Source organism: Allomuricauda sp. d1 (assembly GCF_039592695.1).
Lineage (GTDB): Bacteria > Bacteroidota > Bacteroidia > Flavobacteriales > Flavobacteriaceae > Flagellimonas_A.
Genome location: NZ_JBBUTK010000001.1, coordinates 459,192 through 689,877, shown reverse-complemented (window position 1 = coordinate 689,877; position 230,686 = coordinate 459,192). Strand labels below are relative to the sequence as shown.

Below are 230,686 nucleotides of genomic sequence, written 5' to 3'. Positions count from 1 at the left end.
CCATTTGTTACGGGCAACATTTAGGTTGAACAGCTGTTCTTGCAATTTGGCATCGGCCATAAATTTGTTGACATCGTAAAGCCCGAGAAGCTTCAGGGTGTTGGCGCCAAACTGATATTTCCCCATGTATCCAAGGGTATTGATCGCATTATAGCTTCCTTGTGATTCTTTAAACGCAAGGGTTTCCTTAAAGCCCAAGAAGTCTTTTTTCAAGAATACTACAGGAGCAAAATTTATGCTTTCAGGTTGGATGCTATTTTCAACCACTGTTTCCAAAGAATTTTCAACCTTCAGAAAATCGGGTACCTGTATCACCTTTTCTTCAGATTTGTCTGAAAAGGTAGCAAAACTGGTCATAAAACCAATCAAGGCTAAGTGGCAAATGAAACCTATCCATTTTCTCATTTTCAAAAATTTTTAGTTCCTATTTATATACGGAGGAAACTTAAATTTTAGCCGGCAAAAATAGTGGGGGATGTTTTCGTGACAAGAACAAATGTCATAAGATTTTCCTAAATGACGGTTAATTTCCGTTAAGTAGAAAGAAAAAACCGACAATGTACGCTATCTGTTGATTCTCTGTGAATTGACCCATCGGATGTACTGTACTTTATTTCGGTTGTGCTGCGCCAAGGTTTCTGCAAACATGTGATAACCAAAGTTGGAAACATCGGCGACAAAAAACAAATATCGATGTTTTTCAGGGTTTAGAACCGCTTCTAGCGATGAAATATCGGGCATGGTGATCGGCCCCGGAGGTAAACCTGCATATTTATAGGTATTGTAGGGAGAATCCATTTCTAAATCGCGATACAGCACGCGCTTGATTACCGTATCATAATTGCCTGTTTCTTTCTTTATAGCGTAGATAACTGTTGGATCTGCCTGCAAAGCAATGCCCTTTTTCAAGCGGTTCAGATACACTCCCGCAACCCGGGGGCGCTCATCGGTCTTTACCGTCTCTTTTTGTACAATTGAAGCCAAGGTCGACACTTCTTGAGGATTCAGGTTCAGGTTATCAGCCTTTTTCAGACGCTCTGAACTCCAGAAACGATTATATTCCTTCAGCATTCTATCACGAAATGCTACAGCATCGGTATTCCAGAAAAACTCATAGGTGTTGGGCAGGTATATCGAGAGTTTTGTCGCCTCTGAAAACCCGTGTTGCTGTATAAAATCGGAGTCGTTAAAGGCCTTCAGCAGCGAAAGGCTATCGGCCTCGATCTGTTCTGCAATCCTTCCTGCCAGATCAGCCAGTGTCTCTTGATTGTTGAAAGAGACCTTGACGGGCAAATTACCGCTTCTGAGGGCATTGATGACTTCATTGTTGTTCATCCCTTTGTTGATGGCAAACTTGCCCCCTTTTATGTTGTTGGTGTAGCCCTTGCGGTCGGCGACGGATTTAAAGGTGTTCAAGTCCATCAAAAGTGGTGATAATCGATGGGCCACGGTATCAATTGTGGCATCTGAGGGAATAAAGACAAAGGCTTTCTCATTTTCGAAAGCGGTATTCGGTGAAAAAATGGCCGAATAAATTTGATAGGCGAAAAATCCGCAAATCAACAATCCCAGCATGGCAATGGCCCACAGCAATTTTCTACGAAACATGTTCTCTTATTTTTTGATATAGGATTTCATCTTTAAAGGCGCCTTCTGAACGTATCCAATCTTTCTTTACACCAACCTTTTCAAAACACATCTTTTCAAACAGATGTATGCTCGCTTCATTGGCCACCAAAATATTTGCATAGAGCTGATGCAAATCGAGGACCTTAAAAGCATAATCACAGAGCAGTTGTAATGCCTCACCACCGACCCCTTTGTTTCGGTCTTGCCCGTCAGCAATGATAATGCCCACGCCCGCTCTTTTATGTTTCGGATTGAAATCAAACAAATCAATAAGCCCAATCGCCTTGTCTTTTTCATTGCAGATTACCAGCCGTAACTGTTTGGCCTCGTAAATATCAAGGTGGGCATTCTCTAGGTAACGCTTCAAAAGCCCTTTGGAATAAGGGGTCAGGGTGCCGCTGACTTCCCAAATGGAAGTATCATTTTCAAGTAGATATAAAAAATCAAGGTCTTGTTTTTCAAGTGCCCTGAGCGTTATGTTGTCGCCCTTTAATGTCAACATGAGATTTCACCTTTATAGACCAAAGTGGCCGGCCCTGAGAGTTTTATCTGGCCGTAGCCTTTTCCGTTCCTTTGAAATGAAACCTTCAATTCGCCCCCCAGTGTTTTTATCGTAATTGAGTCTGATGCGGTTTTTTGGGCATGGTGCATCGCAATGGCCACCGCAGTGACCCCAGTACCGCAGGAAAGGGTCTCGCCCTCAACACCACGTTCGTAGGTACGCACCTCAAAAGTATCGGCATTGATGGGTTGTACAAAATTGATGTTGCTTCCCGCTTTGCCATACAGTCCGTACCGCAATTTTGCGCCTTCGGTCTTTACATCTAAAGTTTGCAGATCATTGACCAATTGTACATGATGGGGTGATCCTGTATTCAAAAAAAGGGACTTTGGTTTCGATTTGACTTCGGTCACATCGACCATCTGCAAGGTCACGTTATTGTTTTGTATGGATGCCGTATGCAGCCCGTCTACAGCGTTGAACGTAGCATCATTTTCAACTAGGCCCAATTCTTTGGCAAAAGCGACAATACAACGACCGCCGTTACCGCACATACTACTCTCATTACCGTCAGAATTGAAATAGACCATCTTAAAATCTGACATCTTGTCATTTTCCAATAGAATGAGTCCATCGGCGCCAACGCCAAATCTTCGATTGCAAAGCAATGCGATTAATTTGGTATCGTTTTTGGGGAAAATGAGCTGACGGTTATCAACGAGAATAAAGTCATTTCCCGTTCCTTGATATTTATGGAATTTGAGCTGCAAACCAAAGTTCATCCGACAAAGATAAAACAACCTTTGTTAAGGATTCCTTTGCAGTTAAAGACACGTTAAACTGTTAAAATCAAGGCGGATTTCCGTTACTTTTAAAGTGCTAAATGTTTAAAAACAAAAGATTACGATGAAAAGAACAGCAAGTTTATTCTTGGTGGCACTCTTTGCAGGCGGTATCACTCTTGGTGCCTACAAGTTATTCTTCGAAAAAAACGACTATGCCTTTTTGGGCCAGAGTGAGGAAACTCCCTTTATAACCACCAGTAACCTACCTACCTCTGCAAGTGGTGCAGGTATCAACGAGGTTGATTTCACCATTGCGGCAGAAAAGACCGTAAACGCAGTGGTACACGTAAAAAATATGACGACCAGCAGGGGGCCTAGCAGCATTGCCGATTTCTTCTATGGTTTTGAAAGCCAACAACGGCCACAAGTAGGTACAGGTTCGGGAGTCATTATTTCTCCTGACGGATATATTGTCACCAACAACCATGTTATAGACCGTGCCACAGCGTTACAGGTCACATTGAACAATAACAAAAGTTATGACGCTGAAGTGGTCGGTACCGATCAAGCCTCAGACATTGCATTAATAAAAGTTGATGCAGAGGGCGATCTTCCATATTTGGCTTTTGGCAATTCGGATGACACCAAAATCGGAGAATGGGTGTTGGCAGTCGGCAATCCCTTCAACCTGACCTCAACCGTAACAGCCGGAATTGTAAGTGCCAAGGCACGATCTTTAGGCAGAAACCAGTCTTTTATACAGACCGATGCAGCCGTAAACCCAGGTAACAGTGGTGGTGCGCTCGTCAATACCAATGGAGATTTAATAGGCATCAACACAGCAATCACCTCACAAACAGGATCTTATGTGGGCTATTCGTTTGCGGTGCCCAGTAATATCGCAAAAAAAGTCGTCGACGATTTGTTGGAATTTGGCAATGTGCAAAAGGGACTCTTAGGCATTTCAACGGTACCCAAAGGAACCAAGCGTGCCATTGAAGAAGGCCTTAATGAGATTGATGGTGTTTATGTAGCACAAGTTGAGGAAGAATCCGGTGCTGATAAAGCGGGCCTTCGAGAAGGAGACATCATCAAGCAAGTCAATAAAATCAGGGTTCGAAAGTTTTCTGAGCTGACCGGTTATCTTTCTGCCAAGCGCCCCGGCGACAAGGTAGATGTTACCGTAGACAGGGATGGTAAAATGTTGACCTTACCTGTTGTTCTTACTAAAAATCAAACCATTGACTTGCCAAACATTGGTTTCAGGGTCAAAAATCTGACCAAGTCTGACACCAAAAAATATGGTGTCAAAAAAGGTGTGAAAATTATAGCTGTTTCCGAGGGATATCAAAAATATGGGTTGGTGGATAAAATCATAACCGAAGTTGATGGAGACGAAGTAAAAGATATAGATGATGCCAAAAAACTTTTCGGCGAAATATCGAGGTACGGCCGCACCAGTTTTACCATGATTAACGAGAAAGGTGAAAAAGAACGTCTGATATTGCAGTAAAATCTAAATTCATAATCGCAAAAGCATCCACCATGGTGGGTGCTTTTTTTATTACTGATTCCTTTTACGAAAACGTTTGAAATACCTACTTTTGCGCCAAATTTTGACAACCTATTTCATCCCATCATGAGTGACATCAAGTCGTACGAAAAAGAACTTGCCTTTCAGGCCGATAGAAGAAAGGCCACCACAGAATTCATCAAAATCATCAGTGACCTCTGGTATGACAAAGCCATTGAAGTGGTGCTCTTCAAAAACCAGGTCATTGACAAAAATGTGAGCGATATCATCAACTTACATGAATACGCCGGCGAATTTGTGCAAAAGCCCATTTCCATTTTTGATAGTGTCGAATTGTTGAGGGCCATCAACGACATTAATCTACCGCCTGCCAAACTGGATATTGGCAAACTTACCTACGAATACCACTCCCAAGAAAACAGTCATCTCAATGTAAAGGCATTTGTACTCGACAAGTTGAAAGATGCCAACCAAAGCAAGGAAATCAAGCCAAAGGATGTCATTCTTTATGGTTTTGGAAGAATTGGCCGTCTTCTCGCCCGAGAGCTTATGGCCAAAACAGGCAAGGGCAATCAGTTAAGGCTGAGAGCAATTGTGACAAGAGGAGAGATCACACAAGAAATTCTTGAGAAAAGGGCGGCTTTGTTGAGAACCGATTCCGTGCATGGGCAATTTCACGGTACGGTGGAAATCGACGCTAAGAAAAAAGCCTTGGTCGTCAACGGAACGACCGTACATATCATCAGCTCCAACACTCCCGAAGAAGTAGATTATACGAAATACGGAATTTACAATGCCCTTGTCATTGACAATACAGGTGCTTTTAGGGATGAGAAGGCACTCAGTAGACATTTAGAGGCAAAGGGCGTGAATAGGGTGCTACTGACCGCTCCTGGCAAGGGCATACCAAATATAGTTCATGGGGTCAACCACAAAGAGTTCAATCCCGATAAAACCAAAATCTATTCAGCGGCATCGTGCACCACCAATGCCATCACCCCTGTTTTAAAAGTCATAGAAGATTCACTGGGCATCAAAAAAGGACATCTAGAAACCATACATGCCTACACAAACGACCAGAATTTGGTGGACAATATGCACAAAAAATACCGCAGGGGGCGAGCTGCAGCATTGAATATGGTCATTACAGAGACAGGTGCCGGTCAAGCCGTGGCCAAAGCATTGCCCGCATTGGATGGCAAGTTGACCTCGAATGCGATTCGGGTGCCCGTACCCAATGGGTCTCTGGCCATTTTGAATTTAGAGGTCAACAACAAAACATCTATCGATGGCATAAATACCATTTTGAAAAAGTATGCCCTTGAAGGTGATTTGGTGGAACAGATAAAATACTCGCTCAGCAACGAATTGGTGTCGACTGATATTGTGGGCACTTCTGCTCCTTCAATCTATGACAGTAAAGCAACCTTAGTCTCTGCCGACGGTAAAAACATTGTGCTCTATGTTTGGTATGACAATGAATATGGGTATTCACATCAAGTAATCCGGTTGGCAAAGTATATTGCAAAAGTTAGAAGATATACCTACTATTAGCGTTCCATAGCTACTGAAATAGAGCTAGATAAAAAGCGATTTTCTTTTGTTGTTGACAATATTCATACTAATTTCGTCTTGCTCTAAATCTTTATTAAGAATAAAAAACCATGAGAATACTCAGAATACTAATTTTTGCCCCACTTTTTCTATTTGTATTTCAAAGTAATGCCCAAGAAGAATCCAATTCTTTGGATTCGGGCACCATCAGCAGCCAATTTCAATACCTCGAAAAAAAATCGGGAAATTATCGTGCGAACAATGTTCGTTATGAAGTGATCAAACTTTTTGAGCTACAAAAATTAAAACAGAACATTTTAGATTCTTTGAATGCGAACAATGTAAACATTGCCGAGCTCAAAGCCACCATCGCTAAGAACGAAACAGAAATTGCTTCACTGAAATCCCAATTGCAGGAAACTTCAGATAACCTCAAAACAATCACCGAAGAAAAAGACAGCGTATCTTTTTTTGGCGCATTGATATCTAAAAATACCTACAAGGCGATCATGTGGATTTTGGTCTTTGTCTTGTTGTTGTTGTTACTGCTCTTTATCTATAAATTTAGGAACAGTAACTTTTTGACCCAACAGGCCAAGGCATCATTGGCTGATTTGGAACAGGAGTATGAACAGCACCGACGTAGGGCTCTTGAACGAGAGCAAAAGATAAGCCGTGAGCTGCAAGATGTGCTGAACAAGAACAAGAAAAGCATCTAAAATTCGGGTGGATGGTCAAAATAATCCGTGCTGCCACAGACCGTCTTGAACAAGTTGTTCCGCTATTTGACCAGTACCGCGTTTTTTATGGAAAGAAATCCGATCTACCAAAAGCAAAGGCTTTTTTGACCGAGCGTTTTTCGAACCAAGAAAACGTTTTGTTCTTGGCTTTACAAAATGAAAATGCCGTTGGATTTACCCAACTCTATCAAACATTTTCTTCCGTAAGCCTACAGCCCTTCTATATCTTGAATGATTTATTTGTCGATGCAAGTTGTCGTAATGAAGGAATTGGCGCACTGTTGTTAAAGGAGGCCCAATCATTTTGTAAAGAACAAAGCTTTAAGGGATTGGCCCTTGAGACAGCAATCGACAACCCGGCCCAAAAACTGTATGAAAAACTGGGTTGGAAGAAAGACACGGACTTTCTACATTATTTTTGGTCAGCTTCCGACAAGGTGTAAAAAGTTATTTTTGCAGCATTATCTTCGAAAACATGATGCGAATCGATATCATAACGGTATTGCCTGAACTGTTGGAGAGTCCATTTGGGGCATCCATCCTTAAGCGTGCCATTGAAAACAAGCTGGTCGAAGTACATCTGCACAATCTACGGGAATACGGCAAAGGAAATTACCGGCAAGTCGATGATTACCAGTTTGGTGGGGGAGCCGGTATGGTCTTGATGGTTGAGCCCATCGATACATGCATTACAGAACTTAAGGCAGAACGCGAATACGATGAAATCATTTATATGACGCCAGACGGTACATCTTTGAACCAAGGTATGGCCAACGAACTGTCATTGAAGCAAAACATCATCATTTTATGCGGTCATTATAAAGGTGTGGACCAGCGCATTCGAGACATGCACATTACCAAAGAGATTTCCATCGGTGATTATGTGCTCTCGGGGGGCGAACTTGCCGCAGCGGTATTGGCTGATGCCGTAATTCGGTTGCTGCCTGGTGTACTCAACGATGAGACTTCGGCACTCACCGATACTTTTCAAGACAATCTGTTGGCACCGCCGGTGTATACCCGACCGTCAGAATACAAAGGCATGAAAGTGCCTGAAATTTTGTTAAGCGGAAATACACCAAAAATTGAAGCTTGGCGTGAGCAAGAGGCCCAGAAAAGAACACTTGAAAAAAGACCTGATTTATTTAATTGAATATGGAAAATATAGAATACGTTTTTGCAGTAGCAGCAATTTTAGGGGGAATTGCTCAGTTATTATTGGTTATAGCTTCAAGTATCTTAGTAGTTAAAATTAGAAAGCTAGGTACAATCTTTATGCTAATAGGTAGCGTCTTGATGCTAATCAACTCATTGACAAACTTTATACTTCCAATTGTTTTTGCCAGTAAGGGGCCAGAATATTTGGCAAAAAGCGTAAGCATACAACAAATAATTGGTCAGATTCCTCTTTTGATTTTTGTTATTGGCATTCTTATATATGCCATTCAAATCAAAAAATGATGAAAACCGATTGCCAATTAAAAATAAACGATTAATTTTGCACCTCATTAAAATCAACCTCTGACGAAGGCCGTGAACGTTGACTTTGATAAACAAAAAACCATGTGACAATGGAATCATTGGTGAAATTCGTAGAAAACGAATTCGTACAGAAAAAAGAATTTCCAAAATTTTCATCAGGCGACACCATTACGGTGTATTATGAAATCAAGGAAGGTGAAAAAACGCGAACCCAGTTCTTTAGGGGCGTTGTAATACAGCGTAGGGGAAGCGGGGCCACCGAAACCTTTACCATCAGAAAGATGTCTGGTACCGTTGGTGTCGAAAGAATTTTTCCCGTCAACATGCCTGCATTGCAAAAAATTGAGGTCAACAAAAAAGGAAAAGTCAGAAGGTCACGTATTTTCTATTTCAGAGGATTGACCGGTAAAAAGGCCCGTATCAAAGAGGTTAGATAAGACCTACCCAAAAAAAGATTTAAGGCATCCACCATTGGCGGATGCCTTTTTTATGAACAATTGTTAATAACCATAGTTCATAATTTGTTGATTTTTAGTTGTTTGAAAATCTTGTGCAACAATTAATTTACATTACTTTTATCTAAGATTTATGAAGAGAAAGGCTTTGGTCTCAACTTCGAAAGTCTAAGTAATGTTGACGTTCTTTACGGTATTGTTCACGCTTTTTAGTTGGTAACACTACTAATCAAAAAGCATATTGCGAAGTGATGAGCTCAGGCAAATCACTGAGTATAAGTTGGAGTTTGTGTGCGGTCAAAAAGAAATTTTTGATTTGACAGATTCCTAGAACAATAAGCAGTGTGGAAATTTGTGGACTAATTGAAAGATTAAGAACAATTCTCACATTAAACGTTGAAAAGGTTGTAGACCAACTTCACGGTTGAAATCTTATGCTTGGTATAAGATTGAAGTCTACTAACTTTTTCCTGAAAGCCATATCAATGTTTCGGCATCGATATGGCTTTTGTTTTTATAATCCCCTACGCTTACATCGCCTTATATTGTATATTTGCACCGCTCAAATTACATGTAAATGGCTAAAATTCTATACACCAAGACTGATGAAGCCCCAGCACTTGCTACCCAGTCTTTCTTGCCCATAGTAAAATCTTTTCTTAAAACAGCGGATATCGACATTGAAACCAAAGACATTTCATTGGCAGGTCGCATCATGGCCCAATTTCCTGAATATTTGGGGGATGCCAAAGTCACTGATGATTTGGCAGAGCTCGGAAATATTGCAAAAACACCTGAAGCTAACATCATCAAGTTGCCCAATATCAGTGCATCTGTTCCTCAATTGAAAGAGGCCATCGATGAACTGCAAAAGAAAGGGTACCCATTACCCGATTATCCTGACAAGCCTTCCAATGATGACGAGTTTGAAACCAAGGCCCGATACGATAGAGTGAAGGGCAGTGCCGTAAACCCGGTACTTCGAGAAGGTAACTCTGACCGCAGGGCCCCAAAAGCGGTGAAGAATTACGTTAAAAAGAACCCACATTCAATGGGCGAATGGTCATCTGACTCCAAGACCCATGTGGCCACCATGTCATCAGGTGATTTTAGAAACAACGAAAAGTCTTTGACTACACAAAAAGCAGAGGATGTCAGCATTATCTGGATGGGCCGCAATGGTGAGAAAAAAGTTTTAAAAGAAAGAGTGGCACTACAAAAAGATGAGGTCATTGACGCTACGGTCATGAGTAAAAGTGCATTGGTCAGTTTTCTTGAAAAAGAAATCAAAGACGCCACCGAAAACGGCCTGTTACTTTCTGTACACTTGAAGGCCACCATGATGAAAGTATCTGACCCTATCATTTTTGGCCATGTCATGAAAACCTATTTTGATGATGTTTTTGAAAAATATCACGCAGAATTCAGCAAGTTGGGCATCAATGCAAAAGATGGTCTTGAAACGCTATTTGGCAAACTTGAGGCCCTAGATGCTGACAAACGCAACGCTATTGAAGCGAGCATTCGCGAGACTATAAAAAGCAAAGCTGATCTGGCAATGGTGAATTCCGATAAGGGCATTACCAACCTGCACGTTCCCAGTGATATCATCATCGACGCCTCTATGCCGGCGATGATTCGCAATTCTGGCAAGATGTGGAATGCCGAGGGTAAGACACAAGACACCAAGGCTATCATTCCGGATAGCAGCTATGCAGGAGTTTACCAAGCGACCATTGATTTTTGTAAAGAACACGGAGCCTTTGACCCCAGAACCATGGGTACTGTGCCCAATGTCGGTCTAATGGCGCAGAAAGCCGAAGAATACGGATCCCATGACAAGACTTTTGAAATAGCGCAAGACGGTATTGTTCAGGTGGTCACAACCACAGGACAAGTTTTGCTAGAGCACCAAGTGCATACAGGTGATATTTGGCGCATGTGCCAAGTGAAGGACGCCCCGATACAAGATTGGGTCAAATTGGCGGTATCAAGGGCAAGAGCGACAAATACACCAGCTGTGTTTTGGCTCGATAAAAACCGTGCCCATGATGCCGAATTGATAAAAAAAGTGAACGAATATCTTAAAGACCATGACACCAATGGGTTGGATATCAGAATCCTTTCCCCTGTCGATGCCACAAAATTTACGCTGAAACGCATCAAAGAGGGCAAAGACACCATTTCTGTTTCCGGCAATGTGCTGAGAGATTACCTCACCGACCTTTTTCCGATTCTTGAGGTGGGTACCAGTGCAAAAATGTTGTCCATAGTCCCCCTTATGAACGGCGGTGGACTGTTTGAAACTGGCGCAGGAGGTTCGGCTCCAAAACATGTGGAGCAGTTTTTGGAAGAAGGCCATTTGCGATGGGATTCTTTGGGAGAATTTATGGCATTAGCGGTTTCTTTAGAATTTTTCGGTGAAAAATATGACAACAAAAAGGCATCACTTTTGGCTGATGCATTGGATGCGGCCACTGAAAAATTCTTGGAGAACGACAAATCACCTTCCAGAAAGGTCAATGAATTGGATACCCGCGGGAGTCATTTTTATCTGGCATGCTATTGGGCCGAAGCTTTGGCCAATCAAGAAGCTGATGCTGGCTTAGGAGAAAAATTCAAAACAGTTTCTGAGGCACTAAAGCAAAACGAGTCCATAATCAACCAAGAGCTGCTCAATGCCCAAGGGGGAGCAGTCGATATAGGCGGGTATTACTTGCCCGACCCTACAAAGATTTCAAGTGCCATGCGCCCAAGTAAAACCTTCAATGACATTTTGCAAGGAATCTGAGTTCCACTAGATAAATTAAGAAAAGGTTAAGCGTTCATTTTTGACTGTTGCAATGCCTACATTAGCAATAATAGAAGCATAGCATATCCTTGAAAAATCTCTGTTTCACTCTTTTTGCTGCATTGGCTTTGCTCAGTTGTGAAGAAGCCATAAACCTTGACCTGCCCAATTCAGAACCCAGGTTGGTGATCGATGCACTTTTAGGATACAGCAAAGCTGACCCAGATTCAACTACAATCGGGGAGGTCAGGCTTACTTTAACAGCTCCTTTTTTGGCAGAATCAGTGCCCATAGCCGTAGGGGCCCAAGTTGAAATCATTGACGAGACAAGCCAAGAAGCATTTGTTCTGGGTGAACGTGTGCCGGGCGTGTTTTCCGAAAACCTGCCACAGCTTCGGCCAAACAGAGATTATACATTGCGGGTAGTTTATCAAAATGAAGAATATAAAGCTACAGAACAGCTCAACGGCGCTGCTTTTATCGACTCAATAGAACAGGGGGATGGTTTTTTGAATGATGAGGAAAAAGAAACTGAAACGATAGTTACTTTTACAGATATCCCCAACCAACGAAACTATTACCTGTTCTCTTTTGGAGGTGATGACTTTCTGGTTACCGACGATGAATTCTACCAAAACAGCCAACTTACATTTTCATTCTTTTATGAGGATTTAGAACCCGGAGACTTGGCCATCATCACACTCATAGGTATCGATGCTGACTTTGCAAGATATGCCGATTTGGCATTGACCCAGGCAAGTGGTGAAGCAGGCAGTGCCTTTTCTGTGCCCGCTGCTACTGTCCGTGGTAATATCATTAACGCGACAGATGCTGAAAATTTTCCTTTTGGCTATTTCGCATTGGGTGAATTTGATGTTACTACGCTGACCATAGAATGAAAACTCCCATCATGTTAATTGAATACTATACTTCCTTATTTTGAATATCTTTAGCTAAATACCAAACGAATGCCAAACAAAACTTTCCCACTCTCCCTTATCCTCTTCCTAATATCCCTTACCACATACGCCCAACAAAAATATACCCTGAGCGGGGTCATCTCAGAGGCTTCGAGCAACGAAAAACTGATTGGGGTCACTGTGGCTGTTCCTGAGTTGCGAACAGGCACTACGACAAACGAGTATGGGTTTTATTCCATCACGCTGCCTGAAGGCGACTATGAAATTTTGGTCAGCTATCTAGGGTTCAGTGATATCACGCAACAAATAGAGTTGAATACCAATAGGAAAATCAATTTCAATATGGTCGAACAAGCTGAAGAATTGGACGAGGTGATCGTTTCAGAAGATGCCGAGCGTACCAATATTAGGCAGCCTCAAATGAGTGTGAATACCATTGCGGTACAGACCATAAAACAAATTCCTGTGGTTTTGGGCGAAGCTGATGTCATAAAATCTTTGATATTGCTCCCAGGGGTTACCAATGCAGGTGAGGCCTCTTCAGGCTTTAATGTACGTGGTGGTGCAGCTGACCAAAATCTTATTCTGTTGGATGAGGCCATCATTTTCAACTCTTCCCATTTGTTTGGTTTTTTCTCTGTATTTAATCCCGATGCCATAAAAGATGTAAAGTTGTTCAAGGGAGGTATTCCGTCACGATACGGTGGAAGGGTTTCATCGGTATTGGAAATTTTTCAAAAAGAGGGCAACAGTAAAGAACTGAAGGTTAACGGTGGCATTGGTGCCGTTGCAAGTCGATTGTTGGTCGAAGGCCCCATTATTAAAGATAGAACTGCGTTCTTGGCTGGTGGCAGGGCTTCTTATGCACATCTTTTTCTTCCGCTTTTTGACATTGACAACAGGGCTTATTTCTATGACCTTAACACAAAAATCAATCACAGGATCAATGAACGCAACAGTATTTACTTATCCGGATATTTCGGTCGTGACCTGTTCAGTATCAATGACAATTTTGTAAATATTTACGGAAATGCAGTGGGCAATTTCCGCTGGAACCACCTCTTTTCAGATAAATTGTTCTCTAATCTTTCCCTTATCTATTCCGATTATTTTTATGGATTGGAACTGGATTTCGTTGGATTTGAATGGGATTCCGGTATCCAGAATTTCAATGTCAAATACGATTTGAAACATTATGTAAATGATAAGTTTCAGATCAATTACGGACTCAATAATATTTATTACGTATTCAATCCCGGAAAAATAAAGCCCAATAGCCCAGATTCGGGTATTGTAGAAGAGCAGTTGACCAAAAAATATGCCAATGAAAATGCCATTTATATAGATGTTGAGCAAGATGTGACCGACAAACTGAGCATCAACTATGGTATTAGAGCCAGCCAGTTCAATCGTTTAGGGCAGGATGAATTTTTTGTCTATCAGAACGACAATCCTGTTATTTTTGATCCTTTCACCCTGACGTACCAAGAAGCTACGCCGATTGATACAATAAATCCTGGAAGGAGTGGAACACTCGAAAAATATTTTAATATAGAACCCAGACTTTCAGCATCCTACACCTTTAACGAGAATACGTCTGTCAAGGCCAGTGTGACCCGTTTAGCTCAGTATTTACACCTACTGTCGAATACGAGCTCCCCTACTCCATTGGATGTGTGGACCCCAAGTGGACCTTATGTAGAACCCCAATTGCTGAACCAATATGCTGTCGGATTCTTCAAAAACCTACGCCAAGGCGAATTTTCTTTGGAGTTGGAGAGTTTTTACAAAGACATCGAAAACCGCATCGACTATATTGATGGAGCAAATTTAATAGCCAATAACGCTATAGAACAGGTAATATTAAATGGTGAAGCAAGAGCATACGGTCTAGAATTGTTGCTTCGAAAAAATGAGGGACAACTAACGGGATGGTTAGCATACACTTTATCACGTTCTGAACAACGCACCCCTGGAAGGACACCGACTTTTGACAATGGACGATCAAATTTAGAGACGGGTATCAACTTTGGCGAGTGGTACAGCACCCCTTTTGATAAAACCCATGACATTGCATTGTACGGCAATTATGAGCTCAATGAAAAATGGAGTTTTAATACCAATTTCATCTATCAGACCGGCCAACCTACCAATTTTCCTGTGGGTCAATTTGAATTTCAAGAACTGGTGGTGCCTTTCTTTGGATTGAGAAACCAACAACGATTGCCAGATTACCATAGGCTTGATATTTCTGCCAAGTTGGTACCCAAAAAAAACAGAAATCGAAAATTGCAATCCGAATGGGTGTTCAGTATTTACAATGTGTATAATCGTATGAATGCAGCATCGATAAATTTCAGGCAGAACCAAGATACAGGTCGAAATGAAGCAATCCGTACCTCGATCTTTGGCATAGTGCCCGCAATCACATATAATTTCAAATTCTGAAAACATGAGAAGATCATTGCTTTTTTTCGGAATCATAAGCCTAATTTGGTCATGTGAAGACGTCATTGATGTGGAGACACAGCCAGAAGCTCCTCGGTTGGTGGTAGATGCCGTTATTCGTGTTGATACTACCCAACAATTTATTGAAGCTAGGGTAACAGTTACTGAGTCAAGTGACTTTTTTAGTGAAAATCAACCTACCCAACTTGATGAGAACGCCACGATATTCTTTGGAGAACCTGACCCAAATTCACTAGTGGTAGAACCCTTAGGGTGTGCATCTTTAGCCGAAACAGCACCCGGAACAGGTATTTATGAAATCGATCCTGATGTTTTTCCCTGTGGTAGACTACCAATGGAATTAGCACGACCAGGAATGGTTTTTCGACTGCTCATGCGGCATAAGGGAAGAACGTATTATGCCATTACACCTTATGTTAGCACCGTGCCGATTGATGATTTGCAACTAGGCGATCAAACCCTTTTTGACGAAGACGAAACCGAAGTGCAGGTAACTTTTACCGATGTCGAAAACCAAGAAGATTTTTATGTATTTGATTTTGGTTTTGGGGAATTTCTAGCTGTGGAAGACCAATTCTTTGATGGGCAACAATTTGAATTTTCATATTTCTATGACCAGACTTTTGAATCAGGCCAAGAATTGGAGATAAGCATACTTGGCGCTGATCAGCCTTTCTTCAATTATATGGATTTACTAGTTGAACAGACTTTAGATGACGGCGGGGTCTTTGAAACCCCAGTAGCAACTGTCCGGGGCAATGTTTTTGATATAACGGGTTTGGACAATGTCGACATTTTTGATAATGTTGAAAGGCCCAATGATTTTGCATTGGGCTATTTTGCCGTAGTTCAAGAATACAAAGAAACCATTGTCATTGAGTAAGCTTGTAAAGCAACAGTATAATTACAATGCCTACGATACCCTGAAAGAATGTGGCCATGGTGTGCCCCTTCAATGCATTTCTCACGTTCAAATTCGAAAATTGCGAGACTACCCAAAAATAACTGTCATTGATATGTGATACCGTCATGGCCCCTGCACCGATGGCCAACACCGCTAAAGCTTTTTGGGTGACTGATTCCAATCCAAAGGTAACCAGTAAAGGGGCAGCAATCGCGGCAGTGGTTATGATGGCCACCGTAGAAGATCCTTGGGCAGTCTTGAGCGCTGCCGCTATTCCAAAACAGATTAAAAGTCCGCCGGCACCAGAGGTTGCGCTCAAATCTAAGATGGACGCGATATCCACCGTGCGCAAGATGGCTCCAAAAGCACCTCCGGCCCCCGTAATCAATACTATCAACCCCGCTTGCTTAAAAGCTTCCGTGATCCATTCTTGTTTTTCTTTAGCGGGATGCTTTCTTCCAAGTTGAAAAGCGAAAAGAACCCCCAACAATAAGGCGACAATCGGATTGCCGATAAAATTCATCAATTGGAAAAAAAATCCTTCCCCAAACGGTCGTGTCGGATAGTCTGCCACAGATTTCAATGCAATTAAAATCAAAGGCACCATCAAAGGCAAAAACGCCTGAAAAGCTGATGGCGCCGAAGTATCCAACGCTTTTTTACCATCTTCTTTACGAACTACTTCTTCCGTTTCTGAAACCTGAATATATCCTGAAATAAAACGTGCCCAAAAATACCCTGTCAAACTCACGGGTACTGCTACCAAAACCCCAAATATGAGCACCATCCCCAAATCAGCACCCAACAGCGCCGCAGCTGCCAAAGGGCCGGGTGTCGGGGGTACAAATACATGGGCCGCATACAATCCTGTTGAAAGGGCAATGGCAAAGAACAAAATTGGAAATCCAGATTTTTTGCTCAATGACTTGTTCAAAGAAGACAGAATGATAAATCCAGAATCACAAAATACTGGTATCGAGACGACAAAACCTGCCAAATTGATGGCAAGCGGTGAACGTTTTAGACCTACAACTTTTAACACGGCTTCAGTCAAGACTTTCGTGCTCTTGGTCTTTTCTAAATAGATGCCGATGACGCTTCCAAAGGCGATGACCAGTCCGATTCCTGAAAGTGTCTTACCGAATCCCTCACCCATTTTTGTCATGATTTCGACGGGATTCAAGCCCAATAGAAACCCAGAGGCAATGGCCGCAATGGTCAACGAAAACACTGGGTGCAATTTAAACTTGACCGTAGCTATTATGATAAATAGCACAACCAACAAGATGACGAAAAGCTCCATGCGTTGAATTTTGTTAAATATAATTCAATAATTGGCTAGTTTTGGGCCATGGGAACAGATAAAGAACTCTTGGTAAAGGGAGTAAAATATTTGGCCATCACTGCTCTAACCATGTTTTTGGCACCTGTGGTCATTTACCAAGCCTTCAAAAATGAGGCTCACCCATGGTATATTCCAGTATTGGTCATCGGTTTGATTTTAGCACTGGTCGCCATTGCCTTGGGGTTTTATTCCATCAAACTATTGGTGGATTCGCTTTTTGGAAAGAAAAAGTGATCAGTTTTCGTTTTGTGAAGTGGTAGATTTCCATTTATTGCTGAGCAGCGCATAATCATAATCCAATACTGACTTCTGCCTTTTCAAACGGTTTGCAGCGAAAGCGCGCTGTAAGATATCCTCAATCAAGTAATCTTCATGTACTTTCTCTGGATGAAATTCTTCTTTGATACTGATTTTAAAAGCTTTCGCCGTTGTATTGTACCAAAAGGCACGCCAACCATTCCGTAACTCTTTCACTAAATCAAAAGCGGTACTGCCCGTCTGTCTATGAATGAGCTTGACCAAAATCTGCCCTTCAGTGCGTGTCAGTTTTTTTAGCTCATCAGAAAATTCTCCCTCAATATATTTTTGCATCTTACGGGTATATTTTCGTTTGTGACGCTTTTTCTTGATTTTAGAGAGGCTGTCATTTAATTCTACCAAACGCTCTGCGGCCATCTTTGCATAAGGGTATACTTTATGGGTCTTTCTACGCAAGATGTAGTATCGTAGTTTTTCATTTCTGTTGGCAAATTCCAGCTTTCCAAAAACAAAGACATCATCCAGTTCGATGGAACTCAACAAAATCGAATCTCCCTCAAAGCGCACATAATAGTCTGCGCTATCAAGCGGTTGTTCTTCTTGGGCATGAACAAAAAGACCCCAAACGAAAAAAAATATGAATAGTAATCGTTTCATGTACAGATTTGTAGCAAAGGCCCTTCAAAAGTAACGATTAACCCGTGCTGATATTATTAAATAAAAGTGAATATTGCTAAGTTTGTGAGCTAATCTCAAGACGTATGCCAAGTTCAAAAATCATCACCAAAAAATCACTGGATTTTTTCGAAAAATATCTGAACAATGCCTCTCCTACGGGTTATGAATGGGAAGGTCAAAAGATTTGGATGGATTATCTAAAGCCCTATGTTGACGACTTTATCACCGATACCTACGGAACGGCTGTTGCGGTCATAAACCCTGATGCCGACTATCGGGTGGTCATCGAAGGGCATTCTGATGAAATTTCTTGGTATGTCAATTACATCACTGACGAGGGGCTGTTGTATGTCATACGAAATGGCGGAAGCGATCATCAGATTGCACCGTCAAAATGGGTGAACATCCACACCAAATATGGCATGGTAAAAGGTATTTTTGGATGGCCCGCCATACACACCCGAGACAAGTCAAAAGAACAGCCTCCAAAATTGGACAACATTTTTATTGATGTCGGGGCAAAAGATAAAGAGGAAGTCGAAAAAATGGGGATTCACGTAGGTTGCGTCGTCACCTACCCCGACGAGTTTCATGTGTTGAACAACGATAAGTTTGTCTGCCGTGCTCTGGACAATCGAGCCGGCGGATTCATGGTGGCCGAGGTGGCCCGATTGCTTCATGAGAACAAGAAAGAACTTCCGTTTGGGCTTTACATCACCAATTCGGTACAAGAAGAAATTGGGCTTCGGGGTGCCGAGATGATCACACAGACCATCAAACCCAACGTGGCCATCGTGACCGATGTGACCCATGATACGACCACTCCGATGATCGATAAGAAGAAACAGGGGGATTGTTCCATCGGTAATGGCCCGGTGATTTCTTATGCGCCTGCCGTACAGCAAAAATTGCGAGAGCGCATCATTGAAACAGCTGAAGCAAAGAAAATACCCTTTCAGCGCCAAGCTTCTTCGCGTTCAACGGGTACCGACACCGATGCCTTTGCATATAGCAATGGCGGCGTGGCCTCGGCATTGATTTCATTACCGCTTCGGTATATGCACACCACCGTGGAGACTGTACATCGGGATGATGTTGAAAATGTGATTCGATTGATTTATGAGACATTGTTGAACATTAAGGCCGGGGAGACGTTTAGTTATTTTGAATGAAAGCCCCTCCCAAACCCTCCACACAAGGGAGGGCTTAAAAAGTTTTCCGTGGATGAACTTATTGACATTTGGGATGCTGAAGGAAAGCCGGCAGGGGAAACGAAACTAAAATCTGAAGCCCACCGATTGGGGCTATTTCATCCGACTGTGCATATTTGGTGCTATACTTTGGATGGAAAGGTTTTGCTGCAAAAACGGGGCGTACAAAAAAGGACCTTCCCCCTGCTCTGGGATGTTTCCGTGGCCGGACATGTAACTGCTGGAGAAGAAATCATGGATGCAGCCATACGAGAGACAGCTGAGGAAATAGGGCTAAAAATTTCTGCACCTGATCTACATGCAGTAGGAGTTTTTAAATCCATCCAAAAACATGCGGAAGACTTTATTGATGCCGAGTTTCATCATGTCTATCTCTGTGAACTGACAGTACCCTTACATTCACTTCAAAAACAGGAGAACGAAGTGGAGGCTCTTAAATTGATTTCGCTATTAAGGTTTGCAGAAGAGACTTGGGGTATGGCAAACACTCAAAAGTACGTTCCGCACAGTACAGGCTACTATAAAAAAGTTATCAAAGAAATCAAGAAGAAGCTATAAGGGCAGCGACGGTCTCGTGGTTTGTCAAATCATAGGCTTTCTGGTCACCCGTTTTCATATTTTTCACCACGAACTGCCCCTCAGAAAGCTCTTTTTCACCCAATAAAATAACGTAGGGTACGCCACGCCTATCGGCATATTTAAACTGTTTTTGGACTTTTGTTGATGAAGGGTACACATCTGCACGCAACCCATGTTGCCTGAGCTCGTTGACCAATTTCAGAGAGGCCAACCCTTCTTTTTCACCAAAATTCAGGCAAAGCACATCCAACGAAGTGTCCAAACTTTTAGGAAACAAGTCTAATTCTTCCAAGACCAAGTAAATGCGATCCAATCCAAAGGAAATACCGACCCCACTAACATCTTTCAGACCAAAAATACCCGTCAGATCATCGTAACGGCCACCACCACCAATGGAACCCATTTGAACATTTTCGGGAGCTGCCACTTCAAAAATGGCCCCGGTATAGTAGTTGAGCCCGCGGGCAAGGGTGACATCCAATTCCAGTTTGGCGGATTGCATACCCAATTGTACCACGGCGGAAAATATTTCTTTCAATTCCGATATCCCCTGACGAGCAATTTCGGAGTCCGATAGCAGATTTTCTAGTTGGGCAAACTGTTCAGCGGTGGAGCCTGACATGGCGAAAAGCGGTGCTGCTTTGGCGATAGCAGCCTCAGAAACCCCTTTTTCAAGCATTTCAGTTTTGACCTTCTCTTCCCCTATTTTATCGAGTTTATCGAGAGCCACAGTAAAGTCGACCAGCAAGTGCTTTGCACCAATAACTTCGGCAATACCTGAAAGAATTTTTCTATTGTTGATTTTAATGGTCACACCCTTTAACCCCAAATCGGTAAAGACGGCATCATACAATTGAATAAACTCCACTTCTTGCAACAATGAATCGGCGCCCACCACATCGGCATCGCATTGGTAAAATTCACGAAAGCGCCCTTTTTGTGGCCGATCGGCACGCCACACGGGTTGTATCTGGTACCTTTTAAAAGGAAAGTCAATCTCGTTCTGATGCATGACCACATATCGCGCAAAGGGTACGGTCAAGTCGTAGCGAAGGGCTTTTTCGGTAATGAGCGGGGCCAAAGAATTGGAATTTTTTGAACTGTAGGTGACATCATCAACCTTTGAGATAAAATCCCCTGAGTTCAGAATTTTAAATATCAATCGGTCACCTTCATCTCCATACTTGCCCAACAACGTTTCTGAGTTTTCAAAACTTGGTGTCTCAATGGGCTGAAAGCCAAAGGTTTCAAAATGCTTTTTTATAGTCTCGGTGATGTAATCACGCTTTGCCACCTCTGCTGGAGAAAAATCACGGGTGCCCTTGGGTATGGATGGTTTTTGTGCCATGTCTTCTATTATGCTGCAAATATAACCCACCCCTTAATCCCCTCCAAGGAGGGGAAAAGATGGGTGTTGATTAGCCCCTTCCAAGGAGGGGAGAGTGCCCCCCAAACCCCCTCCAAAGGGAGGGGAATTTTTCTATCTTTTTAAAACCCTCCCAAGCGAGAGCGTATACCGAATTCCAGTAAGAAATTATAATTCCCCCTGTGGGGGAGCTAGAGGGGGGTTAGATTCCCGCCTCCCGATAGCTATCGGGGGTGGGAATGACAAAATATTATTGTTCAATGATTTTATCAAACCAACGATAGAGTTCACCCTTGGTGATGATGGCACCTTGTTCTATCAAGTTGAACTTATCGCTATTTTTATCTTCACTGTAGGCCTTTGATGCGGTCAGATACTCCACAAAATCGGATTGGAAGTTTCGTTTGAACCAACCAAAACCTTCCTTGGTCCGCAAATCAATTTCTGGATTCATCACTTTGACCGAAATCAATTTCATCTCCTTTTCCATCAACTCAAAAAGGTGCATGTGCTGTGCAGAGATATTCTCAAGGTACTTTATATTTGAGAGCACTCCTTCCCAAATCAAATCACTGAAGACATCCAATTCTTCTTCAGCGGTCTGGGGCTTTTCACTTTTAAGATGCTCCCATTCTGCAGCCGTAATGGACTGTGTGGCCAAAAAATTGATGAATTCTTGATGCAGTTCATCAAATTGCTCTTTGGTGAGCCTTTTATACTTCATATAACAAAAATAAAGCCCTGACCAAAAAAGCCAGGGCTGTCAAAGGAAATTATTTGAATTCTAATCTAAAATATAGCGAACACCTACCTGTGCCTGCCATCTTGATAACAATCTCGTATCGGCTGAGAATGTATTTGTCCTGTTCGGGTCAAAAGTAAATGTGGGTGTATTGGTATCATCAACGGTCACTCCAAGTAATTGGTCAAAATCTTGACGTTCAACCACGCCCCAATCAGAATTAATCAAATTACCAATATTCAGAATGTCAAGACTCAATTGAAACCTGTTTCTATCATTGATTTTGATGTCTTGCAATACCTTGACATCCCAGCGACCTCTCCAAGGTGCCAAAGCACCATAGCGTTCTGCATAACTTCCTCTATTGTCGCTCAAATAATCATCTTGCTGAATAAATGCCTCGAATGCCTCTGCTTGTCCAGGCCCGCTAAAATTCATCTGGCCCAATTCACTCGAAGTTGGGATGTAAATCAAATCGTTAATGCTGGATCCATCATTGTTGATATCGCCGCCGTAAATGTAATTGAACCGACCACTTTTTGCATACTCAAAGAATGTGGAAATCGTGGTGCCTGTTTTAAATGACTTTGAAATGATTCCTATTATTCTGTGGGCATCTCCATATCGTGAATTTGAAAGCACATCACGGTTTGCATTGCCGACAATCGCGTTACCTGCGAAAGCATCTCCGGTGATTTCAGCATCGATTGAATTGACTTCTTTAGCGTCTAAATAGTTATAGGCCAACTGTGTGTACAACCCATTGTCAAAAGTCTTCTGCAACTTTAAAGTGGCATTCCAAATTCTTCCTTGATCTGAATTCGTAAACACAAATGCACTGGTGGGTCCGCCAAACAACTGTGACTTATCGTCATTGGTGTATACTGCACGATTGTCAACACCCTGTAGTGTAGCGGATGGTTGGCCCAATCCCCAGTTTTGTACATGCGCGGCATTGATATCTTTTGTATAGGATAAATCAGCTGTTAAAATGATTCCATTCTCGAACCGTTTATCAAGCCCAAGATTGGTTCTCCATACTTGAGGCCATTGAAAGTCAGGATCCACCACTTGATAGAAAAAGAAATCAGTGCCTTGTACCTGATTGCCCAACCAAACGAACGGAAAACGGCCTGTAAACAATCCTGAGCCCCCCCTAAGTTGAGTTGTTTGGTCTCCATTAATATCCCAATTAAAACCAATCCGCGGTGAAACCAACCAATTATCATTTGGCAATTGCTCAGAGTCAATTGTGATAGGCTCGTTAGTGTCAGGATCAAAATATTGAATATCTGGTGCATAGGTGCCCCCCTCAGCAAGTGTTCCCCCTTTTCGCTCAATGTTCTCTCTAATCTTGTCTCCGGTATCAAAATAGAGTGGTCTATCAAAACGAACCCCATAGGTCAACTTGAAATTATCAGTCGCATCCCATTGATCTTGTAGGTAGAAAGACAATTGGCCCACATTGGTTTCTGCCAAGGACCATCCGCCGGGAGTACCATCAGGAAATTGATTGTTATTATTAGCCGTTGCAATGGCAGCATCAAATTGTGATTGGTAAGCTGCCACCAAAGCAGCTTCACCAGCAGCATCGAGATTTCTAAAGTCAGCTATTGAACCAGAAGGGAAGAAAACCCCTTGTGCACCATAGAACCCAAGATTAAAGGAGTTGTCAAATTGAAACTTTTCGAAAGAGAACCCCACAGTGAATGTATGGTCGCCAGTGAAAAAATTCAGATTATCCGTAACCTGGAAAACTTTTTGATCAAGACGGTTGTTGATTGAAAAGGGTTCATGGCCCGCTATAATGTAGTTTGAGCTGCCTGTATCATCTAAAAGGTAGATACTTGGGGCAGGAGTAGAAAACGGATCTCTAAAATCATCAAAATGCGTATAGCCAACCTGTAACTTGTTTGTTGCCTCGTTGCTGATGGTGCTATTCAATTCAAGCTGTATGGAGTTGATGTTATTGTTGATTTCGTAGCCTGCATTTTCAAACTGTAGTGTCTGTGTGCTGGGTCCGCGAAAGGTTATTGCATCTCGGTTGGCCGGCTTTCCTTTTGAAGCCCTTAAAAAGTTATAAATCAATGCCAACCGATTGTTGTCATTGATGTTCCAATCCAACTTAATGATTCCTTTAGTAGACTCTTGATCGAAATTAAAGCCAGTAATTGCTCCCGGATTATAGAAAATAGGGTTTCCTTGGGCATCTTGCCCAATAACCACCTGTCTCAAGATATTATCTACCAACTGCATATCTTGCAAAGTGACTCTTGAGGTACTGATGCCATCTGGGCCTGAACCACTGGGCACAAAACCGTCAGTTCCCAGTTCGGTCAATTGATCACGTTCAAAGTTTGCGAAGAAGAACAATTTGTTTTTAACAATTGGCCCACCAATACTAATACCATACTGATATTGTTCAAGCCCGGTCTTTGTGACGTCATCTCCATTGATTTTGCCTCCTGTCAAATCATCGTTTCTAAAGAAACCATAAGCCGTAGCGTAAAATTGATTGGTACCACTTTTTGTTACCGCATCTACAGAAGCTCCGGTAAAACCTGATTGTGTAACATCATACGGCGCTGTAGTTACAGCTATCTGGTCTATAGCGTCCAATGAGATGGGTTGTGCATTGGTCTGTCCGCCCGGTGTCGCTGCATCCAAACCAAATGGATTGTTGAAAATCGCACCGTCAAGTGAAAAATTATTGTATTGGTCGTTTCGGCCGCCAAAAGATAATCCTGATGCTCCTGAAGAAGCTGCAGGCTCCAATCGGATAAAATCGCTTGCAGAACGGGAGATTGTGGGCAACTTTTTGAGGTCTCCCCTACTGATACTAGTGGCTGCACCCGTTCTATCACTCCCAAATGTTCCCGTTTGGTCAGAGACAAGGACTACCTCATCCAGTTCTTGACTATCGGTTGCCAAGGCAAAATTAACGTTTGAAGTTTTTCCTAATGATAAAAATATGTCGTTCTGAACCTCAGTTTTGAAGCCTACATAAGAAACAGTGACCTCATAAGGCCCACCTACCCGAAGGTTCAAAAGGTTGTAGCGCCCTTGCTCATTTGTAATTGAGCCGTATTTGGTTCCGGTTGGGGTATGAACCGCGACAATGTTGGCACCCAAGAGGGGCTCACCCTGATCATCAAGTACCGTACCCCTGATGTTAGAGGTAGTGACCTGTGAAAATGCAAATGTGGCCATGAACATGGCCACCAATGTTAGTAGTAATTTCTTCATCGTGTTCGTGTTAAGTTTAGTTCACATTTGTGCAAACATAGTGCAAAAAAAAGAGCTATGCATGCATAGCTCTTTACTAGTTATTAACTAATTCTTAACGCTTATTTTGCCTCGGCAATCACCTCAAATGGAAAATCAACGACCACCTCGCGGTGCAATCTGATTTGGGCATTATATGGGCCCAAGCGTTTTACGGCACCTCCTTGTATGCTGATGTATTTCTTTTCGATGGAATGCCCTTCTTTTTCAAGTGCTGCCGCCAAATCGATATTGGTCACAGAACCAAACAATTTATCGGCCGCTCCTGCCTTTGCGGGAATCTTGATTTCCAACTCTTTGAGGGCCTCAGCCGTCTTATTGGCTGCATCAATGATCTTTTTCTCTTTGTGGGCACGTTGTCTCAGGGTTTCTTCCAACATTTTTTTGGCGGAAGGAGTCGCTAACATCGCCTTGCCCTGTGGAATCAAAAAGTTTCTTGCGTAACCATTTTTAACGGTTACCAAATCATCCTTGAATCCTAAATCTTGTACGTCTTCTTTTAATATCAGTTCCATGCTTATCAAGATTTTTATTTCAACATATCGCCAACATACGGCATCAAAGCCAAATGACGGGCGCGTTTAATGGCCTGCGCCACTTTACGTTGGTATTTCAAGGAAGTGCCTGTTAATCTTCTCGGAAGAATTTTTCCTTGCTCATTGACCAATTTCATCAAAAAGTCGGGGTCTTTGTAATCGATGTACTTAATACCTGATTTTTTGAACCTGCAGTACTTTTTCTGCTTGGTCGTCTCTATGTTCAGCGGGGTAAGGTATCTGATTTCCCCGTCTTTTTTGGATTTTGCCTGTTGCTCTAAAGTTGCCATATCCCTATGCTTTTGCTTTTAGTTTGTTTCTTCTTTTCTCGGCCCAAGCAATAGCGTGCTTGTCCAACTTTACGGTCAAAAAGCGCATGATGCGCTCGTCACGGATCATTTCCGTTTCGTAGGTGTTCACCACCTCGCCTGGAACGGTAAATTCAAATAAGTGGTAAAAGCCACTTTTTTTGTGCTGAATGGGATACGCCAACTTTTTGAGGCCCCAATTTTCTTTTGAGACCATTTTGGCACCATTCTTAACCAAGAAATCCTCAAATTTCTTGACTGTTTCCTCTATCTGTGTGTCAGACAGAACGGGATTCAAAATGAAAACAGTTTCGTAATGGTTCATAAATATTTGTTTTTAAAGGAGCGCAAAAGTAATACTATTTGAGTCTAATTACAAGAAATCAGAAAAAAGTTCGTTTTCTATTTTATAGAGTTATTAACAAAAATCAATTGAACAAAACCTACATCACGTCTATTGCTAAATACACAACATAATATACCATGTTTACATCTTTTGTTGTACTTGACCGTGTTTTTTATGTAATTTGCCGTTGATTTAACCCCACAAATCACCCCAATCTATGAAATTAAGAAGTATAATCGTAGACGACTCATCAATGCAGCGTATGGCCGTTGCTAAATTGGTCAACAATCATCCCCATCTTGCCTTGGTAGCAGAATACAGTAATGCCATAGAGGCAAAGAACGGGTTGAAGAACAACGAGATTGACCTTATCTTTTTAGATGTTGAAATGCCCATCATCAGTGGTTTTGACCTTTTAGAGGCCCTTGAGAATCCACCTCAGGTCGTCTTGATCACAGGAAAACCTGACTATGCATTGAAGGCCTTTGACTACGACGTAACCGACTACCTTCACAAACCCATCACGCTTGCACGCTTTGAGGCTTCTGTAAAAAGAGCCGTGACCAAGTACGAGCAAATGAACAGGGTCAATGAGGATGAGGAGCATATCTTTGTGAAGAGCAACCTTAAAAAACGTAAGGTTATCCTTAATGACATTAAGTGGATTGAAGCCCTTGGAGACTATATTAAACTGGTCACCGATGAGGCCAATATTGTGATTCTTTCCACAATGAAATCTTTCGAAAAGCAATTGCCTGCCGAAAAATTCCTGCGGATTCACAAATCATATATTGTAAATCTCGAAAAAATTGAAAAGTTCAACAGTAAGAATGTAGAAGTTGGGGGGAGACAGATACCGTTGAGCAGAAACAAAAAGACTGAGCTGGCCGAGGCTTTGGCCAATGTCTAGCTAGATGTGGTCTACATTGTAGACGAGTCTGACACTTTTATACTGAGAAATGGCATTAAAGGACTTTTCGATTCTTTTAATGCCATTTTTGATTTTTGAGGGGGATTGCCCCTCGGCCATCTTTATCAAAATATTCTTCAAATAATACCTTCTGATTCTTGATATGGGCGGAAATTCTGGCCCTAGAATCCGATGGTTGGGCAACAAGTTTCGCAAAGCATCTGAAAACCATAAAGATGATTCATTCAATTTGTTGAAGTCTTTATCCTTAAGTGTTACTTTAATTATTTTTGTGGAAGGTGGATATGCAAAATGTTCGCGTTCATAACTTTGGTCGTTAAACATGGCCGCATAGTCATTATCGGTCACTTGTTGCAATATTCGATGGTACGGATTGTAGGTTTGAATCAGCACTTTGCCGCGTTTTTTGGTACGCCCTGCCCTGCCCGCTACTTGGGTCAACAGTTGAAAACTACGTTCATGTGCCCGATAATCTGGAAAGTTCAATAGCGTGTCAGCATTCATGATGCCCACAAGGCCTACATTTCTGAAATCCAAGCCTTTGGTGACCATTTGTGTACCCACAAGCACATCAAACTCTTGCTGTTCAAAGGCTGTTATTATCTTTTCATAGCCATGTTTCCCGCGGGTAGTGTCCAAATCCATGCGACCGATTTCGAAATCAGGCAGGTGTTCCTTTAATTCTTGTTGCACTTGCTCTGTGCCGAATCCTTTTTTATCCAAAGTAAAACTACCGCAGGCCACACAGCTTTCATCCAACACCATGTGGTAGCCACAATAATGACAACGCAATTGATTTTGATATTGGTGAAAGGTGAGACTCACATCGCAATTTGGGCATTGGGGGGAATGACCACAGGTAGTACATTCCACAATCGGTGCAAAACCACGGCGGTTCTGAAAAAGAATGATTTGTTCGCCCAGTTGAAGCGCACTGTTGATTTCATTTAGCAACCGTTCTGAAAAATGGCCCTTCATCAACTTCTTCTTGGTGGCCTCTTTCAAATCGACCAATTCAATTTCGGGCATCAACACCTTGCCATAGCGCTCATTGATTTCGGCATATCCATATTTATCTGTCTTGACATTGTGCATGCTCTCTATACTCGGCGTGGCCGAACCCAGAACTGTGTCACAACCGTGTAGTTTGGCCAACACCATAGCTGCATCACGGGCATGGTATCGCGGGGCAGGGTCAAATTGCTTGAAAGAGGATTCGTGTTCTTCATCAATTACAATCAAGCCCAATTTTGAAAAGGGAAGAAACAATGCCGATCGGGCACCGATGACAATTTGTGCTTTCTGTTTCTGAAGGAGCACATTGTTCCAGACCTCAACTCTTTCGTTCAAACTGTACTTGGAATGAAAAACAACCACTTTATCCCCAAAAAAACCTTGTAAACGTACTATCAATTGTGGGGTGAGCGCAATCTCTGGAAGCAAGTACAATACTTGCTTGCCCTTTTTGATGATAGTTTCAATCAATTTGACATAGACCTCGGTTTTTCCTGATGCGGTCACCCCGTGAAGCAATACTGGTTTACGGGCAGCAAAACCTTCGAGGATGTTTTGATACGCCTCAGTCTGCACCCTGTTCAACTCGACTTCTTTTTTTGATGCATCAGTTTCAAAAACCACCCTGTCTTGCTGTAAATAGTACTCTTCAAAAATGTTTTTGTCAATCAATGCTTTGATTACCGACGAAGTAGCTCCGCTTTTTGCCATCAGATCTTTGACCTTGATGGGTTTTTTGATTGTAGCCTGTAATTGAAACAGGGCCATCACCACTTGGCTTTGTTTTGGTGCTCTTGAGAGTTGGTTTAATAAAAGTTCAAGCGTTTCATCTTTTTGGTATTGGGATGCAATCTTGACATAACGCACCAATTTTGGTTTGTACTGCTCGTACAGTTCTTCCTTCAGTACGATAACTCCTTTTCGAAGCAATCGAGTGATGACCGGGAGCGCACTCTTTCGGTCAATGATTCCGCTGATGTCATCTATTTTCAACGATTCGTGATGTTGCAATGCTTCATACACCAAAAATTCATCGTCCTTCAAATCATTTTCATCAATCTCGCTTGACCTATTGGGCAAAATCAAGGTCTCGCTTTCCAATAAAAAGGCACTGGGCAATGCGCCCCGCAACACCTCGCCTAAAGTGCACATATAATAATCGGCAATCCATTGCCAATGCTTCAGCTGTATTTCATTGACCAGCGGAACCTCATCCAGAATTTGATGGATTTCTTTTGCTTCATACGCTTCCGGAGGATTTTGATGTACGCGATAGCTTAGTGCAGTGTAGATTTTAGACTTTCCGAAGGGTACGGCCACCCGCATACCAGGTTTTAGAAAGTCGGCTTCCTCCTTGGAAATTCGATACGTAAAAAATCGCTCAAGGGGAATCGGTAAGACAACATCTAAAAAATACTGCATATACCCAACGCTGTTACCTGACCCGATGCCATGTCTGTGTACGATAGAAAAAGGCAAGGTAGCCCCTTACCATCAATTCATCAGAATTATCAGGATTCAACCAAATTTTACCCTTGAACTCTCTATTGTTTTCAGGATCGAACAGTTTGCCCCCTTTATAGACATCACCGTCTTTTTTCATCCCCCTAATGGCTTTCATACCGATAATGGGCTTGTTCTTCAAATCTCCCTCACATTTGATGCAGACCGCATCTTCCTTGCCTTTTTCCAAAATTTTTCTGATGGCACCATACACTTTGCCATCCTTCTTGTATATCTCAACAATGGATTTTGCCTTGCCCGAACGGTCGTCAATGGTTTTCCACTTTCCAAAAATGGTCTGTGCATAGATGGATGGCGACAGCATCAACAGCATTAAGAGTAATATCCTATTCTTTTTCATTCCAACTGTGTTTTCTTTTCAAATAATTGATAGTGGCATTCAGTTCGAAGCCCAATAACAATATGTTGCTGTTCAACCAGATAAAGACCATGAAAATAAGTAATCCACCCAGTGCACCATAAAGTTCATTATATCGTGCAAATTCATCCACATAAATCCCGAAAAGGTACGATGTAAGCAAAAACAAGAGCGTGGTCATCAATGCCCCAATCGAGAAAAACCGTGCTTTGCGGCCTTCTGCGGTGCCAAAATAATAGAGCACGGCGGTAATCAGATAGGTCAGAAAGGCAAAGAACAAAAACTTTATCAATCCTATGACAAAACTATCTCCTTTTCGGCCTTCAAGACCCACGACCTCATTGAAGTACTGGTTCGTGTTTTCAAGAAAAACCTCAAAATAAACGAACACCACGGCACCGATGATAATCAATATGGATAAAATCAGCCCCACCATCATGGCATAGGCGTATTGTTTTAAAAAATTACGCCGCAACTCAACGTGGTACGAGTTTTCAAATCCCCCGAAAATGGAATTCACCCCATTGGCGACCAAAAAAATGGAAATCACAAAAGCCGAAGACAAAAGCCCGCCCTGCTTTTGGTCTTTTATCTGTTGGTAGATATCCCCAAAATAACCACTCGTTGCAGATGGCAAAAAAGATTCCAAGAAATTCAGGAATTGGGCATCAAAATTTGATGTTCCGATGCTCACATAGGGAATGATAAACGGTATAAGGGTCACAAAGAAAATCAAGAGTGGGAATACCGCCATAAAAACGCTGAAGGCAATGGCACTGGCCCGGGTCGACAAGGCGCCCTGAAAAATACCCACCACGTACATGCGAATCAAATCGTACAGTGAGAGGTCTTCAAACAATTTCAGCTTGAATGCCTTTAAAAAGGCGATAATACGGTTGATTACAGGTATTTTTTCAAGACGTTCCTCAAAAGTCATCGACATCTACACCGCTTTTAAACTGAGGTCCATATTGTGAACGGAATGGGTCAGCGCACCAGAGGAAATATAATCAACGCCACATTCCGCATAGTTTCGAATGGTCTTTTCATTGATGCCACCAGAGGATTCGGTCAAACACTGGTCACCAATCAATTCAACCGCCTTTCTGGTATCCTCATAATCAAAATTATCGAGTAAAATTCGATACACCCCTTCTGATTTCAATATTTCTTTGACTTCATCCAAATTTCGTGCCTCAACGATGATCTTTAATTCTCTTCGGGAATCGTTCAAATACTTTTTGGTCTTTGCAATGGCTTTGGTAATACCGCCCGCAAAGTCAATATGGTTGTCTTTTAGCATGATCATGTCATACAACGCAAAGCGATGGTTTTCGCCCCCACCGATTTTGACCGCCCATTTTTCAAGGGCGCGAATACCGGGAGTGGTTTTACGGGTATCCAAAATTTTGGTGTCGGTGCCTTTCAATAAATCCACAAACTTTTTGGTCTTCGTAGCTATGGCACTCATACGCTGCATGGCATTCAACACCAAGCGTTCGGCCTTCAGAATACTCTGTGATTTACCTTCCACATAAAAAACAATGTCTCCATATCGTACTGTTGCGCCATCTTCAATCAAGGTATCGATTTTCATGTCGGCATCCACGTAGTGAAAAACCTGCTTGGCGAACTCCACCCCAGCAATGATGCCCTCATCTTTGACCAACAATTTCGCCTTGCCAGTAGCCTCAATTGGAATACAGGCCAACGAACTGTGGTCGCCATCGCCCACATCTTCACGAATGGCATTGGAAATGATGAGGTCCAATTCTTTTTGAAATTGCTGCTCTGAAATCACGATGTAGCGTTTGCCTGCGAAATTACAATTCTTAGATGGAAATGTTGGATGCTGGATGTTGGATGCTGGATGCTCGATGCTCGATGCTGGCCGTTTTAAGTTTTATACTGTTGAAATTCTCTTAAAAACTTAAAGGGCCAGATACTTGAAACTACCATTTGATTTCTCGAACTTCGCTTCCGGTGGATATAAATCATTTAAAAAAACGAATTCATATCCTTTAACGATATGTGTAATTTGAATAATGAGATGAAAAAATTCAAAATAGATGGTAATAAATTGACTGATTGGAATTCATTTCACTCGGAATTTAAAATTGCGTTGAGTTTTCCAGATTATTATGGTGAAAATATGAACGCTTGGATTGATTGCGTTGACGATTTGACGGAACAGCCAACACTATTGCATATTGAAAATGGAAATTTCCTAAAAGAAAATAAACCTGATTTACTGAATGCAATTTTGGAATGCGGAGCCTTCGTAAATTACAGAAAAATAGAACAGGGAGAAAAACCGAACTTAATTATCTCAACCTCCTGTTAACTAAAATAAATGGACTACAAATTAATCGTCGCAATATATGCCGCAATAGTTTCCACTATCGTATTTATTTGGCGACTTTATGAATTTTATGCTGACCGTAAGAGTAAATTTAATATCAAAATCAACCGAGTTACGAAAATCCCGGTTTCTGCAAATTATAAACTGGCCGAATCACAAACATTCCTAACCACTACAATAGTTAATGTTGGAACACCAAAAAGACATATTGAGCAACCCATTTTTAAGGCGAACAAAAAAGTTGATGGTCAAAAATATTTCAACTTTTTAAGTTTCGATAATGTTATAAAATATCCAATAACCCTAGATTCAGGAGAAAAATTTGTTTATGATGTTTCAGATGACGTATCTGTAGACTTAAAAACTAAAGGTATTTTGAAAATTAAGGCTATTATTAAAGATACGCACGGGAAAAATTACGAATCAAAATGGTTTAAAATATAAAACTACACACAACATTGGCTATAATTCACCTGCCTGCCGGCAGGCAGGTTGCTAGATTCTGACTAACTTGAGACTTTAAAACAAACAAATCGGCTGGAAGCGAAACCCTTAAAAATCACGCTGAATTTAGTTTCACTGTGTCGTACCTCATAATTTATTAATCCTTAACCCTATTCACACTTTTAAGTTTGGCTATTTTTACGCATGACCATCACCCTACTCGCCATCGGCAAAACGGATAGCCCAGAGCTACAAAAATTGATCAGCGAGTATCAAAATCGGTTGCGGCACTATATCAAATTTGATTTTCGGCTGTTACCCGATATCAAAAACACCAAAAACCTTTCTGAAGCCCAGCAAAAAGAAAAAGAAGGGCAACTTATTCTAAAAAATGTACAGTCAAGTGATGTGTTGGTATTGCTTGACGAACATGGTAAACAATTTTCTTCCACAGCATTTGCCACTGCGCTTCAAAAGCGTATGAACAGTGGCATTAAAAACTTGGTGTTTGTAATCGGTGGCCCCTATGGATTCAGCGAAGAAGTCCACCAACGGGCGCAACAGAAAATCAGCCTCTCAAAAATGACCTTTTCACATCAAATGGTTCGATTGTTTTTTGTGGAGCAATTGTACCGGGCCTTCACCATATTGCGGAATGAGCCGTATCATCACAGCTAGTTAAGGCTCCTTTCCCTGGTTAGGGAAAGGTGTCCGCCTTTGGCGGACGGAAAGGGTTGTAAATTCAATCCCTTCCGTCATCTCACTAGGTTCGATGACACCTTCCCTTGACCAAGGGAAGGAGCTTTTCTACGGATTAATACAGCACCCGAAACTTGATCGTGTTCTCCACATTTTTAAGGGCCTTCATCACCTCTTTGTCATAATCTTTGTCAATATCGGTGATCACATAGCCAACCTCGGGATCTGTGGATAGGTACTGCCCCGTGATGTTCATCTCGTATTCGGCCAACACCTTGTTGATTTTGGCCATAATACCGGGCACATTTTTGTGGATGTGCAGAAAACGGTGCGCATTGTTCTGTTTCGGTAAGCGAATATTCGGGAAGTTCACCGCATCTACAGTATTGCCCGAATTGATATAGTCCATGATTTTGTTGGGCACAAAGCTGGCAATATCTTTTTGGGCTTCTTCGGTACTGCCCCCAACATGCGGCGTCAAAATCACATTATCAAGACCCTGAAGCTCGGTCTTGAAATCACCATTGCTACGTGGTTCCTCAGGGTACACATCAATGGCCGCACCACCCAGTTTGCCAGACTTCAACGCTTTGGTCAATGCGGGAATATCGACCACAAAGCCGCGGGATAAGTTGATCAGCATCGCACCATCACGCATTTGGTTGATTTCACGCTCACCAATGAAGTTCTTGTTGGCCTTATTGTCATCAATGTGCAGGGTGACCACGTCTGAGACAGAAAGCAAATCCTCCAACGTGCTGCACTTTACCGCATTGCCCAGTGCCAATTGGTCCGCTACATCATAATAATACACCCGCATGCCCATGGCCTCGGCCAAAACGGACAATTGCTTGCCGATGTTTCCATAGCCAACGATTCCCAGGTTTTTGCCCCTGACCTCATTTGAATTGGCAGCGGTTTTGTTCCATTGCCCTTGGTGTATCTCGCTGCTTCGGGTAAACACATTGCGCATCAACATGATAATCTGCCCAATGGCCAACTCGACCACTGAACGGGTATTGCTGTAGGGTGCATTGAACACCACCACACCTCTTTGCTTTGCCGTTTTCAAATCGATTTGGGTCGTGCCGATGCAAAAAGCGCCCACGACTAGCAATTTATTGGCAGCCTCCAAGACTTTTTGGGTCACCTGGGTCTTAGAGCGGATGCCCAATACGTGTACGCCCTTGATTTTTTCCAACAATTCTTCTTCTGGAATACTGTGCTTGACCAATTCCACTGAGAATCCATCTTCAGAAAGATTTTCAAAGGCATCATAGTGCACATTCTCGAGCAACAAAATTTTGATTCTGTTCTTGGGGTACGATATTTTTCTCGGCAAATCGTTCACAAATAAAAATTCATCTAAGTTCGGTGCCACGTGGTCGGCATTGTTGGCCGCCTTTTCTCGGTGCACATTTTCGGTATAGGCAAAAAATTTGTCGGCAATGCCCGCTTCACGCATCACATAATCGCTGTAGCCATCGCCAATGACCTGAACCTCACCATCAAGGTCCAGCTTTTTCAGACACTCGATTTTTCCATTGTGCGAGGCCAGCACATTGGTCTCGTCAAAACCGATGATGTTGCCATCATCATCAAATTTAAAGGTATTAGCGTAAACACGCTCAGTGGGAATGTTGTATTCGGCCACAATGGGGTCGATAAACTCTTTGAATCCACAGGAAATCACATAGATATCATCTGCAAACTCATCAAAAAACTCTTTGTTCGCCGCAATGGACTTTGAAATCTTCTGGCGCAGTTCTTGAACGAGTCCATCCAAATCATCTTTATGGGCATTCAACAATTTGATACGGCGTTCCAATGATTCGGTAAAGGAAATATCACCATCAATGCCCAAATTGGTGATGTGCTGGATTTCTTTCACCACATCATCTTTGTTCGATTTGCCCTGCAGTGTCATTTCGGCCAATACATCCAAAGCCTCAACACGGGTCAAGGTGCTATCAAAGTCAAAAACATATTTTCTACCTGCTTCCACCATCAATGAACTCGTTTAAACTTTTTCAAAAATTAAGCCGTAAATGTAATTAATATTAGTATGGATTTTGGATAGGCAAATCAAAAAAGGGTGCTAGCGTATCGGAATCGCCTTTCCATTGAAAAATTCATTTTTATCCCTAGAAAAAATTACCAAATCCATAATCTAAAACCATCGGCGCACCGCCTTTTGGTAGAGCTGATAATCTTTTCCAAAAAGTTTTAGCAATGCCGCTTCTTCGCGTTTGATTTGAAAATGGTTCATATAATATACAAATCCGGCCGCCAAGAGGGTGTTGAACGCATTGCCCAGTTTGAGTCCGAATGCCAATAAAATGAGCAAAAGGGATAAATACATGGGGTTTCTGGTGTAATTGAAAATCCCCGTGGTGACCAACTGGCTCGCCTTTTCAGGTTCCGAGGGGTTGGTGGTGGTCTTTGCTTTCCTAAATTGATAGATAGCCATAAATGATATTACAACGGCAATGGCCAAAAGTGCAACGGCAAGCTGCTTCCTTCCAAAAAAATCAAATTCCCCGACAGGTAAAAATCGGTCCAATAAATACATAAGTGCCGCAAAAATGAGCATCACCAAAGGGGGTATGATTTTTAGTTTCATATCGGCTAAAATACTATTTTTAGCTTGCGATTCTTCAGAGTTATGTCCACAAAACTGGTGTTTGCCACCCACAACCAAAACAAGTTTGATGAAGTCAAGACCATGGTGCCCGATACCATTGAACTGCTTTCGTTGAATATGATCGGATGCCATGACGAAATACCAGAAACAGGCAATACTTTGGAAGAAAATGCACAAATCAAGGCCAACTTCGTAACCCAAAATTACGGCCTTGATTGCTTTGCCGACGATACCGGTTTGTTGATAAACTTCTTGAACGGCGAACCCGGAGTCTACTCGGCACGCTATGCCGGCAATGAAAAAAATGCCGAGGCCAATATGCAAAAGGTGCTGCGCCAAATGCAGAACACCACCAACCGTTCCGCTCGATTTGAAACAGTCATTGCCTTGAACCTTCGGCAGGAACGTCATTTTTTCAAAGGGGTGGTCGAAGGCGAAATCACACTTAAAAAACAAGGGGAAGAAGGATTTGGCTACGACCCCATTTTTCGTCCAAAGGGTTTTGACAAAACATTTGCCGAATTAGCGTTTCAAGAAAAAAACAAGATAAGCCATAGGGCGAAGGCCCTTGAAAAGCTGGTTCACCATCTCAAAAAATACACCTATGTCTAAAAAAAACGATATGGTCGAGGTTTCCGTGGCCTCAGAACGGGCAGAAGCCGTCGGCGGTGTACTGATTGCCTTTTTTGCAGCATTGATGGCCATTGCTGATTTGGTGAACAGTGAACTGGAAGAAGAAATGATGATTGCCCATAACAAGCAAGTCAGTTATTCTTCATGGTATCAGTCGAAAAGTGTCAAACAAAGCCTAAAAGAAAGCGAGCTTGACTATCTGGAAGCATTGCTGAATTCGGGAGTTGTTGCACAAGAAAATGCGACAGCCATTGAAAAAAAGATTCAATCCACAGAAGAATCCATCAACAAATACAACTCTGAAAAAAGAGAAATCTTAATAGGATCATCACAACTCTCAAAAGAAGAATGGGTGCAAGACCTCGATGGTGAAATGGGAAAAATCACAGGGGTAAAAGAATGGGAACAACTGGCTGACGTCTACGATGTGGCCACCAAAAAATTTGACATCGGTATGCTCTTTTTTCAGATTGCCATCGTGCTCGGCGCGGTCTGTATCATCATTTACGATAACCCACGGTTGCAAAAAACCTTTATTTTGCTGATGTTGGCATTTGGTGTCATAGGCATTGGTTTCTCAATTTATGGCTACATTTTGGCTCCGTGACAATAAAATCATCAAGTATAGATAATTAGCATTACCTTTGCGCCCTTAATCACGCCGCCGGTATGGGCATAGTGTTGTGAATGGGCAAAATAGAAATGCAATCGCTCGGTACAACACACCTTATTTGCGATATGTAATTTTCTATTATGACACCATTTTCAACATTGGGGTTGAACCAACCCTTGCTCGATGCCATTTCTGATTTGGGCTTCGAGAATCCTTCTGAAGTACAGGAAAAAGCTATTCCCATCCTTTTAGAAAAAGAAAAAGACCTGGTTGCCTTGGCGCAGACAGGAACCGGAAAAACCGCAGCTTTTGGTTTTCCATTGATTCAAAAAATACATGCTGAAAGCCGAACCACGCAGGGGCTTATTCTTTCCCCTACCCGTGAGCTCTGTATGCAGATCACCAATGAAATGCAACTCTATTCAAAGTACGTAAAAGGGTTGAACATTGTTGCAATTTATGGGGGCGCCAGCATTACCGAGCAGGCTAAAAAGATAAAAAAGGGTGCCCAAATCGTGGTCGCCACCCCGGGCCGTATGAAAGATATGATCGGTCGGGGCATTGTCGATATCTCTAAAATCGACTACTGTATTTTGGATGAGGCCGATGAGATGCTGAACATGGGCTTTTATGAGGATATCAAGGATATTCTCTCGAATACCCCACAAGAAAAATCCACTTGGCTGTTTTCTGCGACCATGCCCAAAGAAGTGGCTGCCATCGCCAAAAAGTTCATGCACAAACCTGTTGAGATTACCGTGGGCGAGAAAAACGTTGGAGCCACAACGGTACAGCACGAGTATTATGTGGTCGGAGGGCGTGACCGCTATCCTGCCCTCAAAAGATTGGCCGATGCCAACCCGGGAATCTTTTCTGTTGTTTTTTGTCGTACCAAGCGAGATACGCAACGTGTCGCAGAAAAATTGATAGAAGATGGCTATAATGCAGGGGCATTGCATGGCGACTTGAGCCAAAACCAACGCGACCTTGTCATGAACGCCTTTCGCAAAAAACAGATCCAGATGTTGGTGGCCACCGATGTTGCCGCAAGGGGTATTGACGTTGACGATATTACACACGTGATCAATTATCAACTTCCTGATGAAATAGAAACGTATACCCACCGTAGCGGGCGAACAGGCCGAGCGGGCAAATCAGGTATTTCGATGGTCATCGTTACCCGGAGCGAGCTCCGAAAAATCAAGGCAATTGAGCGAAAGATCAAACAAGATTTTGTCGAAGAAAAAATTCCCACAGGAATTGAAATTTGTGAAATCCAACTATACCACCTGGCCCGAAACATCAAGGAAACCAAGATAAATAATGAAATTGATGGCTACCTACCTGCCATTAATGATGTACTTGAGGGTATTGACCGAGATGAACTGATCAAAAAGATTGTTTCCGTCGAATTTACCAGATTCTTTAATTATTACAACAAAGCGAGGGACTTGAACTCAGGTACGGCTGAAGATAAGGGCAGAAGCGGTGGCAACGACGGTTCGGTGCGCTATTTCATCAATATCGGCGAGCGCGATGGCTATGATTGGATGTCACTAAAGGATTTTATTCGTGACAGCTTGGGGCTTGATAAAGACGATGTATACAAAGTGGACACCAAAGGCAGTTTTTCATTTTTCAATACCGATGCTGCATTTACCCCGCTTGTCTTGGAGACTTTTTCAGACCTCAACGTAGATGGCAGGCGCATCAATGTAGAAGTTTCGAACAAACCCGACCGTGGGGGCGGAAAGCGTAAAAGGCGTGACCGCAAAAATAGTGGTGGTCGTGGTAGAAAATCCTCTTCCTCCTTCAAAGGAAAAAAGGGGAAATCAGGCCATGGAAGAAGCAAAAAATTCAAAGGCTTCGTTTAGTAGGCAGCCTCATGGCAATCCCGATAGCTATCAGGCACGGGGCATTTAAAGAGACAGTAACCTAAAATTTTGACAGTCCCGAAGCTTCGGGATTGCTGCATATAAATCTCGATTATCGAGTTAAGGGAATACTAAATAGCATGAAGTGATGCGTTATTTTGTGTTGTTTAGTATTTTTATCCGAGAAATTGCTTCATGAAGAAGATTGCCGTACTGATTGCCCTCACTTTATCTTTTCAAGGTTTTTGCCAAGAGGATGAAGACACTGCAACTGCACAAGAACTAAATGCCACTGTGGTAAACGCCCAGACAGATTTTCCGCTTGAAAGTGTGCACGTCATCAATCTTAATAAAGTTAAAGGCACCATCACCGACCAAAACGGAAAATTCAGCATTCCTGCCTCGGTTAATGATACGCTCTATCTGACCTACTTGGGCTTTAAGCCCCAAAAGGTGCGGGTGACCAATGACATGTTCCGATTTGAGAACACCAAGATTGCCCTCACTGAATTGGCTTATGCCCTTGAAGAAGTGGTGGTTCGCCCCTACCAACTGACCGGTTATCTTGAAATCGATGTAAAAAATCTTCCCATCAACAACGCTTATCAGTACAGTATTTCAGGATTGAACAGAAGTTATGAGGCGGGCAGCAAAAACCCAAGTGCGGTGACCAAAGTGCTGGGCGCTATTCTAAATCCGGCAGATTTGTTGCGTAATCTTTTTGGAAAAAAACCAAAACAGATGCGAAAACTGCGCCAAATGAAAGAAGATGATGATATCAGAAACCTCTTGGCCTCAAAGTTCGACCGCGAAACCCTGACCGAATTGCTTCAGTTGGAAAAGGTTGATATTGAGGATATTCTCAACAACTGCAACTACTCAAAATCTTTTATACAAACGGCCAACGACCTTCAAATTCTCGATGCAATCAGTAGTTGCTACGAAGAATACAAGGTCTTGAACCGAAAATAACCGTAATCAAATAAATTTTTGAAATCCGACCGCATTTAATAGCTTTAGGCAAAATCCCTGAAGATGCGAAATCTACTTATCGCCATGTCGATACTATCCTTTTTGTTGAGTTGTAAAAAGTCTAAAAAAGACACCGACAACCAACAACAGATCACCTCTGAGACTATTGAAGAAAAACAAAAGCAGGTTCCGTTCGTTTGGGAAGGCGCCAATGTCTATTTTCTTTTGACCGATAGGTTCAACAATGGAAATCCTGAAAACAACATCAATTTTGATCGCACTGACAGCACTGCTGTTTTAAGGGGATTTGAAGGAGGGGATATACAGGGAATCACCCAAAAAGTTGAAGATGGTTATTTTACCGACTTGGGCATCAATGCCATTTGGTTCACACCAGTTGTTGAGCAGATTCATGGGGCAACAGATGAAGGCACGGGCAATACGTACGGTTATCATGGCTATTGGGCCAAGGATTGGACAACCATCGACCCCAATTTTGGCACCAAACAAGACTTACAGCAATTGGTAGAAACGGCACATGCCAAGGGAATCCGTGTTTTGTTGGATGTTGTCTTGAACCATACAGGCCCCGTGACCGATGTTGACCCCGTTTGGCCAGAAGATTGGGTACGTACCGACCCCACCTGTGAGTTTACCACCTACGAGAACACCACGGCATGCACATTGGTCAACAATCTACCCGACATACTCACCGAGTCGGATGAGCCGGTAGAATTGCCCGATCAACTTTTGGCCAAGTGGAAAGAAGAGGGCCGCTTGAGCCAAGAACTGGATGAACTGCAACGGTTTTTTGACCGCACGGGTTATCCACGCGCACCTCGGTTCTACATCATCAAGTGGCTAACCGACTATATTCATGAGTTTGGTGTGGATGGCTTTCGTGTAGACACCGTAAAGCATGTGAACGAAAATGCATGGGCAGAGCTTAAAAAAGAGGCTGATTACGCCTTTGAAACTTGGAAAAAGAAACATCCTGATAAGGTATTGGACGAAAACCCATTTTACATGGTTGGCGAAGTGTACAACTATGGTATCTCAGGAGGTAGAGATTATGATTTTGGGGACAGAAAAGTCGACTATTTTGACCACGGTTTTAAAAGCCTTATCAATTTTGAGCTCAAGACCGATGCCCACATGGGCTATGAAAAGATTTTTAGAAAGTACAATCGCCTGCTGCACACCAAAATGAAGGGAAAGAGTGTGTTGAACTACCTCACCTCACATGATGATGGCAGCCCCTTTGATAAAGAACGGGCCAAACCATACCGCACGGCCAATGTTCTGCTTTTGACCCCAGGGGCATCACAGGTATATTATGGTGATGAAACGGTCAGGCCATTGATTATAGAAGGTACTGAAGGCGATGCCACCCTACGTTCTTTTATGAATTGGGAAGATTTGGATAGCATACCTGAAATTCAGGCCGTGCACGAGCACTGGCAAAAACTCGGGCAGTTCAGAAGAAACCACCCAGCCGTTGGTGCCGGTAAGCACAAGCGTTTGGCCTCTAAACCTTATGTCTTCTCAAGAACCTATACCAATGGCGAACACAAAGACAAAGTCGTGGTAGGTCTTGATCTGCCCAAAGGCAAAAAATATCTGTGGGTCAAAGGGTTTTTTGGTGATGGCACCAAATTGTACGATACCTATTCAGATACCGAGGTGATGGTCGAAAAAGGCCAAGTGGTGCTTGAAAATGATTATGATACTGCACTGTTGGAGTTGGTGGAATAAATCAAAAAATCCTTTCCCTAGTCAGGGAAAAGTCGCATCCTCGAATAGAGGATGACGGAAAGGGTAGATCAATGGTATCTTTTGAGAGTTTATTGTCTTGAATGCAGTGCTATCCTGTTGTCCTCAGAATCATGAAATAAAGCCATAAAGCCAATCTCGTCACTGATTTTTGTTTTAGGTTTCAGAATGCGCCCACCAGCCGCTTCGATACGGTCGAGTTCAATTTGAACGTCTTCGCTGTTGAAATAAATCAAAACACCCTCTACTCTATTGGGTATGTACCAATCTGGTTGTAAAATCAAAGAACCCGAGGCCCCTGATTTTCCCTCTTCCCAAGGAAACCAACCCATTTTAGTGCCCCCAAAATCCTGTAACTGTATTTCTATTTGAAAAACTTCATCATAGAATTTTTTGGCCCGATTCATATCCGTTACCGGAATCTCAAACCAGCCCACCATGTTCTGTTTCATAAATACTACCTTTTTTCATTCCTGCGTAGGCGGGAATCTCATTTAATATAAAGAACCCATGCTGAAATCATAGATCTCTGCCATCCCTCAAGGAGGCAAGTGTTCCGTTTTAATTTTCCAACTTCTTTTTCAAATCGGCCAATCCCTCTTCAAAATCCTTACCAACGGTTTTGTCCATACTGAAAAACAAAAACATGATACTGAACGGAAACTTATTTTTTCCTGAAAAGCCCCAAACGACCTTGGTTTTTCCGCCATCGGCATCCTCTGTAGTGAAATAACAATCGGATTCTGATTTCCAGGGTTTCATAAAACGAAGTTCGCCTTCAACCCGCTCTCCTTCCACTATTTTGGTAATCTCCTGCTCTCCTTCACCCACATCTTTATTGCCGTTCCAGTAGCTTACCGAGCCTACCTCACCATCTGTGCCGCGAAATTCTTTGTGCATGTTGGGATCTTTCTTTTCCCAGGGTGACCAATCAGATTGGTTCTTCAATGACCTGAGATACCTAAAAACCTCGGCTCTGGGCCTGTCAATTACAATAGAGCGTGAGACATCATACGTTTTTGGCGCAATCATGGCCAAAATAAGGAACAATGCCACGATACCGAGCAAAATGTAAAGTACTATCATGTCGTTTGATTTATTGGTTGCTCTTAAATGTACAAAAAACATCAATCAGAGCGGTATCGCTCGATAATGCCTTCTACATTTTTAATGGATTTCTTGGTCCAATCCAATCGTTTTTCAAATACCTCAATATCAGACAACTGCCATGGCACATTTGATTTTCTAAGCTGGTCGGTCAATTGTTGTATGACAACAGCCGCAGAAACTGAAACATTCAAACTTTCTGAAAAACCGACCATGGGGATTTTTAAAAATCCATCAGCTTGTTGCAATATTTCTTCGGTCAGGCCTTCTTTTTCAGTACCAAAGAACAATGCCGTTTTTGACGATAACTGAAAATCAGAAAGCAGCGTTGATTCATTGTGTGGTGTTGTGGCAATAATTTTGTATCCCTGATTTTGAAAATGCCCGATACAGTCATGGGTCGTTGAATGCCGGTTCACATCGACCCATTGTTCGGCGCCCATGGCGATGTTTTTGTCCAGCCGCTTTTCAAAGCGTTCCTCTATGACATGTACCTCTTGAACACCAAAAGCGTCACAACTACGAAGTATGGCACTGGTATTGTGTAATTGGTACACATCTTCGATGGCAACTGTCAAGAATTTTGTGCGATTGGCCAATACTTCTAAAAAACGCTGTTTTCGTTCTTCGGTAAGGTAGCTTTCCAAGTATGTCAATAAATCATGGTCAAACATCAGTGGGAAGATAACGAAAATGGTATTTTTGGATTCCCGCTCCCGATAACTATCGGGAGCGGGAATGACAAAAAAGCAATTAATGAAAAAGAAAGTGGTTGTTCTGACCGGTGCAGGAATGAGTGCCGAAAGCGGACTCAAAACCTTTCGTGATGCCAACGGGCTTTGGGAGGGCCACGATGTCATGCAAGTGGCCTCACCCCAAGGGTTTGCGGCCAACCCCGAATTGGTTCTTGAGTTTTATAACCAACGTCGCAGACAATTGCTTGAAGTCGAACCCAACGAAGGCCACAAGGCCTTGGCAAAGCTGGAACAACATTTTGAGGTCGGTATCATCACCCAAAATGTGGATAATCTCCATGAGCAAGCAGGAAGTTCAAATGTGCTGCACTTGCACGGTGAATTGTTCAAAGTGCGCAGTATCGCTGATGAAAATCTGGTTTTTGATTGGAAAGAAGACCTCGTTCTCGGGGATTTGGATGAAAACGGAAACCAATTGCGGCCCCATATTGTTTGGTTTGGTGAAATGGTACCCATGTTGGAGCCTGCCATCGAAATCACCGCACAAGCCGATATCTTGATCATCATCGGCACTTCAATGCAGGTGTACCCGGCTGCAAGTTTGGTCAATTATGTGCAAAACGGAATCCCTATCTATTTTGTTGACCCTAGACCCAGTGTGGGCGAGTCTGATTTTGGCAACTTGACCATAATTGCTGAAAAAGCGGCCAAGGGTGTGCCCGAATTGGTCACTGCGCTATGTGATACTGAGACCTAGCCTCTTGGGCCCAATCCATCAACAGCTTTTTTTGGGCTTCGGTCAACTTGGCTTCACCATGCGTCCACGTATATTCTTTTAAGGGCATTTCACCTTCTTCAACCTCCTCGATAAGCTCTTCCAATTTATGGTCTTTCTTTTTGGCAGAATAGTTTGCCCAATCAGAAAAATCCAAATGCTCTTTGCCTTCCTCTACATGGTGGGCCATCCAAAAAGAAACAGGCGCAACGTTGTTGTACCAAGGGTAGGTGGTATTGTCACTGTGACAATCATAGCATGTTGTCTCGAGCAGTTGTTTTACTTCAACACTAGGTGCTGTTTCAGCCTCAAACGCAGCTACATAATCTGTATTTTCAGTGATATTCTTGTCAGGGCGAATAAACTGAATGACCACTAAGGCTATCAACGCCACCCATCCTACTATTTTTAGTATTTTCATCTGTTTAAAATTTTATAGTTTTCTGAAAAATGAAAAAACTAAAAATTTTTTCACATTCAGTAATTCGCATTAACTTATTTTAATCATGCCCGTAGAATATGCTTAAAAAAGTTTTTGCTCATTTCATAAACTCTAGATTCTGTTGCTTGGATGTGATTTTTATTTATAATGGATAAAAATAAGCTTTTGTGACCAAAGACCAACTGCTTTTGGCTTTAAATGAGGGGCGTCTCACTAAAGAAAAAAGAGACTTCTTGGTTGCCAAGGTTTTACAGCATCCTGAGCTGGTGAAACCATTGCTTTCACAGGTGTCGGAGGAGGATAAGAACGACACCTTTAATGGTAGTTGGGTACTGGACAATGCCCTACGTAAACAGCTGGAAATCCTTTTGCCCCACATCGATGAATTCTGCACCAACTTGAGCGGATTGCGGTCAGAATCGGTCATTCGCCCCATGGCCCATATCTGTGAGATGGTCGTTGTTTCCCATTTCAAGCAAAAAAAGGAGGTTTTCGTCAAAAAACTTCAGAATGGCCATTTGGAAAAAATCACTGAATGCTGCTTTGATTGGTTGATCGGAAACCACAAAATTGCCACCAAGGTATTCGCCATGACCAGCTTGTTTCATTTGGGGAAAAAATTTGTTTGGATACACCCCGAATTGAAATCCGTTTTGGAACAAACCATCGCCACGGGCACTACAGGGTATCAAAACCGGGCCGCCAAAACCTTGAACGAATTGAAAGCACTTGGCCATTGAACGCAAGGTTTGAGTATCTTTGCGTTTTCCTAAAAACCGCAGCTGCATGTCGCTCAACCCATTGAATGCCATTTCCCCAATCGACGGACGCTATCACTCAAAGACCAATGCCCTCGGAGGTTATTTTTCTGAAGAAGCGTTAATCAAATATCGGGTACAGGTCGAAATCGAATACTTTATCCGACTATGTGAAATACCGTTGCCACAATTGGCGGATTTTGATGTGGCAACATTTGAACCGCTCAGAAATATCTACTTGAACTTTTCTTCAGCTGATGCACAGGCCATAAAAGACATCGAGAAGACCACCAACCATGATGTAAAGGCCGTAGAATATTTTATCAAGGAAAAATTTGATGCTCTGGGATTGCAAAAGTTCAAGGAATTCATCCACTTCGGATTGACCTCGCAAGACATCAACAATACCGCGATTCCGCTTTCCATCAAAGAGGCGATGAACGATGTGTATGTTCCGCTATATTTTGAGGTTTTCGAAAAACTGAAAGCAATGGCCTCAGAGTGGGCAGCTATACCCATGTTGGCCCGAACGCACGGGCAGCCTGCATCCCCTACCCGATTGGGAAAAGAAATCAAAGTCTTTGTCGAGCGACTGAAACAGCAGTTTGATTTGTTGAATGACATTCCCTCAGCTGCCAAATTTGGTGGAGCCACGGGCAATTATAATGCCCATAAAGTAGCGTATCCTGATATTGATTGGAAAAGTTTTGGAAAACAATTTGTTCAGGAGAGTTTGGGGCTTCACCACTCCTTCCCCACGACACAAATTGAACATTACGACCATCTGGCAGCACTTTTTGACTGTTTGAAGCGTATCAATACCATCATCATTGATTTGAACAGGGATTTGTGGAGCTATATTTCAATGGATTATTTCAAGCAAAAAATAAAGGAAGGTGAAATCGGGTCTTCCGCCATGCCACATAAAGTGAATCCCATTGATTTTGAGAACTCTGAAGGAAATTTGGGCATTGCCAATGCCCTTTTTGAACATCTTTCGGCAAAATTGCCCATTTCTAGGTTGCAGCGTGACCTCACCGATAGTACAGCGCTCCGAAATGTTGGGGTGCCCTTTGCGCATACGCTCATCGCTTTTCAATCCACATTAAAGGGATTGAACAAATTGGTGCTGAACAAAGAAAAATTCGATGCCGACCTAGAAGATAATTGGGCCGTGGTGGCCGAGGCCATACAGACCATTTTGAGACGTGAGGGCTATCCAAATCCGTATGAAGCCTTAAAGGGATTGACCAGAACCAACGAGAAAATTACCCAGAAGTCGATAACCGATTTTATCGGGAGTCTTGATGTCTCCCCAGAAATAAAAAATGAATTGAATTGTATCACACCATCAAACTATACGGGTGTCTAATTTAAACCTTCAAGGTTTCTAAAACCTTGAAGGTTTAAAGTCACTGTTTAGTCTTCCGCTTTGTGAATCTCAACGCTGTGTGGATATGGAATTTCGATTCCAGCTTTGTCAAGGGCCAATTTACTGCCCTCATAAGTGGCAAAATATACGTCCCAATAGTCTTCAGGCTTACAAAAAGGACGAACGGCAAAGTTTACCGAGCTATCGGCCAATTCCATCACGTTGACAGATGGCGCAGGATCACTCAAAACCTTGGGGTTTGAGGTCAAAACTTCCATCAATACGTCTTTGGTTTTCTTGATATCTTCATCGTAACCGACACCAATAACGGTATCTACGCGTATTTTGCCCTCGGCTGTGTAATTGATGATGTTTCCGTTTGCCATGGCCCCATTGGGTACAATGGCCAGTTTATTTTCAGGAGTGGTCAATTTGGTGGTAAAAATCTGGATATCCTTTACGACACCCAGCACATCTTGCGCCTCAATCAAATCACCAATCTTATAGGGCTTGAAAATCATGATCAGTACTCCGCCAGCAAAATTGCCCAATGAACCCTGAAGTGCAAGCCCGATAGCCAAGCCAGCAGCGGCAATTACGGCAGCCAAACTTGTGGTCTCAACACCCAAAGTCGAGATTACCATAATGACCAAAAAGATTTTTAGGGCCCATGAAACCAGGTTCACCAAAAACTTTTGAAGCGATTGATCATAGCTTCCTTTGGCCATGACCTTTCTCAAAACTTTCATTAATTTCTTGATAATCCAAGAGCCTATAATATATATCAGAATAGCCCCGATAATCTTTGGTCCAAATTCGACAACAAAATCAATGCCCTTATCTATCCATTTTTGTGCATCTTCCATAATTTTTTAGCTTTTTGTTAGTGTTCTTTTCAATAAGACACCAATATAACAAGAAGGTCACCAATATTTTTTAAGAAATGGTGAATTATCCGCATAAAAAAATCCCGAACAACACATATTGCTCGGGATTTTTCAGTCAGATTGGTCAGGTCTATCCTTTCAAAAATTTTCCGATTTCACCCAGTCCCTCACCTTTGTATTCCGATTTTTGAATGGCCTGCATCAATTGTATGATGTGGGCGGGATTCATATTGTCGCCCAACACGCGTACCAAGGCAAAGCCCTTTTCTTTGCTGTCGCCATAGATAATGACCTCATCAATGGCATCATCATCACCCAAATATTTTATGACGCCTCTGCCATATTCAGAATTGATTTTCATCAACTCAATGAATTCATCGTCTTTTAAAATCTCTTTGACCTTGGCCTTTTCTGCTTTATACTCAGTGGCATTTTCTGAGGTCTTCTTAAAAGCCAAAAGATTGAATTTTTTGAGGGATTCAACAGCATCACGTTGGGTCTCACTTAAATCAACCTCTTCCATCTTTAGGATACTGGCAGGAATATCCAACGAAATAAAATTCGGATTTTCCTGATTATCCACATAATACTCTTGCAGGCTTTGCTGTGATGAGCATGAGGCCAGCACCATCGTAAGTGCCAAAAAGCCTGTTTTGATTATATTTTTCATTGTTCTCATTGTTCTGTTCTTTTGACCCCGTTGCATTAGTACGAGGCAAGTTGATTTTGATTGATTGGTAAGCATGGGCAAGCATTTGTTACACCTGCCCATACTGATTTTGACTATTCGCTTTTTTTGTTGGCTTTCTTTAAATCTTTTGGAAGGTTCATTTTGTTCACCAAAGAACCCACTTTGGTCAAATCGATATCACCGGTCATGGTCACCAAAACCGTTTCAATGTTTGACCCTTTCGCCTTTTCATCCATTCCTGTGACCATCATTAATAACTCGCTCACGTGGTCGTCGTCTTTTCCACTTTTCACATAAAAATCAACATGTGAATCATCGTCTTTCACTTTCATCAGCGACTCCAACGATGCCTTTTTGATGTACTTTTTGGCGGTGGCGTTCATTTCTGCGGATGCACCCGCATCTTCACTGACAAATACGTTGATGTTATCAATGCTTTTGGCCAGTTCAATAAAATCTTGCGCCTCTTTGTTCTTTTCATCTGCCGACATACTGGCGACAATACCCATCATCGCTTTATTGATGGTGACCGAGCCTATCTTGTCTGAGTTCTCGAATTTCTCGAATGCCTTTTGGGAAAAGCCCAGCAACGGCAGCATGAACACTGCGATTACGATTGATTTTGATATATATTTCATTTTGTTCGTTTTTGATTGACCCTTAGACGCAGCTCTGGGCAAGTTTCTTATAGTTTCTAAGTAGTCTTCAGTAAACAGTGGTCTTTACAGATGCTAGACATGACCACTGTTTACTGATTACTGTACACTTTTTTACTCTCCTTTTTTACCTGCTTTGTTCAATTCTTCGGGCAGGTTCATCTTCTTGGTCAATGAATTGATTTTGTTCAAATCAATATTGCCTGTCAACGACAACAATACAGTTTCAAACTTTCTTCCATTTGCCTCTACATCCTTGATTCCTGTCACAAACATCAAGAGTTCGCTCACATGGTCACTGTCTTTGCCTTCTTTGATATAGAATTTTACATTGGCATCTTTATCCTTTACCCGCATGAGCTCTGTCAAGGAGGAAGATTTCAAATACTTCTCAACAGAAGCTTTCATATCTGAACCAATGGATTGGTTGTCAGTGGTAAAGACTTTTAGACTGTTCACACTGGTGGCGATATCCATAAAGTCTTGTGCTTCGGGGTCATCGACCTCAATATCCATTTTGGCCAACAGTTCAAATGCCTTTTTTGAAACGACCACGGAGGTTACATCGTCTAAATCTTCATACTTATCAAAAAGCGATTGTGCAAAACCTGTAATCGGCATCACCGCAATCAATAAAATCAACATATACTTTTTCATCTTTTTGTTTTTAATTTTCGTTAAACACTTTTGCTTTTGCGACTTCAAACTCTTGCAGATAGGCCATTTTTTCTGTGCCCTTACCAAAGTTTTCAGCCAACAGACTCAATGCCTTCTTTGTTTCTTGATATGCATATTCAGCCTGTTTTTGCTCATGGTACGATTGATAACTATCTGCACCAAAATAGATGCCAAAGGCCAACACGACAGCTGCAGCAGCGGAAATCCATCTGTAATCAAGTTTCTTTCTAGGTTTTAATGGCACCTGCTTTGTGTAACGTTCTTCCTTGGCGCTGGAAAAATAATTGAACATCGGGCGATACTGCTCAAGATGTGTTGCCACGTGTTCTTGTGCGAAGTAATCTCGCAATGTTGCCTCTTCGGCTACCGTGGTGGTCGCCTCAAAATACTTTTCCAGTAATTTTTCTATGTTTTTATCCAATTCCATAGCTATGTTTTTCTATAAGTTTTTCCCTGACCACTTTTCGGGCCCTTGAAAGGGTCACACGGGCTGCTGTGGGTTTCATATCCAACAGTTCACATATTTCTTCAAAATCATATTCCTCCACATCCCGCAATTGTAATACCATTTTTTGCTGCTCGGGCAAATCTTCCATGATCTGTTCTACCCAGTTGACACTGTCTTTTGCTTCCAACTGTTTTTGCAGTGATGTGCTTTCGTCGCTGTAATTGCTGTGCACCAGTTTTAAGTTTCCGGCCTGTCTTGATTTTAACCGGTCTAGGCAAAAGTTCTTGGTCATGGTCATCGCAAAGGCTTCCACAGATTTTATCCGTTCCATGTCCTTTTGCTTCGTCCAAAGGCGCATCAGCACTTCTTGGGTAGCGTCTTCTGCCTCTTCCCTAGAGACCAGCAAACGTTTTGCCAGTCTGTAGAGCTTGTCCTTAAAGGGCATCACAGCATTTATAAATTCTGCCTGTTTCATTTGATGGTTGTGCCGTAGAACGTTCTTTTTTGCCGTTCTTACCTTGATGACGACGTATATCGAAAATTGTTACAAATAATTTTTATTTCCTCTGGATGTAAGTATTTTAGGATTTCAAAAACTAATTGCTAGGGAAATTACGTAAATAACAAACGTGACTCCCTTTTTGGAACAATTGTTGCGAAGCCCTTAATTAAAAAGCTATGAAAAAGTACATCCTTTTGTTTTTGGCCGCATCGTTTATGCTAAGTTGTAGCAATGATGATGATGGCATTCAAAACCCCAACACGAATCCTCCCATTATTGCTGATTTCCCTACACAGGATTTCATGTGGAAAGCCATGAACCTTTGGTATTTTTGGCAAGCGGAAGTCCCTGACCTAGCGGACACCAAAGATGATGATGCGGAAGCCTATGCAGCTTTTTTAGCGGCCACACCTGATCCTGATGATTTTTACAATAGTATACAGTTTTCTGAAGACCGTTTTAGCTTTGCCAACGAAGATTATACGGCATTGGTAAACAATTTGGTCGGTATCTCTAAAAGCAATGGGTTGGAATTCGGTCTCGTGCGTTTTGCAGACAGTAATGACCTTTTTGGCTATGTGCGCTATATCATAGCGGGTTCAGATGCCGACACCAAGGATATTGAACGCGGAGATTTGTTCACTGAAATCGACGGACAGACCTTGAACCTCGACAATTATATTGAATTACTTTTTGGAGATAATGACACCTATACTTTGGGGCTCGCTACAATAGAGAACAATACGGTTACCCCTACGGGAGAAGAAGTAACATTGACCAAAATGGAAGGTTTGGAAGAAAATCCAATTTTAGTGGCTAAAACCTTGGATGTCGATGGAATCAAAGTTGCTTACTTAATGTACAACGGCTTTAACCGTAATTTTAATGTAGAGCTTAACGATGCCTTTGCTCAATTTGTTGCAGATGGATGTACGGAATTGGTTTTGGATATGCGCTATAATCCAGGAGGTTCAGTAAACACCTCACGATTATTGGCCAGTATGGTCTATGGCACCAACACCAACGATTTGTACATTCGACAACGTTGGAACGATAAAATTCAGTCACAGTTCTCCGCTGCACAATTGGAAGACTATTTTGCCACCGAAGTAAGTTCTGGTGTGCCTTTGAACTCATTAAATCTTGACAAAGTGTATGTTTTGGCCACAAACAGCTCCGCTTCTGCCAGCGAATTGGTCATGAACGGTTTGGCCCCTTACATTGATGTCATCCATATCGGGGAAACGACCCGCGGTAAGAATGAGTTTTCGATCACCATGGTGGATGATCCTGAAAATAGCTTTATCTATGATGCTGCCAGAGAAAATCAGATTAATCCCAATAATAGTTGGGCCATCCAACCCTTAGTAGGCCGCAATGAAAATGCTGATGGATTTTTTGACTACACAAATGGACTGGCTCCCGACATTGAATTGCAGGAAGACTTGGCCAACTTGGGTGTTTTGGGTGAAGAAGACGAGCCTTTATTGGCAAGAGCCCTTCAAGAGATTGGAGCTGCAAGTGCCAAGTTTAGCTTTGAAGTTCAAATGCCTGCCAAAATGTTTACCAGCTCAAAAATGTTCACACCAATAAAAGACAATATGTATTTGGACAATCCACCAGTAGGATTCAAATAAAGTCAGATAAAAAGCGGCCATGGGCCGCTTTTCTTTTTATAAACTCAATTGTAGCCCTAATCTAAAATTCCTACCCCTTGTCGTAAAATTTAAGATTTCGAAATAGGCTGTGTTGGTGATATTCTCCATTGACACAAAAAAGCGTACCTGCTTATTGAGTTGGTGACTTAAGTAGGCATTCCAAAGTCCAAAACTTTCTAAAGTGACGGTCTCAAAGGTCGAAAAATCAGTGTCTTCCCTGTCGGAAGTGTGTTGATAGGACAATGATGCATCCGTCTTTTCATTGAATTCATATCCAACTATTGCATTGAATACGTTCTTCGGAATTCGTAGTCCAAGACCTTCTTCCGCATCTGTAAAGGTATAGTTGGCATTAAAGCTCATCTTTTCAATAGGTGTTACTTCCAACTCCACTTCCAAGCCATTGAAATTGGTAGGGGTAGCGATATTTTGATATTGGCTTTCAAACGTTTCGGGATTGATGGTCACAAATTGAATACGGTTCTCTTCCTTCCTATCAAAATAGACGGCACTGAATCGTAATTTTTCTGAGGGACGATATTCGATTCCGCCTTCCAAAGTGGTGTTCTCTTCGGGCTCCAAATCAGGATTTGGCCCAAACGGACCAAACAATTGCGAAAGATTCGGTGCAATGAATGAGGTCGCGTACGAGCCAAAGAATTTCAAATAGCCTTCTCCCAATTTGAACCGATACGACGGATTCAAATTATAAATCAAATTTGAGCCATACTCGCTGTGGTTGTTCAGGCGAAGGCCTGCGTTAAGGTTCAATCCGAAATCGGAAATCCATACCCCATTAATGTAGGGATCAATGGTCGTCGCAGTTTCCTCAGTTTCAGAAAACAGTGTTTTGTGCTCAATGGCGTTGACACCGACTATGGTATACAGCTTTTCATTGAACGTGTATTTGTTGAAAACGTCAAGAATCCATGATTCTGAATCAAACGCATTCGGAAAATTCGTTTGAAAACTTCGGGTCACCGAATTAAAGGCACCATTGAAATGCAGGCTTCCTTTGCCATAGCGATATATCGAAGAAAGCGCGAATCGCGATTGTTCGCTGCGTGAGGTAAAATTAGCATCCTCAACAGGAAAACCATTATCAAAATCATTGTTCAATTTGTCGTAAAAAGCAGTTGCTGACAGTTCAAGATTCGTTGAGAACGCGTAGCCCACTTTTACGTTTCCATTGATTCTCGAAAACGCATCGGACTCATCGCCGACTGCAGCAGATAGGCCATCCGTGAATTGATGCCCGCCAGAGGCAAGTACCGATAGTTTTCCTGATTTGCCTGATAGCGCGACTGTATTCGAGAAATCCGAAACATTGTATCCCTGCTTTTCCTTTGATTGGTTGGTGCCCATGATCGAAGTGGTTTCCAGAGAAAATCCGTCCTGAGAAGCTTTTTTGGTCGTGATGTTGATGACCACTGTAGCTGCAGCATTACCGTACAGCGTACTGGCTGCTCCCTTGACAATTTCAATACGCTCGATTTGGGATGGATTCAACAGCCTCAAGTCAAATTCTGCATTGACGTTGGATGGGTCACTGACTTGAATACCGTCAATGATGACCAAAACTTGTCGGTTATTTCCGCCACGGGCAAATACCGAGATGTTCTGACCTGCTTGGCTACGGCTGCCATTCACAGCGATACCACTTTTGGTGTTGATGATTTCTGCCACGGATCTACCTTGATTGCGCTGTAATTCTTCGGCAGAAATCTTTATCACTGCTTTTCCTGAGTTTTCACGTTTCAATGCAAAGCGTGAATCACTGACCACTACTTCATCCAAATCTTGAATGGGAATGGAATCATTTTGCGCCTGTTGCGCGGATAGGCCATGACATAAAAATAATAGTGCCAATGGCCCAAGTAACCTGTTTTTCATTTTTAGCTAGGTTGCTCGGAATAGCCATACGGATGATATGAACCTTTTTGGGTTCAACGCATGCAAACTTTTATCCCGAAAGTTTAACAATATGTGTTTGAAATTGGCAGGTCTCCTGGCTTGTTCAACTTTACTTTGCCTTCCCATCCGCCTCAGGCGGACAGTGGCTTATGAAGAAAGTGAAGTCCTCTATGAAAGAGGTGCCAAAACTCCCGATAGCTATCGGGATGGCATAAACTTACAGTTGCGGGAACAGCTCCAGATTTGTTGAAGTACGAATGGCTAGAATTTATCACTCGTCATTCTACGCACTGGATTCCCTTTTAATCCCGAAGCAAAAGCTTTCGGGAACCAATATTCGGTACGAATGTAACCATTTTGATGAATATGCTACTTTTGGGCCATGATAAAATCCACTACTTGGCGATTATTACTATTCGCAATTCTTTTTGTTACCTGTAAAGAGAAAAAAGAGCAAGTGCCCCAACCTTTTCCAGAGGAAAAGACAGAACCTACGAAAATCAAGTATGCCAATGGGTTCACCATCGAAACCGGAAGCAGTTATTCAGTACTGAAAGTCAAAAGCCCGTGGCCAGGTTCAGAAAAGGAATTCAAGTACGCTTTGATTCCGAGGGAAAAACTGCCTATGATCACCTTGCCAAAGGGTGCGTATGATGCCATTATTGCGACTCCCGTTGAAAATTTGGTGGTGACTTCAACCACACACATTCCAGCATTGGAAAGTTTGAACGGTTTGGAAAAACTGGTGGGTTTTCCCGATACAAAATATGTGTCTTCAAAAGCAGCCCGACATTTGATTTCCGAAGGAAAAATTAGAGAATTGGGCAGCAACGAAAGCCTGAACACCGAAGTGGTCATCAATTTACAACCTGATGTTGTCGTTGGTTTTTCCATTGACAATCAAAATGCTGCGTACGAGACCATTTCAAAAGCACGTATTCCTGTTGTTTACAATGGGGATTGGACGGAACAAAGCCCCATTGGAAAGGCTGAATGGATCAAATTTTTTGGTGCGCTACTGGAGAAGGAAAAAGAAGCCGACCGAATCTTTAATGAAATTGAGGAATCCTATCAAAAAATAAAAAATTTGGCTTCAGAAATTTCAGAACGACCCACGGTGCTGAGTGGTGCCCTGTACAAAGATGTATGGTACCTGCCCGCTGGGGAAAGCTGGGCCAGTCAATTTTTGGCCGATGCTAACACCGACTATCTCTGGGCATCAACTGAAGGTTCGGGTAGTCTTTCATTGAGCTTGGAGTCCGTTCTTGAGCAAGGCCGTACTGCAGATTTTTGGATATCACCTTCGCAGTTCACCTCCTATTCTGAAATGCAGGAAGCCAGTTCACATTATACTGAATTTGATGCCTTTCAAAATCAAAAAGTGTATACGTTTGCCGCCACCAAGGGTGAAACCGGAGGGTTATTGTACTACGAGCTGGCACCACAGCGTCCCGATTTGGTATTGAAAGATTTGGTGCATATTTTTCATCCTGAAGTATTGCCCGAACACGAACCCTACTTTTTCACACCTTTGCAGAAGTGATTTCAACAAAGCCATATCGATTGTCATTCCTTCTGCTTTTTTTGGCGCTGCTATTGAGCGTTCTGCTGAACATCAGTCTGGGTTCGGTGAGCATTCCATTTACCGAGGTGGTGAAAACGCTACTTGGCGGTGCTGCACAAAATGAATCTTGGCAATACATCATCACTGATTACCGCATTCCAAAAGCCATCACAGCTATTTTAGTGGGCGGTGGATTAGCCGTTAGTGGACTTCTAATGCAGACCCTGTTTCGAAATCCATTGGCCGGACCCTTTGTACTGGGCATCAGTTCAGGGGCCAGTTTGGGTGCCGCTTTGTTATTGATGGGCACATCGCTGTTCTCAGGATTGGCCATCTACGGATTCGGAAATGATATCGCATTGGCGATTGCCGCCAGTTTGGGCAGTTTTTTGGTGCTTTTGGTGGTCATGGTCGTGGCAAACCGCGTACGTGATACCATGGCGCTCCTTATCATAGGATTGATGTTTGGCAGCATTACCGCAGCTTTGGTCAGCGTTTTGGCCTATTTCTCAGATGCCGAACATTTACAGCGTTTTATCTTTTGGTCCTTCGGCAGTGTAGGCAATCTTTCGTGGACACAAATTGGTGTTTTAACAACAATAGTTTTATTGGGATTATTGCTGGGAGTGGCCTCCATCAAAAATCTGAACGCCTATCTTCTTGGAGAGAACTATGCACAGAGTTTGGGTATTTCCTTAAAAAAATCTCGGTTGTTCATCATTATCGCCACTGGGATTTTGGCTGGGGGCATTACGGCATTTGCGGGTCCGATTGCCTTTGTGGGGCTTGCCGTTCCGCATCTGACAAGACAAATCTTTGACACTACGGAACATCGAATTTTAGTGCCGGCCGTTTTGCTCTATGGAGCAATTTTGATGTTATTATGCGACACCTTGGCCCAATTGCCCAGCTCGGCCAATGTGTTGCCCATTAATGCAATTACCTCGATTGTTGGTGCGCCAGTGGTCATTTGGCTGTTGGTCAGAAAACGGAAATTGATTTTTTAGGATGGAAAAAATACTTCATATAAAAAATCTGGGGGTAGGCTACGGTAATACCGTAATCGCCGAGAACATCAGTTTTGCACTCCCCAAAGGGAAACTCTGTGCCATCGTTGGGGTCAACGGAATTGGAAAGTCCACTCTGCTGAGAACATTGGCCAAATTACAGCCAAAACTATCAGGGGAAATTTCAATCCAAGGGGAGGATTTAAATACAATAACCACATCCGAATTAGCAAAAAGTGTAAGCGTGGTCTTGACAGATCCGATTGCCACAAAAAACCTTACCGCCAAAGAATTGGTGGCCTTGGGCAGACAACCCTACACCAATTGGATCGGCATGCTCAGCAAGCAAGACCAAACCATCATCAAAGAAAGTATTTGTCTTTTTGAACTGGAAGAGCTTCAACACAAAAAGTGCTACGAACTCAGTGACGGACAGTTACAACGGGTGCTCATTGCCCGTGCCATGGCCCAGGACACCCCTTTGATTTTGTTGGATGAACCGACCACCCACCTCGATCTGTTTCATAAAGTGCAAATTTTGAAATTGCTGCAACAATTGGCGCATGACCATCAAAAAACCATTGTCTTCACAACCCATGAAATAGATCTGGCCATTCAGCTTTGCGACAACATCTTGATTCTGGATGGAAACCAAAATCCATTTGGGGAACCCTGTGAATTGATTGAGCAAGGTTGTTTTGATTCCCTTTTTCCCAAAGAAATGGTACAGTTTGATGCGAAAACGGGTTCTTTTAAAATCAATAAGTAGGAATGGCTCCTTCCCCTGGCTTGGGAAGGTGTCCCGACTTTGTCGAGACGGAAGGGGTAGTCATTTCAAAACCTTTTATCTTTATCGAAGAATAACATGCTATGAGTACAGAGTTGATGTATGTTTTGATTGGATTGATTTCAGTTGGAATTGGTGTTCTTTTGGGCATCTACATCCAAAAATTGCGTACAAAATCCGATGAAAGTGTTTGGGGCGAACGGGAGAGCCAGCTCAAGAATACTGTTGCTTCCCTCAATGAAAAATTGCTGGCCGAGAATGAGGAGAAAAGAGTGTTGCAGTCCGAAAAGGAACGACTGGGCAATCAAATCGTCCGTCAAGGTGCAGATTTGGAAAACCTACAGCGCATCAATTCGGAACAAAAGGAAGAGGTAGAAAAACTACAGGAAAAATTCACCAAAGAATTCGAGAATCTCGCCAATAAAATCTTGGATGAAAAAAGCACCAAGTTCACCGAGCAGAATCAAAAGAATATCAAACAGATATTGAATCCGTTACAGGAAAAAATCCAGCTTTTTGAAAAGAAAGTGGAAGAAAATCAAAAACAGAGTTTTGGTATCAATGCTGCCCTCAAAGAGCAATTGCGACTTTTACAGGAGCAAAATCTCAAAATTACCCAAGAGGCAGAAAATCTAACCAAAGCCTTAAAAGGCGATAGCAAAATGCAGGGCAATTGGGGTGAACTGGTATTGGAGCGGGTGCTTGAAAAATCTGGACTCGAAAAAGACCGTGAATATTCAGTGCAGCAAAGCTTTCAGCGTGAAGATGGCAGCCGTGTGATGCCTGATGTCATTATCAATCTTCCCGACGGGAAAAAGATGATTGTGGATTCCAAAGTTTCCCTAACGGATTACGAGCGGTATACCAATGCCGAGGAAGATGATAAGCCCAAGTTTCTGAAAGACCATATTAATTCCCTCAGAAAGCACGTGGAGCAACTTTCCGCAAAAAAGTACGAGGACCTGTATGAAATGGAAAGCCCTGATTTTGTACTCCTCTTCGTGCCCATCGAACCCGCTTTTGCCATTGCTATCAACGAAGATAACTCATTGTACAACAAGGCATTTGAACAGAACATCGTAATTGTTACTCCAAGTACGCTTTTGGCTACTTTGCGAACTATCGATACCATGTGGAGCAATGAAAAACAACAGCGTAACGCCATTGAAATTGCCCGTCAGGCTGGCGCACTTTATGATAAATTTGAGGGCTTTGTGACCGACCTCACAAAAGTGGGTAAAAAGATGGATGAGGCCAAAACTGAGTACCGAGGCGCCATGAACAAATTGGTCGAAGGCCGTGGCAATATTGTGACCAGTATTGAAAAGCTAAAAAAGATGGGGGCCAAGGCCAAAAAATCCATTCCAGAGAAAATTTTAAAACGCGCCATTGAAGATGATCTGGACACCGATGGCAAAGACCTTGAAATTGAAGATGAACAACCAAAACTAAAGCTGTAAATGCGAAAAGTCATTTTTATCGGTATCTCTGTCATTCTATTGGCCGTAGCGGCCTATTTTGCCTTTGTGTATTACGTGCCCTTCAGCGAAGGCTACCGTTCAGGCGAATTGATAAAATTCAGTAGAAAAGGCGTTTTGGTGAAAACTTGGGAAGGCGAAATCAGTCAAGGCATTTCAGGAGCCCAGATTTTTCAATTCTCCGTTCAGGATTCGGAACAAGAAGTGATTGAAAAACTAAAGGATTTTCAGGGGCAGTATGTAAAAGTCACCTACAAAGAACGTTATGCCACCTTTTTCTGGCTGGGCGACACCAAGTACTTTATCATTGATGTCGTACAGGAAAAGTCGCCCCATTTTCGGAATTAAACTTCCCTCCTAAAAAGGAGGGACCGAGGGAGGTGTAGTACTTTCATAAGAATTGTGCAATTTTTTACACACCCCTTAATCCCCTCACTTCGGCTGCGCTCAGCACATGCTTTCTAGAGGGAAGTTAGAGATTGAAAAGTATGAAAAAATTCAAAACAGCTAAAGAATCCAGAGTATCCATAACGGAATTGATGCTTCCCTCCCACTCCAATTTTGGGGGCAAGGTGCACGGTGGCCACATTCTTAACTTAATGGATCAAATTGCTTTTGCCTGTGCCAGCAAACACTCCCAAAGCTATTGTGTGACCGCTTCGGTGAATCGGGTGGATTTTCTGAATCCAATTGAGGTGGGCGAATTGGTTACCCTGAGGGCCAGTATTAACTATACGGGGCGTACCTCAATGGTCGTGGGGGTACGCGTGGATGCCGAAAATGTAACCACGGGTAAAACAAGACATTGCAATTCTTCCTATTTTACTATGGTGGCCAAAGATGACCATGGAAAAAACGCCAAAGTGCCTGGACTCTTGATTACCAACAAAGAAGAATTGCGACGCTTTGCTCGAAGTGTGGAACGCAAAATGGCCGTATACAAAAGGGATTCCAAATACGATAAGAAAAAGTATTCAGTGGATGAATATCTTGAATATGTTGAAGGTGAAAATGTGAAACTTAATTTAGACTGAGGCTATTAGCTCCTTCCCTTGTCCAAGGGAAGGTGGATTCCATCGCCTTGGCGGATTGGAAGACGGAAGGGATTGAAAAACACCCCTAAAGTTGTGTCTTCCTCTCGCTCCTGAACTCACTCCTCGGAGACAAGAAGGGGGCAATTTCCCTTGAAAGTTAAATCCTAACAAGCACTAACACGTTTTCCTCATATCTTTTAAGCCCCAATCCTGCATCACGTCGATGACGGGAAACAATGTTTGGCCGTAATCTGAAATTTTATACTCCACACGGGGTGGTACTTCCGCATAGACAATCCTGTCCAAAATGGTATCGGCCTCCAACTCCCGCAATTGGTTCACCAACATCTGTTTACTAATATCGGGTATTGCTCGTTGCAACATCGAAAATCGGTTGCAATCCTTTCGAATCAAAAAGAGAATAACGGGTTTCCATTTGCCCCCAATTTTGTTGAGGCAGTGGGTCACAGGGCATCCGTTAGGGTTAAAATCCTTAGTTTTTCTTTTAGCACTCAATGGTCTATAAAATTAGACTATGCATATAAAAATGGACTAGTCTTGTTATTTAGACAAAAATGGGAATTTTGATTCAAATAATTCATAGAAGATGAAACGAAAATGAATTTTTTTAATCAAAGACTGTTCACAGATAAGATTAAAAGAAATTCATGAGAGAACGAGTGCAACGAGTGGTTGCATGGGTTCTTAAATTTTTAAATCAATTACTACCAGATATTTAAAAATTTTAAACACATGAAAAAATTAACAACACTGATGGTCTTGGCATTGGTTTTTACCGTGTCACAGACCTTAAAATCCCAAGAAATGAAATCATTACGAGCAAAAGCAAAACAGATGGTACAGGAACCCAAAACCTTGGAAGCCGTCAAAAAATATGCTTTGGGGGAATGGAAAAGCCTTTCTGTGGAACTCCGCCCTACCGAAGACCGAGCAGGTACTGGGAAAATACAGCCCACCTTTCTCAAAAGGCATTTTATCTACAATGACGATGATACTTTTGTGGGTACCATTACACTATTCGCAGACAATTATGGTCAAATGCCCTTAATGGAGTTTGAATTCAAAGGTGATTTGAAGTGGGGCGAGAAACATCCCATTGCCGATGGCGCCTGGAACATCGACTACATTTTGAACAAGGGCTTTGCGGTGACACCTTTGCATGAACAGGCCGCCCAAATGCTCAATGCGGGATTGCCCGAAGGCATGAGTCCGTTTGAATTAAACACCAAAAAAGACATTTTAGGCAAGGCTTTCCCCATGTTCCATATTGAGGAAGGTCAAATCGTTTCCGATTACGACCTTATCTATTTTAAAAATGGATTGCTCTTTATGGGCGCGAAACATGTCGATGGCACTCCATTTGATAAACCTGAAAACAGACCACACCAATTACAAATTCCTTTGGAGAGGATTTAGTCTTTTGATTGGTGTATGTAAAGCCCCTCCACAAATGGAGGGGTTTAAAGATTTGAAGCTGCTTCCTTGTCCAAAAACCAAACCAATTGCCCTGAATCTGATTTTACCAACGAAGCAGGATACTTTTCATACCCCTCTTTTTGATTGTGGATTTCATCCACTTTTTCGGCCTTGTTCTCTCCCGTAACCAAAAAAGCGACTTCTTTGGCTGTATTTATGACTTTTCCGTTGATGGAAACCCGCTTTTGCCCTGAGTCAGGATGGGTGGCCACTAAGCAGTGGTCCTTAGCATCCCACAATTCTATTTCGTGCGGAAAAATGGAAGCGGTGTGTCCGTCATCGCCCATGCCCAAAATGACCAAATCAAATTGGGGAATGCCTTCTACTCTATCCAAATTGATTTCCAATAGATTGGCATAACGCATTGCCTCGTTGTTGGGGTCATTTTCTCCCAAAATACGATGGATGTTTTCTTTCGGCACTTCAATTTTTGAAAATAGGTGTTCTACTGTCATTTTATAGTTGCTATCGTTATCACTGGGCAGCACACATCGTTCATCGCCCCAATAGAAATGGATGTTTGCCCAATCAATTTTGTTTCCATATTCCTTGGCCAACACATCAAAAACAACCTTTGGCGTACTCCCCCCAGAAAGGGCCACATGAAATATCTGGGCATCAGTGACCAGTTCAGCAAAATATTTTGAGAATCGCTCGGCAACTTCTTGTTTGTCTTTGTAAATCTTTACTTCCATTTTATCCATTTTGATACCAGTATGCCCGATATACTTTCCTTTAGCATCTCAAAAGACACCCCTAACCATTCGACTGTGCTTCGACTTCGCTCAGCATAACACATTCAGGGTGACATCCTCAAGTGGTCAATCCCGACTTCTGTCATCCGTCATCCAACTTCTAGCATCTAACATCTAGCATCTAGCAGATTACGCAATACCCCGGGTCATCGGCCAAATTCTTGCCTGGATTGCGCCAAAAGCCGATACCATCAATCAAATCATCGGCATTTTCAGGTCCCCACACGCCAGCGGCATAACCATAAAGGGGTACATCTTTGGCGTTTTTCCAATAGTCGAGAATCGGGTCTACAAATTCCCATGCGGCCTCGACCTCATCGGCACGGGCATAGAGGGTGGCATCACCCTGCATGGCATCCAACAACAATCGTTCATAAGCTTGCATAACGCGTGTTTCCGTCAAGCTCGAATAATAAAAATCAAGATTCGCACGCTCGACCTTAAAGCCTTGACCTGGTACTTTGACCCCAAACTTTATCAATATCCCTTCATCGGGTTGAATCCTAATAATTAGTTTGTTATCCTTGTTATTGATTCCTGAATCCTTAAAAATTTGGTGGGGTGGCGTATTGAAATGAATGACCACTTCGGTCACTTTGGTCGGCATTCGCTTAGCCGTTCGTACATAAAATGGCACATCTTTCCATCGCCAATTGTCCACATAAAATTTGATGGCCGCATAGGTCTCGGTGGTTGACTCGTCATCTACACCATCTTCTTCACGATAGCCTTTCAGTTGTTCTCCTTCAACCTCTGAGGCCACATATTGCGCCCTTATGGTATGATCATATAGTGTTTCTTCATCCTTCATGATACGAAGCGACTTCAACGCTTTCACCTTTTCATTACGTATTTCCTCTGGGGCATCACCTATGGGCGGTTCCATAATGATCAACGATACAATCTGCAGCAAATGGTTCTGGAACATATCGCGCAACGCCCCAGATTTGTCATAATACCCTCCACGACTACCAACCCCGACACTTTCTGCATTGGTAATTTCCACATGGTGGATGTAGTTTCGATTCCACAACGGTTCAAAAATGGTGTTGGCAAAACGGGTGACCAAAAGGTTTTGTACCGTCTCTTTGCCCAAATAATGGTCGATTCGGTAAATCTGGTCTTCCTTAAAATATTTTTGGAGTCCGCTATTGAGTTTTTTGGCCGTTTCAAGGCTGTAACCAAATGGTTTTTCAACGATAAGACGCTTCCAGCCACTATTATCACTGCTCAATCCCGCTTCGCTCAATTTACAGGCGATGGTCTCATAGAGCGTTGGCGGGGTTGACAGGTAATACATAATGTTCCCTGTGAGGCCAAATTCTTGTTTAAAGCTTTCCACTCGATTTCGCAATTTGCCATAATCGCCATCATAACTTCCTCCCAAATCTTCATAAAACAGCCGGTCTGCAAACTTTTGGGCCTGACCATCTTTGGCATCTTGCAGTTCATTCTTTAGGTAATCACTTTCCAACACCACTTTCTTTCTAAAATCCACATCGCCCAAATCACTGCGACTGGCACCAAGGATGACAAAATTTTCAGGCATGTATCCCTCCAAATACAGATTAAAAAGCGCAGGTATCAGTTTTCTGGCAGTGAGATCGCCAGAAGCGCCAAAAATGACAACCAGTTGATCTTCCATCTTTTTCATGCAACCTTTTTAGAAATTCATTGTAGACGAATATAACGTTTAATTTAGGTTTGCGTTTTTAGAAATCACTTACTTAGTACTATCTTAACATGGAAGAAAAGAACTCGCAAAAATGACGGACAAAAAATACGATTTTGGATTAGTAGGGTTGGGCGTAATGGGCAGGAATTTCATTTTGAATGTGGCCGATAACGGCTTCTCTGCTTTTGGCAATGATTTGGATGAAGAAAAGGTCAATGCCTTAATCGACGAAGGAGGAGATACCCGCAGAGTCAACGCTGATGTCGATGCAGCTGTTTTTGTGGAAGCTCTCAGCAAACCGCGAAAAATCATGCTATTGGTACCGGCCGGAAAAATCGTGGATGCCGTCATCGAAAAACTGTTGCCCATGTTGGATAAGGGCGACATCATCATCGACGGGGGCAATTCGTTTTATTCCGATACCGACCGTCGTGAGGCCTACCTGAAAGAAAAGGGTGTCAATTTCTTTGGTGCTGGTGTCTCGGGCGGTGCCAAAGGGGCGCGAAAGGGACCGAGCATTATGCCGGGGGGAAATCGTGAAGCGTACCAGCACGTCAAGCCCATCTTTGAGGCCGTGGCGGCCAAATATGAAGGGGAACCCTGTGTGGCCTACTTGGGGCCAAAATCTGCTGGAAACTACGTCAAAATGGTACACAACGGCATCGAATACGGCTTGATGCAACTCACCTCAGAGATTTATGACTTGCTCAAAAAAGCTGTGGGTCTTTCAAACGAAGAACTGCATAAGATCTATTCAGAGTGGAACAATGGTAGGCTACAATCTTTTTTAGTCGAAATCACCTCAGAAATCTTTGCCCAAAAAGATGAGTTGACCGATGGTGATTTAGTCGACGTGATTTTAGACAAGGCCAAACAAAAGGGCACCGGAAAATGGACCTCGCAAAATGCCATGGACCTTGGCATACCCGTACCCACCATCGATATAGCGGTCAGTATGCGTCAAATATCCGCTTTAAGAGATGAAAGAATCAAGGCAGACCACCTATACAAAAAACCCGTGCTCGAAGCCGTCAATAAAGAAGCATTGATTGAAAAAGCAGAGAAAGCCCTGTATTTTGCATTTATCATGGCTTATGCACAAGGCATGCACCAATTGGCCGATGCTTCGGCAGCATATGGTTACGAATTGAACTTGGGCGAGATTGCCAAAATCTGGCGGGCAGGCTGTATCATACGCGCAGCCTTATTGGCAGATATTACCAAGGCTTATCAAGAAGAGCCCGAATTGCAGAATTTATTGCTTTCCAACGCATTTGTACCCAAAGTGCGAAGTACGGTCGATGCTGCCCGTGAATTGGTGAGCTACGGTGCGACCCATGGTATTCCCTTGCCCGGACTCTCGAATGCCCTTACCTATTTTGATGCCTATACCTCGCAACGCTTGCCCCTGAATTTAATTCAAGCCCAGCGCGATTATTTTGGGTCGCATACCTATGAACGCTTAGATCGTGAGGGAACGTTTCATACGGAATGGGAAAAATGAACACCTCAGTCGACAATTATTTTATAGAGGGCTGCGGTCGCTGCCCGCTCGGGGGTACACCCAACTGTAAGGTACATCAATGGGTAGTAGAATTGAAATTGCTTCGCACCATCGCATTGGATTGTGGGCTTGAAGAAACTACGAAATGGGGTGTGCCCTGTTATATGCACCAAAATAAAAATGTGCTGATTATCAGTGCTTTCAAAGATCATTGTGTACTCAGTTTTTTCAAGGGTGCTTTGCTGAACGATGTTGAAAACATTCTAGAAAAGCCTGGAAAAAACTCTCAAGCAGCACGAATCCTAAAGTTTACCGACTCCCAGACTATCAATAAACTTGAGACCACTTTAAAGGCCTATATCTATGAAGCAATTGAAGTGGAAAAGGCAGGATTGAAAGTTCCATTTAAAAAGAATCCAGAGCCTATTCCCGAAGAATTGCAACAAAAACTTGATGAAGATCCGATATTAAAAACAGCTTTTGAAACACTGACACCTGGGCGCCAGCGTGGCTACATCCTTCACTTTTTGCAACCCAAGCAATCCAAAACCAGAATTGCACGGATTGAAAAATGTACCCCCATGATTTTAAATGGAACTGGGCTGCATGATAAATATTCATCAAAAAGAAAATGAAACCTGAAATCAAAACGTTCAACGAAAACCAAAAAGGCCAAGAAAGGGAAATCTGCAATTTCTTGGCATTACAGCTTATTATGTTGTTACCAGAGACAGAATACAAAATTTGGCACCGACATCCCGTTTGGTTCATAAATGAAAATCCCATCGTAGGCTACAGCAAACTAAAGGCTGGCATTCGTCTTATGTTCTGGAGCGGGGCAAGTTTTGAAGAGGACAAATTATCTCCAGGTACAGGGAAATTTATGGATGCCTCCATCATTTACACTTCTAAAGATGAAATAAACACAGCTGATTTGGCCCGATGGGTCGAAAAAGCAAAGAAAATTCAATGGGATTATAAAAACATCTATAAACGAAAGGGGAAATTGGAACGATTAAGTTAAGAGCTATGAATTTGTCTGGTGTCAATAAAAAGACCATTGAAGAAAAATTCTTGAAAAATGAAGTTGCAGGTTTACTCTCCAAACTACAAAAAGATAGCATTCCAGATTGGGGAAACATGACCGCCCAACAGATGGTCGAGCACTTGATTTGGACATTTGATGTTTCCTTTGGAAAAATCAGGGTCGAATGTTTCACACCCAAAAACAAATTGACCGTATTCAAGAAGTTTCTTTTCTCTGATCATCCAACAAAACAAAATTTCAGAAATCCCCTTTTGGTTGATGGGCTTCCCGAATTGCAACATGAAAGTCTTGGGGCGGCTATCGCAACATTGAAGTCCACCATTCAAAGATTTTATTCCATTTACAACACAGAAAATTCAAAGGAAGAAATCCATCCCATATTCGGGACCCTAAATTTTGAGGAATGGGAACGAGCACACTATAAACACTGTTTCCACCATTTGCAACAATTCGACCTTTTTCGGTAAGGTCTAGACTTCCTCTTGGGCTGCCAAGGCATTCTTGGATTTTTTGTTTCTAAAGAAGATGACAAACTGTAAAACCAGGCCTATAACGATTAAAAAGAGTATTTCTATTCTTGACAGCATTTCATTCATGTTCAGAGACTTCTGGGCAATTTCTGTCATTTGTCTTCCTTCTTTCACCTGGGTCTCCGCCAAATTGTCCAGATCACGCTGAATGTTCGATAAGTTAGAAAGCATCGCTTCTCTATGCTTTACAGACTCATTATCATTGGTAAGTTTGCCAACAGCTTGTTCTTGCCCTTTTATTTTGAGAAAGTTTTGCTGAAGATTTTTAAAATATTTGGCTTCGCTTTTTGTGAGTTTTGTTTGGGCGAACGCATCAATGAGTTTTTCAATGTCACCATTGACAGATTCAACAACGAGAGATTTGCTATTGGTCGCAACTGCCATTTTCTTATCACCAAACAACTTGTTGAGCTCATAAATATAATTCTGGGCCACGACACGGTCTTCGTACACTGAAGTCACCGTATTCTGAACTGTCATAAAATGTCGTCTATCCAACCTATTGGTGGCAAAGACCAGTAAGAAAACAACCAACAGTGCTACAGCAAGTTGAAATCTCTGCCAGTTTGTAAAATTTTTGAACATCCTCTATGCTATTACCATTTATCCATTTGGATTAATCATCCTTTTCCCAATTTAAAAAAATTGGACTCAACTAAAAATAATGCTTTTTGATGATTTGATGTCTTAAGGTTTGGCAGCGTGAAAAACCCGCAATGCTTTTAAGGCATTGAAAGCTTTTTTTCCAATAGCGAGAATTCTCTGCATTTACTTACTCAAATACATTTTTCTTCGAGAATACAAATTGTAGAACTCGTCATCTTTTAAATCATCTATGAATAGAATGCTTTCTCCAGTACTCTTCATCTCAGGTCCGAGGTTTTTGTTCACATTCGGAAACTTATTGAACGAGAACACAGGTTGCTTAATGGCAAAGCCATCCAACTTGGGATTAAATTTGAAATCCTTGATTTTCTTTTCGCCCAACATCACTTTGGTGGCATAGTTCACATAGGGTTCACCATAGGCCTTGGCGATAAAGGGTACGGTACGCGATGCCCTCGGATTGGCTTCAATGATGTACACTGTATCATCTTTTATCGCAAACTGAATGTTGATAAGACCCACGGTGTTCAATGCCAAGGCTATCTTTTTGGTGTGATCCTTGATTTGCTGCATCACAAATTCACCGAGGTTGAAAGGAGGAAGCATAGCGTTTGAATCCCCAGAATGAATGCCGCAGGGTTCAATATGCTCCATGATACCGATGATTTTCACTTCTTCACCATCACAGATGGCATCAGCCTCAGCCTCAATGGCACCATCCAAATAATGGTCGAGCAACAGCTTATTGTTTGGAATCTTACGGAGCAAATCCACCACATGGGCCTCCAAATCTTTTTTGTTGATGACAATCTTCATGCCCTGGCCACCCAGAACATAAGACGGTCGCACCAACAACGGAAAACCAAGTTCATCGGCCAAATCCAAGGCTTCATCAGCGCTTTCGGCGACCCCAAATCTTGGGTAGGGAATATCATTTTCTTTCAACAAGGTCGAAAAGCTGCCCCTGTCTTCGGCCAAATCAAGCGACTCAAAACTGGTTCCGATGATTTTGATGCCGTATTTATCCAACTTTTGGGCCAGCTTCAATGCAGTTTGTCCGCCCAATTGCACAATGACACCTTCCGGTTTTTCATGAAGGATAATATCATAGATATGTTCCCAAAAAACGGGCTCAAAATAGAGTTTGTCTGCAGTGTCAAAATCAGTGGATACCGTCTCAGGATTGCAGTTGATCATAATGGTCTCATATCCGCATTCCGCAGCGGCCAAAACTCCGTGTACACAGCAGTAGTCAAATTCAATGCCCTGCCCGATACGGTTGGGCCCCGAGCCCAATACCACAATCTTCTTTCTATCGGTCACCTCACTGTCATTGGCAACATATCGCTTACCATCAGGGGTTTCGATTTCTTCCTCAAAGGTAGAATAGTAATATGGTGTCATCGCCTTGAACTCTGCCGCGCATGTATCGACCAATTTATATACCCGATTGATTTTCAGCTCCATGCGCTTTTTGTGCACTTCGCTTTCCCAACAATCAAGCATGTGTGCAATCTGCCTATCGGCGAAGCCTTTTTGCTTGGCCTCCAGCAACAAAAACTTGGGCAGCGAGGCTATGGTATATTTTGAAATTTCTTGTTCCAACAAATGCAGTTCTTCGTACTGTTTTAAGAACCACATGTCAATTTTGGTGATTTCATGAATACGGCTCAAGGGTATGCCCAATTGAATCGCATCATAAATGACAAAGACCCTGTCCCAACTGGGTACGGTCAATTTATGGATGATGGTATCGTAGTCTTTATAGCCCTTTCCATCGGCACCGAGGCCATTTCTTTTTATTTCAAGGGATTGTGTCGCTTTGTGCAAGGCTTCTTGAAAAGAACGCCCAATACCCATGACCTCCCCTACGGCCTTCATCTGTAGGCCCAGCGTTCGGTCTGACCCCTCGAATTTGTCAAAATTCCATCTTGGAATTTTCACGATCACATAATCCAATGTTGGTTCGAACAATGCAGAAGTTGATTGTGTAATTTGGTTCTGCAACTCATCCAGCGAATACCCAATGGCCAATTTGGCTGCGACTTTCGCAATTGGATAGCCTGTAGCCTTAGAAGCCAATGCTGAAGATCTAGATACCCTTGGGTTGATTTCAATCGCAATAATCTCTTCCTCTTCATCGGGACTCACCGCAAACTGTACATTACATCCCCCTGCAAAATCACCGATGCTACGCATCATGTGTATTGCCATATCTCGCATACGCTGGAATGTTCTATCAGAAAGTGTCATTGCGGGTGCCACGGTAATCGAGTCGCCTGTATGGATGCCCATGGGATCCATATTCTCGATGGTACAGATGATGACAACGTTGTCGTTTTTATCCCTGAGCAGTTCCAATTCATATTCCTTCCAGCCCATCATCGCCTTATCAATCATCACCTCATGAATCGGTGACACTTCAAGGCCATGGCTCAATAAGTTGTCAAAATCTTTGGGGTCGTGAACGATGGATGCTCCTGCCCCACCCAAGGTAAAAGAAGCCCGAATCACCAAAGGAAAACCAAACTCTTGGGCAATTTCCTTGCCTTTCAAAAATGAGGTTGCCGTTGCTTGGGGCGCCATACCCACTCCTATTTTGGTCATAAGTGCCCGAAACTGCTCGCGGTCTTCTGTAATGTTGATGGCATCGATATCCACGCCTATGATTTCAACGTCAAAATCTTCCCAAATGCCTTTTTCATCAGCTTCGATACATAGGTTCAAAGCAGTCTGCCCCCCCATCGTGGGCAGAACCGCATCAATTTCTGGATGTTTTTTTAGGACTTCTATAATCGATTTGGTGTTAAGAGGTTTCAAGTACACATGGTCGGCCATTGATGGATCCGTCATGATGGTCGCAGGATTGCTGTTGATCAGAATGGTTTTGATACCATCTTCGCGAAGTGAGCGCAGCGCCTGTGATCCAGAATAGTCAAATTCGCAGGCCTGACCAATGATGATAGGGCCTGAACCAATAATCAAAATCGATTTTAAGTCGTCTCTTTTGGGCATTGTAAGCAGTTAATTTTTAGTCAAACGCAAAAATAAGTTCAAAAAAAAGGTGCTAACCTTAAGAGTAGCACCTTTTAATTAAAAAGTTATTGACAGTCATCTATTTTTTGTGTCGTGGTTCAGATGATACTGTTAGTTTTTTTCTTCCCTTGGCTCTTCTTCTCGCAAGAACTTTTCTGCCATTGGCAGTAGCCATGCGCTCTCTGAACCCATGTTTGTTTCTTCTTTTTCGTTTCGATGGCTGATACGTTCTTTTCATTGCTCTGTTTCGTTAAAGTGAAGCCTTTTCAAAATTCTGGGCGCAAATATACGAAGAGTTTTTGCTTTGACAAGTACCTTCTAAAAAATGTTTGTCTTAGCTTTGCCTACCTCAACTTTAATGCAGTAAAATGTGCAGAATCCTTAAAAGTGTTGTTTTAGGTCTTTTTGTATTATCGTCTTTCTTGGTACAGGCCCAAGTTGATCTGGGCTATACTCTAGAGGTTGGCCAAAACTTTAGAATCAAGCAGAATGCGAATCAATTGATGATCCAAACCCTGGAAGGCTCATCGCATGAAATCACAAATGAACTTGAAGGTCTCTTTACTTTTGAGGTCACCTCAAAAACCGATACAGGCTATGACCTTGCACTGAAGTTTGAGGATTTTGCGCTCAAATCTTCTTCAAGCATACAAGGCACACTGATTGATGTGCGTGCCTCTGAACCCGTTGATGGCGATATGATGTCTGCTATTTTCAACGGATTGATAGGCTACGAATTGACCGTGAAAATGGGAGCACTGGGACAGATTACCACTGTTGAGGGCGGTGAAGGACTTATTCAGAACATGATTGCCAATGCGGGCATTGAAGATGAGTTCACAGCCAACCTGATGAAAAAATCACTTGAGGGGGAGTTCGGCACTGAAAGCTTGGCCAAAAGCTTTGAACAAATGACCTTTTTCTATCCAAAAGAAAAAATTGCGGTCGGCGAAACTTGGACAAATAAGCATGAGGGTAAGTTGAGCTCTGAAAATATCTGGAAACTCGAAAAAATAGAAAACGGAATGGCATCCATCACCGGTGATGCCGATATCACTGTGAACAACGAAGATGAAAATCTAAAAATGAACCTCACCGGCAAGCAAGAAACTGCATTGGAGGCTTCCATAGAAAACGGATTTATTAAAAAAATGATGGTCTCGAGCATGGCCGAGGGCAATTCCACCATGCCACAGATGGGCAGTGCTGAAATACCTACCAAGCTAGAATCGACCATCACTTATGAATTAATTGATTAAGCTACCATGTTCAATAAAAACATAAAACTGGTTATTGCAGCACTGATTATAGGATACGCGGTGTATCAATTTATTGAAGGATATATAGGCAATGGCATATTCCTCATCCTGTTATCCCTGATATTTATTTTTCTGTATTTCAGAAACGAAATGATATTGCTTGCTTTCTTACGGATGCGGAAGCAAGATATGGAGGGCACCGAACGATGGCTGTCAAAGATCAAGAATCCTGAAGCGGCATTGGTCAAAAAACAACAGGGCTATTACAATTACCTGCACGGTATCATCTACTCCCAAAAGAACCTGACCCAAGCTGAAAAATTTTTTAGAAAGGCTTTGAAATTAGGGCTGAACATGGGCTATGATGAGGCGATGGCCAAAATGAGCTTGGCCGGTATCGCCATGCAAAAGGGAAGAAAACGTGAAGCTACTACGCTGTTGCAAGAAGCCAAGAAGTTGGATAAAAACGGAATGCTCACCGAGCAGCTGAAAATGATGCAGCAGCAGTTGAAACGTGGCCCACAACAGGTACGGCAAAGATATCGCTAAAGTTGGAAATGTAAAGTAAGAAGTACAAAGTTGAAAATACAAAGTGAGATTAGTAATTCTGCGAAGAGGGACGAAACCGACTTTTAACTTTTAACTTTTAACTTTTAACTTTTAACAAAACTATTTGGACTCTCTGTAATATCCCTTATTCGGAATTTCAATCACGTAGGTCTTCTTAGAGGCATTGTTCAAGTGCGGTTCACGCAACCACGGATTGTGGCGCTTTAAAATCTTGTAGTTGATTTCGTAGAGGTCGGCAAAATCGGCCCAGCTTTCGACCGCAGTATCCACTTCCACAGAAAATGTGGGCACTGCTGTGTAAAAATCATCCTTTTCAACCTCAAAACCGTACTTCGCAGGATTCGCCAGAATTTCTTTGATGGCCATGATTCGAAATACATAACGGCCTGTCTCTTGACCCAATAACAGGTCATAATACTCATCAACTTTTTGAATGTTCATGTACTTCTGTATCCCGCCCGGTCCGGCATTATAAGCTGCAGCGGTCAGCGTCCATGTACCGAAGCGTTCTTTCCATTTTTTAAGGTACTCACAGGCCACTTGGGTACTTTTTTCAATGTGGTACCGCTCATCGACATTTTCGTTGACCTCAAGGCCGTATTCTCGCCCCGTTGCTTTCATGATCTGCCAGAAGCCCGTGGCACCGGCGGGCGAGACCACATTCTGCAATCCGCTTTCGGCAACCGCCAAATATTTAAAATCATCGGGCACGCCATTTTTCTTCAAGATAGGCTCAATAATAGGGAAGTATTTATTAGCACGCTTCATCAACAACAAGGCATTGGACTGCCAGTAGGTGTTTACCAAAAATTCGCGATCTACCCGCTCCATAATTTCAGGGTCTTCTTGGGGAACAGGTTCGCCTGCAAAGTTGAGATCCTCGGGAATGTCAATCGCGCTTATCTGGTACCCTTCAGCAACATTTTTGTCTACTTTTTCCCGATGCGCTTTTAAAATCGCTTCGTTCTGGGTGGGTTTGTCTTGAACGGCGTAAATCAAGCTCCCCACAACAAAAAGGCCTCCGATAACGGCCAATATATTTTTAATGTGCTTCATAGCGTCAATCTAAATTTATCTGCAAGTTAGTTGAACTCGATTAAACTTTTTTGGATTGTATCAAAAATTGGTCTTTTCACCGGTTGAAAAATAGTAAACGGGTTCATTATTACAACTCGTTCAATCCATAATAATTGTGGGCAGGTGTTCATTAAACCATTTTGCCCTATGAATGATCATCGTGTGCGTTCCGTTTTTGACCGTGATGCAATCATTGATGTTCGAAATTGGAAAAACAGCATCTTTTTCGCCATGAATATGCACCAGATTAGTGGGCGGTTGTGTTTGTTTCCAATTGACGATAGTATCAATGCACCAGTCAATATAGGTTTTGTCACGCATCGCCAAATATTGCTCGTACAGTTCCAATCGTTTGGTGACCGTTTCGCCAAACGCATATTTTGCCAACAGTTCAACATTATTCACCAAGCCCGTGGGCAATAACTTGTGAACTTTTGTATACCGTGCGAACAGCATCCGTTTTGGCAATTCTGTATGATGCTTGACCGAAGATATGATGATCACTTTTTTGGCCGCGACGTGTTTTGCCATTTCCTGAACTAAAAATCCGCCGAAGGAAACCCCGATAAGTACCGGATTTTCTTCCTCAACCTGTTCGCACATTTCTTTGGCGTATTGCTGTAAAGACACCCCCTTGTCGGGTAGAAACCATTGCAGTCGCTTGACCTTAAAATATTGTTCCGATAATTGTAATCCATTAAAAATAGAGGGGCTGGCCGCCATACCGGGCATTAGATAAACGGCTATTTTATGGGCTGACATACAGGGTGGATACTTGATTTTGCTAGGAAATTAGCGATTTTTTAGCTACTTTTGTCGTCCGTTTGCAATTACCCCATTCCATTGCAGGCCTTGAAAATATTAAATTTTGGAGTAGTTACGGTTTCACCTACGTCGGCAGCTACATCTTACACCAATTTAAACTAAACTATATGACAGAAATGGAAATCAAGGACAATAGTTTCTTACGCCAGTTTGAAGCTAAAGTTGACGGACACTTGGCTAAAATTGAGTATTCATCACAAGAGCGCAAGGTATTTTTAACCAAACTGGTCATACCAGAAGAAATTAACCTAAACGGTTTCAAAGAAGATTTCATCAAATCTGTTCTCAACCACATTCAAGAGCAAAACCTCAGAGTGGTGCCTACAAGTCCGCATATCGCGGGATTCTTGAGAAAGAACAGGCAGTACAAAGAGATGCTCCCCGTGGGAATTCGAATCTGACACGATTTTCAAGAAAAGTAAATCCTGACTACAACGTCAGGATTTTTTTATGCAAGGTTGCGAGCGTAGCAAAGCAATCTTTCTAAACTTCAACCATATTTTTCAAAAACTCAAAACGAACCAATCCATCTTCGTCAATCTCGGTCAATTCAACTTCATGCAAGGTGTTGACCAATTCAGGATTCCAAGGAGCTTTCACCTTGACGTAGTTTTCAGTAAAACCATAAATGTAGCCCTGCTTGTTCTCGCCCTCGAAAAGCACGGTTCGCACGGTGCCCAACTGGCTCTCATAAAAAGCCCTGCGCTTTTTTGCCGAAAGGCCGCGTAGCATTTTGCTTCGCTTCGCGCGGATGTTTTTGGGTACCACGCCATCCATTTCGGCCGCCAACGTATTATCACGCTCAGAATAGGTGAAGACGTGCAAATACGAAATATCGAGTTCGTTCAAAAAATGGTAGGTTTCCAAAAAGTCCTCATCAGTTTCTTCCGGGAAGCCCACAATCACATCGACTCCAATACAGGCATGGGGCATCACCTGTTTGATTCGATTGACGCGATCCACATACAGGTTGGACAAATACCGGCGGCGCATCAATTTTAAAATCTTGTCACTGCCGCTTTGCAGGGGAATGTGAAAATGGGGCACAAACGATTGGCTCTGCGCCACAAAATCAATGGTCTCGTTTTTCAATAGATTTGGTTCTATAGAGGAAATACGAAGACGGTGGATGCCTTCTACCCTATCCAACGCCTGAACCAACCCAAAAAAAGTATGCTCGTGCTTTTTGTTCCCAAACTCCCCTTTGCCGTAGTCGCCAATGTTGACACCCGTCAGCACAATTTCCTTGATGCCCTGGGATGCTATCTCAACCGCATTCTTCAATACATTTTCCAAAGTATCACTTCGAGAAATACCCCGCGCCAAGGGAATGGTACAATAGGTACATTTATAGTCGCAACCATCCTGTACCTTTAAAAAAGCACGGGTGCGATCACCAATGGCGTAGCTGCCCACATAAAAATCGGCCTCCTCAATTTCACAGGAATGTATTTCTGTCATCCTGAGCGCAGTCGAAGGACGGCTCAATAAATCATTTAGGTAATGTGTGATTTTAAATTTTTCGGTAGCTCCCAAGACCAAATCGACACCATGAACATCAGCCAGTTCTTCGGGCTTGAGTTGGGCATAACAGCCGATGGCAATGATAAATGCCTCTGGATTGCCATTTTGCGCTTGTTTTACGATGGTCTTGAACCGCTTATCGGCATTTTCGGTGACCGAACAGGTGTTGATGACATAAATATCTGATGCTTCGGAAAAGTCCACCCGCCGAAAACCCTCGTTTTCAAAACCCCGCGCGATGGTCGAGGTCTCCGAAAAATTGAGCTTACAGCCCAAGGTGTAGAATGCTACTTTGCTTTTTCCGAACTTGTTTCGAAATCCATGTGATGTAACCTCTTCTGTCAAAACAAACTCCATTTTTTGAAGAGTGCAAAGATAACAATTACAAGAGTTAAATTTCTAGAACAGAAGATTATATGCGCACTATACAGAAAATTACTTGTGCAATTTTTTAAGCTAACTTAGCCATCAGCTGTAATGTTCAGGCTATTGATCGGTAAGTAGTCTTTTAAATTCAAAGAAATATGAGTTATAAAAAAACAAGAAGAGAATTCATTGAACTTGGTGCTAAAACTGGGATTGTACTTCCTTTTTTACCACTAAGCTTATACAATTGCAAGACTAAAAAAGAAGAAAAAGCTAAAGCTGAAAATACCAACAGAAAACTTAAAATGCTAATTCTGGGAGGCACCAGCTTTTTAGGTCCACATCAGATTGCCTATGCCATTGGCAGGGGGCATGCAATTACCACATTCACAAGGGGAAAAACCAAACCTACCATATATCAAAACCTCTTTGAGCAAGTTGAATCGTTAATTGGAGATAGAAACGATGACTTGACCGCATTGCACAACCGTAAATGGGACGCTGTAATCGACAATTCGGGCCACAATGCGGAATGGACAAAAAAATCAGCAGCACTTTTAAAAGAAAACTGTGAGCTATATCTCTACACCTCTTCGACCGGTGTGTACTACCCCTATCTTGACGATGATTATAAAGAAGATGCAGAAGTATTGCTTTCTGTACCTGAAGGTATTGATGAAGAACAACGATTAGAATATGGCTATGGGGTGATGAAAGCAAATTCTGAGAAGGAAGCCAAGAACCAATTTGGCCTGGACAGAACCATTGTCGTAAGGCCCACCTACATGATTGGGCCTTCCGATAGGACCAATCGATCCATACATTGGCCAGTAAAATTGAGTAAAGGTGGAGAAGTAATGATACCTGGAAAATCAGATGATAGGATTCAATATCTTGATGTAAGGGATGCTGCTGAATGGATGATTCGTTTGATAGAGGATAAAAAAATTGGAACATTTAATGCAGTGGGGCCCAGAGAGGCGCAGAATATGTACGAATTTGTTGAAGAGGCGAAAAAAACCTTTGATGTTGATACTTCTTTCGTAAAGATTGACGATTATGATTTTCTAAAAGAGAACAATGTGCATTATATCGTTCCGTGGATTATGCCAGTTGGAAACAACAGAGGGTCAGCAAAAATCAGCAATACAAAGGCAAAGAGAAATGGTCTGACATTTAGACCGTTGACCGAATCAGTGAAAGCCACCTATGATTGGTGGTATTCCGATGCCGTGACTTCAGAACGAAGAGAAAAGTTTGAAACCGACCCAAAATCAACTTTGAATAGGGAAAAATCAATTATAGAGAAATGGAAGGCATTGTGATAACTAAAGTATTACCGATCATAGGTCCATTGTACATAGCAATTGCCTAATACTTCCGCCATTTCCCAGTCAAATCGAAGACATGCTGTAAAATCTGTTTTTCGGTATCGTCAAATGTAACGCCCCTTCTGGCCATCATCACCTCAGCCGTCTCAAAGGCTTTGGCTGGCATATAGGCTTTAAATCCCGAAGCCCCACCCCAACTAAAACTGGGGATGAAATTTCTGGGGAAACCTGGCGTATAAATATTGACGTTCACCCCTACCACAGTGCCCGTGTTAAACATGGTATTGATGGCACTTTTGCTGTGATCACCCATCATAAGGCCGCAAAATTGCAATCCCGTTTGGTCAAAAGCCTCGGTGGCGTAGTTCCATATACGCACTTTGGCATAATTGTTCTTAAGGTTCGAGTTATTGCTGTCGGCCCCGATATTGCACCACTCCCCCAACACCGAATTGCCCAAATAGCCTTCATGGCCCTTGCTTGAATAGCCAAAGATGACCGAATTGTTGATTTCTCCGCATACTTTTCCTTGCGGCCCTACCGTAGTCGGGCCGTAGATTTTGGCCCCCATTTTCACGATGGCCTTTTCACAGAGCGCAAAACCGCCGCGTATGAGGCTACCTTCCCAGATTTGGGAATCCTCGGCCAAGTAAATTGGACCTTGCGTGGCATTCAAGATGCTGTATTCAACTTGTGCCCCTTCTTCGGCAAAGATATTTTCAGGGTGTATCAACTGGTTGGTGCCAGACAATTCTGCGCTTTTTCTGCCTTTGGTAATCAAATCAAAATCCGCTTGCAGTGCCTTGCCGTTCTTACTGAAAATGTCCCACGTGTTCTTCACCGAAAACACCTCAGCACGAAATGGAACTTGCTTGTAATCCTTTACATCAAAACTGTCTTTTGGGTCACCGGTCGAATAGGCCAAGACTTCCTCGTTCAGAACAAGGGCTTCCCCTGATTTCAAACTTTTGATGGCTTCTACCAAGGTCGAATCGGGTAAAAATGAGCCTATGATGACAACATTCTCAGCTTCGACCTGAATGGGAAACTTTTCCTGCAGGTATTCCTCCGTCAAAAAACTGCACGGAGCACCCAACCATTTCTCCCATTTTTTGCTGATGGTGAGAATACCAATACGTATTTCGGCCACGGGGCGGGTAAACGTAAACGGAAGCAATGCTTTTCGGTGCAGCCCATCGGCAAGAATGTAGTTCATGATTTCTATTTACCAAACAAAAATAGGAAAACTTAAATCCCCTGTTAAACGAAAGCGGAAACAACTCCCCTCCTTCGGAAGTCCCGATAGCTATCGCAATGGGGGAGGCCAAAAAAAAACGCCCTCGAGAAATCTCGAAGGCGTCTGTATCATTGTGAAAAAATTCGTTATTCTGCCTCTTCTTCCTTCTTGGCGGGCTTTTCGAATTTCTTGTATTTGTTCTTGAACTTGTCAATTCGCCCTGCGGTATCAATCAATTTGGTCTTACCTGTATAGAAAGGATGTGACGTTCTTGAAATTTCCAACTTTATCAAAGGATATTCTTCGCCATCAACGGTGATGGTCTCTTTAGACTCAGCGGTTGACTTGGTGATAAAAACATCGTCATTTGACATGTCTTTGAACGCTACCAATCTATAGTTTTCAGGATGTATGTCTTTTCTCATCGCTATGTAATTGTATCTCGAAAATTTCGGAGTGCAAATGTAGCCATTTTTTGGCTTTTGACAACCCTAAAATTCAAAAATCAAAAAATCGTACATTTAGATGTAACATTTTTCACAACTATTTAACTAATCAACAAACAACTAAATCATTTACAAAATGGAAGAAAACACTTCTAACGTGGGAGAAAATCCGCCTAAAACTGGAAAATTTGCATTGAATTACGGGCTTATATTAGGAGCGCTATTTGTCGTGTTCGGCATCATGTTGTTTCTACAAGATGCGCATACCTCTAGAAGTTCGGTAAACCAAATCATCAGCATTGTTTTGATGATAGGGGTTATCTTTTGGGGAGTTTTTAATTTTAGAAAGGCCAACGGAGGTTATCTCAAGCTGGGCGAAGCATTAAAAATCGGTACTGGAATTGCTTTGATTTCAGCAATAATCTATATCATCTACATGTTGGTTCTTGTCAATGTTCTCGATACTGAATTTCCCGTAAAAGTTGCTGAATTGCAAAAGGCAGCCGCTGAAGAAGCTGGTGTTGCATCTACTGAACAAATACAGCAGCAATACGACGGCACAATCAATTATTTCTGGATAACCTATCCATTTATCTTGATTTTTAACATTATTCTCGGTTTGGTAATCGGCCTTATTGCTGGCTTGATTTTCAAAAAAGCCAAACCCGCCTATTAAAAACAAAACACTACTTTTGGGGGCACGTTACGGTCGAAACGCATGCAGTTATCCATTGTAATTCCCTTACTGAACGAACAAGAATCGCTCAACGAACTTCATGATTGGATTGCACAAGTGATGCAATCCAATCATTTTTCTTATGAAATCATCTTTATCGATGATGGCAGTACCGATGGTTCTTGGGAAACCATTGAATCCCTATCCGATGCGAATGCCAATATCAAGGGCATCCGGTTTTTTAAGAACTATGGTAAATCACAGGCCTTACATGCAGGGTTCAAAGAAGCCGGAGGCGATGTGGTCATCACCATGGATGCCGATTTACAAGACAATCCCGAAGAAATACCCGAGCTCTACCATTTGATTACGAAAGAAAGATTTGATTTGATTTCTGGATGGAAGAAAAAACGCTATGATTCGGTCATGACCAAAAATGTGCCCTCAAAACTGTTCAATTGGGCAGCCCGACGCACTTCTGGGGTAAAATTGCACGATTTCAACTGTGGCCTGAAGGCCTTTAGAAGCGATGTGGTCAAAAATATCGAGGTGGCGGGCGATATGCACCGCTATATTCCCGTTCTTGCAAAGAATGCGGGATTTTCAAAAATCGGGGAAAAAGTGGTACAACATCAAGCAAGAAAATACGGTAAGACCAAATTCGGGGCAGAGCGCTTTATCAATGGCTTTTTGGATTTGGTGACCATTTGGTTCGTCTCTAAATTCGGCAAGTCGCCCATGCATCTTTTTGGAGCCCTTGGGGTGTTGATGTTCATCGTTGGTTTGGGATTCTCCATCTATCTGGGCATCGACAAACTTTTTGTGAATCCCACGGGGCGGTTGATCACGGCTAGACCGCAGTTCTATTTGGCGCTCACTGCAATGATTATTGGCACCCAGTTCTTTTTAGCGGGATTCTTGGGTGAAATCCTAGTGCGCTCACGCAGAAGCGGGGCCAATTATTCCATAAAAGAAAAGGTGAACATTCCATAAGGCAAAAGCCATCGAATCTTCTTATTTTAGTAAATAAACTCTATTTGAATTGAACACTATGGATTCCGTTTTAGATACCGCCAAAACCTGGCTCAACGATTTTTTTGAGCCCGAAGTAAAGAAAGAGGTCCAACATCTTATTGACAATGACCAAGAAGAGCTGAAAGAGCGCTTCTACAAGAATATGGAGTTCGGTACCGGGGGCATGCGCGGTATCATGGGCGTGGGCACCAACCGCATCAACAAATATACCTTGGGCAAGAGTACCCAAGGTTTGGCAAACTATCTGAACAAAACGTATCAAAACGAAACACCAAAAGTGGTAATTGCCTACGATTGCCGACACAACAGCGACACCCTTTCACAGACCGTTGCCGAGGTGCTTTCTGCCAACAACCTCAAGGTCTATCGATTTTCAGCGCTGCGCACGACCCCTGAACTATCCTTCGCAGTACGTCATTTGGGCTGTCATGCGGGCATCGTTTTGACCGCATCGCACAACCCACCTGAGTACAACGGCTATAAAGTGTACTGGGGTGATGGCGGACAGATTGTACCGCCACAGGATGGGGAAATCATCGCCGAAATCGATGCGTTGAATTATGAGGATGTCAATTTCAAGGCAAAACCCGAACTCATTGAAGCCATCGATACCGAAGTGGATGAAGCCTTTTTTGAGGCTTCCGTCAAAAACGGAAGTTTTAATGCGGATGGAAAAGATGATTTCAAGATTGTGTTCACCTCCATCCATGGTACCTCCATTACAGCCATTCCAGAAGTATTGAAACGGGCGGGCTACAAAAACGTTACCGTCATTGAAGAGCAGGCAGAACCTGATGGAAATTTTCCAACGGTAAAATCGCCCAATCCCGAAGAGCCAGAAGCATTGGCCATGGCCATTGCAAAAGCAGAGGAAATCGGTGCTGATATGGTGGTGGGCACGGATCCCGACAGTGACCGCTTGGGCATTGCCGTCCGTAATCTAGAGGGAAAAATAGAACTGCTCAACGGCAACCAGACCATGGTACTGATGACCAAGTTTTTACTGGACCAATACCAGAAAAAAGGTTTTAAGGGCAATGAATTTATCGCCACTACCATTGTTTCGACCCCGATGGTCGAGCAATTGGCAAAAAGTTATAGGGTAGGCTTTAAAACCGCCCTGACTGGTTTCAAGTGGATTGGCAAAATGATCAAGGATTTTCCCAACGAACAATTCGTGGGCGGTGGTGAAGAGAGCTTTGGCTATATGGTGGGTGACTTTGTGCGCGATAAAGATGCGGTCACCGCTACCCTATTGGCCTGTGAGGTTGCCAGTCAGGCCAAGGCCGGTGGCAGCTCGTTCTACAAAGAACTCATTGATTGTTACGTGAAATTCGGATTCTACAAAGAACATTTGATATCGTTGACCAAAAAGGGCATCAGCGGTGCCGAAGAAATCAAGCAAATGCTGAAAGAATTCAAGGAAAATCCTGTGGAATCGGTTCAAGGTTCAAAAGTCATCTGGATTGAGGATTATAATACTTCCATCGCTAAAAATGTGGTCACAGGCGAAGAAAAACATATTGATCTGCCCAAATCAAATGTGCTCGTCTATGAAACCGAAGATGGTACGCGAATCGCTGCCAGGCCCAGTGGTACCGAGCCTAAAGTGAAGTTTTACATGACCACGAACATGAAATTGAACGACCCCAAGGATTTTAAATCCGTAAATTCGCAGTTGGATGCCAAAATCAAGGGCATCATCGCCGAATTGAACTTGGGATAAACTACCTTAGCCAAACCCTCAAGGTGATATAAGGGAAACAAACCTTAGTTTTCGAAACAAGCGTTTAAGAATTATAAATCTCGATTATCGAGTAATGGAATACTTTAAAAAAATCCTACGGTTTGCGGGGCCTTACCGCAAATACGGATTTCTGAATATATTTTTCAACATTCTTTATGCGCTTTTCAGCGCACTTTCTTTTGCGGCTTTGATGCCGATGCTGAACGTGTTGTTCGGCAAAACGGAAAAGTTGGCAGAGCCTCCCGTCTATCAAGGCATTGGTGGTCTCAAAGACTATTTCACGGATTACATGAACTACCAAATCACCCAGTATTCGGGCGACAATCCCATGAACGGTCTCGTGATTGCCGTGGTTTTGGTGCTGGTCTTGTTCTTCATGAAAAACCTCTTCAATTACTTGGCGATGTACTTCATTACCTTCTTGCGCAATGGGGTACTAAAAGACATTCGCAATAAGATGTATCGCAAGATCGTTGATCTTCCTGTATCCTACTTTACGGAAAAGCGAAAAGGCGATGTCATCGCCCGCATCACATCGGATGTTCTGGAAATACAGCATTCTTTTCTTTCGATATTGGAATTGATCGTGCGCGAACCCCTGACCATTCTCTTCACCATTATCGTCATGTTCTTGATCAGTGTGAAATTGACGCTGTTCGTGTTCATTTTTATCCCCATTGCGGGAATCATCATTTCCCGTATTGGCAAATCCCTAAAAAAGAAATCGGATAAGGTACAAAAAGAACAGGGCGAATTTTTATCCATCGTCGAAGAAACATTGGGAGGTCTTAGGGTCATCAAAGCGTTCAATTCTGAGTCGCGATTCTATAAAACCTTTAAAGCATCCACGGAACGGTTTTTTAGGTTTTCGAACAGCTTGTTGAACCGCCAGAATTTGGCTTCACCTACGGGGGAGTTCCTGGGCATTCTGGTCATTGGAGTGTTACTTTGGTTCGGGGGGCGTATGGTATTGATTGACAAAACGTTGGATGCCGCTGCTTTCATCACTTATATGGGTCTGGCTTACAATATTTTAACTCCGGCAAAAGCCATCAGCAAAGCTTCCTACGGTGTACGTAAAGGAAATGCGGCAGCCGAACGGGTTTTGGAAATTTTAGAAAGTGAAAACCCGATTCAAGATGCTCCAGACGCAAAGACTATTTCCAACTTTGAAAAAGAATTGACACTCAAGAGTGTCTCTTTCAAATATGAGGATGACTATGTGCTCAAAGATTTTGACTTGACCGTAAAAAAGGGCCATACGGTGGCACTTGTAGGGCAATCGGGCAGTGGTAAAAGTACCATTGCCAATCTGGTGACCCGTTTTTATGATGTGAACGAGGGCGAAATTTTGATTGATGGCACCAATATCAAAGACATTTCAAAAAAATCATTGCGAAGTCTTATGGGCTTGGTCACCCAAGATTCCATTTTGTTCAATGATACGGTACGCAACAATATTTCTTTAGGAAGGGAGAATGCCACAGAAGATGAAATCATCAAAGCTGCCAAAATCGCCAATGCCCACGATTTCATTATGGAACTACCAAATGGGTACAACACCAACATCGGTGACAGTGGCAACAAACTGAGCGGAGGACAAAAACAACGGCTCTCCATTGCCCGCGCGGTATTGAAGAATCCGCCCATCATGATATTGGATGAAGCCACTTCTGCACTTGATACCGAAAGCGAACGATTGGTACAGGATGCCTTGGAAAAAATGATGCAAAACCGCACCTCGTTGGTCATAGCACATCGGCTGTCGACCATCCAAAATGCAGACGCTATCGTGGTACTCAAGAAGGGCGAAATCATCGAGCAGGGCACCCATGACGAGCTCATGAAATCCAAAAAGGGTTATAAGAAGTTGGTAGAGATGCAGAATTTGGGCTAGTTTTCAATATTCTTCAAAAACACCCCTAAAGTCCCCTCAAGGGGACAATTATTATTGGTTTAAATCAGCATCTTGCATCCAATACCGAGCATCCAATATCCATCAAACTAAACCATTCCCTATTTTTATAGTCCAACACCAAAACAGTCCCTTTGATTGCTGAGGAAACCTTAGTGGCCGAACTCAAAAATCCGGATAGTCGTTCAAGAGCCTTCGAAACATTGGTCAACACCTATAAAGAGAGGCTGTACTGGCATATCCGTAGGATTGTGATGAACCATGATGATGCCGATGATGTGTTGCAGAACACCTTCATCAAAGTGTATAAAAATATCGAGGGATTCAAAGCTGAGAGCAAGCTTTATTCATGGATGTACCGTATCGCCACCAACGAATCACTGACCTTTTTGAAGCAACGGTCAAGCAAAATGGGGGTCTCGAGTGAAGAATTACAGCAATCTTTGGTAGACAATTTGCAGTCGGATGTATATTTTGAAGGGGATGAAATACAATTGAAATTGCAAAAAGCGTTGGCTACCTTGCCCGAAAAGCAGAAATTGGTGTTCAACATGAAGTATTTTCAAGAGATGAAATATGAAGAGATTTCCGAAGTGCTGGAAACCTCGGTGGGCGGACTCAAGGCTTCCTACCATTTAGCAGTGAAAAAAATAGAAGCGTATCTTACGGAAGATTAAACCTTTCTTTAAGATGATAGTCAAAAAAGTGCAATGAAGGAGAAACCAAAACATACATTCAAGGCCCCTGAGGGATATTTTGAATCGTTCAACGAGCGATTGAAGCAACGTTTGGATGATGAAATTGAAACCGAAAGCCATATCATTCCCAAAACCGATGGTTTCGCTGTACCCGAGGGCTATTTTGATTTGTTGAAGGCTGAGACTTTCAAGGGTGGGGATAATTCAGGCGCAAAAGTCGTCTCCCTAAAATCCTACAGAACATTTTATTATGCCGCTGCCGCTATCGCTGCGATATTTGTGTTGGTCTTTGAGTGGAACAACAATCAACAAGTTGTGGAATTCGATGATTTGGCCAACGCAGAAATCACTGCCTATTTTGAGAGTGAAGATTTTGAACTGAGCTCGTATGAGATTGCCGAAGTATTGCCTGTGGAAAACCTTTCGTTCAATGACATTACAGAAACACCATTGGAGGAGGATACCGTTTTGGAGTATTTGGAGGAAACCGTAGAAGACCTTGAAGAATTAAATTTGGAGTATGATGAATTGGATGAATAACATACTGTTCATTTGTATTTTGCTTATGGGCTTTCAACTCAAGGCCCAGAGCGGCCCAGTTCGGGATCGGGTAAAAACATTGAAGGTCGCGTTTATCACCGAACGACTGTCATTGACCAGCAAGGAGGCGCAGGCCTTCTGGCCTGTATACAACGAGCACGAAGAAAAACTGGAAGCCATTCGAAAACGGGAACGGACAGAACTGCGCGGACGTGCTGCACAAGTATCGGAAATTTCAGAGTCAGAGGCTTCTAAGCTGTTGTCACAGTATGTATCCTTACAGCAAGAAAAAAGCCAAGCGGGGCAAGAATTGGTCGAAAATCTCAGAGAAGTCATATCCGCAAAAAAAATCATCATGCTCTTCAAGGCCGAAGAAGATTTTAAGAAAAGACTGTTGCAGCAGTACCGAAAACGAAAGGGAGGAGGATAAAATATCCAGAAATCGACAAAATACACTGAAAAGGGGCCAAACGGCCCCTTTTTTCATTAAACCTTTTTCTGCGGTCAAGGTCAAAGAAATAGAAACCCAAATAAATCAATTGTTATGAAACGAATTAAACTTATGCTTTTGACCCTGATACTGATGGTAGGTATATCAAGCTGTAATGCACAGCGAACCGTCGTTCGTGTGTATCCAAAACACGGTACGGTAGTTACGACCCTTTCAAAACCAAGGGTCATCGTACACAAAAGAACCAATTTTTACTTTACAAACGGAGTATGGTACAAAGCGCGAGGTAGAAAGTATGTGGTATGTGCCGCACCAGTGGGCATCAAAGTACGAAACCTGCCCAGAGGCAATAAGATTGTACATGTCAATGGAAGAAAACTGTACAAGCACAAGGGTGTCTGGTATAAAAAATCAGGAAGACATTATGTTGTCGTAAACGTATAGTCTTTAGGTTTGGTTGGTTGTTAGTTGAAAAGGGCGGTCTGGTCACTGAGCTTGTCGAAGTGTGGACCGCTCTTTTTATGCTCCCCTCCTTTGGAGGGGTGTTCCGTCTGCCTAAGGCAGACTGAAACGGGGTGGGTATTGCAAAAGCAGTTCCAAAAAAGACAGATTCTTTCACTCCGTTCGGAATGTCAACCTCGAAATCCGATTTTTGCCCGCAGCATAGGCTACGGAATCATTTAAAAATCGTAAAGTGTAAAACCCTTCTTCGCTCAATTCCTTCCAAGAATCACCCATATCCGAACTATAAGAAATTCCCGTAAATCCGACTGCGACGATATCCTCCCCACCGGAATTGGGAATAAACTGTACACAGCTTTTATAGCCAGGTCGGTTACCATCCGCGAGTATCTTCCATGTTTGGCCTCCATCGCTTGTAATTGCCTTGTTGTTTCGTGGGTCTTCGGGTTTGGTATAATCCCCACCAAAAGCAATTCCAAGTTCAGAATCGTAAAAATCGATGGAATAAATGCCCTGGGTGGGCTGTTTGTTTACAATTGGGGCTTCATAAACCTGCCATGTATTTCCCATGTCAGGGGAATAAAAAATACGGCTTTCGGTAGTAGCAATCCAGATGTGGTCACCTACGATTTCAATATTGGTGTTGCTGGCTGCAAAAGCACCTTCCCCAGCTTTGGCAACAGGCAATTTATCACAAGAAAGTTTCTTCCAAGATTGTCCACCGTTGCGAGTAATAATAACGGATAGACATCCATCCATAGTATCCCCAACGGCAATTCCTTCCCTATCGTTCCAAAATTTCATGCTGTCATAGAATACCCCCTCACCTTCCTCTTTGTAGACCAAATCCATTCGGCCATTGTCCCCAGTTTTATAGAGCAACGCTGGATTTCCTGCAGAAAGCATAAAAAAGTCTGTTGCCGTATGGGACACGGCACGAAATTCAGGGATGGAAGTATGGTATTTCATTTGGCTGGTGCGCACCGTGCCCGAATTCACGGCAACGGTGCCATAGACACCATTGCTGCCCGCGAGGGCCAAGGTATTTGCATCCAGAAACGCAATGGCCCGAATGCTGACCGAGTCTTCAAAAACCGTTTGAATTGCTACGGAGGTGTATTTGTGAGAAGACTCTTTTTCAGTACAGCTGAAAATCAGCGTAGCGAATATCAGTATAGCAACGATTTTTTTCATTTAAAGGATTTTTTCAAAGATAATAACCCGAACATTCCCTTGTAACAAAGAAAAATCTTGTCTTTAATGCCCTATTTTTTACTTCTAGAAAAAAATCAGTCTAGATTTTGACTGTATCCGACGAACCCAACTGTTTGGGTGAGAGGAATACATTCTTCATCAATGGAAAAAGTATCAAAACAAAAGAACACCCCTGCCAAAATCAAAGATTTAGGCTGTCCCCTCAAGGGGACAATAAAAACGTACTACCTTTGCACCCTCAATTTTCAGTATGCGCCTTCACAGAAACCTCGTTTTTGCCGTTATCGATGCCCTCAATATGATTTTCAATGACGGGGAGTATGCCGACAAGGTGATTGAAAAAGTGCTTCGGTACGACAAACGCTGGGGTGCCCGTGACCGGGGCTTCATTGCCGAGACCACCTATGATATCGTCCGTTGGAAAAGACTCTATGCCGAGATTGCCGAGGTGAACGAGCCCTACTCTAGACAAAATCTGTTCCGGCTGTTTGCGGTCTGGGCCACCCTGAAGGGGATTGCCCTACCCGATTGGAAACAATTGGAAGATACTCCCACCCGTCGCATCAAAGGGCGGTTTGATGAACTTTCAAAAATCAGGAAGTTTCGGGAATCCATTCCCGATTGGATGGATGAAATCGGGGAAAAAGCCTTGGGTGACAAACTTTGGACCAAAGAAATTGCCGCCCTGAACCGGCAAGCCGAAGTGGTCTTACGGATGAATACGCTAAAAACCAGTAAAGCGGAACTCAGAAAAAAACTGGCCGAAGAAGACATCGATGCAGTTGCACTTTCGAGCTACCCTGGTGCGCTGAAACTGATCGAACGTAAAAACGTATTCGTTACCGAAGCCTTTAAAAACGGACTTTTTGAAGTGCAGGATGCCTCCTCACAACTGGTGGCTCCATTTTTAGAGGTCGAACCCGGGCAACGGGTCGTCGATGCCTGTGCCGGGGCAGGCGGAAAAACACTGCATTTGGCTTCGTTGATGCAAAACAAAGGGCAATTGATTGCGATGGACATCTACGAAAGCAAGCTCAAAAAACTGAAAATCCGTGCACGGCGTAATGGGGTGCACAACATGGAAACCCGCATCATTGAATCCGCAAAAGCCATCAAAAAACTGCATGGCAAAGCCGACCGAGTCTTGTTAGATGCGCCATGTTCCGGGCTTGGGGTACTGCGGCGCAATCCTGATAGCAAATGGAAGCTTCAGCCCGAATTTATAGAGCGCATCAAAGGCGTACAACGCGACATCCTCAGGGATTATTCCAAAATGGTGAAACCTGGCGGTAAATTGGTGTATGCGACCTGCTCCATCCTTCCCGAAGAGAACAGCGAACAGGTGCAACACTTTTTATCCTCCGAAGCGGGCCAAGACTTCAAATTGGTCAAAGAACAAAATATCTATGCGTCGGAACACGGTTTTGACGGATTTTACATGGCGTTGCTAGAGAAAAACTAATAACCTGCCCTTACAAGACATTAATAGCCAAAATGTTATAATAATTATAAAGTCTGCTGTGATTCGTTCAGCAGTTTATGGTTCGTTACTTTTGCAAAAATGAAGGGAAAAATCCACAAAAAACGCAATTTTCGGGTGTATAGCTTCTTCTATGCCATCTTTCGCAACCAGTCGGGCAAGTACATTCCACCGACCGCTTGATTTCAACCCCAAAAATTCTGATTTATTAGGATGTGGAATCGCACATCCGTAACCATCCCACCTTCAAAAAAATTCCCTTTAAAAGGAATGATTCTAAAAACATACGACGCTTTCACACGACTGTCGACCATGGAAGCCATGCGCTTGACGGATTTTCTGTACGACCACCTGGACGGGTATGCCGCATCCAGGAAATCCGTTCTTAGGGCCATCCAATACTCAACCAAAGAAATACCAGGGCTGGGTGGCTATGTATTTGTTGCCGAGAAAAACGATGAATTAATCGGGGCGGTCATAATCAACAAGACTGGCATGGGCGATTACATTACCGAAAACCATTTGGTGTTCATAGCCGTGCACAGGTCACACCGCAACCAAGGGGTGGGCAAGAAATTGATGCGCTATGCCCTTGCATACTGCAAAGGCACCATCGCACTACACAGCAAACCGATGGACAAGGCCATGGCTTTGTTTAAATCGCTTGGCTTTTATGCCGAATATGTTGAAATGAGATTACAAAACTAAAAAAGAAAAAATGTTGAAAATACAGGTGAAACCAGACGAAAAAATAGAACGTGCCCTTAAGCGATACAAAAGAAAGCGAAAGCGCACACAGGTGATGGATAAGATCAAAGACAACCAGTATTTTGAAAAAAACTCCGTTACTAAACGCAAAGAACTTGAAAAAGCAAAATATAAACAGCAATACCTAAACGAACAGCGAGACGATTGATGTATTGCCACTGACAAACATTTAAAATACGCCTTATCAGCACATGAAAATATTTAGCATAAAAAGAAAAACAGAACAAAAGAACAATTATCACCAAAAAATGGGAGAAATCGTTACTCACACTACAAGAATCAAAAATGCCTATTGGGGGTTCCACTGCGAACACTGCACGAACGAACCAGAAAATTCCATGGTGATCTGACCAAATGCAATGAGTCGAACCTGTTCATATAAAAACAAACACCATAAATAAAAATCAATGAGAGTATTGGTAATCGGTGCCGGTAACATGGGCCTTACGTATGCCGAGGGCATGACAAAATCAAAGTTGCTAAAAAAACGCAATATCATGGTCTTGGACAAAAGCCAGAAAAAGCTGGAAGAGGTCGATAAAATGACTTTCTTCGACACTTTCGACAGGCTCGAAGACTGCGTACCCAAAGCCGAAATGATCATGATAGCAGTAAAACCCTATCATGCTGAAGAACTTTTTGAACGCATCAAACCGTTGGTGAACAATGAGCAATTGATCATTTCCATTATGGCGGGTGTGACCATCAACTACATGCAAAAAGCCCTTGGAATCGATAAAATTGTACGCGCCATGCCCAATTTACCGGCCAAGGTCGGTATGGGCCTGACCAGTTATGTGTCATCGCCTGAGGTCTCGCGATTGGAACTTTTTTTGGTTGAAGATTTGCTCAACACCACTGGAAAATCACTGCGCGTGCAGAACGAAAAATTCATTGATGCTTCCACAGGCATATCGGGCAGTGGGCCTGCCTATGTATTTTATTTTATGAAAAGTATGATGGATGCCGCCCTGCAGATGGGCTTTTCTGAAAATGTATCGAAAGTATTGGTCAGCCAGACCTTCACAGGTGCGGTTGAGCTCTTCAACAAATCGACACTGTCACCAGATTCATGGATGGAACGTGTCGCATCGAAAGGAGGAACCACAAGAGCCGCGCTCGATTCCATGCACGACAATAAAGTGAACGAATTGATAAAAGAGGCTGCCTTTGCAGCATTTAACCGCGCCGTTGAACTCGGCGAAGAATATTAGAGAGATTATGTACAAAGAACTAGTCGTCATCAAGGTGGGCACCAATGTGATGACCAATAAAGACAACCGAATCGTACGGCCCGTTCTGAACAATTTGGTACAGCAGATAGCTGCTTTGTACGAACGTGATATCATGACCATTTTGGTCTCTTCAGGTTCGGTCATTGCGGGCAAAGAGGTATTGGGCAAGGCAAAGATTGAGAACAAGACACAGCGCAGGCAGGTATATTCTGCCATTGGGCAGCCTCGAATGATGCGCCTCTACTACAATATTTTTAGGGATTACGGAATGAAGTGTGCGCAGGTGCTTCCCACAAAACGGGATTTCAATCCGGGGGTACACCGCGACAATATGATCAATTGCATCGAAGGATTGCTCTCAGAAGGGGTCATTCCCATTGCCAATGAAGACGATGCCGTATCGGTGACCATGTCTATGTTTTCCGACAACGATGAACTGGCGACATTGATCGCACAGTTGATGAAAGCGGATAAATTTATTCTGCTGACGGATATTGACGGACTCTATGACGGGCATCCTGAAAAGAAAGAATCCCAAGTCATTAAAAAAGTGGAACCCAAGGAAAACCTTGACAAATACATCGAAAATGACGATAAAAATGAAGGCGAGGGCCGTGGCGGCATGGGTTCAAAATTGGGCTATGCACAGATGGCGGCGGCAGCGGATATTCCCTCGTACATCGTGAACGGAAAAAAAGAAAATGTCATCCTCGATATCGTGGACGGAAAAAAAGTGGGCACCGAAGTGGCCCTATAAATTAAAAAAAGAAGAATGCAACTATTGAATACAGATAAGAAAAACAAAGTGCTTGCAGATATGGAGCTGCTGTTGGACAAAAACCGTACGGCCCTTTTGGAAGCCAACAAGAAGGATTTGGATGCCTTTGACCGAGACGATCAAGCCCTTTATGACCGTTTGGTGGTCGACCATGACAAAATAGACCAAATGATACAGGCCGTTAAGGAAGTACGTCTAAAGGAAGACCCCGTCAATCAAGAAATTTCAAAACGAAATCTTGATAACGGATTGGAAATTATCAACAAAACAGCCCCTTTTGGCACCATCATGATCATTTACGAGTCCCGGCCCGATGTAACGGTCGAAGCTGCCGTGCTTGCCTTTAAGGCCAATAATAAAATTTTGTTGAAGGGTGGCAAAGAGGCCTACCACGGCAACAAGGCACTGGTAAATTTCTGGCATCAATGCCTTAAAGCAAATGGACTTAGCAAGGATTACATCCAATTTTTGGAGATGAACCGTGAACAGACACAGGCCTTTTTGAAAAATCCCAATCAACCGTTGGACCTTATCGTACCCCGTGGTGGTGAGCGGCTCATCAATTTTGTGAAAGAACATGCCAAATGTGCGGTTCTTGTGAGTGGTCGCGGCAACAATTTTCTATATGTGCACCAAGAAGCCGATTGGGAAAAGAGCCTAGAGGTCATCCTCAATGCCAAGACCCATAAAATATCGGCCTGCAATGCGCTCGACAAGGTTCTTGTTGATGCGCGAATTGAAAATTATGATGACAAATTACAGCAGTTAAAACAGTTGTTGTTGGGCAACGGTGTTTCGGTTTTGGTGGATGAAAGGGTGAAAAAAGTACTCACTGGGCAAGACCAAATTGAGGAAGATACCGTGTGGGAAGAAGAATTTTTGGCGATGAAGTGTGTGATTGGCGCCGTTGAAAGCCTGGGAGAAGCTGTTGAGAAAATCAATATGCACTCAGGCGGGCATTCGGCAACCATTATGACCGAAAACGACGAAGTGGCCAAGATTTTTATGGAACAGGTGGATTGCGCTGCTGTATACCAAAATGCTTCCACGCGTTTTACCGATGGCGGACAAATGGGCGTGGGAGCAGAACTGGCCATCAGTACCGACAAATTGCACCACCGAGGACCCTTGGGACTCAAGCAATTAGTCACCAATAAATACTATGTATTTGGTGATGGTCAAATACGGGTTTGATACCCCAAAATAATTGAAAGGAAAAGGGCAGAAAGTTTATGCTGCCCTTTTTTATTTTTCGCGTCACTATTTTGATGCGTCCTTTTTGTTTCTTTAGCATAAGATGCATTATTTTATAGAACTCATTTAAAACAGTTGACAGGATGAACAAATTCTACGATTTCAAAAATTTCAAAGGCGATTTGACCGGTGGTTTGGTAGCCGGTGTTGTTGCGCTGCCACTAGCTCTTGCATTCGGCGTACAATCGGGTATGGGCGCAGCTGCGGGACTGTATGGCGCCATCGGTATCGGTATCTTTGCGGCCCTTTTCGGGGGCACCCAGACCCAAGCAAGCGGACCAACCGGACCCATGACCGTGGTTTCAGCCGCACTCGTTGCTGCCGCAATAGAGGCAATGGGTAGTCTTGAAAATGCCATGGGCATCATTCTGGTGACTTTTTTGGTGGGAGGTCTTATTCAAATAATTTTCGGCCTATTGAATATTGCAGGCTATGTCAAATATTTTCCCTACCCCGTCGTATCGGGCTTTATGAGTGGTGTGGGCCTCATCATCATCATCCTGCAAATTTTTCCTTTTGCGGGCCTGTCATCACCAAAATCCACCGTTGCGGTCTTACAAGATTTACCGCGCCTTTTTGAGGAAGCCAATCTCTACGCTATGGCACTTGGTGCCCTGACTGTGGCTATCTACTTTTTGTTTCCCAAAATTACAAAGGCCGTGCCCAGTGCCTTGGTCGCTTTGGTGGTTACTTCTGTTGTGGCCTATTTCTTAAAATGGGATGTGCCTGTCATAGGAGATATTCCCTCGGGTCTTCCGGCACTCGAGATTGGCACCATGCTCTCCATCGATGCCAGTGCGATTGGTCTCATCTTGGAATATGGTCTCGTGCTGGCCGTATTGGGCAGTATCGATTCACTTTTGACTTCGGTCATTGCAGATAACATGACCAAAACAAAACATAACAGCAATCGCGAACTCATCGGTCAGGGCATTGGCAATATGGTTGCTGCCTTCATTGGCGGAATTCCCGGTGCGGGTGCCACAAAAGGTACGGTCGTGAACATCAATGCCGGCGGTAGAACCAGACTTTCAGGTACGCTCCACGGTCTTTTTCTGTTGGCCGTTCTATTGGGGCTGGGTACGCTTGCCGCACACATTCCATTGGCGGTACTTGCAGGAATCTTAATTCCCATAGGTTTTAAAATCATTGATTTCAGGGGATTGAAACATCTACGTTCCGTACCCAAGGCCGACACCTTTGTACTCATCATCGTATTGCTAGTCACTACCTTTGGAAGTCTCATTTATGCCGTTGGCTTGGGCATGGCACTGTCCTCCCTTTTGTTTATGAAAAAGGCCAGTGATTTGGGTGAAAAGGGGATGAACTTGGGTTCGGTATCAGAAATGGAAGTTGATAAGCCATGGCAAGACGAATTGGAGTTTTATGAAGCCTACAAAGACAAGGTCGTCATCAAGCACCTCTACGGACCTTTTTTCTTCGGATTTACCAGTACCTTCAAAGACAGCATCAAAAGTCTTTCTCCAGAAGTGGAAGCACTCATCATTCGGATGGGGAAAGTACCCATCATCGACCAATCGGCACTCTATGCACTGGAAGATGCCATTCATGACCTGCGTACCCGCAATGTCGAAGTGCTTTTGGTCGGGGTACAGCCAGGGCCGTTGGACCGATTGCGCTCTATAGATGCGATACCCGACCTCGTGCCCGAAGAAGATATTTTTGAAGAGATTGAAGATGCCTTTGCCTACTTAAAAACCAAGTTGGGATAATGAACAGCCGTAGTCTTCTTTTAGTGTTTTTGATGCTTTTTGTGAGTGGGCCGATGCTATCGCAAAAAGACGTTTACACCTATAAAGAAGGTGATTACAACGGTATCGGAAAATGGTACATGGGCCGTGAAATTGCCCATGTCATGGGTTATCAGGGTATGTCATGGTTAGAACGCGATAGCCGTGAGGCAGAAGAAAACACCACGTTGCTACTGAAAAACATGAACATTCAACCCGACGATGCGATTGCCGATATCGGGGCGGGTTCGGGTTACCACGTCTTTAAAATGGCCAATAGGGCAACCGAGGGCACCATCTATGCTGTCGATATTCAAGACGAAATGTTGGAAGCGCTAAAAAGGCGAAAAAAAACCTATGGTGCGAACAATGTAGAAATTATAAAGGGAGGTGAAAAAACCATTAATCTACCTAAAAATGCTTTGGATAAGGTATTGATTGTGGATGTGTACCATGAGATGAGCCATCCTGTTGAGATATTGGCTTCCATACAAAAAGCATTAAAAAAGGATGGAGAACTCTTCTTGATTGAGTATAGGGGCGAAGACCCGTCGGTGCCCATCAAAAAATTGCACAAGATGACCGAAGCACAAGCTGTCAAAGAACTCGAAGCGAACGGCTTTCAACTCAAAGAAAATATGGATAACCTGCCTTGGCAGCACTGCATGGTGTTTGTGCAAGATTGAACTCTAAACAAAATAAGGCCGCGAAAAGACCATAAAAAAGCCCGGAAACACCGGGCTTTACTATTGGTTCAAAATTTTCTAGTTCTCAAAAGTGGTGTTTGACAATTCGGTATTAATGCCGTTATTATAATCGTTTGTCAATTCTAGCAAGGCATTCAAGAAGGGTATATCACAGTTGAAACCAAAAGATGCATTGCGTTGCAATTGATTTCTGAATTCATAATGACCGTCTTGATACTTCTGCAATATCTCGTCGTTGTCACCAAAATAGTTCTTGATGTTCACTGACCTGATGTTCTTTGGGTTCTTTGACTTATCCTTTTGTATCAAAACCTGAAAATTACTCTTCATAAAATCAGTATGTTCAGGGCCACCCACCAATTTCGAATCCATAACAGGCCCATCAATAATACCATTGTCTGTGCGGTAAAATTTCTTAAAAACAGTGATATCGCCATCTGCAGCCACTTCAAGTAAAAACCGTTTTGGCAACATGCCAATTTTGGTGGTCGAGGCAAGGTTCACATATTTGACCTGACGGAATTTGCGCCCATTTTCCAGTGCAAAAGCCTTAATTTCCTTGACCTTAAACTTTTCAATGGCCTTCTTTTTTATTCTTTTCCCCTTTTTGTACTTGGCATACGCCTTTTTATCGATTACCCGTAAACTTTGCTGAAAAAGATGCGGTTTGCAATCATTGATAAAAATGTAACCTTCTCTAACCTTTCCTTTTTTTAGAGTGTAAGTGCCTTTGTAATAATCAGCACATCGGGTAGTTTCTTTTTCTTGGGCATTACTATTGATAATCATACCAATTGCCATTAGAAGAGTGAGGAGTTTGATTCTAAAATTCATAATCTGGGGTTTGGGGTGTAGGATAATAACTTAAAAAATTGTCTTTTAGTATGTTAGCGTATTTTCGTAACCCCCCTCTAGAAAGGAGGGAAACCTTTCTTTTTAACATCACTGGTTAACAACTCCCCTTTCCCCTACTCAAAAATCCGTGACAAACTCGTAAATTTGCTTTTTCTCAAAAAAAGCTACGATGATTCACTTTTTTGGCGATGCAGCAACCATAGTCTATGCCCTGCAGACCCAACACGACCTGACCCCAGAAGACACAAAAAAACTGGTTTGGCTTTTTGGAGGTCAACCGAAAATCAACGCGGCGTCTCTTGACGCCTTTTTTGTTGGTCCCCGTGCCGCCATGGTCACCCCTTGGAGCACCAACGCCACCGAGATTACCCAGAACATGGGCATTATAGGCATCATTAGAATTGAGGAGTATCATGCTGTCGGAGAGGATTATGCCGGTTACGACCCGATGCTCTCCCAAAAATATAAGGGCCTTGACCAAGATATTTTCACCATCAGGGTTAGTCCAGAACCGATTCAAGAAATAGATGACATCGCGGCCTACAACCAAAAAGAAGGGTTGGCCTTGAACGATGATGAAGTTGTCTATTTAGAGGAACTTTCCCAAAATCTGGGTCGAAAATTGACCGACTCTGAAGTGTTTGGGTTTAGCCAAGTGAACTCTGAGCACTGCCGCCATAAAATCTTTAACGGCACCTTTGTCGTCAACGGTAAGGAAATGCCCACCTCGCTCTTCAAGCTTATCAAAAAAACGTCAGAGGCGAATCCGAATGGTATTGTTTCGGCCTACAAAGACAATGTGGCCTTTGTGAAAGGGCCAAAAGTAGTTCAGTTTGCGCCGCAAAAAGCCGACCAACCAACGTTTTACGAAGAACAGGAATTTGAGTCCATTTTATCGCTTAAAGCCGAAACGCACAACTTCCCTACGACAGTGGAGCCCTTCAACGGTGCGGCCACAGGCTCGGGCGGGGAAATCCGTGACCGACTGGCGGGCGGCAAGGGCAGTCTACCATTGGCAGGTACGGCGGTGTACATGACTTCCTACTCCCGATTGGAAGAAAACCGCGAGTGGGAAAAGGCTTTCCCTGAGCGGGAATGGCTCTACCAAACCCCGATGGACATTCTTATCAAAGCTTCCAATGGAGCTTCTGACTTTGGCAACAAATTTGGCCAACCTTTGATTGCGGGGTCAGTACTCACATTTGAACACCTTGCGAACAAAGTGAAGCAAACTCCTGCGGGTGGATTCGGTGATGAAAATCAAGGGATTGCTTCGAAGCAAGCTTCTCGCAATTATGGCTACGACAAGGTCATCATGCTGGCTGGGGGAATCGGTTACGGCAAAAGGGATTATGCCCTAAAAGACACTCCAGAAACAGGCGATAAAATTGTGTTGCTCGGGGGCGACAATTATCGTATCGGTATGGGTGGTGCAGCCGTCAGTAGTGCCGATACGGGTGAGTTTGAGGCGGCCATTGAATTGAATGCCGTACAACGCAGCAATCCCGAAATGCAGAAACGGGCTGCGAACACCATCCGTGGACTTGTGGAAAGCGAGGAGAATCCGATTGTCTCCATCCACGACCATGGTGCGGGCGGGCATTTAAACTGTTTTTCTGAACTCGTCGAGGAGACAGGGGGTAAAATCCATCTCGACAAACTCCCCATCGGCGACCCAACCCTTTCCGCGAAAGAACTTATTGGCAACGAAAGCCAAGAACGTATGGGCTTGGTGATGGATGATGAACACATGGGACTGTTGCAGCGTATTTCAGAACGCGAGCGTTCGCCCATGTACGAGGTTGGCGAGGTCACTGGCGACCACCGTTTTTGTTTTGAATCAAAGGATGATAATCAAAACCCCATGGATTTGGAACTCGGTGCCCTGTTCGGCAGCAGCCCCAAAACCATCATGGAAGATACCAAGGTTGATGCCCAATTCAAGGATGCCCCATACAGTTTGGAACATTTTCACGATTATTTGGAACAAATGCTGCAGCTAGAGGCCGTGGCCTGTAAAGACTGGTTGACGAACAAGGTCGACCGCTGCGTAGGTGGTCGCGTGGCCAAACAACAATGTGCCGGACCGTTGCAACTGCCCCTGAACAATTGCGCTGTCATGGCATTGGATTTTAAGGGGAAGGAAGGATTGGCGACCAGTATCGGCCACTCCCCCATTTCGGGACTTATCGACCCCGTGGCAGGAAGCCGAAACAGCATTGCCGAGGCCCTGACGAACATTATTTGGGCACCGTTGGAAGAGGGCTTGAAATCCGTTTCCCTCTCAGCGAACTGGATGTGGCCCTGCAATAATGCCGGCGAAGATGCCCGATTGTACGAAGCGGTGGAAGCCTGTTCAGACTTTTCCATTCAACTCGGAATCAACATCCCCACGGGGAAAGATTCCCTGAGCATGAAACAGAAGTACAAAGACCAAGAGGTCATTGCACCCGGTACGGTCATTATCTCGGCCGCAGGCCATTGTTCTGATTTGACAAAAGTGGTCGAACCTGTATTGCAAAAGGATGGTGGCGATATGTACTACCTCAACCTAAGTGCAGATGAATACAAATTGGGCGGTTCTTCGTTCAATCAAACTTTGAATTCCGTTGGGTCCGTAGCGCCTTCGGTAACCGATGCCGCCTATTTTAAAAAAGCCTTCGATGCGCTGCAACAAGAAATCAAGGCGGGCAACATCAAAGCGGGCCATGATATCGGTTCAGGCGGATTGATTACCACTTTGTTGGAATTGTGCTTTGCCGATAGCGACTTAGGGGCCGAACTCGATTTGAGTGCTTTGGGCGAAGCCGATACCATCAAATTGTTGTTTTCAGAGAACATCGGTATTGTTTTTCAAGGGGATGCCCGGGTCGGGGAACGTTTGACCTCGCAGGGCATTAAGGCCATCAAGATTGGAAAACCTACAAGTAAAGGTATTCTGCAACTAAAAAACCAAGGCGTTGAGATGGGCTTAAATATCGCTTCACTTCGGGATACCTGGTATAAAACGTCCTATCTGCTTGATGACAAGCAGACCAGCAATGGCTTGGCAAAAACTCGATATAAGAATTACAAGTCACAACCGCTTCGTTATATTTTTCCCAAAGTTGCTCCCGTAAGCAACTCCTTCCCTTTGGGGGAAGGTCGGGATGGGGCCCCCAAAGCCGCCATCCTCCGTGAAAAGGGCAGTAATTCTGAGCGTGAAATGGCCAATGCGATGTACCTGGCCGGATTTGATGTGAAGGATGTACACATGACCGACCTTATCTCTGGTCGTGAGGATTTAAAGGACATACAGTTTTTGGGTGCCGTAGGCGGATTCTCCAACTCTGATGTTTTGGGTTCTGCCAAAGGTTGGGCCGGGGCCATCAAGTACAACGAAAAAGCCAATAAGTCCATCATGGATTTCTTTGCACGGCCTGATACGCTCTCAGTGGGTATCTGCAACGGTTGCCAATTGTTTATGGAACTGGATTTGATCAATCCCGAACACGGTGGCCAACATGGCAAGATGACCTATAACGACTCGGGCAAACACGAGAGCAATTTCACTTCAGTAAGAATCGAGAAAAACAACTCCGTGATGCTTTCCAATTTGGAAGGAAGCACCTTGGGGGTATGGATCTCACATGGGGAGGGCAAGTTTAGTTTGCCGCTATCCGAAGACAATTATGATATTGTGGCCAAGTACGGCTATACGGAATATCCAGCCAATCCCAATGGGAGCGATTATAACGTCGCCATGCTCTGTGATAAAACGGGTCGTCATCTGGTGACCATGCCGCATATTGAGCGCAGTATCTTCCCGTGGAACTGGGCGCACTATCCAAAGGATAGACAAGATGACAAGGTTTCCCCTTGGTTGCAGGCGTTTATCAGTGCGAGGGAGTGGGTTAAGAAGGTTAATGGTTAATGGTTAATGGTTAATGGTTAATGGTTAATGGAAGAAATGAAAATCAGAAAAGCCAAAAAAAAAGATGTTCCATTTATAGTGGCCATGTTGGCCAATGATCCTTTGGGCCAAAAGCGTGAGGATTTTCAAACACCGCTTCCGCAGCAATACATAGACGCTTTTGAAAACATTGACAATAATCCCAATCAAGAATTAATGGTAATCGAAAGCAATGACCGCCAAGTGATTGGTACGCTACAATTGAGCTTTATCCAATATCTGACCTATCAAGGGGGCATTCGAGCGCAGATTGAGGCAGTCCGGGTTCATGAAGACTTTCGTGGTAAGGGTATTGGCAAACTTCTCTTTGAGTGGGCCATTCAAAGGGCCAAAGAAAAAGGGAGTCATGTCGTGCAACTGACCACCGACAAACAACGGCCCGATGCGCTTCGTTTTTACGAAAATTTAGGGTTCAAGGCATCCCATGAGGGGATGAAATTGCACCTTCATTGAAATTTCAAATCACAAGTACCAAATTCCAAAACCAAATACATGCTACTGACTTCTGTTATTCATCATCCGTCAACCGTCATCCCTTACCCAACATCCAACTAAATTTCCTATTTTGCAGTTACCTATTCGAAACTAACAATGCATACAGTAACTCGACTTTTTGATTTTCCTTATCATCAGCTACAACAATTTCCACTTGAAAAATCTTTGGTCACCAAATACGATGGAAAGTGGACGGCAACATCAACGCAAGAATATATTGATAAAGCCAATGCGTTCAGCCGAGGTTTATTACGATTGGGTGTAAAGCCGAATGATAAAATTGCTCTAATCTCGACCACCAATAGAACAGAATGGTGTATCGCTGATATTGGTATTTTACAGGTAGGGGCGCAAAATGTGCCCATCTACCCAACCATTTCTGAAGAAGATTACGAGTACGTTTTGAACCATTCTGAGGCTAAATATTGCTTTATTTCCTGCGGAGAGGTTTTGGAGAAAGTACTTTCCATCAGTTCCAACTTAAAAAAACTGGAAGACGTCTTCTCTTTTGATGAGCTTGATAATTGTAAAAGTTGGAAGGAAGTCATCGAAAAAGGGAAAGATACTGCAAATCAGGAAGAGGTAGAAGCCCGTAAGGCTGCCGTAAAACCTGAAGATTTGGCCACTTTGATCTATACCTCAGGTACCACTGGTAGGCCTAAGGGAGTCATGCTCTCGCACAATAATATTGTTTCCAATGTACTTTCGGCACAAAAAAGAATGCCTTTAAAGCATGGTGCAAGAGTATTGAGTTTTCTTCCCCTCTGCCATATTTTCGAACGCACTTTTTCATACGTCGCCCAATACCTATGTCTTGAAGTCCATTTTGCCGAAGGTTTGGATAAAATAAGTGACAATGTAAAAGAGGTGAAGCCAGCTTTCATGACAGTCGTACCCAGATTGGTCGAAAAAGTCTATGACGCCATAATAGCAAAGGGTGCAGTGCTGACAGGCATCAAAAAGAAATTGTTTTTCTGGGCGGTCGAACTCGGATTCAAATTTGAACCTTATGGTAAGAATGGCTGGTGGTATGAAAAACAATTGGGCTTGGCACGAAAACTGATTTTCAGCAAATGGAAAGAGGGCCTTGGCGGAAACTTACAATTCATGGCTTCGGGCAGTGCGGCACTACAGCCCAGGTTGGGCCATATTTTTGGCGCTGCGGATATGCCCATTATGGAATGTTATGGATTGACGGAAACCTCTCCCGGAGTTTCTGTCAGTGAAATAGCCAATAAAGGATGGAAAATTGGCAAGGTAGGAAAGATCATGGATGGCGTTGAGGTCAAAATTGCCGATGACGGTGAAATCTTATGCAAGGGCCCCAATGTGATGTTAGGGTATTACAAAGACCCCGAAAAAACAGCTGAAGTCATTAGGAATGATTATTTCCACACTGGGGATATCGGTGAAATCGATTCAGATGGTTTTTTACAAATTACCGACCGTAAAAAAGAGATGTTTAAGACCTCAGGCGGAAAATATGTGGCGCCACAGTTGATTGAAAACAGAATGAAACAGTCTAGATTCATTGAACAGATTATGGTGGTCGGTGAAGGTGAAAAAATGCCCGCTGCCCTTATACAGCCCAATTTTGAATTTTTGGAAAAATGGGTCAAACGGCATAACGTAACCATCCCTGAAAATTCTGATATCACCCAAAATGAAAAAGTCATTGCCCGTATTCAGGAAGAAGTGGATTTGGCCAATGAGGATTTCGCGAAGTGGGAAAAGGTAAAACAATTCCGTTTGACACCAGATATCTGGAGTATTGATGATGGCCACCTCACCCCTACATTGAAACTTCGTAGAAAAATTGTAAAAGAAAAGTATAGCACCCTGTACAATAATATTTATGGGCGTTGATTGCGTGCTGTCATACTGAGCGCAGTCGAAGTAAAAGCTAAGCAATCTATTCTGTTATTGCTATAGGATTTGAAAAGTATACTATTGAACAACTCAAAACGTATCAAAGAATAGTATTCATATTTGCAATTGTTGCGCTTTTTATAATGGGTATCGTGATTGGCATTTCACTATATCAAACCTCTCATGGCAAAGATTCTTGGTTGATTTACCTTGTACCAATTGTACTGGGGCCCCATAACAGTTTTCTCATCACTTTTTGCTTCAAAAATGGGTAGCGAAATCAAGAAAAGGGAAAATAGGAATTGCTTGAAATAGCACTCCCCCACTCTTCTATAATCACGTCTTGATTTCATCAAATTTATTATGCATGCATAATAAATTTTGCTATATTTGGGTTTGAAAATCAACCCATGAAGGAATTGACCATTGACTGGGCGCTGAGGGCCACTTGGCAAGCCGTCATCAAAATGTACAATGAGGAGGCAAAAAATTATGATTTGACCATGGCACTTGGGTTCACCCTTTTGAGCATTGATGCAAAAAAAGGCACCCCAAGTACTGCCCTTGGTCCCCGCATGGGCATGGAAGCTACAAGCTTGTCACGTATTTTGAAAAGTATTGAAGAGCGTGGGTATATTGAGCGTAGACCCAACCCTAAAGACGGCCGTGGCGTGTTGATATATCTAACCGCATTGGGCCTTGAAAAGCGAAAAGAGTCAAAAGAAGTGGTGTTGCGTTTCAACGAAGTGGTAAAACAGCATGTCAATGATTCAGACTTGAAAGGTTTTTTCAATACCGTCGAAACCATCAACAAACTGATTCTCGATAAAAAAATCTATACAAAAACAACAACGAATTAACCCAAACACATGAAAAGGCATATCAATAAAGTTGCCGTCATAGGCTCTGGAATCATGGGCAGTGGCATAGCCTGCCATTTTGCCAATATCGGGGTTGAGGTATTATTATTGGACATCGTTCCCCGTGAACTAACCGAAAAAGAAAAGGCAAAGGGGCTGACCCTAGAAGACAAGGTCGTTCGAAACCGCTTGGTGAATGATTCACTGGCCACGGCACTGAAATCAAAGCCATCTCCAATATACCATCAAAAATTTGCCGACCGTATCACCACAGGTAATTTAGAAGATGATATTTCTAAAGTGAAAAACGTCGATTGGATCATCGAAGTTGTTGTTGAACGGTTGGACATCAAAAAACAGGTTTTTGAGAATTTAGAGAAACACCGTACGCCCGGTACATTGATCACTTCAAATACATCAGGCATTCCCATAAAATTTATGAGTGAGGGAAGAAGTGATGATTTTCAAAAACACTTCTGCGGCACACATTTCTTTAATCCCGCGCGCTATCTAAAGTTGTTTGAAATCATTCCTGGACCCAAGACTTCAGAAGATGTTTTAGAGTTCTTGAACGGTTACGGAGAGAAATTTCTTGGAAAAACTTCAGTGGTCGCCAAAGACACTCCCGCTTTTATCGGAAACCGTATCGGTATTTTCAGCATCATGAGCCTCTTTCATACAGTAAAAGACATGGGCATGACCGTTGAAGAAGTTGATAAATTGACCGGACCCGTAATTGGTCGGCCTAAATCGGCAACCTTTAGAACGGTTGATGTTGTCGGATTGGACACGCTCGTGCATGTCGCCAATGGCATTTATGAAAACTGCCCCGATGATGAGCGCCATGAACTGTTCAAGTTGCCCGATTTCATCGATACCATGATGGAGAATAAGTGGCTCGGAAGCAAAACTGGACATGGTTTTTACAAAAAAGTTAAGGGCGCTAAAGACAAGAGCGAAATCCTGACGTTGGATTTGGATTCGATGGATTATCGCTCGAAAAAGAGCGCCAAGTTCGCCACACTGGAGTTGACCAAAACCATCGACAAAGTTGTTGACCGTTTTGAAGTGCTCGTTGGTGGAAAGGACAAAGCGGGCGAGTTCTATCGAAAGACTCTTGGGCAATTGTTCGCCTACGTTTCGCATCGTATCCCCGAAATCACCGATGAACTTTATAAAATCGATGACGCCATGAAAGCGGGATTCGGTTGGGAGCATGGGCCCTTTCAGATTTGGGATGCCGTTGGATTGGAAAAAGGCTTGGAGTTCATTAAGGCTGAAAGGCAAAAGGCAGCCCCATGGGTGGGCGAAATGCAAGCTGCGGGAATCGATTCCTTCTACACCGTAAAAGATGGGGCCACTTATTTCTACGACATTCCCAAAAAAGAAATGGTCAAAGTGCCCGGTCAGGATGCCTTTATCATTTTAGACAACATCCGAAAATCCAACGAGGTGTTCAAAAACTCAGGGGTTGTTGTTGAAGATTTGGGCGATGGTATACTCAATGTTGAGTTCCAATCGAAGATGAACACCATTGGCGGTGATGTTCTGGCAGGCTTGAACAAGGCCATCGACATGGCAGAAAAAGATTTTCAAGGATTGGTCGTTGGCAACCAAGCCGCCAACTTCTCCGTAGGTGCCAATATCGGTATGATCTTTATGATGGCCGTGGAACAGGAATATGACGAGTTGAACATGGCGGTCAAAATGTTTCAAGATACCATGATGCGCATGCGGTACTCATCCATCCCGACAATTTCCGCTCCGCACGGCATGTGCTTGGGTGGTGGCTGTGAATTGTCGCTGCACGCTGATAAAGTTGTGGCTGCTGCCGAAACCTACATTGGTTTGGTCGAGTTTGGGGTTGGCGTGATTCCGGGCGGCGGCGGTTCCAAAGAATTTGCACTTAGAGCATCTGACTCCTTCCGCAAAGGGGATGTTGAACTAAATGTACTGCAAGAGTACTTCTTGACCATCGGCATGGCAAAAGTGTCCACATCAGCTTATGAAGCCTATGACTTGGGCATCCTCCAAAAAGGAAAAGATGTTGTGGTGGTCAACAAAGACAGACAGATAGCGACAGCGAAGGCCCATGCAAAATTGATGGCTGAATCTGGGTATACAAAACCACCTAAGCGTAAAGATGTCAAAGTATTGGGCAAACAAGCTCTGGGCATGTTCTTGGTGGGAACGGATTCAATGGAGGCCAGCAATTACATCAGCGAACACGATAAAAAGATTGCGAACAAGCTCGCCTATGTGATGGCAGGCGGTGATTTATCGGAACCCAATTATGTCTCAGAACAGTATCTATTGGATTTGGAACGCGAGGCATTCTTATCGCTCTGTACCGAAAGAAAAACATTGGAGCGCATTCAGCACATGCTCAAGACAGGGAAACCATTGCGAAACTGAGTTTCGCAGAGATGTGAGACATGAGATTTAAGATATTAGATTATGCATAATTTACAAGAGCTTATCATTTGGCAAAAAGCCATGGATGTCACGGAAGATGTCTACAGACTTTCCGCCAACTTCCCAAAAGAAGAAAAATATGGTCTCACGAGTCAAATGAGAAGAAGTACCGTTTCAGTTCCTTCAAATATCGCCGAGGGAGCAGGGAGAAATACAGATGGAGAGTTTAAAAATTTTCTGGGTATCGCAAGTGGCTCCTTCAATGAATTATTGACACAACTCTTCCTCTCACATAGATTAGAACTGGTGAAAGAAAATCAAGTCAATCCAATTATTGACCGCCTTATAGAAGTCCAAAAAATTAATTATTCATTAATCAAAAAGTTTTCAAAGTGAGAAGACATTCATCTAATGTCTCACGTCTAAAATCTAATATCTAGAACAATGAGAGACGCATACATAGTCAAAGGATATAGAACAGCCGTCGGCAAGGCGCCCAAAGGGACATTTCGATTCAAGCGGGCAGATGAAATGGCGGCTGAAACCATTGAGCACTTAGTGGGCCAGTTACCCGATTTTGACAAAAAAAGAATTGATGACGTGATCGTAGGCAATGCCATGCCCGAAGGATCACAAGGGTTGAACATGGCCCGTTTGATTTCGTTGATGGGATTGGATATTGTGGATGTACCAGGTGTCACGGTCAACCGTTTTTGTTCCTCTGGATTGGAAACCATCGGTATCGCCACGGCAAAGATTCAAACGGGAATGGCAGATTGCATCATCGCAGGTGGCGTTGAGAGTATGAGCTCAGTGCCCATGACCGGATTCAAAACGGAGCTGAACTATGATTTGGTCAAATCCGGACACGAGGATTATTACTGGGGCATGGGAAACACCGCTGAGGCCGTGGCACAAGAATACAAGGTGTCGCGCGAAGACCAAGACGAATTTGCCTTCAATTCCCATCAAAAGGCGTTGAAGGCGCAGGCTGAAGATCGTTTTCAAGATCAGATAGTCCCCATCGAAGTGGAGCAGACCTTTGTAGATGACAACGGAAAAAAATCCACTAAAACATATACAGTGACCAAAGATGAAGGTCCGCGAAAAGATACTTCGTTGGAAGCGTTGGCAAAACTGCGGCCCGTATTTGCTGCCAACGGCAGCGTGACCGCAGGTAATTCATCACAGACAAGTGATGGGGCAGCGTTTGTTATGGTCATGAGTGAGGCCATGGTCAAAGAACTGAATCTAGAGCCTGTGGCTCGATTGGTCAGCTACGCAGCTGCAGGGGTAGAACCACGGATTATGGGCATTGGTCCGATTGCGGCAGTGCCGAAAGCATTGAAACAAACCGATCTGAAACAAAATGACCTTGAGTTGATAGAACTGAACGAGGCCTTTGCATCCCAATCGTTGGCGGTAATTCGCGAATTGGGCTTGAACAAAGACATTGTCAATGTCAATGGTGGCGCCATAGCATTGGGGCATCCATTGGGCTGCACCGGGGCAAAGTTATCGGTGCAACTGTTTGACGAAATGCGCAAAAGAAACATGCAGGGCAAACACGGCTTGGTCACCATGTGCGTGGGAACAGGACAGGGAGCCGCCGGGATTTTTGAATTTTTGAATTAACCATCGAAAGAATATTGTTATGAGCACCGAAACTATGAACAAAGAAATACTGCGGGGAGGCCAATTCTTGGTCAAGGAAACCGATTGTGAGGACGTCTTTACCCTTGAGGATTTGAATGAGGAACAGCGTATGATGCGCGAAAGCACTAAAGAATTTGTCGACCGTAAACTTTGGGCCCATTGGGAACGCTTTGAGCAAAAAGATTACGCTTACACCGAAGAATGTATGCGTGAAGCAGGTGAACTTGGCCTGTTGAGCATTGCCGTACCCGAAAAATATGAGGGTATGGGCATGGGCTTTGTATCCACGATGTTGGTCTGTGATTATATCTCCGGTGCCACAGGTTCATTCAGTACTGCTTTTGGGGCACACACCGGTATTGGTACCATGCCGATTACGTTGTACGGCACTGAAGAGCAGAAACAAAAGTATGTGCCCAAATTGGCTTCCGGTGAATGGTTTGGAGCGTATTGCCTCACCGAGCCCGGTGCTGGCTCTGATGCCAACTCAGGAAAGACCAAGGCCGTACTTTCTGAGGATGGAAAATATTACAGCATCACCGGACAAAAAATGTGGATTTCCAATGCAGGATTCTGCAACCTGTTCATTGTTTTTGCCCGAATCGAAAATGACAAAAATATTACCGGTTTTATTGTCGAAAATAACCCTGACAATGGCATCTCGATGAATCCGGAAGAGAAAAAACTGGGCATCCACTCCTCCTCTACCCGACAAGTATTCTTCAATAACACGAAAGTGCCTGTGGAAAATATGCTCTCTGAAAGGGGCAATGGCTTTAAAATCGCCATGAACGCCTTGAATGTGGGCCGAATCAAGTTGGCCGCTGCCTGTTTGGAGGCGCAACGCCGTGTAATCAATGAAGCCGCCAAATATGCCAATGAGCGCATCCAGTTTAAAACACCGATTATAAATTTTGGGGCCATCAAGGCGAAACTGGCCGATATGGCGACCAATGCCTATGTAGATGAGGCGGCCTGTTATCGTGCAGCAAAAAATATTGAAGATAGAATCGCCATTCGTGAAGCAGAAGGTAATTCACATCAAGAAGCCGAGCTCAAAGGTGTTGAAGAATATGCCATCGAATGTTCCATTTTAAAAGTGGCCGTTTCTGAACACGTGCAGCACACCACCGACGAGGGCATCCAGATTTTTGGTGGCATGGGCTTCAGTGCAGATACGCCCATGGAATCCGCTTGGCGCGATGCCCGTATTTCTAGAATTTACGAAGGCACCAATGAAATCAACCGTATGTTGGCCGTGGGCATGTTGGTCAAAAAGGCCATGAAGGGCCATGTAGATCTATTGGGGCCAGCAACGGCGGTGGGTGAAGAATTGATGGGCATTCCATCCTTTGAGACCCCTGATTTTTCAGAATTGTTTGCCGAGGAAAAAGATTTGGTCAAACGGTTGAAAAAAGTCTTTTTGATGGTTGCGGGCAGTGCCGTGCAAAAATTTGGGGATACCCTTGAGCGACACCAACAACTGTTGATGGCCGCAGCGGACATCTTGATTCAAGTTTACTTGGCAGAATCCGCTATTTTAAGAACAGAGAAAAACGCCAAACGTTTTGGCGAGGATGCGCAAGCCGCTCAAATAGCCATGGCAAAATACTATTTGTACCGCGCGGTGGACATTGTCAATCAAAAGGGCAAAGAGGCCATTGTTTCTTTTGCGGAAGGTGACGAGCAAAAAATGATGCTCATGGGCCTCAAGCGCTTTACAAAATATACCAACCAGCCCAACGTAGTGGCACTGCGCACACAAATTGCCGATAAGGTTGCGGCTGACAATGGTTATACCTTCGACTAATTCAAATAATCACCTCTGGTGAGAACCGTCCCGACGATACTGTCAGGACGGTTTTTTGTTTTGTGCAGAATGCACTACAGCGTATTTTTACCCAATGGGTGATCATATCTTTCAAGAACTGTATTCCGCTGATGCCTTTGAAAGCTTGGCCAAATCATTGGCAGAAGAACTTTCTACCCATCTGAAGAACACCACCACCGGAAAAAATCAAAAAACCATTGAATGGAACACTCCTGAAAATGAGCTTGGCTATTGGGTTGATTTTTTAAAAAATGGCAACAAAGAAGATTTTTTCAAAGAAGTTCTACACCGTACCACGCATACCCACCATCCTAAATATGTGGGGCACCAAGTGGCAGCCCCTGCACCGATTACCGCCCTGACCGGCATGGTAAGTTCTTTTTTGAACAATGGTATGGCCGTTTACGAAATGGGCATGGCGCCATCGGCCATTGAGCGTATCGTCACGGACAGCATCTGCAAGAAAATCGGATATGATTCAACTTCTGGAGGATTTTTGACCTCTGGGGGTACGTTGGCCAACCTTACGGCATTGCTTTCCGCCCGAAAAGCCATTGTCGAACATGACGTTTGGAACAAGGGTCACTCAAAACCATTGGGGGTCATGGTCAGTGAAGAAGCCCATTATTGTATTGACCGTGCCGCGAAAATCATGGGGTTGGGCGAAAAGGGAATTATCAAAATACCAGCTGCAGAAAATTTCGCTATGGATGTTTCCCAATTGGATGCTTGTTATGAAAAAGCAACATCCGAAGGCATTGAAATCTTTGCCATTGTGGGCTCTGCACCTTCCACCGCAACGGGGGCCTATGACAATCTGGAAGCCATCGGGCAATTCGCGAGGAAAAAGAAAATCTGGTTTCATGTGGATGGGGCCCATGGCGGAGCGGCGGTCTATTCCGACAAATACAAACACCTCCTCAAGGGCGTCAAAGAAGCGGATTCCGTAGTCATCGATGGGCATAAAATGATGCTGATGCCCATTATCACCACTGCCCTACTCTTTAAGAACAGATGGCATGCACAGCATACATTCAGCCAAAAGGCAGACTATCTGCTCAATGATACCGAGGAAGACCAATGGTACCAAAGCGGTAAAAAGACCTTTGAATGCACCAAGACCATGATGAGCCTGCATTGGTTCATCCTTCTGAAATATTACGGTGAAAGGCTTTTTGATGAATTTGTGACCCGCCAATACGACTTGGCACAAGATTTTGCCGATTTGCTAAAGACCAACAATCATATTGAATTGGCCGTACAACCAATGTCAAACATTCTGTGCTTTCGATATGTCAATAAAAGTCGAAGCGACCAAGAATTGAATTCGTTGAATTCAAAAATTCGGCAAGAACTGTTGAATGATGGCGAATTTTATATTGTTCAAACTAAACTAAGTGACAGGCTATACCTGCGTACTTCGTTGATGAATCCGTTTACCACGCAAATCCATCTGAAAGGTTTGATCCAAAAAATAAGCAACTGCGCCATGGCATTCGATAGACCACCCACAAACACCCCATCAAGAAAGTGAGACCAAACCGGCACTAGTCCACCAATGCCCTTGACGCATATAGTTGCTCTGTAAGATAACGCAATGAAGATTTCCACTTGCCATTGGCGAGCAAGCTCGACCCATCAGTGGTATTGCTCACAAACACGTTCTCAGAAAAATCCACCTCAAAAGATTCCACTTCACTGACTGCCCCGTAAAGCCTGATATTCACATTACGCTCTACCTGGGTGCCGTTCTGTGATGTTTCTGAAACGAAGTCCGTCGTAGTGGCCGCCGCATCTTTTTCGTTCTCGCTTATGGTCACGTACATCAAATATTCGGCACCAAGTGCCCCGCGCAGTTGTTCAGGAGTGGCCTTCTTGAGTTTGCTATAATTGAAATCTGAGTCGATGAGTTTTTCAATTGCAGTACCCATCTGTTGTACCTGAATGCCTTGCGAAGATGCCTTGTTGGCCATCAAGCCGATGATGTACTTTGTTGCAGCACTTGCCAAGTTCTTATCATACGCACCGTTTCGTTGAAAATCTATGGGCACAACGGCCAAAAGCCCCTCTTCGTAGTTGGGCGCTTCGGGAATGAATTCTTGTTCGGGCAGCAGTTCTTCAGAAACCGTGGCATTGTTCGATGATTTTTGGGGCGTGGTATCACCTCCTCCAAAATTCTGGGTTCGCCCGCTGGCAAAGACAATTTTATTGATTTTTGCAGGCCGGATTTCATTGACAACGCTCTCGCCCGGATAGTTGAAACTGATGGCTTCTTCGGTCACTTTCACAACCTTTACTTGTAACAACTGACCGTCATTGGTCATAATAATATCATTTTTTGCGGAATTTTGCTGGGAAAATGTTACTGTGAAGAACAAAACTCCCAATAGGGTAACTATAGTTTTCATGGTATAGACTTAAAATTAATTTTAAACATTTCTTTTTTCATTGCTGGATGCCTTCCTCATTCAGAGATCGATACGAACGCCCACTGAAACAAACTGCTCGTTGTTCAGGTCGTCATCCTCAAAAATGGTGTTCAGGTCATACTTTCCATAAATGGAAAATGCCCCAAAACCAACATAGCCGCTCAACCCGAAAATTTGCTGGTTGATATTTGGCACATCGATCCGTTCAAGTTTGTTAAAAATCCTCCTTCGGAACAAAATGGGATATTCAAGTTGCTGTTCAGCATCTAAATTGTATCCGATATACCCCCCAACGCCAATCTTAAATTGATTGCTGGCGGAATAGTATGTCGTTCCATCGGGTCTGGTCTTCAGTTTCGTGGGACCAAACTCAAGGTGGACGGGCAGCACCAGATTGTGCACCAAAAAGCGTGATTCTGACAAGGCTCTGGGAAACTGTTGTAGCTCAGATCGCCCATCGGCCACACCAAAGAAGCGATTCCCGTTCGGTTCCAGTTCATTGAGTTGGTATGATATGCCGTATTTTAACCGGAACCCATTTTTTTTCCATAGCGGGGTTTTCAATGCAAGTCCGACTTCCCAAAAACGAGAGCTGTAGAATTCATAATTCTCCTCATCTTCGATGGCCTGCCAGGTGATGCCTTCACTTACCGTATTGTTGAGGCCCAGGGCGAAAACCACATCCAAAGTGGTGGGGGCCTTAATCTCACCACGCTGAACCGGAATTGTTTTTTGCGGCATAGGTTTTGGTTCAGGCTTTTCAAATAACTGGGCGCGTGTTCTGGGCGATTGTATCATGATACCCTCGGTTTCTTTGCTGTAATTGTCCACATCCAAGAAAATTTCCACCTCATCTTTTCGGGGGGGCGTTTTCAACTTTTCTTCCAAAAAGAAAATACTTTCGCGCAGTGAGGCCTGTCGCTGTTCAATTTTACGTGTACTGGCCATCGCTGCCTTGAGCTTGAGTTTCTTGGCCTCCTCTTGGGAAATAACGCCATTGTTCAGCAGGCTGTTGATATTATCAATTTGTGCTCTCAGCGCTTTTTTTTCTTGATCCTCAACAATCTTCAATTCTTTTTGCAGCTCGGCAACGGCCCTACGTTCGCCATCGCTCTGGGCCATCCCCATATTTATGACAAAGCATAGTGCCAATAGTATGATTGTAAACTGTTTCATGTGTTGATTTTTATAGTTTTTTAATGGTCACATGTAATTCGCTATTTAAAATCTCGGTGGGTATTCCCGCAACATGCGGTATTATGGATCATTTCATAGCGAATCGTTTGTATGTTTTCAATCTTATCAAAAATTCTTCATTACAAAATCAGAACCATCCACCAGCCATTATTGTCAATTGGCAATGATGGTCTTGAACTTTTTAAATCCTTGTTTGATGTGCTGTCCGAACCCTTTTTTTGGTTTTAGTTGCGTTTCATGTTCAATTTCGTCGAGCATTTTCATGGCATACGCTTTTTGGGCCATAAAACTTGCCTCTTGTTGAAGCAAGGTATATTCTGCCAATTGTATCAGGCTATCGATTTCTGACTCTGTGACTTTTTGAAAATTCTGGGTCAGAGGTGCTATTTCTACTTTTACAACCGATAGGTCGCCATGGGCTGTCAATCCATCATCGGATAGGGATATATCTTCATGTATCGCACTCAGCGATTCAAGGGCATCATTCTGTTTGTTCTCCTCTGTATCTCTTTCTGTTGCGCTTTCATTGGTTTTTGATGATATGGGCCAATCCTGTATTTCTGTAGCTGTGTTTTGTGCTTTTGCCGTAGCCAACAATAATTCTTCTGTTGTATTGTTAAAATGCGGAATTGATATAGGATTGGTATCGTTGGTAAACTGTGAACCCAACAGTAATACAATGATGAACAAGGCCAACCTTTTGTACCATGCACTGCGTTTTTTCAACTTGGCTTGGTTTTCAAGCTGCTCAAAGAGTTCGAGGCGTGCATAAACACTGGGAACATGGGTTTCGTTCTCAAGGTTCTTTTTAAAATAGCTATCTATTTCGTCAGCTCGTTCCATAATTTTTACCGTGTTTTTTTAATTTTTCGCGAAGTACACGACGGGCCTTAAAAAGTTTTGTTTTTGAGGTGTTCTCCGTAATGCGAAGTACCTTGGCAATCTCGTTATGCTTGTACCCTTCTACCGCATGCAACATGAACACCAAGCGGGATGCCTCCGGCAATTGATCAATCAATCGGAGTAGATATTCAGCATCACTTTTGTCAGCCACTTTGGGTCGGCCATGGTTTTGGTATTCATGAATATCGCCCCTGAACACGAGACGCCTGTTCTTTTTGAGAAAATTGATGCATTCACGTACCATGATACGCCGTACCCAACCTTCAAAGCTTCCCTTTTCCTTAAAAGTGTCAAGACGCATAAACACTTTTAAAAAACCTTGAATCATTACATCTTCAGCGTACTGTACGTCGCGAATGTAACGCTTACAAACCGCCAACATCTTGGGGGCATACCTATCGTAAAGCCCAAACTGGGCCGCCTTGTTCGAATTTTTTGCTTTTCGGATGAGGGACTTTTCATCCTTGTGCAGGGGTATAATTTTCATCTTTCATGTATAGCAATTCAAATGGCAGATGCCTTTTTCTATATAGACATACCATTAAGATGAAAAAGTTCCCCTTGGTTGATGATTTTATGCAAAAATTAACACGGAAGTGTGAAATATTAACAATAAGGGAATCTCAGAATGGCTTTAGGCCCATCCTAATCAGGAAATTGTATCAGTAATTTGCTCCGAAAAAATTAGAACAAACAGGTAGATAAAAATGCTCAGTCGCGCATAGACTCCCAAATCTTTTCCTCACTGTCTTTTCTAGAAAAATTGATGGCGCATTCAATCAGTGCCAAATGTGAATAGGCCTGCGGAAAATTGCCCAGCAGCCGTTTGGTCTCAAAATCGAGATCTTCACTGAAAAGTCCGAGATGGTTGCTGTATGACAATAACTTTTCAAACATTTCACGAGCCTTCTTTCGTTCACCGATTTTAATCAGTGCGTTCACAAACCAAAAGGTACATACGGTAAATGAAGAAGAGGGCTCGCCAAAATCATCTTCATTTTTGTAACGGTACAAAAGGCCATCTTTGCACAGCTCTCGTTCAACCGCATGGACAGTTTTGACAAACCGTTCGTCTTTGGCGTCAACGCAGCCATAAGCTTCCATGAGCAATACCGAGGCATCCAAATGTTTGCTGCCGTACGATTGGGTGTAGGCACCGACCTCCTCGTTCCAAGCATTCTGATAAATATCGTTCCAGATTTCCTCCTCTAGTGGCTCCCATTTTTCAACCTTGTGCTTTTTACCAAGAATACGGGCCACTTTGATGGCGCGATTCAGGGCCGTCCAACACAGTACTTTTGAAAAAGTGAAATGTCGGTCTTCGGTGCGAAACTCCCAGATTCCCTTATCGGGTTCTTTCCAGGTTTGGCTCACGATCCAGACAATACCTTTGGTGATGGTCCATAATTCTTCACCATTTTCGATGTCGGTGCTGAACTTTTCAAGTTGCTGGCAAATGACATCCATCAGAATGCCATAGATATCATTCTGTTTTTGTAGATAAGCGGCATTGCCAATACGTACGGGTTTTGAGTTTTCGTATCCCTTTAAATGTTCAAGTTCAAGCTCGGTCAATTTTTTTTCGCCATCAATGCCATACATGATTTGGAGCTTTTCTGCTTTGTCAGGTATAATATCGATGATGAATTTGAGGTATCTTCTGGCCACATTTTCATGCCCCAATTGTAATACCACTTTGATGACCATCGAAGCATCGCGAATCCAACAGAAGCGATAGTCCCAGTTACGGACCTCGCCAATAGTTTCGGGTAGTGACGTTGTGGCCGCGGCAAGCACTGCGCCAGATTTGTCATAGCTCAATAATTTCAGGGTAATTGCGCTTCTTGAAATCTCGTCATTATACGACTGGTAATTGGGGGTTTTATTCGACCAGTTAAGCCAATATACCTTGGTACGCTCAAAATCGAGATAGCTCTTTGGTGTTGAGGGAAGGAATATTTTTTCATTGTAGGCCACTAAAAAATAGCCGTCTTTCGTCACCGTTAATTCTTCACCAGCCAGTACTTTTTCCTTATCATAGGAAGTGTACAAAAATACGGTCTCAAATCTGCCATTCTTGGCAAGACTTGCAATAAAATCGGGTTTGATGTATGATTCGGTCTCGCCCTGGGCATAGTTGAGCTTGGGGCGGTAGTTGACCCTGAACTTGGGTTTGCCAGAGCGTAACATCACATATCTGATGATTTCTGGGGGCGCATAATAACCGCCACCCTCTTTTCGGTAACGGGGCATGAAATCATATACCTCAAAACTGTTCTCACCATCTGAAAAAAGGGTGATCAAGATGGCCGTATTCGCTTTGTAACGTTGTTCGATGGTATACGAATCATCAACCAAAATTTCAAAACTGCCCCCAATCTCATCGTCCAACAGCTTGCCAAATACCGATGGTGAATCAAATTCAGGCAGACAGCACCAGTCAATCGAGCCTTTTTTTGAGACCAAAGCCGCACTTCTACAATTCCCTATAATTCCATAGTCCAAATTCTCCATTCAATAAAAATCTTAATCCAAAAGGGTCAGTAATTGCTTTTGCGCCCGAATTTGACGAAATTTAGAGAAACTATAAAGTAAAATCCACAGAAACATCCATTTTATGGGTAAAACTATCATAATCTCAAATCGGCTGCCCGTTCAGTTGCAAATCAACAACGGTTCAATAGAGGCCACGCCCAGTGTTGGCGGATTGGCCACAGGCATGAAATCAGTAAAACTTGAAGGTGAACGTCTTTGGATCGGTTGGTCGGGGTTGACCAAAGAGGATATTCCCAAAGAATTGTCACCAAAAATTGACGAAGCCCTTGCAAAACATGGCTGTGCGAAGGTAAGTCTCACCGCTGATGAAATTGATGGGTATTACTACGGGTTTAGCAACCGCACCATCTGGCCGCTCTTCCACTATTTTTTGGAATATACCGAATTTGAACTCGATTTTTGGGAAACCTATCAACAAGCCAACCAAAAATTTGCAGATGCCGTACTGGAAAAATCGGGCGAGGATGATACGATTTGGGTACACGACTATCAGTTGATGCTGGTGCCCCAAATGATAAAAGAAAAGCGCCCGAATGCCACTATCGGTTTCTTTCTTCATATTCCCTTTCCTTCGTACGAAATATTCAGAACGCTGCCGTGGCGTGAAGAAGTGCTTGAGGGTTTGCTGGGGTCAGATTTAATCGGTTTCCACACCTACGATTACGAACGGCATTTTCTGAGCTCTGTAAGAAGACTGCTCGGTCTTGAAGTCAGCTTTAACGATATTTTTCAAGAAAACAGGATTATCAAGGTCGACTCATTTCCTATGGGGATTGATTACGATAAATTCAGCAATGCTGCACAAGAACACATTGAAAATCCCAAAGAAAAAACCGACATTCAAAAACGGTTGGATGAACACAAAAAATCGGCCCCTGGCACGAAGTTATTGTTGTCAATCGACCGTCTGGATTACAGTAAGGGAATCGCAAAACGTTTGAACGCTTTTGAGTATTTTCTGAACAGATATCCCAAATACAAAGAAAAAGTACGCCTTATTATCTTGGCTGTGCCATCGAGGTCCAATGTACCCCAATATCAATTGCTCAAAAAGGAAGTCGATGAATTGGTAGGAAGAATAAATGGGGAATTTTCAACCGTCAACTGGACACCCATTTGGTATTTCTACCGCAGCATGCCATTCGAAAACCTTATCGACCTGTATACCAATTGTGATATTGCATGGTTGACCCCATTGCGAGACGGTATGAACCTTGTCGCCAAAGAATACATTGCGACCAGAACCGACAAGACAGGCGTATTGATTTTGAGCGAAATGGCAGGTTCTGCCTATGAAATGAGTGAGGCTTTGCTCATCAATCCCAATAATTTTGAAGAACAGGCCAGTGCCCTTAAGACTGCGTTCACCATGCCTGAAAAAGAACAGGCAAGACGTATCAATGTATTGCAAAAAAGACTGAGTCGGTACAACGTCAAAGTCTGGGCCAATTCATTTATGGATACCCTGTTGAAGCAAAAGGAAAGCCCTGCTGCCAACGTCGCCAAAAGGCTGACCGAAAAAGTGTTGGGCGAAATTGTGGAAAAATACAATACGGCCAACAAACGATTGTTGTTTCTCGATTATGACGGTACCTTGGCAGGTTTTCACAAAGACCCGCAACAAGCATCTCCCGATGAAGAATTGTATGATTTGTTGGATGCCCTGCACAGCCAAAAGAATACCACGCTGTTTTTGATCAGTGGCCGCGATAAGGAAACTTTTACCAAATGGTTCCTTCCCAAAAAATACAATATGATTGTGGAGCATGGTGTGTGGATCTCTAGAAATGGTGAGGAGTTTCAATTGCTGGAACAGGTCAAAAAAGACTGGATGGAGAAAATTCGTCCCGTTTTGGAATCAGTTGTAGATCGTACTCCAGGTTCTTTCATTGAAGAAAAAAATTATTCACTGGCGTGGCATTATCGCAATACGGATCCTGATTTTGGCGAAAAAAGAGCCGTTGAGCTCAATGAAACGCTCACTGGCTTGATTGGCAATGATGACATCAGTGTACTGGCCGGCAACAAAGTGATGGAAATCAAAAGCAGTAATGTAAACAAAGGCCGAGCAGCTGTCAGGGTGCTCAGTGAAGATGATTTTGATTTTGTGTTTGTCATTGGGGATGACTGGACGGATGAGTTCATGTTTCAAGAATTACCTGATTCTGCCATCAGCGTTAAGGTTGGGCTCAAAAAAACCAGTGCGAAATACTATGTCAATGGCCCGAAAAGAGTGCGTGAACTGCTTAAAAACTTCGTTTGATGAAACGTTTCTTTCTTTTTCTGATCGGGTGTTTACCATGGCTTGCGATTGGTCAAGCAGATACAGAAGTGTATCTTTTTGATTTAGAGATTGATGATGACAATATCAAACTGACCAATCCGAAGAACATCTCCAACAATGAGGGTTACGACAACCAGCCATCATTTTTGGATGGGAATACGGTGCTCTTTTCATCGACAAGAGCCGGGCAAACCGATATCAAAAGATTCAACATCACCCAGGGAAGCACCACTTCATGGATTACCGATACCCCGACAGGCAGTGAATATTCACCGTTGAAAATTCCCGGCAAAGATGCCATTTCGGCCATTCGATTGGATTTGGACGGACTGCAACGCCTGTATGAATACGACCTTAAAACAGGGGAACCCAAGCTACTGCTCAAAGATTTAAAAGTAGGCTATCACGTTTGGTACAACGACCATATCATTGTTTCTGCCGTATTGGTCGACAACCGTATGGATTTGGTCGTGAGCAACCTTAAAGATGGCTCCAACTACACCTATCAGAAAAATGTGGGAAGGTCCTTGCACAAGATTCCGAATACGGATTTGATCAGTTACATCAGCAAAGAAAATAAGTCTTGGGAAATCAAATCTCTAAACCCTATTTCGGGCGCCACGAAAACCATTGTAAAAACCCTGAACAATACCGAGGACATGCGCTGGCTGGCCGATGGTACCATTTTGATGGGCTCGGGCAAATCGATTCTGAAGCTCGACCCCAAAACCGATACCGAATGGCAAGAAATCATCAGCTTCAATGTGGCCGACATCAACAATATCAGCAGAATTGCAGTGAACAAAGCTTCAGACCGATTGGCTTTTGTAGCTGAGAAATCCCCAGAGCATATAGTACAAAAACAATTGGATGCCTACAACAATCGAGATATCGATGCTTTTATGGCTACGTATTCAGATGACATCCAATTGTTCAACTTTCCAAATCAACTGATTTCCGAAGGAAAGGAAAAAATGCGCAAAAACTATCAAGGCTTTTTTGAGTCCACTCCCGACCTGAATTGTGAAATCAAAAATCGAATCGTTATCGGCAACAAGGTCATCGACGAAGAATACATCACGGCCAACGGCTCCAATTTCAGTGCCGTGGCCATTTATGAAGTGAAGAACGGCAAAATTGCCAAAGTCACTTTTTTGCGATAAATTTCAGATGAAAACGACCTTGCGGAAGGCCCCAAGGTATTGAAAGAAAACCTAACTCAAGATTTCGACAGTCCCGAAGCTTCGGGGTCGAAGTATTAAAATCTCGATTATCGAGTGAAGTTTCCACATAACATCGGCCGAATCGAGGCTTTTAGTGATGCCGTGTTCGCTTTTGCGGCCACACTATTGGTCGTCTCCTTTGATACGGACGAGGGTTTTCAATTGACCACGGCAGAAGCCACCAGTTTTATCACGTTCGGTGTCAGCTTTTTTGTGTTGGTGGGCTTATGGTCAGTACATTATAATTTTTTCCGAAGGAACAAGTACATGGACAATTGGATCATTGCCCTCAATACCATCCTTCTGTTTGTGATTCTCTACTATATTTTTCCCCTGAAAACATTGATTGAAACGTGGACGAGTCAAAAAGGTATCAACGTCAATGATTTTTCGGCACTGTTCCAACTCTACAGTCTTGGATTCTTCTTGATTTTTCTTTGCTATTCGTTGATGTACCTGAGGGCCTATAAAAAAACCAAATCATTTGATGTTGCCCTGACGCTCCTATTTTATTCCAGACATTTCGCAATTTATGTTTTGGTTGCTGGAATTTCCATATTATTGGCAAAGTTTCAAATCGGATTAAGTTATGCGTTACCAGGATTGATTTACTTTCTTTTAGGGCCTTTGTGTTACCTTCACGGAATAAATTTTTCAAAAAAAAATTCAAATAGTTGATATGCGATTTTTTATACTTCTCACCTTCTTTTGTTCATTGTTCTCTTTTTCCCAAACCGATTCTAGACTATACGATATCATTGATGCTGTCTCGGCAGAGCGTATTGGCAATGATATTGAGACCTTGGCCAATTTTGGCACCCGTCATACATTAAGCGACACGGTTTCAACAACACGGGGCATCGGTGCCGCCAGAAGATGGATAAAATCTGAGTTTGATAAAATTTCAAGTGATTGTGGCGACTGCTTAGAGGTTTTCTACCAAAAAGATTTGGTCAAGAAAGGTGAAAACCAACGGATTGTCAAAGATGTTTGGGTGGTCAACGTGATCGCCATAAAACGTGGAACAAAATACCCCAATCGCTACATCATCATGAGCGGTGATATTGACAGCCGTGTCAGTGACCCCAATAACTACACTTCTGATTCGCCCGGGGCCAATGACAATGCGAGCGGTATGGTAGGTACCATTGAGGCTGCAAGGGTGCTCTCAAAATATGATTTTGAAAACAGTATCATCTTTGTCGGGCTGTCCGGAGAGGAACAAGGCCTCTTTGGTGGTAAGGGCCTTGCCGCCTACGCCAAAGAAAAAGGTTGGGACCTCATCGGGGTTCTTAACAACGACATGATCGGTAACATAAAAGGGGTCGATGGGGTCATCAGTAACCGTGACTTTCGAATTTTTTCAGAACCTGTACCACCTACGGAAACGGAAAGAGAACGACAGGCCAGACGTTTTTACGGTGGCGAGGTCGATGGCATTTCAAGACAATTGGCACGGTACGTGCACAAGACTACCAAAACCTACATGCCCGAAATGAAACCGACAATGATTTATCGTTTGGACCGATTTGGTCGGGGTGGGCACCATAGGCCATTCAATGATGCGGGTTATGCGGGCATCCGTATTATGGAATCCCATGAAAACTATACCCAGCAACATCAAGATATTCGTGTAGAGGATGGTATTGCTTACGGCGATGTGCTCGAACATGTCAACTTTGACTATGCCAAAAAATTGACCGCGGTAAATGCCATCAATCTGGCATCCATTGCATGGGCACCTCCCGCTCCTTCAACAGTTGAGATTGGTGGAATTGTTGAACCGTCGGCGAAATTACGATGGAACAAAGTAGAGGGTGCAAAAGGCTATAAGATTTATTGGCGGGATACCACTTCACCCACTTGGGACAATTATCGCTACGTAGGTGACGTTACAGAATACACCTTGAAAGGCATTGTCATTGATAATTACTTCTTCGGAGTGGCCGCCGTGGGAGAGAATGGCCATGAAAGCCTTGTGGTATTTCCAAACGGCGTTTTTAGATAGATTGACATGAGAAAACTGTTTTTATTTTTTCTGTTGGGATGCCTCACGGCTACCGCACAAGACAATTCGAGCTATACCGAAGATGAATTTCTTCGTGGTAGCATTACTCCAGAACGTGAATGGTGGGATTTGACCTATTATCATTTGGATATTGATGTGAATCCCGATGAAAAATACATTTCTGGTTCAAACACGATACGATTCAAGGTGTTGGAAGAAAATGAGGTCATGCAAATCGATTTGCAGCCGCCATTGAAAATTGAAAAAGTTGAATATCAAAATAGCGAATTGACGTTCAAGAAAAAGGGAAGCAATGCGCACATGGTACTGTTCGAGAATCCCCCAAAAAAGGGAAGCATCGCTGAAGTGACCGTACAGTATTCGGGCAGACCCAAAGAAGCCATAAGAGCACCTTGGGATGGCGGTTTTTCTTGGAAAAAAGATGGCAACGGCAACCATTTTGTGGCAACCTCATGCCAAGGTCTGGGCGCCAGTGTTTGGTGGCCGAACAAAGACCACATGTACGACGAGGTCGACAGCATGATGATCAGCGTCACCTTTCCAAAGAACTTGATGAACGTTTCAAACGGGCGATTGCGAAAAGTAGAGGAAACTGATTCCACCAAGACCACCCACTGGTACGTTGACAATCCTATCAATAATTATGGCGTGAACGTCAATATTGGTGATTACGTTCATTTTTCAGAAAAATACCAAGGTGAACAAGGTGAGCTTGATTTGGATTACTGGGTGCTGCGAGAAAATCTTGAAAAAGCAAAAGAACAATTCAAGCAGGCTCCAATGACCATAGCGGCCTTTGAGCACTGGTTTGGCCCCTACCCTTTTTATGAAGATAGCTTCAAATTGGTCGAGGTACCGTATTTGGGTATGGAACACCAAAGCTCGGTGACCTATGGCAACAAATATCAAAATGGGTATTTGGGCACCGACCTATCGGGTACAGGGTGGGGCCTCAAATTTGACTTTATCATCATACACGAAGCAGGCCATGAGTGGTTTGCCAACAATATTACCTACAAAGACATCGCCGACATGTGGGTTCATGAGGGCTTTACGGCGTATTCTGAAAATTTGTACCTCGACTATCATTTTGGTACCGAAGCGGCCGAAGATTATGTTATCGGCACTAGAAAAAACATACAGAATGATAGGCCCATCATTGGTCGGTACAATCTTAATAGGCGTGGTTCGGGCGATATGTACTACAAGGGGGCCAACATCTTGCACACACTTCGCCAATTGGTCGAAGATGATGAAAAATGGCGGTCCATACTTCGGGATATGAACAAAACATTCTATCACCAAACAGTGACCACGCAACAAATTGAGAACTTTTTGAGCAAAAAGACCGAAAAAGACCTCTCGGCCTTTTTTGAACAGTACCTGCGTACCACGATGATTCCCACTTTAGAGTATGAATTTGATGGAAAAAAAATCAAATACCGCTATGTTGACGTAGTGGAAGATTTTGACATGCCCGTTCGGGTTTTTGTGGATGAAAAGGAACACTGGCTCTTTCCCAACAAAAATTCGGAATGGAAAACCGAAAAGCTGAAAGGGGATGCATTGACCATCGACCGAAACTTCTACATCGAAACCAACGAAATTTGATGTCTTCATGAACCTTGACCTGCAACCTACCCTCAAAAACGATTTGGTGCTGGTTCGCCCCTTGGCGCAAGAGGACTATGATGAGCTGTACAAAGTGGCCAATGACCCCAAAATCTGGGAGCAGCATCAAAATCCGGATCGTTGGGAAGCAAGTGTATTCAAAGAATTCTTCAAAGGTGCCATAGACTCAAAGGGAGCTTTCGCCATTATTGATAAAAAGACCAACAAAATCATAGGCAGCTCACGTTACAAAATTTCAGAGCGCTCCCCAAAAGCGGTTGAAATTGGGTGGACCTTCCTTTCTCGAGACTATTGGGGTGGTCACTATAACAAATCGTTCAAAACCTTGATGATTGACCGTGCCTTGACCCATTTCGACCATGTCATTTTTCATATCAATGAAAACAACTTCAGGTCGCAAAAGGCTACTGAAAAACTGGGCGGCAAAAGAATTGAACCCGACAGTGAGCACCAAGAACTAAGGCACCTTGATAAGACCGCGCTGACGTATATAATTTCGAGAAAAGCAGTTTAATCTTTGGTACCAATGGCGTATTGAATACCGCCCAATATGTGCTTTAAGAACAATTCTTCTGAAAAGCTTTCATCGGTATGTCCCCCAGCGGTATAAAAAGCTCGCCCTCCATCAAACTCGTGGTACCAGCTCATTGGGTGAAAGTCGCCATTTTCGCCCCCTTCATACGTTGACTCGTCAACGGTCATCAGCACCTTGACATCAGGATTCAAACTTCTAAAATTGTAGAGTTCATCGGTACGGGTCCAGACCGTATCCACAAAAAATTCCGTTGCGGGATGGTTTTTATCCTTGATGATAAAATCGGCTTCGGGTGTTCCCGGTGGGTGGCTTTGAAAATAGGCCCCGACCAATCTGCCGTACCATTCCCAATCGTATTCGGTGTCTGTTGCCGCGTGAATACCCACATATCCTCCCCCAGCTTGAATATAGTGTTCAAAAGCCGCTTCTTGTTCACGATTCAGCACATCGCCCGTAGTGCTCAAAAAAACCACTGCCGCATATTGCTTCAAGTTTTCATCGGTAAAAAGTTCCGCATTTTTGGTGGTGTCGACTTCAAGATTGTTTTCCGCACCCAGCTTTTGTATTGCCGCTATTCCCGTAGGAATGGAAGCATGCTTGAAACCCTCGGTTTTTGAAAAAACCAAAATTTTTGGAGTACCCTCCGCCTCTTTGTTACAGCAAAGGGTAAGCAGCAAAAAACATACAAATAAGGGCAAAACACTTTTCTTCATCATTACATTTTTAGATTTGAATAGGCATATCAGAAACAAAAGATAATCACTATTTTTCTGAAAAATCGGTTTTAAAATGCCAGAATTGGAGGAAATCTATTTCAAAAACGATATAGAGTGGCGAAAATGGCTCCATGAAAATCACGGCAAATCAGAGGGTGTTTATTTGATTTTCTACACGGTCGCCCATGAGAAGGAAAGCATGCGCTGGGAAGAGGCCGTTCGGGTCGCCCTTTGCTACGGATGGATTGACAGCACCGTCAAAAGTCTGGGTAATGGCAAACGCCGGCAATATTTTTGTCCGCGCAAGCCAAAAAGTGTTTGGAGCAAGGTGAATAAAGATCATCTGAAAGAATTGGAAGCTGAGGACCTCATCCATGAAAGTGGGTACAAGGCCATTGAAATTGCCAAAGAAAATGGCTCATGGTCAGCTTTAGATGATGTGGAAAACGGTGTAGTGCCCGATGACCTGCAAAAAGCCTTTGACAAGAATAAAAAAGCATGGGAAAATTTTCAAGGCTTCACCCGTGGTCAGCGCAAAAGCTATCTCTATTGGTTGAACCACGCCAAACGGGAAGAGACTCGTCAGAAACGCATTAAAGAAATAGTTTCACTCTGCGAGCAGGGAATTAAATCAAGGAATACCAGATAAACACATGAAGCGACTCCATCGATTGACTGCACTGCTCATTGAATTCCAGACCAACAAATCGTTGAAAGTAAGAGATTTGAGCAAATCTTTTGGGGTGACCACACGAACCATCTATCGTGACATCAACGCTTTGGAAGAGGCTGGAGTGCCCATTGGATATGAACCAGGGGAAGATTATTTTCTTTTGGAGGGGTATCAAGTAGCCCCTGTGCATTTTACCCCTGAGGAAGCGAACGCACTTATCACCGCAAAAGCCATTATCGGGCAAAATAGTGATGCCTCGCTATCAAAAGCGTTCACCGCTGCGGTCAACAAGGTCAGGGCAGTATTGCGTACCACAGAAAAGGAAAGCACCTATCTACTTGAAAAGAGAATAGCTCCCTCAAAAGCTTCGCAAAACCAAAGCGATACTTTGATGGCCATTCAAAAGGCCATTGGAGGTTTTACCGTACTTTTTATGGAATATAGGACTGCTGATGGTTCGAAATCCCAACGCCAAGTTGAGCCCTTGGCGCTCTACTTCACCCAAGAACACTGGATTTTAGTGGCCTATTGCCAACTACGAAAAGCCAACCGCGAATTTCGTCTGGACCGCATAATCAAACTCTCCCCCATCGATGAAAACTTTCCGCCCAATCAATTTACGCTCGACGATTATTTCAAAAAAAATGCAACTTCTAAAAAATCATGACATAGGGCTGTCACGACCTGCACCTAGCTTTGTGGAAAATTCAACAAATGAAATTATGTGCAATCGGGTTTTTGGCTTTTCTAATGTGGAACAGCCACGCCCAAGACAAAGAATCAATGAAAAAAGCAACATGTATTGAGGTGGTAACCTTTTCCCCAATCGAAAATGTAGCCCCAACGGCCCTTGAGGAAGCCATGAAAAGTACCTATGAAATCATCAAAACCTTCGACGGATTTGTCGGTAGAACGACCGCCATGGATGAAAAAGGTACCTTTATCGACGTGGTCTATTGGGAAAGCAAGGAAAAGGCCCTAAAAGCCGCAGAACAAGTAATGCAACTACCCGAAGTGGCTAAAAACTTTACCCTGATAGACCCCAAAAGTATCGTTATGAAGCATTACGAAATTTTTGCTAGGGAATAGTGAATAAGTTTCAGAAAGTAAAGTTCGATTCCGTTGAAGAATTCTTGGGGTATCTGCCCCAAGAAGAGCTTGACATTGTCACCAGACTGCGCGGGCTCATTGCGGAAACATTCCCGCAATACCGTGAAAAATTGGCCTACAATGTGCCCTTTTACTATAACCATAGGCGCATCTGCTTTATTTGGCCATCTGCCATCCCCTGGGGAAATCTTGACCATGGGGTGGCCTTGGGCTTCGTGAACGCCTCCAAAATCGACCCAGAACAGCACTTTTTGAAATATGACAACCGAAAAACAATGGGAAGAATGATCATCAACAACCTCAGCGAAATCGACGATGAAAAGATGGCCACCCTAAAGTTTTTGTTACAGGAAGCCTATCTGGTCGATGGCGGTTAGAAGTTTTACATGGAGCCTATAAGTAAAATGATTATCTTGTATGACGGGCATGAAATAGTAGGCCTTTAGCTATGTTGCTGACCATGAAAACACTGCATTTTGACAACAAAATCAACGCGCCAACATCTAAGGTCTATGAAACGATGCTGGGCGAAGACACTTTTAAAAAATGGACATCAGAATTCAGCCCAACCTCTCGCTATAAGGGAAATTGGAACAAAGGCTCTAAAATTCTGTTCTTGTCGGATGATGCCGATGGAAAAGTATGCGGTATGGTCAGCCGTATCAATGAAAACAAACCCAACAAATTTGTGAGCATCGAACACATCGGAATATTGGAGGATGGTCAAGAAATCACTGAGGGTGAAAAAGTGGATGCCTTTGCCGGGGCTTTGGAAGAATATACGTTCACTTCAAAAAATGGAGCATCCACAATTTTAAAAATTAGGATGGATTCGGTCCCCGAATGGGAAGATTATTTTATGGAGTCATGGCCAAGGGCATTGAAAAAGCTAAAAAACATTTGTGAGCGATAAATGTCATTTGCCGTATAAGCGATGGTAAAGAAATGAGGCAATCCCTCCGACAAAGGCAAATCCGCTCAGCATCCAAAAAACATTTTGATGGCCGAGTTCTTGCTCTGGGTACATGTCCAACAAATATCCGTAGGCAGGTCCTGCAAAAATATCGGGCGTGTAGCCGACCAATGAAATCAATCCGACAGCAGTTCCCGTAAGTGCCAAGGGAATTTTCCCTTCTTGCATCACCCCAAAATATAGTGCTCGTGCGGCATACACCCCAATAGCTACAATTAAGACAGATAGAAAGAACAAAGCAGTGGTTGATGGGCCTATGGTTCCTGTTGCAAATAGAACGCCCCCAACAATACAAAAGCCAAAACTCAGCATCAACCAAAGCGTGATCTTAAAGCGGTCTACCAAAAGCCCGACCAAGATACCCGTTGTGGGTCGCAAAAATTGTAACAAGGTTCCGACTTTAGCCGAATTTACCTGGTTGTACAACATCACTTCCTCAGCATATTGTGAAATCACATCAGTGATCTTATACCCTACATAGGCACAGCAAATAATGACCATCAGTAACCACACCGATGGCAGTTTAAGCACCTGTTTGATTTCTGTGGAGGAAATACGCTCTACCACCAGCTTTTTTTCATCAGAACCCGATTTCATGTACAGCCAAACCAAAATTCCGATAATCGCAATGATGCAAGAAGCCGTATAAATCACATAGGTAAACGCATTTTTTCTATCGGGAAGGGAAGCGCCATCAGCATCTCCAACCAAGAAAAAGGAAAAAATGACCACCCCGAGCACCCCAAACAACGCTCCCGTAAGTCCGCGGCCGCCATCCAAGAAACCAAAGGCTTTACCTTGTGAACCAACGCCTCCCCATACTCGCGTGGCCTTGATCATCGGGGCCCAAAACAGGAAGATGGTCGTAAAGCCCCAATATCCGTAAAGTACTTGCAAAACCACAATATTTGGATACTGAGCATAGAGAATACCGCCCAAAGCAGTCATCCACAGCGCAATGGCAATAAGTTTCCTTGGTGGATATTTGTCTGCCAAAGGGCCACCCAAAATATAGGATACCATGGCCACGATTCCGTAAACGGAAAAACAAAGCCCTAGTTGTACATTGTCCAATCCGAAAACATCGAGCACCGTGGGCCTAAAAATTCTTGGTAGCACAAAGGGAAGGATAAAGACGGCTTCCCCGGCGAGAATCAGCAAAACCAGATAAAACCAAGAGGGTTTTGTAGTGTTTTTTGAAGTAATTGAAACTATTTTTTCTAAAAATACACATTTGCATGAGAACGGTTTGCGAATAAAAAGCATGAAAAGTTTTGGTATCTTTCTGTGTAAAACAACCACCAATGAAAAAAATAGCATTTCTAATCATCTCTTTGGTCTTGGCCGCCTGCAACCAGGCACAAGAGAAAGTCAGTTCCACTGCCATCCTGATTTCAGATGTTACTATTGTGGATGTCAGGGAAGGGCAACTCTTGGAAAACCGTCAGGTGGTCATTGATTCTGGAAGGATTAAATCCGTTTTAGAGACCCTTGAGAATGCGGAAGCCTATCAAAACACCATCAACGGAAGTGGCAAGTACCTGATGCCCGGTTTGGCAGAGATGCATGCCCATATTCCACAACCGCCCACGTCACAAGAGCGCATCGAAGATGTGCTTTTTCTCTACCTCAGTAATAGCGTCACCACCATTCGGGGCATGCTGGGGCACCCCGCCCATTTAGAACTTCGAGAAAAAGCTGAAAACGGTGAAATAGTGAGCCCGCAAATTTTCACTTCGAGTCCATCATTGAACGGCAATTCTGTTCAAACCGAAGAAGAGGCAGAGGCCAAAGTCCGTCAATACGAAAAAGACGGCTATGACTTTTTAAAAATACACCCAGGAATCAAATTGCCCGTTTTTGACCAATTGGTCGCCACTGCCAATGAGGTGGGCATCTCCTTTGCAGGGCACGTACCTGTAGATGTCGGTATTCGCCATGCCTTGGAAAGCAAATATGCCAGTATTGACCACGTAGACGGCTTTTTAGAAGGGCTCGTACCCGAGACGGCCAATATCAAACCTAGTGAAAATGGCTTTTTCGGTTACAACTTCACGAAACTCGCAGATACCACTAAGGTTGATGAATTGGTCGCCTTGGCAAAGGCCAATGGCGTATGGATTGTGCCCACGCAAAGCCTGTACACCAAATGGTTTGCCCCGGCGGATGTGGACAGTCTTTTGGCTCTGCCCGAAATGAAATACATGCCGAAAGAAACATTGAACAATTGGCGCAACGCCAAAGAAAACTATATGAACGACCCCAACTTCAACAAAGACCAGTGGCAACAATTTATAGACATCAGAAAACAGCTGATCAAAGCATTGAGCGAAAACGGACACGGTATGCTCTTGGGCTCTGATGCACCACAACTCTTTAACGTACCGGGGTTCTCCATTCACCAAGAAATGGCAGATATGGCCGATGCGGGCATGACGAATCTTGAAATCATACAATCGGGCACCATCGACCCCGCTGTTTATTTTGGGATGGAAGATGAATTTGGCCAAATCAAAGAAGGCTTGGTAGCCGATTTGATACTGGTCGATGCCAACCCTTTAAAGGACTTGGGGGCTTTACAAGAATTGTCAGGGGTAATGCGGCAGGGGAAGTGGTATTCGAAAGGAGAGATTGAGAAAAGATTAAGCGAAATCGAGGAAAAAGCCAATAACTAATTTGTTCAGGCTTTCTTAGCCTTAAAAAGTCCAACCACAGCCCGTCCCAACTTATAAAACAAAAAGAGCACCCCTGCCAGCACTATGGCAAATAGCATCGGTATCATCGCCCCAAAGGTATAGCTGAGACCCAGCACCCAACCCAACAAAAACTCTGATTTATACAGCGGTAAGGCAACCCCCAAGCCAAGTATGCCCAAAAGCACAAACCCCGGTATCTCAATGCCGAGCTCAAAACAGATGGCAATGCTGCCTGCAACCACAAGCGCTGTAAAAAAACGGCTTATGGCCAAACGAAATGTATCCTTCGCATCAGGGGCATCCACCCGTTTGTGAATGCGGTACAACAACACCCAAGTAAAAAAGGGCAAGATGATGGCCCCCAACCAATTGGGGAAGGGCGGCATATTTTCATTCATAAATAAATAATGCACGGGTATGCCGCCATGGGTATAATCCCACAGTACATGCGCCCACACTAAGACGGTGATGACAAGCGTAATGATAAGTCGGTTGCGTTTGGTGAGTTTCATAAGAGTTGTTTAATTAGTTTTTTTCATTCCCGCGGAGGCGGGAATCTGTTGGTTTTACCACTGCAGTCTTTTGTATCTTCATAGAAACCCCTAAAGTCCCCTCAAGGGGACAATCCCCATAAAGAATTAGTGACAATCTATTGCCTATTGTGCTCAAGACTACATCTTTTATTAATTTGACTGTAATGCAATCATTATGTTACAATCCCCTCATAATTTCCTTAACACCACATTAAGAAATACGCTAGGGCATTTAATTATCTTTAGCCAACTAATTCAACCTATGATGAAACGATTACTTCCATTGGTGCTTTTTTTGGCATCCCTTTCCTTGATTTCCCAAAAATTTGACATGACATTGATGCAAGACCTGAAACCTCGAAATATCGGCCCCGCCGGTATGAGCGGGCGGGTAACGGCCATAGGTGTGGTGACAGAAAATCCTGATGTGATGTATGTGGGTACGGCTTCAGGCGGACTTTGGAAAAGCACTTCGGGAGGCATCAAATGGGAGCCCATATTTGATAAAGAGGTGACCGCATCCATCGGAGCGGTGGCCATACAGCAATCAAACCCTTCCGTAATTTGGGTGGGTACCGGTGAGGGCAATCCACGAAACAGCTTGAACGGCGGTTACGGCATCTACAAATCTTTGGATGGTGGTAAATCATGGAAGGCTATGGGGTTGGAAAAGACCCGTCACATCCACCGCGTCATTATCGACCCCATGAATCCCGATGTGGTCTATGTCGGTGCCATTGGTTCCCCTTGGGGAGAACACCCGGAACGGGGAGTGTTTAAAACAACAGATGGCGGCGAAACTTGGGAGAAAATTCTTTTTGTCAACAACAAGACCGGGGTGGCCGATTTGGTAATGGACCCCACCAATCCCAATAAATTGATTGCCGCAATGTGGGAGCATAAACGTGACCCTTGGTTTTTTAAGTCGGGTGGTGAGGGCAGCGGACTCTACATGACCCACGACGGAGGGAAAAACTGGAAAAAACTCACTGACGAAGACGGTCTTCCCAAAGGGGATTTGGGCCGCATAGGCATTGCCATTGCCAAGAACAAGCCCAACACCATCTACGCCTTGGTCGAGGCCAAAAAAAATGCCCTCTATAAATCTGAAGACGGTGGTTTTAAATGGAAAAAAATCAACGACAAAGACGATATCGGCAACCGCCCTTTCTATTACTCTGAAATCTATGTAGATCCCGAGAACGAAAATCGGGTGTTTTCCATTTTTACATACGTCAATGTTTCCGAAGATGGAGGCAAAAATTTCAAACAATTAATGCCGGCGTACGGGGTCGATAATGGTGTGCACCCCGACCACCATGCGTGGTGGATCCATCCAGAAAATGGGCAATTTATGATTGACGGCAACGATGGGGGCATGAACATCACCAAAGATGGGGGCAAGACGTGGCGCTTTATCGGCAACTTGCCCGTGGCACAGTTCTACCATATCAGTGTCGATAATGAATTTCCGTACAATGTCTATGGTGGCATGCAAGACAACGGTTCATGGCGTGGTCCCGCCTACGTCTGGCGTGCACAGGGCATTCGCAACAGTTATTGGCAAGAGATTGCTTTTGGGGATGGCTTTGACGTGGTACCCGATAAAGACGACAGCCAATTTGGCTATGCGATGAGTCAGCAGGGTTTTGTCTCCCGCTATGATTGGAAAACGGGCAACAATTATATTGTGCGCCCTACCCCACCGGATGCTGACACCAAGCTTCGCTTTAACTGGAATGCGGGCATCGGGCAAGACCCGTTTGACAATAGTACTGTGTATTTTGGCAGCCAGTTTGTGCATAAATCAACGGATAAGGGCCTGACTTGGGAAGTCATTTCGCCCGACCTGACCACCAACGACCCTGAAAAACAGAAGCAAAGTGAAAGTGGTGGCTTGACCATGGATGCCACAGGCGCAGAAAACCATTGTACGATTTTGGTCATCGAACCTTCTGAGGTTGAAAAAAATATGCTTTGGGTCGGCACAGACGATGGTCGCGTGCATTATACCCAAAACGGCGGACAAAACTGGATTGAGGTCACTGCAAACATCAAAGGATTACCCACTGGCAGTTGGATTGCCCAGATAAAGGCCTCAAAAAACCGTAAAGGTGAAGCTTTACTGATTGCCAACGATTATCGAAGGTTCAATTATACGCCCTATGCCTATCGCACCAAAGACTATGGCAAAACGTGGTCGCGTATTGTCGATGGTAATGGTGTGGAAAGTTATACACTCTCCATTATCGAAGACCCCGAAAATTCGAATCTGGTGTTTTTAGGAACAGATGACGGACTATATATTTCCTTCGATGCTGGAAATAGCTGGACGAAGTGGAACGAAGGCTATCCGACGGTGTCGACGAAAGATTTGGCCATCCATCCAAGGGAACACGATCTGGTCATCGGCACGTTTGGCCGTGCCGCTTGGGTGTTGGATGATATCCGTCCGTTGCGGAAATTGGCAAATGATATGTCAGTACTTGAAAAAGAAGTGGCACTGTTTGAAAGTCCAGATGCATACCTCGCTGCCTACCAACAGGCCACAGGCAGTCGCTTTGGTGGTGATGCCCTCTACAACGGTGAAAATCGTGAAGACGGGGCCATGATTACGTATTATTTGAAGGAGGGAAAGAAAGACATGAAGAAAGAAGGGATTGCTTCACAAGCTCGCAATGGTGATGATGGAGGTGATACCAAAGAAGGTACTGAATCTGAAGAAGTTGCTTCACAAACTCGCGACGGGGTACAGAAAAAAGATTCCATTCAGTTTGATTTTTATGATGGAAACCGTTTGATACGAACTTTGAAATATAAAACACCCGAGAAGAAAGGGTTCCATAGAATCTATTGGGGGTTGGATGAAAAAGGGCCCGAAAGGCCATCGCGTAAAATCGAGAAGTCGAAAAAAGAGCCAGACGGCACCGATGTCAAGCCAGGAACCTATAAGGTAAAGGTTACTTTCGGTGAAAGCACTGATTCCACTACGGTAACGGTAAAAACCGACCCAAGATTGGATGTTTCCACCGCGGCTTTAAATGAAGTGTATGAGACCCAAAAACAGTTGGAGGGCTATACCCAAACCGCTGCAGATGCTGTAAAGCAGTTGGTCGAGAGCAAAGATTTGGCCAATGACTTCCAAAAGAAAATGAAAAAGATGGATAAAGAACAATACGAAGACCAAATCAAGGCCTCGGCAGCCATCGTAAAACAAATCGACAGTGTTATCGCGCTCTATCTGGGCAAAGACGACAAGCGACAGGGCATTACGCGAAATCCTGAGGTAACGGTGATGCTACGATTGAACACCGCAGGTTTCTACGTAGGGTCTCGAAAAAATGGTATTACCGAAACCGAAAGGCGATTGGTTCGTTTTGCGGAAGAAGAACTGAAATCAGCTTTAGACAAGACCAATACTTTCTTTAACGAAAAATGGAAATCCTATCGTGAATCGATTGAAAGTTTGGATTTGTCGCCATTTAAAGAAACGGAACTATTTAGTATCGATTAAAAAACACAGACATCATGAAAAAAATCATCCTATTGACAACAATTGCCCTTGTCTGGGCCTGCAAGGAAGAAAAGGCAGCACCCGGCATCGTCGAGACAATGAAAACCTATACCATCGGGCAAATGATGGACAATGAGGCCATTGGTGGTGGTAGTTTTTCTCCCGACAATTCAAAGTTATTGATTTCGAGCAATCGTTCGGGCATTTACAACATGTATACCATTCCCGTTTCAGGTGGTGAACCCATGCCCGTGACCGAATCTGATAGCTCATCTGTTTTTGCCATCTCCTATTTCCCAAAAGATGAGCGCATGCTCTTCAGGATGGACAACAACGGTGACGAAATCTATCAAATTTATTTGAGGGATGTTGATGGAAGCCACAAGAACCTGACACCCGACGAAGGTGCACGCTCCCTCTTTTATCGTTGGGCCGATGATGACCAAAGCTTTTTTTATGGCTCCAACAAACGCGATAGTCGTTATATGGACCTTTACGAAATGGATCTCGAAACCTTTGAGCCGAAGTTGATCTATCAAAATGATGACGGTTATAATATGAATGCCATATCTCACGACGAAAAATACCTGGCCCTCAGCAAATCGATAAACACCAATGACAGTGACCTTTTTCTATATGATTTGGAAACAAAGGAAATGACCAAAATCAACGAAAACCAGAGCAGTAACAACGGGCAAGATTTTTCACCAGACGGAAAATTTTTCTACTACTCTACCGATGATGGCAACGAATTTTCATATATCATGAAGTATAATCTAGAGGATGGCACCGCCAAAGTTGCCATGGAACGTGATTGGGATATTATGGGCATGTACTTTACCGACAATGGCACGTATCAGGTAACCTATATCAACGAAGATGCGAAAAACGTGATTGAAGTTAGGGATATGGTAAAAGAGGAGCATGTTGACCTCCCCTCCTTTGAAAATATGGATATCACAAGTGTCGGCTTTTCAGATGACGAGACCCTGATGCGTTTTTATGCAGGCGGTTCGCATACCCCTTCGAACCTGTACGTCTACAATCTAGAGAACAAAGAGCAAAGAAAATTGACCGATGTGCTAAATCCAGAGATTCAGCCCCAAGATTTGGTAACGGCAGAAGTGATTCGTTATAATTCGTTTGATGGGGTTGAAATTCCTGCCATTTATTACAAGCCGCATCAGGCATCAGAAGAAAATCCCGCTCCCGCTTTGGTTTGGGTACATGGCGGTCCAGGTGGGCAGTCCAGACAAAATTTTAGTTCGCTCATTCAATACCTTGTCAACCATGGGTACGCAATTTTGGCCGTCAATAACCGCGGAAGTAGTGGTTACGGCAAGACTTTTTACCAAATGGATGACCTCAACCACGGCGACAAAGATTTGAAAGACTGTGTGGAAGGAAAAAATTGGTTGGCCGAACAGCCAGAAATTGATGGTGACAAAATCGGGATTATTGGTGGATCCTACGGTGGCTACATGACCATGGCTGCCTTGACCTATACCCCAGAGGAATTTGATGTGGGCGTCAATATTTTTGGTGTGACCAACTGGATTCGCACCCTTAGAAGCATTCCACCATGGTGGGAATCATTCAAAGATGCACTCTACAAAGAATTGGGCGATCCGAACAGTTCCGATTCCGTACGCTTGCGTGAAATCTCCCCTTTGTTTCACACCGACAAAGTGACCAAACCCCTCATGGTACTTCAGGGTGCACAAGACCCAAGGGTATTACAGGTTGAGTCAGATGAGATAGTGGCCGGTGTCAAAAAGAACGGGGTACCCGTTGAATATGTCTTGTTTGATGACGAAGGGCACGGTTTTGTCAAAAAAGAAAATCAGATAAAGGCCTACAGTAAGATTCTAGAATTTTTGGATGTCTACCTTAGGGAAGACCAAGGTGAACCCATTAAAGACGGTGATTTATAATATGAGACATTTTTTTGCTGGTGCTGTTCTTCTACTGATGACCTCAATGGGAGTTGCCCAACAACCCGGTGAGGGCGAAACCGGAATTTGGTATATGTATTTTGGTATGAACAAAGTTTCGGAACGGTGGAGTGTCCACACCGAGGCGCAGTTTCGTTACTTCGAAACCAGTTCAAATTTCAATCAACTACTATTGCGAACAGGGGCAAACTACCATATCAATCCCAATGCGATTGCCACTTTGGGGTACGCCTTTATCGAGACCGACGGTACTTTTCAAGATAATCCGAGCAGGGCCAACTCAAAAGAAAACCGAATCTTTCAGCAGTTTATTTTAAGGGATAAGGTTTGGGAATTTCTTTTTGAACATCGCTACCGATTGGAACAACGCTTTATATCTCAAACAGATATTCTCAGCGACCCCGAACAAGATTTATCTAGAACCGAACATCGCGCTCGGTATCGCTTACAGGTAATGCTGCCCTTGACCGATACGTTCTTTTTGAATTTTTATGATGAGATTTTTATCAACCTTCAAGACAATCTTTTTGACCAAAATCGATTGTACGGAGCTTTTGGCATCAATATCACAGAAAATAGCAGTTTGCAGCTGGGGTGGCTGCGAAATCAATTTTCAAGTATGGTTTTTGACCGTTTTCAGATAGGATTCTTTTACAATCCCGACTTAAGAGGTATCTTTAAAAGGAAGGTTAAAAGTTAATGGTTAAAGGTTATTAGTAAAACCACCAATAACCATTAACAAATAACTATTAGCTTACACCATGGGCATCCAAAAAATAGAATTCAAGAATAAGGAAGGTCAAAAATTGGTAGGCCGTTTAGAGCTGCCCGTTGACCGTCACCCGCACAATTATGCACTGTTTGCACACTGCTTCACGTGTACCAAAAATCTCTCTGCGGTGCGCAACATAAGCAAAGCGCTTACCTCAAACGGATTTGGTGTTCTCCGCTTCGATTTTACGGGACTGGGCGAAAGTGAAGGTGATTTTGCCGATACCAATTTTTCGGGCAATGTGGCAGATTTGGTGGCTGCTTCAGACCATTTAAAAGAAAACTACAATGCACCTACCCTGCTTATTGGTCATTCATTGGGTGGTTCAGCGGTGATTTTTGCGGCAGCCGAGATTGATTCCGTCAAGGCCATTGCCACTGTTGGCGCACCCTCGAATCCGGTTCATGTGAAACATCTTTTAAAAAGTGGGATAGACGAAATCAAGGAAACCGGAAAGGCAGTGGTCAACCTCAGCGGACGTGATTTTACCATTAAAAAGCAATTTTTGGATGATTTGGAGACCAAATCCCTGCCTGAAACGGTAAAAACTCTCCGAAAACCATTGCTTATCATGCACTCCCCACAAGACGACACCGTAGGAATCAAGAATGCAGAAGAAATTTATGTTGCTGCCCATCACCCCAAAAGTTTCGTTTCGTTGGATGGGGCCGACCACCTGCTTTTCAACAAAGAAGACTCACTTTATGTGGGTCAGGTAGTTTCAGGATGGGCCAAACGGTATTTGAACGTTGAGGAAAAGGTTGATGCTTCCCTTAAAACCAAGCATCAGGTAGCGGCCAGTCTAAATGAGGCCGAAGGCTTCACCACCCAAATGAAAGTGGGCAGCCATTATATGTTGGCCGATGAACCATTGGATGTTGGTGGCAACAATTTTGGTCCGACGCCCTATGAATTGGTTTCCGCAGGGCTATCCGCCTGTACAGCCATGACGATTCAGATGTATGCTCGACACAAAAAATGGGCTGTTGAGAATGTGGAAGTACACACCTCTTACGACAAAAAACATGCGCAAGATTGTGAAAACTGTGAAGAAGATTCGGCCAAAATCGACACTTTTGAGCGCGAAATCAAATTGACCGGTGATTTGGATGAAAAACAGAAAAACCGCATTTTACAGATTGCGGATAAATGCCCCGTTCACAGAACGCTGCACAGTGAAACCCAAATCATTACAAAATTGATTGATAGCTGAGAATGAAGAGTCCTGTTTTTGAAGTGGCCGTGCAAGGCACCCACAGTATTGCACTACCGAACGAAATTGTTTCTCCTTTTTTGGAAAACGGACAAAAACGGGTGAAAGTAATCGCCAGCTTTGAAGGAAAATCATTGGAATTCTATGCCGCACTGACCAAATATCATGGGCAGTACACCATGATGTTCAGTAAGAACAAACAGAAAGAACTCGGTATCTTTCCCAACGACTATTTTCAGTTGCAATTTTTTGAGGATACTTCTAAATATGGGGTTGACGTACCCGAAGAATTGGAAGCGGTGCTCATGGGCGATTATGAGGCCTTTACAATCTTTGAGTCGTTCACCAAAGGCAAACAACGTGGCATTATCTATATGATTTCACGATTTAAAGATTCGCAGAAGCGTATCGACAAATCCATTTTGCTTTGCGAAAACCTAAAAAGGGGCGTTCGAGACAATAAGCAATTGCTGCAATCATTCTAGCGAATGGGTTGATATGACCTCAAATATTGGTTAACTTTAAGGCATAAACCTAAAAACACTTACAATGAAAAAATTAATAGCACTGCCCTTATGTCTAATGCTACTTATTTCCTTTAGCTGCAAACAAACAAAAAAGGATGGGGACACTATGGATTCTGATACTATGGATGAAGATTCTCAAGAGGTGAAAGCCGCCATTTCCTTGACTAAATTAGAAGGCTCTCCGGCATACTCAGATGCTGAATTGGTATTGGATGCACCGGCAAATACTACCATTGCGCAAAGTGGTGAAGTTGATTTTAATTTCACGGTGAACAACTATGAATTGGGAGCGCAGACAGAGAGTACCAATGCTGAAAAATTGGCCAATTCCGGTAAGGGACAGCATATCCATTTCATTTTGAACAACCAACCCTATTCAGCCCATTATGTACCTAGTTTTAAAAAGGAAATTCCAGATGGGGTGCATCATCTCGTGGCTTTTTTGAGCCGTTCGTATCACGAATCGGTAAAAAATGAGAATTCAGTGGTCGTTAGAAAAATGGAGATTGGCTCCAATCCGGAAGACACCCAAGGTCTGGATATGGAAGCCCCCACTTTGATCTACAGTCGTCCGAAAGGAGAATATTCCGGAAAAGATACGGAGAATCTCATGTTGGATTTTTTCGTGTTGAATACAACGCTCTCAGAAAATGGCAACAAAGTACGGGCCACCGTCAACGGTGAGGAATTTATGCTAACAGAATGGGCTCCCTATGTTATAAATGGATTGCCGATGGGAGAAGTGAACATTCAATTGGAACTTATTGATAGTGATGGCAATCTTATCGATGGCCCTTTCAACAAGGTTAACCGCAGTGTGATGTTAAAGCCTTAAACCCACCCGAAAAGACACAAAATTAAAATTGAAAAAAGCTGCCCATGGGGTAGCTTTTTTTATATTTATAGCTGAATAGCTATGGATTTAGACCTCCTTTTAAAACGTTTTCAGAACAAAGACATGGGTGCCTTTGAAAAACTGCACGATATGTATGCCGAAAATATCTGTGGAGTGATCTATACCATCGTCAGAAACCATGAACGCTCGAAAGAAATCTGTCAAGATGTGTTTCTAAAAATCTGGAACCATGCCGAAAGTTACGATGCATCCAAGGGAAGATTCTTTACATGGATTTTAAATATCGCCCGTAACGCTGCCATCGATGAAGTGCGTTCCAAAACCCACAAACAGCAAAAGAAGAACCTGCAAGTAGATTACTTCGTAGGTATTGTTGAAGGTGGTGAGAGTATGGATTCTCGTATTGATGCCATCGGACTCAGAAAATTATTGATAGGACTCAAAGAGAAATGCACCCAAATCATAGAATTGCTGTATTTCAAAGGTTTTACCCAAAAGGAGGCGGCCAAAGAACTTGATATTCCCATCGGTACGGTAAAAACAAGAAATAGAAACTGTATCGGTAAGATTCGAGAAAACATGAAGCTATAAATGGATATCGAAAAGTACATAGCGTCAGGTATTCTGGAACTGTACGTTGCAGGATTGCTCTCTGAAAAAGAAAATTCAGAGGTGCACGGCTATGCCATGCAATTTCCTGAAATAAAAGCTGAAATTGAGGCCATTGAAAACGCTGTTCTAGCTGTAAGCAAAACTGTTTCTCCAGGGTTGGATGCCGATAATTTTGAACAAATAACGTCACGAATGGGCAAAGTGGTTGATATGAGACCCAAGACGCCCGCCAGAAAATCAGCATGGCCAAGCTATCTGGGCTGGGCCGCATCATTGTTACTGGCAGTTGGATTGGTTTGGATATACCTTGAGAACAATCAACTGAAATCAGAAATCGAAGTCATTTCCTCAGAAAAAGAGTCGCTCGAAGAACGAATGATCGACATACGCAATGAAGTTGCCAATACCGAAGAAATTCTGAACGAGCTGCGTGACCAAAATGTGGCCGTGGTAGCTTTGGGGGGGCAAACAGTTTCTCCTGAATCCTATGCAAAAGCCTATTGGAACAAAGAAGCGCAAAAAGTCTATATCGATGCCCAAGGCCTGCCCGAACCGCCGCCTGGATATGCCTATCAGGTCTGGTCCTTGAAATTAGATCCATTGACCCCAACAAGTATCGGTCTGTTGGATGATTTTGCCAACAACGACAAACGTTTGTTTGAACTGCCCAACCCCAACGAATCTGAAGCTTTTGGTATTACCTTGGAGCCTGAAGGCGGTAGCGAAACTCCGACGTTGGAACAGCTCTATACGCTGGGTGCGGTGGCTTCTTAAAGGTTTTCAACCATGATCTTCAATCTTAACAAAGCTGTTGCTGTTTTAACCCGGACCCCAAAAGTTTTGTATTGCTTATTATCAGATTTACCAGAAGAATGGACGCATCAAAATGAAGGGCCAAACACATGGAGTCCATACGATATAGTAGGCCATCTAATACATGGAGAGCAAACTGATTGGTTAGTCAGAACCAAAATTATTTTGAGCAATGCTTCGGATAAGACCTTTACTCCATTTAATCGTTTTGCCCACTTTGAAAATAGCAAGGGAAAAAGTCTAGAAAGTCTATTACAAGAATTTGAGGGCTTGCGAAATATAAACCTAGATCAGCTGATGCAGCTTAACCTTTCCACGGCTGATTTGGATAAAGAAGGAACGCATCCAGAGTTGGGGCAAGTAAAGCTTAAAGAGCTTTTGGCCGCATGGGTGGCCCATGATCTTGGGCATATTGTCCAGATTTCCAGGGTCATGGCCAAACAATACAAAAGCGAAGTAGGCCCTTGGACACAGTATATAACCGCACTGAAGCAATGAAAAAGGAATTCCAATGAAGAAACCTGCGCTTCTGCTTATCGACATCCAAAAAGGATTGGATGAATGGGATTTCTACGGCGGTCATCGCAACAATCCACAGGCGGAAGAAAATGCTGCACGAATTTTGGAAGCTTTTCGTGAAAACGACTTTTTCATCTTTCATGTGCGGCACAGTTCGAAAAATCCTGAATCACCGTTGCATGTCTCAAAACCGGGTTTTGAAATCAAAGATGGCGTAAAACCATTATCCACTGAACCTTTGTATACCAAGAATGTCAACAGTGCTTTTATCGGCACTGATTTAGAGGCAGATTTGATGAAGGATGGCATCAAAATGTTGATAATCGTCGGGCTGACCACCAATCATTGTATCTCGACCAGCGTGCGAATGGCCGCCAACTTGGGGTTTGAAACCATTCTAATATCTGATGCCACCGCTGCTTTTGATATGGTCGGGGTTGACGGAACGAAATTCAATGCCGAGTTGATGCACCAAACTGCACTTGCCAGTCTTAAAGATGAGTTTGCCACAATAATGGATGCGAAAACAATTCTCGAGGAATTACAAAAAAACCTATCTTAATCCGCAAATAACCATTACAACGTTTGCAATTATGGATTTAAAGAAACTTTTTGGCACCATCCTAACTTTATTGGGTATTGGGGGCCTCATCTACACCGCCATCATGTTTGTCAACGAGACTGGCACCACCAAAATGCTGGCCGTCTATGGCATTCTTGGCGCTATATTTTTCTTTTCTGGGGTTGGATTGATTCGAAATACCTCGAAGAGCAGCAGCTAAACTTTCAGGTCTTTTCGCATTCTGTGAAATCGAAGTGTTTTTACCATCCAGTTGGGCAGGGGTTTTTCAGGATTCCTTTTTTTTAGATTGATGTAAAGACCAAGTGGCTTGAATATGGGCACTTTATGGGTTTCGACCAGTTCAATCAAAGTACCATCAGGGTCTTCAACGTAGCCAAACCGTCCTGCTGCTTTGCCCATATCAAAACTATCGGCACTGTCTACCTTAAAATCATGGCCAATGGCTTTGGCTCTTGACTTAAGGCAATCCATTCCAGAGATATCAAAACAGAGATGGATGTAGCCCAAATCGCCCCATAACCGATTTTCATAAATTTTATTGGGGGTTCTATCCAACACCTGTATAAGTTCAATTTCGCAAGGGCCCAACAGTTTGCCAAATCCGCCTACTTTTCGACCATTATGACCCAATATCACCCTCCTGAATTTTGAATTTCCACCAGGGATATATCCAAAATCTTGAAAAACGCCAATATCATCGTTCTTGATGTTGTCAAAGCCCAAAACCTCTTGGTAAAATTTTAGGGAACGCTGCATATTCGAAACTCCGATTATGGCGCCCATTACACCGCCCGAGTTTTGATTTGAATTGCAAAAGATATGCTCGCTGTAGGTCCACTGCATCCAGTTATGCCACGGCCCTTGTGCCAGCTTTCGGTGATATTCAGGGTTTGTATGCCGTAATTTCATGGCGTTGATACCCAAATCACCCCATTGAAATGCTTTTTTCTGAGGTTCGGGATCCCGGTCTGAAAACTGCCAAATCTCGAGTCCACCCCCACCCTGCATGTTCATGGCCAACAGCGCATGTCGGTTCATAATTTCTCCGTTGGTATACGCTGTCATCAAAGAAGCCGGTGCCACATCCTCAAAAACCAAAATATCAAAACCCCGATTTTTTCGATACCAATTGAAGACCTCACGTGCGTTTGAGACCCCAATGCCTATCTGCTGTATGCCATTGATGATGTAGCTCAAGTTGGTGGGTTTTGATAGTCTAATCGCAATAGGCGATTATGCAGTGATTTCAATTTTTTTGGTGCGAAGCCCATCTTAAAGAGAACGACCAACAAAAAATTGGAAAGATTGACCCGTACATACGAATTATGCTTGTATTTTCTTGCAGAGACCACCAAATCGTTGTCAATGATGGTATACCGTGCCCCAGCGGATTTCATCCGTTTAAAAAACTCAAAGTCTTCCATCAGCACTTGGTTTCCATCAAAACCTTCCAACTTTTCAAAAACTGATTTTTTGATAAAAAGGCATTGGTCACCGCCCCCTGTGAAAATTCCGTCTTTTTTGGTGAACGAGGCATTTATCCGCAATAAAAAACTATCGGTATCAAATCGGTACGAAAAAAAACCGGCATCAAATCCTGATTGTATGGTTTTTTGTATGTCGGAAAAAAATGTTTTTGGTGGTATCACATCAGCGTGCAAAAAAGCCAATATGTTTCCTTTTGCCACTGTTGCCCCATCGTTCATCTGATGTGCCCTGCCCTTTTTTCCATTGCACAAAACCACGACATCATCCATTCCGTGACCACACTCTGAATAGTCTTCTGTGCAAGCACCTGTACTTATGATAATCTCAAAATCATGGCCCTTGCCGATTTTATGTAGATACGGCAATAATCTCGACAAGTTGGGCTTTTCGTTGTAAACAGGAATGATAACACTGACCAAAATACAGGTGTTTTTATGGATTATTCGATAATCGAGGTTTGAAATGTACCGATAGTTTTTTATTAACGCCTTGTAGGTATGCCCCAAGGTGGTTTACTTACGTAGTTTTGCAACAAAGGGTTTTTTCCATTGAAAGTAAAAATGCGACTTTTCGACCAAACCCACAATTCCAATCTTTCGTATATAGCGGTGAACTACAAAACAATTATCATGAGAATCAATTTATTGGCCCTATCGTTGGTCTTGCTTTTTAGCTGTTGTAAGGTAAAAGAGGCGCCGTTGGGCAAACAAACCGCGACAACCACAGATTTTAACGAGCTTTCTGAAACGTTTCTATCGAACATAAAAAATGGAACGGACACCAAATCAATTCAAGAAAAACTTGCCAATACCTCTTTGGAAGAGCTGGAAAATGCCCTCACCACTGATGCACAGCGCTATGCGTTTTGGGTCAACATCTACAACGCCTACATACAGGTCATTTTGCAAGAACATCCTGAATATTATGATGACCGTAGGGATTTCTTCTCCAGGGAACAAATCGATATTGCAGGCGAAACGGTTTCTTTCGCAAAGATAGAGCATGGTATCATCAGAAAATCACAATGGGAACTTGGTTTGGGGTACTTTAGAAAATGGTTTCCTGACAAGTTTGAACGGAAGCTGAGGGTCAAGAAACGGGATTACCGCATCCATTTTGCGCTGAACTGTGGTGCAAAAGACTGTCCGCCAGTGGCCATCTACACCCCAAAACGTATCGATGGACAATTGAACAAAGGCTCTGAAATGTATCTTAAGAGAACGTCTGATTACAACAGCGAAACCAAAGTTGCTTCGGTCACTTCATTGTTCAGTTGGTTTCGCGGTGATTTTGGCGGTAAGAGCGGTGCCAAAAAGATTCTTGAGGAATATGACGTCATACCCGACACCAAGGGCGTGGATTTAAAATACAAAAACTACAACTGGACACTTGATTTGAATAATTTTATTGATCTATAATCAAGTTTTACGAAATTTGATAAATGCCCACAACGGATAAAAGAATACAAGCAGATTACAGAAATCGAATCAATCGAGTTTTTGAATTCATTGAAGAAAACCTTGATTCAGATTTGTCTTTGACCACCCTTTCAGATATTGCTTTTTTCTCACCTTTCCATTTTCACCGAGTATTCAAATTTGTGGCCGGAGAAACTCTAAATGAATATATATCAAGGAAGAGAATTGAAAAATCGGCTTTAGACTTGTTGCACAAAAGCATCACAGCAACTGAAATTGCCCACCGATATGGATTTAGTAATATTTCTTCCTATTCCAGAGCTTTCAAAAAGTATTTCGGAGTGAGTCCAACTGGATTTAAAAAACAAAATCCCTACAAGCATAGCAAGATTCGTCAACTCGATAGCAAGAATGAACAAGGGCATCCTAATTTCGAAAAATATATTTGCATCATCAATAATCTTAATAATTGGATACAGATGAACGCAAAAATTGAAATCAAAGAAATGCCCATGATGGATGTAGCTTATGTAACCAGTATTGGTCCTCAAAACCTTGAAAGTGCCTATAAAAAACTAATACAGTGGGCAACACCAAAAGGACTAATAAATGAGCATACAAAAATGATAACGATTTATCATGACAGTTTTAAAGTAACCCAAGCCAATAAGGTCAGGATGAGTGCTTCAATTTTGCTCAACAAGAAAATTGAAACAGCCGGGGAAGTCGCTCAAAACACTATCAATGGTGGAAAATTTATAGTTGGAAGTTTTGAAATTGGGCTGGAAGAATTTGAAAAATCGTGGACCGGGTTATTCCTATGGATGAATGAGAATGGTTATCAAAAAGCCAACAGCGAACCTTTTGAGATATACCACAACAATTTCAACGAACATCCTGAACGCAAGGCAATTGTTGATTTTTACATTCCAATTCAATAAAGTAATGATTTGAAATGGTTATATGACAAAGGGTGTTCGATCAATCCAATGGCCATAAACTATACCTAATTCATGTAAAGAGACTTAATATTATGCTTTGGAATTCTCTAGGCATTTTTTTAACGATTGGTGAGCTGTAAACGTTTTGACCAATGAAGCTACAATCGCTACAGCCCATAAAGTAAATAAAATATAATCCATGCTGTAGATTTGGTACAATACTTACGAAGTGACCGCAACATGGGTTTTACCAAAAAACGAATTAACAAGGGCTTTCAACGAGAAAAGCCCTGACAGAATTGTCAGGGCTCAACTCAAAAAACAACTGAACATCCAAACACTTGGGTTCTTTTATTGTTGCTATAAATTCAGTATTTCAGCTTCTGAGGAAGGCCCCAATTCGTAAACCGCACCCATCAACTCTTGTTTCAGGGCAGTTACTTTTTCAAATTCTCGATTGGCCTTGTACACTTTTGCAACGTTCAACAAAATACCCGGTTCAAAAGTCTGGCCCACAATATATTTTTCAACCAATTCAAGTGCCTTGGCTTTGTCTCCGCTCTTCAGGTAACTGTGTGCCAATGCGTTATAGGATTCAGGGGTAGGCCTGTTTTCAACCTCTTTAGAAGCTAGATGTAGTGCCCTGTCATATTGTTGGGTATGGCTGAGGTATAACTCAATATTGTGCATGTTGTACATATCGCCATACGCTACGTTGGATGCCTGCTTGTAAAACTCGTCAAGGTTTTTGATGCGCTCATTTTCCTTGCCCATAAAAGCTGCAATCTCGGCTTTGAGCAAATAATAATCAGGTGATTGGTGCGATTGCGTCACAGCATCTAAAATCCGTAGGGCTTCGACGCTATTCTTTTCGTGTGAAAACACAATCCATGCGATGCCTTTCTTGGCATAGGCATTCTGGGGGTCTAAGCTAAGAGCCTTTAAATAATGTCGGTATGAATCGTCAATCCTGCCCGCATGGCCATAATAATCTGCCAAGTTGGTATATGACCATAGCTTCAGATTCTTGCTGTTGGACGATTCGGCTTTTTTCTTGGCTTTTTCCATAAAACGTATGGTGCTGTCCAAATCGCCCTTGTAGTCACTCCACTTCGCAATTCGAATCAAGAAACCGAAGCTTGACATGTCTTTTATACTGTCGAGATATTTTTCGGCAAGCCCATAATTGCCTAACTCCATGTGTACATCAAACAAAAGGCTTTGCGTGTCTTTTTTGCCTCCACCGATGCTGTCCGCCAATTGGGCCATCTGCAGCGCTTCTTTAAATCGATGCTGCGAAATATAATTTCTTGCCAAAGCCCTGGCGTAGCCTTCTTTATTGATATTGGCAATGTTCACGGCTTTTTGCAATGCTTTTTCAGCCTTTTTTAAATAGGTGATGTCTCCCGTACTCTTAAAAAATCGGTTGTACTCACTTGCGACGTGCCCAAAACTCATCAATTGTAGGCTATCGGGTTTGATTTTTGTGTTCCACAGCTCAAAATATTTTGAGGTGGTATTTGGATCGGCCACGGCCAAGTACTCATTGTAGTCTTCTGAATCGGTGACTTGTCGCCCTTCTTTTCCGCAAGACAGCATGAATACTACCGCTATTAGAGTTACTATATGTTTCATCTTGTTCAATTGTTTGTTCAAATTCAGTGTTGTCTTTAAAATGGAAGAGGGCATCAAACCCTCTTCCATATTCCCTTTTTCATAGCATTACATCCTACTCTGGATCACCGACATAAGGGAATGTTGTCAAAATATCGGCCGTAAGCCCGACCCCGTCACTGGTCAATTGGGGCGTACCATTGTTGCCATCAAAACGATTGCCTTCCATACCGCCAAAGAAAAGAATGAGGGATACATCGATGATATCATCCTGTAACGTTCTTCCGGTCAATGCAACCTCGTCACCATCTAAAGTCAACGGATTGTCATCACCATCGTTATCCTCACCGGGATTGAAATAGGTGGTGGGCACATCTGGAGCTACTTCCAATACATCTGCCGCCAATACCGTGGTCAATGTCGCAGCGTCAAGCCCCAAAATGTTGGCTTCATAGTTCACATCAGCTGGGTCAGCCCCCAATTTCATGGCATACACATCGTGGTATTGTTCCAGTCTCGCCTCAAAATCGGCTTGAAATGTTGCCACCATTTCTGAAGGTATTGCCACATTATGGGCATCTTTGATATCGCCACCGGCACTCAAGGTGGTATTGATTCCTGGTCTTCCCATAAAATCGACTTGTGCGAAAGTGCCGCTAAAGTCAGGGTCCATACCGGTCATGTCATCATCCATCATACCGTCATCTTCCATTCCCATCATATCATCATCCATCATGGGTTCATTGTCATCGTTGTTACAGGCAGCAATGGCAACTACGACCACCATTGTCAAGAACAGCTGTTTTATCTTATTGAATATCATGTTATCTATTTTTTGTTTGGATTATTACTGTTTTCTGTTTGTGGTGACCCAAGTATTGTACACGGTCACGCCTAGTGCATTGGTCGCTGTCGTTGTACCGAGCAAACTATTGGGCAGCTCAACCACTATCGATAAGGTGTTAGCGCCATCAAAGGTATCTTCCGCCTCATCTGGAGGTAAAAATCCGCTTGGCGCAGAATTCACATCAGGGTCGATGACCGCGTTGAACTGAAAAAAGTCAAAGAAGAAAGGATCTTGTCGCGGACCTGCAAACAAAGAAACACCATTATCGGTGGTCTCGGTAATGGCAGTATTCGCTGAAATCTCCACATCACCCAAAGGCATATCGGTCAAAACCTGACTTGAAAGACCGGTTTGTGAGGGTGTTGCAGGGCCAAAAAAGTACATGCGTCCATCTCTTGGTATCGCTTGGATCACCAAATCTTCAACCAAATCATCGTCGGTGTCAATGTTGATTTCGGTCAATACGTCTTCATCAAAGGTACCGTAGGCCAAATCAGGCAACACATCGGATTGCAAATCGACCACAAATACCGTGTTATCTGAACCCTCAGTAGGTTCAAAAGCAAAGAAATCAGCAATATCTGCTGTAGTACCCATAGAAGATGGGGCATCAATATGGTCTGCTGCGATAAAGATGGCTGTTGCCACCACTATTGCACCAAGGCCCACAAAAATCTGTTTTGTTTTTTTCATTTTTAGATGTTTTACATTGTTATATGCCTTACCTACGGAGTTTTTTGGCGTCGGGTTTGGTTTTTCATAAAAAAAGGAAACGATTTGTCTACCATCAGTACGAAAAGCCCTATATTTTCTTTTCTTTGACGTGGTTAACCGAATAGGCGCATGAACCCCTCATCAACAGGCTGGATCAAAAAGTTTGGGCATCTGCTCAAAAAAGAAACCCACGAATTCAAAGATTTTGATTCGTTGTACCGTCAGCTGCGTAAAAATGGGTTTGTGTATGGCATACATCTCTACCATGCAAAATTTATCAAAGTTGAGCATCGACTTTCTGAAGATGAAATCGCTAAAATCAACCTGCTCACGGCCTTGTACTTTGTGTTCAAATTTGAAAAGGGCGAAGCTGATTTTGATGCGTTTGTAAAGACTGTTTTTAAATATTACCGAGAGATGGATTTGGGCAATATGTCAATGTGGGACAAGATTTTTGTCGGTAGATCTACCAATGCCCAGCTGGAGAAGCTGATTGACTCAAGAATCTATCTTGATGACAATGTCTTCAGCCGCACCTTCGGAAATTCTCTGACCAACTCACTGCTTATCATCGATGCCCTGATTTTCAGGCATTATCTTTCGAAAGGGTTTTATGCGCTTGACCATGCCCGATTGCTGGAGTATTTGACCATCAACATTGCCTATCATGCGCTAAATTCAAAGGAAGCGAACAAAAATGATGAAAAACTGATTCAATTACTGTATGCTTCGCTCACGTATGTGGATTTTGAAAACGAGCAGTTTGATGGTTCGTACCGCGATTTGTTGAAGGATAATTTATCCACTTGGGAAAAGGATTACCTTTTGGATGTTGCCTGTCTCACTGTTTGGGAAGACAAATCATTGGATTATCTGGAATCTGAATTCATTTTCGGAATTGGAAAAGACTTGGGCAAAACCGAAAATGAAGTGACTGCAGCACTGGAATCCGTGAAACAGTTCTTTGAAAAAAACGCAAAAAAAATTCCCTATCTGAACGATAAGAATTTGGCTTCCCAATTCTATGATGGCATGTCAAAAAATGTCAGCAGGTTAATTTTGAGAAACAGTAAGCGGCTAAAAAAGGAGCTGGCAGAGAGCAAAGAGTTGATGGGCCTGTTGACAAAATCGACCACAAAAGAACTCACCAAAGAAGAAAAGAAAAAGATGCAGAACCAACTTTTAGACATCTTCAAGAGTATTCCTTCGTTGGCGATTTTTATGCTGCCGGGCGGGGCAATTCTTCTACCGATTTTCATTAAATTGATTCCGAAATTATTGCCCTCCGCTTTTGACGACAATCGGTTGGATTAAGTAGTTGATTTTAACAAAAAAAGGTGGTATAAGAAAAATTTATAGTTCTGTTTAAAAATCTGTCTTTCAAATTTTTAAACTTTTTTACTCCAACCATAACTTAAAGTCCTTCACCCGTTCCCTACTTACGATGATTTCTTGGTCATTAAAGCGGTTCAACTTGATTTTCAGCCTTGAATTCGTGTATGAAATGATGTCGTTGATGTGGTTGATGTTGACATAGAATTTTCGGCTCACCCTGAAGAACAATTGAGGCGAAAGTTCGCCTTCCAAATTTTCCAAGGTGGTATCCAACAGGTAACTCCTTCCATCGATTGTTGCTGCGTAAGTACCCTTGTTCTCACTGTAAAAACTTTCGACCTCATCAGCATTGATAATTTTGATGTGCTGCCCTACCCTTGCCGTGAATCTTTTCTTGTATTCCCGTTCAATGGGGTTGGACAATAATTTTTTGATATCCTCAAAATCGACCGAAATCTGCTCTTTTTCAGGTTTGAAGTCACGATACTTTTTAATGGCCTTTTCAAGGTCATCTTCATCAATCGGTTTCAAGAGGTAATCAATACTGTTGAGCTTGAACGCTTGCAGGGCATATTCGTCATAGGCCGTGGTAAAGATGATGGCGCTTTTAACCTCTATGGCATCAAAAATTTCAAATGAAAGTCCGTCTGAGAGTTGAATATCCAAAAAAATAAGGTCAGGATGTTCGTTGTTGTGAAACCATTCCAACGATTCGCCCACAGAGTGCAGCATGGTAGAGACATCGACATTCATTTCTTCCAAAAGGCGTTTCAGCCTTCGGGCCGCGGGTTTTTCATCTTCTATGATTATTGCTTTCATGTATTATAAGTTTTTAACTTACTGTATATAAGCTATTTAAAAATTTAAGAACCCATGCGACCACTCGTTGCACTCGTTCTCTCATGCCCCGATAGCTATCGGGGTTGTTTTAATCATTGCACTGTTTAAGTTTTGATTAAAAAAATTCATGTTCGTTTCATTTGTTGATTGTGTTTCTAAAGTTAGATTCGTCAGCGTCCATTATTTTCTTTATCTGCCTCGCTTCCCACTTTTTGATAAGGCTTTTGGGCTGAAGGCTGTAAATATAGAAGCCGTGTGTCAATAACACAGTGCCCCAAATTAACGGAGTTGATAGAATATTCCAATATACCCATTCTGTAAATTCTGGTTCAGCCCCAGAAAATATCCCAAGAAACCAGCCCTTTATACATAAAATAGCGGTGTTGATTACAATGTAGATAAAGACATGGCGGTAAAAGCCCTTGATTTTTTTGACTTTTTTCTTCGCTGTGCTATATGGACTTCTTTCTTGCACTATTATCGGTATTTATCAGCTTCACGTTCATCTTTCTCAATGTATTTCTGAATCTGGCGCTCTTCCCATTTCTTCCCAAAAAAAGGATTGAAATTGAACGCATTTGCTGCATGAAATGCAACACCAATGCCCCAGAAAAACAAAGTGAAAAAATGGCCCCATTGCCAAAAATCGTCACTGTGCCTATAAATATTGATCAATATAAAGGCGTTTACTATCAGGTACACCGCAAAATGAATATAAAATCCCTTGAGCTCGTTGACCCTTTTTTTTGCCCGCTTCAGTTTGTCTTGTTGTAAATTTTCCATCATCACTGCCATTTTTTTGTTTGTTCGTCTTCTTCCATAAACTCACGTATTTTACGCTCTTCCCATCCTTTTCCAAAGAAAGGGTTCAATCTAAAGGTGCCAATGGCATGAAAGAAAAGGCCGATGCCCCAGCCAAAGGCTGCCCACAAAAACCACATGTAGCTAAAGCCATTGGTCAGGTAATTGATCAGGGCCAATGCCGACATGACCAAAATGTACGACCATAGGTGCCCATAGAATTTTTTCAATTCGTCAACACGTTCTTTCGCCTTTATATATCTGCTCTCTTTATCCAATTTTTGCATGATTCTCGTTTTGGTTGATTTGTAATTAAAGATAAGAATTGATCAGTTGCTGTCGTTTTGCATGAACTCTTTGATTTTTCGTTCTTCCCAGTTTTTTCCGAGGATGGGATTATAGCCATAGGCATTCATTCCGTGGGCGAGCAAGCCAATGCCCCAGCCCAATGCAGGAAAGAGAAACCAAAGAAGTTCATTGCCCGTTTTAATATTGATGTAGGCCAAAACGGGGATAACAATGCAATACGCCAGCAAATTGCCATAAAACCCCTTGATGCATTCCATACGCTCTTTTGCTTTTTGGTATTTGTAAGAGTTGCTATTTTCCATGATTAAAATTTTGATTGTTTTAATTGCACTTCAAATATCGAAAGCCGTGGAGGGAATATGAAAAATGGATTACCGAACTGTTGTTTTATTGGGATGGAGTGTGTCAGGTGTCAGGTGTCAGGTGTCAGGTGTCAGGTGTTAGATGTTAGATGTTAGATGTTAGAGAAAGTAACTATTTTTTAGGGTTTGGGATTTGACGCTTGGGATTTGGAATTTTGTTAACTGACTACGACTAATTAGCCATCGACTATCGACCACTGACTACCAACCATTAAAAATCATCCTTCTCCATCAGCTCTTGAATCTTTCGTTCTTCCCAGCGTTTGCCCCATAATGGATTGTAGCCGTAGGCCTCCATACCGTGTGCAATGACCCCAAAGCCCCATCCGATGGTAGGAAACAGTACCCACAAAAAATCAGTTGTACGGTAATTGAGCCACCATAAAAACGGGATTACGATACAATACGTAATCAAGTTGCTATAGAAACCCTTAATGGCCTCTACTCTTTCTTTTGCCTTGATATAGCGCTTTTCAGCAATGAACGATTGCTGTGTCTCCATCACTGAAACCTGTTTTGTGAGCATGGGCAAGGTCACACTGAATTGGGTGTTGGTCTTTTTGATATGTACTTCTCGGTCGGTCAAAATACCATAGCGCTGTTTTATGTTCTGCAATCCTACGCCACTACTCTTCTTTACCACCTGTTTTTCTTGAAGGTTGTTGCTGACAACAAGCATATCGCCTTCTTCATGTACTTTTAGTCGCAACGGGCGTGAAGAGGAAACCACATTGTGTTTCACGGCATTTTCCAACAATAACTGCAATGAAAGGGGCACAATCTTCGCCTCGGGATTATCTGAGTTTTCTGGAATTTCAAAATCGATACTGTCTTCAAAGCGCATCTTTAGCAACTGTACGTACGTCTTGGCAAACTGCAGCTCTTCGTCAACCGTTACCAAATCTTTATTTTTTTGTTCCAACACATAGCGGTACACTTTAGAGAGTGACGTTGTGAACCGTTGGGCCTGTCGTGGATCCTCTTCAATAAGGCTCGTCAGCACATTCAGACTATTGAACAAAAAGTGGGGGTCCAACTGGTTTTTGAGGGCATCAAAACGGGCAGAGGCGGTGCCGGCAATAATTTTCTGCTCTTTGATTTCCCGCTTTTGCAATGCCCGATAAAAATAGAAGGCGTGGGTAAAAAGCAATGCAATTATCGTGATTACAATTGCAGTGATATAAGAACCAAAGTCTTCGTTTCTGAAGAATTCGATAAAAGAAACCCTATTGAAATAAAAATGAATCAGGTAGCGAAGCAATCCAAAAGTGAGAATGGTCAGTACAAAAGATCCAATTGCCCCAATGAACAATCGTTTTTTGGGGTCATTTTCCCAAGAATACCGCAGGTTCATCCCATCATAGAAGTATGAATTGACTAGTGTCAATCCGAAAGAAAAAATAAAGCTGATCGTGATTTGCTGTACAATGTTGTCGAACGAGTAGTCGCCATTGCCCCAGACGAAAATGCTGAGAATGGCAACTACAAACGTAATTACCATTGAAATCTTCAATACTTTTAGAAAGCTACGCATTTATTATCCTTTGCATTCTTTTGCCACCTGCTCTGCCCTATCTTTTCCCCATTGGGGATAAAAAGGGGTATCATTGCTAAAATTAGCAAAAAGTTCCACAGCCCTTTCCACATCTTTGCAATATGGGGCCGTGTCTTTACCAAAATAGCGGGCTGCGCCCATGTCCCATTCCGCTTTTGAGAACACCACCCTTGGGTTTTTTGGCGCCAGTTCCAATGCTTTATTGTACAACTGGGTGTTCTTGCCTGAGAGCGTCATGCCGTAGGTAGCGCCGTCAAAGGCTATCCAAGCGGTGTTGACCAAAGCCTCCATCACAAACAGCTCAGGATTGTCAGGCGAGATATTTTTGGCGATATCGACAAACTCTTTGGCTTTTTCCAGTTGTTGGGTCAATTTTGCCTGGTCTTGTTCACCAAAAGAAGCAGTTGTGTTGACCAACGCCACATAATAATAGGGAAGCCAATTGTCATCTTCAGCCATGGCAATACGCTCAAAAAGGTTGGAAGCCTCTGTTATCTTTTGTTGCCCCCACAGATCTAAGGCTTTTTGCATACCATTGGTATACTTGTCTTGTGCAGATAACGTATTGATTCCATAAAGAAGGATTACTAAAAAGAGTTTCAGAAGTGTTTTCATGACTGTTCGTTTTTTGATTTTGCTTTTCAAAAATGTGACAGAAATCTTTCTAGAAATAAAAAAACCTACCCAACTGTAATAATCGGAGACTGAACCGTATTTAGTACCTACACGGCCAAATCATAAAAAATCAATAGCGCAAAAATCAATTTTTGATTACACGGTAGGTAATTCTACGGTTGGTGATGATATGGCATTTTACAACAATGGTCGTTGTGGCAGTGATGCTCAGTGTTGGGTCACCTGGCATACCCCCGTATTCGACCACATATCCTTGTGGGGCATAGGCGCCACCGCCCCCAGCATTCGGAAGGTCGTTCCAAGAACCGGGCATCGTGGTCACCGAAGGGTCAGTAATATGGGCAAAGTTTTCCTCTCCTGGAGTTGTGGGACCATCAGGATAGTCATTGGGTTCGTTATTGTTCCAAAAGGCAAATGTCAGTTCGGTACCCCCTACGCCGCCACTCCAAAATTGGGTGCCTGCCTCAGGCCCCGTAACCCAACGCCATTCGCCCTCTACGGCATCATCGGTAGCTCCAATCCAGCCCACTCCCTGCGCCTGCGAACCTGAAAAATCAGCTTCTTCCTGAGTTGTCAAAGTGGCCAAATATCCTTGCAATCCAAAATAATTTCTGCCCGCAGCGGCCACTTGGGCATCGGTCCAAGTGATACCGGGATCAGAAACAAACTCATAGTAATGTTGCGTATTCGGTAAATAGTTGGCCTCGCCCACGGTGATTGAAAACTGCCGTGTACCCGTAACACTTGCATTGCTGCTGGAATATTCAGTGGCCAATATCGCTGCCTCGAACTCTGTATAGGTAGCGGGGCCTATAAGGCTGAGCTCACCCTGCGTTGCATCCCAAGATGAAGTTATATTCGGATGGGTGCCCGTCAATGTCAACAAATCTTCGCCGTTGACATAACCGCCAGATATTTGAATATAGACCGCAGATGTGGAGGTGTCGTCTGGGTCGGTAATACTGATATCTTCTACGATGGGTAGCGAAGAATTTGGACAATAGGCTTGGTACCCAGAGCCACTTACCACAGGTGGTTGGTTGGTTATGTTGGGTGTACCCGTTACCAAAACATTATCAATGGTATAGTTTTCGTTACCCGCGGTATTGTGAAAGGTTGCCCGTATTTCGAGGGTCGTGCCTGTTAGCCCCGAAATGGTATATGACGGATTTATGGGCTGTGAAGAGGATCCCGATCTGCTGAATACCTGAATCCACGACCCTCCATCCAATCGGTACTCCAATGCGAAATTGTCTTGGGCACCACCAGAATTTTCAAATTGGTTTGTATCGAAAGTGCCCGTATCAACACTGAAAGTAACATTGGTATAACCTGTAATTGCAATCGTATTTGTAGCCCAAATAAGCGGATTGGCCAGTGTGGATGACCCTGCACTTCTTGTGTTGACAGCAAGAATCAATCCGCCGTTGACGGCTGCACCTGTTTGCGAGTTCCAGGCAGCCGGTGAGGCCCCACTACCGTTGCCCGTTATCGTACCATTGGAGTATGATGAAAAATCCTCACTCCACAGAGTGGTTTGGGCATTAACAGCCCCTGCCAGCAAAAACAGCGCAGATGCGAAGATTGTCCTTAAAAGGTGCCCTTGAGTATGAAAAACGGAACTTTGCATTTTTAAAAAATAACCTGGGTAGGCTCACCACAAAATTATCGCCATCACCAACGATTGAAAATTATTGTTGTAAACATACACAATAATGGGCCAAAGCCTTGAAAACGTGTGGTTTGAACATATAGGAAAATAATATTTTTAAAGATTGTCCAATTGATTGCTCTTTTTATCGGTACTGATGGTCCAAAAGAACCCTACGAAAAAGAAAGTGTCAGCAGCTGGGCGAATGGTCTGCCGCTCAAAAAATCCGTTTGCATTAGGTGCATCCGCATATTGGTAGTTGTTGATGTTGTTGAATCCCAATAGATTGTTGACCGAGAAATATAAGATTTTTTGTTGGTCGATCAGATAGGCCCAGTTAAAGCTCAAATTGTTGAAAGATTTGGTCTTCTCGGCCATGAATTCAGGTGTATTGGGATTGTCATACGGTCTGCCCGAACCATAGTTATAAGAAAGACCCACTTGTGACCGCAGTTTGTCAACCCAATATTTCGTGACTACAGAGAAATTATGCTTTGGTGCAAAGTTGGGAGTTGCCCTTTCGGGGAAATTTCGAAAATCGCGTTCTGTATCCAAATAGCTGTAAGATATCCAATAATCCAAGTCTTTGATGCTTTTGTTATCCCTCCAAAAAATATCAAGGCCAGTGGCATAGCCGCTTCCCGTATTATCGTACGTGGAGTCAAATTGAGGTAATTCTGTGTTGAATTTAATGAGCCCATCATAGTCTTTGTAATATGCTTCGGCCCTAAAGGTCTTTCCATCACCCAAAAATTGATAGTTCAGAATGTAGTGTGATGTTTTCTCGTACTGTAAACTTTGATCATAGCGCAATACGTCTGTGCGCGGATTTTGATAAAAATCACCATAAGCTAAAGAAAACTGCCCTTTCTCACTGCTTTTATAAGCCAAAGAAATTCTGGGTGAAAGCGTAAAACTATCTAAAAGGGAACTGTATTCTGCCCTCGCTCCCAATTTCATCGCCAGTGCGTTGCTGAAAAAAATATCGCTCTCGACAAAACTTCCCCATAGGCTGTTATCAAAACCTGTACTAAATTCAAATCCATCAGGAGCCCTGAATTGCTCTTCATAATCCGTTAAGAACAGCTCACCCCCCAAACTGACATTGAACCTGCTACTAAAGGTCTTTTTTATCTTGGCCTTGAGGTGTGACGCGGTTTCCTTGGTGCTGATATCATCATCCAATAGGCCAATATCATTGGTATCCCAAGAAATGCTTGCCCCCGTGGTCAATGTCCATTCTTTCTCAAAGAAATGTTTGTACGATGAATTGAAATAAAGATTTTGGTTGGTCAATTGAAAACGCACAAACTCCTCAAAATTGATGTTCTCTTGTTCGATATCCAAATCGGCATTATTGAAAGAGGTATACAACTTAAACATGCTATTCTCACCCTTACATCTAAAGACAGCTTCACCAGCAATAGACTCGTAAGGGCTATTCCAACGGACGCCCTGATCTGAAGGTATCAATGCCTCATAGGGGGCCAAGTTGATGTATTGGGTGTTCAAGCTCAATGATTGGTCGCTCCAGATCTCGGTATGCCCTACTCCGCCACCAACTGACATGACCGAAATATCCGTCTTTTCCTGATCGGGTACATCAGTGGTGTTCAGCAAGAGCACACTTGATAATGCTTGACCGTATTCTGCGGAATACCCCCCTGTGCTAAAAGTAATACCCTTGAACAAAAACGGAGAGAAACGCCCCCGTGTGGGAATATTATTGGCCGTGGCATTAAAAGGCTGAAAAACACGAAGGCCATCAATAAAAACCTGGGTTTCGCCTGCGTCACCGCCACGAACGAACAACCGTCCATCTTCATTGACAGTGGTCGTACCGGGAAGCGTCTGTAAAGCGGCCACAAAATCTCCGGCTGCTCCAGCAGTGGTGACAATATCCAAAGGTTTTAAGACCGATACTTTAGAATTATCGCCTGCCTCAAAGGTACCTGCACTCAGTGTGACCCCTGTAAGTTGGTTGATTGCTTCGACCAATTGAATCTGCAAGTCTTTGAAATAAGATACATCCCCCATCTCATAATGTGGCTCGTAGGAAAGCATTGAGATGACCAAGGTCTGGGTTCCTGTCTCTGAAGTTTCAAAACTGAAGGCGCCACTTTCGCCGGTAGAGGCACCATCATAAGTGCCGTCTAGATACACATTGACGCCTGAGATAGGTTTGCCAGATGTATCGGTAACGGTACCGCTAACAATCGTTTGGGCCGATGAAACCCAAGTGATGAACAAAAAAATGGTTGGTAAAAGGTTTTTCATGACTGTTCGCTTGCCCTGAATTTTTACGCTGAGCTTGTCGCAGTGCATTTCAGGATGTTCTGATTATTGATGCCCAAAAATCATATCATCAGACCAAAGGCAGTAAAAAGAATGACCCAACTGTCATATTCATGATATGAACCGTGAAAACAATCAACTGCCTTTTTTGAACATAAAATCTTTTTTTCTTTTATATATCCTTAAAAATGAGTACCTTAAACATGTTATAGATTTCTTTGGCAGTGGGAAAAATCAAACAATGGAACAAATGGGCCAACGCCCATACGTACTACCCATTAGATCTTTTACGGGTTGCATTGGGTGTATTTCTTTTTATGAAAGGAGTGGATTTTATGTCTGATTCTGAGCAGATGGCTTTAGTGATGGGGCCGTTGGAAAAGATTCCCGGCAGCATGATTTTTCTGCATTATGTGGCACCTGCCCATTTTGTTGGTGGTTTTTTGATTACAATCGGCTTACTTACCCGATGGGCCGTCGCAGCCCAAATACCGATTCTCATAGGAGCAATACTAATCAATTTTTTGGGCGAGATGAATGTCGCCAATCTTATTACGGCCACTATCACCTTAATGGTGTGCTGCTTCTTCTTTGTGTATGGCTCGGGCAAACACTCGGCCGATTATTACCTGAAAATGCAACAATGACCCTCAACGTGGTTTATGACCCGTTTTGATTGAGAATCATACTTCTTCCTTTCAATCATGTGCTTTGAATGTCAGAAAACTTTACAGATGATTCACAGTTTTGTAGGTAAATACCCCTGATTCATGGTTTTTTATCAACTTTTAGTATTTATTCCGTGCTTTAATCCATTCAAAGTCAGTTTTTTTAGTACATTATGAATCGAAAATTTAACATTTGTTCCCTCACTAAGTTTTCTAACGTCCCCTTTCGAAATTCAGACTCATTACTGGTCTCTATGTAAGATGATCCAATGAAGTAAGCTGACCAAGCGACCATTACATTGTATACCACTATTGTGCTTACATAATTTTTCAACCAATTAATACAAACACTATGAGAACATTAAAGGTAAAACTGTTTATGGCTTTACTTGCCATGACTGTTTATGGCTTGTATGCCCAAGAGAAAACCACCCAAGCTTTTTGGGTACATGAAGATGTCGTAAAACCATCGATGGTCAATGATTATGAAGCCATCTGTAAAGAATTGACCGACAATATGAAAAAGCACAATATTCAAGAAATCAATGTGATGGTTTCAAACACGCTTGACGACCGGTATATGTGGATAAGTCCGATTTCGAGCATGGCAGACATCGAAAAGCCTGTTTTTGCGACCTTGGCTGAAAAAATGGGGGGTACTGCTATGACTGACCTTTTCAATAAAATGGACAAATGCTATGACATTGAACAAAACTATGTGCTAAATCTGAATGAAGAGCTTTCATACATGCCGGAAGGAATGACCTTGACCCCTGAAGGACAACCCTATCGTAAATTCCATTATTTTCACTACTCCCCTGGAAATCGTGCTGCAGTCAAAAAAAATGTGCAGGCAATAAAGAATATGTTCGCGAGCAAGGGTTCTAAATTACATTACAGGGTATACCAAAGTGGTTTTGGCACCCGCGGTGAATTCTATCTGGTTGCCGTCGCGGCCAAAGATGCGGCTGATTATGCGGCCAAGGTTTCAGAAAACAACGCTATGCTCGGTGATGAATGGGCCGAGCTATACAATGAATTCAGGGGCAGCTTGACCAAATACGAGCAATTTGAAGGCCAAATGCGCCCCGACATGGCCTATTCACCCTCTAGTATGTAAACTTATGGTGCCCCAACAAAATTTGTTGGGGTTTTCTTTTATATCAACCTAAAATCAACAAACAATGAAAAAATTAGTTTTACCAAGCCTAATGGTGCTGGCCTTATTGGCATTTGTATGCTGCAAACAAACAACCGCTGACTCCGACTCTTCCGATAGGGATGAAATCATGGAAACTGAAATGGAATCTTCTTCCGATTACGCGGATTTTGACAAAAAAGTGGCCACCATCCGCGCTTTTTTTCAAGCACACTCTGATGAGAATTTGGATGCCCAGGCAGCGATGTTGGCTGATTCACTCAAATTCAGTCCACCTTATTATAATGGCAATGAATGGATGGGCAAAGATGAGTTCTTGGCAATCGTCAAAGGCTATCATGAAAACTTTGAAAATATTCAATACCATGAGGGGGTTGTAACGGCTGACCAAGGTACGGTAGGAGGCTTTTATTCTGGTTCCGTTTATCCGAAAGAAACAGCTGAAACAAAAGCCGATGTTATCCGTACCTACGGCACGTGGACCGCCACCCACACAGAAAGTGGCCAAGAGATAGGAGTCAAGTTCTTCAATCTCAGCACTTTTAATGAAGAAGGTAAGATTGCCACCTTTTCCGATTACTTTGATTTGAGCGGCTTGGCACCAAAAGAAACAGAGAATTAAAAAAAGCCTAATAAAAATTACAAACAGCTAAAATCAACAAACAATGAAAAAAATAACGCATTTAGGAATGGCACTATTACTGTTTCTGTCCTGCAATCAGAGCCCTGAACGCTATACGCAGAACTCTCCTGAAATAGATACTGTCAAAAAATTGATTGCGAACTACAACGCAAAAAATTTCGATACAAGTCTCTATGCCGATTCTTCGCAGACGCGGTATAACACCAAAGACAACCTGATGTCGCCTAGTGAGACCATGGAGTATCACAAGCAAAACGATGCCAATTATTCCCAAAGAAGCTTTTTGGACGAAGACCAAGAATTTGAAATGGTAATTACCGATGATGGTGAAACCTGGGTCAACTGTTGGTTGGATTGGAAAGGCACCGTAGGGGCCAGTGGTAAAGAAATCCTTATCCCCATACACTTGACCTATCGGTTTGTAGATGGTAAGATTGTTCGCGAGGTAGGCATGTGGGATCCCACGGAAGTGGTAATGGAACTACAGTCCATAGAAGCTATGAACAACCTTTCTCCCGAAGAGAACAAGGGCATTGTCAATGCCATGTACCAATCATTTGCCAAAGGAGATATACCTGCTGTGCTTGAAAAATTGGATGCCAGGGTCGTATGGAATGAGGCCGAAGGAAATCCCTACGCTGACCATAACCCCTACGTTGGGCCTGATGCCGTATTGAACGGGGTTTTTGCACGATTGGGCAACGACCATGAGTATTTTAAACTGGCGAAGATCAAATTGCATGATGTGGATGATGATAAAGTATTGGCTACGCTACGCTACAATGCCAAAAGGAAGGATAACGGGGCAATGGTTGATGCGCAGGCCGCCCATCTATGGACAATCAAGAACGGCAAAGCGGTGGCATTTCAACAATATGCCGATACCAAACAACTTCATGAAACCACAAATAAATAATTAACAACTAAAATCAACAAACAATGAAAAAAGTACTGATTACACTATTACTGATTCCTTTTTTGATGTCGGCTCAAGAAAGCCAACCCGAACCCGTTTTTATGAACGTAATGATTACACCGAACCCGGCAAAAATCACCGAGTTTGAAACTGGCCTTGCCGCCCACAACAAAAAGTACCATGCCGAAGGGGCCAATGCCGTCAGGGTGTATTGGATTGCCAGCGGTGAAAACTCAGGCAAATACATTTGGAGCATGGGACCCACGGGATGGGCCGCTTTTGATGAATCTACAAACCCAAGCGGAGACCATGCAAAAGATTGGAATACCAATGTGGCACCATTCGCAGAAGCCGAGATGGAAACCACTTTTTGGGAGGGCGATGCCGCACATTCCAATTTCACGAAAGACTTTGAGTTAAAAAATCTCGCGGTATTTTATCTTGACATGAAGCGTTTTCAACAGCAAAAATTTATAGGTGTCTTAGATAAGGTGAACAAAGTCTTCAAAACAAAAGATGCCGATGAGCAATGGGGGGTTTACTGGAACAAATTGAACAACAACAATGGCCAAGACATGGTGTGGATCAATTTCTTTGACAGTATGGCATGGATGGGCGAAGAAGATAAATTTCCCCAATGGTTCGAAGAAGTATATGGCGAGGGTACTTTTATGGATTTCTTAAAAGAGTTTGAAGCATCAACAAATGGTGATTGGCAAGAGCTTTGGGCATATAGGGGTGACCTCAGCGGACTTTCAGGTCAAGTACAGATCACCTCTGGTCAATAACAACCTATCTTACTATTTGAAAGGCCCCCCAGAGGGGCCTTTTTTGTTGTCTGAACTGAAGTATTTCCTATCTTACATACCGTGCACAAAATCCAACCAAAAATGAAAAGAACAACCCTCTGGCCGTTACTTTTTTTAGTGGCCTTTATTGCATATTCCCAAAACGCCAAAAAAGTAAAAATCCTTGATGAAATGATTCAACAAGGCATGACGGATTGGAAAATTCCCGGTCTTGCCGCAGTTGTGGTCAAAAATGGGGAGGTTGTTTTTAAAAAAACCTACGGTATCAAAAGTATCAAAACCAAGGGGCCCGTAAATGGAGAAACGCTCTTTGCCATGGCATCGACCACCAAGGCAATGGTGGCCATGGCATTGGGTATCTTGGTCGATGAGGGAAAAGTGGATTGGAACGATAAGGTGGTGGATCATCTGCCCGGTTTTCAACTTTCTGATCCCTATATTGCCGCAGATGCCAGGATAAAAGACCTGCTCACCCATAATCTGGGCATTGCCAATGCCGATGTTCTCTGGGTATTGGACAGCGTTACCACCTCAGAAACCTTAAAACGTTTCAAGCATACAAAAAAAGCGTATCCCTTACGAGGTGGTTTTATCTACCAAAACATCATGTATGCAGCTGCAGGAGAGGTCATTGAAGCCCTTAGCGGAGAGCCTTGGCATGAGTTTATAAAGAAACGGTTGTTCAAACCATTGAACATGAACCGCTCCCAAGCACAGGCCATGAACATTTTAAAAGTGGGCAACTATGTCACACCACATTACAATTTTGAAGAAGATGGGGTTCAAGTGGTGGATCGAAATTACTCAGACCAAGTTGGTGCGGCAGGTATGATGTGGTCGAGCATTGATGATATTTCAAACTATTTGAGGTTTATTCTCAACAGAGGGATGCAAAATCAAGATACCATATTGCAACCCAAAACCTTTGAAACGCTTTTTCAACCGCATACCCTAATTCCTGAAAACCAATTTTATCCGACCACGAAGCTCACCAAACCCAATTGGTTAAGCTACGGTTTGGGGTGGTTTCAGCATGATTATCGGGGTGAGAAATTGGATTTTCATACTGGAAGCCTACCGGGGCTCATAGCCATTGCAGGGGTCTTGCACGATAAGAATACAGCGGTGTACGTTTTCGGAAATATGGACCATGCAGAACTACGCCATGCCATTCTCTACCAAGCCATGGATCTGTTTGCTTTTGAGGATGACAGTACCGATTGGCATTCCAAAATCTTTGGACTTTATGAAAGTAGGAAGAAAGATGGCGAAAAACGGGAGCAGAAACAAAACAAGGAGCGCAACAATAACACAAAACCCACTTTGGCATTATATGAGTACATTGGCATTTATCAACATCCACTTATCGGAAATCTTGAGATTTCCGTCAATAATGATATTTTAAAGCTCGATTTTAACAAATTTGACCAAGTGGATGCATCCCACTGGCATTACGATACCTTTAGCACCATACCCAATAAAAGATGGACATCCCCTTCAAAAATGACCTTTCACCTAAATGACAAGGGCGAAGTGGCTACCCTTGATTTTATGGGCTATACCTTTACAAAAACCGACTAAATAAGACCAAGATGAAAAACACCTTTTTTTTAGCTGTAGCCGTTCTCTTTTTATGGGGCTGTGACCAACCACAGACTTTTGACGTGCTCATTAAAAACGGGCAGCTGGTTGATGGATCTGGAAAGGAATCGTATACGGGCAGCGTAGGCATCAATGCAGATACCATTGCCGCGGTAGGAAATCTTGAAAATGCCGTGGGCAAAACAGAAATCGATGCCACAGGGCTCACCATCGCTCCCGGGTTCATCAATATGCTCAGCTGGGCCACCGAGTCGCTTATCGTTGATGGAAAATCGGAAAGCGATATTCGCCAAGGCGTAACGCTGGAAGTGATGGGTGAAGGCTGGTCAATGGGCCCCTTAAATCCTAAAATGAAGAAAGAGGCAAAAGCCTCACAGAAAGACTACAAATACGATATTGATTGGACCACGTTGGGTGAATACCTACAATCTTTAGAAAACAGGGGCATTTCTTGCAACGTGGCCTCTTTTGTGGGGGCAACCACTTTACGGATCCATGAAGTGGAATCGGAAAACCGCCCTCCCACCCCTGATGAAATGGAACGAATGAAGGCTTTGGCCAAGACCGCCATGGAAGAAGGGGCCATGGGCATCGGTTCTTCATTGATTTATGCCCCCGCTTTTTATGCCGATACGGATGAACTCATCGAACTTTGCAAAGTAGCTTCCGAATATGGAGGAATGTACATTTCACACATGCGAAGTGAAGGCGATTATTGGCTCGAGGCCATTGATGAACTCATTGAAATAGCAGCTGAAGCCAATATTCCTGCTGAAATCTATCATTTAAAGGCAGGTGGCAAGGACAATTGGACAAAATGGGAAGCCGCTATCGCTAAAATAGATTCCGCCAGAAGTGCCGGATTGAAGATCACTACCGACATGTACAACTACACCGCAGGTGCCACGGGGCTTGATGCTTCCATGCCACCCTGGGTACAAGAAGGCGGTTATGGTGAATGGGCCAAACGATTGCAAGACCCAGCCATTCGTAAAAAAGTGACTGAAGAAATGCGTGCCAAAGGTGATGGTTGGGAAAACCTCTACTTTGCAGCCGGAAGCCCCGATAAACTCATTTTGAACGGGTTCCGAAATGATTCCCTTCGCTACTTGACAGGAAAAACATTGGGCGAAGTGGCCAAAATGCGAGGTACTTCTCCTGAAGAAACAGCAATGGATTTAGTAGTACAGGACAGTAGTCGGGTGGGTACTGTCTATTTTTTAATGTCTGAAGAGAACGTTAAGAAGCAGATTGCCCTGCCTTATATGAGTTTTGGTTCTGATGCGGCATCCCTTGCCCCTGTTGAACCATTCACAAATTACAATCCACACCCAAGGGCCTACGGCAATTTTGCTCGGTTGTTGGGAAAATACGTAAGAGAGGAAAAAGTGATTCCGTTGGAGGAAGCGGTGCGAAAGCTCAGTGCATTACCCGCCAGTAACCTCAAAATCAAAAAAAGAGGCATGCTTAAAGCAGGAAATTACGCAGATCTCGCCATTTTTAATGCTAAAACCATCAGAGATAAAGCCACTTTTGAGGAGCCCCACCAATTTGCAGAGGGCATGGTACATGTATTTGTGAACGGTGAGCAAGTATTGAAAGATGGGGAGCATACTGGAGCCACCCCGGGAAGGTTTGTAAAAGGGCCAGGCTATGTTGCAATGGCCAATGAACAATAACAACAATAAAAGAAGAAAATGAGCAAACACGGAGCCATACCCACACTGGCCTATAGAAATGCTGACAAGGCCATTGAGTTTTTGGTCAAGGCCTTGGGCTTTGAAGCCAAAAATGTTTACAGAGATGACGATGGACACGTTATGCACGCAGAACTACAATTTGGTGAGGCGTTTATCATGTTGGGAACGGCCGAAAACAAATCTGATTTCGGGCAGCTCACACGTATTCCTGAAGAAGTGGGTGGTCATAATACCCAGAGTCCGTATTTTATTGTTGAGGAAATCGATAACCATTATAAAAACGCAGTGACGCATAATGCCAAGATTGTCATGCCCATAAAAGATGAGGATTATGGTGGTCGCGGATACAGCTGTAAAGACCCAGAAGGCTATATTTGGAATTTTGGAACCTACTCTCCATATTCATAGTGATATAACCCTCGATGATAACGTTCTCTCTTAAAATCTACTTTTTACGGCTCCCCTCCTTGGAGGGGCTGGGGGTGGGTTTTAGCCTTTGTCACAAAATTATCACCCCTTAATCCCTTACCAAGAGGGGAAAAATACTGGTATATGATAAAATTCTTCCGTAACATTCGCAAACGATTGCTCTCAGAAGGCAAAACTGCCCAGTATATCAAATATGCCATAGGCGAAATTGTGTTGGTCGTCATTGGAATTTTGATTGCCCTGAAAATCAACAATTGGAACGAGGCACGAAAGAATTCCAACAAAGAAAAAGCCATTCTGAAAGAGCTCCATAACGAATTCAAGGCCAATTTGACGCAATTTGAAGAAGCAAAAAATGTGCACCAAAAATCTTTTCAGGCTGCTGAAATTGTCATCCGCAACCTAAACAGACCTGAAACGCCCGAATCACAAGACTCATTACGAGAGTATGGCAGTAAGGTTTTTTCGAACATCACCTTCAACCCCTCCAATGGTGTGGTGCAATCATTGATAAGCTCAGGTGATTTCCAACTCATTCAAAATGATTCGTTGCGCAGACACTTGGTTTCGTGGAGAGAGACCCTTGATGACTATACCGAAGAAGAAGTGGCACTCAAAAATTTTTGGACAGACAAAGTCGAACCCTATTTTATGGAAAATGGAGATTTTTTGAATCCCTTCAACATAAAAAACTTTGAATTGCTTAAAGACCCTTTGTTCAGAAATATGATTGCCCGACATCGTTTTTATGTCGACAACGTGCTCTCTGACCCCGATGTGGAAAACAGCCTGCATGAAATTGTACGACTTTCAAAAACCGATTGAATGTATATACCCCATTACTATAAAAACGAGAACCTTGACGAAGTCAAAGAATTCATTGAACTAAACAGCTTTGGCATTCTGGTGAATCAAGTTGACGGCAAACCCTGGGCGACACACATTCCACTTGAATTGGAAAAAGATGCAAATGGTAAAGATGTGCTGGTAGGCCATATTGCCAAGGCCAATGCACAATGGAAAAGTTTCAATGACGATACAGAAGTGCTTTGCATTTTCAACGGTCCACATGCCTATGTTTCTTCCTCTTGGTACCAAAAAGAGGAAGTGCCCACTTGGGATTATATCGCCGTGCATGTCTATGGCAAGTTGTCAGTTTTGAATGAGGAAGAAACCATGCAAGCACTGCACCGGTTGGTCGAAAAGTATGAGGCATCCTCTAAAAATCCCGTATCATTGCACGAAATGTCGCCAAAAACCTTGCGACAGGTAAAGGGTGTGGTCGGCTTCAAAATTGAAATCACTGAAATTCAGGCGGCCTACAAACTATCACAGACACGGCCCGAAGACCACCATACCATCATAAAGCATTTGCAACGACGGGGTGTAACTGCCAGCGAAGTTGCACGACATATAGAAAAACAATCTCGTACTAACCAAAATAACTAAATCATGCTGCACAACAAATTCTGGCAAGCTTTCTTTGCCCTTGCACCCATCATCATAGGCATATTTTCCATTGTATACTACATGTACTTTGTTTTCAATCTTGTGACCGATATAGAAGCTGCAGAAGCCACTGGCGATGTTCCCGCTTCTATGATTTTGGGCAATGTGGCCTGGTTTATGGGCTTTATCATGCTTATTGTTCTGATTTCATTGAGCAGTTTGGTATTTTACATCGTACACGCCGTGCAGAATCCCAACTTAAAAGGAAATAGTCTTTTGGTGGTATGGATTTTACTCTTCATATTCGTAGGTGGCATCGGCCAATTGATTTATTGGCTGGTAGAAATCGTTGGCAAACGTGAAAATACTTTAAGCAGTACTTAGCTATTTTCTTTGGATGATGGATATCAAGATTGTTGATTACAACGACTCATATCGAAATGCATTCAAGGCCCTCAACCAAGAATGGATTGAGAAATACTTTAAGATGGAAGCGATGGACCATCACTATCTTGACCATCCAAAAGAGAACATTCTTGAACAAGGGGGATACATCGTCGTGGCCTTGTTAGGCGAAGAACCAATAGGGGTGTGCGCTTTGGTAAAATCAAATTATGAGCGGTTTGACTATGAACTGACCAAAATGGGTGTATCGCCAAAGGCACAGGGTAAGGGCATTGGTTATTTATTGGGAAAAGCCATTGTAGACAAGGCACGTGATTTGGGCGCGAACAACATTTTTATTGAAAGCCATACCGTTCTGGGTCCGGCCCTTAACCTCTACAAAAAACTTGGATTTACGGTAATCGAAGGCGTAGACAGTCCATACGAGCGCAGCAACATTCAGATGGAGCTTGTATTGTGAGCAACTTCTATTTCTTTACAGGAACGAAATGGCTGACTCCGATCACAAAATGTTCATTGTCTTTCGGATATAGCCCAAAAAAGAAAGCTTCTTTGGTTCCATTATTGTAGTTCAGCGTAACCTTGTAACCGTCTATTTCATACGTGCCCGCAGAGCTACTTTTTGAATAAATGGGTTTCCAAGAGGTATCTCCCCCCTTTACCGTTTTCCACGCAAACCTCCCTTGGGCATCAAAAGAGACCGTGCTCGCATTGATTACCGTGGCACCGCCAAAGGCATCAGAGGTATTATAGCGACCCGATATTTTGAAATCTTTTTTACCGGGTCTTAATTTGAACCATTTCTTCCAATCGTAGGTTTTGTTCTTCCATGGTTTGGTAACATACAGCACATCACCCTTTTTTTTCCAAAGATTCCATCTTTTGGGGTGTTTCTTTTTTGATTGCGCGATATTGAGCTCATCCAAAGGTTGGGAGGGATTGGTCAAAATTTCGCCATTGTCAAACAAGATACTCACCTCATTATCCACATAAACCCCGTTGAGACCGTAGTTGGTGACCGTTCTCAAAATGATGTCCGAAACCCCGGGAATTTTTGCGCTACTTGCTATTTCTGATTTTTTGCGGTTTTGTTCTTTTGAGGATGTCGTCTTAGGCCCAGTTTCCGCAGCAACATCATTGCCTGTTTTATTCGGCATCCGCTGACGCGCCAGGGAGATGACCTCATTATCTTTTCCCTTTGAGAATTCATTCAACGTGGCAATCCACAATGCCTCTAAAATGATAGGGTCGTATTTTTTTTGAAGTTCTTTGTCTGAGAGATTTTCATCTTTGCTTCCCTTTCCATACGCTCTTTCAGTGTTTTGGTAAGCCGTTTCAATTTCAGCTTTTGAATAATCGCTTCCCCTTACAACCTCATCCATAATCACTTTTTTGAAAGTTAAAATCGTCACAGGTTCGTAAATTGGCCATTCGTAGGCTTTGGCAGCTTTTTCATACAAGTCAAAACATTGGTTGGTATTGAACACCATTGATGTAAGAAGGCGGTATTTCTTGGGGGTTTCAGGCTTAAGTGCATTCCATGATGCCTTGCGAATCTCATTTCTGTATGAAGTGTTGGGGTTATAACTCTGGCCCAAAAGAGGGAACGATACTACAGCCATCACAAAAAATACAGTTGCGAGTGCACGGCTGGCATTTAAAAAAGGCATGGTGTTTTCGTTTACCAAAAGGTATCAAAAATGGTTCCATTATACAATTCAATCGAAGAAAATGACAGTTCGGTAACCTCAAATTTAATTTTCCGAATTGCAGGCAGAGATTTGTAGCATCAATAATCAAAAAAACTATAAAAATGAAAGCAACAGTATTCTCTTTGGCATTTCTTTTTTCAATCTTTTTAGGATTCTCCCAAGAATCTAAAGGCGTAACCATTACGGTAACCGTTGACAATGTTTCAAGTGATGAAGGCAAAGTTTTGCTTGGCCTGCATACCCAAGACACTTTTATGAAAGGCCCCGGCATTCAAAATCTGGAAAGCACCATTAAGGATGGAGCAGTGACCATGACCTTTGAAAATGTCACTCCAGGCAACTACGCCATCATGGCCATGCACGATGCCAATGACAACCAAAGCATGGACTATGAAGCCAACGGTATGCCTAAAGAAAGCTACGGCATGTCGGGCAACGAAATGACCATGGGGCCGCCAATGTTTCAAGATGCCCAATTTGAGGTGGGCACCGTAGATTTGGAATTCAACATCCGCTTCTAATAAAATCAATCATCAATCAACAGACAGACAGCTCATGAAGCAAATCCTCAGTATATACTGGGGATTTTTTGTTCTTATTTCTTAAAATCTTAATTTACGAGGTCGATCAAAAGACCGACCAACCAATAAGACTATGGCCCAAAGGCAACTTGCAGCAATCGTATTTACCGATATCGAAGGGTACACGGCCTTAATGCAGAAAGACGAAAAGTCTTCGGTTGAAATCCGCAGAAAACACCGTCTAATTTTTGAAACCACTACCAACAAATTCAACGGCAAAATCGTACAGTATTTTGGCGATGGCACATTAAGTGTATTTTCAAGTTCGGTAGAGGCCGTACACTGTAGTATTGAACTACAGCAAAAGTTCATTGAGACCAATATTCCTGTTCGTATTGGAATTCATGTGGGGGATATCATGCATTCTGAAGAAGATATCATTGGCGATGCAGTAAATGTGGCCTCAAGAATTGAATCATGTGCCATATCGGGAAGTATTTTGGTATCTGATAAAATACATGATCAAATTAGGAGCCATCCAGATATTAAAGCCGTGTTTTTAGATGCCTATGAGCTGAAGAATGTTGAGGATGCGATTCCACTGTTTGCCATTGCCAATAAAGGACTGAAAGTGCCTTCGGCAAAAGAAGTGAAAGAAAACCTATCTGGCACAAAGCACGATCAAAAGAAAAAATCATCCATAAAAAAATTGATTGCCATTATCTTGGGGATCATCGGGCTATTGGTGCTTGCAGAATATTTGGGGCTTTATGACATAACCTATACAACCACAGATAAATCGATAGCGGTGCTTCCCTTTGAAAACCTCAGCAACGATGAAGATTCTGAAATTTTTAGGGATGGAATCACGTACGATATCCTGAATCACCTCTCTAGTTTCGAAGATGTACATGTTATTTCCCAAACCTCGGTGAAACAATATAAAGACAGCGACAAATCAATTTCTGAAATCGCAAAAGAATTGAATGTCAGCTATATTCTCGAGGGCAGTATCAGAAAATATGGAGACAAGGTCCGCATCACATCGCAATTGATCAACGCCAAATCGGATGAGCCAGAATGGGTGGGCAACTTTGACCGCACTTTGACCGACATTCTCGAGATCCAATCTGAAATTGCCACTGAGATTGTAGATGAGCTCAAAATAAACATCAGTCTTGAACAGCAACAAAGAATCACAAAAATTTCCACCCAAAATATCGAAGCCTATCAGTTATTTCTTAGGGGCAGACAAGAAGCTGACAAAAGAAACAAAGAAGGTTTAGAAAAAAGTATCGAACTCTATAAAAAGGCAATAGAGTTGGATCCCAACTACGCAGAAGTATATGCTGAAGTCGCAAATAGTACTTTCCTGTTGACCTACTATGCCCAGGCTGACCCCATCGAAGCCACAGAAAAAGCAAATTCTTATTTAGAAAAGGCTGAAAGTCTCAATAATAGAATTTCAAGAATCTATACCGTAAAAGGTCTGGTTTTCAACCACACTAGACAATATGACAAAGCAAAGAACGCCTTTGAAAAGGCAATACAACTCGCCCCCAATGACGTTACCGCCAGACACCAATACGCAACTTTTTATTACTATACCGATCAATATGAAAAGCAATTGGAGCAGGCCAAGTATGCCTACAAGTTAGATCCCTTGTCTTTCGCCACCGCCATTAGCTATTTTACCGCTTTAACATACAACCAAGACTTTGATGAAGCTGAAAAATTATTGGAAAACATGAAAAAGATAAATGCCGATAATGATCAGTTTCTCATTGATAGATCTTATATGCGTTTGTACATGGCCAAAAAAGAGTTTAAAAATGCCATTGGCCATTTAAAAGAACTCATTAAAAGTGAACCTGCCTATACCCGGTTTTTAGGTTACTGTTATGGTAAAATCGGAGATAAACCAAGTGCCTACTCTATCATTGACAGTCTGAAAAAAAATGATCGTACACGAGTAAAAAATCATAGACTGGCCGTGGTTTTCGCCGGGCTTCAAGAAAGTGATAGTGTCTTTTATTATTTAGATACTACAAGAAACAAAACAAAACGCTTCGATAGCCATCGCCTTTACTATTTTGATGAATTCAAGAGCGATCCAAGATATTCAGAGCTTTTGGCCCAACATGGCATTACGAAGAATTGATTTTACAAGTCGCCATAAAAATCGAAAACCCCAAAACTTGCAAGTAGTGGTGGCGCGGTTTCTGATATTCTGATATGGTCAGGGTGCTTTTCGTATTCTTTCAACGCTTCTTCGTTGTCAAATACCATAAAAATGGCAACATCGTAGTTTCCTGAAGATTTGACAACATCCATTGCCTTTAACGATTCCATCCCATCAATTTTATCGACCAACCCATAGAAAAGGGTCATAATCTCACTTTTCTGGCTTTCTTCTACATTTTCTTTCCAATCAAAAAGTAAAACATGCTGTAATGGTTTTGTCTCTGCCTTTGATTGTTGGGCTTGAATTCCAAAAGCGAACATCAAGGTAAATATTGCTTTGTAAATTGTTAAATTTTTCATTGCTATTGATTTATGGTTTCTAAATGATTTAATTGATCTGTATGTGCCTTTTCGCTATAAAATTGAAAACGCCTATCATTTTTTTCTTGAATTTCTTTCATGAATTTAGCATTCGTCAGCGCCTTTTTGAAGCGGGACTCCAACTTAAAAAATTCAGAAATCGGTTCACTGGGCACTGGAGAATCCAATTGAAAGGCATTCAATTCTTTTTTGAGCCTTCTTGGATCGTTACGATATAAAATCCAATGTCCTGCAGCGACTGCAGCTTTTTGATGTTTGCTCGGTGATTTTATAGCAATACTATGTGCAGGGCTATGGCAATAGGCCAAAATCAACGAAGGCCCTTCAAAGGATTCAGCCTCGATGAATGCGTTTAAGGTCTGTTGCTGGTCGGCCCCCAAGGCAACCGAGGCCACATAAACATTATCGTAGTTCATGGCAATGGCCCCTAAGTCTTTCTTCAGTTTTCTTTTGCCACAAAAATTAAACTTGGTGCTGGCGCCCATTGGCGTGGCTTTTGACTGTTGCGCACCGGTGTTCGAATACACTTCATTATCCAAAACCAAGATATTCACATTCTCACCAGATGCCAATACATGGTCCAATCCACCATAACCGATATCATACGCCCAACCGTCGCCACCCACGATCCATGTGCTTTTTTTAACCAAATTGTCCGCTATACACATCAGCTGCTTTGCTTTAGGGTGGCAGCTATGTTCAATAACCGATTTAAGTGTACCCACCCGATTTCGTTGTTCTGCAATTTCTGCTTCAGAATTCTGGGGAGCATGGAGTAGCTTTTCAACGAAGGTTTCATCGATAATACCTCGAAACTCACTTAGCATCTGCCTTGCCTTTTTCCTTTGTAGTTCAAGGGATAAGTGAAAGCCCAGACCAAATTCTGCGTTATCTTCAAACAAAGAATTGGACCAAGCTGGTCCCCTACCCTGTTTGTTTTTTGCCCAAGGAGTTGAAGGGAGAGCGCCACAAAAAATTGAACTGGCCCCGGTCGCATTTGCCACTAGCATTCTATCACCAAATAACTGGGACAACAATTTAAGGTAGGGCGCTTCCCCACATCCATCAACACCAATTGAATATTTGAATAAAGGTTCTTGCAGTTGTTGCTGACCGATCCTTGTTACATCTAATTTTGTTCCGTCAAACTCTGGGATCGTCTCAAAACATTCCCAGTTTTCTTTTTCAGTATTGATACGCTTGGTTGATTGCGTCATTTTTAACACATTGTCTGTACAGGCATCCACACATAGATTGCAAGAGGTGCACTGTTCCGGGTTTACCTGAACGGTATAATTCATGAGGTTAAAGTCTGCTGAGTTTATTGACTTAAGTGATTTGGAGTCGGATAAAACCTTATCGTCATAAACCTTGATTCTAATAGCAGCCTGTGGACACGCCATGCTACAAGCACCACATTGTGTGCAGGAGTCTGAATCCCAAACCGGGATTCCCCCCCTATTTCTATTTTGAATAAATTGTGAAGTATTTGTCGGATAGGTTCCATCTGCGGGAAGGGCACTTACCGGAAGTTCATCTCCCCTACCCGCCATCAATTTCCCTAACAAGGAATTGGCAAATTCAACATCCGCTTCATTGGAGGTTTTTGTTGTGCACTTCACCTTTGAGTTTTCAACCTCGATAACAAATTCTTGAAGAACTTTAAGGTCTTCATCCACCATTAAATTTTCTTGTAATGCCAAGACGCAACTATGCAGACCAGATATGCTTTTATGCCCTATTGCATAATTTTTGAGGATTGTGTTTCCATTTAACGTGAACAAGCGAATGTTCTTAATCAAGATTTCATTTTGTTTTTTAGAAGAAAGCCTTGCCCAAAATTCCTCAGGCGTCAAAGTCGTTTGAACCAACAACTTGCCATCGGTTTTGATGCGCTCCATTACATTGTCGTTTTCCAAAAATTCTACGGAATCACAAGCAATAAAATCAGCTTTCGGAATCAAATAAGGAGCTTTGATGGGTTGTTTCCCGATACGCAGGTTCGAGACAAATCGTGAGCCCGATTTTTTATAATCGATTTCAGAATAGCCCTGTACATAATTCTCACTTCCAACAGTTTGAATTGTATTTTTAAAACCACTAACTAAACCTTCCGACTTTGTTTCGTATAATAAGATTTGAAGATTATCACCTTGTAAATGCAAGTCATTCGCATACGACAGACTTAAATTTGTAACGTCATCTTCAATGCCGATGGTAAAGTTGTTCTTTGGGCTTTCGAGTTTCAGGTTGTCAAAAACGGCTTTGACCATTCCGGGGCACAATTCTTTAGAAGATAGTCCGTAACGGCCACCTACGATTTTGGGAAGAGGGCTGTAGGTGTCCGCCACGGATAACAACGATTTGCAGACGTCAAGATATAAGGGCTCGCCCGTGGCCCCTGGTTCTTTCGTACGATTCAAAACAGCGATTTTCTTACAGCTCTTCGGAAGTGCCCGTAATAGATGTTTTGTGCTAAAAGGTCGAAACAAACGGACTTTGACCAATCCGACTTTTTCACCTTGTGTATTTAAATGGTTGACAGTTTCTTCAATGGTTTCGGTGCTTGAAGCCATTGAAACGATAATTTGCTCTGCTTGCGGATGGCCAACATAGTCGAATAAACGATATTGTCTTCCAGTCAGTTTGGCAAATTTGTCCATCTGCTTTTGAACAATGTCTGGGCAGGCATTATAAAAAGAATTCACGGCTTCCCGACTTTGAAAAAAAACATCAGGGCCTTGAGCGGTTCCCCGAATTGTGGGATTTTCAGGGGATAGTGCATTATTTCTGTGCCGCAGAATGGTTTCTTCATCCATCATATCTGAAATGACGGCATCAGATATATTTTCTATGCTTTGGGTTTCGTGGGAAGTTCTAAATCCGTCAAAAAAATGAACAAATGGTATTCTTGATTTTAAGGTTGCAGACTGGGCAATGAGCGCAAAGTCCATTGCCTCTTGCACTGAGGCTGAAGCCAACATGGCATAACCAGATGAGCGTACGGCCATTACATCACTGTGATCGCTGAAAATTGACAATGCGTGCGTCGCAATGGCGCGTGTGGCCACATGAATCACATTTGGTGTCAATTCGCCCGCTATTTTATACATATTTGGCAGCATCAGCAGAAGCCCTTGTGATGCTGTAAATGTGGTTGATAATGAGCCCGTTTGCAAAGCGCCATGCATTGTACCCGCCACACCTGCCTCACTCTGCATTTCATAAGCTATGGGTACATTACCGAAAATATTCTTTTGGTTTTTGGCACTCCATTCCTCCACCAGTTCAGACATTTTGGAAGCAGGGGTTATGGGGTAAATAGGAAAGATTTCATTGGTCTTGTAGGCAATTTTCGCAACAGCCTCATTTGCACTGACCAGTATGTTTTTATTGGTTTTCATTGTTTTAGTCAGATAAAAAAGACTGCGCTATGTACGCAGTCTTTTTTATTTTCCATTTTACTTTTCAAACTCAATTTTGACAGGTGTTGGATTGCTCAACATGTCAAAAACCGGTGAAAATTGGGCCAAGCTTCGCAATTGCTCTTCACTGGCATCTGATCTTACCTTGAATTTCACTGTGATGCCATCAAAACCCTTGCGAACTTCTGGGTCTAAGCCCAAAAATCCATGTAAATCGGCACCGCCTTTCAAGCTGGCCTCTGCACCTTCAATCTCGATTCCGTTTGCGGCAGCATGATACACCATGGCACCGGTCAAGCAAGAACCCAAGGCATGCAGTACAATTTCTGCAGGGGTAGCAGCCTTATCTTCACCCAACAAAACATTGGGATGGTCAGCTTCCATAGTGAATGTCTCCTTTCTTGTGGTGTCTTCTTGGCACACCCCATAGAAACTTTTTGCACTTGACACACAATGACCACCTGTAATCCAGTTGGTTTTGGTTCGGAACTCGAATTTTGCCAATTCAGGTTGTTCTTGAACATGCTCAATGGTTTCTACCAATTGATCTACGTTAACTCCGTTTTTGATGTTTGCTGTTGTAATCATTTTTCTGCTTTTTTAAAATTGAACAATTAAACTTGCCCAACATAAAGCAGCTGCCATGCCAAACTATATAATAATTTGATTTTCAGTTTATTAAACCAATTCTACGCAAAATATTTTTTAACGATATTTCGTAAATTGATGAAATATCGTTAAAAAATTGACGATATTTCGTTGTTATAAAGGTCTAGAGATGCCTAGAGCCTTCATTTTTGAAGTAAGGGTTGTGGGCCGTAGATTGAGTAAAATAGCCGCACCATTTTCTCCCGAGATGCGCCAATTGGTTTTCTTAAGTGCGCGAATAATATTTTCTCTTTCTAGGGCAACCAATTCTTGTGAAGTCATAATTTGATCAGTGGCCTGATAACTGGCTTCCTTATTTTCAAGATTCCTATTTGGAATAATGCTTTCCCAATCAATCATTCCATCCTTAGAGACAATAACAGCACGTTCGATTAGATTCTGAAGCTCGCGAACATTGCCCGGCCAATCATAATTTTTAAAAAGTAGCTTTTGGTCTTCACTTAAAATTTTGAGGTCTCTATTGAGTTTTCTCGAAAAATGCTCAATCATTCTATTTGCTATCAAGCACACATCATTACCCCGTTTGTGCAGTGGCGGAACAGTAACAGGAAACACATTTAGTCTATAGTACAAATCTTCACGAAACGTACCTTCTCTTGACTTTTTCAGTAAATCTCTATGGGTGGCAGCTATAATTCGCACATCTACTTTTACAGTCTGGGAGCTTCCGACAGGATCAAATTCACCTTCTTGAATAACACGTAATAGTTTGGGCTGTAAGTCTAGAGGGAGTTCTCCGATCTCATCTAAAAAAATGGTGCCTTTATCTGCCAACAAAAAACGTCCTTTTCGGCTTGAAGTGGCCCCGGTAAATGCCCCTTTTTCGTGACCGAACAATTCGCTCTCGATCAGATTCGCAGGTATTGCACCACAATTGATCCGTATCAATGGTTTACCACTACGGTCGCTGGCTTGGTGAATTGCTCGTGCAACCAGCTCTTTGCCCGTCCCTGTTTCTCCCTGAATCAGCACTGTAGCGTCTGTAACCGCAACCTGCTGTATCGCGGAGAGCACTTTTTTCATCGACCGGTCTTCTGCGATAATGCCATAACTACTGGTAAGTTCATTGATTTCTGCTTCAAGATATTCAGCTTGATTGGTCAATTGGTGTATCTTTTTTTCATCTTTTAACCGTTGCTCTATATTGCGCAGAATAAGTGTGAAAAAAATAGCCTCATCAGTGCCTGAACTGCTGATAGTACCTTCATTTAAAGTTTCTGTGCCGCCTGAACCGATGACTTTGATGGTACTTGGCATTGCTTTGTTCATGCCTTCTTTGTTGCCCTCACAACAAGATTGAACAAGGGATTCTATCATTGTGGCACTCGGTTCATCTAAGAAGAAGAGTACGTTACGCTGCACCACATCTTGATTTTCAAGAATATCCTTTGCAGACGGATTTGCCAAAATAATCCGAAAATTACGGTCGAACATCACAATCGAATCCATAGCACCATTGATTAATCCGCTCATTTTAGCGTTTGCCAACTCCAGTTCTTTTTTTGAAACCGCTAGCTTTTCTTGAGCGACGTCAAGTTCACGATGCCGCTTTATCAAAACTGTTAGAACACCCTTCACAAAACCATGATCCTGTCTGATCAAATCTTCGAATCTATGTGACTCCAATTTGTAAATTTTGCAATCATGCTGTGCGGTGACAGAAGCAGAACGTGGACCATCATCGATTAAGGAATATTCTCCAAAGCATTCATAAGGGCCGAGCCTGAAAAACTCATGGTCTTTATCATGAATTTTGACATGGCCCTCACTGATGATGTACATGGCATTGCCCTTTTCTCCTTTTTCAATAATGATATCACCCATTTCATAACGCTCTTCCACCAAATCAAGGCATAGCTGTTTTAGTGAAGCTTGTTCCACTTCACAAAAAAATGGCACCTTCTTCAAAAAGGTTATTACTTGCTCTTTTTCAACTGGGTTCATTGTCTAGTATGCACAAAACATTGCACTAAATATAAAAATTTATGGTTCGAGGCTTCAAGTGCGCACACAAAGCCTTCAATAACGATACCAAATGAAAAATTAATTTTCAATAGTTTTTCTCAATGTGGTTTGTATATTTATGGGTCAGAATCGTTTCGTATGACCATTACCCAATTACAATACGTTTTGGCGGTTGCCGAATATCAAAATTTCACCTTGGCGGCCCAAAAAAGCTTTGTGACTCAACCCACATTGAGCATGCAGGTACAAAAACTTGAAGATGAGCTCGATATATTGATATTTGACCGCAGCAAAAAGCCCATAGCACTGACCGAAGTGGGCAAAAAAATAGTGGCGCAGGCCAAGAATATCGTGGCCGAAGCAGAGCGCATTAAAGATATTGTAGATCAAGACAAAGGTTTTATTGGAGGGGATTTTGTACTGGGTATCATTCCAACGGTAATGCCCACATTGTTGCCCATGTTCTTGCCGACCTTTGTAAAAAGATACCCCAAGGTAAACCTCATCATCAAAGAACAGGCCACTGATACCATTATCAGAAACCTTCAAGATGGACATTTAGATGCTGCAATCGCCGCTACGCCCTTAGAGATCGAGTTCATCAAAGAACGCCCCCTTTACTACGAGCCCTTTGTCGGCTATGTTCCAAAAAGTCATCGCTTGGCCAAGGAAACGGAGCTACAAACCGATATGCTCGATATAGAGGATGTACTGTTGCTACAAGATGGGCATTGTTTCAGGGATGGGGTCATCAATCTTTGTAAATCTTCCAGAAGTGCCAATGGTGAAGGTTTTCAGATTGAAAGTGGCAGTTTTGAGACCTTGGTCAACCTATCCAACGAGGGTATGGGCATGACCTTGTTACCGTATTTGAATACATTGGAGCTTGACGATAAAAAGAAACTGAACCTCAAACATTTCAAAAATCCACCTCCAGCAAGGGAAATCAGCATTATCTACCACAAAAGTGAGTTAAAGATACAGATTACGGAAGCCTTGAAAGAGGTCATTTCAGGAATCGTCAGGGGGGCAATTGCCTTTCAAGATGTTGAAATCATTAGTCCTTTGAACAAATAATCTTAATCCACACGTTGGTATCTATAGAGACAGCCTTCAATACAAATAATCGGGCCTGTTGGTGACAGTATCATTGTATTTCTTGAAAGCTCAATATAGAAACTATATCTATCTACACCTCCTTCGCTTGGTTCCAACACCAATTCATTTTCAATAAATCTAAATGTACCTTCGTGCAGTGGGTTGTTGCCAATCTCCTCTATAAATGTATAGCTGCCATCGAGTTCAAAAATGTAACGGGTGGCACTTTCAATGTTTGTGAAATCATCGGGCAAGGGTCCACCTGCACTTATTTTATATCCATTCAACTGCCAAGTTCCCACAAGGTTTCGAGATTCAAGCGGAAGATCTAAAAGCGTTTCTGAATCATCAGAACATGCCGTAACCACAAATAACAACACGAAAAATCTGTACAAGGCTTTGACCATGGTATTTTGTGGATGAAAAATTTGCTGATGGTTGCGTGAATGGAACAAAAAAGCCACCCGTGGATTGGGTGGCCTTTTCTATGCTTTAAGATACGCTAAACTTTGTCGTAACTCTGGTTTGTCGTAGATAAATTGCATCAACCAGATTTTGAGCTCTTCAATTTCATCGGGCAGCAATCTCGCTACCGCTTTTTGTACTTCCTTCGCAAAAAGTTTGGCATCAAAGCTTACTTTTTGCAGAACAGTCTTGGTATACTCCAACATTGCTCTTGCCATACGTGATGTTTGTTTTTAGATTATTGGTTGTTCTCGAAATTAACAATAAAAGCTATAACTTGTTTTGCGATAATGGTTAAAAATTGGACAATTTGTTGTTAAAATCGATAAAATGCAAATCACAAGTTATTTTAAACCAACGAATTATATCCAAATTTATTGTGCTTGCCCTTTTTGGATTTATTGTTGGATGCGCAACAAGAAAATCTGCCCCCACACAACCCAGTATCAAAGCCCTGAGCATTCAGAAACTTGGTGACAACCATTTTTCCGGATTTCTAGTGGTCGATCCACAATCCAATGACACCCTTTTTAAACACAACGAACAGAAATACTTCACCCCCGCCAGTAACGTCAAAATCTTTACACTATATATGGGGATGAAGTTGTTGCCAGAGCGAATCCCCACATTTAGACATCTTGAAAGAAACGACACCTTATATCTTGAAGGTACCGGTGACCCAACGTTTTTACATCCTGAATTCAACGGCGATGCAGCGGTTTCCTTTCTTAAATCCAAAAAGAATATTGCACTCCATTTGGATAATTACTTAGACGGTCGTTATCGCCCAGGGTGGGCCTGGGAAGATTACGATGCCTATTTTTCGCCTGAAATTGGGTCACTGCCGCTATACGGCAATGTGGTCACCATCACCCAAAAAGATTCCTTGCAGGTCGCCCCAGACTTTTTTAAAGAAAATACTTTTCGGGGAAAGGCAGAGCGTTTGCGTGATGAACGAAAGAACTTGTTCTACCTTCCATACACTCTAGACACGTTGAGGATCCCCTATATCACCCGCGCAAACCTAACCCAAAAGCTTCTGCAAACCCATGTGAAAGCCGAAATTGCTATCATAGATAGCTTTCCCATTGGGAAAAAAGAAACCTTCTACAGTGTACCAACGGACTCTGTTCTTAAAAAGATGATGTTCGAAAGCGACAATTTTCTGGCAGAACAATTGGCTTTGGTGGCTTCTTCACAAATTTCAGACACGCTTAGTTTTAAAACCGCCAAAGAATATGTGTTGGAAGAATATTTGAGTGGTTTGGTTCAAATGCCCCGCTGGGTCGATGGTTCCGGCTTGTCACGTTATAATTTGTTCACCCCTGAATCAATGGTGCAGGTGCTTGCAAAATTACACGCCGAATTTTCAAAAGAGCGGTTGTTTTCTCTTTTTCCATACTGGAATGAAAATGGAACCATCAAAAAATCTAACGGAATAGCTGAAGAACATTTTATTATCGCTAAATCAGGTTCTTTGGGCAATAACTATAATTTAAGCGGCTACCTTATCACCAAATCGGGCAGGATTTTGATTTTCAGCTGTATGAACAATCATTTCCGCATACCTTCATCAGAAGTGAAAAAGCGTATGCAAGAGGTCTTTGAATTTATTCGGGATACGTACTGAGGAAAATTCCAAATTCCAAAAAAAGTTATTGGATTTTGGTGCTTGTGATTTGGTATTTTTTAAACCAACTCGTTGATTTGTACCCATTGCAATAGTAAAATGGTTTTGGCATCATTTATTTCACCGGTCTGCACCATTTTCAGGGCTTCCTCAAATTTCAGTTCGAGTACCTCGATGTTTTCGGTTTCGTGTGCAGCGCCTCCGCCCTCACCTACTCTCATTCTATCTTCATAGGCCCCAACGAACAAATACAAAATCTCGGTTACGGAACCTGGTGACATATAAGTTTCCATCACCCGCTGTACATTATCAATCTTAAAGCCTGTTTCTTCCTCGGTCTCTTTTCTGATGCAATCCTCGGGATTGTCACCATCCAACAAACCTGCGCAGACCTCAACCATCATTCCGTCTTCATTGCCATTGACATAGGTGGGCATGCGGAACTGTCTGGTCAAAATCACTGTGCCTTTGTTCTTATTGTACAGCAAAATTGCCGCCCCGTTGCCACGATCATAAGCTTCACGGTGTTGGGTCTCCCAAGTACCGTCTTCTTTTTGATAGTCAAACGTATACTTGTTCAGCGTGTACCAATTGTCGGACAGGATTTCCTTTTTGATGTTTTTAATGTTGCCGTTTTTCATATTCGAATGATGATTTTAGCTGGACACGAATTTCACTAATACTCACGAATGAACACCAAAGGTTTTGAAATCTGTTTTTTTGGATTTTAAACGGTTGCCGCTTTATTCAGATATCTTCTAAACGAAAGCATTTCAAAGTACACCTGCACTACTTTTTGGTCAAACTCGCTGTAGAGCAACTCTTCTTTTTCCAATTCATGCACCACAGCAAAAGATTTATGTTTCAAGAGGTCGATATGGGCATGGTCACTCGAAAATCCTTTTGGGGCATTGGTCAACTTTTCGTCTTCATACAAATCACCGAAGGTGTCTTTAAACGATTTTTTATTGAGGATTTTCTTTAGCTCCTCTCCATCATAATCGATACCGTCTCGAATGCTCCGCAAGGTTTTTGGGGCGGGTCGCCAAAAGCCACCTGCCAGCAGACACTCGTTCAAACCAATATGGATATAGAAATCAGCAGTGCCCGGTGCCTTGTCCAATCCCGCGCCAAAATGGTCTTTGTATACCGGTTTATTGGGGTGAAACATCAAATTATTGTTGATGCGGTTGATGCCTTTTTTACCCGGAGTGGAATAGTATTCTTTGTCTTTTTCCTCTAAAATGGCATTCAGACCATCCAACCAAGCGATAAAATCATTGCGAACCTGATGGTACCATTTTCGATTGGCATCCATCCATTCTTTATTGTTGTTTTTTTGGAGTTCGTTAAGGAAGTCAAATAGGTTATTGAAGTTCATGTTTTGAAAGTACGAAATACGAAATTAGAAGTACAAAAAAATCTTCGTACTTCGTATTTCTGATTTCTAGCTTAGAAACGATTATCCCCATCCAACAGATCACCAAGACCGCCCAAAATGCTCCCCTCGCCTTTGTCCTTACCTCCGCCTTTTGGGGCTGCGGCCCAAACGCGACCGGCCAAACGACTGAACGGAAGCGATTGCACATATACCGTGCCTGGTCCGCGGAGTGTCGCAAAGAACAATCCCTCACCGCCAAAGACCGTGTTTTTGATGCCGCCCACAAATTCGATATCATAATCCACAGTTTGTGAAAAGCCAACGATACAGCCCGTATCAACACGAAGTACCTCGCCAGCTGCCAATTCTTTCTTGGCCATGGTACCGCCCGCATGCACAAAGGCCATACCATCGCCTTCGAGTTTTTGCATGATAAAACCTTCGCCACCGAACAGGCCGCGGCCCAACCGTTTTGAAAATTCGATGCCCACTCGAACGCCTTTCGCCGCACATAAAAAAGCATCTTTTTGGCAGATGAACTTACCGCCCTTTTCAGAAAGGTCAATGGGCACGATCTTACCGGGATAGGGCGATGCGAAGCTCACTTTCTTTTTGCCCTGCCCCACATTCAAAAAAGCGGTCATAAAAAGGCTTTCCCCTGTCAGCACGCGCTTGCCAGCAGAAAAAATCTTGCCCAACACCCCTTTTTCTTGGTTGCTGCCGTCGCCAAAAATGGTATCCATCTTGATGTCGGTATCCATCATCATAAAGCTGCCAGCCTCGGCCACAACAGCCTCTTGGGGGTCAAGCTCAATTTCGACATATTGCATTTCTTCGCCGTAGATTTCATAGTCAATTTCGTGGTTGTTCATGTTTCTTTTGATTTAATGTCATTTCCGAGAAGTCGGAAATCTTTTTTGATTTTTGTCATTCCCGTGAATCCCGATAACTATCGGGAGAGGATCTGTTCGTTTTTTGTTGATTTATAATATTGGTGCAAAAATTCTTTCGTTTGTTACAACAAGAAAATAAAAAGGCAGCCATAAAGACTGCCTTACCCTATATCATAACACTAACCATAACCATGATATATTGAAATTCTTTACCAGTTTATGAATTGTCTACCACTTCAGCATCTGGCGCGTTCTTCTTTACAGACTCAATGCCATTTTCCATGGCATCGGTAGAGCTGTACATTTCACTTTGGCCTATCACTTGGCCATTTGTAGCGTTCAATGTAAAGTAAGGGCTACCGTCTTTTGCGGTTTTACGCTCAAATTGACCGTCTGATTGCGAGTTGGTCCTCACTGATTCAATGCCATTTTTGCATCCATCCATACTGGCGTATGACTGGCTGGTCAAAATTACTTGGCCGTTATTTGCCTTCAGGTTGAACATGCATTTTCCGGCGCTTGTGGATTTAATTTCGAATTTTCCCATTGTTGAATAAGTTTTTCTAAAAATAAATAGATAATTGTTTAAAAGCGAAAAAATTACCCCTTTAACTTCACCGTCCACTCAAAATTAAACGTGCTCACCTCTACCCCATCATCATTGACCCCAACGGACTTCATCCAAATTTTTTGCCCCTCACCGGTCGCAATGGTTTTTTGAATCGCATCGGCAATCAAATGGCCATCTTCACAGGTAAAGGTAATCTTACCCGTCGCTTTTTTTGAAAAGTGGGCCTTGTTGTTCTGCACCAGCATGGAGATTTTCTTTCCGCTTGAACGAATCTGGTCAATCACCATGGCCCCTGTACTCAACTCTGCCGCCATGCCCTGAACCGCCCAAAACATGCTTTTGAAAGGGTTTTGATTTACCCAACGATGGGTTACGGTGGTTACCGCTTTCTTTTCATCCAAATAGCGTAACCGCACCCCGCACCACCACGCTGAGGGAAGTTTGAAAAAAGTGAATGTGTTGAATTTACTGGTACCGGTAGCCATTCTATAACAATTAAAGTGCCTAAAAGTACCTAAAATACTTGAGCTTTCAATTGTTAAATAAAAGTTAATTTATAGTACTTTGTTTTGCATAGTACCATCTTTTAGATATATATTTGCATCGTAAGCTAATAGGCAAACTATTATTCAACCAGAAAATGGCAACAACTTTAACCAAACATGAACGTAATCTTTCGGCCATCATTCATGCGTCGACATTTTCAAAATATTTTATTCCGTTTGGCAATTTTATTTTTCCATTGCTACTGTGGACAGCTAACAAAAAAGAATATGATTTTGTCGATTACAATGGCAAACAGGCCCTGAACTTTCAAATCAGTATGTTGCTCTACTCTATTTTGGTGGGTTTGGTCAGCATTCCATTTTTTATCGGGTTTTGGCCCGATGTCTTCGACGGTGATTTTTTTGGTTTCCATCGTTTGAGTGATTTCAACAACCTGAACATTCATATCAGTAGCGACGATTTTAGGTTTGGCCGATTTTTCTGGCCCGTGGGCATCACAGGACTTTTACAGGCTGGTCTTATCGTAATAAATGTTGTGTATACCATTTTGGCCACAATAAGAACCAATGAAGGAGAAACATTTAAATACCCGTTCACCATAAAATTTATCAAGTAATGAATAGGCTTAAAAAAACAGTGGTCTTGGTTTTTATTGTAGCAAGTATTGCTGCAAACGCTCAAGTATCCAATGATTCTGAGCTCCACAAAAAGGTAGTTGCATTAGACAAGGAACTGTTTGATGCGTACAATAACTGTGATATGGAAACCCAAGCCAAACTTATGGATGAAGATTTGGAATTTTATCACGACATGGGAGGGCTATCCACTTCAAAAAGTGATGTGTTAAAAAGCATTGAAGAAAATATTTGTGGCAAAGTCACACGCCAATTGGTAGAAGGAAGTATCGAAGTACACCAAATTCCCGGTTTCGGGGCCGTTGAAATCGGAATGCATCGGTTTTTCAACAAACAAGAACCCAATGCAACGTCAAAAGCCAGTAGATTCATTACCCTGTGGAGAAATAATGGAAGTAACTGGACCACTACAAGAGTTATCAGTTTACATAAAAATTAAAGGAGTTTATTCATCTCCCGATAGCTATCGGGACAAAAAAACGAACAGTCAAATCAATCATCAATCAACCAGAAACCGTTTCCAAGTCCCGCTGCTCATCACAGCGGGCAAGGAAACAAAAACGAACAGTTAAATCGATAATAACCATGCAGTTATGAACATAGAAAACACAAAGGCACAGATGCGCAAAGGGGTTTTAGAGTATTGCATCCTCTCTATTTTAAGCGGAGAGGACAAGTACGCCTCTGAAATCTTGGGTGCGCTCAAAGATGCCAAAATGCTCGTGGTCGAGGGCACCATTTATCCGCTTCTCACACGACTTAAAAATGCTGGCCTTCTCAACTACCGTTGGGAAGAGTCAACATCGGGTCCGCCACGAAAATATTATGCACTAACCGAAACGGGCCACCTGTTTCTCAAAGAATTAAACGGCACATGGGATGAACTCCGTAACGCCGTTAACCTCGTAACCAACAACAAAACAGTCAAAAAATGAACAAGACAGTCAATATAAACCTTGCGAATACCTTCTTTCACATTGATGAAGAAGCGTACAACAAGCTTAGACGCTATCTCGAGGCCATAAAACGCTCGTTCTCGGGTACTACCGGCAGCGACGAAATCATCGCCGACATTGAGGCAAGAATAGCCGAGCTCTTTTTAGAAAAGATGGAGCATGAGCGCCAGGTCATCACCCAAAAGGAAGTCGATGCCGTCATCGAGGTGATGGGCCAACCTGAAGACTACATGGTCGATGAAGACATCTTTGAGGATGCACCAAAGGAAAAAGCCACAGAACCCCGTGGTAGGGTCAAAAAGCTATACCGCGATATTGACCACAAATATATCGGTGGGGTCTGTGCGGGATTGGAATATTATCTGGGCATTGATGCGTTGTGGATACGTATCATATTCATTTTATTGGCCGTTTTCACCGGTTTCGGGCTCATTGCCTACATCCTCTTATGGATTTTGGTACCAGAAGCTGCCACAACCTCCCAAAAATTGGACATGACGGGGGAGCCCATCAACATCAGCAATATAGAACGCAAAGTTAAAGAGGGGTTTGATGATGTTGCAGACAAAGTAAAAAACGTTGACTACGAAAAAGTGGGCAACAAGGTCAAAAGCAGCTCCAAGACCTTTTTTGATACCATCGGTGACATTATCATGTTTCTGTTCAAGGTGTTCGGTAAGTTTATCGGCATACTCTTGATTATCATCGGTGCAGCCACTTTGATTGGCTTGTTTATCGCCTTATTCTCAGTGGGTATTATTGATGCGGTACACTTTCCGGGGGTAGATTTCTATGAAATTGTCAATACCACTGGGGCCCCGGTATGGCTGGTTTCATTGTTATTGTTTTTTGCCATTGGCATTCCGTTTTTCTTTCTTCTTTATTTAGGGATGAAGATTTTGGTGACCAACCTAAAATCCATAGGAAACATCGCCAAGTTCAGTTTATTGGGCCTATGGTTGATCTCAATAGGTTCGTTAGTGGTTCTAGGCGTTCGTCAGGCAGCAGAGTTTGCGACTGTGGGAAGCAGTACGGAAAAAAACGAGTTGGCTTTCAACACTGACAACGACACCATTCTGATCAGAATGAACGATTCTAATTATGACCGAAATATGGAAAACATCCATTTTGGTAGAATGACACTTTCATACGATGAAAGCGATAATCCGATTTTGATGTCTGATGATGTGCGTTTCAACGTCAAAAAATCTGAAGACTCTGTTTTAAGGATCAGTATCAGAAAAGACAGCCATGGCAAAACGTTTAAAGAAGCACGTGAACGTGCATCTAAGGTCAACTACAACTATGCGTTTTCGAACAACGAAATTGTACTTGACGAATTTTTGACCACGGCTACGTCAAACAAGGCCAGACAGCAAGAGGTGCGGGCCACATTGTACGTGCCCGTTGGCAAGGTCATCATGTTTGATAAAACCACAAAAGGGCATATTGACAGGGGCACCAAAAATGACCGCGACTATTACAGAAGCCGCATTGCCGACCATACATGGATCATGGGCGAAGATGGAGAATTGAAATGTCAAGAATGCCCAGAAGACAACAATGAAGACAATTGGAATGATGACGATGAGGATGCCCGTTTTATTATCGATGAAGACGGTATTGACATCAATGTAAAAGATGCTGACGACTCCTTTGAAATGAAAATTGATGAAGACGGGGTGCGAATCAAGGCAAAGGAAAATGACCAATGATACAGTTGGGCATCTATTTTCAACAATTCGGTAACCTTAATTGAACGAAAACAACTAAAACACAAATATTTACACAATCAAAACAACAATCATGACAACACTTGTAAAAATTTTAGTGACACTTTTTTTGGCGCTCTTTGTATCCTCATGCGCCTTTGACATCAATTTCGGCAACGGAAAAAAGGGAAACGGGGTCGTAGTGGATGAATCACGTAACATAACCGATGAATTCACCGAAGTACTCGCATCCGAAGGAATCGACGTTTATGTAACACAGGGCAACGAATTCAGTATTTCGGTCGAAGCCGACGAGAATATCATCGATTTGATAGGCACCGATATTAGGGATGGTAAACTGAGAATACATGCCATTGAGAATATCGGCAGGGCGACCAAAAACGTATTTGTAACACTACCTGATATTACAGCTCTTGAAACTTCAAGCGGGGCTGACCTTACCGCCCAGAACGTGATAAAGGCCGATAAAATCGATTTAGAGGCAAGCAGTGGTTCTGACCTACAGGTTGAACTTGAAGCGTCAGAAGTTACCGCCGATGCCAGTAGCGGGGCCGATATCAAGGTTTCAGGCACAACAGAAAGGCTAAATGCCGATGCCAGCAGTGGAGCTGACATCAGGGCTCGAGGCTTGATGACAAAGCACTGTACCGCAGATGCAAGTAGTGGTTCAGACATTTCAGTGAACGTTTCAGAATCGTTGGTTGCCGATGCCAGCAGTGGAGCTGATATTTCTTATACAGGTGATGCCAGCGTACAGAAAAAGAAATCGGCGTCTGGCAGTGTACACAAATATTAACCGATAAATGCCAAACAGCCACCACAACCAAATAACCAATCCATAGCTTTTAAAGTCCTGATACAACCATCAGGACTTTCTAGTTCTACTGATTATTCAAAGGTTTTCATTCCATTGTAAAATATTTCTTAATTCAGATGGTATTTTTTGAGGATATGTTAAAATAATTGTATCTTTTATGTGATAATAATTCCTCAAAAAATACATGTGTCATGAAAAAATTACTTGGGTTAGTCTTTTTGATGTTGGTATTGATCGCTGCAACAACGCCGATTCAAAACACATTCGAACAAAGGAATTCCATTGAGGGAACATGGGAGCTCGTCAGCCATTACAATTATGATGGTGAAAATGTCACTGATACCGTATTCGCGGTTGACGGATACCGCCAGATAAAAATGTACTATAATGGCAAGGTCATGTGGACACGATATGTACCGCAAGATTCAGTAGAATGGTTTGGGTACGGTTCTTACGAGACCACCGACTCTACCCTGACCGAACAGTTGGAATATATGTCGGCCTCTATGCGAAAAATAGCCGAAGAAGATATGACGTGGAGCATGGAACTTGTTCTCGAAGAAGACAAATACAGCCAAATATTCGTCGATGATGAGGGCAACCGCATCAACTCAGAAAATTACATTCGCTTAGATTAGAGTTTTTAAATTACAATCAAAAATGCCGCTCTGAAAGCGGCTTTTTTTAATCCCATCGGGCAGTGGCCTCAATAGCAGATCCAATGGTCGCCAAATAACGTTCGGCATCCAAGGCTGCCATACAGCCGGTACCTGCAGCTGTAACGGCTTGTCTGTAAATTTTGTCCTGTGCATCACCACTGGCAAAAACCCCGGGTTTGTTTGTTTTGGTAGAGTCTGGCTCCGTGATGATATAGCCAACATCGTCCATTTCCAATTGTCCCTTGAAAATATCGGTGTTGGGTTTGTGCCCTATCGCAATGAACAAACCCGTAATGGCAATCTCTTCTTTTTCACCCGTCTGGTTGTTCACCATTCTCAAACCTTCCACAACTTGGTCACCCAAAACCTCATCAACTTCGGTGTTGTAGCGTATTTCAATATTATCCAAGCTGTTGACACGGTGCTGCATGGCCTTTGAAGCGCGCATGTGGTCTTTGCGAACAAGCATGGTCACTTTTTTGCAGATGTTTGCCAAATATGAAGCTTCTTCAGCTGCGGTATCACCACCACCGACAATGGCCACTTCCTGACCTTTATAAAAGAATCCATCACAGACAGCACAGGCAGATACCCCGCCACCCCTGAGTCGTTGTTCACTGGGGATGTTCAAATATTTTGCAGAAGCACCTGTTGAAATGATGATGGTTTCAGCTTCTATCACTTTATCATTATCGATGGTAACCTTATGGATACCCCCTACTTCATCACTCAATTCAACAGCGGTCGCCATACCCACACGCACATCAGTACCGAAACGTTCGGCCTGTTGTTGCAACTGCACCATCATGGTAGGGCCATCAATACCTTCTGGATACCCAGGGAAATTATCCACCTCGGTGGTTGTGGTCAACTGCCCGCCAGGCTCCATTCCTGTGTAAACCACGGGATTTAAATCAGCCCGTGCAGCGTAAATTGCTGCGGTATAGCCTGCTGGTCCGGATCCTATAATCAGTGTTTTTATTCTTTCAATTTGCTCTGACATATCTTGATTTTCTAAACGTATCGTTTCGTGCTACAAAAGTAGGTGTTTTGGGCAAAACCTTACAGTTGAGCAACAGTTTCCCCTATTCTAGTTATCAACAAAAATCTAACCGCTTTTGTTGTTAAAAAATAAGCTTTGAAGCAGTGTTCAACTGCAGTATATCCATTTTTTATCGGGCCTGAAAGATATTATTTCAATACTTGTTCTTTATCGGTCAAATCTGACTGTTTATAGATTTTCCCTGTAAAAGAAGGGCCTACTTAAATCACTAAACATAGGGCTTGGAAAGGATTTACAACATAGCGAACCACTTTCACAACAATACTTTGTTGAAGTATTTCATGCACTCTTATTTTGTTAAAAATAGCCCCAAACCCAAACCATGCGTAAGCTACAATTTCTATTTTTCCTTTTAGTCTTTGCACTATCTGCACAAAATACTCACGCTCAATTGAGCGACCTACATTACTTACCGCCTTTAAAACAAGGTCAAAACAATCAGGGCATTCGAGACCAGGCCATATATCTCTCTACGCCTGAGCCCACAACGTTCGCTGTAAATGCCTATCGTGGTACCAATCCGGCCCCAGTGGCGACTTTCAATATTTCAAATGTGAGTCCAGCAGTGTGGACCTTGGCCGACGGAGACAACAACATCACCTTGGTCAACAACGCCAACACAGGTGTTGTTTTGACCAATAGTGGATTACGTTTTGAATCCCCCAGTGGAAATCGGTTCTATGTAAATTATAGAGGGAATTCAAATGCGCAGGCGGCATCCTTGACCGCAAAAGGCAGACAGGCCTTGGGTACCGCTTTTAAGTGGGGCGGTGTTCCCAACAGAGGAGCGCATCCATCCAAATCAAATACTTTGGGCATCATGGCCACTGAAGACAACACGACCATTAATCTTTATGGTTATGACCCCGGATGCGAGTTTCGGGTTGGCAATAACAGGGCCGGAATAACGGCCAATACGTATCAAATCGTTTTGGATGCCAATGAGTCCTTTGTTTTTGAAACCTACATTGGTAATGCCCCGACCCAAGCCCATGAGGATGGCTGGATCGGAGCGACCATTGAATCTGATAAAGATATTGTCATCAGCAACGGTTCGATAAACTTTGGGCGACAGGTCAATGCCAGTAATCGTGATGCCGGTATCGACCAGCCCGTTCCTGAAAACAGGTTGGGAAAAGAATACGTATTCATACGGGGTAATGGTAATGCCAACGGATGGACAGAATTTCCGCTGTTGATCGCAACCTCTGATGACACACAGATTTTTGTAAACGGAAGTACCACACCCATAGCGACCATCGATAACGGTGAGTATTTTGAAATACCCAGCAGTCACTATTCGGCCAACGCTGTTGGGGCGAATATGCTGGTGCAGACCTCTAAAGACGTCTATGCCTATCAATGTATGGCAGGTGCAACCACACCCTATACCCAAGGACTCAACTTTGTGGCTCCCGTAAACTGTCTCTTGCCCGATGTGATGGACAATATACCTGACATCAGAGACATGGCGGGCCTTAATGTCACCGGGGGAATGACCATTGTGGCCGCTGTCAACACCCCAGACTCCAATATTGTTGTGACAGATGGCAACGGACCTGTAACCCTGCCTCCCTCCAATCCTGTGGCAGGATCAACGGATTGGAAGACTTTTTACATCCCCAACCTTAACGGAAATGTGAGTGTTCAATCAACGGGCCCTATGGCCGTAGGCTTCTTTGGCTTTAACGGTGCACGTGGTGTTGCGGGATATTTCTCCGGATTCGATACGCTACCCGAGGTGACACTCGCCATCAGGGGAGGTAGCGGCTGTTTTGTTGGTTCTGAAATTTACGAGGCCACGAACAACAATTTTGACGCATTTCAATGGTATGAGAACGGGCAACCTATTCCCGGTGCGAACAGTCCGAGTTATGCCCCTCCCGGAGCTGGAGAATACTTTCTGAGAGGTACTAAAGGGCCCTGTACGTATGACAGTAATCCTATTCTGGCGCTATATTGTGACCCTGACGTTGTTTTTGAAAAAACGGTTGACAAGCCTGAAATCATGGAAGGTGAGACGGCTACGTTTACCATTCGTGTACAAAACTGGGGTGTGGGCCCCTTGACGAATCTTCAGATTACCGATAACATTCCAGCCGGACTCACCTTGGTCAATGCCTTTACCATCACCGGTAGCTTTAGTGGCAATGTTTGGAATATCGGCACCTTGGATGGTGGTGATACCGCATTTTTAGAGTTGGAGGTGCGTGGTGATGAGATTGATACACTACCCCTTTTAAGCTTGACCAATACTGTTACCAATAGCCAAGACCAAACGGATGCCAATATCACAGAAGACAGTCCGTCAGCTCGAATTGTTGTTCATAATGACTATGACAACGATGGTGTCAACGATATTACCGATTTAGATGATGACAATGATGGTATTTATGATGGGGATGAGTGCAGCAATCTGGCATTCAACATTTCTGGCGGGGCATCGCATACCAGCGCATTGACCAGTGTCGAAGATTATATGGTGCTCGATATTTTTAGTCTGGATAATTCTTTCAATCTTCAGATCAACGGTACCGACTTGGCGGGTGAAATACAATTTCAAAATGTTCCTGGAAACTTTGCTCGTTTTATGGATGGTTTCGGATATGGCGAAAACGGAAACCCAGAGATATACACCTTGACGGGTTCCCACGGCACCCCATTGCTGCGAGTGGTCATTGATCAATCGGGGCAATTGGAACTCTTTGGTTCAAGAACATCCAATGGGCCACTAGAACCTATGCAGCTGACCACCCCACCCAATGCTTTTACTTGGGATCCATCAGGAAGCAATACCATTGTCATTGGCCAAAACGTGGCCGGCCCCACCAATATACAAGGAGAGTTGTTGACCGCTGGATGTGATACCGATGGTGACGGCATTCCAGACCTTTTGGATTTGGATAGCGATGGCGATGGTTGTAGCGATGCCAACGAATTTTATAAAGACAATAACGCCGATGGCGGTGACGGTGGCGAATACGGTACTGGAACCCCAGTTGTTGACCCAACAGACGGTACGGTTGATGCGGCTTCCTATATTCAGGTTTTTGCACCTGAAATACTTCTCGGCAATACCTCTGAAGACCTTGGTGGCGCAGATATCAATGGGCAGGGCGTAAGTCTCGGCCAGACCTTTAATTATGTGCTACGCTTCCAAAATACGGGCGATGACAATGCGGTGAATTACAGCATCAGAAATATCTTGCCCAATAATGTGACCCTGGATAACATTGATACCTCAAATGCCCCGGGAGTTACAAATACCCCACTAAATCCTGCTACCAATGAGATTTTCTTCCAAATACCCGATAATTTGGTGGAAGTAGGCGACCCCGAATACAGTATTAAAATTACGGTGACCATCTCCGGTAACTGTTCTGATTTTGTGGCTGCTTGTTCATCAACACTTGAAAATTTGGCCTATTCTACGTATCAGGGGGTGTTGAATCCCGCAAACTTTACCGATGAGGGGGGCGCAACATCGACCTCAGCCTGTGATGTCGCTCCTGAAGTTGCGAGCAATACCATTCTCAACGATTTGGCCAATTGTGATCAAGCCAGAACGGTTCAGCTTTGCGGTGATGATGTGGTGCTCAGCGCAGGAACTGGATTTACGACCTACAATTGGGCCATCGATAACAATAACAACGGTCAAATTGATGGTGCGGATACATTATTGGACGATGGTGACCCTGATAGCGACCCAAGTACGTTATTGGTCACCGATATTGGCAATTACATTGTTGAAAAATCTGCGGGCGGTAGCTGCCCTGACTTGGTTGAGCGTATCACCGTTGAACGCTTCGGAACCACACAGACCAATCCCATTATCGATTATTTCAATCAGGTCAATGGTGATGCCAATCCCGATAATGATTTGCAGGGTGAAATCGTCACATGTTCCGCTGACGGCGACCTATTGCCAAACATCTTTTTGTGCGGTGAAAATGATGATGCCATCATTCAACTGGGTATCACGGATGCACAAAGTATCGTTTGGCAACAATTGGACGAAGCAAGTTGCTCAGATGTCGGTGATGACTGTGCCAATAAAAATAGTGGCTGTACATGGAATGATTTGGCGATCCAAGACAACTTTACATTGACCGATAGCGGTGAGTATCGCGTAGTGATCAACTATCAAAACGGTTGTTTCAGCCGATTCTATTTCAACGTGTTCAAGAACAATCTTGACATTGACCATATCGCTTCTGACATTTTGTGCAGTACGCCCGGTAATATCCGAATCACCAACGTTGGTTCTGGTTACGGCTTTCAATTGGTAGATGTAGATACCGATGCTATTATTGTTCCATTTTCAGATGACAATGGGCCCAATTTTGACATTTCCACCAGTGGAACCTACAAGGTTCAGGTGACGCAGTTGAATCCAATTACGGGTGATCCCATTGTGGGAAGCTGTATTTTCGAAACCGAAGACATCGGTATTCAAGAACGCGATTATCAAGTACATTTGAGCAGCACCGCTGCAGAATGCGACGAACTGGGCACCATTTCAATACAGGCCCTGAATGTACTGCCCAATTACAGTTATGAGTTACGATTGGATGACGGCAGCAATGGTGGGGACGGTACTTTTGTGACCAGCGAAGTCGCTACAAACGAAAACACCCACACCTTTCAAGACGTAAATCCTGGAGACTATATTGTCATCACTACGACCGATAACGGTTGTACAGATACCCAAAACATTACCGTAGGTGAAGTGCCTGAACTTGAAGTGGAAGCCGTTACCACCTCGAACATTACCTGTAATGCGGGGGTCATCACCTTGACACCCAGTGGTGGTAGCCCCAATCCCGATTACGAAATGGCCATTTGGTCAGGCCCCTCAGGACCACTTTACGCCTCACCTGATGATGTGCCCGATTCGGCAAAGCAAACCGCCACCAACTTTTTGTTTGGTTATCGAGGTACGCCAGAAACTTATTTCCCCAATGAAGATGGCAATTATCAATTTATCGTATTTGATGATAATGGCTGTAGTGCCCTTTCAAATATTGTGACCATACAAGATTTGGACACCGTGTCGATATCCGCTTCACATACGGGCATCGTGTGTGCTGATTCTTCAACCTCGACCTTGACGGTCACTGCCACTGGGGGCACCGCACCGTATCAATATAGTTTGGATGGTGGTACGACCTATCAGACAGGCAACACATTTGTGAATCTATCGGCTGGATTCTATACCATAATCGTAATGGATTCCAGCGGAACCCCAACATCGCGGTGTGTGGAAACCTTGGATTACGAAATTGACCAGCCCTTTAGATTGACTGCTTCAGCTGCAATCATCGAGGATGCTTCCTGTAATCCCAATGGGGCAAGGGTGAAAATTTTGAATGCCAATGGAGGTCAGGCACCCTACGAATATCGTTTTGATGGCAGCAGTGCCTTTAGTGCCAATGATGAACAACTACTGCTGCCCGGAAACCATCAATTACAGGTGCGGGATGCCTTGGGCTGTGTGCATACCATTGATTTGACCGTTCCCACCCCTACCCCTGACCCAACATTAAGCAGTGGCGTGGATTATAATTGTGACGGTACGGGTACGATAACCATAAACAGTTCAAATACAACAGATTTTGAGTATACTTATGCGTTGAACGGTACCGATAATACGCCCGTCGACAGCAATATTTTTACCAATGTTTCGGATGGTACATATACCGTCACCGTTGGTTATTCCAGTAGCTTGGCACCCAATCAAAGTACTTTGTTCTTCGAGGATTTTGGAGCAGGCCCAACCACACAAATTGGTGAAATAGGTGCTGATTACTGCTATGAGCCCCAAGACGGCTCAGTGACCCCCTGTAATCGCGGACCAGCGGGAATCTTGGTGAACGGGGAATACACGGTCACCAATTTTGTCACCAACCCGGTACCCTCATGGTTGAGTCCGCAAGACCATACAGGATTGACCAGTGGTCGATTCTTGGCCATAGATGTGAGTACTTTCTCAGATACGGGCAATCCACAATTGAACAATATTTTATGGGCGAGACGTGACATTGAGGTACTGCCCAATGAAGAAATCACCTTGAATTTTTGGGCCTACAATCTAATGCAAGTTGGAAATGCGGGCAATAACCCTCAAGTACTCGTTGAAATTTTGGACAATACCGGAACCGTGATTCACACCGAAACACCTCCTGAAATTCCAAAAAACAACAACGATACCGATTGGCACGAGCGTACCATAACGTTCAATCCAGGAGCAAATACCGATATTGATATCGTTTTTAGGACCAATGTGAACAGTAATGATGGTAATGATCTGGTTTTGGATGACATCACTGCCTTTCAATTGGCCGAAGTCTGCGAGAGAACCCAATATTTGACTGTCGTGGTCGCAGCTGACCAAGCCTTTGGCGCACAATTGCTGACCGCTTTTGACCCTAGCTGTAACGCAGCTGCTGACGGATTTGTGCGGTTTGAGGTTTCCAATTTTACCTCAGGTGTCGGTTTTGAATATTCTTTGGATGGAGGCACCAACTGGACAACTTCAATGACTTCACCTGTAACAACGTCTCCATCACTGGCCGATGGCAGTTATACCGTTCAAGTCAGAAAATTGGATGATGTTTCGTGTACGGCATCCTTCCCCGTCACACTGACTGAGCCATCCATCATAACTCCATCTTTGGCCCAAACCGCTGACTATACCTGTTTTAATACGGGTGGCACACTAGAAGCTTCCGCTACTGGCGGAAATCCCTCCTACGAATACCAATTGGAGGATACCACTGGTACGGTAATACGGCCCTATCAAACCAATGCAACATTTACGAATGTACCCGATGGCACCTATTTGGTTCGCATGATGGATGATAATGCGTGCGAGGTACTGTTGCCAATGGTAGACGCTGTTACGGTAGCTCCACCAGCAACTATTGCTTTTGATGTAACGCCGACCGCTTGTTATTCGGGCAGCAATGACGGTTCCATTTTGGTGGATGTCACTTCGGGCAATGGCAATTATGAATTTAGGATTGATGGCGGTCCATGGATTACACCTTCTCCAACAACGGCCACCAGCCATACATTTACAGGACTTTCTGCTGGAAGCTACGATATTGAGGTAAGGGACCAATTTGGTTGTCCAACCGCTCCAAACACGCAAACTGTAATCATCGAACCCCAGTTGGTCGTCGATGTAGTAGTAACACCGCTCAGTGCCTGTAATAACGGTTTGATTACCGTCACCGCCACTGGTGGCAACGGTACATTGCTTTATGCCATCGTACCCGCAAATACGAGTCCTGCTGGCTTATACACCACAGCCAATACATTGACGGTGACCGATGCAATGGCAACGGCCAATCCGTCGGGTTACGATGTCTATGTACAGGATAATAATGGTTCACCTGCGATATGTTCCTTTTTGGAGGAGGATATCATCCTGACCCCAGTTACCAATTTATCCGTAAGTGCAACGGCTACTGACCCTGAATGTTTTGATGGATTAGGTTTTGTTGATATTACCGTGGGTGGCGGAACCTCGCCATATACCTACACATTGGTTGATCTTTCTCCAGGAGACGGAATCGATTATGGCCGAAGCAACTCGAACATTTCAACCACTACCCTTACCTACAACGGTATCGGAGTTGGTGATTACGAGGTGACCATTACCGATGCCAACGGCTGTACGGTGACCTCCACAACAGTGACCATAAACAATGCTACCGAGATTACGGCAGACATCGATCCAGAAATTCCCAATGATTGTAGCGATACTCCAGCGGATTATGGTTTTAATTTCATTAATGTTGTGACTCCTACAGGCACGGTAGAATATAGCTCGGATGGTGGAACCAATTGGAGTACTGACCACGAGATAAGAGGTTATACTTCGGGAACACCCGTATTCCCTTCCATCAGGGTTACTTTACCCAGTGGTACGATTTGTCAAAAAGATTTTGATCGCTTTATCATTCCTTTCCCTGTTGATGATTTGGACATTACGTTATTTCCACAGGTATTGAACTGTAATGAACTTCAGGTCACGGTTCGCGGTGAAGAAGGAGATACCGCGGCAGGATATCGTTACACATACACAGATGATGCTGAAAACTTCGATGGTACAACAGCGGTATGGACAGCCAATATTCCTCATGGTACTACCCATACCTTTGCGAACATAGACCCCACAACACCTCAAGCACCTGGTCTACCTTTACTGGTACCTGGAAGAACCTATGTTTTTTATGTTGAAAATGATAGCTGTGTACGCTCAAGCAGTGTCAATGTGAATGACATACCCTCTGTGGATTTACCCATAGAATTTACCACCAATGTTACACCGACATGCGCAGGGGCCACCACAGGTGAAATCACATTTACGGTCACGCCGGATACGGCTTATCCCAACATGAATTGGGAGATATACCAAGTGGGCAATACAACGCCCATCGAGACCAGTGGCGGTAATGTTCCATTCAACTCGACTATTACGACCACGGTTCCTTTGGGTGAGGGAGACTACTATATTGAAATTACTCAGATAGAGGCCGATAACAGTACTGAAGCGTGTAAGGGAGCAAGTGAAAATACGTATGTGCCCGAATTGGCACCCTTGAATGCAATGGCTGTGGTCACAAGAAATATTTCATGTAACCTTCCTGGTTTGATTTCAATCAATGGTATTTCCGGTGGCGGCGGGGCTCCTTATACCTATGACGTATCAGGTCCTGCAGGATTCACGACCCTTACCGGAACTACGGATAATCCAGTTGAAATACCTGTAAATTCCCCAGCAGGAAATTATACAGTGACTTTGTACGACCAATATGGGTGTTCATTTGTAACCAATACTGTGCCGCTGACTTTGTCGCCCAATCCGACCTTGAGCGTTAGTCAAGATAATTGTGCCGCACCGATAACGGTAACCGCAGTTGGTGCTTCGGCAGCGGGAAATCTACGTTATGCCATGGTACCTTTTGGCAACCCTGCACCAACCGCGTATGAAGACAATGGCGGCAACTTTATCAATGTTGTTCCCGGTGCCTATGATGTGTATGTCATGGATGGCAACGGTTGTACTGAAGTGGAAACCAATTTTGTGGTCCATCCTGTTTTATCCGCGGATGCCACATTGACCAAGCTATTGGATTGTACAGCTACCCCGGAAGCAAGCATTACTATTGAGATTTTGGATGGTTCAGGCACTTATGAATACAGCATCACCAATACTGCAGGTGCACCCGCGGTGACCCAAACGACGGTACCGAGCCATAACTTTAATTACCATGCGCCACTGCCCGGTGATTATACCATTACCATTTACGATACAGCTACACCAAGTAACGCAAGCTGTGACCGGGTATTTGTAATCAATGTACCGGACAGGATTACGCCTATCATTGACCCTGCGATTATTGCATATGATGTTTCCTGTATGGGCGCCAATGATGGCAGCATTACCATTTCAACCACCAACGGGGCTGCAGCACCCTATACTTTTGAGATTACTTCGATGGATGGAACCGCAACCAGCATAGCACCTACAAGTACCACAGGCAATTCGGCAACGTTTACTGGCCTCGGCCCAGCAACCGCAAGTGGGTATGTGATTACCGTAACCGGAAATGCCGCTACCAACAATTGTAGTGTTGACAGTGCCCCAATAGCTATTGCAGAGCCAACAGCGATTACCGTACCTGCTCCTACGGTTGTAGAATTCGGTTGTACTTCAGGCAATGCAGCGAACAATGCATCAATCACGGTCAATGATGTAGCTCCCTTTGTTCAAGGTGGCAGCGGAACCTATATCCGTTATGAATTTATTGAGGAGGATGACCCAAATACTCCAGCAATTGAAGCCCCAAATACGGTTCAATCCGGCACCAATGCCACCTACATTGAAACGAATCCAGATGGTGGTGTCTACACCATCAATGTATACGATGACCAAGGTTGCTTTGGAAGTACTACGGCGACGATTGCTCCTTTTGATATCTTAGGAACACCTACAATTCATGTCGATGACCCCATCAGTTGCAGCAATGCCGGCGAAGACATTACCATAAATATTACAAGTAGCTTGACCAGCTATGCGACACATCCAGGCAATTATGAGTTTAGAATGCTGCCCTCTGCTGCGTATCAAGCATCCAACCAATTTCTAGATTTGTCGGCTGGGTCGTACACCTTTGGTGTTCGCAATATCAATACAGGATGCGAACAAATCATTACCCATGAAGTGGAAGAACCCAATACGTTTGACGTTACGGTTGAAAAACTATCTGATGTAGTATGTTTTGGCGATGATGGAAGCATACGATTGACATTGGTTGATGCAACTTATGCGGGTGGCTTCTCTTGGAGCATTTTTGACACAAACGGTACACCTGCTGACCGTTCTGATGATGGAGTGGCTATTTTAACGGGAACTTCGGCAAACATAGGGCCTACCACAGCAATAGACGTTCCTGCAGGGAATTATTTGGTGGAAGTTACCCAAGACGCATTCCCTGATTGTGCACAGGTACGGTCATTCAGCATCACTACTCCGAGCGCTGGTATTACGTTGGCTCCTATTGATTTAGTTGATGTGGGTTGTACAAATGACCAGGGCAGTGCAACAATAAGTCCATTGGGTGGTCAAGCTCCGTACGACATTAGTTTAACACATTTAGGCACCAGTGCAGTGACTACGGTAACACAGGTCAATGGACATATCTTTAAAGGACTGACCGCTGGCCAGTATGAGGTCAGTGTAACAGATGCTTTGGGATGCACTGAAACAGTTACAAACGCCTTCGAGCTACTCCTGCCCGACCCGATTACAGGTACCATATCCAATACAAATCTTGTCTGCGAAGGCGATACCGATGCTTCGGTAACGGTTACCTTGGATCCAAGAAATGTGAGCACCAATTATCGCTATATCTTGACCACCTACAGTGATGCATCAAGAACCACGGTGCTGCAAACTTCAGTTTCACAAACGAATCAAACCTTCGACAATCTAGGTGCCGGTTTCTATGCCATTACCGTATTGGATGACATGGGCTGTACTTTCGAGACCCATGTGGTAGAAATTACGGAACCAACGGAAGTAAACGCACAATTGATCACCAGCCAAACCTTAAGTTGCCAACTGGGTGCCGAACTGCTATTGACGGCTTCTGGTGGAACTGCACCCTATGCATGGAGTACCGATGGAATCTCCTTCTCGCCTATGAATGAGACCAATGGCGCCAATACCCATTTGTTCACCAATGTGGCCGTAGGAGCCTATCAATATTATGTGAGGGACAGTTTTAACTGTGTTTCCATAGTATCCAACGAAATAGTGGTAAATGCTGTACAAGACTTGACACTGGCCGTCGATACCTCAGCTGCAAGTGTAAACTGTAATGGTGATAGCACTGCCGTCATTCAAGCCATGGCTGATGGCGGTTTGGGCAATTATCAATATGCGCTGTTCTCCGATCTGGCTTTGACAGATGAAATCAGGCCCAACCAAGCTTCCGGTTTGTTTGCCGATTTACCACAGGGCACCTATTATATTCGTGTTCAGAGTGGGGACTGTGAAGAGATTTCTGAGGAAATCGAGGTTGAAGAACCTACTCCACTAGTGGTACAGGAAACTATAACAGACATCAGCTGCAATGGTGCAGAAGATGGCAGTATTACTTTGGATGTTCAAGGTGGTACCGGGCCTTACCAATTTGCTATCTCACCTAACCTAAACCAATTTGTCGATGAAAATACTTTCGATGAATTAGCGCCCGGCGATTATACAGTCATTGCCCAAGATGCTAACGGTTGCTTTGAGGTGATTGATTTTACGATTACGGAACCCCATGAATTGACCGTATCGACCACGGTGTTGGATGAAATCTGTTTTGAAAGCAGCGACGGGGCCATAACGCTTGAAATCAATGGTGGAACCGCGCCTTATTTCACGAGCCTGAACAGCAATAGCGATTCAGACTTTGCAGAGGGTGTTTTGGAATATACCAACTTGCCGAGCGGCACCCATGTGGTGTTTATCAGGGATGCGAACGGCTGTCAAATTTCTGAAGTATTTGAAGTGGAAAGCGGCGCAAATCTTGCAGGTGAAGCATTGGTCAGCTATCCTTGTGACATGGGCGTGGCCACAAACGAAGTGAGTATTTCTTTTGAAGATGACACGGTTGCTGGTGAAGTGCTGTATGGATTGGATACGACCGACCCTGCCCTGATGGTCTTGGACGGAACTTTTGAAAATCTTTCAGCGGGAGACCATTTCATTACCGTGGTTCACAGCAACGGATGTACCAATACCTTCGAATTCAATATCGTTGATTTTGATCCATTGGAGCTACAGCTATCCGAAGGAGGCATCAACACCATTTCTGCATTGGCCATCGGCGGAACGGGTAATTACACTTTTACCTTCAATGGTGAAGATAACGGTGATGATCCAGAGTATTACATCACGGCTACCGATACGTATTCGGTGACCGTCACTGATGAAAATGGGTGCAGTGTGACCCAAGAAATCTTTATGGAATTTATTGATGTTGAAATACCCAATTTCTTCACCCCTGATGGGGATGGCAACAATGATGTGTGGCGACCCAGAAACATCGAGCAATACCCCAACATCTTTATTAAGATCTTCGATAGATACGGAAGGAAAATATATCTTTTTGAAGGAAATCAAGATGGTTGGGATGGTCAATACCAATTGACCGATTTACCATCAGGTGATTACTGGTACATCATAAAATTGAACGGTGAACAAGATACCAGAGAGTTTATAGGAAACTTTACCTTGTATAGATAACACCTATTGAACAAAACAATCTGGAGTTGTTACCAGCTGTTCGCTTTACCAATGCATCAAATAAGAAAGGGGGCGTTCCCCAACGCCCCCTTTCAGAAGTTTCATAATTCACATCTCGCCCAGAAAAGTGCGAAATGTGTACTTAACCTACTTATGAAGTATAAATTTATTTAATAGTTCGATATAACGCTAATTCTAAACGAATAAAATTTATCACTATCGATGCAAATAGCTGTTAAAATAATTCGTTTTTAGAATAATTTTACGTAATGGTCATCTCCGGAAAGAATTTGTAATCCAGCATGTTAGTATATGAAATAAAAAACTCTGATAATCGAAAGACTACCAGAGTATTGAAAAGATGAGTCGGGATGACAGGATTTGAACCTGCGACCCCACGCCCCCCAGGCGTGTGCGCTAACCGGGCTGCGCCACATCCCGAAAATAAGAGTGCAAAAATAAACATTAAATCCAAAAGAAAAAGCATCCAAATCCATGGATGCCTTTTAAATTTAATTTTATCATCTTTCTTTATCGATACAAGGTAAAATGACCTACGTATTGTTGCTTTTCATTATCGTTGGCGAAGACTACATACCAGTAATCTCCTGTTGGTAAAGGGTTACCTTCATAATTTCCATCCCATTTCTCCACTTGGTCCAAACGGGCCACTACCCTACCATACCTATCGTAGATAATGACTTCAATATTGGGGAAGAATTCACGATTTCTCGGGAACCATTCATCATTCATGTTATCGCCATCAGGGGTGAAGAAATTGGGGAAATCGACCATGCCATCAAAATCAAATGGAAAAACCAAATTGGCAACGCAACCTCTTTCATCCACCACCCTAATATTAATGGTGGCATCATAACTGATATTGAAAATATTATTGCTTCCCGTGGATTCACCCTGGAAGAAATATTCGTAGTTTCCAAATCCGCCAGTTGCCGTAACCGTAACCTCATCGGGTCCTGTCTTTGCAGCTTCAACGGTCAATGGGTCGTATGCATCAATGGTAAACTCTACAAAAGTGGCACAACCGTTTGCATGGTACAGGTATACCGTATGGTCACCTGCAGGCAAGTCACCCCAGCTTCTCTCAGTATTGGCAACGGTAATATCATCTACATCCAAAGAAAACAATACATCATTGAATGATGTGCCATTTTGTGAGACTATGGTCGTGCTATTGTTTGGAAAAATACCCTCACAACCATATTCAACCACGGCTTCAGCGGCAATATCAACACCTATGTCAATCGGTACAACAATATTGGTGACACAGCCATTGGCATCACGAACGAAGAATACATACGACTCACCACCAAGAAGTCCGTCAAAGAATAAGGTGTCGTTTCTAGCGAAATCGGCATCATCGGATGAGTTCATGCTCACTTCGTAGTATTCTACTCCTGTAGTGTCAACAAAAGGCGTACCACCAGTAATGTTCAATTGGGCGGTTCCATCTGCAAAGCCAAGACATATCTCAGGGGTTTGTGTGGCAGAAACCTGCAATTCAGAGGGCTCAAAGACCTCAACAATCGCGGTCTCTGAACATCCTTCAGAATCTTGTATCAAGATAGTGTAGGCGCGGCCATTGACATCCCCTTCCAAATCCTCGAATGTAAAGACTCCAGAGTTTGCTGGGTCGCTGAAAAATTCATTAAAATTTGGACTGATGGCAAACTGTACAAGCCCCACACCTCCGCTGGTCACCTCGACGGTAATCGTACCATCTTCCTCACCATTACAGGTTATCGGTGTTGCAGAAGCAGTATAAACAATGGGTTCAGGACGAGCTACCTCAAAAGGGCCCTCAATTTCTTGACAGGTCGCACCACTAATTACTGCAACATAGTAGTCAGGTGAAGCATCAAGACCTTCAAAGGTACCGAAGTCATTCGAGTCAACCACCACGGCCGACGGAGCTGGACTAAAGGCATCAACAGGGTCGCCCAAATATAACGTATAGGTATTGAAACCCACACCACCCGAAGAAAACGATTCGATACGCCCATCTATTTCATTCGAACACGATATATCATCGGGTTGGTTGACCACCAAGTCAATATTTTGGGCATCGACCAAAGTAAGTCCGTTAGAGTCTATGGTACCACAGGTATCGGTGGCATTTACTTTTCGCACCTCGAATTGATAAAATCCTGGTCCACCATCAATCAATACCGAGGTATTGCCCACACCCATAGAAGTGAACGGGTCTGATGGTGCAGCACCCACAGGGCGATACTCATATTCAAAGCCAACTTCTGGATTTGTTATCGACAAACGCATTTGACCGAGCCCACCGCAACCAGGTGCCTGTACCTGAACCAACGTAGGAATAACCGGTGGTGGCGGATCCACATAATAAGGAACAGTCACACCGACACAGCCAAAACTTGAAGAAACTTCAATGGCATACCAACCTTCACTGATGAATCCACCAGTGGCACCCACAAATGTTGGAGAATCTTGCAGACCGCTTCGGGAAAGTTCATCTGCAATATTGTTACTTCCCAAATAAATCAACTGGTATTTGTAACCTGCACCGGCCACACCACCAGTTGCCCCAGCAATAGCCGTGACAGCATCACCTGTTGTTGGGTCATAGGCCTCTAGAACCGCATTGTTTCCATCAGGGCACACCAATGCTTGTGGCTCACGAATACCTGCCTGTATAGGGTCAATGGGGTCGAGGGTTATGTCAAATGTAGCTGGACATCCTTCTACATCCCTAAATTCAACACGGTAATCTCCGCTGGAAAGGTTTTCAAACCTATTGTTGTTGCTCCACGTAACTTCTTCGGTTTCATAAGTACCATCACTATCGCTGTCAAATAGCAATCGATATTCATAGGGTGCAGTATCCCATCCACCATTCAGATTGGCTTCAATCACACCGTTATCATCCGTACAGGCAACATTACCGATTTCAACTGCATCTGGCACCAATGGCCCATTGGGCGTTCGTACCGTGGCCACATTACTGGTGGCCGGACATTCTGGGTCATCCAATGACACGATATCAACCACATAATTTCCTCCGGGAAGGCCTGTAATCGTTTCTGGATTTGCCACCGAGGTATCAAAGTTTCCTGAAGCCTGTGCTGGAACAATGCGGTTTCCACCAACATCCAACAAAAAAGCTTCATAACTGTATCTGGTGCCCACGTAATCTGTGACCTCTATATTCAAGGCGCCGTTGGAATCACCGAAACACAACACAGGATTGGCCTCTGAAATAACAACGGTGGGACTTATCGGTGGCACTACCGTATACACCGGAAGCGGATAACTACAACCCCCTGGGCTATTGTCCTGTACTTCAATTAAATAGTCTCCTGGTGCTGGTAAGTCAACAAAGTCAAAAGTTCCACTGGATTGTGTCACATCTGCCACAGTGGTGCCCGAAGGTCCAGAGGTAATGACCGTGAAATTTGTAGTTCCGACCACATCAATACGTACCCTTTCATCAACTGCACAGGTCAATGGGGTCACTTGTGCGATACTCGGTACGACATCCGTAGGTGCAAATACGGTAATATCCACTTGCGATTCACAACCATTGGCATCAATGGCATAAATCGTAATGTCTTGATCAGTACCATTGTCTACGATATCAAAATCTGGACTACTCTGATAACTATCAGTGGGAGTTACTCCAGTGGGCGCAATACGATATCCGTAGGGTGCTCCATTTCCAATATTCGTACCGACTATACTTGCTGAAATTGTCGCTGTACTGAAACGGTTGGTGCCATTTTCACAGGTCAGCGTCTCATCTGTGGCCGTAATTTCGAATACGGGCGGTTCGTCAATTGTTACTTGGGCTTCAGCGGTACATCCCTTATCGGTCACCACCTGAACGACGTACGTAAATGGGTCAAGATTGTCAAAAGAGCCTGACGTATTGGTAGCGTCGGGGGTTTCCGTACCGGATAAAGGCAAGGTGGTATTTTGGTAGAGCCTATATTCGGCAATTCCATCTACATCCGTACCTGGGCTCAATACCACACTGATACTACCATCAGCGGCACCATTACAACTCACATCGCTTTCTCCCGTATCAGCGATTAATGGTAGTACCGGAGCGTCGGCAATGATACTACTGACCGTAGCAGTACAATTGTTGGTGCCATCGGTCACCAAATTATCAGTCACGACAACCTGATAAGTTCCCGGGGCTATGTTTTCAAAGATGCCATCCGCATTGGGATCGGTAATATCAACGGCATTGGAATTAAAATCCGTTCCCGTAAGACGATAGGTGAAATCGCCACTACCACCATTGGCAACAATGGTGATGATTCCGTCAGCGTCCTCACAGGTAGGATCTGTGGAAAAGCCACCGGAAGCCGAAAGAATCTGATATACTTCGGCAGTTGTATCAACATCACAACCATTTGAATCCACTACATACACATCATAAACTCCTACACTAGGGACGTTGAAGGTTGCCGTTGTGGGATTGATTCCATCATAGGCAGGAACCAAGGTTTGTCCACCCAATGTGAAGGTTGGATTGTCAATATTTGCCGGCATGGTCACATCTATCTGGAAACCACCCACAGGAGGGGTAACATCGCACTGGTTGTTCACCGAAATTGTCGGAATGGGCAGATCAGGATCCAACTGTACCACGGTAGCAGAAGTCTGGAACTCACAACCCCGAGAATCACGAACCCAAATATCATAAGCAGTACCGGGGGCCAATGAACCTGGTAAGGCCACTGTTGTTTCTACGCCATAATCTCCAGGATACGTCGGTGGAGTACCTTGGGGTACCACGGCATACTCATACGGAGAATCATTTGGAAGTACTCCCGGAGCATACGGACTACCGCCACTACCCCTAAACGTCAATTGGCCCAATTCGTTACAGTTTGCATTTTGGTTGTCGATGACATCCACACGGGGCATGTTCAAGGTGGCCTCGATTTCATCGCCGCCCGTACAATTCGTACCTGTATCGACAACTGATATGGAATAAGGCCCTTGGGGTACCAAAAAAGTATCTGTAAAATTGGTCGTTGTAGGAGAGGTTTCGTACACAATAGCACCAGTATCCAAATTTCTGATAACGATATCAAAAGGGCCAGTTGCAGTCGCTGGAATGGTATAATCCAGCTCTACGTCATCACCATTACAATTGCCATTATCAATTGACAACGCAACATCGATATCGCCTGACTCATCAGGTACATCGACTGTCTCAATGTAGGTACAATTGGTTGCAGTATCCAGAACTTCTACGGTGTACGAGGCACCGGGCACCAAATCTGCAAAGCAATGTCTTCTCGCCCCACTATTGGGGGAAACAAATGGATTGGCAGGAATCTCAACCAATCGAATCTCAAATGGACCTGTACCCCCTACAATATCCACACATTGTGGCAATAGTCCAGCAACACAACTATCAGGAACATCGAAATCAGGCACAATATCAACAGTGGAAGAGCCGATACTTACTGTATCCTGATCAATACAACCTCTAGAGTCCAATGTGATGACCGTATAGTTTCCTTGAATAAGGGAAGGATCGGTTATAGCCAATGGCAAATCCGCTAAGCTTACATTTTCCCTTCGAATAAATTCATTGCCAAAATTATCTTCAATGATAATGGTAAAGTTTGGCGAACCATCTGTGATACTGTTAATGGTAATACCACCAGACACTATTGCTCCACTACAAGTTGCATCTATGGGCGTTATGTTCGCATCAGGTGGGTTTGTCAAATCATCTACCACGGTAACGGTCTGAACCCCCGTTGTACAGTTTCGGGCATCCTTTACGATATATTCATAAGTTCCTGAGGAAAGTCCCGAATAGATGGTCTGCGAACTGTAGGTAAATCCTGGAGGCTGTGAAGCGTCAAAAGGACTATCGACCAGACCTGTGCCCTGAGGGGCAAAAATTACTTGAAAAGCAGGGGTGCCTGTAGAAACATCAGGAATAATCTCTACATATCCACTGGAAGCATCGCCACAACTTGGGCCAACCGCATTGGCAGTGGCCGTAATCGGCACTGGCGCAGTGAACGTCAAGGGCGGAGAGGTATTTGTACAGCCATTGTTATCGGTAACTTCAACAGTATAATCACCGTCTTGACCCAATGGTACCGTATAGTTGAAAGGATTCGAAGGCAGTACATTACCAGTATGTCCTGCTACTGCAACTCCATCACGAAAAATGGTGTATGACGTACTTGCTAAAGTGGAAATATCACCGCCACTTATTGAAATGCCCATTTCTCCATTACCGCCACAAGGAATCTCCGTAATTAAATTCAGACTGATCTGTATCTGGGGCGGAATGGTCACCTGCAAGTCATCGGTACAATTATTGCCATCGACCACCTCAACCGTATAAGTGCCGGGCACCAAGCCATTAAATGTCGGACTTCCCTGCAAGGCTCCCCCATTAATTCGATATTGGTGTGAAGCGATTGGGGCACTACCCGCAGTCGAAGTCACTGTGATGGCCGCATCATCGCCCGGGCCGAAACAATAATCAACGGGGCCAAGGGCAATAGTTGGTGGGTCAACTTCACTCAGGTTAAACGTTGTCGTAGCTGTACATCCTTCAGAATCGGTCACTGTCAAGGTGTACATGCCCTCAGCGGTCAGATTACCGAAGAAACGCCCGCTTTTTGGGCCTTGCGTGATTCCCGGTGGTGTTGGCCAATCCAATTCATAGCGATAACTGCCAAATCCACCGGATGCCAAAGCTTCTACACGACCAACGTTGTTGTTCTGACAGCTCATATCGGTGACATTGGCATTGAGTGTCAAAGGTGATGAAGGCTCAACCACCGTGACACTGGCCGTATCGGTACAACCTGTATCATCATCGGTTACCGTAATGGTATAGGTATTTGCGCCCAAACCTGTAATCGGAACCTCAAGACCGCTTTCTCCCGTACCGCTGAATCCGCCCGGAGTGACCGTATAGGAATAGGTATTGGCAAAACCATCGACCAAAAAAGTGGCATTGCCATCGGTAGCAGTCGGGCAAACCCGCAGGTCCCCTCCTGATTTGACCCGTGCCCGAATCGTACTGATAACCGCTGGGGTAAAGCTTTCTTCGTATGTACAACCATTGATGTCCGTAATTCTGAACACATGGTTGACATTGTTGGTCAACCCTGTAAAGGTGTCACTACCGCCGTTGTTAATTGTTACCGGACTGATAACCTCATAAGTGGCAATGGCAAAATTTGCCGTGGCCGTCAATTGTACATCAGAGGTGTTGGCCGCACAATTCGTGTTGCTCTGCGTAAAAGTGATGTCGGTCGGTGGGTCTACATCAGCAATGGTGATTGCCGTAAAATCGCGACGGCATCCTGAAGCATTTCGCACAGCTGGAGTGTATGTTCCCGATGGTAGGTTGTTGAATACTTGCTGTGGAAAAAAGTCAGAGCCGTTGATACTGAACTCATAAGGTCCGCCACCAGCACCCGAATAAGCACCTGGAAAAGTAATGGAACCATTGTCAACACCCCCCGAACCATTACAAGAACGGTCTACAAAAGTGGGATCGGCACCGTTTATGGCACCTGTTTCAGTTACCGTGACATCTGTTGTGATTTCCAGAATACAACTGAACCCTCCTTGTTCGTATAAGACCTCGATCGGCCCAGTGGGATTACTTGCGCCATAGGTGCCTGCGGGTACAGAAATTGATGGACTTGTGCTCCAAGCATCAGCGGGTGTAGCCCTAAAACTCAGGTCATAACCCTTTCCATCGATAACATTGAACTCCAATCGGGCCCCTCCATTGGTACATGTACCGTCAACACCACTGACCGTAACATCAGGCGGTGTCAATTCTTCAACATCGGCAGAAGCAGTTATGTCACAACCATTGGCATCTGTAATGACAAAATCATAAGTGCCCGCGGTGTTCACGGTAAAAGTGGTCTGGGGTGGGCTAAACGTACCGCCTGGCCCTCCATTAACAGTATAGGTATATGGTGGGGTACCTCCAGATGTCCTTAAGATAATATCCACATTGGGTGAACCACAACCGGGTTCTGAACTCAAACTTTCATTGACTTCCGTAGAGGCCGTCAACGCTACGACCCCGTCACCGATGATAATAGGATTCCCGTTAATGTCAAGATTTTGACGAGGGGGTGGTATTCCATTGCCCGGGTCACCCGTACATTGCTGCGTCTCTACCTGAACGCTATACGTGCCAAAACCCACAGCACTGAACGTGTATGGGTTTGTTGTGATAAAGGTTGTAAACTCTTGGGGCACACCATTTTCATCCAGCAGGGTATACTTGTACGGTCCCGGTACATCGTTTACGGTAACTGTGATGCTGCCCGTATCCCCAAAACATAGGGCGTCTATAAATTCAACATCCATACTGATATCCAACTGTTCGATAACGATAGGTTCGTAGGGATACTCACAGGTATTGGGCGTGTTCTGTAAACGGGCAATAATATTGTAAGTACCTGGTGCAAGGCCATCGAATATGGCGGAAGTCTGCCAATTTGTACCGCCATCTATACTGAATTCATAGGCACTTGATAGGTTGGTGATCTGAATGCGGCCATCAACACCACAGATGTAATCACGCTTTACATAGGTTTGGGTAATGGTACTTTTCTTGACCTTAAAAAAGAATTGCTGACCATCTGCAACTACGCGAAACTCGGCCCCGGAGCCTGCTGGGATGGTACTGGCATCTAGATTAAATGTTTGCCCAGTCTGAACAGTTGTGTAGCAAGAGACAGTGGTATTCGGGCAGTCTTCATTGATGTCGGGTGAGCAAGACCCCCCCAACAGCTGCCAATGCACCGAACCGTAAGGTCCGCCAGATAGCGAAATGGTTCTGTCATCAGAATCACCACAAAGGTTGAAACGTGCGACCGTGAATCCGTTATTACTACAGCCCACCTCTTCATCAGCGCCTTGAATGATGGTCATAAACATCATGCTCTCAAGAGCACGGGAATCTGCAACAACGTCAAATTTAGCTTCAGATGCAATTGGGTCTGCCTTTTCAGACTTTTCTTTTGAATTAGAAAATACGACCTCAGAAAAGAGATTACGAACTTCATTGTTCGCCACTGCTGAAGAAAAAACTATCGATATAAGTACCAACAGCAGGGCATAGTAGGTATGCCTTGGTTTTCTAGAGAGCATAGGTTAATTTGTTATGGTAGAATATTCAGATTTGGGGACCTTTATATTCCAGCGTTGTAATTATTTAATCAATAGAAACTTAATTTTTATCTTCGGTACAAAGACCGCAATTCATCCATATAATACTCTCTTTCAACGTGAATTTATGAAAAAAAGTGCGTATTTCCTGTATTTTTTCGTTGTAATGCTCACCACATCCTGTGCTCAAAAAAAGGATTCGGGCATCAATGTTCCCAAAGAAATCAATTTTTCAACAGTGCTCTTCATCGATGACCTCCAGAATCCATGGGGTATGGCCTTCTTGTCTGATGGCAGTATGCTGATCACTGAAAAAGCCGGAGAACTCATCCATTTCAAAAATGGAAATAAAACCCTGATTTCCAACCTTCCAGAGATTTATGTGCGGGGTCAGGGCGGATTTATGGATGTGGAATTGCATCCTGATTATGACAAAAATGGATGGATTTATTTCTCCTATTCCTCCTCAAAGGGAAGCGGAAGCGGTGGAAATACGGCCATCATGCGTGCCAAACTGGAAGGAAACAGGCTGATCGACCACCAACAGCTCTACAAGGGAGTGCCCAATACGGGTCGAGGCCAGCATTTTGGCTCTCGTTTGGAATTCGACAACGAAGGATACCTATACTTCTCCATCGGTGATCGTGGCAATCGTGATGAAAACCCACAGGACATCACCCGTGACGGTGGAAAAATCTACCGTATCAATGATGATGGAAGCATTCCAGAAGACAACCCTTTTGTCAACAGGTCAGGAGCCAAAACCGCCATTTTTAGCTACGGACATCGAAATCCGCAAGGGCTGGCACTGCATCCAGAAACAGGAAAACTTTGGGCACATGAACACGGCCCACGAGGTGGAGACGAAATCAATGTTGTTGAAAAAGGCAAAAACTATGGTTGGCCAGTCATCACCTACGGCATCAACTATGTCGGCACCAAGATCACCGACGAAACAACACGACCCGGGATGGAACAGCCACTTTATCAGTGGACACCTTCAATCGCACCCTGCGGAATGGCCTTTGTGACATCAGACAAATTCCCTGATTGGCAGGGCAATCTTTTGGTTGGCTCGTTGGCCTTTCAATATCTGGAACGGCTGGAAATCAAGAACAACAAAATCACGTACCGTGAAAAACTATTGGAGGGCACGGGCAGGGTACGCAATGTAAAGCAGGGACCTGATGGCTATATTTACGTGGCGATTGAAGGCAAAGGAATCTACAAGCTCATACCCCAACGATGAAGCTCTTTTTTCCATTGATTTTCTTTGTTTGCCTGCAAGCGATTATGGCGCAACAGCCTGACCCGCTTTCTGAAAGTATAAAGCTCGGTGAAACCATCTACAGAAAAAAATGCTCAGCATGCCACGGCAAAAACGGCATGGGAAAAGGAAAACGCATACCACCTCTTGCAAAATCAGATTACTTAAAAAATAATCCTGAAGAGAGCATACGAGGCATTTTATTTGGTCAAGAAGGTGAAATCGTTGTCAACGGCATTGCTTATGACAAGAAAATGAAGGCCATAAAATTGACAAATCAAGAAGTGGCCGATGTCATGAACTATATTATTAATTCTTGGGGGAACAAAAGCAGTACTACAATTACCAGAGAGAAAGTCGCTGAATTACGGATGACAAACCCAAAGCAATGACAATCATATAGCGATTGCGGTGGTTTTGAAGCCTATATAGGGATTATTTTTTATTGGCAATCAATTCTAGGTAGTCTACCAACTCTTCCTTAGCCTTGGGGTAGAGTAGCAACAGTCCGATAATGTTCGGAAATACCAACGCAAGGATCATGGCATCGGAAAACTTGATGACTGCATCCAAAGTGATTGCGGCACCCAAGACCGTAAAAACCAGAAATAGGAACTTGTAAGCCAAATCAGAATACCTTCCCCTGCCAAACAAATATTTCCATGACTGAAGGCCATAATACGACCATGAAATAATGGTCGAAAAGGCAAACAACACTACGGCAACCGCCAAAGCATAGGAAGAACCCGGTATCGCATTTTCAAATGCCAAAGAGGTGAGGTTTACGCCTCCGACCCTAGTGCCGTCAGAAAGCAGTGCTTGCTGATTGATTACATCACCGTACACAAATGCCCCATCGATGTTGAACATAATAATGACCAGAGCGGTAATCGTGCAAATGACCACGGTGTCAATAAAGGGCTCCAACAAACCGACCAGACCCTCAGATGCGGCAAACTTTGTCTTTACCGCTGAATGGGCAATCGCTGCCGAGCCAGCCCCTGCTTCATTCGAAAATGCCGCTCTTCGAAACCCCTGTATCATCACACCGATAAATCCGCCTGTAATGGTCGCTTTTGGAGAAAATGCCTCCAATATGATCAGGTTTAAGGCTTGCCCTACCCTATCCAAATTCAAAAAAATGATAAAAAGGGCGGCAGCCACATACAGGGCTGCCATAAAAGGCACCACCTTTTCTGTCACCTTTGCTATTCGTTTGATGCCCCCAATGATGACGACTCCAACCAAAACAGCAAACAAAACCCCGATGACGGTGCCAGAATTTGAGCCTTCGATTTCAAATCGCTCAATAATTTGCGCCGCTGCCTGGTTGGTTTGAAAGGCGTTGCCCCCACCAAGCGAGGCACCTATGCACAATAGGGCAAAGACAGCTGCCAATAATTTTCCCACAGCTCCATAACCCTTCTCTTTCAGGCCCTTTGACAAATAATACATTGGCCCGCCGAACACATTGCCTTCTGAATCGATGTCCCTGTATTTCACTCCCAAAGTGCACTCTACAAACTTTGAGGACATTCCAAGAAGTCCGGCTATAATCATCCAAAATGTGGCCCCTGGGCCTCCTATTGAAATGGCTACAGCAACCATCGCAATGTTTCCCAGGCCCACTGTGCCAGAGACTGCGGTCGTGAGTGCCTGAAAATGATTGACCTCCCCCGAATGGTCAAAGGCAGTTTCTTCTTTCTTTTTGGAACCTGACGGAACTGTTTTCTCCAAATCATCATGCTTTCCCCGAACCACTTGAATGGCCAACGGAAAATATCTGATATTCACGAAGCCTAAATACACCGTGAAGAACAAGGCGCCGAACAGCAACAGTATCAGTACAATCGGAATGTCATACCCGAGGAAGGTAATCTCAGAAAAAATAAGATGCTCCCACCAAATGGCAAAAGGCATGAAAGCATCATTGATTCGTTCATCAAGCCCAGCGGTTTGAGCTGACAAACTTGCTGGAAACAGTATTAAGAACACAATGAATATAGAAAGGCAACATGGACTTTTGGTATACATGCTTGAATGAGTTTATGACCTCCAAGTTGGTATGTATCCTTTCAAAAAAAACAAAAAGTCAGAAAAAATTATGAGTTGTCAGAAAGCGACTTTCAGACATTCTTGGCGTCAAATCGGCCTAAAGGGTGATATTTTCAGGCGGAACAAGCAGTCGTATTTTACGCTCCCTTCTTTTGGATAGCTCGAATAAGGTTTCCTTAAACGGGGTGAGGTGTTGTTTCTTTGTCCAATTTCCCTTACCAAACAAACCATCGAGCAAAGAGAAAAGCAGTCGTCTTATTTCGTTGTAATCGCCAATATCATACGATTTTTCTCGTAAAGCATGATGTTTGGGCTTAATTTCCAACCAGTCGCTCCCCTCCTCTTTTCTAACGGCCGCAAAACGGTAAAAAAGTTCAAATTGCGAATTGGGAAGCAAAACCCTGCGAACCTTGTCCCCAGGAAATCCACCAAACAGAACAGCACGTTCGACTTTTTCATGTTGGCGATTCACTTTAAAAACCATAGAAAGATTGGAAGCACTTGGAATTACATTTTCTGATAATTCTTTTACCCAACTTAGGGCCAGGGCAAAAAATATCATGATCAGTGAAGTTTTAAAAATTGCGGAAAAAAGCGTCATATTTATCGTCGAGTCGGTAAGTTTATAAAACTGCGCCAGCAGTGTGATCAAAATACAGACCAGCGATAAGAACGCCAGCGATAGCAACCGTCTTTTTGCAAAAGAATGCCAAAGCACAAAACCCAAAAAGATGAGTGTAAGCACTGCATAGTACACGTCCAATTCATTGACAAGCGACGATTTTCCGAAAGCCATCTTGTTGATTGTGGGAAGCAGTGAAAATAGAAAGGGCAACCCCACAATGAGTGTCCAGTATCTTGATTTGATGATGTTCTTCAAAAAACCGGGCAGATACCGAAACCAAGGCAGGGCCAATAAAATAAAAAGGCTGTTGAAAAGTGATAATATGCTTCGATATCCATCGATGAGCAACTCGTTTCCTACAGGGTTTTGGGCGTAGTATACCTCGACTAAACCCGAAAAACTCCAACATAAAACTGAAAGCGCCAACCAGACCTGGCCAAAATCATTTTGCTTTTTACCTATGTGCCACCATATTGACAACAATGCAAAAAAGGCAAATAGACAGGTGCCAAACTGCCACCATCCGTAGAATAGAACCGTCTCGTTCGTGATATTTAGAAATAATGGATTGTTCAAAGCCTTGCTATTAGTGCACTGCCTTCAAATATAGTGAATACAGGTTGGGGGGAAATAGAACGCTACTGGCATTCAAAGTGAAGAATTAAGCCAACATAGCAGCAACCTTGGATGCCTTTTTTGATACGGATTTACGCTCATCTTTTGCCAACCTTTTAAGATGCGGTTTTAGCCAATCTTTTAGATTTCCATCCTTTTTTGCCCACCTGCCTAAAGTTTCCATGGTTTGGCAAAGTACAATCCAATCATCGTGATTTGCCAAATTATATTTCATGATTTTTTTGGCTTGATTGATTTGGGTAGCGGTCATATCCTTTTCCAACGATAAAAATAATTGGGAGAGCGTCCATTGCGTTGAGGCTTGATCAATTGCCGCGATTTCTGTCAAAAAACGGTCTAAAAAGGGAATCAGAAGTTGCTTTTCTTCCTTACAGATTCGTTTCATTGCGTTAGAGACCCGAAGTCGAACCACCTCATCATCAGAAAAATAACAGTGGAACAATTCATCAAATAGTTTGTGATTGCCCAATACTTCTGCCACTACCTCTACGGTATTTCCCAGAGAATTGGGGTGGCCGCCTTTTAACCGTTCCTCAAAACTGCTGCTCATTGTAACGCTTTTAGCGCTTCTCGAACCGATCCGTATTCTTTTAAGGCTTTTTCAGCTTTGTCATAGTCCATATTCAGTGCCTCGACCAAATACCGAGTTCCTCGATCGACCAATTTATTGTTGCTCAATTGCATATCGACCATTTTATTGCCCTTTACCCGACCGATTTTAATCATCAGGGCCGTCGATATCATGTTCAATACCAATTTTTGGCTGGTACCGCTTTTCATTCGCGTGCTGCCCGTGACAAATTCAGGCCCCACTTCCACTTCAATGGGTATCTGTGAAAGTTTTGCCAATGGCGAACCTGGGTTATTGGTGATTCCTGCTGTTACAAGCCCGTTGGCGTTGGCATCTTCAATCCCTCCCAAAACATAAGGTGTGGTGCCTGATGCCGCGATGCCGACCAAAACGTCATTTTGAGTGATTTCATATTCTTGAAGATCTTTCCACGCCTGTTTTCTATTGTCCTCGGCAAATTCCACGGCCTTACGGATGGCGCCATCGCCCCCTGCAATGATACCGATGACGCGGTCGTGTGGCATCCCGAAGGTCGGGGGAATCTCAGAAGCATCCAAAATACCAAGCCGTCCACTGGTACCGGCACCGATATAAAACAGTCTACCACCTTTTTCAAACCGCTCAACGGTGGCATCAACCAGTTCAGTGATTTTTGGGATGACGCTTTCTACGGCTTCGGCCACTTTTTTATCTTCTCTGTTGATGTTTTCCAATACCTCATTTATTGACATCTTTTCTAAGTGGTCATAATATGAGGACAATTCTGTGATTTTCTTTTCCACCAATTTGCGCTATAAAATTTCTATATTTTTTTCAGAATAAGGTGATAGTTTCGAATCTGTGGGCTCGAGTTCGGTAATCAACACATCTATGGCCTCGGTACCGCATATACGATACTTGCGTATGCTGTCAAGCTTTTCAGAAATAGATGGCGAGACCACCTTTTTTGAGGCGCTGATCATCGCTTTTTTTAATTGCACGATTTCCCAGTCAAACTCGGTGATTCCTGCCTCAGAATGAATGCTGTTTGTACCTAAAAAACAAAGGTCTGCCCTTATGTCAGAAAGCATATTAATTGCACTGCCGCCAACTGCAATCTGAGAATCCGTTACAAGTTTCCCGCCAATCAAAATAGTTTCAACATTGGGCTTGTTCAATAGTTGCACAGCAACAGCCAAGTTTGGTGTAAAGCAGGTGAGTTCGAGTTTTGGGGGCAACATTCTGACCAATTCAACATTGGTCGTGCCACCACTTATCAAGAGTACTTGCCCAGGTCGTATAAGCTTGATGGCTTTCTCTGCTATTTTTCTCTTTTCCACAAGCGCATAAACCCCTTGCCCCTGAATTGTCAAAGTATTGAATCCCAAAGCAATGGCGCCTCCATGTACCTTTCTCAATAAGTGCTGTTCGTCCAACTCTTTTACATCACGCCTGACGGTATCGATAGAGACGTTCAGTTCTTCAGCAATATCGCCCAGTAAGACACGATTGTGCAATTGCACTTCATTCAAGATGATTTGATGGCGTTCTGCCTTTAGCATAAAAAGTCGTCAATGGTAATGATAGCTGCAAAATAATGCAAAAAGAAAAGAATCACAGCTTAAAAAAGAAAAATATTGCAAAATATTGCATTTAAAATCACTTTTTTGCCTACATTTGGAGTAGAACGCTATTAAAAAATGAAAAAAGCTGCAATCAATTTACTTTAAAGGAATATGCTGAAAACAAAAAAAAGGGATATTTCTTACAAACCTGCGGGCCAGTTTGAAGATACCCGTTTCGAAAAAATACACAATGTCATCTTCGAAAGTTCTGAAGAAGCTTCGATGATGGTAGCCGAAGAAATCGCCGATTTAATTCGTGAAAAACAGTCAAAAGGCCAACAATGTGTGCTTGGGCTGGCAACAGGTTCATCACCCATACGTGTGTATGACGAATTGGTCAGAATGCACAGGGAAGAGGGGTTGAGTTTTAAAAATGTCATCAGCTTTAATCTCGACGAGTATTTGCCGATGGATAAAGAAAACAGGCAAAGCTACCACCATTTCATGCACGAACAGTTGTTTGACCATGTGGATATTCTCCTTGAAAATGTGCATATCCCCGACGGTATGGTATCGCCAGAATCGGTCAAGGAGTACTGCCTTGATTATGAAAAGAAAATAAAAGATGCTGGTGGAATTGATTTTCAACTATTGGGAATTGGCAGAACCGGGCACATCGGCTTTAACGAACCAGGCTCCCACTACAATTCAGGCACTAGGGTAATCACTTTAGATCACATCACCCGCGTCGATGCCGCGCCTGCTTTTTTGGGCATCGACAATGTACCCCGTAAAGCAATCACCATGGGTATCGCTACCGTGAGAAGTGCTGGTAGAATCGTACTCTTGGCGTGGGGCCGCAACAAGGCGGACATTATCAAAGAGACTGTGGAGGGAGAAATTTCTCCAGAAGTTCCCGCCACCTATTTGCAAGAACATGAGAACTGCACTTTTGTTCTCGATGAAGCAGCAGGTAGCGAGTTGACCCGAAACAAAACCCCTTGGCTGGTTGATGAATCGTTGGAATGGACTGAGGATTTGACAGCAAAGGCCGTCGTTTGGCTCTGTGAAAAGACGGGCAAATCCATCTTGCGGCTTACCGATAAAGACTACAATGACAACGGTATGTCGGGTTTGTTGACCCAAGAAGACTCCTATGATTTGAACATACGTATGTTCAATAGATTGCAACACACCATCACGGGCTGGCCAGGTGGGAAGCCAGGAGCAGATGAATCCAAACGACCTGAGCGTGCTGAACCAGACAAAAAGAGGGTCATAATTTTTAGTCCGCATCCTGACGATGATGTCATATCAATGGGCGGTACCTTTGACAGGCTCATACAGCAAGGGCATGAGGTGCATGTAGCGTATCAGACCTCGGGCAACATTGCCGTTTCAGATAAAGATGCGCTTCGCTATGCGGAAATCTCCAAAAGCATTTCAAAATCCGGAGAGGCGCAAAACATCATCGATGCCATCAAGGCAAAAAGTGAAAGCAGTGTTGACCCAATCCAAGTTAGAACCTTGAAAGGCAATATTCGAAGGGGTGAATCGTATGCGGCCACAAGATATTTGGGTTTGGATGATGCCAATGTTCATTTTCTGGACCTTCCTTTTTATGAAACAGGTACGGTGAAGAAAAACAGTTTGTCTGAAGAAGATATCGAGATCATGATAGCCATCATCAAGAAAGTTGAACCCCATCAGATCTATGCTGCCGGAGACCTAGCCGACCCACATGGCACGCACAAAACATGTTTGGATGCTGTTTTTGAGGCCGTTAAACGGCTTAAACCGGAACCATTCATGAATGATTGCTGGTTGTGGCTCTATCGTGGGGCATGGCATGAATGGGATATCCACCAAATTGACATGGCGGTACCCATGAGCCCTGATCAAGTTTTGAAAAAACGTAATGCCATTTTCTGCCACCAATCACAAAAAGATGGGGTCATGTTTCAGGGCAATGATTCTAGAGAATTTTGGATGCGCGCCGAAGAACGCAACAAAGAAACTGCCGAAAAATACAATGCTCTCGGACTGGCCGATTATGCGGCAATGGAGGCGTTTGTCAGGCATATTTTTTAATAGTAATCTAATAGAAACAATAACTAACTCGCTATGCAAAGAACACATGATTATCTCAAAAAGAATGGGGGGTTGCTGTTATTGGCAATAGCACTGGCCTTAGGAGGTTCGGTGTATGCCCAGACACAGTATACCCTGAATGGAAAAATTACCGAAAGAGATACAGGAACTCCACTGCCAGGAGTATCTGTATTTGTCGATGGCACCTCTTTTGGGACCATCACCGATTTCGATGGAAATTATAATTTCAGTGCTACACTAGAATCAGGAGACTACACATTGGTGGTCAGTTCTCTGGGATATTCGACGCAACGAATTTCCATCACACTTGGTTCCAGTAACACAGTAACCAACGATGCAATTCTAGCAGAGGATTTGTTAAGTCTAGATGAAGTCGTCGTAACGGGTTCTACGGTAGTTCAAGAAAGAAAGAAATTGGGTAATGCGGTAACTACGGTCAAAAGCGTAGCACTTTTACAAGCAGACCCAATCAACGTAACATCTGCAATTCAAGGTAAAGTTCCAGGAGCACAGATCACACAAAACTCTGGTGACCCTGCTGGTGGTTTTTCCATTCGATTAAGGGGTCCAAGTACGATTAGTGGTTCTTCAGAACCATTATACATTGTGGATGGTGTTATTGCAAGTAATTTAACGACAAATGTTACGAACATCAATGTAAGCGCTGGGGATGCGAGCCCAGGTCAAAATCGTTTGGTAGATATCAACCCAAACGATATTCAAGATATCAATATTCTTAACGGTTCTGCGGCAGCTGCCATATATGGTTCAAGAGCTTCCAATGGTGTAGTAATCATTACCACTAAAAGAGGGCGAAACTTTACTGACGGACCAGAAATCTTCTTCAAGACTTCCTTCAATGTCAACCAGCTCAGAAAAGAAGTTGATGTCAACTTAAGGGGTGAGCAATTTGGAGGGGCAGATGTGAGACTTTGGCCCATTTTCGGAAGGGATGAAGAAGGCAATACCACTCCATTTGCAAACTTATTGACCAATATCGCAGAAGTTGAGCGTTTTGATTATCAAGATTTAATTTTTCAGACGGGTTTGGGTACCGACAATTATCTATCAATAAGAGACGGTAATGAAAAGATGGGATATGCGGCATCCGTTGGTTACCTTTCCAACGAGGGCATCATCAAGAACACCAAATACAATAGATTTTCTGCAAGGCTTAATTTCAATCACACGGTTACTGATTGGCTCTCTTATGGGGTGGGCCTTTATTTTATGAACAGCTCATCAGATGAAAAACCTGATGGCAATGTTTTTTGGAGTCCAATAAACTCGGTAAACATCACCAACAATATCTTTGATGCCACACAGCGTGACGCGAATGGTAATTTGCAAAGTGTTGAGCCTACTAGGGTGAATCCATTATCTATAATTGAAACTTTTGATATCAATCAAGATGTCACCCGATTTATCCCGAACTTGACAGTTTCTTTGAAACCCACCGCTTTTTTGACTATCGATCAGATTTTGGGCATCGATACCTATAAGCAAGAAGGTAATATTTCTATTCCTATTTATCCTTATGAACCTGTGAATGCATCTTATTTCAATTTAGGGTATCAGGGCAATGCAGAGGCCAACATATTTAACTGGAATTACGATATCAATGCAACCTTCGATTTTGACCTCACTGATAACATCAATTCTCAAACCGTGGTGGGGTATAACTTTCAATCAAGTGAATTAGAATATAACGGCACACAAGGAAGAGACCTTGATGCTAATGGAGTGCCTACAGTACCACTACAAACCCAAGAGAGCGATGACCGAATAGAAATCTTTGGAGGTTTCATTCAAGAAACCCTTTCCTTCCATGATAGATATTTTTTGACTTTTGCAGGAAGGGTTGATGGGGCCACAAACTTTGACCCTGACAAAAGAACCAATTTCTACCCAAAAGTTTCAGGTTCTTACGTTCTTTCAAATGAGCCGTTTTGGGAAGGTTCAGGTATATCGAATATTTTCAATTCCGTAAGATTACGTTCTTCTTACGGTGAAGCGGGTAACCTCACGGCAGTAGGACCTTATGCGCGATTCGGAAGATACAATCCGAACGAGTTTCTGGGAACTACCACTTTAAGCCAATCCAGTGCCTTGGGCAATGAAGATTTAGAGGTTGAACGGCTAAAGGAATTTGAAATAGGAACTGATTTCAGCATGTTTGACAACAGAGTTTCGGTATTGTTCACATATTATAATCAGCGAATCTCAGATTTGATAGTACAACGTACGCTTGCACCTTCAGAAGGTGGGCTTTCAAGGTTTGAAAACGTTGGAAGTATGAAAAACAATGGTCTCGAGACCTATTTAAGAATCACACCTATCAGAAAAGATAATCTTCAGTGGGATTTGAACTTTAATTTTACCCGCAATCGCAATGAAGTAACGGCTACAACAGGGGGTCCAATATCGATTGCAAATGTTACCGGTGCTCCACCCCAGGTAAGAGAAGGGGAGCCTTTAGGCGTTTTTTACGGAACTTACTTTGCCCGAAATGACGATGGTAGCTTATTATTGACCCCAGATGGTTTGCCACAGCAAGAACGTGGTGATATAACAACGGACACCCCCCAAAGAGATGCTAGTGGTCAACCCATTGGTGACCCCCTAAGAAGGGTCATCGGTGATCCTAATCCAGATTTTCTCTTAGGAATAGGTACAGACCTCAGATACAAACAACTCTCCTTTTCGATGCTTTGGGAAGCCGTTCAAGGGTTTGATATTTTTGATGCGGACAAACGTACCAGGCAAGGAGTCGGTGTAGGCAGATTGGCAGAACAAGAACTTACCGGTGAGCTTCCCCGTGGTTACATTTCAGCTATTTATCCCATTCAGGAGTTCAGAATGGAAGACGGTTCTTTTGTTAAGCTTAGGGAAGTAGCGTTAGCATACACTTTTCCTGAATTGTTTAAAGGGGTCAAAAATTTTACCATTGGCTTAAAAGGCAGAAACTTGATATCAATCGATAATTTTTTCAGCTACGATCCCGAAACCAATGCTGGTGGTCAGTCAAATTTGTTACGGGCGGTAAATTTTGGTAATGTTCCCATTCCAAGAACATTCATTCTATCATTAAGTGCTAATTTCTAAAATGAAGAAAATGAAAAGTATATATAAAACATTCATAGTAGTTATTCTTTTGACATCGATTTCTTCATGTGATAAGGAATTTATAGACCCAATCAACATTTCTGACCCCGAAGTAGAAGGTAGTGTTGACAATCTAATTCGGTTAATCAATGGCATTCAACAACGCTACAGCACTGATAGGGCAGGTGCAATTTATAACACCGTAACTGCCTCTGGCTTGACTGCAGATGAACTTAGGCTCATAAATCCTGGAAACTTAGCTGAGGCAGAGTTGACCAACGGTGGAAACGAAATTTCAATAAATAATGGGATTGTCAGAAATCTTTGGGGCGAGTTGATGTTGGTTCGCAGAGAAGCCTTGACCGTGTTGGAAAGTGCTGATGCAGCTGCATCTGATGAAGCTGAGGCCAATAGCTTAAAGGCGTATGCACTTTTTTATCGAGCTTTGGCGAATGGAAGCTTAATCCAGTTTTTTGAGCAAGTCCCCTTAGCAACAGAAAAAGAGGCACAATTCAATACAAGAGCCGAAGTATTGGCAGATGTTATTACAGATTTGAATACAGCGCTAGGTTATGTTCAAGCTGGAATATCCTCAAGCGTGTCCGGAGGTGTGTTTCAATCTGTAGATTTAGAAAATTCCATCCAAGCATTATTGGCGAGATACCATCTCATGGCAGGTAATTATCCTGAAGCCATAAATGCTGCAGGAGCGGTAGATTTGTCAGTACAGTCTACTTGGACCTATGATGCTGCGGTACCGAACCCTATTTCAGAGACGTACGGTACAAACAACGTTGTAGAAGCGAAAAATGATGAATTTGGACTTCCAGATGATTTGCTTCCTGATCCGGCGGATGAGAGAATCAACTTTTATGTGACCATTGCCAATGATCCTTCGACAAACGAAGATGCATTCTTTGCGGTGGGCTTCTTCGATGATAATCTGGATGATATTCCTGTTTATCTTCCTGGGGAAATGTCACTCATCAGGGCAGAGGCATTTGCAAGACAGAACCAAATTACAGAAGCCATCAGTGCACTTGACGGGGTATTGACCAAGACTGCTGCAGAGGATGCGTTTGGCCTTGGTGCCAATCTCCCGGCATATTCGGGTGCTGCAACCCAAGAAGCTGTTTTAGAAGAAATATATCGCAATAGAAGAATAGAACTGTTCATGACGGGCATGTCATTGGAAGACAGTCGAAGGTTCGATAGACCAGGACCAACCGATCCTGATGCAGAAAGAAATAGAAATTTTTATCCCTATCCTGATACTGAAAGAGATAATAACCCGAATACCCCGGCCGACCCTGCCATATAAAAATTGATTTTTAAGTTTGTTAATTAGTTTCAAAGGCCTACAATACATTAAGTAGGCCTTTTTTAATCAGTATGCAAAAACCGCTTTTCATAGTATTATTATGCCTATTCTTTTTGGCTGCTTCTTGTTCTGGTCTCAAATACGAGAAGTATCCCAAGGAAGAATTCCGAGGGGTCTGGGTCGCCACTGTGGTCAATATCGACTGGCCCAAAAATGGCAATGACCACGTAGCCAAGCAAAAAAAGGATTTTCTTCGCATTCTTGATTTTTATGACGAGCTAAATTTTAATGCCTTGATTGTACAGGTGCGTACGGCCGGAGATGCTTTTTATCCCTCTGAAAAAGCGCCTTGGTCACGGTTTCTGACAGGCAAGGAAGGGCAACCAAAACAGAGGTTCGAAGACCCATTGCAGTGGATGCTCGACCGCACCCACGAACGGGGCATGCAGTTTCATGCATGGTTCAATCCCTATCGTGCGACGTTTGACTTAGACACGACCCTACTCGATACTACAAAACATGATTTTTATAAGCATCGGGATTGGATGCTGAAATACGGAAAAAAGTACTACTACAATCCGGGTATCCCTGAAGTATGGGAGCACTTGACCGAAGTGGTGGCCGAAGTGGTCAAAAATTATGATGTTGATGGGGTGCATTTTGACGACTATTTCTATCCCTACAAAATACAGGGTGAGGTTTTCAATGATTCTTTGGAGTATGCGACCCATGCCCTACCCAACCAAACATTGGGAGATTGGCGACGCAGCAACGTCGATTCATTGGTCAAAAATGTACATCAATCCATTCGGCACAACAAACCATGGGTTCAGTTCGGTATCAGTCCGTTTGGGGTTTGGAAAAACAAATCGACTGACCCGCTTGGTTCAGACACCAAAGCTGGCCAGACCACTTATGAAGATTTATACGCCGACCCTTTGCTTTGGATGGAAAAAGGATGGATTGACTATATCGTTCCTCAGGCGTACTGGAGCATGCACTACCCTGCCGCTTCCCACGAAAAAATAGCGACATGGTGGGCCAGCCAAACAGAAGACACCGAATTGTACATGGGCAACGGCCCCTACAAAATCAGGAACAATGCCGATGAGGCTTGGAACGATAAAAAAGAATTGCCCAAACAGTTGGCCATGGCCAGAAACCTGCCCGAAGTTCAAGGCAATGTGTTCTTCAGCGCCAAGTCTTTGATGGGGCAACATGAAGATGTGGTCAAGTTTCTGAGGAAAAAATTCTACAAATATCCTACTGCTTTTCCAATTGAAAAGAATGAAGCATTGACCGAACGGCTTCCTGCTGTTGCCAAGCTATCAAAAAAAGGAAAAGGTATTGAACTCTGTGTTTCCCATTTTGATTCCATTCCCCGGTTTGTGTCAATTTACGGATTGAAGAATCCATCCAATCCCAAAGAAAAACAATTTTTACAACGGGGCTATATTCCTAGAAATGAATCCGAAAGTTGTATTTTCATTGCATCCCGAAAGTTTAAATATCTCGGATTTAGCATCCAAGACATGTATGGAAACAAAACTGAACTGCAAACCATTAATCTAAAAGAAGCTTTATGAATGACATGTTGGTGCGGTTGGTGGATTTGCCCAATATTTCCGCTGAAGAAAAAAGCCTTGAGGAGAACGAAAAAATCATCTTTAGAAGACCCATTGCCCCAGAAAAGTCCATTGTCGTAAATTGGGTGCGAGCGCACTTTTCCGAGAATTGGGCCGATGAGGTTGCTGTGGCATTCGCAAGCTCACCGGCAAACTGTTACATCGCACAACGCAAACAAGAAATTTTAGGCTTCGCCTGCTTTGAATGTACGGCCAAAAACTTTTTTGGGCCTACCGCCGTGCTCGATACAGAACGTGGTAAGGGCATCGGCAAACTACTTTTGGTCAAAGCTTTGCAAGGCCTTAAACAAATGGGGTATGTCTACGGCATCATTGGTGGGGTCGGCCCTGCAGACTATTATAAAAAAACCGTCAAGGCCAAAATCATTGAAAACTCTGAGGTCAGTATTTATCAGAATCTATTGAAACACAAAAAATGACGGGCATCCCAAAGAACAAAAATGCCTGGTATTGGGTTCCGTT

Annotated in this window: 206 protein-coding genes, 1 tRNA gene and 1 riboswitch (2 of these 208 only partly in view); of the genes, 124 read left to right on the top strand and 83 right to left on the bottom strand. The window is 43.2% G+C overall.

The window, feature by feature from the left end:
* From AAAH86_RS03245 to dapF, 4 genes are all read right to left on the bottom strand, one after another.
* Positions 1-405: the 5' portion of a hypothetical protein gene (locus AAAH86_RS03245; RefSeq protein WP_343486065.1), read on the bottom strand. Its footprint begins 240 nt before the window's first position; 405 of the gene's 645 nt are visible here — the first part of the coding sequence; its start codon is at positions 403-405; its stop codon lies off the left edge, out of view.
* Positions 406-564: 159 nt separating this feature from the next.
* Positions 565-1,608 carry an endolytic transglycosylase MltG gene (mltG, locus tag AAAH86_RS03240; RefSeq protein ID WP_343486064.1) on the bottom strand — a complete coding sequence of 348 codons (1,044 nt, stop codon included), beginning with the start codon at positions 1,606-1,608 and terminating at the stop codon, positions 565-567.
* Entirely contained in the window at positions 1,598-2,131 is a 534-nt protein-coding gene (locus AAAH86_RS03235; protein WP_343486063.1) for a GNAT family protein, read from the bottom strand. Before AAAH86_RS03235 ends, mltG begins: the two co-directional genes overlap by 11 nt.
* Entirely contained in the window at positions 2,125-2,901 is a 777-nt protein-coding gene (gene dapF / locus AAAH86_RS03230; RefSeq protein ID WP_343486819.1) for a diaminopimelate epimerase, read from the bottom strand. The genes AAAH86_RS03235 and dapF overlap by 7 nt, the downstream gene beginning before the upstream one ends.
* A 136-nt stretch (positions 2,902-3,037) precedes the next feature.
* Here dapF and AAAH86_RS03225 point away from each other — a divergent pair, with 136 nt between their 5' ends.
* The 11 genes from AAAH86_RS03225 to AAAH86_RS03175 all read left to right on the top strand — a co-directional run bounded on the left by AAAH86_RS03225 (position 3,038) and on the right by AAAH86_RS03175 (position 15,744).
* Positions 3,038-4,429, top strand: coding sequence for a trypsin-like peptidase domain-containing protein (locus tag AAAH86_RS03225; protein WP_343486062.1), 1,392 nt, complete (start codon positions 3,038-3,040; stop codon positions 4,427-4,429).
* A 126-nt stretch (positions 4,430-4,555) separates the two neighbouring features.
* Complete coding sequence (locus AAAH86_RS03220; protein ID WP_343486061.1) at positions 4,556-6,004, top strand: glyceraldehyde-3-phosphate dehydrogenase; 1,449 nt, start codon at positions 4,556-4,558, stop codon at positions 6,002-6,004.
* A gap of 110 nt (positions 6,005-6,114) precedes the next feature.
* On the top strand, positions 6,115-6,723 hold the full coding sequence (locus AAAH86_RS03215) for a tRNA (guanine-N1)-methyltransferase (protein WP_343486060.1): 609 nt from the start codon (positions 6,115-6,117) through the stop codon (positions 6,721-6,723).
* Positions 6,724-6,734: 11 nt separating this feature from the next.
* The gene (locus AAAH86_RS03210; RefSeq protein WP_343486059.1) at positions 6,735-7,187 is read left to right on the top strand and encodes a GNAT family N-acetyltransferase; all 453 of its coding nucleotides are present in this window, start codon (positions 6,735-6,737) and stop codon (positions 7,185-7,187) included.
* A 35-nt stretch (positions 7,188-7,222) separates the two neighbouring features.
* Positions 7,223-7,897 carry a tRNA (guanosine(37)-N1)-methyltransferase TrmD gene (gene trmD, locus AAAH86_RS03205; RefSeq protein ID WP_343486818.1) on the top strand — a complete coding sequence of 225 codons (675 nt, stop codon included), beginning with the start codon at positions 7,223-7,225 and terminating at the stop codon, positions 7,895-7,897.
* A 2-nt stretch (positions 7,898-7,899) separates the two neighbouring features.
* The gene (locus AAAH86_RS03200) at positions 7,900-8,205 is read left to right on the top strand and encodes a hypothetical protein (RefSeq protein ID WP_343486058.1); all 306 of its coding nucleotides are present in this window, start codon (positions 7,900-7,902) and stop codon (positions 8,203-8,205) included.
* A gap of 110 nt (positions 8,206-8,315) precedes the next feature.
* Complete coding sequence (gene rplS, locus AAAH86_RS03195) at positions 8,316-8,663, top strand: 50S ribosomal protein L19 (RefSeq protein WP_343486057.1); 348 nt, start codon at positions 8,316-8,318, stop codon at positions 8,661-8,663.
* 595 nt (positions 8,664-9,258) lie between these two features.
* Positions 9,259-11,472, top strand: a complete 2,214-nt coding sequence (locus AAAH86_RS03190; protein ID WP_343486056.1) for an NADP-dependent isocitrate dehydrogenase — start codon at positions 9,259-9,261, stop codon at positions 11,470-11,472.
* 89 nt (positions 11,473-11,561) lie between these two features.
* On the top strand, positions 11,562-12,371 hold the full coding sequence (locus tag AAAH86_RS03185; RefSeq protein ID WP_343486055.1) for a DUF4249 family protein: 810 nt from the start codon (positions 11,562-11,564) through the stop codon (positions 12,369-12,371).
* 69 nt (positions 12,372-12,440) lie between these two features.
* Entirely contained in the window at positions 12,441-14,840 is a 2,400-nt protein-coding gene (locus AAAH86_RS03180) for a TonB-dependent receptor (protein ID WP_343486054.1), read from the top strand.
* Between the two features lie 4 nt (positions 14,841-14,844).
* Positions 14,845-15,744, top strand: a complete 900-nt coding sequence (locus AAAH86_RS03175; RefSeq protein ID WP_343486053.1) for a DUF4249 family protein — start codon at positions 14,845-14,847, stop codon at positions 15,742-15,744.
* On the opposite strand, the gene AAAH86_RS03170 is transcribed toward AAAH86_RS03175, so the two are convergent.
* Complete coding sequence (locus AAAH86_RS03170) at positions 15,734-17,068, bottom strand: GntP family permease (protein WP_343486052.1); 1,335 nt, start codon at positions 17,066-17,068, stop codon at positions 15,734-15,736. The genes AAAH86_RS03175 and AAAH86_RS03170 overlap by 11 nt on opposite strands.
* Positions 17,069-17,116: 48 nt before the next feature.
* Here AAAH86_RS03170 and AAAH86_RS03165 point away from each other — a divergent pair, with 48 nt between their 5' ends.
* Positions 17,117-17,344, top strand: coding sequence for a DUF6095 family protein (locus AAAH86_RS03165; protein WP_343486051.1), 228 nt, complete (start codon positions 17,117-17,119; stop codon positions 17,342-17,344).
* Here the strand turns inward: AAAH86_RS03165 and AAAH86_RS03160 are convergent, their stop codons facing one another.
* Positions 17,345-18,025 carry a DUF4294 domain-containing protein gene (locus AAAH86_RS03160; RefSeq protein ID WP_343486050.1) on the bottom strand — a complete coding sequence of 227 codons (681 nt, stop codon included), beginning with the start codon at positions 18,023-18,025 and terminating at the stop codon, positions 17,345-17,347.
* 104 nt (positions 18,026-18,129) lie between these two features.
* Here AAAH86_RS03160 and AAAH86_RS03155 point away from each other — a divergent pair, with 104 nt between their 5' ends.
* On the top strand, positions 18,130-19,218 hold the full coding sequence (locus AAAH86_RS03155) for a M42 family metallopeptidase (RefSeq protein WP_343486049.1): 1,089 nt from the start codon (positions 18,130-18,132) through the stop codon (positions 19,216-19,218).
* Between the two features lie 48 nt (positions 19,219-19,266).
* Positions 19,267-19,815, top strand: coding sequence for an NUDIX domain-containing protein (locus tag AAAH86_RS03150; protein WP_343486048.1), 549 nt, complete (start codon positions 19,267-19,269; stop codon positions 19,813-19,815).
* Here the strand turns inward: AAAH86_RS03150 and hisS are convergent.
* From hisS to rpsF, 6 genes are all read right to left on the bottom strand, one after another.
* Positions 19,799-21,184, bottom strand: a complete 1,386-nt coding sequence (hisS, locus tag AAAH86_RS03145) for a histidine--tRNA ligase (protein WP_343486047.1) — start codon at positions 21,182-21,184, stop codon at positions 19,799-19,801. The genes AAAH86_RS03150 and hisS overlap by 17 nt on opposite strands.
* Positions 21,185-21,452: 268 nt before the next feature.
* Positions 21,453-21,926, bottom strand: coding sequence for a DUF6495 family protein (locus tag AAAH86_RS03140; RefSeq protein ID WP_343486046.1), 474 nt, complete (start codon positions 21,924-21,926; stop codon positions 21,453-21,455).
* Between the two features lie 60 nt (positions 21,927-21,986).
* Positions 21,987-25,190, bottom strand: coding sequence for a carboxypeptidase regulatory-like domain-containing protein (locus AAAH86_RS03135; protein ID WP_343486045.1), 3,204 nt, complete (start codon positions 25,188-25,190; stop codon positions 21,987-21,989).
* A 101-nt stretch (positions 25,191-25,291) separates the two neighbouring features.
* Positions 25,292-25,744 (bottom strand): 50S ribosomal protein L9, encoded by a 453-nt coding sequence (gene rplI, locus AAAH86_RS03130; RefSeq protein ID WP_343486044.1) that lies wholly within the window; start codon positions 25,742-25,744, stop codon positions 25,292-25,294.
* 14 nt (positions 25,745-25,758) lie between these two features.
* Positions 25,759-26,055 (bottom strand): 30S ribosomal protein S18, encoded by a 297-nt coding sequence (gene rpsR / locus AAAH86_RS03125; RefSeq protein ID WP_343486043.1) that lies wholly within the window; start codon positions 26,053-26,055, stop codon positions 25,759-25,761.
* Between the two features lie 4 nt (positions 26,056-26,059).
* Positions 26,060-26,398, bottom strand: coding sequence for a 30S ribosomal protein S6 (rpsF, locus tag AAAH86_RS03120; protein WP_343486042.1), 339 nt, complete (start codon positions 26,396-26,398; stop codon positions 26,060-26,062).
* Positions 26,399-26,636: 238 nt separating this feature from the next.
* Here rpsF and AAAH86_RS03115 point away from each other — a divergent pair, with 238 nt between their 5' ends.
* On the top strand, positions 26,637-27,329 hold the full coding sequence (locus AAAH86_RS03115) for a LytTR family DNA-binding domain-containing protein (protein ID WP_343486041.1): 693 nt from the start codon (positions 26,637-26,639) through the stop codon (positions 27,327-27,329).
* Here AAAH86_RS03115 and priA read toward each other — a convergent pair whose 3' ends face one another.
* Genes priA through nadC form a run of 4 tightly spaced genes read right to left on the bottom strand, consistent with a single transcriptional unit; the run spans position 27,330 to position 32,047 of the window.
* Positions 27,330-29,786, bottom strand: a complete 2,457-nt coding sequence (gene priA, locus AAAH86_RS03110; protein ID WP_343486040.1) for a primosomal protein N' — start codon at positions 29,784-29,786, stop codon at positions 27,330-27,332.
* A 13-nt stretch (positions 29,787-29,799) separates the two neighbouring features.
* Positions 29,800-30,228, bottom strand: a complete 429-nt coding sequence (locus AAAH86_RS03105) for a DUF2147 domain-containing protein (RefSeq protein ID WP_343486039.1) — start codon at positions 30,226-30,228, stop codon at positions 29,800-29,802.
* Complete coding sequence (locus tag AAAH86_RS03100; RefSeq protein ID WP_343486038.1) at positions 30,215-31,189, bottom strand: YihY/virulence factor BrkB family protein; 975 nt, start codon at positions 31,187-31,189, stop codon at positions 30,215-30,217. The genes AAAH86_RS03105 and AAAH86_RS03100 overlap by 14 nt, the downstream gene beginning before the upstream one ends.
* A complete protein-coding gene (gene nadC / locus AAAH86_RS03095; RefSeq protein WP_343486037.1) occupies positions 31,190-32,047 on the bottom strand; it encodes a carboxylating nicotinate-nucleotide diphosphorylase in 858 nt (285 codons plus the stop codon).
* Positions 32,048-32,296: 249 nt separating this feature from the next.
* Between nadC and AAAH86_RS03090 the strand changes: the two genes are divergently transcribed.
* From AAAH86_RS03090 to rlmH, 3 genes are all read left to right on the top strand, one after another.
* The gene (locus tag AAAH86_RS03090; RefSeq protein WP_343486036.1) at positions 32,297-32,590 is read left to right on the top strand and encodes a barstar family protein; all 294 of its coding nucleotides are present in this window, start codon (positions 32,297-32,299) and stop codon (positions 32,588-32,590) included.
* Positions 32,591-32,599: 9 nt separating this feature from the next.
* Positions 32,600-33,052: a hypothetical protein gene (locus AAAH86_RS03085; RefSeq protein ID WP_343486035.1), complete on the top strand. Its 453-nt coding sequence runs from the start codon at positions 32,600-32,602 to the stop codon at positions 33,050-33,052.
* Between the two features lie 204 nt (positions 33,053-33,256).
* Positions 33,257-33,730, top strand: coding sequence for a 23S rRNA (pseudouridine(1915)-N(3))-methyltransferase RlmH (gene rlmH / locus AAAH86_RS03080; RefSeq protein ID WP_343486034.1), 474 nt, complete (start codon positions 33,257-33,259; stop codon positions 33,728-33,730).
* Between the two features lie 136 nt (positions 33,731-33,866).
* Here rlmH and serA read toward each other — a convergent pair whose 3' ends face one another.
* Together serA and AAAH86_RS03070 are read right to left on the bottom strand one after the other, a co-directional pair.
* Complete coding sequence (serA, locus tag AAAH86_RS03075) at positions 33,867-35,759, bottom strand: phosphoglycerate dehydrogenase (protein WP_343486033.1); 1,893 nt, start codon at positions 35,757-35,759, stop codon at positions 33,867-33,869.
* A gap of 162 nt (positions 35,760-35,921) precedes the next feature.
* On the bottom strand, positions 35,922-36,374 hold the full coding sequence (locus tag AAAH86_RS03070) for an isoprenylcysteine carboxylmethyltransferase family protein (RefSeq protein ID WP_343486032.1): 453 nt from the start codon (positions 36,372-36,374) through the stop codon (positions 35,922-35,924).
* 42 nt (positions 36,375-36,416) lie between these two features.
* Here AAAH86_RS03070 and AAAH86_RS03065 point away from each other — a divergent pair, with 42 nt between their 5' ends.
* The 5 genes from AAAH86_RS03065 to AAAH86_RS03045 all read left to right on the top strand — a co-directional run bounded on the left by AAAH86_RS03065 (position 36,417) and on the right by AAAH86_RS03045 (position 42,242).
* Positions 36,417-37,007 (top strand): non-canonical purine NTP diphosphatase, encoded by a 591-nt coding sequence (locus tag AAAH86_RS03065; RefSeq protein ID WP_343486031.1) that lies wholly within the window; start codon positions 36,417-36,419, stop codon positions 37,005-37,007.
* Entirely contained in the window at positions 37,000-37,635 is a 636-nt protein-coding gene (locus AAAH86_RS03060) for a DUF4337 domain-containing protein (protein WP_343486030.1), read from the top strand. Before AAAH86_RS03065 ends, AAAH86_RS03060 begins: the two co-directional genes overlap by 8 nt.
* Positions 37,636-37,781: 146 nt before the next feature.
* Complete coding sequence (locus tag AAAH86_RS03055) at positions 37,782-39,515, top strand: DEAD/DEAH box helicase (RefSeq protein WP_343486029.1); 1,734 nt, start codon at positions 37,782-37,784, stop codon at positions 39,513-39,515.
* Between the two features lie 195 nt (positions 39,516-39,710).
* Positions 39,711-40,487, top strand: a complete 777-nt coding sequence (locus AAAH86_RS03050) for a carboxypeptidase-like regulatory domain-containing protein (RefSeq protein ID WP_343486028.1) — start codon at positions 39,711-39,713, stop codon at positions 40,485-40,487.
* Between the two features lie 63 nt (positions 40,488-40,550).
* Positions 40,551-42,242, top strand: coding sequence for an alpha-amylase family glycosyl hydrolase (locus tag AAAH86_RS03045; RefSeq protein WP_343486027.1), 1,692 nt, complete (start codon positions 40,551-40,553; stop codon positions 42,240-42,242).
* An 89-nt stretch (positions 42,243-42,331) separates the two neighbouring features.
* Here AAAH86_RS03045 and AAAH86_RS03040 read toward each other — a convergent pair whose 3' ends face one another.
* The 3 genes from AAAH86_RS03040 to AAAH86_RS03030 form a co-directional block, all read right to left on the bottom strand.
* Positions 42,332-42,712: a VOC family protein gene (locus tag AAAH86_RS03040; RefSeq protein WP_343486026.1), complete on the bottom strand. Its 381-nt coding sequence runs from the start codon at positions 42,710-42,712 to the stop codon at positions 42,332-42,334.
* A 109-nt stretch (positions 42,713-42,821) separates the two neighbouring features.
* Entirely contained in the window at positions 42,822-43,346 is a 525-nt protein-coding gene (locus tag AAAH86_RS03035; protein WP_343486025.1) for an SRPBCC family protein, read from the bottom strand.
* Between the two features lie 41 nt (positions 43,347-43,387).
* Positions 43,388-44,041 carry an RNA methyltransferase gene (locus AAAH86_RS03030; RefSeq protein WP_343486024.1) on the bottom strand — a complete coding sequence of 218 codons (654 nt, stop codon included), beginning with the start codon at positions 44,039-44,041 and terminating at the stop codon, positions 43,388-43,390.
* Between the two features lie 82 nt (positions 44,042-44,123).
* Here AAAH86_RS03030 and AAAH86_RS03025 point away from each other — a divergent pair, with 82 nt between their 5' ends.
* The gene (locus tag AAAH86_RS03025; RefSeq protein WP_343486023.1) at positions 44,124-44,819 is read left to right on the top strand and encodes an NAD-dependent deacylase; all 696 of its coding nucleotides are present in this window, start codon (positions 44,124-44,126) and stop codon (positions 44,817-44,819) included.
* Here the strand turns inward: AAAH86_RS03025 and AAAH86_RS03020 are convergent.
* Positions 44,791-45,258, bottom strand: coding sequence for a heme-binding domain-containing protein (locus tag AAAH86_RS03020; protein WP_343486022.1), 468 nt, complete (start codon positions 45,256-45,258; stop codon positions 44,791-44,793). The two genes, AAAH86_RS03025 and AAAH86_RS03020, sit on opposite strands and share 29 nt — an antisense overlap.
* A gap of 188 nt (positions 45,259-45,446) precedes the next feature.
* Between AAAH86_RS03020 and AAAH86_RS03015 the strand changes: the two genes are divergently transcribed.
* Together AAAH86_RS03015 and purB are read left to right on the top strand one after the other, a co-directional pair.
* Positions 45,447-46,019: an adenylosuccinate lyase gene (locus AAAH86_RS03015; protein ID WP_343486021.1), complete on the top strand. Its 573-nt coding sequence runs from the start codon at positions 45,447-45,449 to the stop codon at positions 46,017-46,019.
* Between the two features lie 46 nt (positions 46,020-46,065).
* Complete coding sequence (purB, locus tag AAAH86_RS03010) at positions 46,066-47,409, top strand: adenylosuccinate lyase (protein WP_343486020.1); 1,344 nt, start codon at positions 46,066-46,068, stop codon at positions 47,407-47,409.
* 47 nt (positions 47,410-47,456) lie between these two features.
* On the opposite strand, the gene AAAH86_RS03005 is transcribed toward purB, so the two are convergent.
* The 6 genes from AAAH86_RS03005 to AAAH86_RS02980 all read right to left on the bottom strand — a co-directional run bounded on the left by AAAH86_RS03005 (position 47,457) and on the right by AAAH86_RS02980 (position 51,244).
* Positions 47,457-48,275 (bottom strand): mechanosensitive ion channel domain-containing protein, encoded by an 819-nt coding sequence (locus AAAH86_RS03005; RefSeq protein ID WP_343486019.1) that lies wholly within the window; start codon positions 48,273-48,275, stop codon positions 47,457-47,459.
* A 151-nt stretch (positions 48,276-48,426) separates the two neighbouring features.
* Positions 48,427-48,966, bottom strand: a complete 540-nt coding sequence (locus AAAH86_RS03000) for a DUF4252 domain-containing protein (protein ID WP_343486018.1) — start codon at positions 48,964-48,966, stop codon at positions 48,427-48,429.
* Positions 48,967-49,079: 113 nt separating this feature from the next.
* Entirely contained in the window at positions 49,080-49,625 is a 546-nt protein-coding gene (locus AAAH86_RS02995) for a DUF4252 domain-containing protein (RefSeq protein ID WP_343486017.1), read from the bottom strand.
* Positions 49,626-49,757: 132 nt separating this feature from the next.
* A complete protein-coding gene (locus AAAH86_RS02990; RefSeq protein WP_343486016.1) occupies positions 49,758-50,300 on the bottom strand; it encodes a DUF4252 domain-containing protein in 543 nt (180 codons plus the stop codon).
* Positions 50,301-50,310: 10 nt separating this feature from the next.
* On the bottom strand, positions 50,311-50,748 hold the full coding sequence (locus AAAH86_RS02985) for a hypothetical protein (protein ID WP_343486015.1): 438 nt from the start codon (positions 50,746-50,748) through the stop codon (positions 50,311-50,313).
* Positions 50,735-51,244 carry an RNA polymerase sigma factor gene (locus tag AAAH86_RS02980; RefSeq protein ID WP_343486014.1) on the bottom strand — a complete coding sequence of 170 codons (510 nt, stop codon included), beginning with the start codon at positions 51,242-51,244 and terminating at the stop codon, positions 50,735-50,737. The genes AAAH86_RS02985 and AAAH86_RS02980 overlap by 14 nt, the downstream gene beginning before the upstream one ends.
* A 203-nt stretch (positions 51,245-51,447) precedes the next feature.
* Between AAAH86_RS02980 and AAAH86_RS02975 the strand changes: the two genes are divergently transcribed.
* Positions 51,448-52,908 carry a S41 family peptidase gene (locus AAAH86_RS02975; protein WP_343486013.1) on the top strand — a complete coding sequence of 487 codons (1,461 nt, stop codon included), beginning with the start codon at positions 51,448-51,450 and terminating at the stop codon, positions 52,906-52,908.
* Between the two features lie 36 nt (positions 52,909-52,944).
* Here AAAH86_RS02975 and AAAH86_RS02970 read toward each other — a convergent pair whose 3' ends face one another.
* Positions 52,945-54,822: a TonB-dependent receptor gene (locus AAAH86_RS02970; protein WP_343486012.1), complete on the bottom strand. Its 1,878-nt coding sequence runs from the start codon at positions 54,820-54,822 to the stop codon at positions 52,945-52,947.
* Between the two features lie 87 nt (positions 54,823-54,909).
* A riboswitch (cobalamin riboswitch) is annotated at positions 54,910-55,193 on the bottom strand.
* Positions 55,194-55,225: 32 nt separating this feature from the next.
* Between AAAH86_RS02970 and AAAH86_RS02965 the strand changes: the two genes are divergently transcribed.
* From AAAH86_RS02965 to AAAH86_RS02940, 6 genes are all read left to right on the top strand, one after another.
* Positions 55,226-56,386: an ABC transporter substrate-binding protein gene (locus tag AAAH86_RS02965; RefSeq protein ID WP_343486011.1), complete on the top strand. Its 1,161-nt coding sequence runs from the start codon at positions 55,226-55,228 to the stop codon at positions 56,384-56,386.
* Positions 56,383-57,414, top strand: a complete 1,032-nt coding sequence (locus AAAH86_RS02960; protein WP_343486010.1) for an iron ABC transporter permease — start codon at positions 56,383-56,385, stop codon at positions 57,412-57,414. Before AAAH86_RS02965 ends, AAAH86_RS02960 begins: the two co-directional genes overlap by 4 nt.
* A 1-nt stretch (position 57,415) precedes the next feature.
* Entirely contained in the window at positions 57,416-58,183 is a 768-nt protein-coding gene (locus tag AAAH86_RS02955; protein WP_343486009.1) for an ABC transporter ATP-binding protein, read from the top strand.
* 101 nt (positions 58,184-58,284) lie between these two features.
* The gene (gene rmuC / locus AAAH86_RS02950; RefSeq protein ID WP_343486008.1) at positions 58,285-59,661 is read left to right on the top strand and encodes a DNA recombination protein RmuC; all 1,377 of its coding nucleotides are present in this window, start codon (positions 58,285-58,287) and stop codon (positions 59,659-59,661) included.
* Positions 59,662-60,027, top strand: a complete 366-nt coding sequence (locus AAAH86_RS02945) for a 6-phosphogluconate dehydrogenase (RefSeq protein WP_343486007.1) — start codon at positions 59,662-59,664, stop codon at positions 60,025-60,027.
* A gap of 140 nt (positions 60,028-60,167) precedes the next feature.
* Complete coding sequence (locus AAAH86_RS02940; protein ID WP_343486006.1) at positions 60,168-60,713, top strand: acyl-CoA thioesterase; 546 nt, start codon at positions 60,168-60,170, stop codon at positions 60,711-60,713.
* Between the two features lie 174 nt (positions 60,714-60,887).
* On the opposite strand, the gene AAAH86_RS02935 is transcribed toward AAAH86_RS02940, so the two are convergent.
* Positions 60,888-61,229, bottom strand: a complete 342-nt coding sequence (locus AAAH86_RS02935) for a helix-turn-helix domain-containing protein (protein ID WP_343486005.1) — start codon at positions 61,227-61,229, stop codon at positions 60,888-60,890.
* Between the two features lie 237 nt (positions 61,230-61,466).
* Between AAAH86_RS02935 and AAAH86_RS02930 the strand changes: the two genes are divergently transcribed.
* Complete coding sequence (locus AAAH86_RS02930) at positions 61,467-62,150, top strand: hypothetical protein (protein ID WP_343486004.1); 684 nt, start codon at positions 61,467-61,469, stop codon at positions 62,148-62,150.
* 44 nt (positions 62,151-62,194) lie between these two features.
* On the opposite strand, the gene pgl is transcribed toward AAAH86_RS02930, so the two are convergent.
* The gene (pgl, locus tag AAAH86_RS02925) at positions 62,195-62,905 is read right to left on the bottom strand and encodes a 6-phosphogluconolactonase (protein WP_343486003.1); all 711 of its coding nucleotides are present in this window, start codon (positions 62,903-62,905) and stop codon (positions 62,195-62,197) included.
* 181 nt (positions 62,906-63,086) lie between these two features.
* Positions 63,087-64,619 (bottom strand): glucose-6-phosphate dehydrogenase, encoded by a 1,533-nt coding sequence (gene zwf, locus AAAH86_RS02920; RefSeq protein WP_343486002.1) that lies wholly within the window; start codon positions 64,617-64,619, stop codon positions 63,087-63,089.
* 112 nt (positions 64,620-64,731) lie between these two features.
* Here zwf and gndA point away from each other — a divergent pair, with 112 nt between their 5' ends.
* The 4 genes from gndA to AAAH86_RS02900 are packed head-to-tail and all read left to right on the top strand — an operon-like array spanning position 64,732 to position 67,659.
* Positions 64,732-66,144: an NADP-dependent phosphogluconate dehydrogenase gene (gndA, locus tag AAAH86_RS02915; RefSeq protein ID WP_343486001.1), complete on the top strand. Its 1,413-nt coding sequence runs from the start codon at positions 64,732-64,734 to the stop codon at positions 66,142-66,144.
* A complete protein-coding gene (locus AAAH86_RS02910) occupies positions 66,141-66,779 on the top strand; it encodes a YdeI/OmpD-associated family protein (protein ID WP_343486000.1) in 639 nt (212 codons plus the stop codon). Before gndA ends, AAAH86_RS02910 begins: the two co-directional genes overlap by 4 nt.
* Complete coding sequence (locus AAAH86_RS02905; RefSeq protein ID WP_343485999.1) at positions 66,776-67,168, top strand: DUF1801 domain-containing protein; 393 nt, start codon at positions 66,776-66,778, stop codon at positions 67,166-67,168. The genes AAAH86_RS02910 and AAAH86_RS02905 overlap by 4 nt, the downstream gene beginning before the upstream one ends.
* A gap of 5 nt (positions 67,169-67,173) precedes the next feature.
* Positions 67,174-67,659 carry a DUF1569 domain-containing protein gene (locus AAAH86_RS02900; RefSeq protein ID WP_343485998.1) on the top strand — a complete coding sequence of 162 codons (486 nt, stop codon included), beginning with the start codon at positions 67,174-67,176 and terminating at the stop codon, positions 67,657-67,659.
* 3 nt (positions 67,660-67,662) lie between these two features.
* Here the strand turns inward: AAAH86_RS02900 and AAAH86_RS02895 are convergent, their stop codons facing one another.
* The 3 genes from AAAH86_RS02895 to rpmH all read right to left on the bottom strand — a co-directional run bounded on the left by AAAH86_RS02895 (position 67,663) and on the right by rpmH (position 71,602).
* Complete coding sequence (locus AAAH86_RS02895) at positions 67,663-68,307, bottom strand: hypothetical protein (protein ID WP_343485997.1); 645 nt, start codon at positions 68,305-68,307, stop codon at positions 67,663-67,665.
* Between the two features lie 183 nt (positions 68,308-68,490).
* A complete protein-coding gene (gene carB, locus AAAH86_RS02890) occupies positions 68,491-71,343 on the bottom strand; it encodes a carbamoyl-phosphate synthase large subunit (protein ID WP_343485996.1) in 2,853 nt (950 codons plus the stop codon).
* Positions 71,344-71,443: 100 nt separating this feature from the next.
* Positions 71,444-71,602 carry a 50S ribosomal protein L34 gene (rpmH, locus tag AAAH86_RS02885; RefSeq protein ID WP_082433296.1) on the bottom strand — a complete coding sequence of 53 codons (159 nt, stop codon included), beginning with the start codon at positions 71,600-71,602 and terminating at the stop codon, positions 71,444-71,446.
* Positions 71,603-71,732: 130 nt separating this feature from the next.
* On the opposite strand from rpmH, the gene AAAH86_RS02880 reads away from it, so the two are divergent.
* Entirely contained in the window at positions 71,733-72,623 is an 891-nt protein-coding gene (locus AAAH86_RS02880) for a DUF6263 family protein (protein ID WP_343485995.1), read from the top strand.
* 6 nt (positions 72,624-72,629) lie between these two features.
* Positions 72,630-73,172: a DUF2892 domain-containing protein gene (locus tag AAAH86_RS02875; RefSeq protein WP_343485994.1), complete on the top strand. Its 543-nt coding sequence runs from the start codon at positions 72,630-72,632 to the stop codon at positions 73,170-73,172.
* A 120-nt stretch (positions 73,173-73,292) separates the two neighbouring features.
* Here AAAH86_RS02875 and AAAH86_RS02870 read toward each other — a convergent pair whose 3' ends face one another.
* Entirely contained in the window at positions 73,293-74,249 is a 957-nt protein-coding gene (locus AAAH86_RS02870; RefSeq protein WP_343485993.1) for a lytic transglycosylase domain-containing protein, read from the bottom strand.
* Positions 74,250-74,369: 120 nt separating this feature from the next.
* Positions 74,370-75,032, bottom strand: coding sequence for an alpha/beta hydrolase (locus AAAH86_RS02865; RefSeq protein ID WP_343485992.1), 663 nt, complete (start codon positions 75,030-75,032; stop codon positions 74,370-74,372).
* A 170-nt stretch (positions 75,033-75,202) separates the two neighbouring features.
* On the opposite strand from AAAH86_RS02865, the gene AAAH86_RS02860 reads away from it, so the two are divergent.
* A complete protein-coding gene (locus AAAH86_RS02860) occupies positions 75,203-75,496 on the top strand; it encodes a GNAT family N-acetyltransferase (RefSeq protein WP_343485991.1) in 294 nt (97 codons plus the stop codon).
* Positions 75,497-75,578: 82 nt separating this feature from the next.
* Here AAAH86_RS02860 and mtaB read toward each other — a convergent pair whose 3' ends face one another.
* Positions 75,579-76,976, bottom strand: coding sequence for a tRNA (N(6)-L-threonylcarbamoyladenosine(37)-C(2))-methylthiotransferase MtaB (gene mtaB, locus AAAH86_RS02855; protein ID WP_343485990.1), 1,398 nt, complete (start codon positions 76,974-76,976; stop codon positions 75,579-75,581).
* Between the two features lie 314 nt (positions 76,977-77,290).
* On the opposite strand from mtaB, the gene AAAH86_RS02850 reads away from it, so the two are divergent.
* Positions 77,291-78,310 (top strand): NAD-dependent epimerase/dehydratase family protein, encoded by a 1,020-nt coding sequence (locus AAAH86_RS02850; protein WP_343485989.1) that lies wholly within the window; start codon positions 77,291-77,293, stop codon positions 78,308-78,310.
* Between the two features lie 46 nt (positions 78,311-78,356).
* Here AAAH86_RS02850 and AAAH86_RS02845 read toward each other — a convergent pair whose 3' ends face one another.
* Both AAAH86_RS02845 and AAAH86_RS02840 read right to left on the bottom strand, forming a co-directional pair.
* Entirely contained in the window at positions 78,357-79,532 is a 1,176-nt protein-coding gene (locus AAAH86_RS02845; protein ID WP_343485988.1) for a GlmU family protein, read from the bottom strand.
* 167 nt (positions 79,533-79,699) lie between these two features.
* On the bottom strand, positions 79,700-79,978 hold the full coding sequence (locus AAAH86_RS02840) for a type B 50S ribosomal protein L31 (RefSeq protein ID WP_343485987.1): 279 nt from the start codon (positions 79,976-79,978) through the stop codon (positions 79,700-79,702).
* A 157-nt stretch (positions 79,979-80,135) separates the two neighbouring features.
* Here AAAH86_RS02840 and AAAH86_RS02835 point away from each other — a divergent pair, with 157 nt between their 5' ends.
* From AAAH86_RS02835 to AAAH86_RS02800, 8 genes are all read left to right on the top strand, one after another.
* Entirely contained in the window at positions 80,136-80,675 is a 540-nt protein-coding gene (locus AAAH86_RS02835) for a DUF4199 domain-containing protein (RefSeq protein ID WP_343485986.1), read from the top strand.
* A gap of 42 nt (positions 80,676-80,717) precedes the next feature.
* The gene (locus AAAH86_RS02830; protein ID WP_343485985.1) at positions 80,718-81,668 is read left to right on the top strand and encodes a glycosyltransferase family 2 protein; all 951 of its coding nucleotides are present in this window, start codon (positions 80,718-80,720) and stop codon (positions 81,666-81,668) included.
* Between the two features lie 58 nt (positions 81,669-81,726).
* On the top strand, positions 81,727-83,436 hold the full coding sequence (locus AAAH86_RS02825; protein WP_343485984.1) for a phospho-sugar mutase: 1,710 nt from the start codon (positions 81,727-81,729) through the stop codon (positions 83,434-83,436).
* A 94-nt stretch (positions 83,437-83,530) separates the two neighbouring features.
* Positions 83,531-85,354, top strand: a complete 1,824-nt coding sequence (locus AAAH86_RS02820; protein WP_343485983.1) for an ABC transporter ATP-binding protein — start codon at positions 83,531-83,533, stop codon at positions 85,352-85,354.
* A gap of 152 nt (positions 85,355-85,506) precedes the next feature.
* Complete coding sequence (locus AAAH86_RS02815) at positions 85,507-86,049, top strand: RNA polymerase sigma factor (RefSeq protein ID WP_343485982.1); 543 nt, start codon at positions 85,507-85,509, stop codon at positions 86,047-86,049.
* A 33-nt stretch (positions 86,050-86,082) separates the two neighbouring features.
* Positions 86,083-86,610: a hypothetical protein gene (locus AAAH86_RS02810; protein WP_343485981.1), complete on the top strand. Its 528-nt coding sequence runs from the start codon at positions 86,083-86,085 to the stop codon at positions 86,608-86,610.
* Positions 86,591-87,040 (top strand): hypothetical protein, encoded by a 450-nt coding sequence (locus AAAH86_RS02805; RefSeq protein ID WP_343485980.1) that lies wholly within the window; start codon positions 86,591-86,593, stop codon positions 87,038-87,040. Before AAAH86_RS02810 ends, AAAH86_RS02805 begins: the two co-directional genes overlap by 20 nt.
* 114 nt (positions 87,041-87,154) lie before the next feature.
* Positions 87,155-87,505 carry a DUF6515 family protein gene (locus AAAH86_RS02800; protein WP_343485979.1) on the top strand — a complete coding sequence of 117 codons (351 nt, stop codon included), beginning with the start codon at positions 87,155-87,157 and terminating at the stop codon, positions 87,503-87,505.
* A gap of 171 nt (positions 87,506-87,676) precedes the next feature.
* On the opposite strand, the gene AAAH86_RS02795 is transcribed toward AAAH86_RS02800, so the two are convergent.
* Positions 87,677-88,717, bottom strand: coding sequence for an oxidoreductase (locus AAAH86_RS02795; protein WP_343485978.1), 1,041 nt, complete (start codon positions 88,715-88,717; stop codon positions 87,677-87,679).
* A gap of 271 nt (positions 88,718-88,988) precedes the next feature.
* Between AAAH86_RS02795 and AAAH86_RS02790 the strand changes: the two genes are divergently transcribed.
* The 8 genes from AAAH86_RS02790 to AAAH86_RS02755 all read left to right on the top strand — a co-directional run bounded on the left by AAAH86_RS02790 (position 88,989) and on the right by AAAH86_RS02755 (position 96,690).
* Positions 88,989-90,200: an RsmB/NOP family class I SAM-dependent RNA methyltransferase gene (locus AAAH86_RS02790; RefSeq protein WP_343485977.1), complete on the top strand. Its 1,212-nt coding sequence runs from the start codon at positions 88,989-88,991 to the stop codon at positions 90,198-90,200.
* A 288-nt stretch (positions 90,201-90,488) separates the two neighbouring features.
* Positions 90,489-90,926: a GNAT family N-acetyltransferase gene (locus AAAH86_RS02785; protein WP_343485976.1), complete on the top strand. Its 438-nt coding sequence runs from the start codon at positions 90,489-90,491 to the stop codon at positions 90,924-90,926.
* Positions 90,927-90,936: 10 nt separating this feature from the next.
* Positions 90,937-91,134, top strand: coding sequence for a 30S ribosomal protein S21 (gene rpsU / locus AAAH86_RS02780; protein WP_343485975.1), 198 nt, complete (start codon positions 90,937-90,939; stop codon positions 91,132-91,134).
* Positions 91,135-91,393: 259 nt separating this feature from the next.
* Positions 91,394-92,200 carry a pyrroline-5-carboxylate reductase gene (proC, locus tag AAAH86_RS02775; RefSeq protein ID WP_343485974.1) on the top strand — a complete coding sequence of 269 codons (807 nt, stop codon included), beginning with the start codon at positions 91,394-91,396 and terminating at the stop codon, positions 92,198-92,200.
* A gap of 7 nt (positions 92,201-92,207) precedes the next feature.
* The gene (gene proB / locus AAAH86_RS02770) at positions 92,208-92,978 is read left to right on the top strand and encodes a glutamate 5-kinase (RefSeq protein WP_343485973.1); all 771 of its coding nucleotides are present in this window, start codon (positions 92,208-92,210) and stop codon (positions 92,976-92,978) included.
* Between the two features lie 15 nt (positions 92,979-92,993).
* Entirely contained in the window at positions 92,994-94,193 is a 1,200-nt protein-coding gene (locus AAAH86_RS02765) for a glutamate-5-semialdehyde dehydrogenase (protein WP_343485972.1), read from the top strand.
* A 143-nt stretch (positions 94,194-94,336) separates the two neighbouring features.
* Positions 94,337-95,986, top strand: coding sequence for a SulP family inorganic anion transporter (locus tag AAAH86_RS02760; RefSeq protein ID WP_343485971.1), 1,650 nt, complete (start codon positions 94,337-94,339; stop codon positions 95,984-95,986).
* Positions 95,986-96,690 (top strand): class I SAM-dependent methyltransferase, encoded by a 705-nt coding sequence (locus AAAH86_RS02755; RefSeq protein ID WP_343485970.1) that lies wholly within the window; start codon positions 95,986-95,988, stop codon positions 96,688-96,690. Before AAAH86_RS02760 ends, AAAH86_RS02755 begins: the two co-directional genes overlap by 1 nt.
* Positions 96,691-96,768: 78 nt before the next feature.
* Here AAAH86_RS02755 and AAAH86_RS02750 read toward each other — a convergent pair whose 3' ends face one another.
* Positions 96,769-97,545: a hypothetical protein gene (locus tag AAAH86_RS02750; protein ID WP_343485969.1), complete on the bottom strand. Its 777-nt coding sequence runs from the start codon at positions 97,543-97,545 to the stop codon at positions 96,769-96,771.
* A gap of 190 nt (positions 97,546-97,735) precedes the next feature.
* On the opposite strand from AAAH86_RS02750, the gene purL reads away from it, so the two are divergent.
* From purL to AAAH86_RS02705, 9 genes are all read left to right on the top strand, one after another.
* On the top strand, positions 97,736-101,479 hold the full coding sequence (gene purL / locus AAAH86_RS02745; protein WP_343485968.1) for a phosphoribosylformylglycinamidine synthase: 3,744 nt from the start codon (positions 97,736-97,738) through the stop codon (positions 101,477-101,479).
* Between the two features lie 36 nt (positions 101,480-101,515).
* Positions 101,516-101,971: a GNAT family N-acetyltransferase gene (locus AAAH86_RS02740; RefSeq protein ID WP_343485967.1), complete on the top strand. Its 456-nt coding sequence runs from the start codon at positions 101,516-101,518 to the stop codon at positions 101,969-101,971.
* Between the two features lie 138 nt (positions 101,972-102,109).
* Complete coding sequence (locus AAAH86_RS02735; protein ID WP_343485966.1) at positions 102,110-103,879, top strand: long-chain fatty acid--CoA ligase; 1,770 nt, start codon at positions 102,110-102,112, stop codon at positions 103,877-103,879.
* 413 nt (positions 103,880-104,292) lie between these two features.
* Positions 104,293-104,742: a MarR family transcriptional regulator gene (locus tag AAAH86_RS02730; RefSeq protein ID WP_343485965.1), complete on the top strand. Its 450-nt coding sequence runs from the start codon at positions 104,293-104,295 to the stop codon at positions 104,740-104,742.
* Between the two features lie 9 nt (positions 104,743-104,751).
* Entirely contained in the window at positions 104,752-107,157 is a 2,406-nt protein-coding gene (locus AAAH86_RS02725; protein ID WP_343485964.1) for a 3-hydroxyacyl-CoA dehydrogenase/enoyl-CoA hydratase family protein, read from the top strand.
* Positions 107,158-107,199: 42 nt separating this feature from the next.
* Complete coding sequence (locus AAAH86_RS02720) at positions 107,200-107,553, top strand: four helix bundle protein (RefSeq protein WP_343485963.1); 354 nt, start codon at positions 107,200-107,202, stop codon at positions 107,551-107,553.
* 48 nt (positions 107,554-107,601) lie between these two features.
* Positions 107,602-108,792, top strand: a complete 1,191-nt coding sequence (locus tag AAAH86_RS02715; RefSeq protein ID WP_343485962.1) for an acetyl-CoA C-acyltransferase — start codon at positions 107,602-107,604, stop codon at positions 108,790-108,792.
* 19 nt (positions 108,793-108,811) lie between these two features.
* Complete coding sequence (locus tag AAAH86_RS02710; protein WP_343485961.1) at positions 108,812-110,623, top strand: acyl-CoA dehydrogenase family protein; 1,812 nt, start codon at positions 108,812-108,814, stop codon at positions 110,621-110,623.
* Between the two features lie 94 nt (positions 110,624-110,717).
* The gene (locus AAAH86_RS02705) at positions 110,718-112,178 is read left to right on the top strand and encodes an aminotransferase class I/II-fold pyridoxal phosphate-dependent enzyme (protein ID WP_343485960.1); all 1,461 of its coding nucleotides are present in this window, start codon (positions 110,718-110,720) and stop codon (positions 112,176-112,178) included.
* Positions 112,179-112,191: 13 nt separating this feature from the next.
* Here AAAH86_RS02705 and AAAH86_RS02700 read toward each other — a convergent pair whose 3' ends face one another.
* The 5 genes from AAAH86_RS02700 to AAAH86_RS02680 all read right to left on the bottom strand — a co-directional run bounded on the left by AAAH86_RS02700 (position 112,192) and on the right by AAAH86_RS02680 (position 117,687).
* Positions 112,192-113,052, bottom strand: coding sequence for a hypothetical protein (locus AAAH86_RS02700; RefSeq protein ID WP_343485959.1), 861 nt, complete (start codon positions 113,050-113,052; stop codon positions 112,192-112,194).
* A gap of 60 nt (positions 113,053-113,112) precedes the next feature.
* Positions 113,113-114,249, bottom strand: a complete 1,137-nt coding sequence (locus AAAH86_RS02695; RefSeq protein ID WP_343485958.1) for a hypothetical protein — start codon at positions 114,247-114,249, stop codon at positions 113,113-113,115.
* Positions 114,250-114,423: 174 nt separating this feature from the next.
* Positions 114,424-115,113 (bottom strand): hypothetical protein, encoded by a 690-nt coding sequence (locus AAAH86_RS02690; RefSeq protein WP_343485957.1) that lies wholly within the window; start codon positions 115,111-115,113, stop codon positions 114,424-114,426.
* Positions 115,100-115,660 (bottom strand): RNA polymerase sigma factor, encoded by a 561-nt coding sequence (locus AAAH86_RS02685; protein ID WP_343485956.1) that lies wholly within the window; start codon positions 115,658-115,660, stop codon positions 115,100-115,102. The genes AAAH86_RS02690 and AAAH86_RS02685 overlap by 14 nt, the downstream gene beginning before the upstream one ends.
* Before the next feature lie 224 nt (positions 115,661-115,884).
* Positions 115,885-117,687, bottom strand: a complete 1,803-nt coding sequence (locus AAAH86_RS02680; protein WP_343485955.1) for a glycoside hydrolase family 15 protein — start codon at positions 117,685-117,687, stop codon at positions 115,885-115,887.
* 103 nt (positions 117,688-117,790) lie between these two features.
* Here AAAH86_RS02680 and AAAH86_RS02675 point away from each other — a divergent pair, with 103 nt between their 5' ends.
* The 6 genes from AAAH86_RS02675 (at position 117,791) to AAAH86_RS02650 (ending at position 125,411) form a co-directional block, all read left to right on the top strand.
* Positions 117,791-119,992 carry a bifunctional alpha,alpha-trehalose-phosphate synthase (UDP-forming)/trehalose-phosphatase gene (locus AAAH86_RS02675; RefSeq protein ID WP_343485954.1) on the top strand — a complete coding sequence of 734 codons (2,202 nt, stop codon included), beginning with the start codon at positions 117,791-117,793 and terminating at the stop codon, positions 119,990-119,992.
* Positions 119,992-121,176, top strand: coding sequence for a nuclear transport factor 2 family protein (locus tag AAAH86_RS02670; protein ID WP_343485953.1), 1,185 nt, complete (start codon positions 119,992-119,994; stop codon positions 121,174-121,176). The genes AAAH86_RS02675 and AAAH86_RS02670 overlap by 1 nt, the downstream gene beginning before the upstream one ends.
* A 114-nt stretch (positions 121,177-121,290) precedes the next feature.
* A complete protein-coding gene (locus AAAH86_RS02665) occupies positions 121,291-121,914 on the top strand; it encodes a TMEM175 family protein (protein ID WP_343485952.1) in 624 nt (207 codons plus the stop codon).
* Position 121,915: 1 nt separating this feature from the next.
* The gene (locus AAAH86_RS02660; protein ID WP_343485951.1) at positions 121,916-123,244 is read left to right on the top strand and encodes a M28 family metallopeptidase; all 1,329 of its coding nucleotides are present in this window, start codon (positions 121,916-121,918) and stop codon (positions 123,242-123,244) included.
* Between the two features lie 6 nt (positions 123,245-123,250).
* The gene (locus tag AAAH86_RS02655) at positions 123,251-124,876 is read left to right on the top strand and encodes a M1 family metallopeptidase (protein ID WP_343485950.1); all 1,626 of its coding nucleotides are present in this window, start codon (positions 123,251-123,253) and stop codon (positions 124,874-124,876) included.
* 7 nt (positions 124,877-124,883) lie between these two features.
* Entirely contained in the window at positions 124,884-125,411 is a 528-nt protein-coding gene (locus tag AAAH86_RS02650; protein ID WP_343485949.1) for a GNAT family N-acetyltransferase, read from the top strand.
* On the opposite strand, the gene AAAH86_RS02645 is transcribed toward AAAH86_RS02650, so the two are convergent.
* A complete protein-coding gene (locus tag AAAH86_RS02645) occupies positions 125,408-126,148 on the bottom strand; it encodes a ThuA domain-containing protein (RefSeq protein ID WP_343485948.1) in 741 nt (246 codons plus the stop codon). The genes AAAH86_RS02650 and AAAH86_RS02645 overlap by 4 nt on opposite strands.
* 73 nt (positions 126,149-126,221) lie before the next feature.
* On the opposite strand from AAAH86_RS02645, the gene AAAH86_RS02640 reads away from it, so the two are divergent.
* The 5 genes from AAAH86_RS02640 (at position 126,222) to AAAH86_RS02620 (ending at position 128,844) form a co-directional block, all read left to right on the top strand.
* Positions 126,222-126,797 (top strand): YdeI/OmpD-associated family protein, encoded by a 576-nt coding sequence (locus AAAH86_RS02640; RefSeq protein WP_343485947.1) that lies wholly within the window; start codon positions 126,222-126,224, stop codon positions 126,795-126,797.
* 4 nt (positions 126,798-126,801) lie between these two features.
* Positions 126,802-127,488 carry a YafY family protein gene (locus tag AAAH86_RS02635; protein WP_343485946.1) on the top strand — a complete coding sequence of 229 codons (687 nt, stop codon included), beginning with the start codon at positions 126,802-126,804 and terminating at the stop codon, positions 127,486-127,488.
* A gap of 47 nt (positions 127,489-127,535) precedes the next feature.
* Positions 127,536-127,910 (top strand): hypothetical protein, encoded by a 375-nt coding sequence (locus AAAH86_RS02630; protein ID WP_343485945.1) that lies wholly within the window; start codon positions 127,536-127,538, stop codon positions 127,908-127,910.
* Positions 127,910-128,308 carry a DUF1801 domain-containing protein gene (locus AAAH86_RS02625; protein ID WP_343485944.1) on the top strand — a complete coding sequence of 133 codons (399 nt, stop codon included), beginning with the start codon at positions 127,910-127,912 and terminating at the stop codon, positions 128,306-128,308. Before AAAH86_RS02630 ends, AAAH86_RS02625 begins: the two co-directional genes overlap by 1 nt.
* 83 nt (positions 128,309-128,391) lie before the next feature.
* Positions 128,392-128,844: an SRPBCC domain-containing protein gene (locus tag AAAH86_RS02620; protein WP_343485943.1), complete on the top strand. Its 453-nt coding sequence runs from the start codon at positions 128,392-128,394 to the stop codon at positions 128,842-128,844.
* A gap of 3 nt (positions 128,845-128,847) precedes the next feature.
* Here AAAH86_RS02620 and AAAH86_RS02615 read toward each other — a convergent pair whose 3' ends face one another.
* Entirely contained in the window at positions 128,848-130,110 is a 1,263-nt protein-coding gene (locus tag AAAH86_RS02615; protein ID WP_343486817.1) for an MFS transporter, read from the bottom strand.
* A 98-nt stretch (positions 130,111-130,208) separates the two neighbouring features.
* On the opposite strand from AAAH86_RS02615, the gene AAAH86_RS02610 reads away from it, so the two are divergent.
* A complete protein-coding gene (locus AAAH86_RS02610; protein WP_343485942.1) occupies positions 130,209-131,579 on the top strand; it encodes an amidohydrolase family protein in 1,371 nt (456 codons plus the stop codon).
* A 5-nt stretch (positions 131,580-131,584) separates the two neighbouring features.
* Here AAAH86_RS02610 and AAAH86_RS02605 read toward each other — a convergent pair whose 3' ends face one another.
* Entirely contained in the window at positions 131,585-132,112 is a 528-nt protein-coding gene (locus tag AAAH86_RS02605; protein ID WP_343485941.1) for a hypothetical protein, read from the bottom strand.
* A gap of 286 nt (positions 132,113-132,398) precedes the next feature.
* Between AAAH86_RS02605 and AAAH86_RS02600 the strand changes: the two genes are divergently transcribed.
* From AAAH86_RS02600 to AAAH86_RS02550, 11 genes are all read left to right on the top strand, one after another.
* A complete protein-coding gene (locus tag AAAH86_RS02600; RefSeq protein ID WP_343485940.1) occupies positions 132,399-135,647 on the top strand; it encodes a hypothetical protein in 3,249 nt (1,082 codons plus the stop codon).
* Between the two features lie 14 nt (positions 135,648-135,661).
* Entirely contained in the window at positions 135,662-137,581 is a 1,920-nt protein-coding gene (locus AAAH86_RS02595) for an alpha/beta fold hydrolase (protein WP_343485939.1), read from the top strand.
* Between the two features lies 1 nt (position 137,582).
* Positions 137,583-138,302 (top strand): DUF2490 domain-containing protein, encoded by a 720-nt coding sequence (locus AAAH86_RS02590; RefSeq protein ID WP_343485938.1) that lies wholly within the window; start codon positions 137,583-137,585, stop codon positions 138,300-138,302.
* A gap of 61 nt (positions 138,303-138,363) precedes the next feature.
* Entirely contained in the window at positions 138,364-139,587 is a 1,224-nt protein-coding gene (locus AAAH86_RS02585; protein WP_343485937.1) for a bifunctional alpha/beta hydrolase/OsmC family protein, read from the top strand.
* A 2-nt stretch (positions 139,588-139,589) separates the two neighbouring features.
* Complete coding sequence (locus tag AAAH86_RS02580; RefSeq protein ID WP_343485936.1) at positions 139,590-140,072, top strand: YdeI/OmpD-associated family protein; 483 nt, start codon at positions 139,590-139,592, stop codon at positions 140,070-140,072.
* 148 nt (positions 140,073-140,220) lie between these two features.
* The gene (locus AAAH86_RS02575; protein WP_343485935.1) at positions 140,221-140,949 is read left to right on the top strand and encodes a hypothetical protein; all 729 of its coding nucleotides are present in this window, start codon (positions 140,221-140,223) and stop codon (positions 140,947-140,949) included.
* An 81-nt stretch (positions 140,950-141,030) separates the two neighbouring features.
* Positions 141,031-141,561, top strand: coding sequence for a sigma-70 family RNA polymerase sigma factor (locus AAAH86_RS02570; protein WP_343485934.1), 531 nt, complete (start codon positions 141,031-141,033; stop codon positions 141,559-141,561).
* Positions 141,562-142,356, top strand: coding sequence for an anti-sigma factor (locus AAAH86_RS02565; protein WP_343485933.1), 795 nt, complete (start codon positions 141,562-141,564; stop codon positions 142,354-142,356).
* A gap of 12 nt (positions 142,357-142,368) precedes the next feature.
* Positions 142,369-142,893, top strand: coding sequence for a DinB family protein (locus AAAH86_RS02560; protein WP_343485932.1), 525 nt, complete (start codon positions 142,369-142,371; stop codon positions 142,891-142,893).
* A 13-nt stretch (positions 142,894-142,906) separates the two neighbouring features.
* Positions 142,907-143,476 carry a cysteine hydrolase family protein gene (locus tag AAAH86_RS02555; protein WP_343485931.1) on the top strand — a complete coding sequence of 190 codons (570 nt, stop codon included), beginning with the start codon at positions 142,907-142,909 and terminating at the stop codon, positions 143,474-143,476.
* Between the two features lie 31 nt (positions 143,477-143,507).
* On the top strand, positions 143,508-143,696 hold the full coding sequence (locus AAAH86_RS02550) for a hypothetical protein (protein WP_343485930.1): 189 nt from the start codon (positions 143,508-143,510) through the stop codon (positions 143,694-143,696).
* Here the strand turns inward: AAAH86_RS02550 and AAAH86_RS02545 are convergent.
* Positions 143,693-144,694 (bottom strand): VOC family protein, encoded by a 1,002-nt coding sequence (locus tag AAAH86_RS02545; protein ID WP_343485929.1) that lies wholly within the window; start codon positions 144,692-144,694, stop codon positions 143,693-143,695. The genes AAAH86_RS02550 and AAAH86_RS02545 overlap by 4 nt on opposite strands.
* Positions 144,691-145,491 (bottom strand): TIGR04283 family arsenosugar biosynthesis glycosyltransferase, encoded by an 801-nt coding sequence (locus AAAH86_RS02540; protein WP_343485928.1) that lies wholly within the window; start codon positions 145,489-145,491, stop codon positions 144,691-144,693. Before AAAH86_RS02540 ends, AAAH86_RS02545 begins: the two co-directional genes overlap by 4 nt.
* A gap of 123 nt (positions 145,492-145,614) precedes the next feature.
* On the opposite strand from AAAH86_RS02540, the gene AAAH86_RS02535 reads away from it, so the two are divergent.
* Together AAAH86_RS02535 and AAAH86_RS02530 are read left to right on the top strand one after the other, a co-directional pair.
* Positions 145,615-146,403 carry a DUF547 domain-containing protein gene (locus tag AAAH86_RS02535; protein ID WP_343485927.1) on the top strand — a complete coding sequence of 263 codons (789 nt, stop codon included), beginning with the start codon at positions 145,615-145,617 and terminating at the stop codon, positions 146,401-146,403.
* Between the two features lie 23 nt (positions 146,404-146,426).
* Positions 146,427-147,344, top strand: coding sequence for a GyrI-like domain-containing protein (locus AAAH86_RS02530; RefSeq protein WP_343485926.1), 918 nt, complete (start codon positions 146,427-146,429; stop codon positions 147,342-147,344).
* 360 nt (positions 147,345-147,704) lie between these two features.
* Here the strand turns inward: AAAH86_RS02530 and AAAH86_RS02525 are convergent, their stop codons facing one another.
* The 3 genes from AAAH86_RS02525 to AAAH86_RS02515 all read right to left on the bottom strand — a co-directional run bounded on the left by AAAH86_RS02525 (position 147,705) and on the right by AAAH86_RS02515 (position 150,498).
* A complete protein-coding gene (locus AAAH86_RS02525; protein WP_343485925.1) occupies positions 147,705-148,979 on the bottom strand; it encodes a hypothetical protein in 1,275 nt (424 codons plus the stop codon).
* Positions 148,980-149,073: 94 nt separating this feature from the next.
* A complete protein-coding gene (locus AAAH86_RS02520) occupies positions 149,074-149,781 on the bottom strand; it encodes a DUF4331 family protein (RefSeq protein ID WP_343485924.1) in 708 nt (235 codons plus the stop codon).
* A 24-nt stretch (positions 149,782-149,805) separates the two neighbouring features.
* The gene (locus tag AAAH86_RS02515; protein WP_343485923.1) at positions 149,806-150,498 is read right to left on the bottom strand and encodes a DUF4331 family protein; all 693 of its coding nucleotides are present in this window, start codon (positions 150,496-150,498) and stop codon (positions 149,806-149,808) included.
* Positions 150,499-150,648: 150 nt separating this feature from the next.
* Here AAAH86_RS02515 and AAAH86_RS02510 point away from each other — a divergent pair, with 150 nt between their 5' ends.
* Positions 150,649-151,833 (top strand): LETM1-related biofilm-associated protein, encoded by a 1,185-nt coding sequence (locus AAAH86_RS02510; RefSeq protein WP_343485922.1) that lies wholly within the window; start codon positions 150,649-150,651, stop codon positions 151,831-151,833.
* 84 nt (positions 151,834-151,917) lie between these two features.
* On the opposite strand, the gene AAAH86_RS02505 is transcribed toward AAAH86_RS02510, so the two are convergent.
* From AAAH86_RS02505 to AAAH86_RS02470, 8 genes are all read right to left on the bottom strand, one after another.
* On the bottom strand, positions 151,918-152,673 hold the full coding sequence (locus AAAH86_RS02505; RefSeq protein ID WP_343485921.1) for a LytTR family DNA-binding domain-containing protein: 756 nt from the start codon (positions 152,671-152,673) through the stop codon (positions 151,918-151,920).
* 498 nt (positions 152,674-153,171) lie between these two features.
* A complete protein-coding gene (locus AAAH86_RS02500) occupies positions 153,172-153,480 on the bottom strand; it encodes a 2TM domain-containing protein (protein ID WP_343485920.1) in 309 nt (102 codons plus the stop codon).
* Positions 153,480-153,782 carry a 2TM domain-containing protein gene (locus AAAH86_RS02495; RefSeq protein WP_343485919.1) on the bottom strand — a complete coding sequence of 101 codons (303 nt, stop codon included), beginning with the start codon at positions 153,780-153,782 and terminating at the stop codon, positions 153,480-153,482. The genes AAAH86_RS02500 and AAAH86_RS02495 overlap by 1 nt, the downstream gene beginning before the upstream one ends.
* A 42-nt stretch (positions 153,783-153,824) precedes the next feature.
* Positions 153,825-154,106, bottom strand: a complete 282-nt coding sequence (locus AAAH86_RS02490; RefSeq protein WP_343485918.1) for a 2TM domain-containing protein — start codon at positions 154,104-154,106, stop codon at positions 153,825-153,827.
* Between the two features lie 271 nt (positions 154,107-154,377).
* On the bottom strand, positions 154,378-155,700 hold the full coding sequence (locus tag AAAH86_RS02485; protein WP_343485917.1) for a 2TM domain-containing protein: 1,323 nt from the start codon (positions 155,698-155,700) through the stop codon (positions 154,378-154,380).
* 3 nt (positions 155,701-155,703) lie between these two features.
* Complete coding sequence (locus AAAH86_RS02480) at positions 155,704-156,336, bottom strand: hypothetical protein (protein WP_343485916.1); 633 nt, start codon at positions 156,334-156,336, stop codon at positions 155,704-155,706.
* 145 nt (positions 156,337-156,481) lie between these two features.
* On the bottom strand, positions 156,482-157,987 hold the full coding sequence (locus AAAH86_RS02475) for a hypothetical protein (protein WP_343485915.1): 1,506 nt from the start codon (positions 157,985-157,987) through the stop codon (positions 156,482-156,484).
* A gap of 138 nt (positions 157,988-158,125) precedes the next feature.
* Positions 158,126-160,285: a TonB-dependent receptor gene (locus tag AAAH86_RS02470; protein ID WP_343485914.1), complete on the bottom strand. Its 2,160-nt coding sequence runs from the start codon at positions 160,283-160,285 to the stop codon at positions 158,126-158,128.
* Positions 160,286-160,527: 242 nt separating this feature from the next.
* On the opposite strand from AAAH86_RS02470, the gene AAAH86_RS02465 reads away from it, so the two are divergent.
* The 12 genes from AAAH86_RS02465 (at position 160,528) to AAAH86_RS02410 (ending at position 170,543) form a co-directional block, all read left to right on the top strand.
* The gene (locus AAAH86_RS02465) at positions 160,528-160,950 is read left to right on the top strand and encodes a DoxX family protein (RefSeq protein ID WP_343485913.1); all 423 of its coding nucleotides are present in this window, start codon (positions 160,528-160,530) and stop codon (positions 160,948-160,950) included.
* A 373-nt stretch (positions 160,951-161,323) separates the two neighbouring features.
* Positions 161,324-162,091: a hypothetical protein gene (locus AAAH86_RS02460; protein ID WP_343485912.1), complete on the top strand. Its 768-nt coding sequence runs from the start codon at positions 161,324-161,326 to the stop codon at positions 162,089-162,091.
* Between the two features lie 64 nt (positions 162,092-162,155).
* Positions 162,156-162,752: a nuclear transport factor 2 family protein gene (locus AAAH86_RS02455; RefSeq protein WP_343485911.1), complete on the top strand. Its 597-nt coding sequence runs from the start codon at positions 162,156-162,158 to the stop codon at positions 162,750-162,752.
* A 43-nt stretch (positions 162,753-162,795) separates the two neighbouring features.
* Positions 162,796-163,689 carry a nuclear transport factor 2 family protein gene (locus tag AAAH86_RS02450; RefSeq protein ID WP_343485910.1) on the top strand — a complete coding sequence of 298 codons (894 nt, stop codon included), beginning with the start codon at positions 162,796-162,798 and terminating at the stop codon, positions 163,687-163,689.
* A gap of 23 nt (positions 163,690-163,712) precedes the next feature.
* Complete coding sequence (locus AAAH86_RS02445; RefSeq protein ID WP_343485909.1) at positions 163,713-164,477, top strand: hypothetical protein; 765 nt, start codon at positions 163,713-163,715, stop codon at positions 164,475-164,477.
* Positions 164,478-164,579: 102 nt separating this feature from the next.
* Positions 164,580-166,079, top strand: a complete 1,500-nt coding sequence (locus AAAH86_RS02440) for a serine hydrolase (protein WP_343485908.1) — start codon at positions 164,580-164,582, stop codon at positions 166,077-166,079.
* An 11-nt stretch (positions 166,080-166,090) separates the two neighbouring features.
* The gene (locus AAAH86_RS02435; RefSeq protein WP_343485907.1) at positions 166,091-167,779 is read left to right on the top strand and encodes a D-aminoacylase; all 1,689 of its coding nucleotides are present in this window, start codon (positions 166,091-166,093) and stop codon (positions 167,777-167,779) included.
* A gap of 18 nt (positions 167,780-167,797) precedes the next feature.
* Entirely contained in the window at positions 167,798-168,208 is a 411-nt protein-coding gene (locus tag AAAH86_RS02430; protein ID WP_343485906.1) for a VOC family protein, read from the top strand.
* Positions 168,209-168,352: 144 nt separating this feature from the next.
* Positions 168,353-169,054 (top strand): DUF6090 family protein, encoded by a 702-nt coding sequence (locus AAAH86_RS02425; RefSeq protein WP_343485905.1) that lies wholly within the window; start codon positions 168,353-168,355, stop codon positions 169,052-169,054.
* Positions 169,055-169,678: an FMN-binding negative transcriptional regulator gene (locus AAAH86_RS02420; RefSeq protein ID WP_343485904.1), complete on the top strand. Its 624-nt coding sequence runs from the start codon at positions 169,055-169,057 to the stop codon at positions 169,676-169,678.
* A gap of 3 nt (positions 169,679-169,681) precedes the next feature.
* Positions 169,682-170,062: a hypothetical protein gene (locus AAAH86_RS02415; RefSeq protein WP_343485903.1), complete on the top strand. Its 381-nt coding sequence runs from the start codon at positions 169,682-169,684 to the stop codon at positions 170,060-170,062.
* Positions 170,063-170,075: 13 nt separating this feature from the next.
* Entirely contained in the window at positions 170,076-170,543 is a 468-nt protein-coding gene (locus AAAH86_RS02410; protein ID WP_343485902.1) for a GNAT family N-acetyltransferase, read from the top strand.
* A gap of 7 nt (positions 170,544-170,550) precedes the next feature.
* Here AAAH86_RS02410 and AAAH86_RS02405 read toward each other — a convergent pair whose 3' ends face one another.
* Positions 170,551-171,753, bottom strand: a complete 1,203-nt coding sequence (locus AAAH86_RS02405) for a hypothetical protein (RefSeq protein WP_343485901.1) — start codon at positions 171,751-171,753, stop codon at positions 170,551-170,553.
* A gap of 143 nt (positions 171,754-171,896) precedes the next feature.
* Here AAAH86_RS02405 and AAAH86_RS02400 point away from each other — a divergent pair, with 143 nt between their 5' ends.
* Positions 171,897-172,316: a DUF2141 domain-containing protein gene (locus AAAH86_RS02400; RefSeq protein ID WP_343485900.1), complete on the top strand. Its 420-nt coding sequence runs from the start codon at positions 171,897-171,899 to the stop codon at positions 172,314-172,316.
* Between the two features lie 133 nt (positions 172,317-172,449).
* On the top strand, positions 172,450-174,477 hold the full coding sequence (locus tag AAAH86_RS02395; RefSeq protein WP_343485899.1) for an adenylate/guanylate cyclase domain-containing protein: 2,028 nt from the start codon (positions 172,450-172,452) through the stop codon (positions 174,475-174,477).
* A gap of 2 nt (positions 174,478-174,479) precedes the next feature.
* Here the strand turns inward: AAAH86_RS02395 and AAAH86_RS02390 are convergent, their stop codons facing one another.
* From AAAH86_RS02390 to AAAH86_RS02375, 4 genes are all read right to left on the bottom strand, one after another.
* Positions 174,480-174,860: a Dabb family protein gene (locus AAAH86_RS02390; RefSeq protein WP_343485898.1), complete on the bottom strand. Its 381-nt coding sequence runs from the start codon at positions 174,858-174,860 to the stop codon at positions 174,480-174,482.
* Positions 174,861-174,862: 2 nt separating this feature from the next.
* A complete protein-coding gene (locus AAAH86_RS02385; protein WP_343485897.1) occupies positions 174,863-178,285 on the bottom strand; it encodes a 4Fe-4S binding protein in 3,423 nt (1,140 codons plus the stop codon).
* Between the two features lie 57 nt (positions 178,286-178,342).
* Positions 178,343-178,894, bottom strand: coding sequence for an OsmC family protein (locus AAAH86_RS02380; RefSeq protein ID WP_343485896.1), 552 nt, complete (start codon positions 178,892-178,894; stop codon positions 178,343-178,345).
* Positions 178,895-179,068: 174 nt separating this feature from the next.
* Complete coding sequence (locus AAAH86_RS02375; protein ID WP_343485895.1) at positions 179,069-180,919, bottom strand: sigma 54-interacting transcriptional regulator; 1,851 nt, start codon at positions 180,917-180,919, stop codon at positions 179,069-179,071.
* 159 nt (positions 180,920-181,078) lie between these two features.
* Here AAAH86_RS02375 and AAAH86_RS02370 point away from each other — a divergent pair, with 159 nt between their 5' ends.
* Positions 181,079-182,017 carry a LysR substrate-binding domain-containing protein gene (locus AAAH86_RS02370; RefSeq protein WP_343485894.1) on the top strand — a complete coding sequence of 313 codons (939 nt, stop codon included), beginning with the start codon at positions 181,079-181,081 and terminating at the stop codon, positions 182,015-182,017.
* Between the two features lie 2 nt (positions 182,018-182,019).
* Here AAAH86_RS02370 and AAAH86_RS02365 read toward each other — a convergent pair whose 3' ends face one another.
* Together AAAH86_RS02365 and AAAH86_RS02360 are read right to left on the bottom strand one after the other, a co-directional pair.
* Entirely contained in the window at positions 182,020-182,445 is a 426-nt protein-coding gene (locus AAAH86_RS02365) for a lipocalin family protein (RefSeq protein ID WP_343485893.1), read from the bottom strand.
* 78 nt (positions 182,446-182,523) lie between these two features.
* Entirely contained in the window at positions 182,524-182,721 is a 198-nt protein-coding gene (locus tag AAAH86_RS02360) for a hypothetical protein (protein ID WP_343485892.1), read from the bottom strand.
* Positions 182,722-182,882: 161 nt separating this feature from the next.
* Between AAAH86_RS02360 and AAAH86_RS02355 the strand changes: the two genes are divergently transcribed.
* Positions 182,883-184,133, top strand: a complete 1,251-nt coding sequence (locus tag AAAH86_RS02355) for a D-alanyl-D-alanine carboxypeptidase (protein WP_343485891.1) — start codon at positions 182,883-182,885, stop codon at positions 184,131-184,133.
* A gap of 59 nt (positions 184,134-184,192) precedes the next feature.
* On the opposite strand, the gene nudK is transcribed toward AAAH86_RS02355, so the two are convergent.
* The 5 genes from nudK to AAAH86_RS02330 all read right to left on the bottom strand — a co-directional run bounded on the left by nudK (position 184,193) and on the right by AAAH86_RS02330 (position 187,463).
* Complete coding sequence (gene nudK, locus AAAH86_RS02350; RefSeq protein WP_343485890.1) at positions 184,193-184,774, bottom strand: GDP-mannose pyrophosphatase NudK; 582 nt, start codon at positions 184,772-184,774, stop codon at positions 184,193-184,195.
* Positions 184,775-184,860: 86 nt separating this feature from the next.
* Positions 184,861-185,514, bottom strand: a complete 654-nt coding sequence (locus AAAH86_RS02345) for a DUF2461 domain-containing protein (protein WP_343485889.1) — start codon at positions 185,512-185,514, stop codon at positions 184,861-184,863.
* 71 nt (positions 185,515-185,585) lie between these two features.
* Positions 185,586-186,386: a TIGR00266 family protein gene (locus AAAH86_RS02340; RefSeq protein WP_343485888.1), complete on the bottom strand. Its 801-nt coding sequence runs from the start codon at positions 186,384-186,386 to the stop codon at positions 185,586-185,588.
* 238 nt (positions 186,387-186,624) lie between these two features.
* A complete protein-coding gene (locus AAAH86_RS02335; RefSeq protein ID WP_343485887.1) occupies positions 186,625-186,954 on the bottom strand; it encodes a YegP family protein in 330 nt (109 codons plus the stop codon).
* Positions 186,955-187,007: 53 nt separating this feature from the next.
* Complete coding sequence (locus AAAH86_RS02330) at positions 187,008-187,463, bottom strand: DUF4442 domain-containing protein (RefSeq protein WP_343485886.1); 456 nt, start codon at positions 187,461-187,463, stop codon at positions 187,008-187,010.
* Positions 187,464-187,618: 155 nt separating this feature from the next.
* Between AAAH86_RS02330 and AAAH86_RS02325 the strand changes: the two genes are divergently transcribed.
* The 6 genes from AAAH86_RS02325 (at position 187,619) to AAAH86_RS02300 (ending at position 192,264) form a co-directional block, all read left to right on the top strand.
* On the top strand, positions 187,619-188,101 hold the full coding sequence (locus tag AAAH86_RS02325) for a DUF4870 domain-containing protein (protein WP_343485885.1): 483 nt from the start codon (positions 187,619-187,621) through the stop codon (positions 188,099-188,101).
* Positions 188,101-188,559: a nuclear transport factor 2 family protein gene (locus AAAH86_RS02320; protein ID WP_343485884.1), complete on the top strand. Its 459-nt coding sequence runs from the start codon at positions 188,101-188,103 to the stop codon at positions 188,557-188,559. The genes AAAH86_RS02325 and AAAH86_RS02320 overlap by 1 nt, the downstream gene beginning before the upstream one ends.
* Before the next feature lie 154 nt (positions 188,560-188,713).
* Positions 188,714-189,055 (top strand): PadR family transcriptional regulator, encoded by a 342-nt coding sequence (locus tag AAAH86_RS02315; RefSeq protein ID WP_343485883.1) that lies wholly within the window; start codon positions 188,714-188,716, stop codon positions 189,053-189,055.
* Positions 189,052-190,791 carry a PspC domain-containing protein gene (locus AAAH86_RS02310; protein WP_343485882.1) on the top strand — a complete coding sequence of 580 codons (1,740 nt, stop codon included), beginning with the start codon at positions 189,052-189,054 and terminating at the stop codon, positions 190,789-190,791. The genes AAAH86_RS02315 and AAAH86_RS02310 overlap by 4 nt, the downstream gene beginning before the upstream one ends.
* 91 nt (positions 190,792-190,882) lie before the next feature.
* Positions 190,883-191,605, top strand: coding sequence for a head GIN domain-containing protein (locus AAAH86_RS02305; protein ID WP_343485881.1), 723 nt, complete (start codon positions 190,883-190,885; stop codon positions 191,603-191,605).
* A 212-nt stretch (positions 191,606-191,817) separates the two neighbouring features.
* The gene (locus AAAH86_RS02300; RefSeq protein WP_343485880.1) at positions 191,818-192,264 is read left to right on the top strand and encodes a hypothetical protein; all 447 of its coding nucleotides are present in this window, start codon (positions 191,818-191,820) and stop codon (positions 192,262-192,264) included.
* 46 nt (positions 192,265-192,310) lie between these two features.
* Here AAAH86_RS02300 and trxB read toward each other — a convergent pair whose 3' ends face one another.
* Positions 192,311-193,288, bottom strand: coding sequence for a thioredoxin-disulfide reductase (trxB, locus tag AAAH86_RS02295; protein ID WP_343485879.1), 978 nt, complete (start codon positions 193,286-193,288; stop codon positions 192,311-192,313).
* Positions 193,289-193,670: 382 nt separating this feature from the next.
* Here trxB and AAAH86_RS02290 point away from each other — a divergent pair, with 382 nt between their 5' ends.
* Entirely contained in the window at positions 193,671-206,159 is a 12,489-nt protein-coding gene (locus tag AAAH86_RS02290; RefSeq protein ID WP_343485878.1) for a T9SS type B sorting domain-containing protein, read from the top strand.
* A 366-nt stretch (positions 206,160-206,525) separates the two neighbouring features.
* On the opposite strand, the gene AAAH86_RS02285 is transcribed toward AAAH86_RS02290, so the two are convergent.
* Both AAAH86_RS02285 and AAAH86_RS02280 read right to left on the bottom strand, forming a co-directional pair.
* Positions 206,526-206,600: transfer RNA gene (locus tag AAAH86_RS02285), tRNA-Pro, on the bottom strand.
* A 90-nt stretch (positions 206,601-206,690) separates the two neighbouring features.
* Positions 206,691-215,324: a T9SS type B sorting domain-containing protein gene (locus AAAH86_RS02280; RefSeq protein ID WP_343485877.1), complete on the bottom strand. Its 8,634-nt coding sequence runs from the start codon at positions 215,322-215,324 to the stop codon at positions 206,691-206,693.
* A gap of 145 nt (positions 215,325-215,469) precedes the next feature.
* On the opposite strand from AAAH86_RS02280, the gene AAAH86_RS02275 reads away from it, so the two are divergent.
* Positions 215,470-216,591, top strand: a complete 1,122-nt coding sequence (locus tag AAAH86_RS02275) for a PQQ-dependent sugar dehydrogenase (protein WP_343485876.1) — start codon at positions 215,470-215,472, stop codon at positions 216,589-216,591.
* Positions 216,588-217,001 carry a cytochrome c gene (locus AAAH86_RS02270; RefSeq protein WP_343485875.1) on the top strand — a complete coding sequence of 138 codons (414 nt, stop codon included), beginning with the start codon at positions 216,588-216,590 and terminating at the stop codon, positions 216,999-217,001. The genes AAAH86_RS02275 and AAAH86_RS02270 overlap by 4 nt, the downstream gene beginning before the upstream one ends.
* Positions 217,002-217,044: 43 nt before the next feature.
* Here the strand turns inward: AAAH86_RS02270 and AAAH86_RS02265 are convergent, their stop codons facing one another.
* From AAAH86_RS02265 to AAAH86_RS02245, 5 genes are all read right to left on the bottom strand, one after another.
* Positions 217,045-218,529, bottom strand: coding sequence for an alanine/glycine:cation symporter family protein (locus tag AAAH86_RS02265; RefSeq protein WP_343486816.1), 1,485 nt, complete (start codon positions 218,527-218,529; stop codon positions 217,045-217,047).
* Positions 218,530-218,761: 232 nt separating this feature from the next.
* Positions 218,762-219,865: a hypothetical protein gene (locus AAAH86_RS02260; RefSeq protein WP_343485874.1), complete on the bottom strand. Its 1,104-nt coding sequence runs from the start codon at positions 219,863-219,865 to the stop codon at positions 218,762-218,764.
* Positions 219,866-219,950: 85 nt separating this feature from the next.
* Entirely contained in the window at positions 219,951-220,475 is a 525-nt protein-coding gene (locus AAAH86_RS02255) for a hypothetical protein (protein ID WP_343485873.1), read from the bottom strand.
* Positions 220,472-221,281, bottom strand: a complete 810-nt coding sequence (gene murQ, locus AAAH86_RS02250) for an N-acetylmuramic acid 6-phosphate etherase (RefSeq protein WP_343485872.1) — start codon at positions 221,279-221,281, stop codon at positions 220,472-220,474. The genes AAAH86_RS02255 and murQ overlap by 4 nt, the downstream gene beginning before the upstream one ends.
* Positions 221,282-221,287: 6 nt before the next feature.
* Entirely contained in the window at positions 221,288-222,037 is a 750-nt protein-coding gene (locus tag AAAH86_RS02245; protein WP_343485871.1) for a DeoR/GlpR family DNA-binding transcription regulator, read from the bottom strand.
* A gap of 174 nt (positions 222,038-222,211) precedes the next feature.
* On the opposite strand from AAAH86_RS02245, the gene nagB reads away from it, so the two are divergent.
* The 6 genes from nagB to AAAH86_RS02215 all read left to right on the top strand — a co-directional run.
* Positions 222,212-224,131 (top strand): glucosamine-6-phosphate deaminase, encoded by a 1,920-nt coding sequence (nagB, locus tag AAAH86_RS02240; protein ID WP_343485870.1) that lies wholly within the window; start codon positions 222,212-222,214, stop codon positions 224,129-224,131.
* 33 nt (positions 224,132-224,164) lie between these two features.
* Positions 224,165-227,257, top strand: coding sequence for a SusC/RagA family TonB-linked outer membrane protein (locus tag AAAH86_RS02235; protein WP_343485869.1), 3,093 nt, complete (start codon positions 224,165-224,167; stop codon positions 227,255-227,257).
* Positions 227,258-227,267: 10 nt separating this feature from the next.
* Complete coding sequence (locus AAAH86_RS02230) at positions 227,268-228,578, top strand: RagB/SusD family nutrient uptake outer membrane protein (protein WP_343485868.1); 1,311 nt, start codon at positions 227,268-227,270, stop codon at positions 228,576-228,578.
* Between the two features lie 71 nt (positions 228,579-228,649).
* Positions 228,650-230,164 carry a family 10 glycosylhydrolase gene (locus AAAH86_RS02225; RefSeq protein WP_343485867.1) on the top strand — a complete coding sequence of 505 codons (1,515 nt, stop codon included), beginning with the start codon at positions 228,650-228,652 and terminating at the stop codon, positions 230,162-230,164.
* Positions 230,161-230,643: a GNAT family N-acetyltransferase gene (locus tag AAAH86_RS02220; protein WP_343485866.1), complete on the top strand. Its 483-nt coding sequence runs from the start codon at positions 230,161-230,163 to the stop codon at positions 230,641-230,643. The genes AAAH86_RS02225 and AAAH86_RS02220 overlap by 4 nt, the downstream gene beginning before the upstream one ends.
* On the top strand, positions 230,640-230,686 hold the 5' end (the start) of the coding sequence (locus AAAH86_RS02215; protein WP_343485865.1) for an MFS transporter. The gene runs 1,234 nt beyond the window's last position; 47 of the gene's 1,281 nt are visible here — the first part of the coding sequence; its start codon is at positions 230,640-230,642; its stop codon lies beyond the right edge, outside the window. The genes AAAH86_RS02220 and AAAH86_RS02215 overlap by 4 nt, the downstream gene beginning before the upstream one ends.

Bases quoted from the DNA above. Each gene is read 5' to 3' on its own strand.
- mltG (WP_343486064.1), bottom strand. From the start codon at position 1,608: ATGTTTCGTAGAAAATTGCTGTGGGCCATTGCCATGCTGGGATTGTTG.
- AAAH86_RS03235 (WP_343486063.1), bottom strand. From the start codon at position 2,131: ATGTTGACATTAAAGGGCGACAACATAACGCTCAGGGCACTTGAAAAA.
- AAAH86_RS03225 (WP_343486062.1), top strand. From the start codon at position 3,038: ATGAAAAGAACAGCAAGTTTATTCTTGGTGGCACTCTTTGCAGGCGGT.
- AAAH86_RS03220 (WP_343486061.1), top strand. From the start codon at position 4,556: ATGAGTGACATCAAGTCGTACGAAAAAGAACTTGCCTTTCAGGCCGAT.
- AAAH86_RS03215 (WP_343486060.1), top strand. From the start codon at position 6,115: ATGAGAATACTCAGAATACTAATTTTTGCCCCACTTTTTCTATTTGTA.
- AAAH86_RS03210 (WP_343486059.1), top strand. From the start codon at position 6,735: ATGGTCAAAATAATCCGTGCTGCCACAGACCGTCTTGAACAAGTTGTT.
- trmD (WP_343486818.1), top strand. From the start codon at position 7,223: ATGCGAATCGATATCATAACGGTATTGCCTGAACTGTTGGAGAGTCCA.
- AAAH86_RS03200 (WP_343486058.1), top strand. From the start codon at position 7,900: ATGGAAAATATAGAATACGTTTTTGCAGTAGCAGCAATTTTAGGGGGA.
- rplS (WP_343486057.1), top strand. From the start codon at position 8,316: ATGGAATCATTGGTGAAATTCGTAGAAAACGAATTCGTACAGAAAAAA.
- AAAH86_RS03190 (WP_343486056.1), top strand. From the start codon at position 9,259: ATGGCTAAAATTCTATACACCAAGACTGATGAAGCCCCAGCACTTGCT.
- AAAH86_RS03180 (WP_343486054.1), top strand. From the start codon at position 12,441: ATGCCAAACAAAACTTTCCCACTCTCCCTTATCCTCTTCCTAATATCC.
- AAAH86_RS03175 (WP_343486053.1), top strand. From the start codon at position 14,845: ATGAGAAGATCATTGCTTTTTTTCGGAATCATAAGCCTAATTTGGTCA.
- AAAH86_RS03170 (WP_343486052.1), bottom strand. From the start codon at position 17,068: ATGGAGCTTTTCGTCATCTTGTTGGTTGTGCTATTTATCATAATAGCT.
- AAAH86_RS03165 (WP_343486051.1), top strand. From the start codon at position 17,117: ATGGGAACAGATAAAGAACTCTTGGTAAAGGGAGTAAAATATTTGGCC.
- AAAH86_RS03160 (WP_343486050.1), bottom strand. From the start codon at position 18,025: ATGAAACGATTACTATTCATATTTTTTTTCGTTTGGGGTCTTTTTGTT.
- AAAH86_RS03155 (WP_343486049.1), top strand. From the start codon at position 18,130: ATGCCAAGTTCAAAAATCATCACCAAAAAATCACTGGATTTTTTCGAA.
- hisS (WP_343486047.1), bottom strand. From the start codon at position 21,184: ATGGCACAAAAACCATCCATACCCAAGGGCACCCGTGATTTTTCTCCA.
- AAAH86_RS03140 (WP_343486046.1), bottom strand. From the start codon at position 21,926: ATGAAGTATAAAAGGCTCACCAAAGAGCAATTTGATGAACTGCATCAA.
- AAAH86_RS03135 (WP_343486045.1), bottom strand. From the start codon at position 25,190: ATGAAGAAATTACTACTAACATTGGTGGCCATGTTCATGGCCACATTT.
- rplI (WP_343486044.1), bottom strand. From the start codon at position 25,744: ATGGAACTGATATTAAAAGAAGACGTACAAGATTTAGGATTCAAGGAT.
- rpsR (WP_343486043.1), bottom strand. From the start codon at position 26,055: ATGGCAACTTTAGAGCAACAGGCAAAATCCAAAAAAGACGGGGAAATC.
- rpsF (WP_343486042.1), bottom strand. From the start codon at position 26,398: ATGAACCATTACGAAACTGTTTTCATTTTGAATCCCGTTCTGTCTGAC.
- AAAH86_RS03115 (WP_343486041.1), top strand. From the start codon at position 26,637: ATGAAATTAAGAAGTATAATCGTAGACGACTCATCAATGCAGCGTATG.
- priA (WP_343486040.1), bottom strand. From the start codon at position 29,786: ATGCAGTATTTTTTAGATGTTGTCTTACCGATTCCCCTTGAGCGATTT.
- AAAH86_RS03105 (WP_343486039.1), bottom strand. From the start codon at position 30,228: ATGAAAAAGAATAGGATATTACTCTTAATGCTGTTGATGCTGTCGCCA.
- AAAH86_RS03100 (WP_343486038.1), bottom strand. From the start codon at position 31,189: ATGTCGATGACTTTTGAGGAACGTCTTGAAAAAATACCTGTAATCAAC.
- AAAH86_RS03090 (WP_343486036.1), top strand. From the start codon at position 32,297: ATGAAAAAATTCAAAATAGATGGTAATAAATTGACTGATTGGAATTCA.
- AAAH86_RS03085 (WP_343486035.1), top strand. From the start codon at position 32,600: ATGGACTACAAATTAATCGTCGCAATATATGCCGCAATAGTTTCCACT.
- rlmH (WP_343486034.1), top strand. From the start codon at position 33,257: ATGACCATCACCCTACTCGCCATCGGCAAAACGGATAGCCCAGAGCTA.
- serA (WP_343486033.1), bottom strand. From the start codon at position 35,759: ATGGTGGAAGCAGGTAGAAAATATGTTTTTGACTTTGATAGCACCTTG.
- AAAH86_RS03070 (WP_343486032.1), bottom strand. From the start codon at position 36,374: ATGAAACTAAAAATCATACCCCCTTTGGTGATGCTCATTTTTGCGGCA.
- AAAH86_RS03065 (WP_343486031.1), top strand. From the start codon at position 36,417: ATGTCCACAAAACTGGTGTTTGCCACCCACAACCAAAACAAGTTTGAT.
- AAAH86_RS03060 (WP_343486030.1), top strand. From the start codon at position 37,000: ATGTCTAAAAAAAACGATATGGTCGAGGTTTCCGTGGCCTCAGAACGG.
- AAAH86_RS03055 (WP_343486029.1), top strand. From the start codon at position 37,782: ATGACACCATTTTCAACATTGGGGTTGAACCAACCCTTGCTCGATGCC.
- AAAH86_RS03050 (WP_343486028.1), top strand. From the start codon at position 39,711: ATGAAGAAGATTGCCGTACTGATTGCCCTCACTTTATCTTTTCAAGGT.
- AAAH86_RS03045 (WP_343486027.1), top strand. From the start codon at position 40,551: ATGCGAAATCTACTTATCGCCATGTCGATACTATCCTTTTTGTTGAGT.
- AAAH86_RS03040 (WP_343486026.1), bottom strand. From the start codon at position 42,712: ATGAAACAGAACATGGTGGGCTGGTTTGAGATTCCGGTAACGGATATG.
- AAAH86_RS03035 (WP_343486025.1), bottom strand. From the start codon at position 43,346: ATGATAGTACTTTACATTTTGCTCGGTATCGTGGCATTGTTCCTTATT.
- AAAH86_RS03030 (WP_343486024.1), bottom strand. From the start codon at position 44,041: ATGTTTGACCATGATTTATTGACATACTTGGAAAGCTACCTTACCGAA.
- AAAH86_RS03025 (WP_343486023.1), top strand. From the start codon at position 44,124: ATGAAAAAGAAAGTGGTTGTTCTGACCGGTGCAGGAATGAGTGCCGAA.
- AAAH86_RS03020 (WP_343486022.1), bottom strand. From the start codon at position 45,258: ATGAAAATACTAAAAATAGTAGGATGGGTGGCGTTGATAGCCTTAGTG.
- purB (WP_343486020.1), top strand. From the start codon at position 46,066: ATGTCGCTCAACCCATTGAATGCCATTTCCCCAATCGACGGACGCTAT.
- AAAH86_RS03005 (WP_343486019.1), bottom strand. From the start codon at position 48,275: ATGGAAGATGCACAAAAATGGATAGATAAGGGCATTGATTTTGTTGTC.
- AAAH86_RS03000 (WP_343486018.1), bottom strand. From the start codon at position 48,966: ATGAAAAATATAATCAAAACAGGCTTTTTGGCACTTACGATGGTGCTG.
- AAAH86_RS02995 (WP_343486017.1), bottom strand. From the start codon at position 49,625: ATGAAATATATATCAAAATCAATCGTAATCGCAGTGTTCATGCTGCCG.
- AAAH86_RS02990 (WP_343486016.1), bottom strand. From the start codon at position 50,300: ATGAAAAAGTATATGTTGATTTTATTGATTGCGGTGATGCCGATTACA.
- AAAH86_RS02985 (WP_343486015.1), bottom strand. From the start codon at position 50,748: ATGGAATTGGATAAAAACATAGAAAAATTACTGGAAAAGTATTTTGAG.
- AAAH86_RS02980 (WP_343486014.1), bottom strand. From the start codon at position 51,244: ATGAAACAGGCAGAATTTATAAATGCTGTGATGCCCTTTAAGGACAAG.
- AAAH86_RS02975 (WP_343486013.1), top strand. From the start codon at position 51,448: ATGAAAAAGTACATCCTTTTGTTTTTGGCCGCATCGTTTATGCTAAGT.
- AAAH86_RS02970 (WP_343486012.1), bottom strand. From the start codon at position 54,822: ATGAAAAACAGGTTACTTGGGCCATTGGCACTATTATTTTTATGTCAT.
- AAAH86_RS02965 (WP_343486011.1), top strand. From the start codon at position 55,226: ATGATAAAATCCACTACTTGGCGATTATTACTATTCGCAATTCTTTTT.
- AAAH86_RS02955 (WP_343486009.1), top strand. From the start codon at position 57,416: ATGGAAAAAATACTTCATATAAAAAATCTGGGGGTAGGCTACGGTAAT.
- rmuC (WP_343486008.1), top strand. From the start codon at position 58,285: ATGAGTACAGAGTTGATGTATGTTTTGATTGGATTGATTTCAGTTGGA.
- AAAH86_RS02945 (WP_343486007.1), top strand. From the start codon at position 59,662: ATGCGAAAAGTCATTTTTATCGGTATCTCTGTCATTCTATTGGCCGTA.
- AAAH86_RS02940 (WP_343486006.1), top strand. From the start codon at position 60,168: ATGAAAAAATTCAAAACAGCTAAAGAATCCAGAGTATCCATAACGGAA.
- AAAH86_RS02930 (WP_343486004.1), top strand. From the start codon at position 61,467: ATGAAAAAATTAACAACACTGATGGTCTTGGCATTGGTTTTTACCGTG.
- pgl (WP_343486003.1), bottom strand. From the start codon at position 62,905: ATGGAAGTAAAGATTTACAAAGACAAACAAGAAGTTGCCGAGCGATTC.
- zwf (WP_343486002.1), bottom strand. From the start codon at position 64,619: ATGAAAAAGATGGAAGATCAACTGGTTGTCATTTTTGGCGCTTCTGGC.
- gndA (WP_343486001.1), top strand. From the start codon at position 64,732: ATGACGGACAAAAAATACGATTTTGGATTAGTAGGGTTGGGCGTAATG.
- AAAH86_RS02910 (WP_343486000.1), top strand. From the start codon at position 66,141: ATGAACACCTCAGTCGACAATTATTTTATAGAGGGCTGCGGTCGCTGC.
- AAAH86_RS02905 (WP_343485999.1), top strand. From the start codon at position 66,776: ATGAAACCTGAAATCAAAACGTTCAACGAAAACCAAAAAGGCCAAGAA.
- AAAH86_RS02900 (WP_343485998.1), top strand. From the start codon at position 67,174: ATGAATTTGTCTGGTGTCAATAAAAAGACCATTGAAGAAAAATTCTTG.
- AAAH86_RS02895 (WP_343485997.1), bottom strand. From the start codon at position 68,307: ATGTTCAAAAATTTTACAAACTGGCAGAGATTTCAACTTGCTGTAGCA.
- carB (WP_343485996.1), bottom strand. From the start codon at position 71,343: ATGCCCAAAAGAGACGACTTAAAATCGATTTTGATTATTGGTTCAGGC.
- rpmH (WP_082433296.1), bottom strand. From the start codon at position 71,602: ATGAAAAGAACGTATCAGCCATCGAAACGAAAAAGAAGAAACAAACAT.
- AAAH86_RS02880 (WP_343485995.1), top strand. From the start codon at position 71,733: ATGTGCAGAATCCTTAAAAGTGTTGTTTTAGGTCTTTTTGTATTATCG.
- AAAH86_RS02875 (WP_343485994.1), top strand. From the start codon at position 72,630: ATGTTCAATAAAAACATAAAACTGGTTATTGCAGCACTGATTATAGGA.
- AAAH86_RS02870 (WP_343485993.1), bottom strand. From the start codon at position 74,249: ATGAAGCACATTAAAAATATATTGGCCGTTATCGGAGGCCTTTTTGTT.
- AAAH86_RS02865 (WP_343485992.1), bottom strand. From the start codon at position 75,032: ATGTCAGCCCATAAAATAGCCGTTTATCTAATGCCCGGTATGGCGGCC.
- AAAH86_RS02860 (WP_343485991.1), top strand. From the start codon at position 75,203: ATGACAGAAATGGAAATCAAGGACAATAGTTTCTTACGCCAGTTTGAA.
- mtaB (WP_343485990.1), bottom strand. From the start codon at position 76,976: ATGGAGTTTGTTTTGACAGAAGAGGTTACATCACATGGATTTCGAAAC.
- AAAH86_RS02850 (WP_343485989.1), top strand. From the start codon at position 77,291: ATGCTAATTCTGGGAGGCACCAGCTTTTTAGGTCCACATCAGATTGCC.
- AAAH86_RS02845 (WP_343485988.1), bottom strand. From the start codon at position 79,532: ATGAACTACATTCTTGCCGATGGGCTGCACCGAAAAGCATTGCTTCCG.
- AAAH86_RS02840 (WP_343485987.1), bottom strand. From the start codon at position 79,978: ATGAGAAAAGACATACATCCTGAAAACTATAGATTGGTAGCGTTCAAA.
- AAAH86_RS02835 (WP_343485986.1), top strand. From the start codon at position 80,136: ATGGAAGAAAACACTTCTAACGTGGGAGAAAATCCGCCTAAAACTGGA.
- AAAH86_RS02830 (WP_343485985.1), top strand. From the start codon at position 80,718: ATGCAGTTATCCATTGTAATTCCCTTACTGAACGAACAAGAATCGCTC.
- AAAH86_RS02825 (WP_343485984.1), top strand. From the start codon at position 81,727: ATGGATTCCGTTTTAGATACCGCCAAAACCTGGCTCAACGATTTTTTT.
- AAAH86_RS02820 (WP_343485983.1), top strand. From the start codon at position 83,531: ATGGAATACTTTAAAAAAATCCTACGGTTTGCGGGGCCTTACCGCAAA.
- AAAH86_RS02810 (WP_343485981.1), top strand. From the start codon at position 86,083: ATGAAGGAGAAACCAAAACATACATTCAAGGCCCCTGAGGGATATTTT.
- AAAH86_RS02805 (WP_343485980.1), top strand. From the start codon at position 86,591: ATGATGAATTGGATGAATAACATACTGTTCATTTGTATTTTGCTTATG.
- AAAH86_RS02800 (WP_343485979.1), top strand. From the start codon at position 87,155: ATGAAACGAATTAAACTTATGCTTTTGACCCTGATACTGATGGTAGGT.
- AAAH86_RS02795 (WP_343485978.1), bottom strand. From the start codon at position 88,717: ATGAAAAAAATCGTTGCTATACTGATATTCGCTACGCTGATTTTCAGC.
- AAAH86_RS02790 (WP_343485977.1), top strand. From the start codon at position 88,989: ATGCGCCTTCACAGAAACCTCGTTTTTGCCGTTATCGATGCCCTCAAT.
- AAAH86_RS02785 (WP_343485976.1), top strand. From the start codon at position 90,489: ATGATTCTAAAAACATACGACGCTTTCACACGACTGTCGACCATGGAA.
- rpsU (WP_343485975.1), top strand. From the start codon at position 90,937: ATGTTGAAAATACAGGTGAAACCAGACGAAAAAATAGAACGTGCCCTT.
- proC (WP_343485974.1), top strand. From the start codon at position 91,394: ATGAGAGTATTGGTAATCGGTGCCGGTAACATGGGCCTTACGTATGCC.
- proB (WP_343485973.1), top strand. From the start codon at position 92,208: ATGTACAAAGAACTAGTCGTCATCAAGGTGGGCACCAATGTGATGACC.
- AAAH86_RS02765 (WP_343485972.1), top strand. From the start codon at position 92,994: ATGCAACTATTGAATACAGATAAGAAAAACAAAGTGCTTGCAGATATG.
- AAAH86_RS02760 (WP_343485971.1), top strand. From the start codon at position 94,337: ATGAACAAATTCTACGATTTCAAAAATTTCAAAGGCGATTTGACCGGT.
- AAAH86_RS02755 (WP_343485970.1), top strand. From the start codon at position 95,986: ATGAACAGCCGTAGTCTTCTTTTAGTGTTTTTGATGCTTTTTGTGAGT.
- AAAH86_RS02750 (WP_343485969.1), bottom strand. From the start codon at position 97,545: ATGAATTTTAGAATCAAACTCCTCACTCTTCTAATGGCAATTGGTATG.
- purL (WP_343485968.1), top strand. From the start codon at position 97,736: ATGATTCACTTTTTTGGCGATGCAGCAACCATAGTCTATGCCCTGCAG.
- AAAH86_RS02740 (WP_343485967.1), top strand. From the start codon at position 101,516: ATGAAAATCAGAAAAGCCAAAAAAAAAGATGTTCCATTTATAGTGGCC.
- AAAH86_RS02735 (WP_343485966.1), top strand. From the start codon at position 102,110: ATGCATACAGTAACTCGACTTTTTGATTTTCCTTATCATCAGCTACAA.
- AAAH86_RS02730 (WP_343485965.1), top strand. From the start codon at position 104,293: ATGAAGGAATTGACCATTGACTGGGCGCTGAGGGCCACTTGGCAAGCC.
- AAAH86_RS02725 (WP_343485964.1), top strand. From the start codon at position 104,752: ATGAAAAGGCATATCAATAAAGTTGCCGTCATAGGCTCTGGAATCATG.
- AAAH86_RS02720 (WP_343485963.1), top strand. From the start codon at position 107,200: ATGCATAATTTACAAGAGCTTATCATTTGGCAAAAAGCCATGGATGTC.
- AAAH86_RS02715 (WP_343485962.1), top strand. From the start codon at position 107,602: ATGAGAGACGCATACATAGTCAAAGGATATAGAACAGCCGTCGGCAAG.
- AAAH86_RS02710 (WP_343485961.1), top strand. From the start codon at position 108,812: ATGAGCACCGAAACTATGAACAAAGAAATACTGCGGGGAGGCCAATTC.
- AAAH86_RS02705 (WP_343485960.1), top strand. From the start codon at position 110,718: ATGGGTGATCATATCTTTCAAGAACTGTATTCCGCTGATGCCTTTGAA.
- AAAH86_RS02700 (WP_343485959.1), bottom strand. From the start codon at position 113,052: ATGAAAACTATAGTTACCCTATTGGGAGTTTTGTTCTTCACAGTAACA.
- AAAH86_RS02695 (WP_343485958.1), bottom strand. From the start codon at position 114,249: ATGAAACAGTTTACAATCATACTATTGGCACTATGCTTTGTCATAAAT.
- AAAH86_RS02690 (WP_343485957.1), bottom strand. From the start codon at position 115,113: ATGGAACGAGCTGACGAAATAGATAGCTATTTTAAAAAGAACCTTGAG.
- AAAH86_RS02685 (WP_343485956.1), bottom strand. From the start codon at position 115,660: ATGAAAATTATACCCCTGCACAAGGATGAAAAGTCCCTCATCCGAAAA.
- AAAH86_RS02680 (WP_343485955.1), bottom strand. From the start codon at position 117,687: ATGGAGAATTTGGACTATGGAATTATAGGGAATTGTAGAAGTGCGGCT.
- AAAH86_RS02675 (WP_343485954.1), top strand. From the start codon at position 117,791: ATGGGTAAAACTATCATAATCTCAAATCGGCTGCCCGTTCAGTTGCAA.
- AAAH86_RS02670 (WP_343485953.1), top strand. From the start codon at position 119,992: ATGAAACGTTTCTTTCTTTTTCTGATCGGGTGTTTACCATGGCTTGCG.
- AAAH86_RS02660 (WP_343485951.1), top strand. From the start codon at position 121,916: ATGCGATTTTTTATACTTCTCACCTTCTTTTGTTCATTGTTCTCTTTT.
- AAAH86_RS02655 (WP_343485950.1), top strand. From the start codon at position 123,251: ATGAGAAAACTGTTTTTATTTTTTCTGTTGGGATGCCTCACGGCTACC.
- AAAH86_RS02650 (WP_343485949.1), top strand. From the start codon at position 124,884: ATGAACCTTGACCTGCAACCTACCCTCAAAAACGATTTGGTGCTGGTT.
- AAAH86_RS02645 (WP_343485948.1), bottom strand. From the start codon at position 126,148: ATGATGAAGAAAAGTGTTTTGCCCTTATTTGTATGTTTTTTGCTGCTT.
- AAAH86_RS02640 (WP_343485947.1), top strand. From the start codon at position 126,222: ATGCCAGAATTGGAGGAAATCTATTTCAAAAACGATATAGAGTGGCGA.
- AAAH86_RS02635 (WP_343485946.1), top strand. From the start codon at position 126,802: ATGAAGCGACTCCATCGATTGACTGCACTGCTCATTGAATTCCAGACC.
- AAAH86_RS02630 (WP_343485945.1), top strand. From the start codon at position 127,536: ATGAAATTATGTGCAATCGGGTTTTTGGCTTTTCTAATGTGGAACAGC.
- AAAH86_RS02620 (WP_343485943.1), top strand. From the start codon at position 128,392: ATGAAAACACTGCATTTTGACAACAAAATCAACGCGCCAACATCTAAG.
- AAAH86_RS02610 (WP_343485942.1), top strand. From the start codon at position 130,209: ATGAAAAAAATAGCATTTCTAATCATCTCTTTGGTCTTGGCCGCCTGC.
- AAAH86_RS02605 (WP_343485941.1), bottom strand. From the start codon at position 132,112: ATGAAACTCACCAAACGCAACCGACTTATCATTACGCTTGTCATCACC.
- AAAH86_RS02600 (WP_343485940.1), top strand. From the start codon at position 132,399: ATGAAACGATTACTTCCATTGGTGCTTTTTTTGGCATCCCTTTCCTTG.
- AAAH86_RS02595 (WP_343485939.1), top strand. From the start codon at position 135,662: ATGAAAAAAATCATCCTATTGACAACAATTGCCCTTGTCTGGGCCTGC.
- AAAH86_RS02590 (WP_343485938.1), top strand. From the start codon at position 137,583: ATGAGACATTTTTTTGCTGGTGCTGTTCTTCTACTGATGACCTCAATG.
- AAAH86_RS02585 (WP_343485937.1), top strand. From the start codon at position 138,364: ATGGGCATCCAAAAAATAGAATTCAAGAATAAGGAAGGTCAAAAATTG.
- AAAH86_RS02580 (WP_343485936.1), top strand. From the start codon at position 139,590: ATGAAGAGTCCTGTTTTTGAAGTGGCCGTGCAAGGCACCCACAGTATT.
- AAAH86_RS02575 (WP_343485935.1), top strand. From the start codon at position 140,221: ATGGATTCTGATACTATGGATGAAGATTCTCAAGAGGTGAAAGCCGCC.
- AAAH86_RS02570 (WP_343485934.1), top strand. From the start codon at position 141,031: ATGGATTTAGACCTCCTTTTAAAACGTTTTCAGAACAAAGACATGGGT.
- AAAH86_RS02565 (WP_343485933.1), top strand. From the start codon at position 141,562: ATGGATATCGAAAAGTACATAGCGTCAGGTATTCTGGAACTGTACGTT.
- AAAH86_RS02560 (WP_343485932.1), top strand. From the start codon at position 142,369: ATGATCTTCAATCTTAACAAAGCTGTTGCTGTTTTAACCCGGACCCCA.
- AAAH86_RS02555 (WP_343485931.1), top strand. From the start codon at position 142,907: ATGAAGAAACCTGCGCTTCTGCTTATCGACATCCAAAAAGGATTGGAT.
- AAAH86_RS02550 (WP_343485930.1), top strand. From the start codon at position 143,508: ATGGATTTAAAGAAACTTTTTGGCACCATCCTAACTTTATTGGGTATT.
- AAAH86_RS02535 (WP_343485927.1), top strand. From the start codon at position 145,615: ATGAGAATCAATTTATTGGCCCTATCGTTGGTCTTGCTTTTTAGCTGT.
- AAAH86_RS02530 (WP_343485926.1), top strand. From the start codon at position 146,427: ATGCCCACAACGGATAAAAGAATACAAGCAGATTACAGAAATCGAATC.
- AAAH86_RS02525 (WP_343485925.1), bottom strand. From the start codon at position 148,979: ATGAAACATATAGTAACTCTAATAGCGGTAGTATTCATGCTGTCTTGC.
- AAAH86_RS02520 (WP_343485924.1), bottom strand. From the start codon at position 149,781: ATGATATTCAATAAGATAAAACAGCTGTTCTTGACAATGGTGGTCGTA.
- AAAH86_RS02515 (WP_343485923.1), bottom strand. From the start codon at position 150,498: ATGAAAAAAACAAAACAGATTTTTGTGGGCCTTGGTGCAATAGTGGTG.
- AAAH86_RS02510 (WP_343485922.1), top strand. From the start codon at position 150,649: ATGAACCCCTCATCAACAGGCTGGATCAAAAAGTTTGGGCATCTGCTC.
- AAAH86_RS02505 (WP_343485921.1), bottom strand. From the start codon at position 152,673: ATGAAAGCAATAATCATAGAAGATGAAAAACCCGCGGCCCGAAGGCTG.
- AAAH86_RS02500 (WP_343485920.1), bottom strand. From the start codon at position 153,480: ATGATGGAAAATTTACAACAAGACAAACTGAAGCGGGCAAAAAAAAGG.
- AAAH86_RS02495 (WP_343485919.1), bottom strand. From the start codon at position 153,782: ATGCAAAAATTGGATAAAGAGAGCAGATATATAAAGGCGAAAGAACGT.
- AAAH86_RS02490 (WP_343485918.1), bottom strand. From the start codon at position 154,106: ATGGAAAATAGCAACTCTTACAAATACCAAAAAGCAAAAGAGCGTATG.
- AAAH86_RS02485 (WP_343485917.1), bottom strand. From the start codon at position 155,700: ATGCGTAGCTTTCTAAAAGTATTGAAGATTTCAATGGTAATTACGTTT.
- AAAH86_RS02480 (WP_343485916.1), bottom strand. From the start codon at position 156,336: ATGAAAACACTTCTGAAACTCTTTTTAGTAATCCTTCTTTATGGAATC.
- AAAH86_RS02475 (WP_343485915.1), bottom strand. From the start codon at position 157,987: ATGCAAAGTTCCGTTTTTCATACTCAAGGGCACCTTTTAAGGACAATC.
- AAAH86_RS02470 (WP_343485914.1), bottom strand. From the start codon at position 160,285: ATGAAAAACCTTTTACCAACCATTTTTTTGTTCATCACTTGGGTTTCA.
- AAAH86_RS02460 (WP_343485912.1), top strand. From the start codon at position 161,324: ATGAGAACATTAAAGGTAAAACTGTTTATGGCTTTACTTGCCATGACT.
- AAAH86_RS02455 (WP_343485911.1), top strand. From the start codon at position 162,156: ATGAAAAAATTAGTTTTACCAAGCCTAATGGTGCTGGCCTTATTGGCA.
- AAAH86_RS02450 (WP_343485910.1), top strand. From the start codon at position 162,796: ATGAAAAAAATAACGCATTTAGGAATGGCACTATTACTGTTTCTGTCC.
- AAAH86_RS02445 (WP_343485909.1), top strand. From the start codon at position 163,713: ATGAAAAAAGTACTGATTACACTATTACTGATTCCTTTTTTGATGTCG.
- AAAH86_RS02440 (WP_343485908.1), top strand. From the start codon at position 164,580: ATGAAAAGAACAACCCTCTGGCCGTTACTTTTTTTAGTGGCCTTTATT.
- AAAH86_RS02435 (WP_343485907.1), top strand. From the start codon at position 166,091: ATGAAAAACACCTTTTTTTTAGCTGTAGCCGTTCTCTTTTTATGGGGC.
- AAAH86_RS02430 (WP_343485906.1), top strand. From the start codon at position 167,798: ATGAGCAAACACGGAGCCATACCCACACTGGCCTATAGAAATGCTGAC.
- AAAH86_RS02425 (WP_343485905.1), top strand. From the start codon at position 168,353: ATGATAAAATTCTTCCGTAACATTCGCAAACGATTGCTCTCAGAAGGC.
- AAAH86_RS02420 (WP_343485904.1), top strand. From the start codon at position 169,055: ATGTATATACCCCATTACTATAAAAACGAGAACCTTGACGAAGTCAAA.
- AAAH86_RS02415 (WP_343485903.1), top strand. From the start codon at position 169,682: ATGCTGCACAACAAATTCTGGCAAGCTTTCTTTGCCCTTGCACCCATC.
- AAAH86_RS02410 (WP_343485902.1), top strand. From the start codon at position 170,076: ATGATGGATATCAAGATTGTTGATTACAACGACTCATATCGAAATGCA.
- AAAH86_RS02405 (WP_343485901.1), bottom strand. From the start codon at position 171,753: ATGCCTTTTTTAAATGCCAGCCGTGCACTCGCAACTGTATTTTTTGTG.
- AAAH86_RS02400 (WP_343485900.1), top strand. From the start codon at position 171,897: ATGAAAGCAACAGTATTCTCTTTGGCATTTCTTTTTTCAATCTTTTTA.
- AAAH86_RS02395 (WP_343485899.1), top strand. From the start codon at position 172,450: ATGGCCCAAAGGCAACTTGCAGCAATCGTATTTACCGATATCGAAGGG.
- AAAH86_RS02390 (WP_343485898.1), bottom strand. From the start codon at position 174,860: ATGAAAAATTTAACAATTTACAAAGCAATATTTACCTTGATGTTCGCT.
- AAAH86_RS02385 (WP_343485897.1), bottom strand. From the start codon at position 178,285: ATGAAAACCAATAAAAACATACTGGTCAGTGCAAATGAGGCTGTTGCG.
- AAAH86_RS02380 (WP_343485896.1), bottom strand. From the start codon at position 178,894: ATGATTACAACAGCAAACATCAAAAACGGAGTTAACGTAGATCAATTG.
- AAAH86_RS02375 (WP_343485895.1), bottom strand. From the start codon at position 180,919: ATGAACCCAGTTGAAAAAGAGCAAGTAATAACCTTTTTGAAGAAGGTG.
- AAAH86_RS02370 (WP_343485894.1), top strand. From the start codon at position 181,079: ATGACCATTACCCAATTACAATACGTTTTGGCGGTTGCCGAATATCAA.
- AAAH86_RS02365 (WP_343485893.1), bottom strand. From the start codon at position 182,445: ATGGTCAAAGCCTTGTACAGATTTTTCGTGTTGTTATTTGTGGTTACG.
- AAAH86_RS02360 (WP_343485892.1), bottom strand. From the start codon at position 182,721: ATGGCAAGAGCAATGTTGGAGTATACCAAGACTGTTCTGCAAAAAGTA.
- nudK (WP_343485890.1), bottom strand. From the start codon at position 184,774: ATGAAAAACGGCAACATTAAAAACATCAAAAAGGAAATCCTGTCCGAC.
- AAAH86_RS02345 (WP_343485889.1), bottom strand. From the start codon at position 185,514: ATGAACTTCAATAACCTATTTGACTTCCTTAACGAACTCCAAAAAAAC.
- AAAH86_RS02340 (WP_343485888.1), bottom strand. From the start codon at position 186,386: ATGAACAACCACGAAATTGACTATGAAATCTACGGCGAAGAAATGCAA.
- AAAH86_RS02335 (WP_343485887.1), bottom strand. From the start codon at position 186,954: ATGGGAAAATTCGAAATTAAATCCACAAGCGCCGGAAAATGCATGTTC.
- AAAH86_RS02330 (WP_343485886.1), bottom strand. From the start codon at position 187,463: ATGGCTACCGGTACCAGTAAATTCAACACATTCACTTTTTTCAAACTT.
- AAAH86_RS02325 (WP_343485885.1), top strand. From the start codon at position 187,619: ATGGCAACAACTTTAACCAAACATGAACGTAATCTTTCGGCCATCATT.
- AAAH86_RS02320 (WP_343485884.1), top strand. From the start codon at position 188,101: ATGAATAGGCTTAAAAAAACAGTGGTCTTGGTTTTTATTGTAGCAAGT.
- AAAH86_RS02315 (WP_343485883.1), top strand. From the start codon at position 188,714: ATGAACATAGAAAACACAAAGGCACAGATGCGCAAAGGGGTTTTAGAG.
- AAAH86_RS02310 (WP_343485882.1), top strand. From the start codon at position 189,052: ATGAACAAGACAGTCAATATAAACCTTGCGAATACCTTCTTTCACATT.
- AAAH86_RS02305 (WP_343485881.1), top strand. From the start codon at position 190,883: ATGACAACACTTGTAAAAATTTTAGTGACACTTTTTTTGGCGCTCTTT.
- AAAH86_RS02300 (WP_343485880.1), top strand. From the start codon at position 191,818: ATGAAAAAATTACTTGGGTTAGTCTTTTTGATGTTGGTATTGATCGCT.
- trxB (WP_343485879.1), bottom strand. From the start codon at position 193,288: ATGTCAGAGCAAATTGAAAGAATAAAAACACTGATTATAGGATCCGGA.
- AAAH86_RS02290 (WP_343485878.1), top strand. From the start codon at position 193,671: ATGCGTAAGCTACAATTTCTATTTTTCCTTTTAGTCTTTGCACTATCT.
- AAAH86_RS02280 (WP_343485877.1), bottom strand. From the start codon at position 215,324: ATGCTCTCTAGAAAACCAAGGCATACCTACTATGCCCTGCTGTTGGTA.
- AAAH86_RS02275 (WP_343485876.1), top strand. From the start codon at position 215,470: ATGAAAAAAAGTGCGTATTTCCTGTATTTTTTCGTTGTAATGCTCACC.
- AAAH86_RS02270 (WP_343485875.1), top strand. From the start codon at position 216,588: ATGAAGCTCTTTTTTCCATTGATTTTCTTTGTTTGCCTGCAAGCGATT.
- AAAH86_RS02265 (WP_343486816.1), bottom strand. From the start codon at position 218,529: ATGCCTTTTGCCATTTGGTGGGAGCATCTTATTTTTTCTGAGATTACC.
- AAAH86_RS02255 (WP_343485873.1), bottom strand. From the start codon at position 220,475: ATGAGCAGCAGTTTTGAGGAACGGTTAAAAGGCGGCCACCCCAATTCT.
- AAAH86_RS02245 (WP_343485871.1), bottom strand. From the start codon at position 222,037: ATGCTAAAGGCAGAACGCCATCAAATCATCTTGAATGAAGTGCAATTG.
- nagB (WP_343485870.1), top strand. From the start codon at position 222,212: ATGCTGAAAACAAAAAAAAGGGATATTTCTTACAAACCTGCGGGCCAG.
- AAAH86_RS02235 (WP_343485869.1), top strand. From the start codon at position 224,165: ATGCAAAGAACACATGATTATCTCAAAAAGAATGGGGGGTTGCTGTTA.
- AAAH86_RS02230 (WP_343485868.1), top strand. From the start codon at position 227,268: ATGAAAAGTATATATAAAACATTCATAGTAGTTATTCTTTTGACATCG.
- AAAH86_RS02225 (WP_343485867.1), top strand. From the start codon at position 228,650: ATGCAAAAACCGCTTTTCATAGTATTATTATGCCTATTCTTTTTGGCT.
- AAAH86_RS02220 (WP_343485866.1), top strand. From the start codon at position 230,161: ATGAATGACATGTTGGTGCGGTTGGTGGATTTGCCCAATATTTCCGCT.